The sequence below is a fragment of the Haloarchaeobius pelagicus genome (assembly GCF_051207375.1).
GTDB lineage: Archaea > Halobacteriota > Halobacteria > Halobacteriales > Natrialbaceae > Haloarchaeobius.
The window spans coordinates 1,156,449-1,379,899 of record NZ_JBPJZD010000001.1 but is presented as its reverse complement, the minus strand read 5'-3'; the positions used below and the strand labels follow the sequence as shown (position 1 = coordinate 1,379,899).

At 65.8% G+C, this 223,451-nt stretch carries 225 protein-coding genes, 2 tRNA genes, 1 other RNA gene and 2 pseudogenes (2 of these 230 cut by a window edge); 108 read left to right on the top strand and 122 right to left on the bottom strand.

All coding sequences use genetic code 11. The features are described 5' to 3' along the window. Positions 1 to 101 carry the 3' end of a hypothetical protein gene (locus ACSC1S_RS07245; protein ID WP_435363754.1) on the top strand. The gene continues 301 nt to the left of window position 1, outside the view, so the window shows 101 of its 402 coding nt (coding positions 302-402); its start codon lies beyond the left edge, outside the window; the stop codon is at positions 99 to 101. A gap of 136 nt (positions 102 to 237) precedes the next feature. Here the strand turns inward: ACSC1S_RS07245 and ACSC1S_RS07240 are convergent. Both ACSC1S_RS07240 and ACSC1S_RS07235 read right to left on the bottom strand, forming a co-directional pair. Next, a tRNA-Glu gene (locus tag ACSC1S_RS07240) sits at positions 238 to 312 on the bottom strand. A 77-nt stretch (positions 313 to 389) separates the two neighbouring features. After that, positions 390 to 851, bottom strand: a complete 462-nt coding sequence (locus ACSC1S_RS07235) for a DUF3592 domain-containing protein (RefSeq protein WP_435363753.1) — start codon at positions 849 to 851, stop codon at positions 390 to 392. Between the two features lie 125 nt (positions 852 to 976). On the opposite strand from ACSC1S_RS07235, the gene ACSC1S_RS07230 reads away from it, so the two are divergent. The 12 genes from ACSC1S_RS07230 (at position 977) to ACSC1S_RS07175 (ending at position 13,056) form a co-directional block, all read left to right on the top strand. Continuing rightward, the gene (locus ACSC1S_RS07230; RefSeq protein WP_435363752.1) at positions 977 to 1,714 is read left to right on the top strand and encodes a fumarylacetoacetate hydrolase family protein; all 738 of its coding nucleotides are present in this window, start codon (positions 977 to 979) and stop codon (positions 1,712 to 1,714) included. Positions 1,715 to 1,741: 27 nt separating this feature from the next. Then, positions 1,742 to 2,275, top strand: a complete 534-nt coding sequence (locus tag ACSC1S_RS07225; protein ID WP_435363751.1) for a gluconate 2-dehydrogenase subunit 3 family protein — start codon at positions 1,742 to 1,744, stop codon at positions 2,273 to 2,275. Next, positions 2,272 to 3,894, top strand: coding sequence for a GMC family oxidoreductase (locus tag ACSC1S_RS07220; RefSeq protein ID WP_435363750.1), 1,623 nt, complete (start codon positions 2,272 to 2,274; stop codon positions 3,892 to 3,894). Before ACSC1S_RS07225 ends, ACSC1S_RS07220 begins: the two co-directional genes overlap by 4 nt. Before the next feature lie 161 nt (positions 3,895 to 4,055). Then, positions 4,056 to 5,204: a multicopper oxidase domain-containing protein gene (locus ACSC1S_RS07215; RefSeq protein ID WP_435363749.1), complete on the top strand. Its 1,149-nt coding sequence runs from the start codon at positions 4,056 to 4,058 to the stop codon at positions 5,202 to 5,204. A 3-nt stretch (positions 5,205 to 5,207) separates the two neighbouring features. Further along, positions 5,208 to 6,164 carry a halocyanin domain-containing protein gene (locus ACSC1S_RS07210; protein ID WP_435363748.1) on the top strand — a complete coding sequence of 319 codons (957 nt, stop codon included), beginning with the start codon at positions 5,208 to 5,210 and terminating at the stop codon, positions 6,162 to 6,164. 479 nt (positions 6,165 to 6,643) lie between these two features. Next, positions 6,644 to 7,924, top strand: a complete 1,281-nt coding sequence (gene hflX, locus ACSC1S_RS07205) for a GTPase HflX (protein ID WP_435363747.1) — start codon at positions 6,644 to 6,646, stop codon at positions 7,922 to 7,924. Positions 7,925 to 7,972: 48 nt separating this feature from the next. Continuing rightward, on the top strand, positions 7,973 to 9,061 hold the full coding sequence (hisC, locus tag ACSC1S_RS07200) for a histidinol-phosphate transaminase (protein ID WP_435363746.1): 1,089 nt from the start codon (positions 7,973 to 7,975) through the stop codon (positions 9,059 to 9,061). Then, entirely contained in the window at positions 9,058 to 9,588 is a 531-nt protein-coding gene (locus ACSC1S_RS07195) for an adenylate kinase family protein (RefSeq protein WP_435363745.1), read from the top strand. The genes hisC and ACSC1S_RS07195 overlap by 4 nt, the downstream gene beginning before the upstream one ends. Next, positions 9,585 to 10,205, top strand: a complete 621-nt coding sequence (locus tag ACSC1S_RS07190; protein ID WP_261651126.1) for a CDP-alcohol phosphatidyltransferase family protein — start codon at positions 9,585 to 9,587, stop codon at positions 10,203 to 10,205. The genes ACSC1S_RS07195 and ACSC1S_RS07190 overlap by 4 nt, the downstream gene beginning before the upstream one ends. Positions 10,206 to 10,292: 87 nt before the next feature. Further along, positions 10,293 to 10,832, top strand: a complete 540-nt coding sequence (locus ACSC1S_RS07185) for a multiprotein bridging factor aMBF1 (RefSeq protein ID WP_435318184.1) — start codon at positions 10,293 to 10,295, stop codon at positions 10,830 to 10,832. Positions 10,833 to 10,959: 127 nt separating this feature from the next. Continuing rightward, entirely contained in the window at positions 10,960 to 11,928 is a 969-nt protein-coding gene (locus ACSC1S_RS07180; protein WP_435363744.1) for a cell division protein CdpA domain-containing protein, read from the top strand. A 102-nt stretch (positions 11,929 to 12,030) separates the two neighbouring features. Next, on the top strand, positions 12,031 to 13,056 hold the full coding sequence (locus ACSC1S_RS07175; RefSeq protein ID WP_435363743.1) for a disk-shape morphogenesis protein volactin: 1,026 nt from the start codon (positions 12,031 to 12,033) through the stop codon (positions 13,054 to 13,056). 159 nt (positions 13,057 to 13,215) lie between these two features. Here ACSC1S_RS07175 and ACSC1S_RS07170 read toward each other — a convergent pair whose 3' ends face one another. Continuing rightward, positions 13,216 to 13,674, bottom strand: coding sequence for a TFIIB-type zinc ribbon-containing protein (locus ACSC1S_RS07170; RefSeq protein ID WP_435363742.1), 459 nt, complete (start codon positions 13,672 to 13,674; stop codon positions 13,216 to 13,218). A 152-nt stretch (positions 13,675 to 13,826) separates the two neighbouring features. On the opposite strand from ACSC1S_RS07170, the gene ACSC1S_RS07165 reads away from it, so the two are divergent. Beyond that, positions 13,827 to 14,228: a DUF7961 family protein gene (locus ACSC1S_RS07165; protein WP_435318181.1), complete on the top strand. Its 402-nt coding sequence runs from the start codon at positions 13,827 to 13,829 to the stop codon at positions 14,226 to 14,228. A gap of 9 nt (positions 14,229 to 14,237) precedes the next feature. Beyond that, on the top strand, positions 14,238 to 14,876 hold the full coding sequence (locus tag ACSC1S_RS07160; protein WP_435363741.1) for an METTL5 family protein: 639 nt from the start codon (positions 14,238 to 14,240) through the stop codon (positions 14,874 to 14,876). On the opposite strand, the gene ACSC1S_RS07155 is transcribed toward ACSC1S_RS07160, so the two are convergent. Together ACSC1S_RS07155 and ACSC1S_RS07150 are read right to left on the bottom strand one after the other, a co-directional pair. Next, complete coding sequence (locus ACSC1S_RS07155) at positions 14,873 to 16,534, bottom strand: rhomboid family intramembrane serine protease (RefSeq protein ID WP_435363740.1); 1,662 nt, start codon at positions 16,532 to 16,534, stop codon at positions 14,873 to 14,875. The two genes, ACSC1S_RS07160 and ACSC1S_RS07155, sit on opposite strands and share 4 nt — an antisense overlap. A gap of 145 nt (positions 16,535 to 16,679) precedes the next feature. Beyond that, positions 16,680 to 17,513 carry an MBL fold metallo-hydrolase gene (locus ACSC1S_RS07150; protein WP_435363739.1) on the bottom strand — a complete coding sequence of 278 codons (834 nt, stop codon included), beginning with the start codon at positions 17,511 to 17,513 and terminating at the stop codon, positions 16,680 to 16,682. A 278-nt stretch (positions 17,514 to 17,791) separates the two neighbouring features. Between ACSC1S_RS07150 and ACSC1S_RS07145 the strand changes: the two genes are divergently transcribed. The 4 genes from ACSC1S_RS07145 (at position 17,792) to ACSC1S_RS07130 (ending at position 23,063) form a co-directional block, all read left to right on the top strand. Beyond that, complete coding sequence (locus tag ACSC1S_RS07145; RefSeq protein WP_435363738.1) at positions 17,792 to 19,531, top strand: AAA family ATPase; 1,740 nt, start codon at positions 17,792 to 17,794, stop codon at positions 19,529 to 19,531. A gap of 40 nt (positions 19,532 to 19,571) precedes the next feature. After that, positions 19,572 to 20,477, top strand: coding sequence for a phosphoribosyltransferase HisG-related protein (locus tag ACSC1S_RS07140; protein ID WP_435363737.1), 906 nt, complete (start codon positions 19,572 to 19,574; stop codon positions 20,475 to 20,477). A gap of 1,145 nt (positions 20,478 to 21,622) precedes the next feature. Then, positions 21,623 to 22,033 carry a DUF5805 domain-containing protein gene (locus ACSC1S_RS07135; RefSeq protein ID WP_435363736.1) on the top strand — a complete coding sequence of 137 codons (411 nt, stop codon included), beginning with the start codon at positions 21,623 to 21,625 and terminating at the stop codon, positions 22,031 to 22,033. After that, entirely contained in the window at positions 22,026 to 23,063 is a 1,038-nt protein-coding gene (locus ACSC1S_RS07130; RefSeq protein WP_435318172.1) for a tyrosine-type recombinase/integrase, read from the top strand. The genes ACSC1S_RS07135 and ACSC1S_RS07130 overlap by 8 nt, the downstream gene beginning before the upstream one ends. 126 nt (positions 23,064 to 23,189) lie before the next feature. On the opposite strand, the pseudogene ACSC1S_RS07125 reads toward ACSC1S_RS07130, so the two are convergent. Next, positions 23,190 to 23,690 (bottom strand): annotated as a pseudogene (locus ACSC1S_RS07125) (phosphotransferase family protein); the annotation flags it as partial. On the opposite strand from ACSC1S_RS07125, the gene ACSC1S_RS07120 reads away from it, so the two are divergent. Further along, positions 23,632 to 23,883, top strand: coding sequence for a hypothetical protein (locus tag ACSC1S_RS07120; protein ID WP_435363735.1), 252 nt, complete (start codon positions 23,632 to 23,634; stop codon positions 23,881 to 23,883). The pseudogene ACSC1S_RS07125 and the gene ACSC1S_RS07120 sit on opposite strands and share 59 nt — an antisense overlap. A 61-nt stretch (positions 23,884 to 23,944) precedes the next feature. On the opposite strand, the gene ACSC1S_RS07115 is transcribed toward ACSC1S_RS07120, so the two are convergent. Genes ACSC1S_RS07115 through btuC form a run of 4 tightly spaced genes read right to left on the bottom strand, consistent with a single transcriptional unit; the run spans position 23,945 to position 28,079 of the window. After that, entirely contained in the window at positions 23,945 to 24,808 is an 864-nt protein-coding gene (locus ACSC1S_RS07115; protein ID WP_435363734.1) for a DUF7537 family lipoprotein, read from the bottom strand. A 9-nt stretch (positions 24,809 to 24,817) separates the two neighbouring features. After that, positions 24,818 to 25,747 (bottom strand): hypothetical protein, encoded by a 930-nt coding sequence (locus ACSC1S_RS07110; RefSeq protein WP_435363733.1) that lies wholly within the window; start codon positions 25,745 to 25,747, stop codon positions 24,818 to 24,820. A gap of 26 nt (positions 25,748 to 25,773) precedes the next feature. Next, complete coding sequence (locus ACSC1S_RS07105; protein WP_435363732.1) at positions 25,774 to 27,021, bottom strand: ATP-binding cassette domain-containing protein; 1,248 nt, start codon at positions 27,019 to 27,021, stop codon at positions 25,774 to 25,776. Beyond that, complete coding sequence (gene btuC / locus ACSC1S_RS07100; RefSeq protein ID WP_435318167.1) at positions 27,018 to 28,079, bottom strand: vitamin B12 ABC transporter permease BtuC; 1,062 nt, start codon at positions 28,077 to 28,079, stop codon at positions 27,018 to 27,020. Before btuC ends, ACSC1S_RS07105 begins: the two co-directional genes overlap by 4 nt. A 72-nt stretch (positions 28,080 to 28,151) precedes the next feature. Between btuC and ACSC1S_RS07095 the strand changes: the two genes are divergently transcribed. The 5 genes from ACSC1S_RS07095 (at position 28,152) to ACSC1S_RS07075 (ending at position 31,729) form a co-directional block, all read left to right on the top strand. Then, positions 28,152 to 29,288: a PGF-CTERM-anchored ABC transporter substrate-binding protein gene (locus ACSC1S_RS07095; RefSeq protein ID WP_435318166.1), complete on the top strand. Its 1,137-nt coding sequence runs from the start codon at positions 28,152 to 28,154 to the stop codon at positions 29,286 to 29,288. Between the two features lie 73 nt (positions 29,289 to 29,361). Continuing rightward, positions 29,362 to 29,643, top strand: coding sequence for a signal recognition particle subunit SRP19 (srp19, locus tag ACSC1S_RS07090; protein WP_261651107.1), 282 nt, complete (start codon positions 29,362 to 29,364; stop codon positions 29,641 to 29,643). After that, the gene (locus ACSC1S_RS07085; protein ID WP_261651106.1) at positions 29,640 to 29,861 is read left to right on the top strand and encodes an H/ACA ribonucleoprotein complex subunit GAR1; all 222 of its coding nucleotides are present in this window, start codon (positions 29,640 to 29,642) and stop codon (positions 29,859 to 29,861) included. The genes srp19 and ACSC1S_RS07085 overlap by 4 nt, the downstream gene beginning before the upstream one ends. 65 nt (positions 29,862 to 29,926) lie before the next feature. Continuing rightward, positions 29,927 to 30,946, top strand: coding sequence for a presenilin family intramembrane aspartyl protease PSH (locus ACSC1S_RS07080; RefSeq protein WP_435363731.1), 1,020 nt, complete (start codon positions 29,927 to 29,929; stop codon positions 30,944 to 30,946). Between the two features lie 81 nt (positions 30,947 to 31,027). Then, the gene (locus tag ACSC1S_RS07075) at positions 31,028 to 31,729 is read left to right on the top strand and encodes an SDR family oxidoreductase (RefSeq protein WP_435363730.1); all 702 of its coding nucleotides are present in this window, start codon (positions 31,028 to 31,030) and stop codon (positions 31,727 to 31,729) included. A 14-nt stretch (positions 31,730 to 31,743) separates the two neighbouring features. Here the strand turns inward: ACSC1S_RS07075 and ACSC1S_RS07070 are convergent, their stop codons facing one another. Further along, entirely contained in the window at positions 31,744 to 32,346 is a 603-nt protein-coding gene (locus ACSC1S_RS07070) for a nucleotidyltransferase domain-containing protein (RefSeq protein WP_435363729.1), read from the bottom strand. 57 nt (positions 32,347 to 32,403) lie between these two features. Continuing rightward, a complete protein-coding gene (locus tag ACSC1S_RS07065; RefSeq protein WP_435363728.1) occupies positions 32,404 to 32,826 on the bottom strand; it encodes a DUF8051 family protein in 423 nt (140 codons plus the stop codon). A gap of 86 nt (positions 32,827 to 32,912) precedes the next feature. On the opposite strand from ACSC1S_RS07065, the gene ACSC1S_RS07060 reads away from it, so the two are divergent. After that, positions 32,913 to 33,566, top strand: coding sequence for a helix-turn-helix domain-containing protein (locus tag ACSC1S_RS07060; RefSeq protein ID WP_435363727.1), 654 nt, complete (start codon positions 32,913 to 32,915; stop codon positions 33,564 to 33,566). A gap of 4 nt (positions 33,567 to 33,570) precedes the next feature. Here ACSC1S_RS07060 and ACSC1S_RS07055 read toward each other — a convergent pair whose 3' ends face one another. Then, entirely contained in the window at positions 33,571 to 34,569 is a 999-nt protein-coding gene (locus ACSC1S_RS07055; protein WP_435363726.1) for an ornithine cyclodeaminase family protein, read from the bottom strand. A gap of 51 nt (positions 34,570 to 34,620) precedes the next feature. Continuing rightward, positions 34,621 to 34,854, bottom strand: a complete 234-nt coding sequence (locus ACSC1S_RS07050) for a DUF8015 family protein (RefSeq protein WP_435363725.1) — start codon at positions 34,852 to 34,854, stop codon at positions 34,621 to 34,623. A gap of 290 nt (positions 34,855 to 35,144) precedes the next feature. Here ACSC1S_RS07050 and ACSC1S_RS07045 point away from each other — a divergent pair, with 290 nt between their 5' ends. Further along, complete coding sequence (locus ACSC1S_RS07045) at positions 35,145 to 36,323, top strand: MFS transporter (protein WP_435364594.1); 1,179 nt, start codon at positions 35,145 to 35,147, stop codon at positions 36,321 to 36,323. A gap of 15 nt (positions 36,324 to 36,338) precedes the next feature. On the opposite strand, the gene ACSC1S_RS07040 is transcribed toward ACSC1S_RS07045, so the two are convergent. Beyond that, positions 36,339 to 36,761, bottom strand: a complete 423-nt coding sequence (locus tag ACSC1S_RS07040; protein ID WP_435363724.1) for a DUF3054 domain-containing protein — start codon at positions 36,759 to 36,761, stop codon at positions 36,339 to 36,341. A 110-nt stretch (positions 36,762 to 36,871) separates the two neighbouring features. Here ACSC1S_RS07040 and ACSC1S_RS07035 point away from each other — a divergent pair, with 110 nt between their 5' ends. Beyond that, positions 36,872 to 37,042, top strand: a complete 171-nt coding sequence (locus ACSC1S_RS07035) for a hypothetical protein (RefSeq protein WP_435363723.1) — start codon at positions 36,872 to 36,874, stop codon at positions 37,040 to 37,042. Next, positions 37,039 to 38,007, top strand: a complete 969-nt coding sequence (gene corA / locus ACSC1S_RS07030) for a magnesium/cobalt transporter CorA (RefSeq protein WP_435363722.1) — start codon at positions 37,039 to 37,041, stop codon at positions 38,005 to 38,007. The genes ACSC1S_RS07035 and corA overlap by 4 nt, the downstream gene beginning before the upstream one ends. Positions 38,008 to 38,018: 11 nt before the next feature. Here corA and ACSC1S_RS07025 read toward each other — a convergent pair whose 3' ends face one another. Beyond that, a complete protein-coding gene (locus tag ACSC1S_RS07025; protein ID WP_435318155.1) occupies positions 38,019 to 38,549 on the bottom strand; it encodes a MaoC family dehydratase in 531 nt (176 codons plus the stop codon). A 277-nt stretch (positions 38,550 to 38,826) separates the two neighbouring features. Between ACSC1S_RS07025 and gdhB the strand changes: the two genes are divergently transcribed. Beyond that, positions 38,827 to 40,110, top strand: a complete 1,284-nt coding sequence (gdhB, locus tag ACSC1S_RS07020) for a glutamate dehydrogenase GdhB (RefSeq protein WP_435363721.1) — start codon at positions 38,827 to 38,829, stop codon at positions 40,108 to 40,110. Here the strand turns inward: gdhB and ACSC1S_RS07015 are convergent. Continuing rightward, complete coding sequence (locus ACSC1S_RS07015; RefSeq protein ID WP_435363720.1) at positions 40,107 to 40,292, bottom strand: glycine zipper domain-containing protein; 186 nt, start codon at positions 40,290 to 40,292, stop codon at positions 40,107 to 40,109. The genes gdhB and ACSC1S_RS07015 overlap by 4 nt on opposite strands. A 53-nt stretch (positions 40,293 to 40,345) precedes the next feature. Continuing rightward, positions 40,346 to 40,891 (bottom strand): methyl-accepting chemotaxis protein, encoded by a 546-nt coding sequence (locus ACSC1S_RS07010; RefSeq protein ID WP_435364593.1) that lies wholly within the window; start codon positions 40,889 to 40,891, stop codon positions 40,346 to 40,348. 183 nt (positions 40,892 to 41,074) lie between these two features. On the opposite strand from ACSC1S_RS07010, the gene ACSC1S_RS07005 reads away from it, so the two are divergent. The 3 genes from ACSC1S_RS07005 to ACSC1S_RS06995 all read left to right on the top strand — a co-directional run bounded on the left by ACSC1S_RS07005 (position 41,075) and on the right by ACSC1S_RS06995 (position 43,617). Continuing rightward, entirely contained in the window at positions 41,075 to 41,917 is an 843-nt protein-coding gene (locus ACSC1S_RS07005) for an HpcH/HpaI aldolase/citrate lyase family protein (protein WP_435363719.1), read from the top strand. An 80-nt stretch (positions 41,918 to 41,997) separates the two neighbouring features. After that, positions 41,998 to 43,254 (top strand): Glu/Leu/Phe/Val family dehydrogenase, encoded by a 1,257-nt coding sequence (locus tag ACSC1S_RS07000; protein ID WP_435318150.1) that lies wholly within the window; start codon positions 41,998 to 42,000, stop codon positions 43,252 to 43,254. A 111-nt stretch (positions 43,255 to 43,365) separates the two neighbouring features. Next, a complete protein-coding gene (locus ACSC1S_RS06995) occupies positions 43,366 to 43,617 on the top strand; it encodes a hypothetical protein (RefSeq protein WP_435363718.1) in 252 nt (83 codons plus the stop codon). Between the two features lie 33 nt (positions 43,618 to 43,650). Here the strand turns inward: ACSC1S_RS06995 and ACSC1S_RS06990 are convergent, their stop codons facing one another. Beyond that, positions 43,651 to 44,793: an acyl-CoA dehydrogenase family protein gene (locus ACSC1S_RS06990; RefSeq protein ID WP_435318148.1), complete on the bottom strand. Its 1,143-nt coding sequence runs from the start codon at positions 44,791 to 44,793 to the stop codon at positions 43,651 to 43,653. A 216-nt stretch (positions 44,794 to 45,009) separates the two neighbouring features. On the opposite strand from ACSC1S_RS06990, the gene ACSC1S_RS06985 reads away from it, so the two are divergent. From ACSC1S_RS06985 to ACSC1S_RS06975, 3 genes are all read left to right on the top strand, one after another. Then, on the top strand, positions 45,010 to 47,883 hold the full coding sequence (locus ACSC1S_RS06985; protein WP_435363717.1) for a thermonuclease family protein: 2,874 nt from the start codon (positions 45,010 to 45,012) through the stop codon (positions 47,881 to 47,883). Between the two features lie 71 nt (positions 47,884 to 47,954). Beyond that, positions 47,955 to 48,752 (top strand): RIO1 family regulatory kinase/ATPase domain-containing protein, encoded by a 798-nt coding sequence (locus tag ACSC1S_RS06980; protein WP_435363716.1) that lies wholly within the window; start codon positions 47,955 to 47,957, stop codon positions 48,750 to 48,752. A 66-nt stretch (positions 48,753 to 48,818) separates the two neighbouring features. Beyond that, positions 48,819 to 50,357, top strand: a complete 1,539-nt coding sequence (locus ACSC1S_RS06975) for an aldehyde dehydrogenase family protein (protein ID WP_435318145.1) — start codon at positions 48,819 to 48,821, stop codon at positions 50,355 to 50,357. Positions 50,358 to 51,124: 767 nt separating this feature from the next. Here the strand turns inward: ACSC1S_RS06975 and ACSC1S_RS06970 are convergent. From ACSC1S_RS06970 to ACSC1S_RS06955, 4 genes are read right to left on the bottom strand one after another with little or no spacing between them, the layout of a single operon-like run. Next, positions 51,125 to 51,934 (bottom strand): nitrilase-related carbon-nitrogen hydrolase, encoded by an 810-nt coding sequence (locus tag ACSC1S_RS06970; RefSeq protein ID WP_435363715.1) that lies wholly within the window; start codon positions 51,932 to 51,934, stop codon positions 51,125 to 51,127. After that, the gene (locus ACSC1S_RS06965) at positions 51,931 to 52,365 is read right to left on the bottom strand and encodes an SRPBCC family protein (protein WP_435363714.1); all 435 of its coding nucleotides are present in this window, start codon (positions 52,363 to 52,365) and stop codon (positions 51,931 to 51,933) included. The genes ACSC1S_RS06970 and ACSC1S_RS06965 overlap by 4 nt, the downstream gene beginning before the upstream one ends. Before the next feature lie 44 nt (positions 52,366 to 52,409). Continuing rightward, on the bottom strand, positions 52,410 to 52,634 hold the full coding sequence (locus tag ACSC1S_RS06960) for a DUF7123 family protein (protein ID WP_261651079.1): 225 nt from the start codon (positions 52,632 to 52,634) through the stop codon (positions 52,410 to 52,412). 60 nt (positions 52,635 to 52,694) lie between these two features. Continuing rightward, positions 52,695 to 52,913, bottom strand: coding sequence for a DUF7525 family protein (locus tag ACSC1S_RS06955; protein ID WP_435363713.1), 219 nt, complete (start codon positions 52,911 to 52,913; stop codon positions 52,695 to 52,697). A 106-nt stretch (positions 52,914 to 53,019) separates the two neighbouring features. On the opposite strand from ACSC1S_RS06955, the gene ACSC1S_RS06950 reads away from it, so the two are divergent. From ACSC1S_RS06950 to ACSC1S_RS06940, 3 genes are all read left to right on the top strand, one after another. Then, positions 53,020 to 54,303, top strand: coding sequence for an LEA/WHy family protein (locus tag ACSC1S_RS06950; protein ID WP_435363712.1), 1,284 nt, complete (start codon positions 53,020 to 53,022; stop codon positions 54,301 to 54,303). 45 nt (positions 54,304 to 54,348) lie between these two features. Continuing rightward, on the top strand, positions 54,349 to 54,792 hold the full coding sequence (locus ACSC1S_RS06945; RefSeq protein ID WP_435320236.1) for a DUF7528 family protein: 444 nt from the start codon (positions 54,349 to 54,351) through the stop codon (positions 54,790 to 54,792). 127 nt (positions 54,793 to 54,919) lie between these two features. Next, positions 54,920 to 55,384 (top strand): DUF7528 family protein, encoded by a 465-nt coding sequence (locus ACSC1S_RS06940; protein WP_435364592.1) that lies wholly within the window; start codon positions 54,920 to 54,922, stop codon positions 55,382 to 55,384. A gap of 66 nt (positions 55,385 to 55,450) precedes the next feature. On the opposite strand, the gene ACSC1S_RS06935 is transcribed toward ACSC1S_RS06940, so the two are convergent. Both ACSC1S_RS06935 and ACSC1S_RS06930 read right to left on the bottom strand, forming a co-directional pair. Beyond that, complete coding sequence (locus ACSC1S_RS06935; RefSeq protein WP_435318138.1) at positions 55,451 to 56,482, bottom strand: PhoU domain-containing protein; 1,032 nt, start codon at positions 56,480 to 56,482, stop codon at positions 55,451 to 55,453. Between the two features lie 170 nt (positions 56,483 to 56,652). Next, positions 56,653 to 57,732, bottom strand: a complete 1,080-nt coding sequence (locus ACSC1S_RS06930; RefSeq protein ID WP_435363711.1) for an ATP-NAD kinase family protein — start codon at positions 57,730 to 57,732, stop codon at positions 56,653 to 56,655. Positions 57,733 to 58,080: 348 nt separating this feature from the next. Between ACSC1S_RS06930 and ACSC1S_RS06925 the strand changes: the two genes are divergently transcribed. Next, entirely contained in the window at positions 58,081 to 58,611 is a 531-nt protein-coding gene (locus ACSC1S_RS06925; RefSeq protein ID WP_435363710.1) for an ester cyclase, read from the top strand. 6 nt (positions 58,612 to 58,617) lie between these two features. Here the strand turns inward: ACSC1S_RS06925 and ACSC1S_RS06920 are convergent, their stop codons facing one another. From ACSC1S_RS06920 to ACSC1S_RS06900, 5 genes are all read right to left on the bottom strand, one after another. Next, positions 58,618 to 59,322 (bottom strand): competence/damage-inducible protein A, encoded by a 705-nt coding sequence (locus ACSC1S_RS06920; protein WP_435363709.1) that lies wholly within the window; start codon positions 59,320 to 59,322, stop codon positions 58,618 to 58,620. A gap of 78 nt (positions 59,323 to 59,400) precedes the next feature. Beyond that, a complete protein-coding gene (locus tag ACSC1S_RS06915) occupies positions 59,401 to 60,225 on the bottom strand; it encodes a DUF5803 family protein (RefSeq protein WP_435363708.1) in 825 nt (274 codons plus the stop codon). A gap of 4 nt (positions 60,226 to 60,229) precedes the next feature. Then, positions 60,230 to 60,901 (bottom strand): DUF2110 family protein, encoded by a 672-nt coding sequence (locus ACSC1S_RS06910; RefSeq protein ID WP_435363707.1) that lies wholly within the window; start codon positions 60,899 to 60,901, stop codon positions 60,230 to 60,232. After that, positions 60,901 to 61,425 carry a transcription factor gene (locus ACSC1S_RS06905; RefSeq protein ID WP_261651068.1) on the bottom strand — a complete coding sequence of 175 codons (525 nt, stop codon included), beginning with the start codon at positions 61,423 to 61,425 and terminating at the stop codon, positions 60,901 to 60,903. The genes ACSC1S_RS06910 and ACSC1S_RS06905 overlap by 1 nt, the downstream gene beginning before the upstream one ends. 37 nt (positions 61,426 to 61,462) lie before the next feature. Further along, on the bottom strand, positions 61,463 to 62,032 hold the full coding sequence (locus ACSC1S_RS06900) for a tRNA (cytidine(56)-2'-O)-methyltransferase (protein WP_435363706.1): 570 nt from the start codon (positions 62,030 to 62,032) through the stop codon (positions 61,463 to 61,465). 125 nt (positions 62,033 to 62,157) lie between these two features. On the opposite strand from ACSC1S_RS06900, the gene ACSC1S_RS06895 reads away from it, so the two are divergent. Further along, entirely contained in the window at positions 62,158 to 63,099 is a 942-nt protein-coding gene (locus tag ACSC1S_RS06895; protein ID WP_435363705.1) for an NAD-dependent epimerase/dehydratase family protein, read from the top strand. A 16-nt stretch (positions 63,100 to 63,115) separates the two neighbouring features. On the opposite strand, the gene ACSC1S_RS06890 is transcribed toward ACSC1S_RS06895, so the two are convergent. The 5 genes from ACSC1S_RS06890 to ACSC1S_RS06870 all read right to left on the bottom strand — a co-directional run bounded on the left by ACSC1S_RS06890 (position 63,116) and on the right by ACSC1S_RS06870 (position 69,123). Next, positions 63,116 to 64,315: a S8 family peptidase gene (locus ACSC1S_RS06890; protein WP_435363704.1), complete on the bottom strand. Its 1,200-nt coding sequence runs from the start codon at positions 64,313 to 64,315 to the stop codon at positions 63,116 to 63,118. A gap of 163 nt (positions 64,316 to 64,478) precedes the next feature. Beyond that, positions 64,479 to 65,720 (bottom strand): S8 family peptidase, encoded by a 1,242-nt coding sequence (locus ACSC1S_RS06885; protein WP_435363703.1) that lies wholly within the window; start codon positions 65,718 to 65,720, stop codon positions 64,479 to 64,481. 258 nt (positions 65,721 to 65,978) lie between these two features. Continuing rightward, entirely contained in the window at positions 65,979 to 67,211 is a 1,233-nt protein-coding gene (locus ACSC1S_RS06880) for a S8 family peptidase (RefSeq protein ID WP_435363702.1), read from the bottom strand. Positions 67,212 to 67,324: 113 nt separating this feature from the next. Beyond that, positions 67,325 to 68,515 (bottom strand): S8 family serine peptidase, encoded by a 1,191-nt coding sequence (locus ACSC1S_RS06875; RefSeq protein WP_435363701.1) that lies wholly within the window; start codon positions 68,513 to 68,515, stop codon positions 67,325 to 67,327. A 272-nt stretch (positions 68,516 to 68,787) separates the two neighbouring features. Then, on the bottom strand, positions 68,788 to 69,123 hold the full coding sequence (locus ACSC1S_RS06870; protein ID WP_435363700.1) for a BsuPI-related putative proteinase inhibitor: 336 nt from the start codon (positions 69,121 to 69,123) through the stop codon (positions 68,788 to 68,790). Between the two features lie 87 nt (positions 69,124 to 69,210). Here ACSC1S_RS06870 and ACSC1S_RS06865 point away from each other — a divergent pair, with 87 nt between their 5' ends. Beyond that, positions 69,211 to 69,861 carry a DUF8102 family protein gene (locus ACSC1S_RS06865; protein WP_435363699.1) on the top strand — a complete coding sequence of 217 codons (651 nt, stop codon included), beginning with the start codon at positions 69,211 to 69,213 and terminating at the stop codon, positions 69,859 to 69,861. On the opposite strand, the gene ACSC1S_RS06860 is transcribed toward ACSC1S_RS06865, so the two are convergent. Beyond that, a complete protein-coding gene (locus ACSC1S_RS06860) occupies positions 69,839 to 72,427 on the bottom strand; it encodes an efflux RND transporter permease subunit (protein WP_435363698.1) in 2,589 nt (862 codons plus the stop codon). The genes ACSC1S_RS06865 and ACSC1S_RS06860 overlap by 23 nt on opposite strands. A gap of 170 nt (positions 72,428 to 72,597) precedes the next feature. On the opposite strand from ACSC1S_RS06860, the gene ACSC1S_RS06855 reads away from it, so the two are divergent. From ACSC1S_RS06855 to ACSC1S_RS06845, 3 genes are all read left to right on the top strand, one after another. Then, positions 72,598 to 73,362: a DUF2797 domain-containing protein gene (locus tag ACSC1S_RS06855; protein ID WP_435363697.1), complete on the top strand. Its 765-nt coding sequence runs from the start codon at positions 72,598 to 72,600 to the stop codon at positions 73,360 to 73,362. 75 nt (positions 73,363 to 73,437) lie between these two features. Beyond that, entirely contained in the window at positions 73,438 to 73,872 is a 435-nt protein-coding gene (locus tag ACSC1S_RS06850; protein WP_435363696.1) for a hypothetical protein, read from the top strand. Positions 73,873 to 73,920: 48 nt separating this feature from the next. Beyond that, positions 73,921 to 74,172: a hypothetical protein gene (locus tag ACSC1S_RS06845; protein WP_435318122.1), complete on the top strand. Its 252-nt coding sequence runs from the start codon at positions 73,921 to 73,923 to the stop codon at positions 74,170 to 74,172. Here ACSC1S_RS06845 and ACSC1S_RS06840 read toward each other — a convergent pair. Both ACSC1S_RS06840 and ACSC1S_RS06835 read right to left on the bottom strand, forming a co-directional pair. Further along, entirely contained in the window at positions 74,154 to 75,254 is a 1,101-nt protein-coding gene (locus ACSC1S_RS06840; protein WP_435363695.1) for a glycosyltransferase, read from the bottom strand. The genes ACSC1S_RS06845 and ACSC1S_RS06840 overlap by 19 nt on opposite strands. Positions 75,255 to 75,295: 41 nt before the next feature. Then, entirely contained in the window at positions 75,296 to 76,360 is a 1,065-nt protein-coding gene (locus tag ACSC1S_RS06835; protein ID WP_435363694.1) for a glycosyltransferase family 4 protein, read from the bottom strand. Positions 76,361 to 76,474: 114 nt separating this feature from the next. Between ACSC1S_RS06835 and ACSC1S_RS06830 the strand changes: the two genes are divergently transcribed. From ACSC1S_RS06830 to ACSC1S_RS06820, 3 genes are all read left to right on the top strand, one after another. Beyond that, positions 76,475 to 76,750, top strand: coding sequence for a ribonuclease P protein component 4 (locus ACSC1S_RS06830; RefSeq protein WP_261651053.1), 276 nt, complete (start codon positions 76,475 to 76,477; stop codon positions 76,748 to 76,750). 107 nt (positions 76,751 to 76,857) lie between these two features. Then, on the top strand, positions 76,858 to 77,103 hold the full coding sequence (locus ACSC1S_RS06825; protein WP_435318119.1) for a YhbY family RNA-binding protein: 246 nt from the start codon (positions 76,858 to 76,860) through the stop codon (positions 77,101 to 77,103). After that, positions 77,103 to 78,017, top strand: coding sequence for a mechanosensitive ion channel family protein (locus ACSC1S_RS06820; protein WP_435363693.1), 915 nt, complete (start codon positions 77,103 to 77,105; stop codon positions 78,015 to 78,017). The genes ACSC1S_RS06825 and ACSC1S_RS06820 overlap by 1 nt, the downstream gene beginning before the upstream one ends. Positions 78,018 to 78,056: 39 nt before the next feature. Here ACSC1S_RS06820 and ACSC1S_RS06815 read toward each other — a convergent pair whose 3' ends face one another. The 3 genes from ACSC1S_RS06815 to ACSC1S_RS06805 all read right to left on the bottom strand — a co-directional run bounded on the left by ACSC1S_RS06815 (position 78,057) and on the right by ACSC1S_RS06805 (position 80,093). Then, a complete protein-coding gene (locus ACSC1S_RS06815) occupies positions 78,057 to 79,124 on the bottom strand; it encodes a DUF8058 family membrane protein (protein ID WP_435363692.1) in 1,068 nt (355 codons plus the stop codon). A 153-nt stretch (positions 79,125 to 79,277) separates the two neighbouring features. Further along, positions 79,278 to 79,589: signal recognition particle sRNA (gene ffs, locus ACSC1S_RS06810), an RNA gene on the bottom strand. An 81-nt stretch (positions 79,590 to 79,670) separates the two neighbouring features. Then, complete coding sequence (locus ACSC1S_RS06805; RefSeq protein ID WP_435363691.1) at positions 79,671 to 80,093, bottom strand: DUF7548 family protein; 423 nt, start codon at positions 80,091 to 80,093, stop codon at positions 79,671 to 79,673. A 120-nt stretch (positions 80,094 to 80,213) separates the two neighbouring features. Here ACSC1S_RS06805 and ACSC1S_RS06800 point away from each other — a divergent pair, with 120 nt between their 5' ends. Both ACSC1S_RS06800 and ACSC1S_RS06795 read left to right on the top strand, forming a co-directional pair. Then, entirely contained in the window at positions 80,214 to 80,585 is a 372-nt protein-coding gene (locus tag ACSC1S_RS06800; protein WP_435318114.1) for a DUF5798 family protein, read from the top strand. A 37-nt stretch (positions 80,586 to 80,622) separates the two neighbouring features. Beyond that, positions 80,623 to 81,603, top strand: a complete 981-nt coding sequence (locus tag ACSC1S_RS06795; RefSeq protein WP_435363690.1) for a PLP-dependent cysteine synthase family protein — start codon at positions 80,623 to 80,625, stop codon at positions 81,601 to 81,603. A 6-nt stretch (positions 81,604 to 81,609) separates the two neighbouring features. On the opposite strand, the gene ACSC1S_RS06790 is transcribed toward ACSC1S_RS06795, so the two are convergent. From ACSC1S_RS06790 to ACSC1S_RS06765, 6 genes are all read right to left on the bottom strand, one after another. Beyond that, positions 81,610 to 82,017: a CoA-binding protein gene (locus ACSC1S_RS06790; protein WP_435363689.1), complete on the bottom strand. Its 408-nt coding sequence runs from the start codon at positions 82,015 to 82,017 to the stop codon at positions 81,610 to 81,612. Between the two features lie 46 nt (positions 82,018 to 82,063). Further along, on the bottom strand, positions 82,064 to 82,696 hold the full coding sequence (locus ACSC1S_RS06785; RefSeq protein ID WP_435318111.1) for an RAD55 family ATPase: 633 nt from the start codon (positions 82,694 to 82,696) through the stop codon (positions 82,064 to 82,066). 154 nt (positions 82,697 to 82,850) lie between these two features. Next, a complete protein-coding gene (locus ACSC1S_RS06780; RefSeq protein WP_435363688.1) occupies positions 82,851 to 83,723 on the bottom strand; it encodes a geranylgeranylglycerol-phosphate geranylgeranyltransferase in 873 nt (290 codons plus the stop codon). Positions 83,724 to 83,778: 55 nt separating this feature from the next. Next, positions 83,779 to 87,444: a DUF7289 family protein gene (locus ACSC1S_RS06775; protein WP_435363687.1), complete on the bottom strand. Its 3,666-nt coding sequence runs from the start codon at positions 87,442 to 87,444 to the stop codon at positions 83,779 to 83,781. Positions 87,445 to 87,653: 209 nt separating this feature from the next. After that, a complete protein-coding gene (locus ACSC1S_RS06770) occupies positions 87,654 to 88,646 on the bottom strand; it encodes a glutathione S-transferase family protein (RefSeq protein ID WP_435363686.1) in 993 nt (330 codons plus the stop codon). A 254-nt stretch (positions 88,647 to 88,900) separates the two neighbouring features. Next, positions 88,901 to 90,088: a hypothetical protein gene (locus tag ACSC1S_RS06765; protein ID WP_435363685.1), complete on the bottom strand. Its 1,188-nt coding sequence runs from the start codon at positions 90,086 to 90,088 to the stop codon at positions 88,901 to 88,903. 962 nt (positions 90,089 to 91,050) lie between these two features. Between ACSC1S_RS06765 and ACSC1S_RS06760 the strand changes: the two are divergent. Further along, a pseudogene (locus ACSC1S_RS06760) lies at positions 91,051 to 92,541 on the top strand (methyl-accepting chemotaxis protein); the annotation flags it as partial. 1,932 nt (positions 92,542 to 94,473) lie between these two features. Here ACSC1S_RS06760 and ACSC1S_RS06755 read toward each other — a convergent pair. The 9 genes from ACSC1S_RS06755 to ACSC1S_RS06715 form a co-directional block, all read right to left on the bottom strand. Further along, positions 94,474 to 95,277 (bottom strand): CheR family methyltransferase, encoded by an 804-nt coding sequence (locus ACSC1S_RS06755; protein ID WP_435363684.1) that lies wholly within the window; start codon positions 95,275 to 95,277, stop codon positions 94,474 to 94,476. Beyond that, positions 95,274 to 95,795, bottom strand: a complete 522-nt coding sequence (locus ACSC1S_RS06750) for a chemotaxis protein CheD (RefSeq protein WP_261651037.1) — start codon at positions 95,793 to 95,795, stop codon at positions 95,274 to 95,276. Before ACSC1S_RS06750 ends, ACSC1S_RS06755 begins: the two co-directional genes overlap by 4 nt. Continuing rightward, positions 95,792 to 97,036 (bottom strand): chemotaxis protein CheC, encoded by a 1,245-nt coding sequence (locus ACSC1S_RS06745; RefSeq protein WP_435318105.1) that lies wholly within the window; start codon positions 97,034 to 97,036, stop codon positions 95,792 to 95,794. The genes ACSC1S_RS06750 and ACSC1S_RS06745 overlap by 4 nt, the downstream gene beginning before the upstream one ends. Beyond that, the gene (locus tag ACSC1S_RS06740) at positions 97,033 to 97,638 is read right to left on the bottom strand and encodes a chemotaxis protein CheC (protein WP_368408714.1); all 606 of its coding nucleotides are present in this window, start codon (positions 97,636 to 97,638) and stop codon (positions 97,033 to 97,035) included. Before ACSC1S_RS06740 ends, ACSC1S_RS06745 begins: the two co-directional genes overlap by 4 nt. A gap of 25 nt (positions 97,639 to 97,663) precedes the next feature. After that, entirely contained in the window at positions 97,664 to 101,494 is a 3,831-nt protein-coding gene (locus ACSC1S_RS06735; protein ID WP_435363683.1) for a chemotaxis protein CheA, read from the bottom strand. After that, entirely contained in the window at positions 101,487 to 102,593 is a 1,107-nt protein-coding gene (cheB, locus tag ACSC1S_RS06730) for a chemotaxis-specific protein-glutamate methyltransferase CheB (protein WP_435363682.1), read from the bottom strand. The genes ACSC1S_RS06735 and cheB overlap by 8 nt, the downstream gene beginning before the upstream one ends. Next, the gene (gene cheY / locus ACSC1S_RS06725; protein ID WP_089733104.1) at positions 102,590 to 102,952 is read right to left on the bottom strand and encodes a chemotaxis protein CheY; all 363 of its coding nucleotides are present in this window, start codon (positions 102,950 to 102,952) and stop codon (positions 102,590 to 102,592) included. Before cheY ends, cheB begins: the two co-directional genes overlap by 4 nt. Positions 102,953 to 103,079: 127 nt before the next feature. Next, on the bottom strand, positions 103,080 to 103,652 hold the full coding sequence (locus ACSC1S_RS06720) for a chemotaxis protein CheW (protein ID WP_435363681.1): 573 nt from the start codon (positions 103,650 to 103,652) through the stop codon (positions 103,080 to 103,082). Positions 103,653 to 103,712: 60 nt separating this feature from the next. Further along, positions 103,713 to 104,570 (bottom strand): prenyltransferase, encoded by an 858-nt coding sequence (locus ACSC1S_RS06715; RefSeq protein ID WP_435363680.1) that lies wholly within the window; start codon positions 104,568 to 104,570, stop codon positions 103,713 to 103,715. A 149-nt stretch (positions 104,571 to 104,719) separates the two neighbouring features. Between ACSC1S_RS06715 and ACSC1S_RS06710 the strand changes: the two genes are divergently transcribed. The 5 genes from ACSC1S_RS06710 (at position 104,720) to queC (ending at position 108,097) form a co-directional block, all read left to right on the top strand. Then, complete coding sequence (locus ACSC1S_RS06710) at positions 104,720 to 105,079, top strand: helix-turn-helix domain-containing protein (protein ID WP_369684408.1); 360 nt, start codon at positions 104,720 to 104,722, stop codon at positions 105,077 to 105,079. A gap of 141 nt (positions 105,080 to 105,220) precedes the next feature. Beyond that, positions 105,221 to 105,688, top strand: coding sequence for a 6-pyruvoyl trahydropterin synthase family protein (locus tag ACSC1S_RS06705; RefSeq protein ID WP_435363679.1), 468 nt, complete (start codon positions 105,221 to 105,223; stop codon positions 105,686 to 105,688). 1 nt (position 105,689) lies between these two features. Beyond that, positions 105,690 to 106,472 (top strand): 7-carboxy-7-deazaguanine synthase QueE, encoded by a 783-nt coding sequence (locus ACSC1S_RS06700; protein WP_435363678.1) that lies wholly within the window; start codon positions 105,690 to 105,692, stop codon positions 106,470 to 106,472. A 12-nt stretch (positions 106,473 to 106,484) separates the two neighbouring features. Continuing rightward, positions 106,485 to 107,342, top strand: a complete 858-nt coding sequence (locus tag ACSC1S_RS06695; protein WP_435363677.1) for an RNA ligase family protein — start codon at positions 106,485 to 106,487, stop codon at positions 107,340 to 107,342. An 11-nt stretch (positions 107,343 to 107,353) separates the two neighbouring features. Beyond that, positions 107,354 to 108,097, top strand: a complete 744-nt coding sequence (queC, locus tag ACSC1S_RS06690; protein WP_435363676.1) for a 7-cyano-7-deazaguanine synthase QueC — start codon at positions 107,354 to 107,356, stop codon at positions 108,095 to 108,097. Here queC and ACSC1S_RS06685 read toward each other — a convergent pair. Then, on the bottom strand, positions 108,076 to 109,023 hold the full coding sequence (locus tag ACSC1S_RS06685; RefSeq protein WP_435318096.1) for a DMT family transporter: 948 nt from the start codon (positions 109,021 to 109,023) through the stop codon (positions 108,076 to 108,078). The two genes, queC and ACSC1S_RS06685, sit on opposite strands and share 22 nt — an antisense overlap. 97 nt (positions 109,024 to 109,120) lie before the next feature. Between ACSC1S_RS06685 and ACSC1S_RS06680 the strand changes: the two genes are divergently transcribed. Beyond that, positions 109,121 to 109,978 carry a DMT family transporter gene (locus ACSC1S_RS06680; RefSeq protein WP_435363675.1) on the top strand — a complete coding sequence of 286 codons (858 nt, stop codon included), beginning with the start codon at positions 109,121 to 109,123 and terminating at the stop codon, positions 109,976 to 109,978. 20 nt (positions 109,979 to 109,998) lie between these two features. Here ACSC1S_RS06680 and ACSC1S_RS06675 read toward each other — a convergent pair whose 3' ends face one another. The 5 genes from ACSC1S_RS06675 to ACSC1S_RS06655 all read right to left on the bottom strand — a co-directional run bounded on the left by ACSC1S_RS06675 (position 109,999) and on the right by ACSC1S_RS06655 (position 114,544). Beyond that, positions 109,999 to 110,553 carry an NAD(P)/FAD-dependent oxidoreductase gene (locus ACSC1S_RS06675; RefSeq protein ID WP_435363674.1) on the bottom strand — a complete coding sequence of 185 codons (555 nt, stop codon included), beginning with the start codon at positions 110,551 to 110,553 and terminating at the stop codon, positions 109,999 to 110,001. A 71-nt stretch (positions 110,554 to 110,624) separates the two neighbouring features. Continuing rightward, positions 110,625 to 111,107 carry an SRPBCC family protein gene (locus ACSC1S_RS06670; RefSeq protein ID WP_435363673.1) on the bottom strand — a complete coding sequence of 161 codons (483 nt, stop codon included), beginning with the start codon at positions 111,105 to 111,107 and terminating at the stop codon, positions 110,625 to 110,627. A 74-nt stretch (positions 111,108 to 111,181) separates the two neighbouring features. Next, positions 111,182 to 111,610 (bottom strand): HTH-type transcriptional regulator LrpA1, encoded by a 429-nt coding sequence (gene lrpA1 / locus ACSC1S_RS06665; RefSeq protein ID WP_435318093.1) that lies wholly within the window; start codon positions 111,608 to 111,610, stop codon positions 111,182 to 111,184. An 84-nt stretch (positions 111,611 to 111,694) separates the two neighbouring features. Continuing rightward, on the bottom strand, positions 111,695 to 112,630 hold the full coding sequence (locus ACSC1S_RS06660; protein WP_435318092.1) for a thiamine pyrophosphate-dependent enzyme: 936 nt from the start codon (positions 112,628 to 112,630) through the stop codon (positions 111,695 to 111,697). Between the two features lie 3 nt (positions 112,631 to 112,633). Further along, positions 112,634 to 114,544, bottom strand: coding sequence for a 2-oxoacid:acceptor oxidoreductase subunit alpha (locus tag ACSC1S_RS06655; protein WP_435363672.1), 1,911 nt, complete (start codon positions 114,542 to 114,544; stop codon positions 112,634 to 112,636). A 196-nt stretch (positions 114,545 to 114,740) separates the two neighbouring features. Between ACSC1S_RS06655 and ACSC1S_RS06650 the strand changes: the two genes are divergently transcribed. Further along, positions 114,741 to 115,334: a hypothetical protein gene (locus tag ACSC1S_RS06650; protein WP_435363671.1), complete on the top strand. Its 594-nt coding sequence runs from the start codon at positions 114,741 to 114,743 to the stop codon at positions 115,332 to 115,334. Between the two features lie 77 nt (positions 115,335 to 115,411). Beyond that, positions 115,412 to 115,912, top strand: a complete 501-nt coding sequence (locus ACSC1S_RS06645) for a PNPOx family protein (RefSeq protein ID WP_435363670.1) — start codon at positions 115,412 to 115,414, stop codon at positions 115,910 to 115,912. Positions 115,913 to 115,930: 18 nt separating this feature from the next. On the opposite strand, the gene aroC is transcribed toward ACSC1S_RS06645, so the two are convergent. From aroC to aroA, 3 genes are all read right to left on the bottom strand, one after another. Beyond that, on the bottom strand, positions 115,931 to 117,076 hold the full coding sequence (gene aroC / locus ACSC1S_RS06640) for a chorismate synthase (RefSeq protein WP_435363669.1): 1,146 nt from the start codon (positions 117,074 to 117,076) through the stop codon (positions 115,931 to 115,933). A 251-nt stretch (positions 117,077 to 117,327) separates the two neighbouring features. Beyond that, a complete protein-coding gene (locus ACSC1S_RS06635) occupies positions 117,328 to 118,563 on the bottom strand; it encodes an alkaline phosphatase family protein (protein ID WP_435363668.1) in 1,236 nt (411 codons plus the stop codon). 72 nt (positions 118,564 to 118,635) lie between these two features. Next, positions 118,636 to 119,919 (bottom strand): 3-phosphoshikimate 1-carboxyvinyltransferase, encoded by a 1,284-nt coding sequence (gene aroA / locus ACSC1S_RS06630; protein ID WP_435363667.1) that lies wholly within the window; start codon positions 119,917 to 119,919, stop codon positions 118,636 to 118,638. A gap of 486 nt (positions 119,920 to 120,405) precedes the next feature. On the opposite strand from aroA, the gene ACSC1S_RS06625 reads away from it, so the two are divergent. Then, complete coding sequence (locus tag ACSC1S_RS06625; protein WP_435363666.1) at positions 120,406 to 121,467, top strand: exonuclease/endonuclease/phosphatase family protein; 1,062 nt, start codon at positions 120,406 to 120,408, stop codon at positions 121,465 to 121,467. 55 nt (positions 121,468 to 121,522) lie between these two features. Here ACSC1S_RS06625 and ACSC1S_RS06620 read toward each other — a convergent pair whose 3' ends face one another. Continuing rightward, complete coding sequence (locus ACSC1S_RS06620) at positions 121,523 to 121,837, bottom strand: YegP family protein (RefSeq protein ID WP_435363665.1); 315 nt, start codon at positions 121,835 to 121,837, stop codon at positions 121,523 to 121,525. A 34-nt stretch (positions 121,838 to 121,871) separates the two neighbouring features. Here ACSC1S_RS06620 and ACSC1S_RS06615 point away from each other — a divergent pair, with 34 nt between their 5' ends. The 3 genes from ACSC1S_RS06615 (at position 121,872) to ACSC1S_RS06605 (ending at position 127,164) form a co-directional block, all read left to right on the top strand. Next, positions 121,872 to 122,636, top strand: a complete 765-nt coding sequence (locus tag ACSC1S_RS06615) for a CehA/McbA family metallohydrolase (RefSeq protein ID WP_435363664.1) — start codon at positions 121,872 to 121,874, stop codon at positions 122,634 to 122,636. A 113-nt stretch (positions 122,637 to 122,749) separates the two neighbouring features. Continuing rightward, positions 122,750 to 126,187, top strand: coding sequence for a PKD domain-containing protein (locus ACSC1S_RS06610; protein WP_435363663.1), 3,438 nt, complete (start codon positions 122,750 to 122,752; stop codon positions 126,185 to 126,187). Continuing rightward, entirely contained in the window at positions 126,184 to 127,164 is a 981-nt protein-coding gene (locus ACSC1S_RS06605) for a hypothetical protein (protein ID WP_435363662.1), read from the top strand. Before ACSC1S_RS06610 ends, ACSC1S_RS06605 begins: the two co-directional genes overlap by 4 nt. 1 nt (position 127,165) lies before the next feature. Here ACSC1S_RS06605 and ACSC1S_RS06600 read toward each other — a convergent pair whose 3' ends face one another. From ACSC1S_RS06600 to ACSC1S_RS06545, 12 genes are all read right to left on the bottom strand, one after another. Continuing rightward, complete coding sequence (locus ACSC1S_RS06600) at positions 127,166 to 127,396, bottom strand: Rdx family protein (protein ID WP_435363661.1); 231 nt, start codon at positions 127,394 to 127,396, stop codon at positions 127,166 to 127,168. A gap of 54 nt (positions 127,397 to 127,450) precedes the next feature. Beyond that, the gene (gene surE, locus ACSC1S_RS06595) at positions 127,451 to 128,248 is read right to left on the bottom strand and encodes a 5'/3'-nucleotidase SurE (protein WP_435318079.1); all 798 of its coding nucleotides are present in this window, start codon (positions 128,246 to 128,248) and stop codon (positions 127,451 to 127,453) included. 75 nt (positions 128,249 to 128,323) lie between these two features. After that, positions 128,324 to 129,538 carry a TIGR04347 family pseudo-SAM/SPASM protein gene (locus ACSC1S_RS06590; RefSeq protein WP_435363660.1) on the bottom strand — a complete coding sequence of 405 codons (1,215 nt, stop codon included), beginning with the start codon at positions 129,536 to 129,538 and terminating at the stop codon, positions 128,324 to 128,326. 7 nt (positions 129,539 to 129,545) lie between these two features. Beyond that, complete coding sequence (locus tag ACSC1S_RS06585) at positions 129,546 to 129,809, bottom strand: Htur_1727 family rSAM-partnered candidate RiPP (RefSeq protein WP_435363659.1); 264 nt, start codon at positions 129,807 to 129,809, stop codon at positions 129,546 to 129,548. Positions 129,810 to 129,897: 88 nt separating this feature from the next. Continuing rightward, a complete protein-coding gene (locus ACSC1S_RS06580; RefSeq protein WP_435363658.1) occupies positions 129,898 to 131,313 on the bottom strand; it encodes a small ribosomal subunit Rsm22 family protein in 1,416 nt (471 codons plus the stop codon). Further along, a complete protein-coding gene (locus ACSC1S_RS06575; protein WP_435363657.1) occupies positions 131,310 to 132,113 on the bottom strand; it encodes a prephenate dehydrogenase in 804 nt (267 codons plus the stop codon). Before ACSC1S_RS06575 ends, ACSC1S_RS06580 begins: the two co-directional genes overlap by 4 nt. A gap of 45 nt (positions 132,114 to 132,158) precedes the next feature. Beyond that, positions 132,159 to 132,269 (bottom strand): GlyGly-CTERM sorting domain-containing protein, encoded by a 111-nt coding sequence (locus ACSC1S_RS06570; RefSeq protein ID WP_435363656.1) that lies wholly within the window; start codon positions 132,267 to 132,269, stop codon positions 132,159 to 132,161. A gap of 102 nt (positions 132,270 to 132,371) precedes the next feature. Then, complete coding sequence (locus ACSC1S_RS06565) at positions 132,372 to 133,058, bottom strand: hypothetical protein (protein ID WP_435363655.1); 687 nt, start codon at positions 133,056 to 133,058, stop codon at positions 132,372 to 132,374. Between the two features lie 3 nt (positions 133,059 to 133,061). Next, entirely contained in the window at positions 133,062 to 133,337 is a 276-nt protein-coding gene (locus ACSC1S_RS06560) for a hypothetical protein (protein WP_435318073.1), read from the bottom strand. Between the two features lie 87 nt (positions 133,338 to 133,424). Beyond that, the gene (locus tag ACSC1S_RS06555) at positions 133,425 to 134,603 is read right to left on the bottom strand and encodes a M24 family metallopeptidase (RefSeq protein ID WP_435363654.1); all 1,179 of its coding nucleotides are present in this window, start codon (positions 134,601 to 134,603) and stop codon (positions 133,425 to 133,427) included. A 96-nt stretch (positions 134,604 to 134,699) separates the two neighbouring features. Beyond that, the gene (locus ACSC1S_RS06550; RefSeq protein WP_435318071.1) at positions 134,700 to 135,125 is read right to left on the bottom strand and encodes a DUF8009 family protein; all 426 of its coding nucleotides are present in this window, start codon (positions 135,123 to 135,125) and stop codon (positions 134,700 to 134,702) included. 65 nt (positions 135,126 to 135,190) lie between these two features. Beyond that, positions 135,191 to 135,424: a DUF7385 family protein gene (locus tag ACSC1S_RS06545; protein ID WP_261650998.1), complete on the bottom strand. Its 234-nt coding sequence runs from the start codon at positions 135,422 to 135,424 to the stop codon at positions 135,191 to 135,193. Positions 135,425 to 135,578: 154 nt separating this feature from the next. Here ACSC1S_RS06545 and ACSC1S_RS06540 point away from each other — a divergent pair, with 154 nt between their 5' ends. After that, on the top strand, positions 135,579 to 136,196 hold the full coding sequence (locus ACSC1S_RS06540; RefSeq protein WP_435363653.1) for a GNAT family N-acetyltransferase: 618 nt from the start codon (positions 135,579 to 135,581) through the stop codon (positions 136,194 to 136,196). Positions 136,197 to 136,414: 218 nt separating this feature from the next. On the opposite strand, the gene ACSC1S_RS06535 is transcribed toward ACSC1S_RS06540, so the two are convergent. Both ACSC1S_RS06535 and ACSC1S_RS06530 read right to left on the bottom strand, forming a co-directional pair. Beyond that, entirely contained in the window at positions 136,415 to 137,143 is a 729-nt protein-coding gene (locus tag ACSC1S_RS06535) for a hypothetical protein (protein ID WP_435363652.1), read from the bottom strand. 639 nt (positions 137,144 to 137,782) lie between these two features. After that, a tRNA-Ala gene (locus ACSC1S_RS06530) sits at positions 137,783 to 137,854 on the bottom strand. A gap of 292 nt (positions 137,855 to 138,146) precedes the next feature. On the opposite strand from ACSC1S_RS06530, the gene ACSC1S_RS06525 reads away from it, so the two are divergent. The 4 genes from ACSC1S_RS06525 to ACSC1S_RS06510 are packed head-to-tail and all read left to right on the top strand — an operon-like array spanning position 138,147 to position 140,744. Continuing rightward, positions 138,147 to 138,620, top strand: a complete 474-nt coding sequence (locus ACSC1S_RS06525; RefSeq protein ID WP_435363651.1) for a 30S ribosomal protein S15 — start codon at positions 138,147 to 138,149, stop codon at positions 138,618 to 138,620. A gap of 5 nt (positions 138,621 to 138,625) precedes the next feature. Further along, a complete protein-coding gene (locus ACSC1S_RS06520; RefSeq protein ID WP_435363650.1) occupies positions 138,626 to 139,822 on the top strand; it encodes an exonuclease RecJ in 1,197 nt (398 codons plus the stop codon). Then, entirely contained in the window at positions 139,819 to 140,058 is a 240-nt protein-coding gene (locus tag ACSC1S_RS06515; protein WP_435318066.1) for a KEOPS complex subunit Pcc1, read from the top strand. The genes ACSC1S_RS06520 and ACSC1S_RS06515 overlap by 4 nt, the downstream gene beginning before the upstream one ends. Further along, positions 140,055 to 140,744 (top strand): 30S ribosomal protein S3ae, encoded by a 690-nt coding sequence (locus ACSC1S_RS06510; protein ID WP_435363649.1) that lies wholly within the window; start codon positions 140,055 to 140,057, stop codon positions 140,742 to 140,744. The genes ACSC1S_RS06515 and ACSC1S_RS06510 overlap by 4 nt, the downstream gene beginning before the upstream one ends. Before the next feature lie 31 nt (positions 140,745 to 140,775). Here ACSC1S_RS06510 and ACSC1S_RS06505 read toward each other — a convergent pair whose 3' ends face one another. Then, entirely contained in the window at positions 140,776 to 141,207 is a 432-nt protein-coding gene (locus ACSC1S_RS06505; protein WP_435363648.1) for a plastocyanin/azurin family copper-binding protein, read from the bottom strand. Between the two features lie 145 nt (positions 141,208 to 141,352). Between ACSC1S_RS06505 and ACSC1S_RS06500 the strand changes: the two genes are divergently transcribed. The 6 genes from ACSC1S_RS06500 (at position 141,353) to ACSC1S_RS06475 (ending at position 149,145) form a co-directional block, all read left to right on the top strand. Beyond that, positions 141,353 to 142,072, top strand: coding sequence for a protein sorting system archaetidylserine synthase (locus tag ACSC1S_RS06500; RefSeq protein WP_435318063.1), 720 nt, complete (start codon positions 141,353 to 141,355; stop codon positions 142,070 to 142,072). A gap of 53 nt (positions 142,073 to 142,125) precedes the next feature. Next, positions 142,126 to 143,388, top strand: a complete 1,263-nt coding sequence (locus ACSC1S_RS06495) for a HEAT repeat domain-containing protein (RefSeq protein WP_435363647.1) — start codon at positions 142,126 to 142,128, stop codon at positions 143,386 to 143,388. 54 nt (positions 143,389 to 143,442) lie between these two features. Next, positions 143,443 to 145,119, top strand: coding sequence for a phospholipase D-like domain-containing protein (locus ACSC1S_RS06490; RefSeq protein WP_435363646.1), 1,677 nt, complete (start codon positions 143,443 to 143,445; stop codon positions 145,117 to 145,119). 6 nt (positions 145,120 to 145,125) lie between these two features. Beyond that, positions 145,126 to 146,664 (top strand): sensor histidine kinase, encoded by a 1,539-nt coding sequence (locus ACSC1S_RS06485; protein WP_435363645.1) that lies wholly within the window; start codon positions 145,126 to 145,128, stop codon positions 146,662 to 146,664. 152 nt (positions 146,665 to 146,816) lie between these two features. After that, positions 146,817 to 148,364, top strand: a complete 1,548-nt coding sequence (locus ACSC1S_RS06480) for an ATP-binding protein (RefSeq protein ID WP_435363644.1) — start codon at positions 146,817 to 146,819, stop codon at positions 148,362 to 148,364. 64 nt (positions 148,365 to 148,428) lie between these two features. Further along, positions 148,429 to 149,145: a GAF domain-containing protein gene (locus ACSC1S_RS06475; RefSeq protein WP_435363643.1), complete on the top strand. Its 717-nt coding sequence runs from the start codon at positions 148,429 to 148,431 to the stop codon at positions 149,143 to 149,145. 56 nt (positions 149,146 to 149,201) lie between these two features. Here ACSC1S_RS06475 and han read toward each other — a convergent pair whose 3' ends face one another. After that, positions 149,202 to 151,112 (bottom strand): Hef-associated nuclease, encoded by a 1,911-nt coding sequence (gene han, locus ACSC1S_RS06470; protein ID WP_435363642.1) that lies wholly within the window; start codon positions 151,110 to 151,112, stop codon positions 149,202 to 149,204. A gap of 95 nt (positions 151,113 to 151,207) precedes the next feature. On the opposite strand from han, the gene ACSC1S_RS06465 reads away from it, so the two are divergent. Then, entirely contained in the window at positions 151,208 to 151,705 is a 498-nt protein-coding gene (locus ACSC1S_RS06465; RefSeq protein ID WP_435363641.1) for a Mov34/MPN/PAD-1 family protein, read from the top strand. A gap of 1 nt (position 151,706) precedes the next feature. Further along, on the top strand, positions 151,707 to 152,147 hold the full coding sequence (locus tag ACSC1S_RS06460) for an FAD synthase family protein (protein ID WP_435363640.1): 441 nt from the start codon (positions 151,707 to 151,709) through the stop codon (positions 152,145 to 152,147). Between the two features lie 12 nt (positions 152,148 to 152,159). Here ACSC1S_RS06460 and ACSC1S_RS06455 read toward each other — a convergent pair whose 3' ends face one another. The 6 genes from ACSC1S_RS06455 to ACSC1S_RS06430 form a co-directional block, all read right to left on the bottom strand. Further along, positions 152,160 to 152,747, bottom strand: coding sequence for a hypothetical protein (locus ACSC1S_RS06455; RefSeq protein WP_435363639.1), 588 nt, complete (start codon positions 152,745 to 152,747; stop codon positions 152,160 to 152,162). 148 nt (positions 152,748 to 152,895) lie between these two features. Next, positions 152,896 to 154,047, bottom strand: coding sequence for a pyridoxal phosphate-dependent aminotransferase (locus ACSC1S_RS06450; RefSeq protein WP_435363638.1), 1,152 nt, complete (start codon positions 154,045 to 154,047; stop codon positions 152,896 to 152,898). Further along, positions 154,044 to 154,445 (bottom strand): 6,7-dimethyl-8-ribityllumazine synthase, encoded by a 402-nt coding sequence (gene ribH, locus ACSC1S_RS06445; protein WP_261650979.1) that lies wholly within the window; start codon positions 154,443 to 154,445, stop codon positions 154,044 to 154,046. Before ribH ends, ACSC1S_RS06450 begins: the two co-directional genes overlap by 4 nt. Positions 154,446 to 154,833: 388 nt before the next feature. After that, complete coding sequence (gene crcB / locus ACSC1S_RS06440; RefSeq protein ID WP_435364591.1) at positions 154,834 to 155,202, bottom strand: fluoride efflux transporter CrcB; 369 nt, start codon at positions 155,200 to 155,202, stop codon at positions 154,834 to 154,836. Next, positions 155,199 to 155,600, bottom strand: coding sequence for a fluoride efflux transporter FluC (locus tag ACSC1S_RS06435; protein ID WP_435363637.1), 402 nt, complete (start codon positions 155,598 to 155,600; stop codon positions 155,199 to 155,201). The genes crcB and ACSC1S_RS06435 overlap by 4 nt, the downstream gene beginning before the upstream one ends. 41 nt (positions 155,601 to 155,641) lie before the next feature. Beyond that, on the bottom strand, positions 155,642 to 156,163 hold the full coding sequence (locus ACSC1S_RS06430) for a TlpA family protein disulfide reductase (RefSeq protein WP_435363636.1): 522 nt from the start codon (positions 156,161 to 156,163) through the stop codon (positions 155,642 to 155,644). Positions 156,164 to 156,263: 100 nt separating this feature from the next. On the opposite strand from ACSC1S_RS06430, the gene ACSC1S_RS06425 reads away from it, so the two are divergent. Then, positions 156,264 to 157,442: a DUF3179 domain-containing protein gene (locus tag ACSC1S_RS06425; RefSeq protein ID WP_435363635.1), complete on the top strand. Its 1,179-nt coding sequence runs from the start codon at positions 156,264 to 156,266 to the stop codon at positions 157,440 to 157,442. Continuing rightward, positions 157,439 to 158,272, top strand: a complete 834-nt coding sequence (locus tag ACSC1S_RS06420) for a DUF3179 domain-containing (seleno)protein (RefSeq protein ID WP_435363634.1) — start codon at positions 157,439 to 157,441, stop codon at positions 158,270 to 158,272. Before ACSC1S_RS06425 ends, ACSC1S_RS06420 begins: the two co-directional genes overlap by 4 nt. Positions 158,273 to 158,314: 42 nt before the next feature. Here the strand turns inward: ACSC1S_RS06420 and ACSC1S_RS06415 are convergent, their stop codons facing one another. Continuing rightward, complete coding sequence (locus ACSC1S_RS06415) at positions 158,315 to 158,530, bottom strand: ribbon-helix-helix domain-containing protein (protein ID WP_261650974.1); 216 nt, start codon at positions 158,528 to 158,530, stop codon at positions 158,315 to 158,317. 133 nt (positions 158,531 to 158,663) lie between these two features. On the opposite strand from ACSC1S_RS06415, the gene ACSC1S_RS06410 reads away from it, so the two are divergent. The 4 genes from ACSC1S_RS06410 to ACSC1S_RS06395 are packed head-to-tail and all read left to right on the top strand — an operon-like array spanning position 158,664 to position 163,778. Beyond that, on the top strand, positions 158,664 to 159,266 hold the full coding sequence (locus tag ACSC1S_RS06410; protein ID WP_435363633.1) for a sulfite oxidase-like oxidoreductase: 603 nt from the start codon (positions 158,664 to 158,666) through the stop codon (positions 159,264 to 159,266). A gap of 58 nt (positions 159,267 to 159,324) precedes the next feature. Then, the gene (locus ACSC1S_RS06405; RefSeq protein WP_435363632.1) at positions 159,325 to 160,671 is read left to right on the top strand and encodes an isochorismate synthase; all 1,347 of its coding nucleotides are present in this window, start codon (positions 159,325 to 159,327) and stop codon (positions 160,669 to 160,671) included. Then, complete coding sequence (menD, locus tag ACSC1S_RS06400) at positions 160,668 to 162,437, top strand: 2-succinyl-5-enolpyruvyl-6-hydroxy-3-cyclohexene-1-carboxylic-acid synthase (protein ID WP_435363631.1); 1,770 nt, start codon at positions 160,668 to 160,670, stop codon at positions 162,435 to 162,437. Before ACSC1S_RS06405 ends, menD begins: the two co-directional genes overlap by 4 nt. A 60-nt stretch (positions 162,438 to 162,497) precedes the next feature. Further along, on the top strand, positions 162,498 to 163,778 hold the full coding sequence (locus ACSC1S_RS06395; protein ID WP_435363630.1) for an outer membrane protein assembly factor BamB family protein: 1,281 nt from the start codon (positions 162,498 to 162,500) through the stop codon (positions 163,776 to 163,778). On the opposite strand, the gene ACSC1S_RS06390 is transcribed toward ACSC1S_RS06395, so the two are convergent. Beyond that, positions 163,762 to 164,691, bottom strand: coding sequence for a J domain-containing protein (locus ACSC1S_RS06390; RefSeq protein WP_435363629.1), 930 nt, complete (start codon positions 164,689 to 164,691; stop codon positions 163,762 to 163,764). The genes ACSC1S_RS06395 and ACSC1S_RS06390 overlap by 17 nt on opposite strands. Positions 164,692 to 164,815: 124 nt before the next feature. Here ACSC1S_RS06390 and ACSC1S_RS06385 point away from each other — a divergent pair, with 124 nt between their 5' ends. After that, entirely contained in the window at positions 164,816 to 165,451 is a 636-nt protein-coding gene (locus tag ACSC1S_RS06385) for a LysE family translocator (RefSeq protein WP_435363628.1), read from the top strand. A 74-nt stretch (positions 165,452 to 165,525) separates the two neighbouring features. Further along, complete coding sequence (locus ACSC1S_RS06380) at positions 165,526 to 166,419, top strand: 1,4-dihydroxy-2-naphthoyl-CoA synthase (RefSeq protein ID WP_435363627.1); 894 nt, start codon at positions 165,526 to 165,528, stop codon at positions 166,417 to 166,419. A 120-nt stretch (positions 166,420 to 166,539) separates the two neighbouring features. Here the strand turns inward: ACSC1S_RS06380 and ACSC1S_RS06375 are convergent, their stop codons facing one another. Beyond that, positions 166,540 to 166,746 carry a cold-shock protein gene (locus tag ACSC1S_RS06375; protein WP_435318039.1) on the bottom strand — a complete coding sequence of 69 codons (207 nt, stop codon included), beginning with the start codon at positions 166,744 to 166,746 and terminating at the stop codon, positions 166,540 to 166,542. 117 nt (positions 166,747 to 166,863) lie between these two features. Here ACSC1S_RS06375 and ACSC1S_RS06370 point away from each other — a divergent pair, with 117 nt between their 5' ends. The 5 genes from ACSC1S_RS06370 to menE all read left to right on the top strand — a co-directional run bounded on the left by ACSC1S_RS06370 (position 166,864) and on the right by menE (position 171,418). Further along, positions 166,864 to 167,133 carry a DUF7571 family protein gene (locus ACSC1S_RS06370; RefSeq protein ID WP_435363626.1) on the top strand — a complete coding sequence of 90 codons (270 nt, stop codon included), beginning with the start codon at positions 166,864 to 166,866 and terminating at the stop codon, positions 167,131 to 167,133. Between the two features lie 132 nt (positions 167,134 to 167,265). Beyond that, a complete protein-coding gene (locus ACSC1S_RS06365; protein ID WP_435363625.1) occupies positions 167,266 to 167,835 on the top strand; it encodes a hypothetical protein in 570 nt (189 codons plus the stop codon). A 60-nt stretch (positions 167,836 to 167,895) separates the two neighbouring features. Further along, positions 167,896 to 168,870: a 1,4-dihydroxy-2-naphthoate polyprenyltransferase gene (locus ACSC1S_RS06360; RefSeq protein ID WP_435363624.1), complete on the top strand. Its 975-nt coding sequence runs from the start codon at positions 167,896 to 167,898 to the stop codon at positions 168,868 to 168,870. Continuing rightward, on the top strand, positions 168,870 to 169,910 hold the full coding sequence (menC, locus tag ACSC1S_RS06355) for an o-succinylbenzoate synthase (protein WP_435363623.1): 1,041 nt from the start codon (positions 168,870 to 168,872) through the stop codon (positions 169,908 to 169,910). The genes ACSC1S_RS06360 and menC overlap by 1 nt, the downstream gene beginning before the upstream one ends. After that, positions 169,907 to 171,418, top strand: coding sequence for an o-succinylbenzoate--CoA ligase (gene menE / locus ACSC1S_RS06350; protein ID WP_435363622.1), 1,512 nt, complete (start codon positions 169,907 to 169,909; stop codon positions 171,416 to 171,418). Before menC ends, menE begins: the two co-directional genes overlap by 4 nt. Positions 171,419 to 171,437: 19 nt before the next feature. Here the strand turns inward: menE and ACSC1S_RS06345 are convergent, their stop codons facing one another. After that, positions 171,438 to 171,902 carry a phosphopantetheine adenylyltransferase gene (locus tag ACSC1S_RS06345; protein WP_261650959.1) on the bottom strand — a complete coding sequence of 155 codons (465 nt, stop codon included), beginning with the start codon at positions 171,900 to 171,902 and terminating at the stop codon, positions 171,438 to 171,440. 73 nt (positions 171,903 to 171,975) lie between these two features. On the opposite strand from ACSC1S_RS06345, the gene ACSC1S_RS06340 reads away from it, so the two are divergent. Then, positions 171,976 to 172,722 carry an NRDE family protein gene (locus ACSC1S_RS06340; protein WP_435363621.1) on the top strand — a complete coding sequence of 249 codons (747 nt, stop codon included), beginning with the start codon at positions 171,976 to 171,978 and terminating at the stop codon, positions 172,720 to 172,722. 54 nt (positions 172,723 to 172,776) lie between these two features. After that, positions 172,777 to 173,127 (top strand): helix-turn-helix transcriptional regulator, encoded by a 351-nt coding sequence (locus ACSC1S_RS06335; protein ID WP_369684406.1) that lies wholly within the window; start codon positions 172,777 to 172,779, stop codon positions 173,125 to 173,127. 39 nt (positions 173,128 to 173,166) lie between these two features. On the opposite strand, the gene ACSC1S_RS06330 is transcribed toward ACSC1S_RS06335, so the two are convergent. The 3 genes from ACSC1S_RS06330 to gatC form a co-directional block, all read right to left on the bottom strand. Further along, the gene (locus ACSC1S_RS06330) at positions 173,167 to 173,580 is read right to left on the bottom strand and encodes a DUF8048 family protein (protein ID WP_435363620.1); all 414 of its coding nucleotides are present in this window, start codon (positions 173,578 to 173,580) and stop codon (positions 173,167 to 173,169) included. A 175-nt stretch (positions 173,581 to 173,755) separates the two neighbouring features. Further along, positions 173,756 to 175,021: an Asp-tRNA(Asn)/Glu-tRNA(Gln) amidotransferase subunit GatA gene (gatA, locus tag ACSC1S_RS06325; protein WP_435318031.1), complete on the bottom strand. Its 1,266-nt coding sequence runs from the start codon at positions 175,019 to 175,021 to the stop codon at positions 173,756 to 173,758. After that, positions 175,018 to 175,296, bottom strand: coding sequence for an Asp-tRNA(Asn)/Glu-tRNA(Gln) amidotransferase subunit GatC (gene gatC, locus ACSC1S_RS06320; RefSeq protein WP_435363619.1), 279 nt, complete (start codon positions 175,294 to 175,296; stop codon positions 175,018 to 175,020). The genes gatA and gatC overlap by 4 nt, the downstream gene beginning before the upstream one ends. Before the next feature lie 273 nt (positions 175,297 to 175,569). Here gatC and ACSC1S_RS06315 point away from each other — a divergent pair, with 273 nt between their 5' ends. After that, positions 175,570 to 176,541 (top strand): transcription initiation factor IIB, encoded by a 972-nt coding sequence (locus tag ACSC1S_RS06315; protein WP_435363618.1) that lies wholly within the window; start codon positions 175,570 to 175,572, stop codon positions 176,539 to 176,541. An 18-nt stretch (positions 176,542 to 176,559) separates the two neighbouring features. Here ACSC1S_RS06315 and ACSC1S_RS06310 read toward each other — a convergent pair whose 3' ends face one another. Continuing rightward, complete coding sequence (locus ACSC1S_RS06310) at positions 176,560 to 177,009, bottom strand: hypothetical protein (RefSeq protein WP_435363617.1); 450 nt, start codon at positions 177,007 to 177,009, stop codon at positions 176,560 to 176,562. Positions 177,010 to 177,107: 98 nt separating this feature from the next. Between ACSC1S_RS06310 and ACSC1S_RS06305 the strand changes: the two genes are divergently transcribed. Next, a complete protein-coding gene (locus ACSC1S_RS06305; protein WP_435363616.1) occupies positions 177,108 to 177,578 on the top strand; it encodes an NUDIX hydrolase in 471 nt (156 codons plus the stop codon). Between the two features lie 288 nt (positions 177,579 to 177,866). Here ACSC1S_RS06305 and ACSC1S_RS06300 read toward each other — a convergent pair whose 3' ends face one another. The 4 genes from ACSC1S_RS06300 to ACSC1S_RS06285 all read right to left on the bottom strand — a co-directional run bounded on the left by ACSC1S_RS06300 (position 177,867) and on the right by ACSC1S_RS06285 (position 182,930). Continuing rightward, positions 177,867 to 180,035: an RICIN domain-containing protein gene (locus ACSC1S_RS06300; protein ID WP_435363615.1), complete on the bottom strand. Its 2,169-nt coding sequence runs from the start codon at positions 180,033 to 180,035 to the stop codon at positions 177,867 to 177,869. Positions 180,036 to 180,453: 418 nt separating this feature from the next. Further along, entirely contained in the window at positions 180,454 to 181,533 is a 1,080-nt protein-coding gene (locus ACSC1S_RS06295) for an asparagine synthase C-terminal domain-containing protein (protein ID WP_435363614.1), read from the bottom strand. Next, positions 181,530 to 182,216: a PHP domain-containing protein gene (locus tag ACSC1S_RS06290; RefSeq protein WP_435363613.1), complete on the bottom strand. Its 687-nt coding sequence runs from the start codon at positions 182,214 to 182,216 to the stop codon at positions 181,530 to 181,532. Before ACSC1S_RS06290 ends, ACSC1S_RS06295 begins: the two co-directional genes overlap by 4 nt. A gap of 141 nt (positions 182,217 to 182,357) precedes the next feature. Then, positions 182,358 to 182,930: a DoxX family protein gene (locus tag ACSC1S_RS06285; RefSeq protein WP_435363612.1), complete on the bottom strand. Its 573-nt coding sequence runs from the start codon at positions 182,928 to 182,930 to the stop codon at positions 182,358 to 182,360. A 347-nt stretch (positions 182,931 to 183,277) separates the two neighbouring features. Here ACSC1S_RS06285 and purL point away from each other — a divergent pair, with 347 nt between their 5' ends. Beyond that, complete coding sequence (gene purL, locus ACSC1S_RS06280; RefSeq protein WP_435363611.1) at positions 183,278 to 185,434, top strand: phosphoribosylformylglycinamidine synthase subunit PurL; 2,157 nt, start codon at positions 183,278 to 183,280, stop codon at positions 185,432 to 185,434. Between the two features lie 149 nt (positions 185,435 to 185,583). After that, positions 185,584 to 186,156 (top strand): HalX domain-containing protein, encoded by a 573-nt coding sequence (locus ACSC1S_RS06275; protein WP_435317976.1) that lies wholly within the window; start codon positions 185,584 to 185,586, stop codon positions 186,154 to 186,156. Positions 186,157 to 186,210: 54 nt separating this feature from the next. On the opposite strand, the gene ACSC1S_RS06270 is transcribed toward ACSC1S_RS06275, so the two are convergent. Both ACSC1S_RS06270 and ACSC1S_RS06265 read right to left on the bottom strand, forming a co-directional pair. Then, positions 186,211 to 186,510 (bottom strand): hypothetical protein, encoded by a 300-nt coding sequence (locus ACSC1S_RS06270; RefSeq protein WP_435363610.1) that lies wholly within the window; start codon positions 186,508 to 186,510, stop codon positions 186,211 to 186,213. Positions 186,511 to 186,517: 7 nt separating this feature from the next. Beyond that, positions 186,518 to 188,377 carry a PAS domain-containing protein gene (locus tag ACSC1S_RS06265; protein WP_435317978.1) on the bottom strand — a complete coding sequence of 620 codons (1,860 nt, stop codon included), beginning with the start codon at positions 188,375 to 188,377 and terminating at the stop codon, positions 186,518 to 186,520. A gap of 289 nt (positions 188,378 to 188,666) precedes the next feature. Here ACSC1S_RS06265 and ACSC1S_RS06260 point away from each other — a divergent pair, with 289 nt between their 5' ends. After that, positions 188,667 to 189,815: an NAD(P)/FAD-dependent oxidoreductase gene (locus tag ACSC1S_RS06260; RefSeq protein WP_435363609.1), complete on the top strand. Its 1,149-nt coding sequence runs from the start codon at positions 188,667 to 188,669 to the stop codon at positions 189,813 to 189,815. A 21-nt stretch (positions 189,816 to 189,836) separates the two neighbouring features. Here the strand turns inward: ACSC1S_RS06260 and ACSC1S_RS06255 are convergent, their stop codons facing one another. From ACSC1S_RS06255 to ACSC1S_RS06225, 7 genes are all read right to left on the bottom strand, one after another. Next, complete coding sequence (locus ACSC1S_RS06255) at positions 189,837 to 191,027, bottom strand: GNAT family N-acetyltransferase (protein ID WP_435363608.1); 1,191 nt, start codon at positions 191,025 to 191,027, stop codon at positions 189,837 to 189,839. Positions 191,028 to 191,119: 92 nt separating this feature from the next. After that, positions 191,120 to 192,265, bottom strand: coding sequence for a pyridoxal phosphate-dependent aminotransferase (locus ACSC1S_RS06250; protein ID WP_435363607.1), 1,146 nt, complete (start codon positions 192,263 to 192,265; stop codon positions 191,120 to 191,122). Positions 192,266 to 192,267: 2 nt separating this feature from the next. Next, positions 192,268 to 192,756, bottom strand: coding sequence for an Lrp/AsnC family transcriptional regulator (locus ACSC1S_RS06245; RefSeq protein ID WP_261650938.1), 489 nt, complete (start codon positions 192,754 to 192,756; stop codon positions 192,268 to 192,270). 81 nt (positions 192,757 to 192,837) lie between these two features. Then, complete coding sequence (locus ACSC1S_RS06240; protein WP_435363606.1) at positions 192,838 to 193,332, bottom strand: hypothetical protein; 495 nt, start codon at positions 193,330 to 193,332, stop codon at positions 192,838 to 192,840. A gap of 69 nt (positions 193,333 to 193,401) precedes the next feature. Beyond that, positions 193,402 to 194,655: a S8 family serine peptidase gene (locus ACSC1S_RS06235; RefSeq protein WP_435363605.1), complete on the bottom strand. Its 1,254-nt coding sequence runs from the start codon at positions 194,653 to 194,655 to the stop codon at positions 193,402 to 193,404. 59 nt (positions 194,656 to 194,714) lie between these two features. Further along, positions 194,715 to 195,122: a DUF8526 domain-containing protein gene (locus ACSC1S_RS06230; protein WP_435363604.1), complete on the bottom strand. Its 408-nt coding sequence runs from the start codon at positions 195,120 to 195,122 to the stop codon at positions 194,715 to 194,717. A 179-nt stretch (positions 195,123 to 195,301) separates the two neighbouring features. After that, entirely contained in the window at positions 195,302 to 195,505 is a 204-nt protein-coding gene (locus ACSC1S_RS06225; protein ID WP_435363603.1) for a hypothetical protein, read from the bottom strand. A 102-nt stretch (positions 195,506 to 195,607) separates the two neighbouring features. Between ACSC1S_RS06225 and ACSC1S_RS06220 the strand changes: the two genes are divergently transcribed. Next, positions 195,608 to 196,171 (top strand): thioredoxin family protein, encoded by a 564-nt coding sequence (locus ACSC1S_RS06220; RefSeq protein WP_435363602.1) that lies wholly within the window; start codon positions 195,608 to 195,610, stop codon positions 196,169 to 196,171. A gap of 145 nt (positions 196,172 to 196,316) precedes the next feature. After that, positions 196,317 to 196,616, top strand: a complete 300-nt coding sequence (locus ACSC1S_RS06215) for a hypothetical protein (RefSeq protein ID WP_435363601.1) — start codon at positions 196,317 to 196,319, stop codon at positions 196,614 to 196,616. A 50-nt stretch (positions 196,617 to 196,666) separates the two neighbouring features. Here the strand turns inward: ACSC1S_RS06215 and ACSC1S_RS06210 are convergent, their stop codons facing one another. Then, positions 196,667 to 198,331 carry an acetate--CoA ligase gene (locus ACSC1S_RS06210; protein WP_435363600.1) on the bottom strand — a complete coding sequence of 555 codons (1,665 nt, stop codon included), beginning with the start codon at positions 198,329 to 198,331 and terminating at the stop codon, positions 196,667 to 196,669. Positions 198,332 to 198,415: 84 nt separating this feature from the next. Next, positions 198,416 to 199,498 carry an NADH:flavin oxidoreductase/NADH oxidase gene (locus ACSC1S_RS06205; protein WP_435317990.1) on the bottom strand — a complete coding sequence of 361 codons (1,083 nt, stop codon included), beginning with the start codon at positions 199,496 to 199,498 and terminating at the stop codon, positions 198,416 to 198,418. A 124-nt stretch (positions 199,499 to 199,622) separates the two neighbouring features. On the opposite strand from ACSC1S_RS06205, the gene ACSC1S_RS06200 reads away from it, so the two are divergent. Then, positions 199,623 to 200,435 carry a BtpA/SgcQ family protein gene (locus ACSC1S_RS06200; RefSeq protein ID WP_435363599.1) on the top strand — a complete coding sequence of 271 codons (813 nt, stop codon included), beginning with the start codon at positions 199,623 to 199,625 and terminating at the stop codon, positions 200,433 to 200,435. Positions 200,436 to 200,546: 111 nt separating this feature from the next. Here the strand turns inward: ACSC1S_RS06200 and ACSC1S_RS06195 are convergent, their stop codons facing one another. From ACSC1S_RS06195 to ACSC1S_RS06180, 4 genes are all read right to left on the bottom strand, one after another. Next, positions 200,547 to 200,885: an Hsp20/alpha crystallin family protein gene (locus ACSC1S_RS06195; protein WP_435317992.1), complete on the bottom strand. Its 339-nt coding sequence runs from the start codon at positions 200,883 to 200,885 to the stop codon at positions 200,547 to 200,549. A 168-nt stretch (positions 200,886 to 201,053) separates the two neighbouring features. Beyond that, the gene (locus ACSC1S_RS06190) at positions 201,054 to 202,373 is read right to left on the bottom strand and encodes a RimK family alpha-L-glutamate ligase (protein ID WP_435363598.1); all 1,320 of its coding nucleotides are present in this window, start codon (positions 202,371 to 202,373) and stop codon (positions 201,054 to 201,056) included. 61 nt (positions 202,374 to 202,434) lie between these two features. Beyond that, positions 202,435 to 203,028 carry a DJ-1/PfpI family protein gene (locus tag ACSC1S_RS06185; RefSeq protein WP_435363597.1) on the bottom strand — a complete coding sequence of 198 codons (594 nt, stop codon included), beginning with the start codon at positions 203,026 to 203,028 and terminating at the stop codon, positions 202,435 to 202,437. A 98-nt stretch (positions 203,029 to 203,126) separates the two neighbouring features. Continuing rightward, positions 203,127 to 203,606: a dCTP deaminase/dUTPase family protein gene (locus ACSC1S_RS06180; protein ID WP_435363596.1), complete on the bottom strand. Its 480-nt coding sequence runs from the start codon at positions 203,604 to 203,606 to the stop codon at positions 203,127 to 203,129. 77 nt (positions 203,607 to 203,683) lie between these two features. Between ACSC1S_RS06180 and ACSC1S_RS06175 the strand changes: the two genes are divergently transcribed. Next, entirely contained in the window at positions 203,684 to 204,658 is a 975-nt protein-coding gene (locus tag ACSC1S_RS06175) for a mechanosensitive ion channel family protein (protein WP_435363595.1), read from the top strand. A gap of 43 nt (positions 204,659 to 204,701) precedes the next feature. After that, positions 204,702 to 205,367: an O-methyltransferase gene (locus ACSC1S_RS06170; protein ID WP_435363594.1), complete on the top strand. Its 666-nt coding sequence runs from the start codon at positions 204,702 to 204,704 to the stop codon at positions 205,365 to 205,367. A gap of 185 nt (positions 205,368 to 205,552) precedes the next feature. Here ACSC1S_RS06170 and ACSC1S_RS06165 read toward each other — a convergent pair whose 3' ends face one another. From ACSC1S_RS06165 to ACSC1S_RS06155, 3 genes are all read right to left on the bottom strand, one after another. After that, positions 205,553 to 206,644, bottom strand: coding sequence for an aminopeptidase (locus tag ACSC1S_RS06165; RefSeq protein ID WP_435363593.1), 1,092 nt, complete (start codon positions 206,642 to 206,644; stop codon positions 205,553 to 205,555). Between the two features lie 60 nt (positions 206,645 to 206,704). Continuing rightward, a complete protein-coding gene (locus tag ACSC1S_RS06160; RefSeq protein WP_435363592.1) occupies positions 206,705 to 207,502 on the bottom strand; it encodes a creatininase family protein in 798 nt (265 codons plus the stop codon). 64 nt (positions 207,503 to 207,566) lie between these two features. Further along, a complete protein-coding gene (locus ACSC1S_RS06155; RefSeq protein ID WP_435363591.1) occupies positions 207,567 to 208,709 on the bottom strand; it encodes a hypothetical protein in 1,143 nt (380 codons plus the stop codon). A 113-nt stretch (positions 208,710 to 208,822) separates the two neighbouring features. Between ACSC1S_RS06155 and ACSC1S_RS06150 the strand changes: the two genes are divergently transcribed. The 5 genes from ACSC1S_RS06150 to ACSC1S_RS06130 all read left to right on the top strand — a co-directional run bounded on the left by ACSC1S_RS06150 (position 208,823) and on the right by ACSC1S_RS06130 (position 217,260). Further along, the gene (locus ACSC1S_RS06150) at positions 208,823 to 210,502 is read left to right on the top strand and encodes a long-chain fatty acid--CoA ligase (protein ID WP_435363590.1); all 1,680 of its coding nucleotides are present in this window, start codon (positions 208,823 to 208,825) and stop codon (positions 210,500 to 210,502) included. Between the two features lie 80 nt (positions 210,503 to 210,582). Then, positions 210,583 to 212,091: a hypothetical protein gene (locus ACSC1S_RS06145; protein WP_435363589.1), complete on the top strand. Its 1,509-nt coding sequence runs from the start codon at positions 210,583 to 210,585 to the stop codon at positions 212,089 to 212,091. A 46-nt stretch (positions 212,092 to 212,137) separates the two neighbouring features. After that, the gene (locus ACSC1S_RS06140) at positions 212,138 to 213,709 is read left to right on the top strand and encodes a hypothetical protein (protein WP_435363588.1); all 1,572 of its coding nucleotides are present in this window, start codon (positions 212,138 to 212,140) and stop codon (positions 213,707 to 213,709) included. Positions 213,710 to 213,899: 190 nt separating this feature from the next. Then, complete coding sequence (locus ACSC1S_RS06135) at positions 213,900 to 215,048, top strand: acyl-CoA dehydrogenase family protein (protein ID WP_435363587.1); 1,149 nt, start codon at positions 213,900 to 213,902, stop codon at positions 215,046 to 215,048. 172 nt (positions 215,049 to 215,220) lie between these two features. Continuing rightward, entirely contained in the window at positions 215,221 to 217,260 is a 2,040-nt protein-coding gene (locus tag ACSC1S_RS06130; RefSeq protein WP_435363586.1) for a PAS domain S-box protein, read from the top strand. On the opposite strand, the gene ACSC1S_RS06125 is transcribed toward ACSC1S_RS06130, so the two are convergent. The 4 genes from ACSC1S_RS06125 to ACSC1S_RS06110 form a co-directional block, all read right to left on the bottom strand. Then, a complete protein-coding gene (locus tag ACSC1S_RS06125) occupies positions 217,261 to 217,866 on the bottom strand; it encodes a HalX domain-containing protein (RefSeq protein WP_435318007.1) in 606 nt (201 codons plus the stop codon). A gap of 129 nt (positions 217,867 to 217,995) precedes the next feature. After that, a complete protein-coding gene (locus ACSC1S_RS06120; protein WP_435363585.1) occupies positions 217,996 to 218,724 on the bottom strand; it encodes a DICT sensory domain-containing protein in 729 nt (242 codons plus the stop codon). Between the two features lie 38 nt (positions 218,725 to 218,762). Beyond that, the gene (locus ACSC1S_RS06115) at positions 218,763 to 219,188 is read right to left on the bottom strand and encodes a DUF7960 family protein (RefSeq protein ID WP_435363584.1); all 426 of its coding nucleotides are present in this window, start codon (positions 219,186 to 219,188) and stop codon (positions 218,763 to 218,765) included. Positions 219,189 to 219,270: 82 nt separating this feature from the next. Further along, the gene (locus ACSC1S_RS06110; protein WP_435363583.1) at positions 219,271 to 221,247 is read right to left on the bottom strand and encodes a 3-hydroxyacyl-CoA dehydrogenase/enoyl-CoA hydratase family protein; all 1,977 of its coding nucleotides are present in this window, start codon (positions 221,245 to 221,247) and stop codon (positions 219,271 to 219,273) included. Positions 221,248 to 221,363: 116 nt separating this feature from the next. On the opposite strand from ACSC1S_RS06110, the gene ACSC1S_RS06105 reads away from it, so the two are divergent. Together ACSC1S_RS06105 and ACSC1S_RS06100 are read left to right on the top strand one after the other, a co-directional pair. After that, a complete protein-coding gene (locus ACSC1S_RS06105) occupies positions 221,364 to 222,515 on the top strand; it encodes an acyl-CoA dehydrogenase family protein (protein WP_435318012.1) in 1,152 nt (383 codons plus the stop codon). A gap of 322 nt (positions 222,516 to 222,837) precedes the next feature. Continuing rightward, positions 222,838 to 223,451, top strand: the 5' end (the start) of a protein-coding gene (locus ACSC1S_RS06100; RefSeq protein ID WP_435363582.1) for a Na+/H+ antiporter NhaC family protein. The gene runs 928 nt beyond the window's last position; the window shows 614 of its 1,542 coding nt (coding positions 1-614); its start codon is at positions 222,838 to 222,840; the stop codon falls past the right edge of the window.

Genomic DNA, 223,451 nt, shown 5'->3' with positions numbered 1-223,451 from the left:
TCGGGCTCGTCGGTGGTGCGGGTGGTGGCCTCGTCGTCGGCCTGTTCGTCGGGGCGATGCTGGAGCGAGTCGCTGGTGATGCGACGGTAGCGGACACCTGAGACGCTGCTCGGTCGGGGATTTGAACTCACTCTCTCCGCTCACTGCGTTCGCTACGCTCGCTGTTCAAATCCCACTTCCTGCGCGTTCACGAATCACCAACCGCTCGCTGTCGCTCGCGGATTGGTTCAGGGAAAATGCTCGGTCGGGGATTTGAACCCCGGTCATCGGCTCGAAAGGCCGAAATGATTGGCCGGACTACACCAACCGAGCGTGCTCCGCATCCGAGACGATGGGGTGGGTAAGTATAAATCCGTCCTTTTGTTCCGGCGCTGGTGGGTGAATCTCTCTCATGCGAGCGCGAGCGCAATCGCGTACAACCCGGTCAGAACGGTGAGCGCAACCCCGAATCCCGCGAACAGGAGCGGCCGTCGCATCCCGTCGGGTTCGAGGAAGGCCACGGACGGAGCAGCCGGGTCGACGTAGGCTGCGACGGTCGTCTCGTCCTCGTACCTGCTCACGACGTCCCAGGCGGGGTCCGAGTACGGGTAGCCCGTCCGGGCCTCGGGCGGCAGCACACGGTCGGATTCGTAGGTCTCACCGTCGAGTTCGTACCGGTAGCTGACGACGGGCACGAAGTAGGTGCCGCCCCCGTCGTGCTGGCGTTCTTCCACGGTCGCCCCCATCACCTGTGCCGGCACGCGTTTCCGGCCCGCCAGCATCGCGCGCTGGGAGCGGTACTCCTGGACGCCGGCGTACGCGAGCCAGAGGCCGACCAGCGCGAACGGGAACCCGAGTAGGACCTCTATCATCCCTACGTGGAGAGAGGGGCCAGGGGTGGAAAAGCCCCGGGCCGGGAAGCGCCGGACACCCGGCTTGCTGGTGTGGATTGGCACCACTGCAAACTTTAACCCGGACCGGCGTGACAACCCCGAACATGAAGCAGGTACGCTTTCGCGACCCGGCAGGCGCAGTCAGGACCGGCGAGTGGGACGACGGGACCGTCCGATTCGGCGGCCGCGAGTACGCACAGGACGACGTGGAGATCCTCCCGCCCTGCGAGCCGACCAAGATCGTCTGTATCGGGCGGAACTACGCCGACCACGCGGCCGAGATGGACAACGACGTGCCGGACCGACCGCTCCTGTTCCTGAAACCACCGAACGCGCTTTCGTCGCACGGTTCTACGGTCACCCTACCGGCGGGGAAGGACCGGTTAGATTTCGAGGCCGAACTCGGCGTCGTCATCGACGAACAGTGCCGACACGTCGAGGAGGCGGACGCGATGGACGTGGTCCGCGGGTTCACCTGCGTGAACGACCTCTCGAACCGCGACGACCAGCGCGAGGAGACCAACTGGGTCCGCGGGAAGGCGTTCGATGGTGCCGCACCGGTCGGCCCGGTCATCGCTCCCGCCGAGGACGTGCCCGAGGATGCCGCCGTTCGGTCGTACTGCAACGGCGAGCGCCGCCAGGACGGCACTCGTGACCAGATGATATTCTCGGTCCCGGAGCTCATCGCGGAGATAACGCGGTACATGACGCTCGAACCCGGCGACGTCATCGCGACCGGAACGCCGGAAGGCGTCGGGAAGCTCGAAGACGGCGACGAGGTCGTCGTCGAGGTGGAGGGTGTCGGCCGCCTCGAGCATACGGTGGAGATTCCCAGCGCTTAAGGTTTAGGTTGGCCTAATCTGGGCCGAATGGAACTGACACGGCGCGACGCGCTCGCGGCCCTGGCCTCCGGCGGGGTCGTCGTCGGCTCGGGGGCGGCCGCACTCTCCCAGAGCGACCTCCGCGAGGCCGAGGAGACGGTCGACGCCGAGGTGGATGTCGAGACGCTCGTCGCCGTCGCCGAAGTCGTCTATCCGAGCGAGGCCGAGAACGTCGAGTCGTTCGTGCGGACCTACGTCGCGGGGCGGACGACCGGCCGTCCCGACTACCGAACCGGGGTCGCCGAGGCACTGTCGGCCCTCGACGAGCTGGCCAGAAGCTGGTACGACGGCCCGTACACGACCCTCGACCAGGAGACTCGGGACAGTCTCCTCCGCGAGGTGGGCGTCGACGCCATCGACCCGGACCCGGGTGGGTCGACCGCGGCACAGGTCCGCTACTTCGTCGTGAACGAACTGCTCTACGCCTTCTACACGTCGCCGACGGGTGGCGAACTGGCCGGGACCGAGAACCCTATCGGACACCCCGGCGGGACCGAGAGCTACCAGCGGGGGCCGGAATGAGCCGGCAGGAGACCGACGGCCTGGACCGTACTCCCTCGCCGCGGGCAGACGTGTGTATCGTCGGGGCCGGGCCAGCGGGCGCGCTCGTCGCGTCCGAACTCGCCACGGCGGGCTACGACGTCGTCGTCCTCGACGCCGGCCCCAGATTCGACCCCACCGACCGGCTGGAACGCATGGAGCGCCGAATCCGCCCGGCTCACGGTCCGCTGTCGGTCTGGGACATGGGCGGTGAGCGCGACGCCTTCACCAGCGAAGGCGAGATGTACTACCCCCTCAATGCGGCACGGGTGAAAGGGGTCGGCGGGACGTCATTGCACTGGCAGGGGATGGTGTACCGGCTTCACGAGGCTGACTTCGAGCGCCGAAGCCGCGACGGCGTGACCGCCGACTGGCCCATCGGCTACGACGACCTCCAGGAGTACTACGCGGCAGCAGAAGCCGAACTCGGGGTCTCCGGTGCAGACGACAACCCGTTCGCGCCCCCGCGCGAAGAGCCCTATCCGATGCCCGCGTTCAAGCCCTCCTACTCGGACTCTATCTTCGCGGAGGCGTGCGAGGAACTCGGCATCTCGACCCACTCGTCCCCGAACGCCCGGAACTCCGAGGCCTACGACGGCCGAGTCCCGTGCCAGGGCTACGGCACCTGCAAACCCGTCTGTCCATCGGGGGCGAAGTACGACGCGACGGTCCACGTCGCGCGAGCCGAGGAAGCGGGTGCCAGGGTCGTCGACCGCGCCCCGGTCCAGCGCCTGGAGCACGACCGGAGCGGCGACACCATCGAGGCGGCGGTGTACGCGACTCCCGATGGCGAGGAACATCGCCAGGAGGCCCGACAGTTCGTGCTCGCGGCAGGTGGCATCGAGATTCCCCGGCTCCTCCTGCTCTCGCGCTCCGAGCAGTACCCCGACGGCCTCGCGAACTCTTCCGGGCTGGTGGGGAAGTACTTCATGGACCACCTCGCGGCCCGCGTCGGCGGGACCATCGACCAGGAGACCCGACAGAACCACGTCGGCTTCATCACGACCGAGAGCCACCAGTTCTACGACGACGGGGGCGCGGAACGCGGGCCGTTCAAGCTCGAATTCATCAACTACGCCGGTCCCTCGCCGGTGGGCGAAGCACTCACGTCCGGCCCCGAAGCGCCCTGGGGTGACGCGCTCCTGGACCACATCCGTGAGTCCTACGGGAACTATCTGGAGGTCACGGGCCTGTGCGCCCAGACGCCCCAGAAGTCCAATCGTGTCGAGCTGAATCCAGACGTGACGGACGATCACGGCAATCCTGTCCCCGAGATTCACTGGTCCATCGACGACCGGACCCGGCGGACCATCGAGGCCGCGAACGAACGCCAGCTCGCCATCATGGACGAACTCGGTGCCGACGTCGGATGGGTCGTCGGTCCCGATACCACCGGGCCAGCGTTCCACCACATGGGCACGACTCGGATGGGCGAAAACCCCACAGAGAGCGTGGTCGACCCGGCATGTCGCACCCACGACCTCGACAACTGTTGGGTCGCTTCCTCCTCGGTGTTCGTCACCGGTGGGGCACTGAATCCGACGCTGACCATCGCGGCGCTCTCACTGCGGGTCGCCGACCGGCTCGGCGAGGTACTCTGAGGCCCGTCGCCAGCTGGTCAGGACGCGTCTCCTCTCGCCGACGGTCTGCCAATTTTTGGCAAACCTATGTGACTTATTCCCATGTAATTATTAAGACTATATTCTCGGCCTTCGAGAATCGGCTTCAGTTTATATTGTATCCATTATCGAACCTGTAACCGATGAACGAGTCAATCGGCGCACCCGGCAAGGGCATCTCCCGACGAAAGTTTCTCGCCGCCACGGGTGGCACCGGTCTCTTCGCGATGGCCGGCTGCACGACCACCACGCAGCCGACCGTGAACCCCGTCGAGACGGGTGGGAACACCGCAAAGCTCCTTGGTGACCTCCCGACGACGAGCAAGCCCGAGGTCGTCGACCTCGACGAGCGCGGGCACGAGGTCACCCTGAAGCCGGTGAAGGCGACCCACCACCTCCACCCGCTAGAGACGATGAACGGGCCGATCTCCCTGCCCGTGACGTGGGCCTTCGCTGCCGACGACGGCGAACCGAGCGTTCCGGGACCGATTCTCCGGTGCACCGAGGGTGCCGAACTGAAGATCACGCTCGACAACACGGACGCCCCGCACCCGCACACGCTGCACTTCCACGGCGTCCGCAAGACGTGGGAGAACGACGGCGTCCCGACGACGACGGGTATCACGGTGATGCCCGGCGAGAAGCACACCTACACCATCCCGGCCAACGTCGCGGGTACGCACCTCTACCACTGCCACTACCAGACGCCGATGCACATGGACATGGGGATGTTCGGCGTCCTCCGCGTCGACCCCGAGGGCTACGAGGAGGCCGACAAGGAGTACTTCATGACGGTCAAGGAGTGGGACACCCGCCTCTCGCGCCAGTACGCCGGCGAGAACGTCAAGTACGACCTGACGGACCGGATGGCCGACGCCTTCTCCATCAACGGGAAGTCCGCTCCCCGGACCCTGCACCCCGAGGACGGCTCACCCATCATCGTCGAGCCCGGCGACACGGTCCGCATCCACTGGGTGAACGCCGGGTTCCACAGCCACCCGATGCACATCCACAACCACCGGTTCAAGGTCGTCGAGAAGGACGGCAGCCCGTGGCCCGAGCAGATGCAGATCCTCCAGGACGTCATCAACGTCGCGCCCGCGGAGCGCTACACCATCGAGTTCGAGGCCGACGCCGACCCCGGCATCTACCTCATCCACTGCCACAAGGTCAACCACATCCGCAACGGGGATTCGTACCCCGGTGGGATGCTCGGCGGCATCGTCTACACGGACGCCATGCAGAGCGACATCTTCGCGAAGCTCATGGAGTACGCGGGATACGAGGCCTGAGTCATGGAGCGACGTGAGTTCCTGACGGCGGCGGCCGGTGCCGGCTTCGCGGGCCTCACGCTGGCCACCCCGGCCGGTGCGCAGGCAGGCGCGGGAGAATCGCTGGCCGACTGGTTCGCCAACACGGACAACGTCTCCGGGTTGGCCGACAAGCGAGGCCAGAGCGAAGTGACCATCACGGTCGGTGCAGCCGGTAACGGCGGCGCGTTCGGCTTCGAACCGGCCGCGGTCCGGGTCGACCCCGGCACGACAATCGTCTGGGAGTGGTCCGGCAAGGGCGGCATGCACAACGTCGTCGCGAGGGATGGACCGTTCAAGTCCGAGATGTTCTCGGACGCGGGCGCGACTTTCGGGTACGCTGCTGAAGAGTCCGGAGTCTTCCGCTACGCCTGTGCGCCCCACGAGGCGATGGGGATGAAGGGCGCACTCGTGGTGGGTGACGCCGAGGTTTCGTTGGCAGAAGCCGAACCCGAACCGACCGCACCCACTGGACCCACCTTCGACGGCTGGCTGGCAGGCGTCGAGAACTACACCGACGTGGTCGACATGCGCGGAAAAGAGGAGGTCCGCGTGAAGGTTGGAGCCGATGGCAACGGCGGCGAGTTCGCCTTCGAGCCCGCGGCGATCCACGTCGACCCCGGGACGACGGTCGTCTGGGAGTGGGTCGGCTCCGCCGGCGCGTACAGCGTCGTCGACGACCAGCTCGGCTTCGAGAGCGAGCGGGTCGCGAGTCAGGGCACCGAGTACGCGCTCCAGTTCGACGGTGACGGTGTGAGCAAGTACTACTGCGAGGACTACGGCGAGCAAGGGATGCGTGGCGTGGTCCTCGTCGGGGGAGGCGCACAGACCGTCCCGACCACGCGAGCCTACGCGACGGCCGGGCTCGGCGCGGCGGCCATCGCCGCCCCGCTCGGCCTCGGACTGTACGTCCACTACAAGGATACGGTCAGCCAGGACTGAGCGGCTGCATCACCTGGCTGTCCGGCGGCCTGCACCGTTCTCGCTCTCGTTTTCGCTGTTTCCGTGACTGATTTCGACCACCCTGCTGTTGCCACATCCCACCCCGATTTGATATAGCGAGATACAGTGTATGTGTCCGGGATGGGACGCCGATTGCCCACACAGACTGGTTGGAAAATCGAACTGTAAGTGCGATTCCGGGGGCGAAGCGACCCAGATTGTCAGAAGTTGACACACCACCCGAACCGCTTTTACCGGGGCACGTGACCGTCTGGACAGGTAGTTCATGCAGACCCTATTCGTTTTCTGACGGGAGGCGGGCACACACTGGCGGACTCGACCCCGCGAGTCCTGCCCATCCCGTTCTGTTTCCAGCGAGCCGACCTGGCCAGCCTCGGCATCGATTCGATATCGTCCCATAGCCGATAGGCCGTGGCCGGCTCCCGCACTGCGTTCCGAACGACCGGACCCCCAGAGAGATGTCACGACAGTCATCACACGCGGTACTCGCCGCACGAACCGACACAGGCGCACCGAACACAGACGAGATCGAGGCCCTCACCGAGGCTGCAGGCTACACCATCCAGCAGATATTCACCCAGACCCGGTCCGAAGACCCGACCTACGACCTCGGGCCGGGGAAGGTCGACGAGGTGGCCGAGGCGGTCCGCGAGAGCGACGCAGACACCGTCATCGTCGACAACCGGCTCTCGCCCGCCCAGCTGTTCAACCTCACCGACCGCCTCCCCGACGGCACCGAAGTTCGCGACCGCTACCGCCTCATCCTCGACATCTTCGAAGCCGGCGCGAGCACGAAGCGCGCCCAGTTGCAGGTCGAACTCGCCCGCCTGCGCCACGAACTCCACCGGCGGCGCGAGGAGCAGCGCCGGAGTGAGGAGTTACAGGGGCTCCAGACCATCCGTGACCCCGAGGGCGAGTGGATTCGCGAGGTGAAACAGCGCATCGACCGGATCCACAACAAACTGAACGCGCTCCCGGACGAGGCCGGCGCGAGCAGGAGTCGAAAGCGCGAGGCAGGCTTCGACTTCGTCGCCCTGGCTGGCTACACCAACGCCGGGAAGTCGACACTCCTGCACCGACTCGCGGACGACCTGACCCTCGAAGCGGCCGAGCCTGCCCACAGCGACCTCGGGGAGACCGCCGGCGTCGAGGACCGGCTGTTCAAGACCCTCGACACGACGACGCGCCGAGCCACGATGGACGGCCGCCGCGTCCTCCTCTCCGATACCGTCGGGTTCATCCGGGACCTCCCGCACGACCTCGTCGAGGCGTTCCGGTCGACCCTGACGGAAGTCCACGACGCGGACGTGGTCGTCCTCGTGGTCGACGCGAGCAAGCCGGTCGCGGAACTCCGGGACCGTGTCGAGACCTGTCACGCCGAAATCCAGGGGACGCGCGGACAGCTCGTCACCGTCTTCAACAAGGCCGACCGCCTCTCCGAGGACGACCTCTCGGCCCGAACCGACGCCCTGGCGGCCCTCGCGCCCGACCCGGTCATCGCGAGCGCGACCGAAGACGACGGTCTGGACGACCTACGAGCCCGTATCGTCGACGCCCTCCCGACCGAGTCCGCCGAATTCGACCTGCCCCACGTCCCGGAGACCCAGCAGTTCGTCTCGTGGTGCCACGAGCACGCGACTGTCGACTCCGTCACCTACGAGGACCGGGTGTCCCTCTCGATTCGGGGCCGGCCGACCATCGTCACACAGGCGCGGTCGCGTGCCGAATCGCTCGACTGACTGGCCTGGTTGACTACGCTTAAGGCCCCGCGGGCCGGTTTCTCGCACATGCAACCACGCGACCTCTCGGCCCACGTCGCCTACAAGGCCGGGCGCGGCATCGAGGAGGTCGCCAGGGACCTCGGCATGGACCCGGCGGCCCTCACGAAACTCGCGTCCAACGAGAACCCCCACGGGCCGTCCCCGGAGGCCATCGCGGCCATCCAGGAGGCGGCACCGGGCATGTCCTCGTACCCGAAGGCGGCCCACGCCGACCTCACCGCGGCCATCGCGGACCGCTGGGACTGTGACCCGGCACAGGTCTGGCTGGCCAACGGTGGCGACGGCGCGCTCGACTACCTCGCTCGCGCGATGCTGGAACCCGGCGATTCGGTGCTCGTTCCGGACCCCGGCTTCGCCTACTACGGAATGAGCGCGCGCTACCACCACGGCGAGGTCGAGCAGTACACGCTCGACGACCCGGCCCTCGCGCTCACCGCCGAGACCGTCCTCTCGGACTACGACGGCGAGCGCATCGTCTACCTGACGAGCCCGCACAACCCGACGGGCGGGACGTTCTCCCTCGACGCCATCGAGACGGTGGCCGACGAAACTGCAGAAGAGACCCTCGTCGTCGTCGATGAAGCCTACGGCGAGTACGCCGAGACCGAGAGCGCCCGCGGCCTGCTTGGCGAGCGCGACGATATCGCCATCCTGCGGACCTTCTCGAAGGCATACGGGCTGGCAGGCGTTCGACTCGGCTACGCGCTGGTCCCCGAGGACTGGGCCGGCGCGTACGCGCGAGTGAACACACCTTTCGCCGCGAGCGAGCTGGCCTGCCGGGCCGGCCTCGCCGCCATGGGAGACGACGAGCACGTCGAGAAATCGGTCGAGACCGCCCGCTGGGCCCGCTCGTACATGCGGGACGAGATCGACGCACCCGTCTGGGAGAGCGAGGGCAACTTCGTCCTCGTGGACGTGAGCGAGTCCCGCGGCGAGGACGGCGCAGCCGCCGTCGCCGACGAGATGCAACACGAGGGTGTCATCGTGCGCGACTGCACGAGCTTCGGATTGCCCGGCTGCGTCCGCATCACCTGCGGGACCGAGTCGGAGACCCGCGAAGCCGTCGAGACGCTCAACGAGGTGTTGTCGCGGTGAGGGTGGTCGTCACGGGCACGCCCGGGACGGGCAAGACCACCGCGACTGACCTGCTCGCCGACGATTCGGCCGGGGACTACGACGTATCCCTCGACGTGGTCCACCTCAACGAGGTCATCGAGGCCGAGGAACTCTACGAGGAGGTCGACGAGGAGCGCGACAGCGTGGTCGTCGACCTCGACGCGCTCGAGGCATGGGTCGGGGACCGCGACGACGTGGTGCTCGACTCGCACCTCGCGCACTACCTCGACGCCGACCGGGTCGTGGTGTTGCGCTGTGAGCCAGCGAAACTCGAACAGCGTCTGCTCGACCGGGGCGAGAGTCCACCAAAGGCGGGCGAGAACGCCGAGAGCGAGGCGCTCGACGTCATCCTCTCGGAGGCCGTCGAACTGCACGGCCTGGAGAACGTCTACGAGATAGACACGACAGACCGCGACCCCGCGGACGTGGCCGCCGACATCGCGGCCGTCGTCCACGGCGAGCGCGAACCGAGCGCCGGCGACGTCGACTTCATCGAGTACCTATGACGCTCGACCAACTCCGCCCGCAGGTCAAGTCGCTGCTCGATCCGTGGGTCCGCGCCGCCGACGCCCTCGGGCTCAGCCCCAACGGCGTGAGCACGATCGCGTTCCTGCTGGCGGTCGCCGCCGGGGGCGCGTTCGCCTACGCCGGGCCGGCCGTCGCGGATGCTCCGCTGTTCTACGCGGTCGGGGCGACCTGCGTCGCGCTCAACGGTTGGCTCGACGTGGTCGACGGCGAACTCGCGCGGGCACAGAACGTCGCCAGCGAGGCCGGAGACATGCTGGACCACGTGCTCGACCGCTACGCCGACCTGGTCATCATCGCCGGCTTCGCGGCGGGAATCGGTCGGTACGACATCGGGCTCGCCGCGGTCACCGGCGTCCTGATGACCTCCTACCTCGGCACGCAGGCGCAGGCGGTCGGTCTCGACCGCGTGTACGCGGGCTACCTCGGACGTGCAGACCGACTGGCGCTGTCGGGCGTCGTCGGCTACGTCGCGGCCGTGGTCACGGCCGACCTCTACGGGCTGACCGTGGTCGGCTGGCTGCTGGTCGTGTTCGCGGTCGTGGGCCACGTCACGGCACTCCAGCGGTTCTCGGGCGCGTGGAACGCCCTGAGCTGACATCTTCGTCAGCCGACCGTCGTTCGAACTGACAGCCAGCGCCGCGACGGCGTACCTTTTATCATTGCTGGCGGTCAACACACGACCATGGTTCAGTGTGAGATGTGTGGCGCCGAGACGTCGCAGCCGAAGACGGTGAAGGTCGAGGGCGCAGAGTTGGACGTGTGCGACAACTGCGCCGACTTCGGGACCGAAGTCAAGACCCAGCAGTCCTCCAGCACGTCCACGAAGTACTCCACCGGGTCGTCCGGGTCCTCTTCGTCCTCTAGCTCTAAATCGAGTGGCTCCAGCCGCTCCGGCGGCGGTGGCGGTTCGTCTAGACGCAGAGACATGTTCGACGACATGGACGAAATCGCACAGGACTACGACGACCGTATCCGACGGGCCCGCGAGAAGAAGGGCCTGAGTCAGTCGGATCTGGCCAGCGAGCTCAACGAGAAGGCCAGCCTCGTCCGGAAACTCGAACGGGGGGACACGCTCCCCTCCGACCGGATGCAGACCAAACTGGAGAAGTTCCTCGGTATCAGTCTCAAGGCCGGTGGCTCCAGCGAGGAAGAGAAGGACTGGAAGAGCGACTCCGGTGGCACCACCCAGACGCTGGGTGACGTCGTCAAACGCAAGGACTGACCGCCCCGCGACGCGGTGGGCGCTCCTGCCGTCTGACGGCCGTCTGACCTTGGTCACACGGCGACTTTTTTCAAGAAGTATACGGTTAACCAAACAGTCATGAGAGATGACCCTGTAATGAGGGACAATGTCAGACGAGGCAACTGCTGAGACGGGGGATTCCGGGGCCGAGTCACACCCGGACAATCCCCTCTACAAACTGTACGAGCGGTACATCGGGGAACCCGAGGAAGAGACGGACGTCTATCTCGGCTTCGGCCTGTTCTTCAGTGGGATCGTTGTCGGGGTCGTCGCGCTGTTACTGGCCCTCGTGAGCTTCAGCACGCTCGAACCGCAAAGCGATGCGTTCTGGAACTGGACGCGCATCTCCTACGCGCTCGGGATGCTCGCGCTCCCGGCGACCATCACGGGCATCGTCGTCTTGCTCCCGGTCGAACGGCGCGCAGTGTACGCTTCCATGGTCGGTTCGGTGCTCGACGTTGGTGCGGTCCTCTGGTTCGTCTCCGTCTATCCGTCCCAGTGGAACGATTACGGGGCGGGCACCACGCTCGGCGTCATCAGTCTCTACGCGCTGGGTCTCGTGCTCGTCGTGGGCTCGACCGGCGCTGCACTCGTCGCTGACCAGCTCGAACGCTACAAGAAGCCCGGTCCGGCCGACATCCAGGCGGTCGAAGACGAGCTGGACGAGGAGGGAGAGAACTACAGTGACGAGGAGATCCAGGCCGACATCGACGCCGCGATGTCCGGTGTCGACCTCTCGTGGGGTGGGATGGAGAAGAACAGTAACCGGAATCTCAACTTCAATATCGACGACGGTGACATGGACACGTCATCGTTCAGTCAGAAAACCGCGAAGGTGACCCGGTCGAGTGGAATCGACTCCCAGCTATCTAATCTCAAAGCGATGAGAGGTGGGCAGAAGAAGACGGCGACCTCGAACTCGACCGTCGACGACCAGACCCAGAAGCTCAAGGAACTTCGCGAGCGTCGCGAGCGCGAAGCAGAACGCAAGCAAGAGGATTCCTCGCTCGGTGGAACCGGGGGTAGCTCGGTCGGGCTCTGGGGCAAGGTTAAGCGAGCGTTAGGCCTCAGCTGACCGGCCACAACACATTTGTTTTCTGGGCAGTTTCTTCATGGCTTTAAACTGATGAAATAATTTCACATAGTTTTATACTTCGGTGGGTTGGAATTGGCAATTATGGCTAAAGGCCTTGACGTTGGCACGATGAACATCTTGTCTGCCCAGCAGGATGGGAACGACACGGTGTTCGTACAGCAGCGGAACTCTTTCGTCGAAATCGAATACTCGGATATGGCCGAGCAGATGCTCTCTCGCTCGGAAGTTCTGCACATCCGAAAGGACGACAAGGTGTACGTCGTCGGGGACGACGCCCTGAACTTCGCGAACATCTTCAACAAGAACACGCGACGGCCGATGAAGCACGGCATCCTCTCCAGCCAGGAGAAGTCGGCCATCCCGATGATGAAGCTCATCATCGAACAGGTCGTCGGTGAGCCGAACTATCCGGACGAGAAGCTGTACTTCTCCGTGCCGGCGGACCCGAGCGACTCCAGCCTGAGCACGCTCTACCACCAGAAGACCATCGAGTCCTTCCTCTCGAACATGGGCTACGACGCCGAACCCATCAACGAGGGGATGGCGGTCATCTACTCCGAACTCGCGGACAACAACTTCACCGGCCTCGGCATCTCCTTCGGTGCGGGCATGACGAACGTCTGCCTGGCCTACTACGCGGTGCCGGTCATGAAGTTCTCGGTCGCGCGCGGTGGCGACTGGATCGACGAGCAGGCCGCCCAGGCGACGGGCACGCCGGTCGACAAGGTCACCTCCATCAAGGAGAACGACTTCGAGCTCGACTTCACGACGGACGTCGGTGGCGTCGAGGGGGCACTCTCGATCTACTACGAGAACCTGCTCGACTACGTCATCGAGAACGTCGTCCGCGAGGTCGACGAAGAGGACGTCGAAGAGGGTCTCGACGTGCCGGTCGTCGTCACGGGTGGCACCTCCAGCCCGAACGGGTTCGAGGAACTGTTCCGTGACCACCTCGAGGACGCGAACATCCCGTTCTCCATCAGTGGCGTCCAGCACGCCAGCGAGCCGCTCTACTCGGTCGCACGCGGGTCCCTCGTCGCGGCACGGTCCGACGAGGACGTCGACGAGCGCGAGCAGGAAGCCGAAGCGCCGGCAGCCGACGAGTAACTCGTCACTATCGTTCATCGTTTTTTGCGCCGTCACCGCCGATAGCGGCTGCGAAACAGCCGCGTCGTGTCAACGCCCGGCCGTCGAATTCCGCTCGAGACAGCGTCGTCACTGGCCGACTGCCGTGTGTCGAGAAAGTGCCCGTGTTCGTGACCGAGGTTACTCTGCCTGCGTGTTCGTCGGGGCCGCGGCTTCCTGCTGGGCGTCGGGGTCGTCGTCGGGCGCGTCGGTGGTACCGTCCGAATCGACCGCCTCGGTCTCTTCGCTCTCTTCGACCGCCTCCGCAGCGGCGTCTTCGACGCTAGCCTCGTCCTCGTTCAGGTCGGCCTGGTCCTCTGCGTCGTCTCCCTCGGGGGCTTCGCCGGCGTCATCCGCGCCGATGGCGGCGCGGCGTTCCGCCTCGACCCGGTTGAGGTTCTGCGCGTGGTCGTCGAGCTCGCTGTCGGTGAACTGCTGGTGGAACCGACTGATGGCATCCTGCCAGGATTCGATACGGACCGGTTCGGACCGGTGTTCGACGTCGATACCGACCCACCCACAGCCATCGCAGCCGTACGCTTCGACCTCGCTCAACGCGTAATGACTCAGCGACGACCCACAGCGCGGGCACTCTTTCATACAGGCTTCTCTTTATACGGAATAATAAGCGTGTTCCATTCTCTCACGGTCGATACTGGTGTATCCATTCCGGTGTGTCTCGGAACCCGCAATATATTACTACAGAACATACACAAACCTTTTTGTATGTCTATCATGTATGCAGTGATAACATGAGCGCGACCCCGTCTCCGAATCTCGAACGGACCATCGAACACTGTCGACCCGAAGACGTCCAGCCCGTCCGCGTCGACGCCCAGGCACTCGAATCGACCGCCCCCGAGTACCTGCGCGACCTCAAGCACGAGCTGACCGTCGAGGGGTACGTCCCCTCCGTCATCGACGTTCGCGTCCGCTTCGACGAGGACTGCTCGCTGGCGACCCAGCGCGAGGCAGACCGCGTGCGTGACTACGTCCGTGCGGCGTCGTTCATCGGCGCTGGCACCGTCGCCGTCGAGTGCACGGCGGTCGCGAACCCGGAGAAGGTTCGCCCGGCACTCTCGGCGTGTGCCGAGCGGGCCCGCCGCGAAGGCGTCACCTTCGAACTCGACGGACCCATTAGCCTCGACGGCTAAGCACCAACGATGAGCACACGGCGCGCCCTCGCCCAGCAACTCGGCGTCGTCGCTGGCTTCGACTCACCCAGCGTCGAACTCGAACAGTACCCGACACCCCCGGAGGTCGCCGCCTCCCTCGTCCACGTCGCGGATATGGAAGACGACGTGGCCGACCGGACCGTGGTCGACCTCGGGACCGGCACCGGCATGCTGGCGCTCGGGGCGGCCCTGCGGGGTGCCCGGCGCGTCGTCGGGGTCGACCTCGACAGGGACGCACTCGGCACCGCGCGCGAGAACGAACGACGGGTCGGCGCGTACACGGACATCCACTGGGTCGCCGGGGACGCCACACGACCCCCGCTCTGTCCGGGGTCGAACGACGACGTCACGGTCGTGATGAACCCGCCGTTCGGTGCCCAGCGCGGGAACGAACACGCGGACCGGGCGTTCCTCGACGCGGCGGGCGAGGTCGCCGCTGTCTCGTACTCGATTCACAACGCCGGGAGCCGGGAGTTCGTCGAGTCGTTCGCGGGCGACCACGGTGGCGAGGTCACCCACGCGTTCGCGGTCGAACTCGACCTCGACCGCCAGTTCCCGTTCCACGAGGAGGAGACGAAACCGATAGATGCGGAAGCGTTCCGGATCGACTGGACCGGCGAGAACTAGCGTCGATACGTCTCCTTGACGAAGACGCGAACCTTCGTCTCGCCGACGACCGCATAGACCCTGTCGGGTCCGTTCTTCTGTTCTTCCCTGACGAACTCGATACCAGCGATGGTCACGGACGCGTTCTGGACGGAGTCGTTCGTGATCGGGAGTGCGGCCCGGCCGAGTTCGGAGTCGTTCTGCCAGACGAACAGCTCGTAGCCGTCCTCGGTGGCGGCGATGGAGACGTTCTTGCCGTCGAGTCGCGGTTCTGCCGTCGTGTTCCCGGAGGTGTACGCGACCCGCCAGTCACCGTCGGGCGGCTTCAGGAACACCCGGTAACTGGTGCCGCCGCCGACGGCGGTCCAGCCGTCGCGGCTCGCGATGACCGTCTCGCGCCAGCCGACGCCACCGATCTTCACCCGTCGCTGGCCACTGAAGGCCAGCTGGCCCTTCGAGACCGCCTGGTACCAGATGTTGCGGTCCTCGTTGACGACGATGACCCCCGACGAGGAGATGTTCGTGCTCTGGCCGAACGCCTCGACGTCGATGACCGACACCATCTGGTTCTGGACGTCCTCGGCGTACACCACCTCGTAGCCGCGGACCTCGATGGGGTCACCCGGCGCGGTCGTGTCGTCGACCGTCATGAGGTTCACCGGGACACCGGAGCCGACCAGCACCGCGGTCACGACGACTAGCACGACCAGCGCGCCGGTTCGCGGGGTGAACGCGTCGAAGTCCCGCTCGCGCAGGTGCAGGGCGGTCGCGACGAGGATGGCCAGCACCACGACCATGGCCAGGCCGGGGCCGCGGAACAGCCGGTACCGCTCGTTCCCGAGGAACCAGTAGATGGCCCAGAGGTTCTTCGCGACCGCGAAGAAGAGCACCGCGAGCCAGATTCTGAGCGCACTCGGGCGCTCGTTGCGCCGGAAGAAGACGAACACCCCCAGCATGATGCCGAAGAAGAGCCCGAGCGCGTGCCCCTGGATGGCGATACCGGCCCACCACGGCGGCGACGGGGGAGACGCCTGCGCGGTCGTCGTCACGATGGGGTTCTGCAGCGAACTATACAGCAAGGAGAGCACGCGCTGGCCGCCGAGAACGGCGATAACGGTCGTCATCGGGTAGCGGACCAGTGCGAAACCGGCGAACGCGAACACGACGCCGGAGAAGCCGATGACCGGGCCGAGCGCGAACAGGGAGGTCCCGAGGCCGACCAGGAGGACGACGCCGGGGAAGATGACGAGCGCGCGCACCCACGGATTCGAGGCCCAGTCGGCGAAGGAGTGCGAGCCGCGTTCCTGTGGGAAGTGACCGTAGGCGTACTCCGCGATGGGCGCGAGGACGAGGGTCCCGATCATGTTCCCGGTGAGGTGGCCGGCGTCGGCGTGCGAGAAGGGTGCCAGTAGCATCCCGGTCGGGTAGAGGTACGACCATGCCCGGAACGGGAGGGTGACCGGGTCGTCCCAGTGGTTCCAGCCGTCCTGGACGAACAGGTAGATGGCCACGACGAAGACCACCGAGACGAGTGTTCCCCAGGGCACGCCCATCACGAGCCGGGACCGAAGGTGCTGGCCCCAGGTCCCACCCGGTCGGTCCAGCAGGACGACGACGCCGAGGGAGACGAGGAGCGTCAGCAGAACGAAGACGACGATACCGAGCGCCAGCAGATCCATATTCGGCGGAAAGGCCGCGGCGTACTAATGGTTTCGTGCTTCAGGGGGTGACGCGACTTCCCGAGGTGTGGGGAGATGGGTCCAGGTCGTCCGAGTTCGAGACCGCGCCCGAGACTCCGAATGGAACGAGAAGAACAGACCGCGGTTAGACGTCGACGCGGTCGCCGATTTCCACGATATCGAGGTTCGCGGGGGACGCGAAGCTCTTGGCGTGGTGGTGCAGGACCTTCGGGTCGCTCGTCATGCCCTTCCACATGTCCCAGTGGCTCGGGAGCAGGCGGTCGAGCTGGAGGTCGCTCGCGGCCTCGATGATCTGGTTCTCGTCGTTGTACCAGCGGGTCCGGACGGGCTCGCCGGTCTCCTTGTCCGGGATGTTGCCGACGGTCCCGAACGCGAGGATGCCGAGGTCGATGTCGTAGGTCTCACCGAGGCCGGCGAACTCGTCGCTTGGCTTGGTGTCGCCGCCGTGGAACACGGTCCGGCCCTCGTGCTCGAACACGTAGCTCACGGGGTGGGTCGCGTCGGGGTCGTATGCGGGTTCGACGTGGACGGTGAAGCCGCCGATCTCGACCGTATCGCCTTCCTCGACCTCGGTGAACTGCTCGTCTGCGATGTCGTAGTCGGCCTGCCAGTCCTCGTCGTCGAAGGCGACGGCGAGGCTGTCGTCGGGCGCGTAGAAGTCTGCACCCGTGCCCTCGAGGATGGGGGCCTGGCTCGGGCCGTGGACGTGGTCGGTGTGTTCGTGGGTCGCGAGGACCGCGTCGGCCTCCTCGACGTCGGTCGGGTCGAACGGCACCGGAATCATCCGGACGGTTCGCGGCGGGTCGCCCAACCCGATGTAGGGGTCGACGAAGACGGTCGTGCCGTCGCTCGCCTTGAGGACGAATCCGTTGCAGCCGAGATACCAGATAGCGATGCCGTCGGGGTCGGCTGACTCCACCGCGCGCGGGAGCCAGTCACTCCAGTCGCTTCGTGTCATGGGCGAGGATGCGAGAGGAATCGCCGTAAGCGTTGTCTTGCCGGTCGGACTTTCGGCCGGTGGAGCGGTGACTGGCGCGTGCTGTGTCGAATGTGGAATAGGTGGCGGAACTGGCGGTCCGCCACTGTGGGCAACGACTGGCAGCCAGTTGGCTGCGTTTGATGCAAGGCCCGACCTCGATATAAGTTAACTGGCCAACATGAGTGCGCCGGTGCACAGAGATGAGCAATGGTGTCTCGCCCGTTTCCTTTATAGGCGTGGTGCGGGTACGTGGCGGTATGAGTAGCGAGGTCGATCCGAGCGCCACAATCGAAGTCGCCGCGGACGGTGTCTCCGTCGAGAAATCGTTCGCAGCCGACGAGTTTCCCGTCCCTGCTATACGGTTCGTCATCACCTCGAATCGTGACGAAAAAGTGACGATTCGACTCCACGAGGACATCCCCGAGGAGTTCCCGATGGACGGTGTGGGTTTCCACCCCGATTACGAGTCCGACAACTGGACCGCCTTCCAGGACCACCACGTCGAGTTCCACCGGACGCTCGAACCGGGCGAGGAGCTCGTCACCGTCTACGGCATCCGAATCGATGGGGAGGACGAGGTCCCGAAGTTCCTGACCGAGCCGAGCATCTGGGACGTCGAGAACGAGGACGGCGACGCTGGCGACGAGGAGGTAGAACCGGACGAGACCATCGACGAGATCGTCTCCGACGACTCCAACCAGGTCGTCAAGGACATGCTCTCGGGCGAATCCGACATCCCCGGGCTCGACGAGGACGACGAACCCGAGGAAGCTGCGGCCGAGGCGGGCGACGATGACGGTGGCTCCGTCGATATCGACCTCGGATTCGACGACGAGGAGACCACGGAGACCGAGGCAGCGGCGGACGACGAGGGTGACGGGCTCGGTATCGAACTCGACCTCGAAGCGGCCGAAGAGGAGGTCTACGGCGAGGAAGCCGACGCCGACGCCGATGCTGAGGACGGCCCCGAGATACAACTCGACGTGGACGACCAGGCCGAGGAGGACGCACTCGACGACGAGGACATCGTCGTCGACGCGGAGGCCGAGTCCGCTGTCGAGGAGGCCGACGAGACGACCGAGGAGGCCGAGGCAGACGCGGGAACCGACCTCGAAGCCGAGGCCCCGACCGGCGAACTCGACGAGGCCGCGGACGCCGAGGACACGGTAGACGCCGCCGACAGCGAATCCGAACCCGCGGACGAAGCCGCCGACCTCGACGCCGAGGAAGAATTCGAGTCCGACGAGACCGAGCCCGAACTCGACGAGGGCGGAGTCGAGTCGGACACCGATGACGAGACTGACGTCGACGCCGAGACCGACGAGGCAGTCACGCACGTCGCAGCTGAGAGCGTCGTGAGCGCACTACTGGCCGAACTCCGCGAGGACTCGGTCTCCGAAGCCGACCGCGACGCGCTCCGGGAAGAACTCGACCTCGAACCCGCGGGAACCGACGTTGCCAAGGTCGAACACCTCCAGTCCCGCGTCGAAGAACTCGCCGCGTACACGGGTGCGCTCGAAGCGTTCCTCGACGACGAGGGGACGGCCCAGCAGCTACTCGACGACTACCAGGCCGAGGTCACTGCGCTCCGTGACGAGGTCACCGAGGTCCGCCAGACCGTCGAGTCCCACGACGAGGAGCTGGAGACGGTGACCGGCGACCTCGCCTCGGCACAGGAGTCCATCGGTGCCGTCGAGTCCGACCTGAACGCGCTGGACGAGCGCGTCGACAGCGTCGACGAGGACCTGCTCGCACTCGACGGCGAGGTCGACGACCTCCGTGGCGAGTTCGACGAGCGCACCGAGGCCCTCGACGAGTCGGTCGAGTCGGTCCGGGAGGCGACCGAGGACAACAGCGAGGCCGTCGATTCGACCCGCGAGGACATCGACATCCTCCGGGAGGACCTCGACGCGCTCGAGGACGACGTGGAGCAACTCGACGAGGAGGTCACCGCCATCCAGGACTGGCGCGACCAGCTCGGCGAGATGTTCTCCTGAAACGAATCTGTTTTCACCCGGCGGACCGTTCGTCCGCTAAATGGCCGACACGATAGCTGTCGCGGTGCCACGCAAGGGGCGGCCCCTCGAGGCCGTCCTCGAACGCATCGCGAACCGCGTGGGTGCGACGGAGGTGGCCGACGAGATCATCTCCACCCTGCGCTACGAGAAGGCGATCACGAAGGGCAAGAAAGCCGACGCCCGCGACGTCTACGAACGCCTCGCGGAATACAGCGACCTGTCGGCCCACCATCGCCCCGAGTTCACCCTCCTCCGGGACGACCGCGAAGGGATGCCCCGGCGCGTCGTCTTCGACAGTGTGACCATCTCCGCCGACGGCTACGACGTCCAGCTCGTCGGTCGGGAGGAGCCGTTCCGGGCGCTGCGGACCCATTCGTTCGCGCTCGGGTTCGACAGCGCCGACCTCGTCCTGGAGGAGGTCGTCGGCCTCCGACCGGAACCGCTCGGCTCTATCGACGACATCAATGCCCGCATCGACCCGCACGACACGGACGTTCGGGTCGTCACCGGTCTCGGCGATACCGTGTATCACACGCTGATGGCGACGCCCGACACGCTCGACGACTTCGGTGGCGGGAACCCGACCCGGGAGTTCATCGACCGCTACGAGGGCGAGCTCTGTATCTCGCCGCGGTACGAGCGCCTGGTCGAGGCCGTCCTCGGGACCGACGCTATCGCGAACGTCGACTTCACGTACCCCGAAGAGGGCCGGGAGGAGGAGGCCGCCATCGCCGACGTGGGCGCTGGCGTCTACCTCACGATGACGGGGTCGACCGCGCGCGAACACGGGCTGGAACTCGGGACGCGCCTGTTCCCGAGCGAAACGGTGCTGATGGAGAACGAGGCCGAGGCGACGCCCGAGTCCGAGGCCGTCAAGACGCTGTTCGAAACGGCCGAACTCGATACGGCGCTGGCCGTGAACTGACCGATTTCTGGAAGCGACTTTTCGTCCGTCCGGGGTGGCATTCTGTATAGCGACATGGGATTTACGAGCCCGTACTACGACGAGTTCGCTGGGCGCTGGACCGACGCTAACGCCCCAGAAACCGCTCAGTTGGCCGCTGTGTCGTTTCTTCGTGAGAGCGAAGAGAGGGCCAAAACAAGCTAGAAAACGCGCTCTAGCCCTGATATTGGGGAGAAGAAGTGGCCTGTCGAGAGTATCACAGTCCCCGTTCAACGACGAACTCGGGGCGTATGACACTCGCTCTGAGCCATCGCTCTCTTCGCACTCAGATTCTGATCCGTACCTCGGAAGGTTCCGAGACGCCGCGAGGGCTCGATTCGAAACCGAACTCGGCCAGTCATCGTGGTGTGGCTCTGATCGGCCCGAGCTCTCGACGAGTTCGCCCGGTGGGGTAGGGCCACCGACCGAGGACTAGACGTCATCGAGACCCACCCTGCACCAGTCCAGGTGACAGGGCCAATCTGGTGTCGGCAGGCTGCGCAGGAACCCCTCGAAATCGCCCTCGGTGCGCTCACGTCAGCACGAAGTTCGGGTCGAATCTACTAGTTATCAAATATAACATGGTGGCCTGTGAGCTGACTACCCTGCCCAGATTCACCTACCCAACCACGTGATTCGTCGCTTCCGGAACAACAGATTTCTCTTATTGTATGTGGATTTGTAGTACTATGCATCCCAAAATGCGGGTCCAAATATTTTGATAAGTGCATTCTGCCGCCGAAAATGCAGCCCCACTCGGGAAGATAAGGGCTCTTATCCCGAAATGTGGGACACATTGAAGTATCGGGGGTGAGTCGGTCTGGCCAGAGCCGCATGTCGAGAAGCTACCAGATTTTTGATATCGTTTCGGACCGGTCTCGCGCTGCTCTCGCGGCGGGCCAGCGACAGCGTCGAGCGAACCAATCTTGCGAGCCGCGAGCCCGGTCGAATCTGCACCCGATCACGCCACCAACCACGCCAACCAATAATAGGCAATTATTGCTGCAAATGGGGGTGTGTCTACAGCCCCATTCGAAGCACGCAACCCCTGGGGTTCGACCGGGGAAGACACCCTTCCAGACACAGGGAGTGAAGCATGATATATCATGGTCCACCGGGTGGTGTCGATGAGCCAACAGGACACGAGTCGGTCGGTGGTGAAGACCTACGTGCCGAGCTACCAGAAAGCGGAGTGGGCCGACCACGCCGACGAGCTCGACATGAGCCAGAGCGAGTTCGTCCGGGCGATGGTCCAGGCCGGCCGACGGAAGTTCGACCTGCCCGACTCACCCGATAGTGGGGCCGAAGGGGACCAGAGTGACACCGTATCGGGTGACTCCGACGGCGGCGACCTCGACGAACGCGTCGTCGACATCCTCCATTCTGCTGAGGGGCCCTGTACCTGGGACGAACTGCTGGCCGCAGTGAGCGACGACATCGAGGACCGGCTCGACAGCGCACTCCAGGACCTCCAGGCTGACGGGCGTGTCAGGTACAGCGGTCGAGACGGCGGCTACGTGCCGACAGAGGATGCCTGAGATGGCCGATTCAGTCGCGTACTTTCTCGAGGACCAGACCTACCACGGGAAGGCGAAACGGACGCAGGAGGCCTACGAACGGGTCCTCCGGCGGTTCGAGGCGTTCCTGGCCGACCCCGAGGCTGGTCCCGGCGGCGGCTCGGTGACGCCAGCAGACGCGGATAGACGCCAGTGCATGGCGTGGGTCCACTCCCTGCGAGGCGAGCACGCACCGAGTACGGTCGCCTCCTACGCCTCCTACGTCCACCGGTTCTACGCCTACATGACCCAGGTCGGAGAGTTCGAGTCGAACCCCATGGCGCTGGTCGTCGAGGAGATGAACGAGTCCATCGACAAGGACCCGACGAGACGGGAGCTCACCGTCGACCAGATGCGGGGCTTCGTCGCCGATATCGGGCATCCGCTGGAGCGTGCGCTGGTCGTGAGCCTCCTCAAGACCGGGATGCGTGTCGGCGAACTCTGTAATCTTGACCTGCGAGACGTCTCGTTGGCGGTTCCGGCTGTCGAATCCGAGTACGACCTCGGTGGTCGTGTCCAATTAGAGGGCCGCCCGGATTCCATCTTCGTCCCGGCAGAACCGGCCCACAGCGAGGAGTACCACGGGGAAGAGCGGACCGCGGCCAACAAGCGAAAGCGCTCGACCGTGGTTCCGGTCGACGACGAACTGAAGCGGGTGCTCGTGGCGTGGCTGGCGATCCGTCCCGACGCGGTTTCACCCGCAGAGCCGCTGTTCTGCTCGACGTCGAGCGACTGGGGCGAACGAATCACCCCCCAGGGCGTGCGCCATATCGTCGAGACCCACGCCAGGGAGCACGGCTGGTACCGAACAGGGGGTGGGGCCGCCGAGAACGTGACTCCGCACTACTTCCGGCACTTCTTCACCACTCATCTGCGCGACCGGACCGGCGACCGTGGTATCGTCAAGTACCTTCGCGGCGACGTGGCGAGCGATATCATCGACACGTACACCCACAACTGGGGCGACCGAGTCCGCGAAGTGTACGAGGCGAACGTCTACTCCCTGCTCTGAGTCGATTTTTCGGATACACTCGATGCTGCTTCATCGAATCTCGCCACTGCTCGCTGTTCGACACCAGACTCATAAACCAAATCTCGCTATACAGAATTGGGGTGGCCGAATCCAGAATCGGCCGAGTCAGAATTCCGCGTTCACGGCCTCCAGCTGCCGCCAGGCGTAGGTCCTGAGCGCTTCGCGGAACTCGGCGGGATCCGCGTCGATGTGACCCGCTTCGGCAGCGCGAACGCCACCAGGGAGGAACTTCGCCGTCAGCGTCGCCCTGTACAGGCATCGCCGTCGATGAGAGCGCGGGGGAAGCGACCCGACGGCCCGGTACCCATCGAACAGGGCTTCCCGGAGCGTTCCCGACGCGACGGCGTGGGGCAGGTCGAAGAAGTCGAGACAGGCCCTCGCCAGGTCGTACTCCCCGGGGAATGCCATGGCTCCTTCCCAGTCGACGAGCAGCGCCTCGTCGCTGTCGGTGAACCGGACGTTGGCAGGACCGGCGTCGGCGTGGGTTAGAACCGGATCTACACCATCGAACCACCCTTTCTCGGTCGCACGACGAGTGGCTTCGCAGATGGCGTCCCGAAGGTCCTCGTGTGGCGTCTCGGCGAGTCTGTCGAGCCAGTCGTCGACGAGGGCCTCCCAGCACTCGCCCCAGGGCGAGTGGTTCTCGGTCGGCGTTCTCGAGGACGTGCTTGCAGACGGCGCGGCGACCGTCGATGGTCATGCGACCGCCGGGTCTCGGCCGGCGACCGGCCAGCTCCGGGACGGTCCCGCAGCTACGGCCCTGAAGAAGACAGCCAAAGATACTGAGAGGTCAGAGTAATAGCTTCCGCTCTCGTGGCAGGTGGTTTCTGCCCGTGGGGGGTATCGGTCGGTTTCGGCTCCTATGGGTGCCGTCCGGCTGTCGCGTTCTGGGTCCACGCGGGGCGCTCGATGCTCGTCGTCCCCACGTCACGGTAGACGAGTTGATGTAGGACGGTGACCGTTTGCCCGTCCCTGGTCGTGATGTACTTGAACGTGAACTCGCGAATCAGCCCGTCCTCGTCGACGATGAGGTCGAGGCTGGCGTCGCGGATGGAGGCGTCCGCATCGATGCTGAGCTGGGCCCGGTCCCTGACCGTGTCTCCGCGAAGCCGGTACAGCGGGTCGTCGACACCGCGGGGTGCGTGGCCGAGTCGGTCCACGCTCTCGATGGCGACCGCCTCGAACGCGACCGCGAGGACGTCGGTCTGCTGGCCCCGGAAGATACCCAGGTCGGTCGGTGAGAACGGGGTCCCGTCGGAGTCGCGGAGCACGGTCACGTCGGTCTGGTCACCGATGGTCCGGCGACTGTAGACGGTGTGGCCATCGGCGAACAGCTGCGTCTCCTGGGTCGGCCCGACAGTCGTGCCCTCGGCTCGCTCGTAGTACCGGTACCGAGACCGATTCGCGGGGTAGGAGCCGTCGCGGACCAGTTCGCGACGCACCGTTCCGTTCCAGGACGTCTCGCGGTAGACCGCGGTGACGCGATACCCCGTCCCGTCGAGGGCGCGCTCGTGGGTGTCGAGCAACACACCGACGTTCCCGACCTCGTCGCGGCTCGGATCCGGGTCGAAGACGGCTCGGGTGGCGGACTCGGTGACGGTCGCTGTCGGCTCGGCGGTCTGCTCGACAGAGAACGGTGCTCGCGTGGTCCCGTCGTCCGCGAGGCCGCCACAGCCAGCCAGCGCTATGAGGAGCGCGAGGACGGCGACCTGTCGGACTCGCATTGTTTCGGGTTAGCAAGGGGCGTGCATCAAGGTTGTGCTGGCGGGTGCCGTGGTCGTCGTCGTGTTGTCCACGGTGTACTCGTCCACCCAGTCTGGCCGCGTGAGCGTCGTCTGTCCGAGGTCGCGGTAGACCAGTCGGCGCTCGATGAACACCGGGTCGCCGGCGTCCGTCTCGGTCTCGAACGTCAGCCGATACTCGTAGACGAACCCGCGATGGTCGACGATGGCCTCGAAACTGGCGTTTCTCACCGTGCCGTTCGGCCCCTGTGCGAGGAGCTGTGGGCTCTCGACGGTCTCGGACTGGACCCGGTAGAGTGGCCCCTCAAGCCCAGACGGGATACGGTCGAGTTCGGTGACGCTCGTCACGTTCATGCCCGCAAAGCCCTGGTAGAGGAAACTCATCACCTCGCCTTTCCCGCGGAACACACCGAGGTCCACGGGCCGAATCGGTTCGCCCGTCGATTCTACCTGGGGGACATTCACTGTCGTCCCGTTCTCGCTGGGCTGCCGGACGAATCCCCGGGTCCCATCGGCGTAGACGCTTACGTTGCTCGGACGGGGGAACGCCGTCCCGTCCAGGTAGAACTCGACGTAGTAGCGCGACTCGTTCGCGGTGAAGGCCCCGCTGTCACGGCGCTCCTGATGGACTGTCCCGTTGTCGTAGATGGCCCTGTAGACGTGGTGGACTCGGTAGCTCGTGTTCTCGAGAACGCGTTGCTGGGCCGAGAGCATGTCGCGAACGTCACCAAGGTCGTTCGCGGTCGGGTCGGGGTCGAACTGCGGGACCGCCGTGGTGGCGGTCGTGGTGTCCTCGACTTCGGCTGGTTGCCCGGTCCCCTCGACGGAGAAGGGCTGGCGAGTCTCCTGGGTCGGGCCAAGGCTCCCGCAGCCGGCGAGGACGATGGCGAAAGCGAGCGCGAGAGCGGGGAGGGAGCGCATCGGTGGGAGTTCTCCCCCGAACTATTTCAGTCTTGATAGAAGTCTGCCAGTTGCTCGGCGCTCTGCGTGGCCCGGACAGCAATCCCGACGGTCTCGGGGTCGGTGATGGTCGCGGCCGCACGCATGCGGGAGTAGTCGCTGTGCAGGTCGCTCGCGACGTGTGACCGCCAGGGACCGTCCTCGACGACGACGAGCGAATCGACCGAGTCGACGGCATCGAGGACCGCACGGTTCCCGTTCGAGAGGTAGGGCTCGGCGAGGACGACGACCGCCGCGTCGGCGATGTGCGCGCGGAGCGATGCGACCGTTTCCTCCTCCAGTGCCGCATAGGGATTCGCGAGCAGGGAATCGATTCCGAGCAGGCGTGCGGTCTCCAGGAGGGCGTCACCTGGCGGGGCCGGACCGACCGACACCTCGGCGTCCGCGTTGGCGAGTCGTTCGAGGGTTCGCGCCGCGACCGACCCGTTCCCGACGAGGTGGACCGAACAGTCGAGCGACTCGACCGGGCGAGCGAGTGGTGTCACCGTCACGCTCTCGGTGACGGGGTTCCGGGTGAGGACGGTCTCGGCGTCGAAGCTCTCGCGCAGGCGTGGCCGGGTGAGGACGCTGTCGGGTTCGCCCGATGCGACCACGTCCCCACCAGCCAGCAGGACGAGTTCGTCGCAGTACCGGGCCGCCAGCGAGAGGTCGTGGATGGCCGCGACGGCGGTCTTCCCGTCGGCGACGAGTTCCCTGACGAGTTCGAGCGTCTCGACCTGGTGGTTCACGTCGAGGCTGGCGGTCGGTTCGTCCAGCAGGAGCACGGGCGTCTCCTGTGCGAGGCCTCGCGCGATGGCGACCTTCTGCCGTTCGCCGCCGCTCAGCTCGTCGACCGGCCGGGCCGCCAGGTCCGCGATGTCGACGCGCTCGATGGCCTCGTCGACGGCCCGGTGGTCCTCGGGCGTGGCGGTCGTGAACCGCGAGCGGTGCGGGGTGCGGCCCATGGCGACGAGGTCGCGCACGGGGAACGAGAACGAGACGGTCGTGTCCTGCGGGACGACCGCGACCTGCCGACTCGCTGCCCTCGCCGAGAGGTCGTGGATGGGTTCCCCACAGACCTCGACCGTCCCGGATTCGGGTGTGAGGGCTGCACTCATCGCCCGCAAGAGGGTCGTCTTGCCCGCCCCGTTCGGCCCGACGAGGCCCACGAACGTGCCGGAATCGACCGACAGCGAGACGTCGTCGAGCACCGTCGCGTCACCGTAGGCCACGGTGACGCCGTCGACGGTTATCATAGCGCGTGCACCTCCCGGCGCTTGAGCAGGAACAGGAAGAATGGCGCACCAAGCGCCGCGGTCACGATGCCGACGGGCAGTATCTCGGCGGTCGAACGCGCGACCGTGTCGGTCGCCACCAGGAACGACGCGCCGGCAAGCGCGCTCGTCGGAAGCAGGATACGGTGGTCCGGCCCGACGACGAGGCGCAGCATGTGCGGGACCACGAGGCCGACGAAGCCGATGACGCCGGCGACTGCGACCCCGGCCGCGGTGACGATGCTCGCGAGCGTGAGCAACAGCAGTTTGGTCCGCTCGACCGCGATGCCGAGGTGGTGTGCGTCCTCCTCGCCGAGCAGGAGGACGTTCATGTCGTTCGTGTAGGGCAGGAGGAGGACGAATCCGACGAGACCGATGCCGCCGGCGAAGGTCACGTCGCCCCAGGTGGCCGCGCTGAGGTCGCCCATCAGCCAGTACAGGGCCTCGCGCAGGCTCTCGCCGCTGGTGACAAGCAGGAACGAGACGACCGCCCCGAGGAACGTCTGGATGGCGACCCCTGCGAGCAGGAGGGTTGCGACCGGGGTCCGGCCGCGCTCGGTCGCGAGCGCGTAGACGAGGAACGCGGTGAGGATGGCACCGACGAAGGCCGCGCCCTCGATGCCGAAGGGGACCGAGAGCGGGAGGACGATGGCACTGACCGCGCCGACGGCTGCGCCGGAGGAGACGCCCACGATAGAGGGGTCTGCCATGGGGTTCCGGAAGAAGCCCTGCATGACCGTCCCGGCGGCCGCGAGCGAGAAGCCGACCGTGGCGGCCAGCGCGATACGCGGGAGCCGGACGCTCGCGACGATGACGCTCGCGGTCTTGGGCACTGAGAACTGGAAGAGCGAGGTCGTCTGGAGGGAGAGACCACCCGCGAGGGTGACGCCGGTGGGGAGGGAGAGCTGGTTCAGGAGGACCTTCGCGACGGTGAGGTAGTCGATGGAGACGGGGCCGACCGCGGCACAGACGACCGTCGTGAGGGCTAACAGCGCCGTCAGACCCGCCGACCAGCCGACCGTCTTCGTCCGCGTCTCCATACTGTCGTGTCTACTTCGCAAATGCACTTGCTTTAGGTAAATACTTATTGCATACGTGGCGAGTTGGGTGTGATGACAGGAACACGGACGCTGCTCGTCGCAGCACTGCTGGTCATCTCGTCGTTCGGCGTCGTCGCGACGCCGGCCGCCGCGACACCAGCCAACGACGCCACCACGGCAGGTTGCTCGTTCCCGTTCACCGCGACCGACGCGACGGGAACCGAAGTCACGCTCGAAGACGCACCCGACCGCGTCGTCACGGCCGGCCCCGCCGCGGCCCAGACGATGTGGGAGATCGGCGCACAGGCGAAGGTCGTCGGGACGACCCAGTACGCCAAGTACCTCGACGGTGCCGAGACGACCGCGAACATCTCCGGCTCGGGCTACGCCTTCATCTCGGTCGAGAAGGTCATCGCCCAGCAGCCCGACCTCGTCCTCGCGGCGAACATCGTTCCCGACGAGAAGGTCGAGAAGCTCCGCCAGGCCGACATCACGGTGTACAAGTACGAGTCGGCCAGCTCGCTGGACGACGTCATCGCGAAGACGGAACTGACCGGCAAGCTCGTCGGTGCCTGTGACGGGGCCGCCGAGACGGTCGACTGGATGGAGACCGAGCGCAAGGTCGTCGAGCAGGCGGCCGAAGGCCAGGAGCCGAAGAAGGCCCTGTACGTCTTCTACGGCTCGACCCCCGGGCCGAACACGTACATCTCCGACCTCATGACCACTGCGGGTGCGACCAACCTCGCGGCGGAGGCTGACCTGGAGTACTCCAGTGCCGGCTACGCCCGCCTCAACCCCGAGGTCGTCGCCAACATGAGCGTCGAATGGCTGCTCCTCAACAGCGGCCAGCCCGAACCGCGCATCCCCGACTCCGAGGCCTACCAGAACACGATGGCGGTCCAGCAGAACCAGACCATCGTCATGGACGAGAACCGCGTGAGCCAGCCCGCACCGCGCAGCTTCCTCGTGATGCGCCAGCTCTCACAGACCTGGTACCCCGACGCCTACGCGGAGGCCAACGCGAGCGTCCGCGGTGAGGCGGAGGTCTCGACCGGAACCACGGCAACCGCCGAGTCGACGACGGCGATGAGTACGACCGCCAGCACCGAGACCACGGCGGAGCCCGCATCCAACGGCTCACCCGGCTTCACCGCCGTCGGTGCCGTCGCCGCACTGACCGCCCTCGGCGCGCTCGCCCGTCGCGACTGACGGGTCTCTTTTTCCCCCAACTCGACGCGGAGAGTCCGAAAGGCCGATACCGGGTGACCCCGTCCGACCGCACATGGTCGAGAACGTCATCTGGCCCGCGTACCTCGACGCGGAACTCTCCCGGTCCGGTGGACGGCGCGTCCCTGCAGACCTCGCCGTCTCCGAACCGACCGTCGAAGAGATCGCGAAGGCCGTCCAGCAGGTCGGGTACGACGCCCGCATCGAACGCGACGTGGCGTATCCACGCGAGGGTTACGAGGGCCGCGGTCGCGTCCTCGTGAAGAACCCGACGGACGACTCGAAGAACGACATCGTACAGGCCGTGGCGGCCTACGTCAACGCCCTCCGCGAATGAAGCGCGTCGGGACGGTCGTCCGGTCCGCCCAGGGCCTCGCCATCGCCCGCACCGACGGCGAGGACCACCCCCGCATGGGCGAGACGGTCATCGACGAGTCCCTGGACACGGTCGGCCGCGTCGTCGACGTGTTCGGGCCGGTGTCGCGCCCCTACGTCGCCGTCTCCGGCGACACCGACCCGGCACTGTTGCTCGGGCAGACGCTGTACGCCCGGTAATCGGCCGACTGAAGGGAGGATACGCGAACGCAAGGCCGAAATAGCGCGGGCCGAAAGGTCGTGGCATGAACGACCGTTATCGGATTTTCGGGGCCGTCGGCCTCGCCGTCACCATCTTCGTGCTGGTGCAACTCGGTGCGCTCTCGCTCGTCGAGCCGTTCAAAGAGGGCGGCCGACAGGTCGTCGAGAACCCGCAGGACGCGACCAACAGTATCGTCTACATCGGTGCCATCCTCGTGGCGACCGCCGGGATGCTGGCCGCGTTCAAGTTCGACCTCCAGTGGCTCATCCGCGGGTTCATCATCCTCACCAGCGGCATGCTCTCCTACTACGTCTTCGAGACGTTCATGCCAACGACCGTCGCGGTGGCGGCCGGTGGCGTCGTCGCCCTCGGCCTGCTCGTCTACCCCGAGTGGTACGTCATCGACACCGCCGGCGTCGTGATGGGGTCGGCCGCGGCCGGCCTGTTCGGCATCAGCTTCGGGCTGTTCCCCGCCATCGTCCTCCTGACGATTCTGGCAGTGTACGACGCCATCTCCGTCTATGGAACCGAGCACATGCTCACGCTCGCGGAGGGCGTCATGGAGATGAAGGTCCCCGTCATCCTCGTCATCCCGACTACTCTGTCCTTCTCGTTCCTCGAACTCTCGGCGGAACGTGACGACGAGGGGGACGACCCAGCCGACGGGGAGACCGTTGCGGCCGACGGGAACGGCACTCCCGAGGGGGCAGACGACCCCGAATCCGACCCCGGACCGGAGTCGGACGGTGCCCTCGACCGTGACGCCCTCTTCATCGGGCTCGGTGACGCCGTCATGCCGACCATCATCGTCGCCAGCGCGGCGTACTTCCACAGCGGCGCGACGGACACCGTCACCCCACTCATCTCGGACCCCATCCTCCTGAACCTGCCCGCACTCACCGCGATGATCGGGACCATCGTCGGCCTGCTCATCCTCCTCTGGATGGTCCTGAAGGGAAAGGCACACGCTGGCCTTCCACTCCTGAACGGCGGCGCAATCGGTGGCTACCTCGTCGGTGCGCTCGCCGCCGGCATCCCGCTGATGGCGGCGCTCGGACTGTAATCGCGCCCTGTTGCTGCGGTCTTTCGCGGGTCTCGACGCCACTGCCCAAAGTGACATCTACCGCACCGACGAACCCCACCCATGGACGACGAAATCGCGATCGTGACCGCGGCAGGACGTGGCATCGGTGCGGCCTGCGCCCGCAGGCTGGCTGACGACGGCTACACGCCCGTACTGCTCTCGAAATCGGGCGCAGCGCGGGACGTGGCCGACGACCTCGGCGGCGTCGGCTTCGAGGGGTCGGTCACCGACCCGGCAGACCTCGAAGCCCTTGTCGATGCAGCGACCGACCGGTATGGGCGGGTCGACGTGGTCGTCAACAACACCGGTCACCCCGCGACCGGCGACCTGCTCGACATCACGGACGAGGAGTGGCACGAGGGGCTCGACCTCGTGTTGCTCAACACCGTCCGGATGGCCCGTCTCGTCACGCCAGTGTTCGAGGAACAGGGCGGCGGCAGCATCGTCAACATCTCGACCTTCTCTGCGTACGAACCGTCGCTCGATTTCCCCGTCTCGTCGGTGCTCCGGGCCGGACTCGGCGGGTTCACCAAGCTCTACGCCGACCGCTACGCCAGCGAGAACATCCGGATGAACAGCGTGCTGCCGGGGTACACCGACAGCTACGAGATTGACGAGGCGACCCGGGAAGCGATTCCGATGGGTCGGTCGGCGCGAACCGACGAGATAGCCGACGTCGTCGGCTTCCTGGCCTCGGACGCGGCGAGCTACGTCACCGGGCAGAACGTCCGGGTCGACGGCGGAGTGACCGACAGCGTCTGAGTCCGGGAGCCAGCTCACTCGAACGCGCGCAGCCAGTGGTGGTCCGGGTCGACGGTGAGAATCGCCTCCCGGAGCCAGCCGCGGGGTTCGGGGGCGAGCTGTGGGAACACGCGGTCGAAGTCGGCCTCGTCGTGCTCGCCGAATATCGGGAGCTTGTAGCAGAGGACGATATCGGGGGCGAGATACGGCATCCCCGTCTCCGAGACACGGACGACCTTCTCGAGGTCGCGAGTCACCCGGGAATCACGGCGGAAGGTCCACCGTTCGCCATCGTGCTCGTTGAGCAGGCACTCCAGATGCGGGAGTTCGAACGCCTCGTTGCGGGCGTGGAGTTCGTGCCGGGGGAGTTCCAGCCACTCCCCGGTTGCCCACGGTTCCGTCCGCTCCTCCCCGGGGACTGCCACCTCGAACGTCCAGTCCGAGAGGTGCTCGCGCAGGGCGTGCTGGTCCTCCCGGAACACCGCGACCTCGGCGTCCCCGTGGGACCGGGTCTGCTCGCCGAGGAAGCAATCGAGCGCCCACCCGCCCGCGATAGCCCACGGCTGGTCGAACGTGCGAAAGCGATCGCCGACCGCGTACACGTCGTTCCAGGTGGTCTCGCGGGACATGTCGTTCATCAGGTATCCACTGTACGATAAGAAAGTATCGGGTGGCCGTCGGCGCGGCGAGTCCCCTCACTCCGCCCGGGCTGCCCCGGTGCTCGACGAGGGGGAGGCCCGCCACAGACTGTACCCGTAGACGACCACTGCAACCGCCAGCACGGTATCGACGACCTCGATAGCCAGCAACAGCGGCGGCATCGCGTCCGGCGACGTGGGGAAGACGGCGAGCAGGTCCAGCAGGTAGACGAGGACGTAGAGGACGGCGAGCCCCATCGCCGCCGGCACAGCGACCCGCCGCCCCCGCCAGAGCCGGGAGGCCGTCGCCATGCTGGCGAGGCCGAGCGCGATCAGGAAGCCGTTGAATCCCCAGTAGACCGCGGGCGAGAGGTGTGCGAACGACCGGGTCTCGATGGGGCCCCACGGCGCGAGCGACACGAGCAACCCGGTGACGAGGAGCAACAGCAGTGCGAGGGGTCGAATCGACGTGTGTGACATACACCAGTCGTTGGGGTCCGCCTGCGGTGAGGATTCCTCCGAGCATGCCAGGTGTATTTATATTCACCACTCGAACACGCAGCGAGATGCGGAGCACGACCGTGGCGCTCACCTGGGAAGACACCGGGCTCCATCCACTGTACGACGCCTTCGCGACCACGCCGGACGTGGCCGTCGAGGCGCTCCACTACATCAACCCGGTCGGTGACGACGGCTATGCCGAGTTGATACAGTTGCGCGGCGACCTCGAACTCGCTCGCGAAGTGTTACAGCAGTCGGCGGCGGTCAACGAGTTCGAGGTTTCCGAGTCGGGTATCGCGTACGTCCACTACGAGGCGTCGCCGCTCATGGACGACCTCCTGGGTATCCTCTTCGACCACGCCGTCGTGCTCGAATGGCCGGTCGAGTTCGTCGCGGTCGATGGGGTCCCCGAGGCGCGGGTGACGTTCGTCGGGACGAGTCACGCACTGGCCGAGGCGGTCGCAGCCATTCCGTCGGCGGTCACGGTGACGCTCGAACGGACCGGCCGATACCGGCGTTCGACGCCATCGCTCGCGACAGTGTTGACCGAGCGCCAGCGAGAGATCCTCGAGACGGCCGTCGCGGCCGGCTACTACGACGTGCCGCGGGGGACGACCCACCGGGAACTCGCGGCAGCGCTGGACCTCGCACCCGGGACCGTCAGCGAGCACCTGCAGCGGATCGAGCACAACCTCGTGACCGCGTTCGTGCCCGGTTGACCGCTCACTCGCCGGTCAGGGCTTCGCTGGCTGGCGAGATGCTGATCTCCTGGCCGAGGTCCTGTGCGACGGCCTTCTCGTAGAGCATGTAGGCGGCGGCGGTCGTCTCGATGCCGGTCCCACCGGAGTCGAACACGGTGATGTCCTCGTCGCTCTCTCGGCCGGGTGCCTCGCCGGCAACGACCTCGCCGAGTTCGGCATGGATGTGGTCCTCGTCGACCACGCCGGCCTCCATCGCGCTGATGAACGAGCCGGCGTCCTGCGTGACGCGCTCGCGGAGGTCCGGGACGTACGTGGCGCGCTCGATGGTCGTGTGGTCGAGTTCGCGCTTCTCCGGGTGGTACTGTCCCATCGCGGTGACGTGGGTGCCCGGTTCGAGCAGGTCGCCGTCGAAGACGGGTTCCGAGGCGGTGGTCGCCGTGATGACCACGTCGGCATCCTCGACCGCCGCGGCCGAGGAGGCGACCGCAGCGACCGAGGCGTCGTAGTGTTCGTTCATCTCGGCCGCGAAGCCCTCGCGGTTCTCCTTCGTCGGGGAGAACACGTTCACGGTCTCTATGTTCCGGACGGTCATCGTGGCCTTGAGCTGCCCCCGGGCCTGCGCGCCGGTCCCGATGACCGCGAGCTTCGTGGCGTCGTCGCGGGCGAGTGCGTCGACCGCGACCCCACCTGCGGCTCCGGTCTTGTACGGGTTCATGCTCGCACCGTCGATGAGGGCCAGCGGCTCGCCGGAGTCGGCGTCGAACAGCGGCGTCATGAACCACGCGTCGACCTGGCCGAAGCCGGCGGAGTACATGTAGCCGCCCATGGCACCCGTCTCGGGAAGCACCGCGGAGTAGCTGAACAGCATCCCCGGCGGGTCGTCGTTCCGAAGTGTGGTCCGTGGTTTCGCGGGCGCGCCCTCGCCGCGCTGGCGGTAGGCGTCTCGGACGGCATCGACGTACTCGGCTGGTTCGGCGAGTCCGGCGACGTCGTCACTGGTCAGGAACAGCGCGTTCGTCATGGTCGGCGAATCGATAGCCAGCGGTAAAAAGGCGTATGCTGGGTACGTTGGTCAGTCGGCGTTGGGCGCGGGCGCGGACGGCGTGTTGGTGGTGTCCGTCTGCGTGGTGATGGAGTCGACCGGTCCTCGGACGAACATCGCGTGTCCGATGAGCAGGGCAGCAGTGAGTGCGGCGATGGGAACGGCGGCCTCCAGCTGGAGGGTCGTGAGTGTGGTGAGTGCGCCGGTGCCACCGAGGAGTGCGAGCGGAATCAGCCCTAGAACGAGGTCGTAATACCCAGTCATAATGTATTAGAAAATATGGGGAATGAGAATATAAAACTTTCGCCTATAGGAGCGAGATAGGACATCTATGGCTGATTCATAAATAGTGCATGTGTTATCCATAACTTATGGGCCTGATTCAGGTTGCATAACTCGACGCTGTCTTGCGATTTTTCAGAATTTACCTCTGGTGCAGGATACCCAATATATGTTTTCTGCTTTCGCTCGATGCCGGAACCGATGCGTTTTACCGACCGACTCACGACCACACGTCCGTGAATCGGAACGACCGCGCGATCGTCGCGCTCGTGATGGTCGGGCACGGGATGGTCCACACCTACGAACTCTCCATCCCCATCTTCGTGAGCGTCTGGCTCGCGCCGGGCAGCTTCGGTGCGACCGAGGCGACCCTGGGGCTCGTCACCGCGGTCGGCTACGGCCTGTTCGGCCTCGGCGCGCTCCCGGGTGGCGTGCTCGCGGACGTCGTCGGGTCGAAGCGTCTCATCGTGGGCTGTCTGGTCGGGATGAGTGGCGCATTCGCGCTCCTCTCTGTCGCGCCGGGTATCCCCGTCGTCGCCCTGGCACTGCTGCTCTGGGGGGCTGCCGCCAGCGTCTACCATCCCTCCGGGCTCTCGCTCATCAGCCGCGGGACCGAGGAACGCGGCTCGGCGTTCGCCTACCACGGGATGGCCGGGAACCTCGGCATCGCGCTCGGGCCGCTACTGACGGCGACGCTCCTGCTCGTCCTCGACTGGCGGCAGGTCGCCCTCGCCCTGGCGGTCCCCGCGCTCCTCGCCGCAACCGTCGCGACCCGCATCGACGTGGACGAACGCGCCGCTGTGGCAGACGGCGGCGACTCGAAGGCCGACAGCGTCTCCTCGCTCTCGGAGTTCCTGGCGGGCAGTCGGGCGCTGTTCGCCGGCGGCTTCCTCGTCATCTTCGCCATCGTCATGGCCTCTGGGCTGTATTACCGCGGGGTCCTGACGTTCCTGCCCGAGATCCTCGGTGGGTTCCCCTCGTTCGACCCCATCGAGCTCGCCGGTCAGGAGCTCGAACCCGCCCGGTACGTCTACGCCGGGCTCCTGATGGTCGGTATCGCCGGCCAGTACGTCGGCGGGCGACTGACCGACCGGATGGAGCCCGCGAAGGCGCTCAGAATCGCGTTCCCCGCGCTGGCGGTTATCGCGCTCGTCTTCCTGCCGGTCGCCGACCTCGGCATCTACGCCTTCCTGGCGCTGTGTGCCGTCCTCGGGTTCTTCCTGTTCCTCGTCCAGCCGCTCTACCAGGCTGCTGTCGCCGAACACACGCCCGCTGGCACGCGCGGACTCTCCTACGGGTACACCTACCTCGGCGTGTTCGGTGTCGGCGCACTCGGCGGTGTCCTCGCGGGCGCACTGCTCACCTTCGCAGACACCGGCGCACTGTTCCTCGCGCTGTCGGGTATCGGCCTGTTCGGCGGACTGGCCAGTCTGGTGCTGAGTCGGCGCTGAAAACGGTGTGTTCGATTATTCGACCAGCCAGCCCACGACGAGCGGGCGCGCGAGACCGAACACGACCGCGCCGAGGCCGGTCATCACGAGCATGAACGTCCACGGGGAGTTCCCCGAGAAGTAGGGCGAGGCACGGAGCATGAGGCCGATGTTCGCGCCGCCGATCCAGGCTCCCGCGGCGAGTCGTGCCGACGCCATCCCGCCCGCGAAGGCGCGGTCGCCGTACGCCCCGACGAGCGTCGCGACGAGGAACCAGCCGACCAGGAAGGGGAACATGGTCTCTGCGACGGCGACGGGTGCCGTAATCGGGTTCACGCCGTGGCGAAGTTCGCCGACCGTGATGAGCGCGGCGAGGACGACGAGGTCCGCCCCCGCGAGCTTCCAGACGGCCGACAATGGCCGGGGGTCGAGGCCGAACAGACGCTGGGCTGTGCTCATGACCGACCCTGTGGACCGGAGTACTATCCCTCTCTCGGTTTCTCGCGGGCTCCGCGACGCCGGTTCGGTCGGCAGGCAACGTTTTTGTCGTCGGCACGACACTGCCGACCATGAACCGGACGTTCGTGGCCGGGGCCGCACTCACGGTGCTGGGACTGGTGGGCTATGGTATCGGGGTGGTTGCGCCCTATCCGGGACGGGCCTTCTCCGTGACTGGCGTGATGATAGGCCTCACCCTGGCCGCTGTCGGGAGCGACTTCGGGCGAGGTGAGGGCCAGTGACCATCCAGTCGCACGTGTTCGACAGCAGCGGCGTGAACGACCACGAGGACCTCGCGGAGGCCAAGGCGGCGGACGGGACGACGTGGATTCGCGTCAGCGACGCCACACCGGAGGAGATGGAGGACGTCGCGGGCACCTTCGGTATCCACGAACTCGAACTCGACGACGTTCGCAACGACGTCCGACCGAAGACCGAGGTGTTCCCCGACCACGTGTTCACGCTGGTGAAGACTGCGGTCCTCCGGGCTGGCGACACCACGTTCGAGGAGGAGGTCAGGTCCGAGACGGTCGGGCTCTTCATCGGAAAGGACTGGCTCGTCACGCTTTCGCTCACGACCCTTCGGGCGGTCGGCAAGGTGTGGAACGCGGTTACGCGCGAGGACCAGCGCATCCTCTCGCGAGGGCCGGACTTCACCGCCTACCGAATCCTCGACAACGTCACGAACGACTACTTCGGCCTCATCGACGAGGTCGAAGACGACATCGAGGCCGTCGAGGAGGAGGTCGTGGGTGCGACCGGCATGGAGACGCTGGAGGACCTCAACAGCCTCCGGCGCGAACTCCTCTCGATTCGTCGCGTGCTCTGGCCGAGCCGGGACGCGGTCGCCATCCTGGCCAGGGGGGAAGACGAACTCATCGAGGAGCGCCACGAGAAGTACTTCCGCGACGTGTACGACCAGCTCGTCCAGCTGGTCGAACTCATCGAGACGTACCGCGACCTGGTGACGGGCGCGCGGGACATCTACCTCAACTCCATCTCGATGAACATGAACGAGGTGATGAAGACGCTGACCGTCGTCGCGACCATCATCCTGCCGCTGACGTTCGTCGTCGGCATCTACGGGATGAACTTCTCCGTGATGCCCGAACTCGGGTGGGACTACGCCTACCACGCCATCATGCTCGGGATGGTTGGCATCGCGGCCATCATGATACTGTACTTCCGGGAGGAGAGCTGGCTGTAGTTTTCCTGTCCCTATTCGGCGTTCTCGCGCTTCAGCGAGAGCACCGTCCGCTCGAACTCGCAGACCAGCGTCTCATCTTCGTCTCGCGGCTCGGCATCCTCGCCGCTCGACTGTTCCGAGGCGCTTCGCGCCTCGCTATCCGTCCTCTCCGGGAGCTTGAACACCTCGACGTGCATCGTGACGATGCCGCGCTCGCCGTCGCTGGTCTCGCGCTTGTCCGTCACGGTCGACTGCACGCGGATGGTGTCACCGTGGAACACCGGGTTGGGGTGTGAGACCTCGTCGTAGGAGAGGTTCGCGACGATGGTGCCATCCGTGGTCTCCGGGATGGAGATACCGACCGCGAGCGCCATGGTGTAGATGCCGTTGACCAGTCGCTCGCCGAACTGGGTGTCGGCGGCGAACGACTCGTCGAGGTGCAGCGGCTGCTGGTTCATCGTCATATCACAGAAGCGCTGGTTGTCGCTCTCGGAGATGGTCCGCCGTCGCTCGTGTTCGATGGTCTGGCCGACCTCGAACTCCTCGTAGTAGAGCCCTGGCATGCCCGAGTGCTCTCACCCGGCCGTGAAATGTGGTGCGGTTCTGCAGGTCGCGTGAACCGGACCCACGGGGCACGTTACTCTGGCACGTAATATCTGCGCGAACCCAAACCGTTTTATTTATCAATGAGTCCACGGAAGGTCTGGAAAATGCCCCGGCAGCCCGCCAGCGCGTGGGAACAGCGTCTGTCGGTCCCGTTTCGTCCGTCGTCGTGTCACTGCGACCCACAGCCACGGCGCACACGCCCGCAGTGCCAGACGGCGGCGACTCCATAGAACAATGGCAACAGCAACAGCTCCCGACGAGGAGGAAGCACAGCACGAAGAGAGCGCACTGGAGACGGCCCGCCGGCAGCTCGCCCGGGCCGCCGAGTATCTCGACGTCGACGAGGGAACCATCGAGCGGCTCAACCACCCCGACCGCGTCCAGCGCGTCTCGATTCCGCTGAAGCGCGACGACGGCTCCATCGAGGTGTACACCGGCTACCGCGCCCAGCACGACAGCGTCCGCGGCCCGTTCAAGGGCGGCCTGCGCTTCCATCCGGGCGTCACCGAGGAGGAGTGCATCGGGCTCTCGATGTGGATGACCTGGAAGTGCGCCGTGATGGACCTCCCCTTCGGCGGCGGCAAGGGCGGCATCGTCGTCGACCCCAAGCAACTCTCCGAGGACGAGAAGGAGCGGCTCACCCGGCGCTTCGCCGAGGAACTGCGCGACCTCATCGGCCCGAAACACGACATTCCCGCGCCGGACATGGGCACCGGCCCGCAGGAGATGGCGTGGTTCATGGACGCCTACTCGATGCAGGAGGGCGAGACCATCCCCGGCGTCGTCACGGGCAAGCCGCCGGTCATCGGTGGCTCCTACGGCCGCGAGGAGTCCCCGGGTCGCTCGGTCGGCATCATCGCCGAACAGGCCATCGAGTACTACGACTGGGACATTTCGGACACGACGGTCGCGGTGCAGGGCTTCGGGTCGGTCGGCGCGTACGCCGCCCGCTACCTCGACGAGAAGGGCGCGAAGGTCGTCGCCGTCTCCGACGTTGACGGGGCCATCTTCGACCCGGACGGGCTCGACACGCAGGACGTCGAGGACCACGACGCCCGCCCCGGCATGGTGTCGGGCTACGACGCCCCGGAGAAGCTGACGAACGAGGAACTCCTCGAACTCGACGTGGACGTGCTCATCCCGGCCGCCATCGGGAACGTCCTCACCGCAGAGAACGCCCACGACGTGCAGGCAGACCTCATCGTCGAAGGGGCGAACGGCCCGACGACCACGACCGCCGACGAGATCTTCGCCGAGCGCGGCATCCCGGTCGTGCCGGACATCCTCGCCAACGCGGGCGGTGTCACCGTCTCGTACTTCGAGTGGCTGCAGGACATCAACCGCCGCCAGTGGTCGCTCGAACGCGTCAACGAGGAGCTCCACCAGGAGATGCTGAAGGCGTGGACCGCGGTGAAGGCCGAGGTCGAGGCGCGTGACGTGAGCTGGCGTGAGGCCACCTACATCGTCGCGCTCTCCCGTGTCGCCGAAGCGCACGAGGCACGCGGGCTCTGGCCCTAGTTCGGGTTCTCAGAATCGGTCTCTTCCTGCTGGGCGTAGACGCCTGCCCCGATGGCAGTCCCGAGAGCGATGCCGATGCTGAGCCAGAGTGCCAGGTCGCCGGTCACCGCACCGATTGCGCTCCCGATGGCGGCACCCAGTGCGACACCCAGGCCGACCGGAAGCCCCGAAGTATCGTTCATGCGTGAGAGATGTCGGTAGCCGAGATAATGCTATTCCTGCGCGGGCGAGTCCGTCAGTCCGAGGCTCGCGGGTCGGCCTGCCCAGCCGATATCTGCTCTGCCGTGTTCGGTTCGCGCACCCTCGCCTCCGGCAGGTCGTAGCCCCCGCTCGTATCGAACTGCTGGAGCCGAGAGAGCAGCTGTCGCGACTGGTCGGTCAACCGCCCCGCGCTCTCGGAGACGTGGCCCAGCGCGTTCGCGTTCGCCGACGCGCGGAACGCGGCCTGCGTCGGTTCTTTCGTCGCGCCGGTCGCGGACTCGGTGACGCGTTCGACCAGCGTGCCGACCTCCTGGGTGGAGTCCGCCTGCTGTTCCGTGGCCGTGGTTATCTCCTGGACGCCCTCGTTGGTGCGCTGGGCGTAGTCCGCCACCGAATCGAGCGCCTCGATGGCGCGTTCGACCTCGGCGACGTCCTCGGAGACGACGGCCTGGGTCTGTTCCATCTGGGCGACCGAGCGGTCGGTCTCCGCGGCGATGCGGTCGAGGCGTTCCTCGACGTTCTCGGCGGCCGCCTGCGTCTTCTCGGACAGCTCCTTGATCTCGGTGGCGACCGACTGCAGGCTCCCGCTCTGGGACTCGGTGATACCGGCGATACTGACTGCCTATTCGGGCGGGTACCCCGGCTGTGCACGCCGGCCGGCTGGCACGCGACCCCACCTCCTGTCGAGGAGCGACGCGATGGGCGTCGGTGCCCGGTCGCCCGAACCGGCACCTTTCAAATATTGCCGGTGCGCAGGACCGGTATGGTCAGACGCAGCGTCATGTTCTCGCCGGGCGACCGCCCGGAGCTGATGCGGAAAGCCCCCGGGACCGGTGCGGATACCATCATCTTCGACCTCGAAGACGCGGTCGCGCCACAGCGCAAGGACGAGGCCCGCGAGGCCGTCCGCGAGGTGCTCTCGGACCCCGAGTTCGACCCCGACTGCGAGGTCTGCGTGCGGGTGAACCCCACCGGGGAGGGGATGGACGCCGACGTGGACGCACTCGCGGGCGACCTTCGCCTGGACGCCCTGATGCTCCCGAAAGCCACCGGCGCGGCCGACGTGGACTGCCTCGACGACGCCTTCGAGGGTGCGACCCCGCCCGTCCTCGCGCTGGTGGAATCCGCGGCGGGCGTGCTCGCGGCCGCGGACATCGCTGGCGCGGACGTGACGGACGCACTGGTCTTCGGCGCGGAGGACCTCTCGGCGGACATCGGAGCGACGCGGACGAGCGACGGCACGGAGGTTCTCTACGCGCGCGAGAAGGTCGTCGTCGCCGCGGCCGCCCACGACATCGACGCCATCGACACCGTCTACACCGACTTCTCCGATACAGAAGGACTGGCCGACGAGACGGACTTCGCAATCCAGCTCGGCTACGACGGGAAGATGGCCATCCACCCGTCACAGGTCCCGGTCATCAACGACGCGTTCACGCCGGCCGACGACCGCATCGAGTGGGCCCGGGCCGTCCTCGACGCGAAGGCCGAGGCCGACGCCGAGGGCCGCGGCGTGTTCCAGGTCGACGGCGAGATGATAGACGCGCCGCTCATCGCGCAGGCCGAACGAGTGCTGGAGCGGGCGCGTGCGGCCGAGAAAATATAAGGACCTTAGTTTGGCTATAATTGTGGACTATGATTATAATTTCGCCACGCTTAACCCGTATCCCCGAGTCGTAACCGGTGATGACAGACGAGGCCAATCCCTTCGAGAGTCTCCAGGAGCAGATCGACGACGCCGCCGCCTATCTCGACGTCGGGACCGACGTACTCGAACGCCTCAAGCACCCCGAGCGAGTGCTGGAAACGAACCTGACCGTCGACATGGACGACGGCTCCATCGGCCGCTTCAAGGCCTTCCGCTCGCAGTTCAACGGTGACCGCGGCCCGTACAAGGGTGGTATCCGCTACCACCCGGGCGTCAGCCGCGACGAGGTCAAGGCCCTCTCGGGCTGGATGGTGTACAAGTGCGCCACCGTCGGCATCCCGTACGGTGGCGGCAAGGGTGGCATCGTCATCGACCCCTCCGAGCACTCGGAAGGCGAACTCGAACGTGTCACTCGTGCGTTCGCGACGGAGCTGCGCCCGCTCATCGGCGAGGACAAGGACATCCCCGCGCCGGACGTGAACACGGGCCAGCGCGAGATGAACTGGATCAAGCACACCTACGAGACGCTGGAGAACAAGACCGAACCCGGCGTCGTCACGGGCAAGGCCATCGAGTCCGGCGGGAGCGAGGGCCGCGTCGAGGCGACCGGCCGCTCCACCATGCTCGCCGCCCGTGAGGTCTTCGACTACCTCGACCGCGACATCAGCCAGGCCGACGTGGCCGTCCAGGGCTACGGGAACGCCGGCTGGATCGCCGCGAAGCTCATCGAGGAACTCGGCGCGAACATCGTCGCCGTCTCCGATTCCTCCGGCGCTATCCACAACCCCGACGGCTTCGACCCCGTCGCGGTCAAGGACTTCAAGCGCGAGACCGGCTCCGTCTCGGGCTACGAGGGTGCCACCGAGGAGTTCACCAACGAGGACCTGCTGACGATGGACGTCGACCTGCTCGTCCCGGCCGCACTCGAGAACGCCATCGACGGCGACCTCGCGAAGAAGGTCCAGGCCGACATCATCGTCGAGGCCGCGAACGGGCCGCTCACGCCCGACGCCGACGACGTGCTCACCGAGCGTGACGTCTACGTCGTCCCGGACATCCTCGCCAACGCGGGCGGCGTGACCGTCTCGTACTTCGAATGGGTCCAGAACCGCCAGCGGTTCCACTGGTCCGAAGAGCGCGTCAACGACGAGCTGGAGACCATCATCGTCGACGCCTTCGACCGCATGACCGAGGCCTACGAGTCCTTCGACACCCCGAACCTCCGCACCGCGTGTTACGTCAACGCCATCCAGCGCGTCGTCGACGCCTACACGGACGCCGGCAACTGGCCCTGAACCGACGGTCCCGATACCGCATTCTTCCCCGTTTTTCACCGCGTAGCCACGGCAGTCGGTCTCGCCAGTCCGGAGGATTGACCTTGCTTCGCGCCTAACTCACGCGAAAGCATGCGTGGCTCGGACCCGGGACTCTACCGGCGACTGGTCGACCTCCTCAAGGAACACAACCGGCTGTTCCTCGTGGCACTGTTCGCCTACGGCCTCATCGTGTTCCCCTACCTGAACGTCAACGGCTACCAGACCCTCGGGTCGGTCATCGGTATCATCTTCCTCGCGCTGATGTTCGTCGCGACCCGGGCGAACTTCGAGCGCGCGATGGACAAGCTGAAAGACGACGACGACGAGCGTCGCGGGTTCTGAGACGCCGTGACCTGAAAACGAGTTCTCGCGCCGTTACAGTCCGAGTTCGCGCCCGATGACGAGGTGTTGAATCTCGCTGGTCCCCTCGCCGATCTCCATCAGCTTCGCGTCGCGGTAGAACCGCTGCGGCGAGAAGTCCTCGGTGTAGCCGTAGCCGCCGAGCACCTGCACGGCGTCCTCGGCGACCTTGCGTGCCGCCTCGGAGGCGTCGAGCTTGGCCAGCGCGGAGGACTTGGTGACGTTCTTCCCCTGGTCGTACTGCCAGGCGGACTTGTGGGTGAGCAGGCGTGCGCGTTCGACCTTGCGCTCCATGTCGACGACCTTGTCGCGGATGGCGTCGAACTTGCAGATCGGCTGGCCGAACTGTTCGCGCTCTTTCGAGTACGACTTCGCGGCCTCGTAGGCACCCTGGGCGAGGCCGGTCGAGATGGCGGCGATGGAGATGCGGCCGCCGTCGAGCGTCTTCATCGTCTGCTTCCAGCCCTCGCCCTCCTCGCCGAGCAGTCGGTCCTCGGGGACGCGGACGTCGGTGAGCTTGATCTCACACGTCGGGGAGGCGTTCAGGCCCATCTTGTCCCAGATGGTCGTGACCTCGAAGCCGTCGTCCTCCTCGGGGTCGACGATGAACGTCGAGATGCCGTCGTAGCCCTCGCCGGGGTCGGTGACGGCCTTGACGAGGACGCTGCCTGCTTCAGACGCGTTCGTGATGAACTGCTTGGTGCCGTTGATGACCCACTCGTCGCCGTCTTTCTCGGCGGTGGTGTCCATGTCGGAGGCGTCCGACCCGCTGCCGGGCTCGGTGAGCGCCCACGCACCCATGTACTCGCCGGAGGCCAGCGGGGTGAGCCAGCGTTCTTTCTGCTCCTCGGTGCCGAACAGTTCGAGGGGCTTCGAGGCGAGGGAGGTGTGGGCGACGTACGAGAGCGCGACGGAGCCGGAGACACGGCCGAGTTCCTCCGCGACCACCGCGTACATGAGTGTGTCGCCGCCGAGGCCGCCGTACTCCTCGGAGATGGGCACGCCCATCACGTCGAGCTGACCGAGCTGGTCGAATATCTCCTGGGGGAACCGGTGTTCGTTCTCTATCTCCTGTGCGATGGGTTCGATCTCCTCGTCACAGAAGCGACGAACCTCCTCCTGAATCATCCGGTGCTCGTCGGGCAGCGTGAAGTCCATGTGCAAAACTTGCCAGCCCGCGAAATAAAGCCTTCTGTGCGCCGTTCGCCCCAGTGCCTCGATATGCATGCAGCCGAGGGTACTACCGTCGGAGGATTGTGGCGGCAGTCCCTCCCCTCCATGTCGACGGTTCCCACAATATCACTCCGTAGAACACGTATGTTTTTAGATTAGTAAAGCAGAAATTTTATGAATCGGTGCTTCGGTTTCATCCCTGTGCAACGACGTACATTCCTCTCCGGCCTCGCCACCAGTGCCGCGGTCAGCACTGGACTGACAGGACTGACAGCAGCCGCCGCTACCATCCCCGCGCTGGCGTTCGATTCGACGAGCAGTCTCCTCGCTGCCGATGGCTCCACCCTTTCGGACGACTCGCTCGTGGCCGTGTGGGCCGAGGACACCGCGACGAACGGCGACGCCGATGACGACGACGACGCCGTCGAGTACTCGGGTCGCATTCCGCTCGTGGCGGTCGACGAATCGAACGCCGGTGCGGTCGCCGGCTTCGGGACGATGCTCGTCCCCGACGACGCGGACTTCACGACCGGAAACGACGAGTTCGTCCTCAACGTGTGGGACGACCTCGTCGGCGGCGGGACCGTCCTCTGGGACGAGTCCCACGGCCAGTTCTACGACCTCGACTCGTTCCAGACGTTCGAGTCCTACGCCGAGGCCAACGGCTACGACGTGCAGGCGACCGGCGACCTCACGGCAGACCTGGGCAGCGCCGACGCCCTCGTCGTCACCTCCCCCGCTGACGCCTTCTCCGACGCCGAGAAGACCGTGCTCGCCGACTTCGTCGCGAACGGCGGTGCGCTCTTGCTCCACGACCAGTCCGACTTCTCGAACTACGACCAGACGGACAACCTGAACGCTATCGCAGAGGCCGTGGACCTCGCGTTCCGCTTCAACGACGACCAGGTGTTCGACTCGACCAACAACACGGGCGTCGACTACGTCCCGACGACGAGCGCGTTCAACGACGCGTTCGACTTCTTCGAGAACCGTGCCGGCATCGGTGCCAGCGGCCCGGACCTCGGGGTGGGCCAGACCTACGAGGTCGAGGTCGTGAGCGTCACCGACGGCGACACCGTCGACGTGCGCTTCCCCGGCGGCACCGTCGAATCTATCCGTGTGCTCGGCGTCGACACCCCCGAGAAGGGCGTCAACGCCGAGTTCGAGCGCCCGGAGGAGTGGGAGGGCCTTGGTGACGGGTCCGAGTCCGCACCGCTCCCGTCGCTCCAGTTCGGCTCCACCAGCGCCCTGCTCGCTGCTGACGGCAGCAAACTCACCGACGAGGACCTCGTCGCGGTGTGGGCCGAGGACTCCGCCTTCGTCAGCGACGCCGACGGGAACGGCGACGCGACGACCTACGGCGACGACCCGATTCCGCTCGCGGCGGTCGACGGCCGCGTCGCGGGCTTCGGCGCGATGCTCGTCAACGACGGGACTCCCTTCGAGTACGGCAACGAGGAGTTCCTCCTGAACGTGTGGGACGACCTCGTCGGCGGCGGGACCGTCCTCTGGGACGAGTCTCACGGCCAGTACTACGGGCTCTCCCAGTTCGACGGCTTCAGCGCCTACGCCGAGGAGAACGGCTACGACGTGCGTGCGACCGACGACCTCACCGGAGACCTCGGCGAGGCTGACGCCGTCGTCGTCACCAGCCCCGGCTACGGCTTCGACCAGTCCGAGATCGACGCGCTCGCTTCGTTCGTCAGTGAGGGCGGCGCGGTGTTCCTCCACGACCAGTCGGACTACAACGACTTCGACGCGACCGACGCGCTGAACGAACTCGCGGCCGGGCTCGACCTCGGCTTCGGGTTCGACGACTCGCAGGTGATGGACTACGAGTCCAACTCCGGCGCGCCGTTCCGGCCGACCACGACCAGCTTCGACGAGTCGCTGCCGTACTTCACCGACCGCCCGGGTGCCGGCGACGAGAACACCTACCCGTACCTGGCGTACTGGGCCGACGAGGCGACCGACTTCGCCCGCTCGCAGCTCGCCGGCCAGACGGTCGACCTCTGGTTCGACCCGAACGAGGGCGTCACAGACCCATTCGGTCGCCTGCTCGGCTACATCGGCTACGACGCCGACGGCTCCGGCTCGCGCGACGCGCTGTTCAACCGCCGGCTCATCTCGGAGGGCTACGCCCGCGTCTACGGCTCGGGCCTCTCCCGTCACGAGTCCTTCTGGAGCGCCGAGGCCGACGCCCGCGACTCGGACCGCGGCCTCTGGGCCCAGAGCGACCCCGAGAACTCACCCGCCATCCGCAACCGCAGCGTCGAGTCCATCTTCGTGCCGAACGCGGCCCGCGTCACCGTCTCCCGCGGGACGCTCGGTCGCGGCCACGTCGCCGCCTTCGCGGGCGACGACGCCTCCACGCCGGGCGCACCGCTGGCAGCCGTCGACCGCGGCAAGCGCGTCGCGATGGTCGGCGGGCTGCTCGTCGACGAGTCCTACGAGGCCGACGAGGACTTCGCGGTCTCCACGGCGAACTACGAGAACTTCGGCTTCCTGACGAACCTGCTCGACTCGCTCTCGGCGCGCGACGGTGATGTGCTCATCGACGGCGGCCACGGCCAGTTCGCCGCCGACTACGCGCTCTCCAGCGAGGACGCGGCGTACTACCAGCGCTTCCTCGAAGGCGTCGGCATCGGCTTCGAACAGGTGAACGACCTGACCTCGGACCGCCTCGCAGAGGCCCGAGCGCTGCTCGTCACCACCCCGACCGCGGCGCTCTCGGACGCCGAACTCGACTCGCTCGCCCGCTTCCGGGCCCGCGGCGGCGCGGTCGTCCTGCTGGGCGGCGCGGCCGCACCCGCGGACGCACGCGAGAACCTGAACACGGTCGCCGCCGCCCTCGGCTCCAGGCTCCGGCTCTCCGGCGACTTGGTCACCGACGCCACCGCGAACGTGAACGACGACCCGACCCTCCCGGTCACGGGGTCGTTCAACCCGGCGGTCGACGTGACCGACGCCGTCACGCCCGAGGCGTGGGGCGAGAACGCGGACGAACCCGGCAACGGCCCGAACGGCCCGCAGGGCAACAAGCCAGGCAAGGGTCCGAAAGGGAAGAAGCACTGAGCGGTCCGCCACCGCCGACGTCCGGTATCCGTGCCGAACTGTTTTTACCGCCCATCGCGTTTGCTTCCGACGTGCCGTTGCGGAACTGGGTTCGTGGGACCGTCCCGTGGGACGAGCTGGAGAAGGTCGGTCGAGAGCTTGCCCGCCGGTCGCCCGACGACGAGGTCCGTATCGAGTTCCTCGAGGCCGACAACTGGCTGTCGACCCCGCTGGTCGTCGACGACCGCTGGTTCGTGAAGATCATCACGCCCCAGAACGCGCTGGTCCACGCCCTGTTCACCACGGGCCGGAACCTCGGCGTGTTCTCCTCCGGGACCGAGGGCTTCTTCGACCGGTTCGACGGCCCCCTCCAGATGGCCGAACACGAGCTGGAGGCGACCCGGCGGATGCGCGACATCGGCCTGAACGCGCCCGAGCCCGTCGAGTCGTTCGGCGTCGACGACCTGGGCGTCCTCGTTCTGGAGTACCTGCCGTCGTTCCGGACGCTCGACGACGTGGGACCGAGCGAGGCCACCGCCCTCGCGGAGTCGCTGTTCCAGGTGCTCCGGGAACTCCACGACCACGGGCTGGCCCACGGGGACCTTCGTGCCGAGAACGTCCTCGTCGTCGATGGCGAGGTCTACTTCATCGACGCGACGAGCGTTCGCCAGGAGGGGCTCGCGGGTGCCCGCGCGTACGACCTCGCCTGTGCGATGGCGGTCCTTACACCGATGCTCCACGCGCGCGACACCGTCCGAATCGCGGCTTCGGTCTACCCGACCACGGACCTGCTCGCCGCCCGTGAGTTCCTCGACTTCGTGAAACTCCGCCCGGACCACGATTTCGACGCCGCGCTCGTCAAAGGGGAGATCGAGAAGGTCGCGAACTGAATGCGAACATCACGGATGGTCACATAGCAGGGTTTTTAGCACGCCCCAGCGAAAATTTTGCCAGATATGAGCCAGCAGGCTACGGAGACCTATCAGCACTACATCGGCGGTGAGTGGACCGACGGTACCAGTGAGGAGACGTTCGAGAGCAAGAACCCGGCGACGGGCGAGACGCTCGGCGAGTTCGCTCGCGGCACACCGGAAGACGTAGAGACGGCCCTCCAGGCGGCCGACGACGCGTTCGAGGAGTGGCGTGAACTGTCCCACATCGACCGCGCGGAGTACCTCTGGGAGATCTACCACGAGCTCCGCGAGCGCACCGAGGAGCTGGCCGAGGTCGTCACCAAGGAGTGCGGGAAGGAGATTTCCGAGGGTCGCGCCGACGTCATCGAGGCGTACCACATGGTCGAGTGGGCAGCCGGTGACGCCCGCCACCCGAAGGGCGACGTGATTCCCTCGGAGATTCCGAGCAAGGACGCCTACATGCGCCGCAAGCCGCGGGGCGTCGTCGGCTGCATCACGCCGTGGAACTTCCCGGTCGCCATCCCGTTCTGGCACATGGCCGTCGCGCTCGTCGAGGGCAACACCGTCGTGTTCAAGCCTGCGGAACAGACGCCGTGGTGCGCCCAGATCATCGCGGAGATGTTCGAGGATGCCGGCATCCCCGACGGCGTGTTCAACATGGTGCAGGGCTTCGGTGACGCCGGTGCCCAGATCGTCGACGACGACCGCACCGACACCGTCCTGTTCACCGGCTCCGCCGAGGTCGGCAACGAGGTCGCCTCGAAGGTCGGCGGCATGCCCGGCAAGCTCGCCGCCTGTGAGATGGGTGGCAAGAACGGCATCGTCATCACCGAGGAAGCGGACCTCGACGTCGCCGTCCACTCCGCCGTGATGTCGAGCTTCAAGACGACCGGTCAGCGCTGTGTCTCCTCCGAGCGCCTCATCGTCCACGAGGACGTCTACGACGAGTTCAAAGAGCGCTACGTCGAGATCGCGAAGAACGTCTCCGTGGGCGACCCGCTCTCGGAGGACACGTTCATGGGCCCGGCCATCGAGCCCCAGCACGTCGAGAAGATCGGCCGCCACAACGAGATGGCCGAGAAGGAGGGCGCGAACGTCCTCGTCGACCGTTACGACCTCGAGGACAGCGAGATTCCGGACGGTCACGAAGACGGCAACTGGGTCGGCCCGTTCGTCTACGAGATCGACTACGACCCGGACCTGCGCTGCATCAAGGAGGAGTGTTTCGGCCCGCACGTCGCCCTGATGAAGTACTCGGGTGACATCGAGGACGCCGTCGAGATTCACAACGACACCCCGTACGGTCTCGCCGGTGCCATCATCTCCGAGGACTACCGCCAGATCAACTACTTCCGCGACAACGCCGAGATCGGCCTCGCCTACGGTAACCTGCCGTGCATCGGTGCCGAGGTCCACCTGCCGTTCGGTGGCGTCAAGAAGTCCGGCAACGGCTACCCGTCCGCTCGTGAGGTCATCGAGGCCGTCACCGAGCGCACCGCCTGGACGCTCAACAACTCGAAGGACATCGAGATGGCCCAGGGGCTGTCCGCGGATATCAAGACGACTTCCGACGACGACTGATCGGTGAGAACCGCCGTACAGCGTGTTCGAACTGCAGTCTCATCGGAATGCGACGACGACTGATCGGTGAGAACCGCCGTACGGCGTGTTCGGACTGCAGTCTCATCGGAATGCGACGACGACTGATCGGCCGGAATCACCGCGAGGTGGGTTCCCCGTAGACGTTTTTTCGACGCCAGTCAGAGCTGTACGACCGACAGGTACGTCGAGATACGGCTCCCGCCGAGGCGGAGGCTGCTACCCTCGTACTGCTCGACCTCCATGAGGAAGGTGTCGCCCTCGTTCACGCCGAGGACCGAGCATGACCGGACAAGGGGGTGAAACCGACCGGACTCCCAACACTTAATACCATGACAGTGTTACACACTGGCATGCTTAGTCGCGTTCGGTCGCGATTGTCGCGGGTTCTCCGGCGGGACCCCGAACGAACTGACCTCAGCATGAAAGACCGTGAGAAGGCGCTCGACAGCGTACAGCGACGCGCTATCGATACCGAACGCGAGCTGTATCGACGACGACACTGAGTGACTCGTTTTTCGCGGCTGTTACACTGGGGCGAGGCCGTGGCTCGAACCTGTTACTGTGGAACGTGAGGACGAGAGGCGAGATGTCCGTTCCGCGCTAGGCTCCTAGGTAGCCCCGCGGAACAGACGGTGGGCGCGGGCGTAGGTGCGACGGGCGTTGTGCCGGAATCGACGTGAAAAGCGTCTAACCGGCAACCGATGCTTGGTCGGCCTTACGTATAAATACCGTGGCTTCGGCACGAGTCACCGGCGGTCGTCGAGCGCGGGGAACTCATCGCGAACTCGCGCGACCTCGTCGGGGTCTACGTCAGCGTAGACGATGTCCGGGCGGTCGTCGGTCGTCGCGACCGGCGTCCCCCACGGGTCGAACACGGTCGAACGCCCGACGAGCGTCGCGTCCTCGAAATCCGCGCTCCCGTTGATGGTCGCGACGTAGGAGAGGTTCTCGATGGCGCGGGCGCGCGGCAGCGTCTGCCAGTGCTCGACGCGGGGGTACGGCCACGCCGAGGGGACGAGGAGCATGTCCGCTCCCTCGTCCACGAGGCCACGATACAGTTCCGGGAACCGCAGGTCGTAGCAGGTGGTCACGCCGATGGTGAACCCGCCGAGGTCGGCCACCGGGACGCGGTCCCCGGGCGTCAGCAGGCCGGTCTCCGCCGATTCGTAGCCGAACAGGTGGTGTTTCCGGTAGACGAGCTGGCGTTCGCCCTCGGCGTCGAACAGGACCGCCGTGTTGGCGAGCCCGTCCTCCGCGGGCGTGTACGCGTCGGTCTGCGCCCTGGTCTGCCCGAGGTCTTCGACGATACTCCCGGCCAGGACGGCCACGTCGTTCTCCAGTGCGGCATCGGAGAGCCTGGAGAGGGTCTTGCCGTGGAGCCCCTCCGCGTTCCGGGCGTACAGGTCGAACGAGAAGTACCCCACGTTGAAGAGTTCGGGGAGCGCGACGAGGTCGACACCACGGGCAGCCGCGGTCTCGATGGCGGTCTCGGCGCGGGCGACGTTGCCCGCCACGTCGGCGGGCTCGATCTGGAGTTGTGCCAGTGCGAGTTTCATGCTGGGAGGCCCAGATACTCTCGCATCGCGGCTTCGAGGTTGTCTAGCTCACCGTCCAGATGGGATTTGAAGTAGCGCTCGACGCCCGGTAGCTTCCCGTCGACCACGAAGCGATTCGAGAGCGTACACCCATCCTCGGTGGGGGTTATCTCGTGCTCGCCGGTCACGCGCATCACCTTGGAGCGCCCGACGAACTTCACGAACTCGGGTTCGCGTCGCTCGACGTCGCGTGTCCTGACGGCGGCTGTCTTATCGAGCAGGGGAATCGGGAGTTTGACGAACCACGTCGCTTCCTGTCCCGCCTCGTCGTCGAGTCGGAAGTCGTCGACGACGCTGATGGGGCGCGCCCGGAGCTCGGGGTCGGAGATGAACTCCCAGACGCGTTCGGGGTGTACCGGAAACTCGAACGTCCGCTCTACCCGGACTGTCATATGCCATCTGGTGGCTATATCGGTAAAAACGTCGTGGAATCGGCTTAGCCGAGTGTTACCTTCCAGGTCGTCGAGCGTGAGCGGCCCCACTTCTCGATCTCTACATCGTCCGTCTTCTCTGCGAGGCGCGGGAGTCGAGTCCCGACCTGCTTCGAGGAGAGGCCGATAGCCTCGGCAATGTTCTTCGCGCGGAAGTACTGTTCGCCCCTGGACACGCTATCGCGCAGGTAGGCGAGAATCCGCTGCTCCTCTTCGGAGTAGTCGCTCATCGTCTAGACGGAGATACGTTATTGACACACATAACGATTATCGCTCGGACACGCACCCAGTCAGACCTCGTACCACTGCATCGTGAACACGGCCAGCATGGCGAAGATGACAGCGGCGGCGAACGCGAACGCACCGAGTTCCTGTGCGCCGTGCTCGCCCGTCTGGAGGTAGGTGATGCCGAACGTGACCAGTCCGGCGGCACTCAGTGTGGTGATAGCGCCGAAGATGGCCCCGAAGCCGATGCCCCGGTCCGAGGAGTCGGTCGATGTCGCAGTCATGCCCGTCGCTTTCGGGGGGAGGGCCTTAGTTCTCACTGTCCCGGCCGATGAACCTACACACGTAGATTGAAGAGGTTTACATAGGGGAGACGTTCACGATATCGACATGGTAGATGGTGGTGCTGTGACAGACGAATCGAGTTCCGACGGTGGGAGCACGGTGACAGGGCTCCTGTTCGGGAGCAAGCTCCGGATCGCCGGGACGGCGCTCCTCTCGCTCGTCGTTCTCGTCGGGGTACTCGTCGCCGTCGTGGGTGTCGGCGTCCCCTCCGTGACGGGTGTCGAGAACGAGTTCGGCGGTGTGAACGAGTCCACGACGGTCATCGTCTCCGACCTCGGTGTGAACAACCCCAACCCGGTCGGCAGTAGCTTCCTCGACGTGAGCGCCGACTACGAGATATCGATGAACGGTATCTCGATGGCGACCGGTTCCAAGCAGCACATCGAGACGCCCCCGGGGAACTCGTCGATAGAGCTACGGACGATGCTCGACAACGGGAAGATCCCGTCGTGGTGGGTCAGTCACATCAACAACGACGAGCAGACGCAGGTCGACATCGCTGCGAGCCTGGATTCGGGGCTGGTCGGTCGCTCGTTCCCGGTCTCTCAAGAGCAATCCATCCAGACCGACATGCTGTCGTCGTTCAACTCGACGGAGACCCGGGAGATAAACGCGAACCGCCCGCTGGTCTCCGACCCCGTCCTGTACGTCAACGAGACCGCAGGGCAGTGGGGCAACGTGAGCAACGAGACGACACCCATCGTGCTGGATTTCTACATATACAATCCGAAATCCTACCCGATTCCCGTCTCCGAGATCGATTACGACATCTACATGAACAACATCACCGTCGGGAACGGGACGAACACGCAGGAGTACGTCCTCCAGCCCGGTGAGGTCACGAAGGTCCGGACGGTGACCCACATCCAGAACGACCGGCTCGACGAGTGGTGGGTGAGCCACATCGAGAACGACCAGGTGACGAAGCTTCGCATCGAGTTCGACGCGACCTTCGAGGTCAGTGGCTCCGATATCACCATCCCCATGGACAAGTTCACGCACCGGGAGACCATCGAGACGGACCTCTTCGGGAACAAGGCGGGGAGTACGACCGGGAACGAGACCACCGACGACGGCGGTACCGGGGACGGCTCTGGGACCGCGGACGGAACGGCGACGACCACCGACGATGGGGACGCCACCACGACAGGTGATGGGACCACCACGACGACCGATGGGACCACGACCACCACCACGTCGGATGGCGGTTCTGGCACCACGACCGAGGACGATTCCGGCACCACCACGACCGACGACGGTGGGATACTGGCGATAGGTGTCACCGGCGACAGCCTTAATGCGAATGCTGTCTCACGTATGCATACATGAACCGGAGTACCCACTCTCCTGGTCGAGTTCTCCGACGGTGAAGATATCGCAGTAACCTCGGACTGTGAATCGATCGTCGTTTCTATCGGTGGTACAGAACAGACGCTGTCCAGACGCGAAGCGGTTGCGCTGCAATCGCAGATCGGTGACGCGCTCGTCGAGCGCCGCGAGTTCTTCCGGACCGCGGGCGTTCATCGCGAGGACGGCTCGTACGAAGTGACCCGACGCGGTGCGGACTCCTCGGGCAACGCGAAGGTGTTCGAGAACTTCACGGAGGTCAAGCGGCTCTACGACCGCCTGCCGGACGAGTTCGGCGCGGAGGCCGTCGGTCGGACCGGCATCACCGGCTCGCGCCGGCACATGATGGTCCGCCACTTCGCCGAACACCCGAGCTTCGACTGTGAGATAACGAGTCGAAGCCCGTTGACGGTCCAGAAGACGACGCCCACGACCGACGTGGACCGGGAGGTGCCGGCGTCGGCCGACTGAGACTGTTACCGTCGGTCCCGTGCTGTGCAGACCTGTCAGGGCGGCACCTTTATCAGTGAAGCCGAGTACCGGACAGGTATGAACCGGAGTACCCACTCTCCTGGTCGAGTTTTCCGACGGTAATGAGATTTCAGTGACTGCCGAGCGTGGCTCGGTCGTCGTCGAGCTGGGTGACCAGCGACGCGAACTGACCCGGGCGGAAGCCGCTGCCCTCCAGGAGCGCATCGGCGACGCGATGGTCGAGCATCGCGAGTTCTTCCGGACCGCGTCCGTCCACCGCGCCGATGGGTCCTACGAGGTGACGCGCCGCGCCGCCGATTCGGCGGGGAACACGAAGGTGTTCGAGAGCTTCGCCGCCCTCGAACGCCTGTACGAACGGTTGCCCGACGAGTTCGGCGCGGAGGCGGTCGGCCGGACCGGTATCACCGGTTCGCGCCGCCATCTGCTCGTCAGACACCTCGCGGAGCATCCCGACTTCGACTGCGAGATAACGTGTCGGCGGCCGTTGACCGCGACGAAGGCGGACCAGTCGGCCCATGCAGCGGAGGCCACCGCGGCAACCGGCGAGTTCGAGGAGGTGTCCGCGGACTGACGGCGGCAGCACTGGCTGTCTGGCCTGTCGAACAGTCTCGAAAGAAATCGGTCTGAGGGCCGTTCCTCAGTTGATGGTCGTGTGCTCGGATTCCTCGTTGAGCGCGAGGTTGGCCGCGATCTCCGCGTTCCGCATCGCGTACTGGGCGGTCTGCTGGAGGCTGACGAGCACTTCACGGACCTGCAGGAGATCGCCGTTGTCCATCTCGGGGAGGTCGTTCAAGATCTCCTTCTCCCGGTCGCCGATCTCGTGGAACAGCTTGCGGACCTGGATGGTCTTCATGTAGTCGCGCTCGACGGCGGACTCGACGGCGAGCTGGGTTATCTCGTCGACCTGCTCGGTGAACTCCCGGATGCGCCGCATCGTGCCCGAGTCCACGTCGAGGGTGTGGCCCTCGGCTTCGAGGACGATCTCCGCGATGTCCTCGGCGTTGTCGGCGGTGAGTTCGAGGTTCTTCGCGATGGAGCGGTAGCCGATGAGGGGGAACCCGGAGTCGAGACCGACCGCGCGTGCGAGGTTCGGGTTCTGGTACGCCGTGAAGATGAGCCGCAGCATCAGCACGAATATCTTGTTCGCCTGGCGCTCCCGGTTGAGGGCGCGCTGGGCGAGATCGGGATTGCCGTGGGCGAGCGCCTTGATGGCCTCACCGCGCATGGTGCTCCCGGTCGATTCGAGTCGGCCCAGCAGGTTGTCGAGCGTGAAGTCCTCGGGGTCGACGGAGCAGCGGATGGAGATGCTCTCGGGCGTCTCCTCGATGACGCCAAGACCCATCAGCTGTGTCTCGGCGCGGTAGACCGCGTTGATGTGGTCGGAGGGAAGCGTCCCGTCGGCGTACTCGACGCGGATGACGCGTCGGCCCAGCACGTACTGTGCGACGATGGCGCGCTCGACCGCGTCTGCGTCCAGGTTGTCCGCGTGGATGATGGCTTCCGACTCCTCAGTGTTCGCTGACTCCGGCATGACGGTGAGGGTCCCCTTCCCACCCATGCGGAGGGAGACCTCGTCACCTTTCTCGACACCGTGTTCCTTCGCCCACTCCGCGGGCAGCGTCATCGCGAGCGTGGACGGCCCGAGCCGTTGCACCTTCCGTGTTTCCATGGAGACTCATAGCCAGAGGATGACCTTATATCTGACTACCCAGTCATTATATTTCGCCCCATGAGATAATACTCCGGTGTCTTACCATTCTCCAGGCCAGCCTGGGGTATGATACTGGACGATTCCCTCGTGACGACCACCGAATCTGGCGATTTGAACGGTTTCGGTTCTCAGAGGACCTTGAGCAATCGGTGCTCGTAGCGACCGACCCGGACCTTCTGCCAGCCACGGAGCGACTCGTCGACCGCCTCGTCGTCGGTGTCGACGCGCAGCACGCCGACCCCATCCAGTTTCTCGCGAGAGGCGACGACCGTGACCGTCGACTGGCGGATGACGTCGGGTGAGATCTGGTGGTTGCCACGCCCGAAGATGAATCCCTGCCCGCCGATGGGTGAGACGACGACCTCGTTCCGGTCCCCGAGCGCGGCGAGTATCTCGGCTTCGGTGCCATCGCGGACCAGGACCTCGCCGTCACGCCACACGTCCACCCCCAGCGGTGACGGCTCGAAGCCGAGCTGGCGCTTGATGGCACCGACGGTACTGCCCGGGCCGAGGACGTACGTCACGTCGGGGTCGGTCTCGCTGGCGAACCCGCCTGCAAGCGATTCGATGGTCCCGCCGCCGACCTGCTTCGAGGACTGGACCGCGTCGGCGACCGGCACCCGGACGACGGCCTTCAATTCGGTGTGGACCTCGCCGCCGCGGTAGGCGTCCTCGTCGATGTCGTTGACCTCGCGGTCGGCGACCCGGTCGAACGTCGCCGCGATGCGGCCCGCGTCCTTCGGCGTCACGCCGAACACGGAGGAGTATATCTTCACGCCCGCGGGCACACCCAGCATCGGCACGTCGCTCCCGGCGTCGTTGATGGTCTCGGCCACGTCGACCGCGGTCCCGTCGCCACCCACGAAGAACACGAGGTCGACCCCCTCGTCGAGGAACGCCCGGACGGCAGCCCTGGTGTCCGCTGCCGTCGTGTCCCCGGTACTGCCGGCGTCCTCGGGGTGGTACACCACGGCAGCGTCGAGGCCGGCCTCGGCGCACTCGTCTGCGCCCAGGCCGCCAGCCGCGGTGAAGACGGTCAGGTCGTCGGTCGCGGCTGCCCGGAGTGCGGACAGTGCCTCGACTGCTCGGCCCGGTGCGCGCTCTGTGGCTCCTCTCGCCCGTGCCTCGTCGACTTTCCCGTCGGTCCCCTTCAGGCCGACACGGCCACCCATGCCGGCGATGGGATTGACGACGACCCCGATTCGCATACTCGGGGTTACGCCCTCGGGTGGAAAAAGGACCCGCTTCTGTGAGTGGTTGTCATCGTTCCAGTTCCACTCCGTTCACCGAGCGTGGTGTTGCCGCGCCGACCCCGCTGGTTCGCGGTCGAGAGAACCACCGTGAGACGGCTCACCCTGCGACGGATGTGAACGCTTAAGCCACCGCAGTCGGTACGCCCCCGATATGAACGTCCTACTGGCGGAACACGTCCCCTTCGAAGGAATCGGCTGGGTGGTACTGGTTGCGAGCCTGCTCATCACGGTCGGCTGGCTCTACCACATCTACACGAACTGAACTGACGACACGGCTATTCTTGTCGGTCGCGTATCGACCGCATGGCAACAGAGCTACGCGTAGGGGAGCGGTCGGAGCACGTCGCGAAGAAGATCCTGGCCCGACAGGCCATCCAGGACGTGTTCGTGGCTGGGAACATCGACCGTGTCGACGACCTGTTCACGCCCGATGCCGCCTTGCATCTCGACTGCTGGGGGACCGGTGTCACTGGGCGGCGCGCACTGCGACGACACGTGACCCGACAGCACGAGATATTCTCCGACTGCGAGGCGACGGTCGAATCGCTGGTCATCGACGGTGACGAGGCGATAGCCTACTGTACGATGCGGGGCCGCCACACCGGGATGTTGCCTGTACCGGGCCGCGGCCCGTTCGCCCCGACCGGGCGTCTCTTCCAGGTGCCGACCGTCTTCCGGTTCCGCTTCGAGGACGACCAGATCGCCGAGATATGGCGACTGGAGGACGCCCTCGGCGTGGGCGACCAGCTGGGCCTCGACACGCGCGGGCCGCGCGACCTGGTGAAGTCGCTCGCCGAGACCATCCGCGAGGGGTTCCTGCGTAGCGGCGACTGAGGGTTCCTACTCGACGGTCTCTTCTGGAGGGTCGACACGCTCGCGGAGCCACGCTGCCGCCTCGACGACGACCGACTCGTCCGGTCCCGAGAGCTTCACGCGAACGTGGTCACCGGGGTAGCTCCCGACCTGCACGTCCTCGAAGCGCTCGCGGAGTTCGGCGAAGCGGTCGACGAGCTGGGACTCCGGTTCGCCCGCGTGGACCAGTTCGACGTGCTGGACCTCCCCGGTGAACTCGTCGGCCACCTCGGCGAACATGGCCTTCATCTCCGCCGGGACGCCCGGGAAGACGTACACGCTCTCGACAACACACCCGGGCGCGACGCCCTCCTCGTTGTGGAGGACCCGGGACCCAACCGGGAGGTGGGTCGTCCCGTCGACGAGGTCGCCCGCGGCGTAGCCGCCGTGCTCGGTGAGCCAGGCGGCGGCCTCCTCGTTCTTCTCGACGTCGCGCCCGAACGCGGCCGCGACCCCCTCCATCGTCACGTCGTCGTGGGTCGGCCCGAGCCCACCCGTCACGAGCACGGCGTCGTAGGCGGCGTAGCTCTCGTTGACTATCTGGGCGATGTCCCCGATGTCGTCGGGGATGGTGAACACCCGCTCGACGCTGACGCCACGCTCGGTCAACTCGCGACAGAGCCACGTGGCATTGGTGTTCTCGGTGTCGCCACTGAGGAGTTCGTCTCCGACGGTCACGACGGCTGCCTGCATGGCTTGTGGTTCGGCGTCGACGGTAAAAACAGCGTCCCTCGCGGCTAGACGGCCGGGTCGTTCAGGAAGACGACTGCGCTACCGCATCCCGGGCGGCGGCCCGTCGCCGTCGTCGCCCAGCTCGACGTTCATGCCGAGTTGCTCGCGCAACGCGGCGAGTGCCTTGATGCGGTACCAGTAGTACGCCATCCCGCCGATGGTGACCAGCCCGAGGATGCCGACCGCGCCGGTGAAGATGTAGAAGTCACGCTCGAGGTAGTACTTCACCGTGATCGTGCCGGAGACCTCCTCCCACTCGAGGTGGACACGGTTGTCCTGGACCGAGTACTCGTCGGCAGAGGGGACGACCTGTCCGAACAGGAAGAACTTGGTTCGCATCCCCGCCGGGAGGACGACCTCGTAGGAGCCCTCCATGTAGTTCAGCAGGCGGAAGTTCTTCGGCTCGGCCGGGGCGGTGAACGCGAGGGTCCCGTTCGTGGTCCCCTGGGCGTTCTTGGGCAACACGACGTGGGTCTTGTAGTTGGTCTTGTACACCTCCAGCGCGGAGCCCTTGACGGTCGTCCCGTTGGGGTAGCGGTACCGGACCGCCGATATCTCCACCGGGTCTTCGTTGCTCAGCCCGCGGGTGTAGACCTCGAAATCCGTCTGGGAGGTGTTGTTCAGGTGGTACACCGCGTGGTAGGAGCCACCCGTGACGTTGACGTACACGTCGGTCGTCTCGGCAGTCTCGACCGGTTTCGGTACGTCACCCGTGGTGTCCCAGTCAGGCACCTCGTCCCAGGCGTAGGTCGCGTTGCTGTCGAGCTGTTCGTCGGAGATACCGCCGCCGAAGATGCTGGTACAGCCGGCGCTCGCGACGAGCAGCACCAGCAGGCCAGCGCCGAGCAGCAGTCGTCGGTTCATGGTCCTACGGGACGACGCACTTGAGTTCGGCAGGCAGGTAGCTCCCGATGCTTGCGAGCAGGCCGGGCGCGTCGGTCTCCTCCCGACAGATGATGGACTGTTCGAGCAGGCCGAGTCGTTCGACCGTGACGATGTCCTGGGCGTGGCCGGCGCGGTTGACCGTCGCGCGTGTCTCGCCGCGGGTGGCGCTGTTGACGTTCACGCGGCCGGTGCCACGCGTCCAGTCGAACAGGCGGTCGCGCTCGCCGTCGGAGAGCCGGGAGGGCTCGTCGCCGCCGTAGACGAACTCCATGGGGAGGTGCTGGACCAGACCGAAGCGGTTTCGGATCTGTTCCGGTCGCCCGATACCGAGTTCGAGCTGGTCGGCGGGGATGCGGACGTTCTGGCCCGCGTCGAGGATGAACCCGTCGTCGTCCCAGTGTTCGAGGGTGCCGACGTAGGTTTCGCCCTCCTGGAGGTCGGGGACGATCTCGCCCCACTCCTCGCGGAGGGCGTTCCGGGCGGCGACCGCGTCGTCGCCGTCCAGTGTCACCGACGGGAACTCGTCGTTACGTAAACCGATGTCGTAGGTCACGTCGAGGTCGCCAACCGCGTTGTCCACGAGCGACCGGAGGCCGTCCATGGCACGCTCTCGGGCGTCGCCCTCGACGTACACTTTGGTCGCGAGTACGACCATTATGCGTTGCTTTCCACGTTCAGTTCGTCGCGAAGGTTCGCGATGCGTGATTCCATCGCCTCGACGAGGCGGGCGTTGTCCATCGACTCGAGCGGCGACCCACATTCGGGGCATTCGAAGCCGAAGTCCATCGCTTCGCCGAACTCGAACCGGATGGAACAGACCTCACAGAGGTAGAACTCGTGGTCGCGTTCGTAGTCGTTCCGTTCGTCGAGTGCGTCGAGGAGGCGGTACATCTCTTCTTCCAGGTTCTCCGGGATGTTCTCGTACTGGAACGTCCACAGGTAGGTGAGCCAGCCGGAGTCCTCGTCGCGGACGCGGCGGTATGTCGCGAGGTCGTTCTCGTAGAGGATGAACAGCGCCCGGCGGACGTCGTTCAGCTCCAGGTCGAGCTCCTCGGCGAGCTCCTCGTCCGTGACCTCGCCGTCCGGCGGGGCCGCGGCCACTGGCATGCCCTTCGGGCCCACCAGTTCGTGGAGATATTTTTGGATGACGGGGTCTTCGAGCAGTCCCTCAAAAGCCATTATGTCGAAATGGGGGCCGTAAACGGGTTAAATCTTGTTACTCGTCCGTGGGATTGCCGTCTTCTCCGTCCGCCGATACGACCTTCTTCCCGGTCGCTTTCGGGATGACGCGACTTTCTGCATCCTCCCACTCGCGGTCGAGTTCTCGGCCGTCGAACACGTGGTCGAGGAACACCGCGAGTCCCGCGACCTCGGAGTGGGGCTGGTTGGTCACCGCGACGTTCCAGTCGGCAGCCTCGTAGATGTCGAACGGGACCTTCTCGGAGCCGACGACGACCAGCAGTGATTCCTCGTCGTCTTCCCGGGTCGAGCGAATCGCGTCCTCGACGTCCTGGACGCGCTCGCCGTACATCGTGAGATGGGCGACCTTCCCGTCCCAGTTCCTGACCACGGACTTCGTGGACTCGACCAGTTCGACCTCGAAGGGGCCGCCGAAGCGACCCGTGATGTCCTCGACGGTCTGGCGGGACTGGGCGGCGTTGTCCGGGTAGATGACCCGGTCCGCACCGAGGGCGCGCGCCGTCAACCCGACGTGCGTCGTCATCCGGTCGTCACGGCCCGGGCGGTGTGCCAGCCGGACCACGGCGACCTCGGGTTCTCCTTGCATGGCCGTCGGTACTGGCGGCACCCGTTAGGGGGTTTCGTTTCCGCCCCAGGCCAGAAGCGTCCGGGTCCGTGATACCCGGACCGTGTACCAGAACGCACTTACTCACCGGCGGTCCAGCGTCTGTCATGAAGCTGACCGACAAGCGGGTCCTCGTCACCGGCGGCGCGGGACTCGTCGGCTCGCATCTCGCGGCGCACCTCGCCGAGGACAACGACGTCCTCGTCGCAGACGACCTCTCGAAGGGGACACGCGACCAGGTCCCCGACACGGTCGAGTTCGAACAGGCGGACATGTGCGACGCCGACGACGTGGCCCGGGTCCTCACCGAGGACACCGACATGGTGTTCCACTTCGCGGCGTACACCGACACCAACTACGACGACGACCGCAAGCTGTTCGAGGAGAACGGCGCGATGACGTACAACGTCCTCGAACGCATGGACGAGGTCGGCTGTGACAAGCTCGCCTTCACCTCGTCCTCGACGGTGTACGGCGAGGCCCCGATGCCGACCCCGGAGGACTTCGCGCCGCTCGAACCCATCTCCATCTACGGCTCCTCGAAGCTCGCCGACGAGGCCATCATCTCGACGTACGCCCACTCCTACGGCATCCAGGCGTGGGTGTACCGCTTCGCCAACATCGTCGGCCCGAACCAGCGCGGGAACGTCGTCCCCGATTTCATCGAGAAGCTCCTGGAGAACCCGGACACGCTGACCATCCTCGGCAACGGCCTGCAGGAGAAGTCCTACCTCCACGTCGAGGAGTGCATCGACGCGATGTGCCACGTGGTCGAGCACGCCGAGAAGGACTACAACGTCTACAATCTGGGGACTCGCACCACGACCTCGGTCAACACCATCGCCGACATCGTCGCCGACGAGATGGCCCTCGACCCCGAGTACGAGTACACCGGCGGCGACCGCGGCTGGACCGGTGACGTGCCGAAGATGCGTCTCTCCATCGAGAAGCTCTCCGCGCTCGGCTGGGAGCCGAGCCAGTCCAGCGACGAGGCGGTCCGCGAGGCGACCCGGCAGCTGCTGACGGAGCTGCGGGCAGAATACGAGTAAGAGAGAACTCGCTGTTTCAGTTGTTGCTCGAATCGAGCCCGAGGGCAGCCGCCACGTCGAGCAGGCCGGCTCCACCCTCGCTCCCGGCGAGGCCGATGTCCTCGGCCGTGCTGGTGAGCGCGGCCCGGGCCTGTTCTGCGGACAGTCCGCCGGCCATCAGCTGTGCGCCCGCGCCGGAGACGTGCGGGCAGGCCATCGAGGTACCCGAGAACGTGTCGTAGCTGCCGCCGGGCACCGTCGAGTAGATAGCCGAGCCGGGTGCAGCGATCTCCACTTCGGAGCCGGTCGAAGAGAAGTACGAGAGGGTGTCGGTTTGGGTCGTCGAGCCGACCGCCATCACGCCGTCGTACGCTGCGGGGTAGCCGACGCAGCCCGAACACGGGCCATCGTTGCCGGCCGCCGCGACCAGCAGGACCCCCGCGTTCACGGCGTACGTGACGGCATCCCGAACGAGCTGGGAGTCGAAGGACCCACCGAGGCTCAGGCTGCCCACGTCCCAGCCCTGGTCGGCGACGTACTGGATGCCGGCCGCGACATCGCTCCACGACCCGGAGCCGCGCTTGTCGAGGACCTTGACCGCGTGCAGGGTCGCACCGGGCGCGACACCGACGACGCCCTCGGTGTTGTCCGCTGCCGCAGCGATGCCGGCACAGTGGGTGCCGTGGTCGTTGTCGTCGTCCCAGCTGGTGAGACAGTCCCCGCCCCGGCAGTTGACGAACGCCCGCCCTGCCCCGACGTTCGGCAGGTCGGGATGGTTCGCGTCGATACCGCTGTCGATAATCGCGACGTGGGACCCTGCACCCGTGTCCCCGTTGGCGTGGGCGACCTCGGCGTCCACCCGGTCGATACCCCAGGGGAGCGTCTGGCTGGGCGGGTCCCCGCCACCACCGTCGCTGCCGTCGTCGCCATCCTTGCACTCGGGCCAGGGCTCACAGCCACCCGGGGGCTTCGCTGCTCCCGGCCTGTTCGGAATAGCGTGCCAGACACCGTTCTCCTCGACGTACCTGACGTGTGGGTTCTTGGAGAGCCCCGCGACCGCCTGCTGGGGAACGGTCAGGGTGAGGGCGTCGAACGCGAACTCCCGGTCGACTGACCGTGCGGCCCCGCGCGCGGCCGCCCTGCCGCGTACGTCGCTGTAGCCGACGTTGACCTGGACGAAGCCGTCGCGTGCAGGTGCTCCGCCTGTGACGATTCCAGAACCCAGCCCGACCGCCAATGTTCCACCAGTAGCCCGCAGCAACGCTCGACGAGTGACTTGCCCTTCCATACTGAAAGTTGTCCGCTACTGAAATAAGCATGCTGGTGAGTAACATACCAGTCATGTCGAATCGCGAGAAAACGCCGAGGAGTGTGTCCGAGTCGTCGAACTGTCGCGGCAGTCAGTTGTTCGACGAGTCGAGGTTGAGTGCGGCGGCGACGTCCAGGAGGCCGGCACCGGACTCGTTCGAGGCGAGGCCGATGTCCTCGGCCGAGCTGGTGAGCGTGTCACGTGCCTGCGAGGCGGACGCGCCACCGGCCATCAGCTGGCCCGCGGCACCGGAGACCGTCGGGCAGGCCATCGAGGTGCCCGAGAACGTGTCGTAGCTGCCGCCGGGGACGGTCGAGAAGATGTCCGACCCGGGCGCGGCGATCTCGACTTCGGAGCCCGTCGAGGAGAACGACGAGAGGTCGTCCGAGGAGTTCGTCGAGCCCACGGCGACGACCTCGGGGTAGGCGGCCGGGTAACCGACACAGTCGGTACACGGGCCGGAGTTGCCTGCCGCGGCGATGAGCAGGACGCCCTTGCTGTCGGCGTACTGGACCGCGTCACGGAGCGCCGAGGAGCCCGAGGAACCGCCCAGGCTCATGCTGGCGACGTCCCAGCCCTGGTCGGCGACGTACTCGACACCGGCGGCGATGTCGGAGAACGACCCGGACCCGCGGCTGTCGAGGACCTTCACGGCGTGCAGGGTCGCCTCGGTGGAGACGCCCACCACACCCTGGGAGTTGTCGTCCGCGCCGGCGATACCGGCGCAGTGCGTGCCGTGCTCGTTGTCGTCGTCCCAGTCGTAGTTGCAGCTCTTGCCCTTGCACTTCGCGAAGGAGGCACCCGAGCCGAGGTTGGCCTGCAGGTCGGGGTGGTCCGAGTCGATCCCCGTGTCGAGGATGGCGATGTCGGCCCCTGCGCCCGTGTTCCCGTTGGCGTGTGCGACCTCGGCGTCGACGCGGTCGATGCCCCACGGGAGTGTCTGGCTGGTATCGCCGCCGCCACCACCGTCTCCGTCCTTGCAGTCCGGCCACGGGCTACACTTGCCCGGCGGCTTGTACGTGCTCGGCTGGTGCGGGATGGCGAACATCTGCGCGTTCTCTTCGACGTAGCGGATGTTGGGGTTCTTCTGCAGACCCTTCAGTGCCTTGCGCGGGACCTCGATGGTCATCGCGTCGAAGTTGAAGCGGCGCTTGACGCTCGAGGCCGCCTTCTCGGCCCGCGCCCGTCCTCGTGCGCCATCGAATCCGACGTTGACCTCGACGAAATCGCCGCCTTTCGCCTGCGACAGTCCGACGACCCCCGTCGCCGTGAGTGCCCCACCCGTCGTTTTCAGTAGCCGCCGCCGCGACATCTGACTGTTGTTGTCTGCCATGTCCATCGTTGACGAGACCCCTTCTATAATTAAAACTTGTGTTTCTTCGGTGAAATTAGCCATACAATTTAGATAATTTAGAAGTAACGTGAGTTGGAAATCTATCGTTACGGTCGCTACCCCCCTCTGAACACGTTTTTTCAAAATCTGACCGCCGGAATAAATGAGTGTGGAACGAACTATCGCCCGAAACAGCCGGTCTCCGAACCCGACGATGGTGCTGGCGGGCTGGTCCAGACCACCCCGGTTCGCCCCGACTCAGTTGTTCGACGAGTCGAGGTTGAGTGCGGTCGCCACGTCCAGCAGGCCGGCACCGGACTCGTTCGAGGCGAGACCGATGTTCTCGGCCGTACTCGTCAGCGTGTTCCGCGCCTGCGAGGCGGACGCGCCGCCTGCCATCAGCTGTCCGGCCGCCCCGGAGACGTGCGGGCAGGCCATCGAGGTGCCCGAGAACGTGTCGTACCCACCCGGCACCGTCGAGTAGATGGACGAGCCGGGCGCGGCGATCTCGACCTCGGGGCCCGTCGAGGAGAACGACGACAGCCCGTCCGAGTCGTTCGTCGAGGACACGGCGACGACCTCCGAGTAGGCAGCCGGGTACCCCACACAGTCCGAACACGGCCCCGAGTTGCCGGCGGCGGCGACCAGCAGAACGCCATTGTCAGCCGCGTACGTGCACGCATCCTTCACGGCCTGCGAACCGGAGGAGGCACCGAGACTCATGCTCCCGACGTCCCAGCCCTGGTCGGCGACGTACTCGATACCGGCAGCCACGTCGGAGAAGCTCCCCGACCCGCGCTTGTCGAGGACCTTCACGGCGTGCAGGGTCGCCTCGGTGGAGACCCCGACGACTCCCTGACTATTGTCGTCTGCGCCCGCGATGCCGGCACAGTGCGTGCCGTGGTCGTTGTCGTCGTCCCAGCTCGTCGTACAGCTCCCACCGCGACAGCTGGCGAACGCCGTCCCCGTCCCGAGGTTGGCCTGCAGGTCGGGGTGGTCGGCGTCGATACCGCTGTCGATGATGGCGATGTCGGCACCCGCACCCGTGTCCCCGTTGGCGTGCGCGACCTCGGCATCCACCCGGTCGACACCCCACGGCAGGGTCTGGCTGGTGTCACCGCCGTCGCCACCGTCATCGCAGCTCGGCCAGGGTGAGCAAGCGCCTGGGGGCGCGCGCGTTCCCGGTCGGTTCGGGATGGCGTGCATCAGCCCGTTCTTCTCGACGTAGCGGATGTTCGGATTGCGGTCGAGCGCACCGACGGCCTTCGCCGGCAGTTCCACGGTCATCGCATCGAACGCGAACCGACGTGTGACCGACGATGCGGCGCGTTCGACGGCGCGCTGGCCACCTGGACCGTCGAACCCGACGTTGACCTCGACGGTGTCGCCGGCGGCTGCCTGTGACAGCCCTGTGAGCGACGCCGCGGTCAGGGTCCCCCCTGTCGTCTTGAGCAATCGACGCCTCGTGACCTGCCCCTCCTTTCGTGACATGACAACATGTACCACACACCGTTGGTAATTAATATTTTGGATTTCTGGAGAGTTGAGCCACAGCTACTGGTTAGAACACCAACACGACCGCAGAAAGGGGGACCAGTGACAGTTCAGTTGTCCGAGGAATCGAGGCCGAGGGAGGCCGCGACGTCGAGCAGCCCGGAACCGGACTCGTTGGAAGCGAGGCCGATGTTCTCCGCCGTGGCCTTCAGCTGGTCGCGGGCCTCGGACGCCGTGTAGCCGTTGGCCATCAGCAGGCCGGCAGCGCCGGCGACGTGCGGCGTCGCCATCGAGGTGCCCGAGTAGGTGTCGTAGCCGCCGTTGGACGCGACGGAGGAGTAGATGTCCGTCCCGGGTGCGGCGATCTCGACCTCCGGCCCCGTCGAGGAGAAGTCCGAGAGGCTGTCGTCGGAGGCGGTCGAGGAGACGGCCATGACCTCGGGGTAGGCGGCCGGGTAGCCGACACAGTCGGTACACGGACCGGAGTTACCCGCCGCGCCGACGAGGAGCACGCCCGCGTTCACGGCGTACTGGCAGGCGTCACGGAGCGCCGAGGAGCCCGAGGAGGCACCGAGGCTCATGCTCCCGACGTCCCAGCCCTGGTCGGCGACGTACTCGACACCGGCGGCGATGTCGGAGAACGAACCAGAGCCACACTTGTCGAGGACCTTCACGGCGTGCAGGGTCGCCTCGGTCGAGACGCCGATGACACCCTCGGTGTTGTCGACCGCGTTCGCGATGCCCGCACAGTGGGTCCCGTGGTTGTTGTCGTCGTCCCACGACTGGTAGCAGGTGTTGTCAGCGGGCTTCGCGCCGAAGCGACAGCCACCCTTCGTTTTACAGGCGACGAAGGATTTGCCCGAGCCGATGTTGGCCTGGAGGTCGGGGTGGTCCGAGTCGATCCCCGTGTCGAGGATGGCGATGTCGGCTCCCGACCCTGTCTCGCCGTTGGCGTGTGCCACGTCGGCGTCGGTGCGGTCGATTCCCCAGCCCTCGGTCTCGGCGAGGGCGTGCATCGTGCCGTTCTCTTCGACGTAGCGGATGTTGGGGTTCCGCGCCAACGCCTCTGCCCCCTTCTTCGGCAGCTGGATCGTGGCGGCGTCGAAGTTGAACTCGCGTACGACGTCGTCGGCCGCGCTGAGCGTGGCGTTGCGGCCGCTCGCTCCGTCGAACCCGACGTTGACCTCGACCTTGTCGGCCGGCTTGGCCGAACTCAGGCCGACGATGCCCGCGCTCGCGAGAGCGCCGGTCGTCGCTTGCAGGATGGTACGCCGTGACGGTTGTGAGTCTTTGTCAGACATCCAGCCCAACGGTAATCACCATCGGGTACATATAGTTTGGGTTCTGTCGCGAACGGCCACTAGATTTAACAATAACATTTCTAATGGCTATCACTGTCCGTTCTTGATTCAGATTCGTTGAGTTAGTTTAGAAAATAAATCGCAAAAATTGCCAGAAACATTCTACGTCTGGGCGGTCGGTCTGGGACGAAGCGGGAATATTCTCCGGGAAAACGAGCGACAGACCAGTCACGCAACGCGGCCGAGACCCGGCGCGCGCTGCGTCGGCCCACCTATACTGTGAACTCCGCCGACGCCTCGCAGTCCGCATTCGACGCCGACAGGAACGCCTCGGCGACGTACTCCCCGGGCTCGGGGTCCTCCCAGATACACTCGTAGGTGACGTGGTCGCCCGGTGCGATGGTCTCCTGCTGGAGCATCTGCATGAACATCTGGCCCTCGCTCCAGCACCAGACCTGGGTGTCCCCGTCTTCGATGACGAGCACGTCGTGGGTCTGCCCATCGGCGAACTGGAGTTCGACGGGGTCGCTACCGGTGTTCTCGACGGTGAACGTGAACGTAACACCGTCGTCTGTCGACGCCGCCTCGAGTGTGCCCGAGAGTGACATACGGCGGGGTACTGGCGGGGGCGACATAGGTTTTGTCCGTAAACCCGGCACATCTATATCGGCCGTCGGCATAACCGGAAGCTATCTATGGAGATGGAGTTCGAGCCCGACCGACCCCGCGGCTTCCTGTCCCCGGCGGACCGCAAGTACCTGCTCGGGTTGACCGAGATGACACACGAGCAGTCGAAGCGCAACGCCGAGGCGCGCATCCGCAACCGGGTGACGAACGGCATCGTGGACTTCTACCTGCTGATCCGGAACCTGGAGCGCAAGGACCGTCGCCAGATATTCGAGAAGGGCCTGGACGACCCCGCCTTCGAGTACGGGCTGGTCGGGATGCTGGCGTTCAGCTACATGGGGCTGAAAGAGACCGGCATGGACTTCGAGCACGTGCTCGCCCCGGCCATCACGCGGGCCGAGGAAGCCTACGCCGCGGAGGGCTTCGGGACGACGGTCGACGTGACCGTCTCCCTCGACGTGCAGGTCGAGCGCCGAGAGGAACTGGACTCGGTCGCTACCCGTCTGAAGGCCGGTGAACCGGTCGCTCCCGACGAGTTCATGTCCGTGATGGCCGGCGACGACGAGGTCCTCGACCATCTCGATGCCGTGATGCTGGACATGTCGAAGGGGACTCTCGGGATGGACGACGAAGAGTACGTCCAGCGCGTCGGGGCGTTCCTCGGGAGCGACCCGGAGTTGCTGGACGACGACCTGGTCAGGATTCCTGTCGAACAGTAGCGTCCGGCCGGGTGGTTGCCGTTTCGTTCGGTACGACTCGTCCCCAGAGCACCAGCAGGCTCGGGAAGACGAGCACGGCAGCCACGAACGCGAACACGATGGCGAGGCCGATGACGATACCGAAGCGCTGGAGCGACGGGACGATGGCGAGCGCGAGCACCGAGAACCCGGACGCCGTCGTCACGGCACTCCCGAGGAGCGCGCCACCGGTCCCGCCGACGGTGGCAGAGACCGCGTCGTCGACGCTTCCCAGTCGGTCGAGCTCGTCGGTGAAGCGCTCGGACATGTGGATGCTGTAGTCGACGCCGAGGCCGATTCCTAAACTGGTGATGAGGGCGGTCTGGGCGTTGAACGGGATCTTCAGGAGCCACATCGCGCCGAGCACCCACGCCAGCGAGAGGACGACGGGGAGGAGGGTGATGGCTCCGAGCGACCCGTACCCGGTGAAGAGCCGGTATCCGATGACGAGGACCGCCAGCACGGCCAGCACCGTGACGACGAGGGTGACGACGACCGTCTCCAGCAGCCCGTCCTGGATGATGGCGGTGAGAACGGGCTGGCCGGTCGCGGTGGCGGTGAGGCCGTTGCCCTGGGCCGGTTCGACCGCGGCCTGCATCTCGTCTCTGACCTGCGGGACCGGCGAGCCACCCTGGATGGCGACCTGCATGCGCAGCGCGACGTACTCGCCGTCGTCGCGAGCGATGACGCGACGAGCCTCGTCGGGCGACACCTGATAGAGCTGGTCGTAGACCGCCTGCAGGTTCCGGTCGGGGACGCCGTCCCCGTCGGTGTCCGCGTCTGCGACCGTCTCGGCGAAGGAGGCGTTCCGGGCGGCCACCTGCTGGATGGTCGAGAGCGGCCCGACGATTCGGGGCTCCCCGTCGGCGAGCGTGATGACGGTCTCGCTGTCGCGCACCCGGTCACGCACCTGCTGGACACGTTCCAGGGTGTCCGGGTCGGTTATCGACCCGCCCGATTCCTGGATGAGCAACTCGGCCTTCGAGGACGAGTCCTGCTGGAGGAACTTCCCGTTGATGTACTCCGCGTTCTGTCGGATGTTGTACTCGCCGGGCGCGAACGGCTCGGGTAACTCCTTCATCCAGCCCGGCGGCTCCTCGGTGAGGAAGTCGCTCCGGTCGAAGCTGGTGTCGACCTGGGTCGCGCCGTAGGCCCCGCCCGCGCTGAGCACGAGTGCGACGAGCAGGACCGCGATGGGGGCCCGTTTCGCGCCGATGCTCCCGATGGCGAGCAGGCGGCCGACCCCGCGGCCCTCCCCGCCGAAGGGTTTCTTGCGCCGGTCGAACCCGAACCGTTCGAGCAGGCCGTCGACCTCGACCTTGAGCGCGGGAATCAGTGCCCCGAAGACGAAGAGGGCGGCGACGATGCCGGCCGCACTCGCCAGCCCGAAGTTCTGGAGCGGTGGTAGCGGACTGGAGAGGTTCGAGAGGAACCCGATGGACGTGGTGACCGTCACCCAGACCAGGGCGACGCCGACGCCAGCGAGGGCTCGCTTCATCGTCACGTCGACCGAGGCGTCCGGGTCCTCCTCGCGTGCCTCGCGGTGGCGCATGAACACGTGGATGGCGTAGTCGATCGCCAACCCGATGAGCAGGATGGGGACGGCGATGAGCGTCGTCGAGAAGTCGATGCCGGCCCAGCCCATGAACCCCTGCATCCAGACGAGCACGAGGCCGATGCCCAGGGTACTCAGGACGATGTCGACGAGGTCCCGGTAGGCGATGACCAGCGTGACGATGACGAGGAGCAGTGCCAGCGGCCCGATGATGGTGAAGCTGTCACCGATGGACCGCCCCGTCTCGTCGTTCACGATACCGATACCGAAGACGAACGAGTCACTGCCGAGGTCTGCCTCGGCGATGTCCTGCACCGCGAGTTGCCCCGCAGCCACGTCCTCGGGGAGGTCGGTGCCGCTCGAATCCGCGGGGACCGACTGGAAGACGAGCATGACCCGGGCGTCGGCGGTGGTAGAGCCGGGGTCGTAGTCGATGGGCATCAGGGCGAGTGCGTCACCGCCGGGGGCGGCACCGCCGTCCCCGCCCTGGGAACTGTCGCCGAGGATGCCGCTGACGAGGCTGTCGACCTCGGACTCGTTCAGGGACTCGACGGCCGATATCTGTTCGTCGAGCGAGGGCGGTGCACCGCCCGGCTGTCCGCTCTGGGCCCGCTCGCGCTGGATGGCCGCGATGGCGACCGCGTTGGACACGTCGACGACCGCCGGTGCGTCGGCGAGCGTCCCGTCGACGGTCTCGTTCTCGTACAGCGCCTGCTGGAAGCGCAACGACGAGAGCAACGACTCCTTCGAGAGGACGTTGTCGCCGCGGACCACGACCTGGACGGTGGTCCGGTTCTGGCCCTCGGTCCGGAAGTTCTGCTCGATGTACTCCAACTTGTCCGCGGCTTCGGTCTCAGTCTGGAAGCTGTCCATCGAGGCCGACTGGTCGACCTGCGAGGCACCGCTCCCGACGACGAGTGTGGCGACGAACAGGAGGACGATGACTAGCTTGCTGTGTTCGACGATTGCCTCGGCGATGCGGTCCGCGTTCACGTCGTGCCCACCTCGACAGGTGGTGTCGGAGACGGCAGGTATACTGTCATATTCCGCGCTTCGACGGACTGATAGAAAACCGTTGTGCTAAACGAGTTAGGCCATAATCTGTTATGGGTTATAAAGTGCCGAACGACACGACTTTACCCCGAACAGCGCTACCTCGGCGTGTGCAGATCGTCGGCTACGAGACCGAGCGCGAATCGCGCGCACCGGCCCTGGTGTTCGCCGAGGACGGGACGACGACCCGCCAGCGCCTCGACCCGGGGACGGAGTTCGCGTACACCCTGGGCGACCGCTGGTGTGCGGGTGCGCTCTCCGACGAGGAACACCGCCCGTGCGACCGCGACGAGACGCCGTACTGCTACCAGCACCAGCGCACCTGGCAGTGTGCAATCTGTACGGGCGACTGTGACAAACCGCTCGACAGCTGCGAGGAGGAACACGCGGTCTATCTGGCCGCGTTCGCCCCGGACACGTTCAAGGTCGGCGTCACCCGTTCGTGGCGGCTGGAGACGCGCCTCCGCGAGCAGGGGGCGGACCGAGCGGCCCACATCCACACCGTCTCCGACGGTCGCATCGCCCGGCAACTGGAGGCCGAACACGCCCGGGAGGTGCCACTGCCGGACCGGGTCCGCGTCCCCACGAAACTCGCGGGGTTCGGAACCACGGTCGACGAACCGGCCTGGACCGACCTCCTCACGAGGTTCGACCCCATCGAGACGTTCGCCTTCGACTACGGGCTCGACCTGTCGGTCCGGCCGGTCGCCGAGACGGTGCTGGCCGGTGCGGTCGTCGGTGTGAAAGGGCGGGTGCTGGTGCTCGACAACGCCGGCACGACCTACGCTGTCGACCTCCGCGACCTGGTCGGCTACGGCGTCGAGGAGCGGGCCCCCGAGCGTGACCTGCAGTCCAGTCTCGCCGTCTTCTCCTGAACGGTCGACAGGTGGCGACCGACTCACCTGCCCGCGAGAAAAACCCTTTTCGGTACGGAGATGGAACGCGACGGTATGGCAAACGACGAAGACCACAGCGAAGAGGCCCCGGGCGAAGAAGCAGGCGAGGAGGACGGAGAGTCCAAGTCGTTCCGCGAGCGTGTCGAGGAGATCCGACAGCGACGCGAGGAGGAGTCCGACGAGGACCGACGCGAGCGCATGGAAGAGATGATGGGCGGCGGCGGTGGCGGCCCCGGTATGGGCGGTGGCGGTGGCGGCCCCGGTATGGGCGGCGGCCCCGGCGGCCCCGGCGGCATGGGTGGCGGCAACCCGTTCGCCCAGATGATGGGCGGCATGATGGGTGGCGGTCCCGGCGGCCCCGGCGGTCGGGGCGAAGAAGGCGGTGCCGACAACGAGGAACTGGTCCGCGAGGTCCGCCAGATGCGTGACGAACTTCGCGACCAGACCCGCGCGCTCAAGCGCATCGCGGACGCGCTCGAAGACCGGTAACTACTCCGTCACTTTTTTGCCGGAGGCTTCCACAACTTGTGTGCCGAGATGTCGCTCTCGGCAGTGCTTCTCTACGCGGTGCTCGACGAGCTGCCGGAGCCGCACACGCGAATCGCCCTGTCGCTGCTCCCACTCGCGTTGCTCGGGACAGCGCTGCGAGTACTGTTCACCGGTGGCGTGAGTGACAGACTCGGGCTGGCGCTGGCGCTGCTGGCGGGGCTGTTCTTGCTGGGGACGGTACTGGACGGGCTCAGACGCGAGAAATCGCTGTTCGAGCGTGGTTACGACACGCTGTCGTAGAGCGACGCGAGGCGGTCGACCGCGTTCGAGATGCTCACCTCGTCCCGGCGAGCGAGACAGTTCTCGGAGAGGCGGTCGCGGTTCTCGAGGGTGCGCTCGATGCCCGCTCGGAACCCCTCCCGGTCGCCGTGCTCGAAGTGATACCCGGTCACGCCGTCCTCGACCGTCTCGGCGAGCGCGCCGGCGTTCACCCCGACGACCGGGGTCCCGCAGGCATTGGCCTCGAGGGCGACGAGCCCCTGCGTCTCGACAGGCGAGGGGAAGGTGAACACGTCGAGGGCGGAGTAGAACGCGGGCATCTCCTCGCGGTCGAGGAACCCGAGGAACCGTGCGTCCACGTCTCGCTTCCGTGCCTCGGCCTCGAGGTCCTCGCGGGCGGGGCCGTCGCCGCCGAAGACGACGGTCGCGTCGAGCCCCTCCGTCGCCGCGAGTATCTGGTCGAGTTCCTTCTCGTACCCGTGGCGGCCGGTGTAGCCGACGAGGGTGCCCGAGAGGTCGTACTTCTCGCGGAACCCGGTCGCGTCGACCGGCTTGAACTGCTCGGTGTCGATGCCGTTCGAGACGACCCGCACCGGCGTATCGACGCCGACGACGTCGGTGAGGTGGCGGCGCGTCGGCCCCGACGGCGTGATGACGAGGTCGGCGCGGTCGTAGAACCAGCGCTCGTATCGCTTGCTGAGACGCTGGAGTCCGCCGGCCAACGTCTGCGACGGCGAGATGTACTCGGCGTACTCCGCGGTCGGGGTGTGATAGGAGGCGACGAGCGGTTTGTCCTCCGAGCGCGCGAGTCGCAGGCTGGCGAGGCCGAGCGCGAACGCGGTGTGTGCGTGGATGACGTCCGCGTTCTCGACGGCGTCGGGAATCTGCGGGGCACCGACGCGGAAGCCCTCGTAGAACGGGAACGGGACCGACCTGACCGGGTACTCGCCGGCGGCGGGCGAGTGCCCGTCGGAATCGGGGTACACCACGTCCATCCAGCCGTCCTGGCGGTTCCACCGCTCCCGCCAGGATTTGATGGTGTAGGTCACGCCGTTTACCGTCGGGAGATAGGTGTCGGTAAAGGCCGCAACCTGTTGCGTCATTATCGCCGTAATCAGGCGACGAACACTTAAAAGGAGTGACTTCAGTCGGCCGAGAGGAGGTCGCGGTACGTGTCCGCCAGTTCCGCACCGATGGTCTCCAGACTGTGCTCTTCGGCGGTCTCGCGGGCGTTCTCGCCCAGCCGGCGGCGGAGGTCGGGGTTCTCGTCGAGGCGGTCGAGGGCGGCCTCGAACTCCGCGTTGGTCTCACAGAGCAGGCAGTCGTGGCCGTCCTCGAAGTACTCCCGGAAGACGGGGATGTCACGCAGGACGACTGCCTTCTCGCACGCCATCGCCTCCAGCACGACCAGCCCCTGGTTCTCCACCTTCGATGGGAAGCAGAACACGTCACCGGCGGCGAACGCGGCGCGCTTGTCGTCCACCCAGCCGGTGAAGGTGAGGTTCTCGGGCGGGTTCTGGGTCCACTTCCGGACGGTCTTCGAGGCGTGGGGGCCTTCGTCGTAGGTCCCGAACCACGCGAAGTCGTAGTCGGTCGACTGTGCGAGTTCGCAGAACGTGGTCAGGCCCTTGCGCTCGAAGACGCTGCCGACGGCGAAGACGACCATCCCGTCGAGGTCGTACTCCTCGCGGGTCTCCTCGCGGAAGGGTTCGTGGCCGGCCATCGAGTCGAGGTCGATACCGTTCGAGATGGGTTTGATGGGCGCAGAGAGCGGGTAGTCGTCGAGGACCCCCTTGGTGTACTCCGAGGGACAGAGCACGAGGTCGGCCTGCGAGTAGAACCGCTTGAGATACTGGCCGAGGGCTGGCGCGACCGCGTCCGAGAACCGGAACGACCCGCGGAAGTCCTCCTTGGTGACGTGGGCGTGGAGGACCAGCGGGATGTCGTTGCGCTTGGCATGGCGGGCCACGGCCAGCGACTCGGGCCCGATCATGTTGCAGTGAGCGAGGTCGTAGTCGGCGAAGAGGGACTCGTCGAACGCGAGTTTGGCGAACGCGGCGTCCGGGAGGGAGCCGTCGGTCCAGGGCGAGTCGACGACGTCGATGTCGGGGGCGGCCCGCGCCAGCGACTCGCGCTGCTGGTCGGCGGCGGTGCCGATGCCGCTTCGCTCCAACTGGGATTCGAGTTCGAGGTGATTCAGGACGCGCACTGTCGTGTCGGTCCTCGGACGACAGAAAAATAGTTTGCGACTCGTCGCGGATTCGAGGCTCCCTCGGTCGGAAGACGGTACCCCTTTTGTCGTCGGGGCGGAACCCACGGACAGATGACCATCGCGGAGGAGCGAATCGACCGGCTGGACGCCCTCGCCCGGGAGGCGACGCGCAACGGCGAGTTCGACCGTGCCCGAGAGTACGTCCGGCTCGCCAGACGCATCGCCGAGCGGAACCGGGTCCGGCTCCCGTACCGGTTCAGACGCTTCACCTGCGACGACTGCGACGCCTACCTTCTGCCGGGTGTGAACGCCCGGACGCGACTGCAAGACGGCCACGTGGTCGTGACCTGCGACTGCGGACACCACACGCGGTACCCGTACCGCTAACCCCCAGATATCGGTCCTGTCGTCGGTCGCTACCCGCCCTTTCGTCCGCACCTGCACCTCGCACGTTTGGTGAAACATTGAAAGCGCTGGCCGCAAAAGCGGGGGGTATGAGTAACGAAGAGCTTCGCCGAGAGGCCCACGAACTCGATGTGACAGTGTGGGTCGGCAAAGGCGGTATCGACGCGGTCGTCGACGAGTTGAACGACCAGCTGCAAGGAAACCAGATGGTGAAGGTGAAGTTCCTCCGGGCGGCCCGGGGAGGAACCTCGACCGAGGAACTCGCCGAAGAACTGGAAGGCCTCGTGAACGCCGAGCTGTTCGACGTTCGCGGGAACACTGCCGTCTACAACTGATGTTCGGGGGCGTACTCCTGCAGGGGAACGGTGCGGGCCTCGACGGGATCGCCAGGGCCCTGTTCGACGCCGGTATCCCGGAAGCGTACGCAGCCGATGTGGCCTCGGCCATCCTGTTCCTCGTCGGCTTCCTCGGGGTCTACGCTATCGGTCGAATCGTCGTCCTCCCGCTCGTCGGGACGCTCATGGACCGCCGGGGACTGGACAAACACGCCCGGATTCCCCTCCGGAAGATAACCTACTTCGCGATAATCTTCACCGCGATCGGCTTCGCGTTCGCGTTCGCCGGCTTCGGAAACATCCTGACCGCCCTCGCCACCATCGGTGCGGCGGCCACGCTCGCCATCGGTTTCGCGATGCAGGACGTCATCGCGAACTTCGTCGCTGGCGTGTTCATCTTCACGGACAAGCCCTTCCGCATCGGCGACTGGATCGAGTGGGACGGGCATTCGGGAATCGTCGAGGACATCAGCCTGCGTGTCACCCGCGTCAGGACGTTCGACAACGAACTGCTGACGGTCCCGAACTCGCAGCTGACCAACGGCGTCATCAAGAACCCGGTCGCGAAGGACCAGCTCCGCCTGCAGTTCCTGTTCGGCATCGGCTACGACGACGACATCGACAAGGCGACCGAGATAATCGTCGAGGAGGCAGAGCAACACGACGGCATCATGGACGACCCCGAACCGACCGTCCGGCTCACCGAGTTGGGTGACTCCTCCGTCGGGCTGAAGTCCCGCATCTGGATCGACAACCCGTCGCGCGCCGACTTCGTTCGGACCCGCGGTGAGTACGTCCAGGCCGTCAAGGAGCGCTTCGACGAGGAGGGCATCGACATCCCCTACCCGAACCGCACCATCGGCGGTTCGCTCGACATGGCACAGCTCTCGGAAGTCGTCTCCGCGGACGACTGACTGCGGTTCTCTCCTCGCCGGTTCGTTCCGGTTCGTTCCTCAGTCGTCGTCGGAGAACTCCTCGACCGTGGGGACCTCGGCGGTGGTGACCGGTTCGACCCGTCGCCCGTCGAACCAGCTCCGCGCGAGCACCGGCCGGGCGACGCCGACGGCGACCACGGTCAGCGCGACGAAGAGGCCGACGCCGACCGTGTCACCCTGCTGGACGAAGTAGCCGACGGCGTCGACGAAGGCGTAGGCGAGCAGCCCCGCCGCGACCAGGAAGGCTCGAATCGCGTAGGACCGCTCGGTCACGAGTGCCGTGCCGGCGACGAGGAGCGCGATGCCGGTGCCCACCTGTCCCACGAGTCTGGGCGTCAGCGGCAGCGGCTCGTCCTGGACGGCTGGTACCTGACCGCTGCCAAGTAGCACGAGCCAGTACCCCACGAGGACGACGGCGACGGCGATGGCGGCCCAGCCGGCGAGTCGCATCGCGTCGGCCCGGGCGGTCGCCGACGCCCCCACATCGGTCGACTGGAGCGACCGGTAGAGCAGGTCCCGGCTCCCGCCGACGACCAGCCGGTCGGCAGCGCGGGCGGCGACGGCGAACCCGGCGAAGAACGCGCCGAGCAATGCGGCCGACTGCACGTCGAAGGTCGCGCCGTCCTGTCGTTCGAGCACCATCGCGAACAGCCGGTCCAGCAAGGTGCCGACCGCCGGCCAGACCGCCGCAGCGACGACCAGCCCGACCAGCACCGTCGCACTGTAGAACACGTAGGCGGTCTGGGTCGGTCGGTCGCGGTCGAGGAACGCCAGTCGCTCTGTCGGGGTGTCGAACGACCGTGGGTTGGCGGTCACCTGTCGGACGAGTTGTTTCACGACGACGGCACCGACCACCAGCCACAGTAGCACCGCGAGCCACGTCGTCACCGAGTCCGCCGCGACCGCGGGCTCCCAGCGCTGGATGGCGACGACCGCCGGGCCGGACAGCCGGTCGACCACGAAGTAGAAGAGGACCAGCCAGAGTCCGGCCGCGACCGGCCCGTCCGTCGGTGTCAGCAGGTCGAAACGCGCCTGTGGCTCGTGGTCGCTGCTGGCTGTCTCACGAGTGCCCGTCTCGGTACTCACGCGTCTCCCTCCGGTGCCCGTTTCGGCGATACCAAGACCATACTACCTCTAGTGACGAGATGCTGACCCAAATACCGAATCACTCCTCAGTACGCGTGAGAGTCCGGACTGGCGGGGGATAGCCGTGGCTGGCAGGAATGAATGCGATATGAATGGTGGACGCCTGGGATTGCCCGGCGTTCCCGGACGGGGAATCTCGGTCGTCTCCTCCACCCCGCGACCCATCGAGCGACGGGTGTCCGACGGTGAGCTGCTCACTTCCGTGCCTGACTCATTACCGCCGACCAACGACGGAGTGCCATCCCTGCGGATGGACCCCGTCGACCGCCGTCCCCGACGGACGAGGCTTCTACGTCGACTCCCGAGGCCCGTCCGGGTCTGACCGGACGCCCTCAGGATTCGGTCCCCGCTAAAGACCATATCGCGGGTTGGGAGCAGGGCCTAACTGCCCGACCTAGTCCACTCCCTCGTAGCCGCTTGCCTCTTAAGGACCTTTCGACTCGAACCGTTCGACGGCGGCCGGTTTCGCTCGGCAGGGTCGGGGTCTCAGACCGACAACAGCCCGAGGACGCGGGCGTACCACGCGCTACAGGCGGCGACAGCGACGCTACAGAGCAGCACCGCCCACGGGTGGTACTCCATCCACGCCTCGGTGCCGAGGCTGCTGACGACGCTGCCCGCGTCGAGCGCCCAGGACAGCGTGAGGAACGCCATCACCAGGCCGAAGACGAGGGTGACGCCAGCGGCGAGGTCCGGTTCAGTGCGGCCCTCGCGCCCGGCCGCGAAGACGATGACCGCGACGAGCGCGAACAGCGAGAGGTACGTCGGCGAGACGATGCCGACGCCGTAGTACGTTCCGAGGCCCGAGATGGCGGTCTCGGAGAGGGCGACGTAGGGGACGAAGACGGCGACGACGAACGCGAGTGCGGCGACGATACCGACCGTCGGTGGGGTCCGGAGCCGATTCATGCGCCAGACTCGTCGCGGACGGGACATAAACGCCGCGAAGGAAGCACCCGGGTGCCGACCGCGCCGGAGTCGCAGGGGCGAGGCGGAACGCACAACATCCCCGGGGTCGATTATATCAGTATGGGACTTGGTTCGGCAGGCAAGATGCTACAGACCCTCCAGACGGTTTCAGAGCGCGCAGAACAGCTCTACGCACAACTCAAGGACGTCAGGGAGCGCCTCACACAGATCGAGAACGACGTGGACGCGACCACGAAGACGGTCGGTGAACTGGAGACGGAACTCACCGAGCACCGCGTGATCCTCGAGGCACTCGCAGAGAAGGAGGGTATCGACGTGGGTGAACTCCTCGCGGACGAGCTCATCACCGAGGCGGAAGCCCCAGCCGAGAAGGTCGCCGAGGCCGAGACGAGCGCCGAGGACATCCCCGTCGAGGAGGAAAGCGCACCACAGGACGAGGGGACGACCAGTTCTGCCGGCACGAGCGAGTAAAAACACCTATCGGGCGGCGGCAACAATTGCCCCCTACATGACGACCCACGAGGAACCGCTGGACTCGGTGCTGGACACCGTCGGTGAGACGCCGCTCGTACGGGTTCACGCCGCCCCAGACGACGTCCCCGTCTACGCGAAGCTGGAATCGTTCAACCCCGGTGCCAGCGTGAAAGACCGCATCGGGAAGTACATGCTCGAACGGATGCTCGAAGACGGCCAGCTCGAACCGGGCGGGACCGTCATCGAGCCGACCGCGGGCAACACCGGCATCGGGCTGGCGGTCGCCGCCGGGCAGCTCGGACTCGACGCCATCTTCGTCGTGCCCGAACGGTTCTCGCTCGAGAAGCAACAGCTCATGCGAGCGCTCGGAGCCGAGGTCATCAACACCCCGACCGAGGACGACATGGGCGGGGCCATCCAGCGCGCCCACGAACTCGCGTCGGAACTCGACAACGCTGTCGTCCCCCAGCAGTTCGAGAACCCGCTGAACACCGAAGCACACTACGCCACCACCGGGCCCGAGATATACGACGCCCTCGACGGGCAAGTCGGCGCAGTCGTCGCCGGCTGTGGCACCGCCGGGACCCTCATGGGCATCGCGCGCTACCACCGCGAACGGAATCCCGAGACCTACGTCGGCGCGGTCGAACCCGAGGGCTCGCTCTACAGCGAGTTCAAGGGTGACCACCCGGACGCCGACGCGTACAAGATAGAGGGTATCGGCACCCACGACACGACCACCAACAAGCTGTTCGAGCCCGACCTCGTCGACGACATCATCCAGGTCGCCGACCAGGCCGCCCACGCCGAGGTCCAGCGCCTCGCCAGCGAGGAAGGCCACCTGGTCGCGTCCTCGGCTGGTGCCGCGAGCGTCGCCGCCATCGGCGTCGCCGAGCGCATCGCGAGCGGCGAGATAGACGCCCCCTACGACTCGGTCGTCACCGTCTTCCCCGACTCCTCCGAGCGATACCTCTCGAAGGGTATCTACCGGCCGTACGAGGAGTGGGAGGGCTGAGCCGATTCAGACGAGTCGAGCGTGCTCGACCTTCATGCACTTGTCCTGAACGAACTGGATGCCCGCATCTTCCGCCTTCTTCGCGGCATCGTCGTCACGGATACCGAGCTGGGTCCAGATGACCTTCACGTCGTCACGGGCCAGTGCCTCGTCGACGATGCCCGCGACCTCCTCGGAGGGACGGAACACGTCGACGACGTCGATCTCCGCCTCGACGTCAGCGAGCGAGTCGTAGGTGGGTTCGCCGAGAATCTCGTCGGCGAAGGGGTTCACAGGAACGATTCGATACCCGTGTGACTGCAGGTACTTCGGGATGTCGTGGGCGGCCTTCCCGGGCGAGTTCGAGCAGCCGACGACGGCGATGGTGTCGTACTCGAGAACCTCGCGAAGGGTGGTGTCACTCTTGACTGGCATACCTGAAGAGACGGCTGCGTGACCGAAAAGCGTGCCGGGCGGTCGGTTACTGGGACGGGATACCGGCGGTGTGGAGCGTCGGTTCGCCGTCGTCGTTCTCTTCGACCTCGATGACCGCGTCGAACAGCTGTTTCAGCGTGTTCATCGTCTGGTCGTCGTGGGCCGTCGAGTCGATGATGTAGACGCCGAGCGCGTCGGCGGACTGGACGCGGCCGGTGAACACGTGGAGGAAGCGGAAGACGGTCTGGAGGTCCGAGTACATCAGGAGCGTCGAGACGGAGTGCAGCAGGATACGGTTCTTGCGGTGGCCGCGCACCTCGTAGAACTCCTCGAGGAACTCGGAGAGCTTGATACCGATGCCCGTCATGTCGACCGGCGACGACGCGTACTTGATCCGGGCGTCGTCGGTGACGTTATTGACGCCTCGTTGCTTCGTCACGCAGTCGACGATGCCGATATCGACCGCGTCGATGTCGTCGACGCGACTCTCGTACTGGTCGAATATCTTCTGGGCGCTGTCCTTGGTGGTAACTATGATGGTCCCCTCGCCCTGCTTGGAGCCACTCGCGAGGATGTCCAGCGCGATCTGTCGTTTCCCCGTCAGCGGTGGACCGGCAACCAGCAGGTTCGTGCCGGGAGAGAGTTCCGCATCCGGTAGAACGTCGGCCAGGTCATACATGGCGTTTCTACATCACTCGGGACCAGTGCCGTCCGGTTAGTGTCGAGACCGGTTCCCTCGTATGGTATGAGAATACAGTATCCGGCTTATAGTACTTTTGATTAAAATCATCACTACGGTATCACAACACATCGCCGTCGGTGATTCTCGGGGGCTATGCGACCAGGACAGCGACCCGACCGACGATGAACGCCGCGGCCGCGAGGAACATCCCGTACTTGAGGTGTGTCTGGCTCGCGGTCGGGTCGCTGTAGCCCTCGTAGGCCGCGTACAACATCAGGGCGTCCGCGGGCAGGACAGCGATGAGGTAGGCGATACCGAGCGTCTCCCGGAGGTAGGGGACGGGACTGGCAAGGACGGCCGCGACGAGGGCGGTCGACGCGAGGAGAAGCGCCCGCCGCTCACCGACCGCGATGGGCAGCGTCCGCAATCCCTCCTCCCTGTCGCCAGCGATGTCCTCGACGTCCTTGATGACCTCTCGACTGACCGTCGAGAGCGCGGCGAGTAGGAACAACGTTGCGGAGGCGGCTGCATCCCCCACTGCGGCCCCACCGAACAGGAACGTGCTACCACCGAGGTACGCCACCAGGAGGTTCCCGAACCCGGGTGTCCCCTTGAACCACTCGGTGTACGCGACCAGCGCCAGCAGGTTGAACACCGCGATGCCGATGGCGAGTGCGGGTAAGAGCAGTGCGAACGCGGCCGCCAGCGCGAACAGGAGCACGCTGAACGCCAGCGTGCCACGAGCACTCACCGCCCCACGGGGGATGGGTCGGTCCGGCGCGTTGATGCGGTCGATATCCCGGTCGAAGTAGTCGTTGATGGCGTTGCCCCCGCCGGTCGCGAGGACCGTGGTGACGCCGGCTGCCAGCGTCCGAACCGCCGGGGATTCGATGCCGGCGGAGACGACCGTCACGTCCGCACCGACGGCGACGAACGCCCCGATGAACGTGAGGAACCCGGCGGCGACGGCGTTCACCGGCCGGGTCAGCTCGACCAGTCCCGTGACCCGGTCTTTGACACTCATACGCTTCACTGTCTGGTGATACAGCAAAAAAGGCGTGATTGGCGTCGGGTCGTGGCTAGGGGACCGGCCGAGCACGGAGGGTTGCGGTCTGTATCAGTGATGGACTGGCCGGCTGACTGGCCGCGACTGCGGCGTCGACCGGCGCATGGGAGACACCCGGGAGGACTGCGATTCGATTCGACTCGTTGTCGCCGACCTCGATGGTGTCCCGGTCGATGTCGACGACGTAGCTGTTGTCGCTGCTCCGGTTGCCCGCCGAGTCGTCGTCCGTCTCGTCCGGGGACCCGGGCGGGTCCGGATAGCTGACCGACGTGTCGTAGGCGTCGAAGTGCAACACGACGAAGTCGGTGTCCTCGGCGTCGTGGTTGAGCCTGACGACGATGATGGCGTCGTTCTCGCCGAGGTCGAACTCCCCGCTGGACTCGTCGATGAGGTCCAGCCCGGTCCGGCTCTCGTAGTTCGAGATGACGTCCCGGAACGGCGTCGCGCTGTCCTTGTACCAGCCGGCAGTGAACGCCGACGATGGCGGGACCGCATCGCCGTCGACGAACGTCTCGTGGTACGTGTCGGAGGCGTTCGACTGCGACTGGTGGGTCGGGGTCGTCTGGTTGATGCCGTCGCAGGTGACGTGGTCGTACTCGTCGCCGTTGTGCTCGACGGTGTCCCAGGCCGCGGTCATGTTCTCGCAGTTGTGGGAGGTCGCCGCGACCGAGAAGTAGTCGCCGACGTCGATGGCGTCGATGTCGACCGATTCGACGGTGTCGGTCCCGTCGGGCTCGACGTTGACGTCGTCGAGTTCGACGGATTGCCCGCCGAAGTTCAGGGAGAGACTGGTGTTCCTGTGCTGGATGACCGTCACCGTCTCCTCGGTCACCTCACCGGCGATCTTCCGGAAGGTCTCGTTGAGGTCCGCCGAGTCCCCCACCTGGGAGACGTTCCCGTCGGTGGTATCCGCCATGTCCTTCAGGAGGTCCTCGTCGGTGTTCCCGCCGAGACCGACCGTCTGTATCTGGATGTTGTCCGGGAGGTCGGCGGCGGCCTGCAGGACGTCGTCCTCGTCACCGTCCGGTCGGCCGTCGGTGAGGAACACCATGACCTTCTTCTCGTTGTCGCCCTGCTCGAGTTCCTTCTCGGCCCGTTCGATGGCGTCTTCCATCGGCGTCCCACCCGTGGACTGGAGGTTCAGGCTGGTGTTCGCCCCGTCGAAGTCGAGGCCGCGGGTCTGGATATCGTGCCGGACCGCAGCGTCCGGATTGTTGGCGGTGCTGAACGAGACGACGCCGACCTGGTCACCCCGGGACGCGTTCAGCATCCCGATGAAGGTCTGCATCGCCTTCTCGCGTTCGTCGGTCGGGTCGTTTCCGACGTTGACCACCGTGACCGCGTCGATGCCGTCGGTGTCGACGGTCGCACCACCCACCTTGCTCACCGTTTCCCCGTCGTCGTACGTGATGTCCCACCGGAAGCCGTCCTCGACAGTCGCTTCCTGGACGCGATAGCTATCGCCGTTGCACAGATTCAGATAGCCCGGGCCACTCACGCCATCGTAGAAGCGGCCATCGTAGAGCAGGTCGGTGTCGCCGCGTGGGATGTAGACGTTCTCACAGCCCCCGTGAACACGCGTCCACTGGCCCGGGTCATCGTAGGTCTGCACCTGTTCCGTCCCCATCGAGCCGGAGTCGTCGATGACGAACACCACGTCGAGGGGGTCGCGTTCGCCGACCGTCTTCGTCGTCTCGACGACGTCCGCGACGACCGTCCCAGCGACGCTGACGCGCGCTTTCGACTGGTTCACGACGAGCGCGTTCTTGCGCTCGTCTTCGTCCACGCCGGCACAGCCGTTGTCGCCGGTGTGGCTCTGGGCGGCTGCCGGACAGTCGTCGTAGCTGTCCGGGACGCCGTCCAGGTCGCCGTCTGCGACCGTGTCGTCGGGGTCGGCCGAGTCGGGGATGCCGTCGCCGTCGGAGTCGAGGTTCCCGGTCCGGACGTTCTCGTCGAAGTGGAGCTGTGCTCCCTTCTCGACGACGGTCTCCCCACCGATGACGGCACCGAACACCTCCGCGTGGTCGCCCGGCCAGTTCGCTTCGAGCGTCGTCGTCCCGGACGGGCCGGGTGCGTAGGTGACGCCGGTGTAGCGCGACCCCGGCTCGAAGGTCACGTCCGCGCCGCTGCGCGCATAGGTCCAGAACCGGGTTGCGTTGTTCGTCGGTGAGCCGCCCGGTCCGAGCACCGTGACGGTCCCGCCGACGGTCACGTCGTTCATCACGAACAGGCGAACCTGCCCATCGCCCTCGACCTCGATGCGGCCCTGGACGTCCACGGACCGGTTCACCGCGACGACCACGTCGCCGCTACTGGTGTCGAAGGTGACGGTCTCGCCCGTATCGACGTCGAAGCGCTCGGCGAGGTAGACACCGGCGTCGACGGTTCCGGACTGGCGAATCGAGTCGGGTTCGCTCGCGTTGAACACGGGCGTCTCGTCGTTGTGGTTCGAGAGCAGGGCCGAGTCCACGGCGAACTCGACGTCGTCGTCGGCGCGGGGAATCGCGTTCCCGCTGTACGCGAAGCCGTCGTGCCACGAACCGGTCACGTCGTACTGGTGGGCCGGCGGCGTGGAATTGCTCCCGTTGTACGAGACGTCCCCGTCGATACGGGTCGGGTCGGCCGCGTTCCCCTGGATGGTCACGTCGCCATCGACGGCCACGTTCCCACGAATCTCGACACCCTGGCGGACGGTTATCGACCCGTTGTTCACCACGAGCGCCGCCGAACCGCTCTGGACCGCGTGTGGCGCCACCGCCGAGTCGTAGCTGTCGACCAGCGTCTCGGTGCCGACCGGGGCGGGGGAACTCTCGAAGACGATGTCGGTCGTGCCGGTCCCCCAGATACCGGCTTTGACCTCGGCGTCCTCGACGACGAACTCGCCCGGGGAGACTGCCTGTCCGAGGGGGACCGTGTACGAGAGCCTGCTGTTCGCCTGGTCGTACTCGCTGTCGATGACGTTGCCCTCGAACTCGTCCTGCATGTACCGGTTCCACGCCTCGATGTAGGACGAGTTCTCGATGGTTATCGTGAGGGTCCGCACGCGGTCGATGCTGGCGTTGGTCGAGACCGGCAGACAGAGTCGTTGCTCCAGTGCGGCACGCTCGCTGGCGTTCGTCACCTTCTGTGCAGTGACTTCCCCGTCGCCGTCGATTGCCCCCTCGACGTTCACCACCGGGAAGTCGAGGGTCCGAATCGGTCGGGGGTCGTCGGAGACGCGGTAGTCGAGACCCGGCGAAGAGACCATGACCGACCCCGAACTGGTGTTCTTCCAGACGCCACCGGCCTGGTAGGCGACGGTGTCACCGTCGTCGTTCTCGTAGATGACGGAGCCAAGAGCCATCGACGCCTGGCAGTTCGCGTGGCCGTTTATCTGGAACGTCACCGTCCCGTCGTCACGGATGGTCGCGTCCTCCGCGTTCTTTCCCGTGAGGTCGATGGAACTCACGTCGCCGACGTCCCTGAACGAGAGCGTGCGTAACCGGGCACTGGCCTCTTCGAGGGTGAGTTCCGCGCTTCGAATCTCGTTCTGTTGCTGCACCGACTCGGTGACCGACGCCGCGTTGAGGAGGATGAATCCCGACGCGACGGCGACGAGACCCATCAGGACGACGAGTCCAACGACAGGTGACACGCCTCGTTGTTCGCGTGTGGTAGTGGTCTGTGATGGCGATAGCATGGTCCCAACCTAACTATATTTACACACAATTATTGTGTATATAACTCTAATGGGCGTTGAACGAATCCTAATTGGTGTGAAATAGACTGGCAGCTTCGAAAACGTAAGTCCCGACGCGGCCGACTGTGACGGCCCCTGAATCAGGCTACGGAAAAGCGGTCCCGACGGGCAGGTCGGCTCCCGCAGAGCAGCACGGGTCGTCGTCGTTGTCAGTCCGAAAGGCCCGCCGGCGGGCCACCGGGAAGGTCACCGCGACCGTGTGACTCCGTGAACGCTGGGTCCGGGCCGACGGGGACGAGTCGCCTGGGGTTGAGGTCGCCGTGGGTCGTGTAGTAGTGTTCCTTGATGTGGGCCATGTTGACCGACTCGGCGACGCCCGGCAACTGGTACAGTTCGCGGGTGTGCCCCCACAGCTGTTCGTAGTCCGTGATGTGGCGGACGTTGCACTTGAAGTGGGTGTGGTACACCTCGTCGAATCGGACCAGCGTCGTGAACAGGCAGACGTCCGCGAGCGTCAGCCGGTCGCCGACGAGATAGCGCTGGTCGGCCAGCACCTCGTTCCAGTGGTCGAGGGCGTCGAACAGTTCGGTCACGGCGTTCTCGTGAGCGGACTGGCTCGCTGCGAACCCGGCCCGGTAGACACCGTTGTTGATGGGGTTGTAGATGTCTTCGATGACCGCGTCGATCTCCGACCGGAGTTCCGCTGGATAGAGGTCGACGCCGGTGGTCCCGACGTCGACCATCGCATCGGCGAACATCTTGATTATCTCCTCGGATTCGTTGTTCACGATGGTCTCCTCCTCGCGGTCCCAGAGCACGGGGACGGTCACGCGACCGGTGAAGGAGTCGTCGGCTGCAGTGTAGAGCTCCCGGAGGTAGTCCGCGCCCATAATCGAGTCCGGGGTGCAGTCGTCCTTCTCGGGCGTGAACTGCCAGCCGTCGGTATCGCGGTAGGGGTCCACGATGTCCATGGAGACGGCGTCCTCCAGTCCGAGTAGCCGCCGGACGATCATCGCACGGTGTGCCCAGGGGCACGCCCGGGAGGCGTACAGGTGGTAGCGGCCCGGCTCGGGCTGGAACCGGGCATCGTCGTCGGTAGCTATCCAGTCCCGGAAACTGGTCTCCTGTCGGTCGAACTCACCGTCGTCGTTGGTGCTCTCGTACGCGTCCTCGCGCCACTCGCCGTCGACGAGCATGTGCATGCGCTCCCTATCGGCCCGCGGGCATTAACGACTGCCGCAGGCCCCAGTCGACTTCCGGTATCGATAATACCGACCCGGCACACATTAAATTCCAATAGAATAGTAGTAATTATTATGTACTGTCGGCACAAAGTCCGACTCGAACATGGCTGTACTCAGAACACTCATCGGTGTCCTCATGCTCATCGTGCCGATGGTAGGATTCATCGTCCTCGCCATCTGAACCGCTCGCTCAGAACAGCCGGCTGCGCCGGTTACCGGGGGCTCCAGTCGCCCTGGAACATCACCCGAAGCCCTGCCCGTGAAGCGAGGTCTTCCAGCCGCGTTCGCTGTGCCTCGACGTCGCCACCAGTCCAGAGGTACGGCCCCGTGTCGAGTTCGACCGCTGGTCGCATCGGCTCCCCCGTCGGATGCGTGGGCTCGTAGTGGAGCACAGCCATGCCGTCGTCGGCCGGACAGTACGGCAGCGAGACCGACCGCGAGAGATGGTGGTGCTCGATGAGATAGTCGACGACCTGTGCCATCGTCCCTGCGACCGTCGAACTCCCGACCGCCCCCACCGAGGTTCGGTCCCTGAAGAACCGGGCAACGTACTCCCCATCACTGCCAGCCGACGCGGTGGCGACGGTCTGGACGCCCTTGGCAGTCTGGCTGGACTCGTCGTCGGATTCGTCGTCGGACCGGTCCGCCGATGCACCGCGCTGGTCTGGTTCCGAATCGTCGTCGCTATCGTCGGTCGGTGACGCACTCCGTTCCACACCAGTCGGTGCCGTCGACGGCTGTCTCGCACCCTCCTCGTCGTCGGGCTGGAACGACCGGGTCAGTCGTCTGACGAACTCGCGTGTCGCCGTCTCGATATCCGCGGCCGCCGCACCGTCGGTCGTCTCCAGCAGCTCCGCAACGAGGTCGTCGACGAGGTCCTCGCCAGCACCCGCCAGCCGCTCGGCCGCCGTCGCCCGTTCGGCCCGCGACCGGGACCGGGCGCGTTCGAGTGCGCTGGCACGGGTGAACCGTTCGAGGACGGTCGTGGTCTCGGGCAGTTCCGCCAGCGAACTCTCGACCCATTCGTCACGCCCGTCTCGTCGTCCGACGAACGCGAACTGCCGGCCGTTCGTGAGGACGCCCCAGCCCACCTCCATCTGGCGCATGGCGTCGAGGAGGGCCGTCCGCGCTTCGCCCTCGAGAGTGTCCTCGCAGGGCTCTGTGAGGACGAACACGGCGGGTCGGCCGTCCGCGAGCAGCGCGTAGTCGACCATGACGTCGGCCGTGGTGACCTCGTAGGCGGCTTCGACCTCTGGTGCTCTGACGTTCCAGCCGAGCGTCTCCAGGAACGGCTCGACCAGTCTGAGCTGGGTGTTTCGCATCCCCAGTTCCGACGAGGCCGCGAGCACCTCGCTCGCGTGTTCGACGTACTCGGTGAGTTCCGCGGGACCCATCGTCATCTCGTTCGTCGGTGACCCGCTTGTACTTTATCACACTCGAAACGAGCCAGACAGAATTGCCGAAAGCGAAAACGGCCATCAACTTAAAGAGGGACGGGTAAAGTCGCCGGTTTACCCGGTTTTCATTCGTGATAATCTCCGGTGTTGTTTTATATTCTGGTACCCACCGTTTCGAGCATATGCTGGGCCCGCTTCGTCGACTCATACCAAACTTTATTCGGAGAAGTTATGCGCTGAAATTCGGTATCGCGCTCCTCATAATGGGCCTGGCGGTCGGGGCGGTGGGGTTCGTCGCGACTGGCCAGATCACAGAGGAAGTAGAGAACAGCGTCAACGATAGACTCGAAGACCGTGCAGTGCAGGAAGCACGGAACTTGCGGCAATGGGACGAACGGAACATCGTCATCACACAGAACGTCGCCTGGAGTAGCGACGTAGAATCCGGAAACGAATCCGAGATAGACGCCCTTCTCGAGGGCCGGACGCAGGTGTTACAGTTCGAACGTGGCGTCCGGGACATGTACTACGTGAAGCTGCAATCCAACACGGTCACCGCCACCACGGCGAACCAGATGGAAGACGCAGCCCTCGGCCAGCTCCAGACGCCCTGGGCGAGTGAACTCGCGAGCAAGACCGCGGTCGACGGCGATTCCGGTGTCGTCTACAGCTCCTACACGGACCACGAGGGTACCACCGTCGTGGCGTACGCCTACCCGGTCAAAGCGAGCAGTGGCAGTGAGGTCATCATCACCACCGTCGACGTGACGAACTACGGCCAGACGATGGCCGCCGCCGACGGCGAGACCACGATGATCCTCGGGTCCGACAACAGCATCGTGTTCTCGAACAACGCGAACATCACCGGCGACGCCTACCCCGGTGCCAACTTCTACCAGCTCTCCCAGACCGGTCCCGGCGTCGAGCAGTTCGGCTCGGCCCCCAACCCGGTCGCGAGCACCGTCGGTGACCAGTACGCCGACGACGAGTACGTGACGAGTTACGCCAACGTCGAAGGCCGTGACATGGTCGTCACAGTGAGTGCGCCCACCTCGAACGTCTACGGCTTCGTCAACGACGTGAGTCAGTGGGGCCTCTACGCGACGCTCGCCGGCATGACGCTCATCGTCCTCGTCGGGACGGTCATCGGACGGAACACTGCGTCGGCCATCGACCGCCTCACCTCCAAGACGACCCAGATGGAGGAGGGCAACCTCAACGTCGACTTCGAGACCCACCGCATCGACAACATCGGCCGACTCTACAACGGGTTCGGTTCGATGCGCGACGCCCTCCGGGAACAGATCCAGGAGGCACGGGACGCCCGTGAGCAAGCAGAGCTCGCACGGGCCGAGGCGGAGCAGATGAACCGCCACCTGGAACGCAAGGCCGACGAGTACCGCGACGTGATGCAGCACGTCTCCGATGGGGACATGACCCAGCGGATGAACGCCGAGTCCGAGTCCGAGGCGATGGCCGACATCGCTCGCGAGTTCAACCACATGATCGGCGAGATCGAGGAGACCACCGCCCAGCTCAAGAACTTCGCGAACGAGGTCGCGACCTCCTCCGAGGAAGTTACGGCCTCCAGCGAGGAGGTCCGGTCCGCCTCCGAGCAGGTGACCGAATCCATCCAGGAGATTTCCGACGGTGCGGACCGCCAGAACGACAGCCTCCAGCGGGTCAGCCAGGAGATGTCCGGGCTCTCGACCACCATCGAGGAGATCGCATCCTCCTCGAACGAGGTGGCGGACCTGGCAGAACGGACGGCAGAGACCGGCCGCAGTGGTCGTGACGCGGCCCAGGAGGCAATCGACCGGATGCAGGAACTCGAGGACAACCGTGAGGTCGTCACCGACCAGATGGGTGACCTCGAGAACGAGATGGAGCAGATCGACGAGCTGATCGACTTCATCTCAGAGATCGCAGAGCAGACGAACATGCTCGCGCTGAACGCCAACATCGAGGCGGCACGCTCGGGCAGTTCCGGCGAAGGGTTCTCCGTCGTCGCACAGGAGGTCAAGGACCTGGCAGAGGAGACGAAGGACGCAGCCGAGGACATCGAGAAGCGCCTCGAGACCATCCAGTCGAAGACCCGCCAGTCCGTCCGCTCGGTCGAGGGCGCGAGCGAACAGATATCCGCGACGACCGACGCCGTCGAGGAGACCGTCACCGCACTCGACGAGATTGCCGGGTACGCGACCGAGACGAACACCGGTGTTCAGGAGATCTCGGCCGCGACCGAGGAACAGGCGGCCTCGACCGAAGAGGTCGTCGCGATGGTCGACGACGCCGCGACCATCTCCGAGGAGACGACCGCGGAGGCAGAGAACGTCGCCGCCGCAGCAGAGGAACAGACCACGGCACTCACCGAGGTCAGCAAGTCCGCGAGCGACCTCGCGAACCAGGCGTCCCGCCTGAGCGAGGCACTCGACCGCTTCGAGACGGACGTGGACGACGAGTACGAGTTCGGTACCGGCGAGGACCTCTTCGACGACGTGGAGACGCGTGACCCCGAAGACATCGAGGCCGCGGCGGAGGCAGTCGGCGAACTGACCACCGGTGATACGGACCTCGACCTCGACGACTCGGACTTCACTGCCGACCCGGAGCCCGAGACCGAGACCGAGACCGAGGCCGACGACGACGAACGGCCACTCGAGGAACCGATGGAAGCACAGTCCGACTCCCAGGGCGGTCTCGGCTCGCCGGCGACGTTCGGCGAGGAGACCACGCCCACCACGGACGCGGGTGCAGAGTCGGCATCCGAGGACGAGGAGTTCGCGCCGCTCGACGACGGGACCTTCTCGCCCATCGAGCAGGAGGGTGACGGCGACGCGCTCGGCGACCTCGACGACGTCGACGACGTCGACCCGGACGAGTACAGCCTCGATGCGGCTGCGACGCCGGCGGACGAGCCGACCGAGGACGCTGATGCAGCACCGACGCTCGACGAACCGGCCGACGCTGCCGGCGAGGCGGAACCGGTCGAGTCGGACCCGATTCCGGCGGACGAGGCAGACCCAGAACCCCTCGGGGAACCCGACACGGAAACGCTCGAGTCGAGCGACGAGGAGGAGGACGACTCGCCGGGCATCGCGTTCGGCGAGGAAGAACCCGAAGAAGCAGACGCGGCGGAGACCGAGGACGACCTCGACGCCGACATCGCACTCGGTGGCGACATCGCCGAGGAGGTGGATACGGACGCTGAATCCGCACTCGAAGCCGAGCCAGCTCCTGAAGCCGAGCCAGCACCCGCCGAGGACGACGATTCGGTTGACGACGCAGTCGTCGCCGGGGAACCGGTCGTTTCGGACGAGTCCGACGAGCCGGACCTGGACGACTCTGACGAGCCGGTGGACTACGAAGCAGACATCGACCTCGGTTCCGATGCCGCCGACGAGTTCGAAGGGTTCGAACCGTTCGACGGTGGCGACGAGACCGACGCCGCCGAGCCGGCCGTCGAGGACGAACCGGCTGTCGAGGACGAATCGACCGTCGATGACGAGGCAATCGAGGCCGAACCTGCCCCCGAAGCGGAGCGGGAAGCCGACACCGAACCAGTCGCCGACACCGGACTCGACGATTCGGGCGATGGCTGGGAGACCGTCGACACCGATGTGGTCGAGACCGACGCGGACCTCGACGAGTCCACCACCGGCGATGCCTGGGACACGACCACCGACACGGGTGGCTCCTGGGCAGCCGACGACGGCTTCGACGACGACACGGCCGACGCCGACTGGGACGCAGACGAGCCGGCGGACGGGGACCACTCGGGCGACCCCGAGTGGGAGCCCGACGAGCCGGCCGGTGCGAGCTGGGACACCGAGGAAGCCCCATCCGGCTGGGAGACCGAGGACGCCGCCGTCGAGGCCGACCCGGTCGAGGCTGACCCAGTCGATGACGACCCGGCGGACGCTGCTGCAGAGTCCGCCGAGGCTGACGACGAGTCCGACGCCGAGCCGACGACCGGCCTCTCCTTCGGTGCGGACGCCGAAGCGGCCGACGCGCAGGACACCGAGGAGATAGACCGCGAACTCGACGAAGCGCTCGATTTCGATGACGAATCGCTCGAAGAGTCCGGTGAGGACGACTCGGACGAGGCGGAGACGAAGGACGTCCCCGGCATGGAGGACATCGACTTCGGTGACGAGTCCGACGAGGAAGACCTGGACGTCGACGAGGAGGACGCCAACGAGGACGACATGTTCTCGTTCGCCCAGTCCGAACCGAACGACGACGAGTAACGCCGTCTTCTCCCGGTTACTTCGGTTCTTGTACGGTCTGCCCGGTGAGCGTCGCGAGCGCCTGGCAGCGAGTTCGGATGTGAGAGTGACCGCACCGCTGGTGAGACGAGGCGACCGAAGAACGGACAGGGGCGGGAGTTACTCCCGCTGGTAGATGCGGAGGCGACCGTCGAGGACGGAGAACGCCGACTTGAGCTGTGGCGGGATGGTCTCTGCCTTCCCGATGACGAGATAGCCGTCGGGGCGCAGTGACCGCGCGATGGTCTCGAGGATGGGCTGTTTGTACTCGTTGTCGATGTAGATGAACAGGTTCCGGCAGATGACCAGGTCGAAGCCGGACTTCGCGCCGTCGTTGATCAGGTCGTGCTTGGCGAAGGTGACCTTGCGCTTCACCCGGTCGGTCACCTCGAAGCGGTTCTCCTGTTTGTCCACGTAGGCGTGGAAGTTCGAGAGGAAGCCGAGCTGGTCCTCGATATCGACGGTCCGGGTGCTGCGGTAGACGCCCTCCTGTGCCGTCCGGAGGGCCTCGTCGTTGATGTCGGTCCCGTAGATGTGGAACTTCTCGGCATCGACCCGCGGGTCGTCCAGCGCGAGCATCGCCAGCGAGTACGGTTCACGACCGTCGGCACAGGCGGCGGACCACACGTGCACCCGGTCCTGTTCGGCCGAGAGGTCACGCAACACCGACCGAATCCCCTCCCAGACGTCCGGGTTCCGGAAGAAGCCCGTGACGTTGATCGAGAGCGCGTCGAGCAGTTCCTTGGGCTCATCCCCGTCCTCCTTGAGGATGTCGAGGTATTCGTCGTAGCCGGCTGCGCCGGTCCGGCGCATCCGCGAGGAGAGCCGCCGCTTCAGGTAGCTGTCGTTGTAATGACTGGTCGCGAACCCGATCTGGTCTTCGACGTAGTGGGCGACTCGGAGGAAAGACTCCTCCTCCGTCACAGTTCCTCCACCGCGTGCTCGCTGTCGGCAGTCCGGATTCGGAGCGTTCCGGTCTGCACGTCGAACTCGACGGTCCGGCCGCGCTGGCCGCCGACGTCCTCCGCGATGATGGGGACGCCGAGCTTCTCGAGTTCCTCCTTGGCCGCGGCGACGTTCCGCTTGCCGACGCCCTCACCGAAGGACTCGAACTGGAACATGTCGCTCCCGCCCGCTATCTTCGCTTCGACCGAGGTGTAGGCCGCACCCTTCTCGACCATCCGGCGGAGCATCGCGCGGATGGCCGTATCGGCGTACTTGCCGGGCTGCGTGTCGGCCCCGTCGGCGGCGTCGCCGTCGGGGAGCATGACGTGTGCCAGCCCGCCGATTCGGGTGTCAGGGTCGTAGAGGGCGATGGCCAGACAGGAGCCGAGCCCGTAGGACTTGAGCGTGTCCTCCGACTCCTTGCCCCTGACGACGAACTCCGAGATGCCGACCTGGACCGGCTCTGGCGCGCCTGGTTCACTTCCGTACGTCTTCATGTGTTCTCCACTTCATCTATCGGGAAGTCTGCTTTCGTCTCGGCGTCTGCGATGCGCTCGATGTCGAGGTTGTTGAGCGCCCGTTCGAGGTCCTCCTCGTCCGGGATGGCGTAGATGGAACAGTCGAACTCGCGGTCGTCGGCCTTGATGACCGTGTCGAAGACGAACGCGAAGTCCTGGTTCTCGCCGAGCTGGATGATGACCGGGTCGATGACCGCCGCGCCGAAGTCGTGGATGTACTGCGGCGGCGAGTGGTCGATGGTCGTGTCCAGCACGTTCGCCCAGCCGTCGATGAAGCCCGACGCCATGATGTTCCCGAGCTCCTTGATGGCGCTCTTGCCGAGGTCACCGAACTCGTCGTCCGGCGGGTTCGGCACGGTCGCCTCGACGACCTCGCGGGCCGAGCGCTCGTCGAACAGGAACAGCAGGTACCCGGAGGGGGTGCCGTCGAGTTCGTGCGCCACGCCGACGAGCATCTCGTCGTCGATCTCCTGGGGAATCGCCTCAAGCGAGGCGAACTTCAGGCGACGGATCTTCACGCTCGTCTCGATACCTGTGAGCGTCGTGATGTTCGAGGCGACCTCTTTCGCCCCTTGCTGGGCCATCTCGTCGAAGCCGGCGAGCTTGTCGTACTCGATACCCCGGCTGTCGGGGTCGCCGTGCTGTTCGAGGATATCCGCCATCGACTCCCGCTCGGGGAACAGGTAGTGCTTGAACCCGATTTCGGTGTCGACCGCCTCGATCTGACTCTGGAACAACAGCGCGAGGTCGCCCTCGTCGGGTGCTGCCTCGAGGTCGCCGAGGAACGGTTCCGCGGTCGTCCCCTCGACGAACTCCGGCGTCGACACGTCGATGACGGTCCCGAGTACGTCCGCCCAGCCGTCGATGAACCCGGCGTTCATGATCTGGCCGACCTCGGTCATCGCCGAGCGGTTCATGTCGTTGAACTCGTCGGCGTCGGATTCGCCGACCAGCGTCTTGACGATGCTGAGGGCGGCGTCGCGCTCGAAGATGATAATCGAGTGCCCGTCGAGCCCGCCGGAGAGTTCGACGCGGATGCCCACCTTGGGCACGTCGTCCTCGAACTCCGTCCGGATCTCCGAGCCGCGCATGAAGTTCAGCTTCGTGACGCCGACGCGGGTGTCCACGTCGGTCATGCGCGTCAGGCGACCCGCGGCGAGACCGGCACCTTCCCGAGCCATATCGTAGAAGGTCCCGAGTGCGGTGATGTCCAGTTTCATGTGGGCCTGGCTTCGATATTGTTGACCATCTCCACGAACTCTTCGAGGTTCGGGAAGGCGTAGATCTCGGCGTTGATGTCGTAACTCGGCACCGTCAGGTTGGAGTCGAAGAACAGTGCGAGGTCCTCGCCGCCGAGGCCCGCGGTCCGTTCGACGATCTCACCGGCCGGTGCGTACACCAGTTGTGGTGTCGCGATATCGATGGTGCGGCCGAGCACGTCCGCCCAGCCGTCGATGAAGCCCGACGCCATCATGTTGCCGAGCTCTTCGACGGCCGAGCGAGCCATCTCGCCCGACACCTGTGACATGTCGTCGACCATGTCCGAGAGCATGAGCGCGGTGATCTTCTTCGCGCTCGACTCGGGGAACAGGATGAGGATGTGCCCGTGCGGGGGCTCCATCAGGCGCACCCTGACGCCGACACGTTTGCCGGCGTCCAGTTGCTTCTTGATGTCCTGGATGTCGATGAAGTTCGTCTTTGTCACCTCCATCCGGGCATCCTCGCCTGTCAGTTTACTCATGTTGTCGGCGACCCCGTTGGTCCCGACCTTCGCCATCTCGTTGATGAAACTCAGCTTCCGAATGTCGACCATCAAACTCATGATTGCCTCCTGTGGTTTCGTCCGTTCATAGTGTCTTCACATCCAGGATGTTCACGACTTCACCTTCGCCGAGCACCGTCGCCCCGCTCAGGCCGGGGATGCCGCCGAGGACGCCCTCGAAGGGCTTGACGACGACCTCCTGTTGCCCACGAACCTCGTCGCAGTGGATCGCGAGCGGTCTGACGCCGCTCCGGATGCGCAGGTACATCCCCGTGCCGTTACGGGGGGTCCCGGGCGTCCCGAGGGCTTCGTTCAGGCGGACAAGCGGGAGCGTCTCGTCGCCATCGACGATGACCTCCTGTCCGTCCTCCTCACGCACGTCGACCGCAGGGCCGATGTCACGCACGACCTTGACCGGCACGCCGAACTCCTCGTCACCGGACTCCACGAACAGGACGTCCGCGATAGCGACGGTGACGGGGAGCAGCATCCGGATGGTGGTGCCTTCGCCCCGCTCCGACTCGACGGACACCGTGCCGTCGAGGTCGTTGACGGTGCTCTTGACGACGTCCATCCCCACACCGCGGCCGGAGACGTCGGTGACCTCCGGTGCCGTCGACAGCCCGGGGTGGAAGATGAGCTCGTACGCCTCCGAGTCCGGAAGCGTCGCTGCTTCCTCCTCGGTGAGGATACCCTCCTCGACGGCCTCCTCGCGGAGGCGGTCGGGGTCGAGCCCGCGTCCGTCGTCTTCGACTTCGATGACGACCTGATCGCGGGCGCGTTCGACTCGCAAGGTGACCTGCCCTTCGGAGGGCTTGTCGAGTTCCTCGCGTTCGTCGGGCGATTCGATACCGTGGTCGACCGCGTTGCGAACGATGTGGACCAGCGGGTCCGAGATCTGGTCGAGGATGGAGCGGTCGACCTCGACCGACTCACCCTCCATCTCGAACGCGACCTGCTTGTCCTGTTCGCGGGAGATGTCGCGGACCACGCGCGGGAGCGTGTTCACGACCATCTTCACCGGCACGAGCCGGACGTCCATCACGGTGTCCTGAAGTTCACCGGTGAGGTCCTCCAGCTCGTCCAGTTCGTCGTCGAGTTCGGCGGGGTCGGCCCCCTCCTCGACGGTGCGGCGCAGGCGAACGCGGCTGGTGACCAGCCCCTCGACGAGGTTCAGCAGGCGGTCGACCTGGTCGACGTCGACGCGGATGGACTGTATCTCGCCTTCCGTGTCTGAATCGTCGTCCTCGTCGCCGAGGGTCTGGATGTCGACCTCGTACGCCGAGCCGTCGACGACCGGGCCGCTCGTCGCGGTGTCGTCGGGCTCGTCCCCACCGGCTTCGTCTGCCGTCGAGTCGGCGGGTGGTTCGTCGAAGTCACCGTAGTCGAGACCCGAGTCGTCCAGCCCACCGAAGCTACCGGAGTCGGTGACGCTGTCGGTCCCCGAGTCGAAATCACTGCTTCCAATCGCGTCGAAATCACCGGTCTCGACCGTCGTCTCGGTGGCCGCCTGTGCCTCCTCTTCGTCGAGTTCGAACTCGCCGACCTCGACGTCGTCGAGGTCGAGGTCCGAGCGGGCACGGGCGCGCTCGAGGGGCGTAAGCTCCTCGTCGTCGGTCGGTTGCGCGGTGTCCGATTCGTCGGGTTCCACGTCGGAATCGGCCGAGTCGTCGACCGTCGTGTCACCGTCGACCGAGGGGTCGTCCCCGACCGCGTCGATGGAATCGAGGCCCTCGGCGTCGTCGGTGGCGGTCGCGTCGGCGGTCGCGTCGGCGGTCGCATCGGCGGTGGCTGCGGACGGTTCCGACGGGTCCGCGGCGTCGAGGTTGAAGTCGTCCAGTCCGTCGTCCTCGAAGCCGCCGACGTCGACAGAGCCGGTGTCGAAGTCCTCGACCCCGTCGAAGCCGTCCAGCTCGTCGTCGGCATCGGTGGGCTCGGAGACGTCCTCGGCCTCAGCAGCCTCGGAACCGTCGTCGACCTCGGCGGCCTCCGCGGCCTGGGCCGGTTCGACCGTCTCTTCGGCGTCGTCGAACCCATCGAAGTCGTCCGAGTCCCCGGTGTCGTCGGCGTCGACTTCGTCGGTGTCGGCCGATGTCTCGACCTCGACCTCCTCGACGTCGACCTCCTCGACCTCGACGGCGTCCGCGTCCACTGCAGCGTCCGCCGCCTCGATCGCGTTGTCGGTCTCCTCGGACTCCACGTCCGGCTCGACCGGCGTCGCGTCGATGTCGGTCTCTCCTGCGTCGGGGTCGGCGTCCGAGTCCGCAGTGTCGGCGTCTGCCGATACCGAATCCTCGACGTCCGTATCGAGTGCAGGCTCGACGTCCGGTTCGGACTCGGTCGCCTCCGCGTCCGGCTCGTCGGCCACCGTCTCGGACACGTCGGCCACGTCGGCTTCGGTGTCGGAGAACGCGTCCGCGAGGTCGTCCTCGGGTTCCGAGGCGACGTCAGCGAACGTATCGGCCACCGCCGGTTCAGTGTCCTCAGACTCGTCCGTGTCGGTATCGAGGTCGTCGCCGAAGTCCAGGTCGAGGTCCTCCGACTCGGCCGTGTCGGCCGAGTCGTCGGCGTCCTCGAACCCGGAGACCTCGTCGTCGCCGACGAGGTCCGCCATGCTGACCTCGTCCTGGCCACTGCTGACCGCGGATTCGCCCTGCGAGAAGAAGTCGTCGTCTCGCTCCTCGAAGTCGTCTCCGAGGAGTTCGTCGAAGCCGACCTCCTCCTCGTCGGAGTACTCGTCGAACTCCAGTTCGGCGAGTTCGTCCTGCAGTTCGTCGAAGCCGACCGGGTCGACCTCCTGTTTGAGTTCCGCGAAGGTCGCAGCCGCATCGTCGACCTCCTCGTCGGGGTCTTCGGCTGGCGCTGGGTCGGATTCGGTGGCGGTCTCGGGCGCGCTGGGTTCCTCGACGTCGCGGCCCGCTTCGCCAGCGGGTTCCGCGACGCTGTCACCGTCATCGGCGAGGTCGTCGCCGAAGTCGATGTCGTCGAAGGAGCCGGCGTCGCCCAGGTCGTCGAACCCGGAGACGTCGTCCATCTCCTCGACCATCGCGTCGAGGTCGTCGTACTCGTCGAACTCGGACAGGAGGTCGTCGACCGACATGTCCTGTGCGGCCGAGGAGTCGATGTCCGAGCCCGGGTCCTCCTCGAAGAGGTCGTCGAACTCGTCCTCGATGACGCCTTCCTCGACGCGTGACGCCTCGTAGCGCTCGGTCACCTCCGTGATGCGGTCGTCCGCGACCGCATCGACGGGTTCGAGTGCGGCAGAGATGGCCGCCTCGCCGACGGCGCTGCCGAACACCGCGTCGACCGTCCCATCGTACTCGCCCGCGGCGAGTGTTTCCTCCTCGGGGACGGTACCGAGGAGGTCGAACGCGTCTGCGAGCGCCTTCACGACCAGTCGGCCGTTCTGTCGCTCGTCGTTCTCCTCGATGGCGAGTCTGACGTGGTAGACGTCGTGGTTCTCGTCCGTGAGGTCTCTCGCCGCCTCGACTGCCTCGTCGAGGGCCGCATCGCCCGGGTCCGTGATCGTCGGGATACCCGTCTCGGCCTCTTTGACCGCTCGAAGGGTGTCGATGGTCTCGGACGCATCCGTCCGTATCTCACCGTAGGCACGGATGTCGTCCAGCATCGTCTCGAGTTCGTCGACGCCGGCGAATATCACGTCCATGAGCTCCGGCGTGACCTCGACGTGTCCGGACCGGACCGCTTCGAGGAGGTCCTCTGTCGCGTGTGCGAGGTTCGATGCATCCTCGAACCCCATGGCACCCGCGTTTCCTTTGAGGGTGTGAGCCATCCGGAAGATGCGGCCCATCGCCTCGTCGTCGTCGGGGGAGCGCTCGAGCTCGAGGAGCGCGTTGTTCAGTTCCGTGATGTTCTCTTCGGACTCCTGAACGAAGTCCCTGAGGTACTCATCCATGGGTCTGTGCCTCCTGGCTGAATACGGAACAGATGCCCTCGGGGATATCCGTCGCCGGGAGCACCTGGTCGACACACCCGGTCTCGATAGCCTTCTTCGGGATACCGAAGACCGGGCTCGATGCTTCGTCCTGGGCGATGGTCGCGCCGCCAGCTTCCTTGATGGCCGCGATGCCGGCCGCGCCGTCCTTGCCCATCCCGGTGAGCGTGACGCCACAGAGTGGGTCCGAGACGCGCTCGGCGGCCGTCTCCATGGTCACGTCGATGGCGGGGCGAACCCCGTGGCGGCGCTCGTCCTGGGTGAGCCGGATGCGAACGTTCCCGGCCACGTTCGAGACCACCTCCATGTGGTAGTCCCCGCGTGCGATTGCGATGTCGCCGTCGCGCAGGCGAAGCCCGTCGGTCGCTTCGTAGACGTCGTAGTTCGACAGGCTGTCGAGGCGGGCAGCGAGGCGGTCGGTGAACGACGCGGGCATGTGCTGGACGACCAGCACCTTCGCGCCGAGTGCGACCGGGAGGCTCGTGACGATCTGTTCGACGATCTTCGGACCGCCCGTCGATGCGCCGATGACGATGGTCGGATGCTTGACGTACGGCCCGCTGGCCGTCGTCCCGCTCTCCCCACCCGTGTCGTGGGTGGGCCACGCGCCCTCGTCCGTAGATCCGGCCGTCGCGGTGGCTGTGGCGCGGGGCTCGGTCATCGAGGTCGCGTCGACACCCTCGACCGCACGGACCTTCTCGACGAGCCGGTCCGCGAGGCTCGCGATGTTCGGCGACACCTCACCGCTCGGTTTGGCGAGGAAGTCGACCGCGCCCTTATCGAGTGCCTCGAACGTCTCGTCTGCACCCTTGCTCGTATGTGCGCTGAGCATGAGGATAGGGGTGGGGTTCGTCGCCATGATCTCGGTGACGGCGTCGATGCCGTTCATGCCGGGCATCTGGACGTCCATCGTGACGATGTCGGGGTCGTGTTCGGCGACCGCTGCTACTGCTTTCTTGCCGTTGCTGGCGCTGTAGACCTCGTACCCGTTGTCCGCGAGGATGTTGCCGATGACCGTTCGCATGAACTGCGAATCGTCGACAACCAGCACGCTCGTCATGCAGGGACGACGTCTTTCAGCGCTTTGCGAACGCTGGGTTCTTCGAATGGTTTGGTCACGTAGCCATCGGCACCGGCTTTGACCGCGAGCTTCATCTTCTCGCGCTGGCCGACCGATGTGCACATGATGACACGTGAACTCGGGTCCAGCTTCTTGATGGCGGCTGTCGCCTTGATACCGTTACATTTCGGCATCACGATGTCCATCATCACGATGTCCGGATTCTCTTCTTTGTACAGTTTGACCGCTTCGGCCCCGTTGGACGCCTCTCCTACGATATCGTACTCGTCCTCCAGAATCTGCCTGAGGAGGTTCCGCATAAAATGAGAGTCGTCCACGATGAGCACCCCTGTCGACATTCAGTTAATACACCAAGCCACGGTAGACGAAGCGTAGACATAAATGCTGTTGCCCCGTTATCAGCGGCGATAATCAGTAGAACGGACCGGTGACGACTCGGTTCCCGGCGGAATAGGCCCGTACGATTCACTGGGCTCCTTGCCCGGAAGCCTGTATGAGTCCTTTGATGTCCAGCAACCCCATCGTGTCGACGATTTGACCTTCCTCTTCGCGGTAGATAACGGCCGTCACGAGCGGGTGCTCGCCGGCCTCGTCCTCGGCGTGCTCGCTGGGGACGATGGAGCGGAGCGGAACCAGTTCGACCCCCATGACGTCGTCGACCCGAATACCGACGCCCTGTTTGTCGGAGGCACGGTCGAACACGATGATACGCTGGCGGTTCAGTCCCGACGGTTCCTGCTCGACGTTGAAGTGGACACGGGGTTCGATGACCGCGGTGATCTCCCCGCGGAGGTCCATGATGCCGTCGATGGCGGGCGAGGTCCGCGGGACCCGCGTCCACTCTTTCACCTTCACGATACTCTTTACGGCGTCCACGCTCACCGCGAGGCGCTGCTCCCCGATTCGAAACACGACGAACCGTTCGACCTCGTCCGGTTCGTTCTCGGGCGAGCGGTCGCTCTGGATCTCGCGTTCGGGCTCGTCCTCCGGGTTCTCGACGTCGATATCCAGCAACTCGTCTGGCAGGTCCGTTGACATCCTGTTGGGGTATCTGCCCCGGTCAGTAAAAACGTTGACCCCCGAACAGGGGGCGCAGGGTCACCAGAACGCCAGTCGCAGCCACGCGAGCAACTGGATGGCAGCCATGGCGACCATCACCGCCACGGTCGGAAACGGCGACCTGACGACGGTGAACCGCTGGGCCCCGAGGGCGGCGACGGGAACGACGACGAGACTCGACCAGCCGACCGTCGGCGGCAGGAGGCCGAGGAACGGGAGCACCGCCAGCGACCCCAGCGAGAGCGTCGCGCTCGCGAGGTACGCCCGCCGGAGTCGGTGGTGCGACCAGCGCGTCGGTAGCGTTCGCTTCCCGACGGTGGCGTCCGCGTCCCTGTCTGGCCACTGGGTCGCCAACAGGTTCGTGAACACGTAGATGGCGAACGGGAGCACCGCGAGGACCGCCCTCGCATCCACGTCAGCCCCGACGACCGCGAACCCGTAGAGCGGCAAGACGAGGCCACCGAGGACCGCGTTCGTCACCTCGCCGAGGCCGTTCCAGGCGAGCGCGGGGCCGACCGAGTAGGCCCACCCGAGGACCGCGATGGCCACGAGGAGCACGAGTGGAACCGGAGGCAACAGCCCCGTCGCGAACCCGGCGACGGTCACAGCCGTTCCGACGGTGAGACTCGCGACCGCGGCGCGGAGTGCGAGTCGCGGCGGCAGGCCGGTGCGCGCCAGGGCACCACTCCCGCCGGAGAACCGTGTCCGTTCGGTCAGTGCATCGGTCTCGTGGTCGGCGTACTCGTTGACGTAGTGGATGCTGGCCGCAGTCGGCAGCAGGGCACCACAGCCGATGAGGACGGGCAGCGCGTCGACAGTCCACCCCCGGGCCGCCGCCATCGCGACACCGAGGGCATACACCAGGACGATGAGTGCCAGCTGGGAGGGTCGGGACATCCCCCAGAGTGCAGACAACTGGCGTGTCCCGGCCGGAGTCATGGCCGTAGCTAGTGGTTCCACCCACCTAAACACCCCTACGTGTCACTAAACTAATTTCATCAGCCCGCCAAAAGATTCAATTCTCATAATCGAGAATGGGTCATCGGATGGCTTCGACAAGCTGGCAGGGCGAGGGTGACGACCCCGCGATGGACGTCCTCTCGACGCTCGGCAACAAGTACAGCGCGGAGATACTGTGTGCAGCACAGACGCCGACGTCGGCGCAGGAACTCAGCGACGAGGTCGGCATCCCGATCGCGACCTGCTACCGACGGATCGAGGAACTCGTCGAGACCGGCCTCCTCCAGTGTGAGGGCCGCCAGCTCTCCGACGAAGGCCGCCGAACCAACGTCTACCGACGCACGCTCGACGAGATCGCCGTCGACTTCTCCGACCCTGGCCCGTCGTTCTCCCGCAAGGAGCGGTCCGAAGCCAAGAACCGCCTTCAGGACAAGATGGACGACTGACCACGATTCGTTCTCTCAGGCCACGCCACCACCACTGGCGATGGGCTGCCTGCCACCGCCGACCGGGTCGATAGCGCCAGCTCCCACCCAGACGAGTCGACGCTTCAGCAGATTCAAGTAGGACTCGGATAATATCCAGGTATGACTCCAGGCGCACTCGAAGAGACCGAGTCGGGCGTCCGTGACCTCACAGGACACGAGCGGACGCTCCACGTCGGCCGCGACCGGCCCATCCGGATCAGCGCGGGACATCGCATCCTCCACCACGACGGCAAGTGCTCGCGCCCGCACGGCCACAACTACGAGATCGCCGTCAGCATCACCGGGACCCTCAGCGAGGAGGGGTGGGTGGTGGACAAGGGCGATATTACCTCGATAATCGACGAGTGGGACCACCGGTTCCTCGTCGAGGACGGCGACCCGCTCGTCGACGCCTTCGCGGCCGCCGGGGACGCGGACGGGCTGGTCGTCCTCGACCACCCGCCGACGGCCGAGGTGATGTCCCTGCTCCTCGAGGAGAAGTTCAGGGAACGCCTCCCCGACAACGTCACCGACGTCTCCGTCCAGGTGGCCGAGACGGCCGAACTCTGCGGCGGGAGCGAGTTCTGAGATGCCCGTCACGAGCGAGGCACCGCACGAGGAAGCAGGAACCGAGGGTGACCTCCCCATCAACGAGTTGTTCTACTCGGTGCAGGGGGAGGGTGTCCTCGCGGGCGTCCCAAGCGTGTTCATCCGCACCAGCGGCTGCAACCTCCGGTGCTGGTTCTGTGACTCATACCACACCTCGTGGGAGCCGACCCACGCCTGGATGGACATCGAGGCCATCGTGGCCGAGGTCGAGTCCCACGCAGAGGCCGACCACGTCGTCGTCACCGGCGGCGAACCGCTCATCCACGAGGGCGTCGTCGACCTCCTGTACGAACTCGACGAGCGGGGCTACCACACCACCGTCGAGACGAACGGGACCATCTACCGCGACGCACCCATCGACCTCGCGTCGATCTCGCCGAAACTCGCGAACAGCACGCCGACGCCCGAGACGTTGCGCGACGACGGCGAACCGGTCGAGAGCGACGACTGGGCCGAGCGCCACGAGCGCGAGCGCATCGACGTGGAGACGCTCGCCCGACTGGTCGACGCGTACGACCGCCAGCTCAAGTTCGTCGTCACCGGGCCCGACGACATGCCCGAGATAGAGTCGCTCGTCGAGTCGGTCCGGGCGGCCGTCGAGGCCCCCATCAGCGACGACGAGATACTGCTCATGCCGGAGGGCGCGACCCGGGACCGACTCGCCGAGACCCGGAAGCCCGTCGCCGAACTCGCGATGGAGTACGGCTACCGGTACACACCACGCTTGCACGTGGACCTCTGGAACGACGCACCCGAGACCTGACCACCAGTCCAGATGCACCAGTACCCGCCCATCCCCGCCGCCGCGGACGCCCCCGACGCCCTGTTCAGCGAGGGCCACCTCTGGCTCACGGAGAAGCTCGACGGGGCGCACCTCCGGTTCACGCTGCAGGACACCGGGGTCCTCGCCTTCGGCGACCGAACCCAGGTCTGGACGGACGACGGGATTCCCGAGCAGTACCGCCACGCGGTTCGACACGTCCGCGAGACCGTCGACCGTGAGGCCCTGCGCGAGGCCGTCGACAGCGCCGGCGACCTCGTCGTCTTCGGTGCCGCGATGCACCGCCGGACCATCGACTACGACTGGGACCGCGTTCCCAGCTTCGTCGGGTTCGACGTCTGGCGGACCGACCGCGACGCGTTCCTCCCGCCCGACATCGCCGAGAAGGTCGTCGAGGGCATCGGGCTCACCGCCGTGAACACCTTCGACCGCGAGGTCCCCGCGAAGCACTTCCAGCTGGACAGCTACGAGGTCCCGGACTCGAACTGGTACGACGGTCCTGCCGCGGGCGTCGTCGTGAAGAACAAACGCGGGCTCCGGGCGGTCATCGACTCGGACCGGTTCGACACCGAGTCCGGGCCACGGCCGGTCGACGCGACACCCGAGGAGTTCGCCGAGCGCGTCGTCTCCGAGGGGACGGTCCGCCGGGTCGTCCGCGACCTGACGGAGCGCGGCGGTGGCAGCCCACCGAAGCCCGAGACCGTCCACCAGCACGTACTCGACCGGGTCCTCCGGTCCGAGTACGGCCGCATCACGCACCACGAGAGCACGGTCGACACGGCCGGGGTGCGCTCCGCGGTCGCCGGCCGCGTCCAGACACTGCTGAACCGCATCGACACCGAGAACCCCTGACAGATACCACCATGGCATCCGACACGACTCCGACCGACGAATCGTCCACCGACCACACCGAGAAGCGCGCCGTCGTCCTCGCCTCCGGCGGGATGGACTCCGCGACTGCGGCCTACGAGGCGAAGTCGCGGGGCTACGAGCTCTACCTGCTCCACACCTCCTACGGCCAGAACACCGAGGCCCGCGAGTACGAGTGCGCCCGCCAGCTCGCCGACGAGGTCGACGCCGCCGACTTCCTCCACATCGAGACGAGCCACCTCGCGAAGATCGGCGCGTCCTCGCTGACCGACGACGACATCGAGGTCGCGGACGCCGACCCCGACAGCGACGAGATTCCGTCCTCGTACGTCCCGTTCCGCAACGCGAACCTGCTCTCGATGGCCGTCTCGTACGCCGAAGCCAACGACTGTGAGGCCGTGTTCATCGGCGCACACTCCGAGGACTTCGCGGGCTACCCGGACTGCCGGCCCGCGTTCTTCGAGGCGTTCGAGAACGTCGTGGACGTGGGGACGAAACCCGAGACCACCATCAGCATCGAGGCCCCGTTCGTGGAGTGGTCGAAGACCGACATCGCGGCCCGTGGCGTCGAACTCGACGTGCCCTACGAGCACACCTGGAGCTGCTACCGGGCGAACGAGCCCGCGTGTGGCACCTGTGACTCGTGTGCCTTCAGACTGGAAGCCTTCCAGAACGTCGGGGAGCGCGACCCTATCGAGTACGCAGAACGCCCGAACTACGCCGAGTCGGACGACTGAGCGCTCTCTGTTTTCCCGTCTTCCGCCGCTTCGGCTTCCCGCGACCACACCGTCACCCCGATACCGGCGAGCACGACGGCCCCGCCAGCGAGTGTGAGCAGTCCCGGAACCTCCGCGAACAATGCCAGCGCGAGCAGTGCGCTCCCGACCGGTTCACCGAGCAGGGAGACGCTCACGACCCACGACTCGACACGTTCGAGCACCCAGTTCACGACGGTGTGCCCGAAGATGCCCGGCCCGACCGCCATCGCGGCGAACAGGACCCACTCCCTGAGTTCGTACCCAAGCAGGGGATGTCCCTGCACCAGCACCACTCCGAGAAGGACGACGGTACAGGCCGCGTAGACGACGGTGACGTAGGGAAAGACGCGAATCCGCTGGCGGAGCGACCGGCCTGCGAGCACGTAGCCGGAGGCCATCGCGGCCGCCAGCACCGCCAGCACGTTGCCGAGCAAGGGCGCGCTGGCGGTCGTACTCGACGCTGCGTCGAGGCCCATCAGCGACGCCCCGAGCACCGCGACGAGGATGCCGACGACCGTCTTCGTCGTCACGCGCTCGTCGAGCAGTGCCCAGCCGCCCAGCGCGACGAACAGGGGCTGTGTCTGGACGAGCGTCGCGCTGGCGGCGATGGTTGTCAGATCGAGGCTCACGAACCAGAGCGCGAAGTGGCCCGCGAGCGCGACACCCGCGACCATCGCCACACCGAGGTCCTTCCGACCGATGCGCTGGAAGTCGCCAGAGCCCCGGCGCAGGGCCAGCGGGGCGACGATGGCCGTCATGAACGCGACGCGGTAGAGCGCCTTGACGGTGCTCGGGGCCTCTGAGAGGCGGACGAGCGGGGCACTCGTACTGACGGCGAGCACGGCCACGACGAGGGCCACCCACGGCGGCACGTCGTCGGTCCTGGCGGCGAGTCCGGCGAACACAGGGCCATCGATGTGAGATGGGGCTTTACTGCTTGCGGAATCGGCACTCCCGGCGAGAATCGCGAGGGTTTACCCCACCGGCCGAGTTCGACCCGACGTGGACGAGGAAACGACCGGGGCGCTGCTCGTCATCGTCTCAGCCGTCGGCTTCGGCACGCTCGGCATCTTCGGCAAGCTCGCCGACGCGGCCGGCCTGACGGTCCCGACGCTGCTCGCGTCCCGGTTCGTCATCGCCAGCCTGCTCGTCTGGACGGTGCTCGGACTGCGCGGGAACGCCCGACTCCTCACGGGGCGCGGCCTCGCGGTCGCGCTCGGGCTCGGGACCCTGGGCTACGCCCTGATGAGCGGCCTCTACTTCGTCGGGCTGGGCTACCTGACCGCGGGGCTGGCGGGCATCGTGCTCTACACCTACCCCGCGTTCGTGGTCTGTCTCGCACTCCTGAGTGGCCGCGAGACCATCACCCCTCGCCTCGTTGCGGCGCTTTTCCTCTGCCTCGCCGGTGTGGCACTCGTCCTCGGCGTCGACCCGGCCGGGGCTGACCCACTCGGTGTGAGCATCGTGCTCGCCGCCGCGGTCGTCTACGCGGGCTACATCACGGCCAGCGGGGTGGCCCTCGACTCGGTCCGCCCGCGGACGCTCACCGCCCACGTCCTCCCGGCCGCCGCGGGAGCGTTCATCGCGGTCGGGAGCCTGACCGGAACGCTATCGGTCCCGTCGAGTCCGAGCCAGTGGTCCGTCGTCGTCGGTATCGCGCTCGTCGCCACCATCGTCCCTATCTTCGCCTTCTTCGCGGGCATCCAGCGCGTCGGCGCGAGTCGGGCCAGCGTCTTGAGTACCGTGGAACCAGCCGTGACGGTCGTGCTCGGTGCGATGTACCTCTCCGAGCCGGTGACGGCCACGACTGTGGTCGGTGGCGTGCTGGTGCTCGCGGGCGTCGTCCTGGCGCAGTCGTAGAAAAACCGTGGGTCGTCGCGCTACTCCGCGTCGGCCGGCGTGTCGAAGTCGTGGAAGTGCTCGCCCTCCTCCTTCGAGAGGATGTTCAGGGCGGCCGCAGCGCCGTCACCCGCGGAGATGATGGCCTGCCACTCCTGGTCGCGGACCATCGCACCGGTCGCGTAGGCGTTCTCGACGCTGGTCTCCATGGAGACGCCGACGTCGACCACGTCACCCTCGAAGGCACAGCCGAGGCCCTCGGCGAGGTCGCGGTTCGCGCCGGTCGCGAGCACGACGTAGTCCGCCTCGTACTCGTCGTCCTCGGTGGTGACGGTGAAGCCGGTGTCCGTCGCCTCGACGCCGGTGACCTCCTCGCCCTGGTGGCGGTCGACGCCGAAGTCGTCGACCTGCTCGCGCGAGTCCTCCATGAACGCCGACCCGTCCTCGGACTCGATTCCCAGATAGTTGAACAGGTGGGCCTTGTGCATCCACGTGCCATCGGTGTCGAAGACGGTGGTTTCGAGGCCGTTCTTCGCGGTGAACAGGGCCGCGGACAGTCCTGCCGGTCCGCCGCCGACGACGATTACGTGTGCCATGTCTGGTGATAGCGCTCGACACTGGAAAAGGGTCGTGCCTACGCCTCTGCCTTGCCGGATTCGCGCCCCGGTCAGGATTCCAGCAGTCGTTTCGTCGCTCTGTGACGTGCCCGGAACATCGGCTCGAAGCCGACCCAGGCGAGCGGGCCGACCGCGTCACCGAGCCCGTTCAGCGGGAGGCGGTACTCGACGCGGTCCTCGATCTTCGTGCCCCCGTCGGTCGCATAGAAGCTGTGCGTGTGGACCCACTTGCGGAAGGGGCCACCGCGCATCTCGTCCCGGAAGTACGCCGCGCCGTCGTCCTCCTCGCGGTCGGTGATGACGGAGGTCCAGCGCTGGCGCGGGCCGACGTTCAGCGGGCGCATCGACATCGATATCTCAGCCCCGACGTCCAGCACGTCGGGGTCCGGCTCGCCGTCGGCGTCGGTGACGGACTCGATGCGCAGGTTCATCCAGCCAGGGGTGAGCGCTTCGAGGCCGGAGACCTGCGAGTGGAAGTCCCAGACCGTCTCGAAGGGCGCGCGGACGACGGTCTCGCGCTGGTAGACGGGCATGTGAAAACCTTGGGACGACGCAGGCAAAAGGGCGCGGGATGCGGAAGCGAGGTCGCGGTCGAACGCAGTCGGCGTTACTTCAGGCGCTCCTGCAGGAACGAGGGGTGGGCCGCGGTCACGCCCTCGATGGCGAGGATCTCGTCGTGGATGATGTCACCGAGGGCGTCACCGTCCGCCGCGCGCACCTCGGCCATCAGCATGTGGTCACCGCTGGACGTGTAGAGGGACTCCACCGAATCCAGCTCCTTCAGGGTGCGCGTCGACTCGACGTAGCTCCCACTGTCCACGTCGATTCCCACGAGGGCGATGGACTGGCTGGAGAGCTTCTTCGGGTCCACGTCTGCCGAATACCCGACGATGACACCCTCGTCTTCGAGCTGTCGGATGTACTTTCTCACCGTCGGTTTCGACACGTCCGCCCGCTCCGCGATCTCGGCGTAGGAGGCCTGGGCATCCTCTTCGAGAACGGAGAGGATACGGTCGGCCGTCGACTGCGTGCTCATACTGAACTGATTTTCCCACGCGGAAAAATATCTTTTGAATCCGTGAACCGGTTCTCGTCTTGGGTGACCGGTCGCCGTTGCGAGTTACTTGTGACGCTCGAGCAGGTCGTAGCTGCGCTCCCACTCGTAGTCGTCGTCGAAGTAGCGCTCGGCGAGCGGCTCTTCGGGCATCTCGTCGATGGCCTTCTTCTGTGCCTGGTAGGACTCTGCCTCGTCGTCGACGTAGTAGCGACCGGTGAGGACCTCGCCCTCGTAGAGCTTGTTCTCGGTCTCGAACATCATGCGCGAAGCCTCCTCGCGGTCGTTGATGTCGTGCTCGTAGTCGTCCGAATCCTGGATGTCGATGTACGGGACGTACTGGCGTGCGTCCTTGTTCCAGGTCGGGCACTGGGTCAGGAAGTCGACGTGCGCGAAGCCGTCGTGCTCGATGGCCTCCTTGATGATCTCCTTGGCCTGGTTCGGGTTGACCGCGGCGGTGCGGGCGATGTACGTCGCACCGGAGGTCAGGGCCAGCGAGAGCGGCCGGATCGGCGACTTCGTGTTGCCGTGCGGCGTCGTCTTCGACTTGTGGCCCTTCGGGGAGGTGGGCGAGGTCTGGCCCTTCGTCAGGCCGAAGACCTCGTTGTTGAACACGATGTAGGTCATGTCGTGGTTCTCCCGGGCGGTGTGCATGAAGTGGTTCCCACCGATGCCGTAGCCGTCACCGTCACCACCGGCGGCGATGACTTCGAGGCCGTCGTTGGCCAGCTTCGCGGCACGGGCGACCGGCAGCGAGCGGCCGTGGATGGTGTGGAACCCGTAGCTGTCGAGGTAGCTGTTCAGCTTCCCGGAACAGCCGATACCCGTGACGGTCAGGACCTCCTCCGGGTTCAGACCGACTTCCGGCAGTGCCTGCTTCAGCGCCTTGAGGACACCGAAGTCACCGCACCCCGGACACCACGTCGGCTGGGGTTCGTTCTTCGGTGTGTACTCGTCACGGTCGATGTCGCGTTCTTCTCCGATTGCGTTGAATGCACTCATTGTCTAATCACCTGCTGCCGGCTCGATTCGAACCTGTGCGGCCGGTTCCTCCGAGCCACCCTCGAGGTTGATCTGGTAACCCTCGACGATCTCGGCGGGCTCGAACGGGTTGCCGTTGTACTTCAGCAGCGAGGAGAGTTTCTCGCCGTAGCGGCCGAGTTCCTTCTGCAGGAGCCCGCGGAACTGTGCCGTGGCGTTCATCTCGACGACCATCGCCTCGTCGACGCTCTCGATGAACTCGCTGACCTCGGTCTCCGGGAACGGCATCATGTCGGAGACGCTGAGGCCCTTCACGGAGTGGCCGTCGTCGTTGAGGCGGTCGATGGCCTCCTCGACGCTGCCCTGGGAGGAGCCCCACGTGATGATGCCGTAGTCGGCATCCTCGGGACCGAAGTAGGTCTGCTGGGTCTCGTGCTCCTCGTCGAGTTCTGCGCGGATGGACTCGAGCTTGCGCTTGCGGCGGTCCATCTGCATGACGCGGTTGGTCGGGTCCTCGGCGATGTGGCCCGAGGGCCAGTGCTCGTTACCCGAGGCGAGGTAGCGACCGCCCTTCTGTCCCGGCAGGGAGCGGGGGCTGACGCCGTTCTCGGTCGCGTCGGGGTCGGTCTCGTAGCGGTGGTACTTGCCAGCGACGTCGTGCGCTGCGTCCGTGAGCTCTTCTTCGGTGAGCGTCGAGCCAAGGGTCGGGTCGGGCTCGCGGTCGAAGAAGCTCTCGTCGAGGTTCTGGTTCTCGCCGGAGAGCTTCTGGTCGTAGATGAGCATCACCGGAATCTGGTACTCGTAGGCGATGTGGAACGCCATCCGGGTCTGCTCGTACGCCTCCTCGATGTTCCCCGGCGCGAAGACGACGCGCTGGGAGTCGCCCTGGCTCGTGTACAGGACGTGTTCGAGGTCACCCTGCTCGGGCTTGGTCGGCATCCCGGTCGAGGGACCGGCACGCATGGACTCGATGAGGACGAGCGGCGTCTCGGTCATCTCGGCGAGACCGAGCGGCTCGGACATGAGCGCGAAGCCACCACCGGACGACCCGGACATGGCCTTGACGCCCGCGTGGCTGGCACCGACGGCCAGTGCGGCCGCGGCGATCTCGTCCTCGACCTGCTCGGAGATGCCGCCCATCTCGGGCAGGTTCTGGGACATGATGGTGAACACGTCGGTCCACGGGGTCATCGGGTAGCCGGCGATGAAGCGACAGCCAGCGTCGATGGCACCGTAGGCGATGGCGTTCGACCCGGAGACGAGGACCTGGTCCTCGTCGTGGTCGCCGGTCGGGACGCGCAGGTCGTGCTCGAAGTCGAACTGCTCCTCTGCCATCTCGTACGCCTCCTCGAGGATGGAGAGGTTGTTCTCGAGGATGTCGCCGGACATCGCGTCCTGCATGAGGTCCTCGATGTGCTGGAGGTCCATGCCCAGCAGTGCGGCGGTGACACCGACACCGGCGGTGTTCCGCATGACCTCGCGGCCGTGCTCCTTCGCGAGACCGCGAAGGTCGAACGGGTAGAGGTGCCAGCCGTTCTCCTCGGCGCGTTCTTCGAGGTTCAGCTCCTCGATATCCTCCTCGTCGAACAGCCCACTGTCGTAGACGATGAGTCCGCCTTCGCGGAGTTCGTCGAGGTTCTCCGAGAGCGGCTTGATCTCCTCGTCACCGTAGACGGCTTCTTCTTTCGGGTTACGGGCGAACGAGTCGCCAAGGGCAAGCAAGCAGTTGTACCCGTCTCCCCGAGACTGTACGTCATCCCCAGATGCGCGGATTTCCACGTACGTGTGGCCGCCGCGAATGCGCGACGGATAGTGTCGGTGTGTGAAAATGTGCAGCCCGGCACGCATCAGGGCTTTCGCGAAATTCTGACTCGTCGAGTCGATCCCGTCACCGGAACCCCCTGCGATTCGCCAGATGAGTTCATCATCAGTCATGCTCGGTAATCACGGCCCCTCGCTGAGACCTAAGTGTCCTAAAGTTCGACCGAGTGCGACTAAAGCCTTTGCTATACATTAGCACGGATTAATTGTGATAAACGCTGAAACTTGTTGCAAATTTTGCGGTGTGTGCTAGCGGTACTCACCCCTCGGTTAGCGTTCACTAATCCTTCCGAACCGCGTTATCACACCCATGAGTTCGGAGACGAGACACCCATTCGAGGCCAAGGGTGGTGGCCTCCCGGTTCGAGTGACCAGGACGCGCCCGCTGGAGCGTCGGTTCCGGTACGCGCTGCTCGGGCCGTTCACCAACCTGCTGTTGCGTACGTCGCTTCGGGACCGGTTCGACGATGCGCTGACACTTGCGCGGGTCGTGGACCCCACGACTGGGCAGGCGCGAACGACCCGGATCGGCGTCCATCACCTCCCGCACAACGAGAACCGACTGTACATCATCGCCCGGGGAGACTGGTGGAAACCACTCGCCGAGGGCGCGACGTTGTCGCTCCTCCTCGACAACGAGTGGCACACCGTCGCGACCACGATATCGGACCGGCGGCGGTCGGTCGCACGATTCGCCCGCGACTACGTGGGCGCATACGGCCGGGACGCCGGGAAGAAGATCGGTGTCCTCGTCGAAGGCGACGGGGAAGCCATCCGGGCCCACTACCTGCGGGCGCTGGAGGACACAGCCCTGCTGACAATCGACCTGGACAACGATGGCGGCGGGGACACGACGGACCGCGAGTTCGGTGGCCCGTTCATGACGACGAGCACGCAGGAGTGAGCCTCTGCTGCCCGAGAACCACCCAGCGGTGTGATGGCTGAGGGCCGCGTTATTGCCACACGACGCCTAGCTCTGGCATGGGCACGTCAGCGGCCGCGGCACCGATACGAGTCGAGCGCGTCGAGCCCGCGCCACGCCCGCTCGTCAGACTCGTCAATCCACTCGTTCGGCTGCTGCTGGCCTCGCCACTCCACGTGTTCCTGAGCCACTGCTTCTGTCTCATCCGGTTCACGGGCCGCAAGACCGGCCGCGAGTACTCGATTCCGGTGACCTACTGGGAGGTCGACGACGGCTACGACGTGGCCATCATCACCCGATCCGTCTGGTGGAAGAACTTCGAAGGCGGGCGTGAGGCCCGGCTCCGCCTGCGTGGGAACACCGTCCTCGGCATCGCGACGGCGGTCCCCGACGACGACGCAGTCGCCGCGTTCGCCCGCGCACGCCTCGTCGAGACCCCTGTCAACGCCCGACTGCTCGGGCTCAGAATCGAAGGACACCGGCTCCCGACCGTCGAAGAACTCGTTCCGGCGGTCCACGACACGGTGTTGCTCCGCGTCACGTTGCTCGAACGCGACTGACCGGCCCGTCGCCGCCCGTCACTCGGGCTTCGACGGGTGGTAGTCGGTCCGGTACTCGCCGACCTGACCGTCGAGACGGTCCGGGTTGATGCGCCCACCGAGCAGCATGAAGTCGACCAGCGTCAGCGCCAGCATCGCTTCGACGACCGGGACGCCGCGCGGGGGAAGGACCGGATCGTGGCGGCCGATGACCTGCGCCTCGACCTCCTCGCCGGTCTCCCAGTCGACCGTCTTCTGCTTCTTCGGGATGGACGTCGGCGCGTGCAGCGTCACCTCGCCGTAGATGGGTTCGCCGGTGCTGATGCCGCCCTGGATGCCGCCGTGGTCGTTCTCGACCGGTTTCGGGTCGCCGTCCTCGCCGAACTCCCAGTCGTCGTTGCGTTCGCTCCCCGTGTAGCGCCGAGCCTCCCGACCCAGGCCGAACTCGAAGGCAGTCGTTGCCGGGACCGCCATCATCGCCTGGCCGAGGCGCGCCGAGAGCGAGTCGAACCGGGGCGCGCCCAGCCCGCGAGGCGCACCGCGGACCTCGAAATAGATGCTCCCACCGATGGAGTCGCCCTCCTGCTGGTACTCGTTGATGCGGTCGCGCATCTGCTCAGCCGTCTCGGGGTGCGCACACCGGACCTCGTTCTCCTCGGTGTGTTCGAGCATCTCCTCCCACGTCACCTCGGGAGCTTCGATGTCGCCGATCTGGTTCACGTGCGCCTTGATCTCGACGCCCTCAGCTGCCAGGATCTTCTGGGCGATGGCCCCCGCCGCGACCCAGTTCACGGTCTCGCGCGCGGACGAGCGACCGCCGCCGCCCCAGTTTCGCGTGCCGAACTTCGCCGAGTAGGTGAAGTCGCCGTGGCTCGGCCGCGGCGCGGTGATGAAGGGTTCGTACTTGCCCGACTGTGCGTCCTTGTTCTCGATGACCATACCGATGGGCGTCCCCGTCGTGTAGCCGTCCTGCACGCCGGACTTGATGGACACCGCGTCGGGTTCGCCCCGGCTCGTGGTGATCATCGACTGCCCTGGTTTGCGCCGGTCGAGCTCTCGCTGGATGTCCTCCTCGTCGAGTTCGAGACCGGCAGGACAGCCCGAGACCGTCACGCCCATCGCCTCGCCGTGGCTCTCACCGAAGGTGGTCACCTGGAAGAGGCGACCGAACCGATTCCCGTTCATACCCCCGTTTCCGGTTCCCGGGGATTTAGGTGTTGTACAATGTGCAAGAAGCGACTGTTCATCGCTACGTCAGCACGAGGGTTCAAGACGGAAGCCGCGGCCAGCAGTCGTATCCGCGCCTGATCCACCCCGACACGTGCAGCGGTTGTGCGACACACCGTGCCGGGAACCTGCTCCATCCGGGGCTACCGTGTCGCCTGTTCGCCACCCCACGACTGGTGAGCAACTGCCATCCTCCGCACCGCCACCGGTCAGACCAGCACCTCTGAGAGTCGCACCGCTGCAACCTGCGTCAGCATCTCGTCGGGGTGCATCCCCCCGTGCATCCCGACGAACTCTATCTCGGTCGGTTCGTGGTCGCCCCACCCGAGACCCAGTTCGCGATGGGTGACGACCAGGTCACCGAGCCGTCGCTGGAACGTCTCGGAAGGTGCCACGTCCCCGAATAGCTCCTGCTCCAGCACGGCGGTTCTGTCGAACACACGAACGTCGAACTCGTCTCGGAAGCGGGACGCGACAGCGTCGACCGTCCCCTCCTCGAGGTGAAGGTGGCGGTTCCGTGGACTGCCAGCGAAGCGTATCGGTTCGCCGGTCACATCCCGGTCGAGTGAGTCGACGAGCCAGTCGAGGCGGTCGAGATTCACGTTCCGTTCCGGGTCGGTGTCGACGTGCCCGTGGTCCGCCGTCAGCAACAGCAACGTCTCTGCTGCCGTCTCATCTTCCAGCCCGGAGAGTGCGTCCGAGATCGTGTCGAACACCTCACCGACGCGCTCCCGGTAGGCGTCCGACCGGGTCCCGGTGTGATGCGCCTCGTGGTCGACCTGCGGAAGGTACAGGTAGTGATACGCTGCGCCATCGGCTGCCGCGATGGACGCTGAAAGCGCCGCAGGGACGTCTTCGAGCCCGTCGTACTGGTGTCGAGTCACTCCCTCAGGAACCGCTGGGAACGGGACGACGTGATGGGCCTCGACCCCTGCGTCCACGAGGGCGGGATACAGTGACTCAGCATCCGCGACCGATTCGCGCGGGAACTCCGGTTGCGTTCCGTCCGTGTTCGTGAACGGAAGGGCGGCGAACGGTCGCTTCGCTCTGGGGTCGTACACGTTCCAGCCGATGACGCCGTGTTCGGCCGGCAACGAGCCCGTGTGGAACGTGGTTATCGCGGCGGCTGTCTCGCTCGGGTAGATGGAGGTCAGCGGTGTCACCCGCGCCCGCTCACTCAGGTTCGCCAGCCACTCGTGGTGCTCGCGCTCGCGCTGCCACTGGGTCCAGCCGAAGCCGTCGACGAGCACGACGAGGACGTTGGTCACGTCGGTGGCGACACCGTCGAACACGTCAGCTGGAAGGGTCCGACCAGTGTCGACGCCGAACAGTGACGCGATGCTGTGCGGGAGGTTCCCGAAACAGTACCCGTCGTAGTCCGGGAAGAGATACCCGTCCTGGAGGAACTCGTCCCGGAGCTCGTCCGCGACAGCCGTCCGAAGCATACCGTGGCGGTTCAATCGCCGAAGAAAAGATGCTACCGGTCGAACCGGACTGAACCGGCCCCAGCGGCGCGATTACCGCCGAACGTCCGCCCCCAGCTCGTAGAGCACGTCGAAGAAGTCGGGGAATGAGACGTCCACGTGTTCGCCGCCCTGAATGGTCGTCTCGCCATCTGCGACGAGCCCAACGAGCGAGAGGGCCATCACGATGCGGTGGTCACCGCGGCCGTCGACGGTGGTCCCGACCAGCTCCGAGTCGCTCCCGTGGACGACGAGCTCGTCCTCGTGTTCGGTGACGCTCGCACCGAGCTTCGTCAGTTCCTCGGCCATCGCGGCGACCCGGTCGGTCTCCTTGTACCGGACGTGCTCGGCGTTGACGATGTGCGTCTCGCCATCGGCGATTGCACCGAGCGCGGCGATGGTCGGCAGGAGGTCCGGCGTGTCACCCACGTCGACCGTCACACCAGTGAGGGCTGACTGCTCGACCGAGATCGTCCCGGCCTCGCGGTCCCAGTCCACGTCCGCGCCCATCCGCTCGACGATGTCGACGATAGCGGTGTCACCTTGCGCGCTCGGTTGCGCACCTTCGACGACCAGTTCACCGTCGGCGGCGACCGCACCGGCCCCGAGCAGGTACGAGATAGAGGAGAAGTCACCTGGTACGGCGTACTCGCCGTCTTCGGGGTCGTACGTCTGTCTACCGGGGACGCTGAACCCGTCTTCCGTCTGTGTGGCCTCGACGCCGAACGACGCCAGCACGTCCAGCGTAATCTGGACGTACGGAGCGGATTTGAGCTCGGTCTCGAGGTCGATATCGATACCGTCCTCGGTGACCGCACCGGCCATGAGGAGTGCCGTGATGTACTGCGAGGAGACGTCGCCCGGGATGGCGACGGTCGCTCCCGATATCGGGCCCTTCACGACGAGCGGTGCCTGCCCGTTCCCACGGGTACTCTCAGCCCGTCCGCCGAGCTGTTCGAGTGCGTCGAGCAGGGGACCCTGGGGGCGGGAGCGGAGCGACTCGTCGCCGGTGAGGACGGTGATACCGTCCGCAAGTCCAGCCGCAGCGGTCACGAGCCGCATCGTCGTCCCGCTGTTCGCACAGTCGAGCACGTCGGCCGGGACCGCTGGTTGGCCGTCGAATCCTGCGACGTCCAGGTCGCTGCCGCCCCGGTCCACGGTACCTCCGAATCCTTCGACTGCGCGCATGGTCGCACGAGTGTCGGCGCTCACGAGTGGGTCGCGAACCACCGCTTCGCTCGAGAACCCCGCGGCGAGTATCGCTCGGTGCGTGTAGCTCTTCGAGGGCGGGGCCCGTGCGGTTCCCCGGACTGTCGACTGCGAAAGAGAGACGTCCATGCGAGAGCCGACGACCGGTCGTGGCAAAGGCGTCCCGGTTGCGGTGACATTCCCGGGTTGGGCAGTATGTCGGGTGGACTGGGAGCGCGTGTGGGATGGAATGGACGATTCGTGGGTGCATGTGGATGGTTGGGGCTGCGGCTGGGATGGGGCCCTATCGTTATCTGTCTGATGGACACTCCAACACGTCTTCAGGCGAGACGGCACCTCTCGCCATCCAGTACTCTATCAAAATACTGTTTGTTCTATCCGAGTAACTCATTTTGTTCGGGCGTGACCCGTTGTCTTCTCGTCCGGTCAGCAGTCACACGTGATTCTGCGGATAGGGACAGACCACTCAGTAACCTGGATATTCTGCAAACGTGAACTTAGCTTTCCGCTCCAGACGCGATTTCTGCCATATGACCGGAGCCATCCGTTCAGTGCAGACGTCCTCGGGAGACGGACCGAATCGAGCGTGCAACTGGACTCACACGACGTAGTGCGTTGAAACGCGGTGCACTCACGGCAGGTGGTCTTCTCGGGGCTACCGCGTTCGCGGGCACGGCGACTGCGAGACCGAACTCGACGCTTACCGTCGCAACCCGGAACCTCTACCTCGGTGGCAACCTGCTGAACGTAATCACCGCACTGAATCCAGAAGCCGCAGCGAGTACCCTCCTGGCCGAGATCGCAGACGTGCGGCCGTTCTCCGAGCGGGCAAAGGCCATTGCCGACGAGATCGTTATGGCCACGCCCGAACCCCCGCAGCTGGTCGGACTGCAGGAAGTCAGCCTCTTCGAGTTCACAGCACCGGGCGGTTCGGAGTCGTTCGTCATCGACCACCTCGCGTTACTCACGGCGGCGCTCGCTGCAGATGGCGTGCCCTACCAGGTTGCCGCGGTCAACTGGAACGCGGACGTGACCATCCCGGTCGAGTACCACGGCGTGGCTGGAACCTTGCGTTTCAGGGACCGCGACGCGATTCCAGTCCGGACAGACGTTGCCAGGCGCATCAAGGCCAAGAACACCGAATCCGGGACGTACGATGCGCAGGTCCCAGTCCCCATCTTCATCGACGGCCGGCTGCAGATATTCTATGCCAACTTCGGGTGGGTGAAGGTCAGATACGACCGCTTCGACGTGTTCAACACACATCTCGACGTGACCGCAGGCGTTCGGGAACTACAGGCTCTGGAACTCCTCGACGTGATAGGACGGAACGATACCATCCTGCTCGGGGATATCAACAGTGACCCGACCGATGCCGGGTTCAACGCGTACGAGATACTGCGCTCGGATCGATTCGACGACGCCTATTTCGATGCAACCGATGCACACGACCCCACGTGTACCTTCTCGGCGGACCTCACATCGGGGACGCTGGACCGACAAATCGACGTCGTGTTCCACCGCGGTCGGTCCCCCCGAAGCGGGTTCAGCGCTGTGAGTGGCTACCGAACAGGACTCACGCAGACAGTTGGCCTCTCCGGGTTGGAGCCGGCCGTGCCGTCTCCAATCTATCCGTCCGACCATGCAGGCGTCGTCGTCACGGTCGAACACGAGTAGCCGGTCACTCGACGGCTCTGTCACCTGCAATAAACAGATTCGCGGGTCAGAGCCGTCACTTCGCCGGCTTGGCGACCTCGATGACCTCGGCACCGCTCGCGTTCTTCTTCACGCTCTCGATGTTCTTCTTCGCGCTGGCCTTGGTCGTGTAGCTCTCGCCACCGGTCGCGATGATGTTCCCGTTGTCGTGGCGGAGCCGCCAGCGGAACTCGCCTTTCTTGTCCGTGAACAGCTCGAATGTGGCTTTAGCCGTGCTCGTGCCAGGGTCTCTGAGGCGATAAGGAAACCTTCCGTTTGGTGAAGATCCTGTCTGACTGACCGGTTCGGTGGGGGGTGACGTTGGGACAGCTGCTTCGAATCTCTCGAACACAAGATATTCTATCCAGCAAGACGGAGGTATGTGCATGCCGGGGAGAGACGGGACGTTGCTTGCACTGGACCTACATGTCCACAGCGACGCGTCGTACGATGGCCACGAACCCGTCGAACTCATCCTCGAACACGCCGCGGACATCGGCCTCGATGGCGTCGTCATCACCGACCACGACCGAATCGAGGCCTCGCGACACGCGGCAGAGATCGCCCACGAATTCGGTCTCGTCGGTGTTCCAGGGGTCGAAGTGTCGACCGCAGACGGGCACCTCCTCGCAATCGGTGTGGACGAACGCCCGCCACGCGGCGAACCCCTCGCCGAAACCGTCGAGATCGTTCGCGAGCACGGCGGCGCTGCCGTCGTTCCCCATCCCTTCCAGCGGACCCGCCACGGCGTTCGAAAGTCCCGTCTCACAGACTGCGACGCCATCGAGGTCTACAACTCGATGGTGTTCACCGGGTACCAGAACCGGCGCGCCCGCAAGTTCGCGGACAAGCTCGGGTATGGGCAGGTCGGTGGCAGCGACGCTCACTACCTGATGAACGTCGGGCGCGCCTACACCGTGTTCGAACTCGAGGAGCCGGTCGACCGAGCCGCCGAGGTCACTTCGGACCAGATCGTCGACGCACTTCGCTCGGGTCAGACTCGGGTCCACGGGATTCGAACACCCATCCTCGAGAGTACACAACAGTACGCTATCGGGGCCGCCAGGAAGAGTCTCTACGAGGTTACATCTCGTCTGCCGTACGTGGCCGCGCGCCCGCGTGCTATCGCGGAGTTCATGTCCGATTCGTAAGTCTGGCAGCCGGCAGGTATCCCGACCAGACCCCTGTTAGTTTCGCTTCTTTCTGGCGAGCAAAATTCTAATGGTTTATACGTGATGCCGAGTCTAATTTCCACTAGAACTTGATGAAAAAATACTTGCTGGTGACGATATTCGTCACATCGCAGCTGACCGCAGCGGTTTCGATACCCGGAGAGTACTCGACCGCTGTGGCGACACACCTGGACGACAACGAGGCCCCGCTGGCTGATGCAGGTCTGGACCAGACCGTGTCTCTCGGTCGAACCGTGGAACTAGACGCGAGAGCCTCGCGCGACCCGGACGGGGCAGTGACTTCGTACGAATGGTCGATACGGGGCCCAGACGATTCGGTGTTCACGCCCGACTGCGCCACCTGTCCCACCACGGCGTTCGACGCCAATGAGACCGGACGGTTCGCGGTCACTCTGACCGTGACCGACGACGACGGCGCGACGAGCAATGACACGCTGTACGTGACCGTCTCCAACGGGCGAGCCCCCGCTATCTCGCTTGCCGGGCCCAGTTCGGCCCAGCGCGGCGAGACCACCACGTTCACTGTGACTCTCACACCGGGATCCGCTCCACTGGACCGAGTCGAATGGTTCGTCGACGGGTCTCTGGCTGTCAACCGGTCCCTCGGTGCTCAAACGACCGACCAGATTACCCCCGTGTTCCCAGACACTGGCCGCCACACAGTTCGTGCTGTCCTCTACGACGACCAAGGGCGTTCTGTGGCCGACTCGACACGGGTTCAGGTGACGCCACCGCCGCAACCACCAGTCGGGAACGGGAGTACTGGAGGGTCTCCAGGTGCCAACGGAACCACCGGTGGAGACGACTCGACTCCACCCCTCGCCTCGCAGTACGACCCCGGAGTGGTGGGCGAACAGGTCGTCACCGGTGACCGACCGCTCCAGGCGGACTACACCATCTCGAACCAACCGCCCGCGAGAGTGATTCAAAATATCGCCTGGCGGGACGCAGCTCGCAACCGCGGAACCGGCCCCCAGACCAGCGTCTCGTGGAACCCGGGAGACCACGACCTCTTCGCGGTCGTTACCTACACCGATGGCTCGACCGATATCGCGACGTTCGACGACGGAACGACGGCTGTCATCGCGGACCCGGCTCCGAAAGTGGGCCTGTTCAACATCGACGACCAGAACGAGGTCAGCGGCGACTTCGTCGCGTCCGACGATTACGGGAACCTGATGGCTGTCTCCATCACCGTAGATAACCGAACCGTCTTCCACGAGGAAGGAACCCGCAGAGGCACCGATCCGACACTCGGTCGGTTCCGGACGTCCGAGTTCGTGTTCGACCAGATAGAACCCAACCGGACCTACACCGTCGAACTCACAGTAGTCGATGGTCGTGGGCAGGAGTCGATGACGACCCGGGAGGTGACACCAGTCGGTGAGGTCGAGATCGTCAGTGCAGGGTTCGTCAATGGGCCCGTCGACTCTCATCACCGGCGACTCGATCCATCACGGTACACCGCACACCACGTCGTCGAGGTGGACTTGAATGGAAATGATGCGGATGATGTTTCTATTCAGTATACTGGCTCTAGTGAAAATATGTCAAACCTAAGGGTTGAACGGATTGAAATAGATAATAATTCCATCGACTTTCATTCCTATTGGTCAGGCAGATACCCTGGTCAATATGGGGTTAGATATGTGTTAGAAAAGAAATCTGATGTTCAATACCTATCTGGAGGAGTCTCAGGTTTCATTGTGAACCCCAGCGACCCGGAGTTGGTCTTGACCACTGAAACTCATGGAACCGAACCAATCGGACGCGAGTGGGGAATCACTGTCGATGCGACTAGTTCCTTCGACCCCGACCACACTACGTTAGAATACGACTGGACTGAGGGAGCAGTTGCATTGAACGGGCAACCCGGAATCGGTCGATTCGAGTCCAGAAGAGATGGTGATTTGTACGTTTCCGATCAAAACGGGGGAAGCAGCAACAGGACTTGGGACTTCCTGCAGTTCTTCGTTCCCGATATCAAGCAGGTCACTCGAACGAGCGAAGGACCGTTCAACGCGACAGACACAGTACGGTTCCGTGTCCAGTCCGAGCCGTGGGCATTCACAAAGACACGAGAAGAGTATGGGGTTGACCTTGAATTTGTCACAGGTTCACCACATGTGAATGTGGTTTCTCAAGGGCAGGTGGAGGTTCCTCAAGCAGAAGTCCCTCAAGATTCCACATCGGACCGACTTCAGCGACAGGTTGCCGTACTGGAGGTACCGGCGGGAGCGCTCTCTGAATCGCGTTCACCGCCCAGCGTGGCGTTAGTGAATCAAAACAACCCGGATAGAATCAGGTCCGAGATGCGGTTACCCACGATGGATGTCGACCTGAACGTTACGAACGTCACAGAATACCAGAATCTGACCGTAGAGAGCATCGCATACCGCGTTGGGCTCGATAACGCGACATTAACAGAATCTGTCGACGACCGAACCGAGTTGCGGCGGCACCTTCAGAGTGGATACGAAATAACGGAGACTCGGAATGTAACGACGGGTATCTTACTGGAACGACTCGAAGAAGTCCAATCGTCTGAGACCGAAAAGAAAATTTTCGGTTCCGAATCAGACCGTCGCGAGTTCCTTCGTATCTCGTCAGAGTGGGTGCCTGCTGGCAAACGCAGCAATACGAGTGAAGAGACGATCTCCAGTTATGAGTGGCGCAATTCCAAAGATGGGAATGGAACGTACACTGGCAAGACCAAGAACGAGACGGTACCCGCACAGAAACGCACCCTGAAAAAATACAAATACCAAGAGAAGGGGACGAAAACCGTCGAAAAGAAGATCCAGAAGGATGTGAAGGTCAAGAAGACCGTTGAGAAGGAAGTCAAGGTAGAGCGGTGTCAACCGATGGTCGGTTGCTACACCGATACGACCACCCAAGATGTTGAAGAAGAGGTGATGGTGACTCGGCCTGTCACAGTTAAACGGCAGGAAGCCTACACCGAGACAAAATCGTACTGGGACCGCTCAGCTCACAGTCCCTCGCACACCTATTCTGGAGAGACAAAGGAGGTCGTCGTTCGGGAATCCTATAATAAGACGCTACACAAGTTCAAGATTACCGAAAACCGCACCATACAGAATGTGGTGTATCTTGCGTCAAAAGATAGTGTTGTGACGCAGAAAGCGTGGGTGCCGACTCAGACCGTAGAAGATGCAAGCCGAGCTGCAAGGGCCGCTAGACAGCCCGAAGTCCGCATCAACGGCACAATCGAGAAAACCAGGTGGACCGTCTCGAAACAGGGAAGAGCGGTAAGAACAGTTGCAGAATACGAAGATGAAGAGGACGTGATAGAGACCATCGGTGTGGTTTCTGGAACGCATAAAAAGAAAGAATTTATTTCTTCTCTTGATGAGATGAAGGTACTGGATGCCCGCGAGTTCCGAGAAGAAGTGCGGCATGGTGGTGTCGCTTCAATGGAAGAATTAATTTCTCTAATGCGAGAAACCAGTGAGGAATGTGACGGTGACACAGGGGGGTGCCCTCAATGAAATATGCCCTCATCGCATTGGTCGTCATCCTCTCCGGTACATGTTGTGGACTAACCGCTTCCACTGCACAAGCTGATACCAGTCCCGGTATTAATCAACCAGCATTCGGCCCCGCGGTCGAAAAGCAGGAAAAATCGACTACAATCACATCTAGCCAGAATGTCAAATACCATTTCAATTACAACCTGACGAATCACAATCTTGAGGTTGTTGCTACCAACTTAGAATCAACTCCTGCTGAATCTTGGCTTGATATATATGTTGACCGAACTTTTGTTCGAAACGGTCCTCTAAATATTTCGGCAAATGGAACCCGAGTACTGAGTTATAATCTCGGTGGAGAAATCTCTGGAGACACCGATCAACATAGTATAAAATTATCTACGTTTGGGAATTCTTCTAGTATCTCATTTTCCCTCAACATCAGCTCCCAGAACCCCAACGGCGTCGAACTCCCCGAAATCAAGAACGTCGAAATAGACACCGCAACGATAGAGGGGGAGGAGACAACCGTCGCACGCGTCACGGTCACCAACGAGGGGCAGGTGCAGTACCTCACCAAGGTGACGGTGACCTCCCTGCAGACGCATTCCTCGGGTCGCGAGGCCCGAGTACCGATGGACGGGAGTCGACGAACTGTCGTCATCCCACTGAACGAGGACCCGGAGATGAAGGTCGCTGGAGAAGTTCGGCTCTACACGGGGTGGATTCACAACCACTCTGACATCGAGGACCAGGTCGAGTTCGTGGGCACGGTCGACGGCGAGACCGATGTCTGGGACCGGGAGTACGAGCCGGTGATGACCTACTACGCGAACGTGGACGAGAGCGAGGTCTACCAGTACGAGAACGAAACGGTGAAACAGCAGAACGATGCGATCTGGCGCGAGCGCCTGACACCGATCGCGGGTGTTGCCACCGCGATGTTGGCTGGTTTCGTGGTGCTCGTCTCGGTCCTGTCGCGGGTGCGGTCCTAAGTCAGAGCTTCTGCTTGACGCTTCTCGTTATCTCGTCGACGTCGAACTCGTCCTCGGATTTGTCGAACACGGTCTCGCCGTCGACGCGGACCTCGAAGATGCCGTGGTCGCCGGTCCGGAGGGTGACGGCCTCGAGCTGTTCGCCGAACGTCTGGAGGAGGACGTGCTGGAGGTCTTCGGCGCGGTTCAGGAAGCCACAGGGAACGCAGTACTCTATCTCGACTAGCGTCATATCTGCCCGTGGTAGCGCTAGGGTCATAGTCACTTGGGTGCCTGCAGTCGTTCGTCAGTCCGAGAGGTAGGTCTGGGCGAGCGCGTCCAGGGATTCGTGGTGCTCCGTGGTGTGGGGGGCGGTGAGCGGGGAGACGCTGATGCGGCCGTCGACGACGGCGCGACGGTCGGTTCCTTCGGGGTCCGGGATGTCGCCGGTGGCCATGCGCTCCCAGACGCGGTCGTGGAGGGAGACGGTGCCGTCCGAGATGGAGGCGTCCATCTCGTACATGTGGGAGGGGTTCGTGACCTCCAGCGGCGCGGGTTCGTCGCCCGGGAGGGGCGCGTTGACGTTGAGGTAGTCGACCTGGTCGAAGACGCCAGCGCCGAGCGCGTGTCTGGTGAGGTAGGTGGCGGCGCGGGTCGCTTCGGTGTAGTCCGATTTCGGAACCTCGACCTCTGACCAGGCGCGGTCCTCGTCGGGGTCGATGGGGACGTACAGTGAGACGGCGATGGCGGGCACGTCGAAGAAGGCGGCCTCGACGGCGGCGCTGACGGTACCGGAGCGGCCGAGGACGTAGTGGCCGAGGTTGGCACCCTTGTTCGCGCCGGAGACGACGATGTCGGGGTCGGGGCCGAGCGACTGGAGGCCGGCGACGACGCAGTCGGCGGGTGTCCCGTGGACCGCGTAGCCGAGTTCGTGTTCGTCGACGTCGACGTGGCTGGACATCGAGCGTCCGACAGCGCTCTGGTCGTCGGCCGGGGCGACGGCGGTGACGTTCCCGACATCCGCGAGGGCTTCGTAGAGCGCGTGGAAGCCGGGGCTGTCGATACCGTCGTCGTTGGTCAGGAGGATCTCGAGCGAACCGCTCATGCGGCAATCGACGGAGGGGGTCGGCAAAAGGCCACCGTTCGGGGCAGTGGTTCTTACTGCGGGCTGGTCGGCCGGTCAGTCGGCGCTCGTCGGCTGGACCCCGCCCGTGTCGGGCGCTCGCTCCTCCGGGGTGAGGTAGCACTGCGGGTCGGGTGCGAACGGGTCGTCGTGGACCGCGAGCGAGCGGAGGGGCGACCCGCCCTTGCAGATATCGGCGTACTGGCAGTCGGTGCAGCGGCCCTGCAGTCGCTCGTCGCGGGTCCGGAGCGCGTTCACGAGCGGGTTGGAGTCGTCGTCCCAGATGTCGCCGAAGGGACGGTCGCGGACGTTGCCGAGGCTGTAGGACTGCCAGAACTGGTTGAGGTGGACGTTGCCCTGGTAGTCGATATCGGCGACGCGTTCCCCGGCAGGGTCTCCACCGTTGGTCTCCAGGTACCGGCGGACCGTCCGGGCGCGGTCGTCTCCCATCTCGCGACGGGCGTACTCGGTGATGTAGCCGGCGTCGGCGTAGTTACCGACGAGCAGCGTCTCTATCTCGTGGCCCTCGTCGTGGTAGGCGCGGGTGAGGTCGCACACCTCGCGGACGGCCTCGCGGCGAGCCTCGGTCGAGAGGTCGGTGTCGGAGATGTCTGCCCCGCGGCCACCGTAGGCGAGGTGGTAGAAGCAGAAGCGGTCGAGGCCGGTGTCGGCGAGCAGGTCGACGATGTCCCGGAGGTCGTCACGGTTGTGCTGCGTGATGGTGTAGCGGAGGCCGGTCTTGAGGCCCGCGTCGAGGCAGTGTTCGATGCCCCGGATGGCGGCGTCGAACGCCCCGTCTTTCCCCCGGAAGTGGTCGTTCGTCTCGGCCATCCCGTCGACCGAGATGCCGGCGTAGGCGAGGCCCGCGTCGGCGAGCTGCTGGGCGCGCTCGTCGGTGATGAGCGTGCCATTGGTCGAGAGGACCGGGCGGAGGCCCACGTCGGCCGCGTAGTCGACGAGTTCGACCAGGTCGGGCCGGACGAGCGGTTCGCCGCCCGAGAACAGGACGACTGGGACGCCGTAGTCCGCGAGGTCGTCGAGCAGTCGCTTCCCCTCGGTCGTGGAGAACTCGCCGTCGGCCCCGCTGTCGCAGGCGCTCGCGTAGCAGTGGTCGCAGTAGAGGTTACAGCCGCGGGTCGTGTTCCAGACGACCACCGGTTTCCGCTGTTTCTCCTCGGAGATCTGTTCTTTCTCGGATTCGTTGGCGGCGTCGTACCGGAGGCCGTCGCCTTCGGCGTCGAGCCCACACAGTAGCTTCGAGACGGATATCATGGCTCTGTCAGTCGTCCGCGGGCGTGGCAGCCTCGTCGAGCGTGGACGGGGTGAATCGGTGCACCGCGTCGGCGGGGCAGAGCCACAGGTCGGTCGCGGAGAACGAGAACAGCGACGAGGCCTGCTCGTACGCGATGTCCCACGTCTCCGCGGTGACACTGCCGACGTGCTGGAGCGGGCCGGTGGTCGTCTCACGCACGAAGACCTCCCATTCGGAACCGTCCGTGGCTCGCGGTGCGTCGCTGATGTGTTGTCGCTCCTCGGCTGGCATACCTGGCGGTTGGCAATCGACACAAAAGGCACGCTCGCAGATTTTCATCGGGTGAGAACGCGGGTGAGGATGTTCGGGACTCGCCCGGTCAGACCGGCTTCGGAATCCGCTCGACGACGGTCTCCTCGTCGACCACGAGGTTGAACGCCTCCTCGTCGTCGTTCCACAGCGCGAGGACCGACTCGAACGCGAGCAGGTCCCCGTAGGCCGCGTCGTGGAGGTCGTGGTTCAGGCTCGTCTGCTTCACCGCGACGGCGTAGTGGTCGGCCGCCTGTGAGCCGTCACCGATCTTGAACAGCGGGTTCGCGTCCTGTTGGGCGAGGTTGTGCGACAGTTTGACCGCGAGCAGGTCGATGCGGTTCGAGACGTGGTCGTCCATGGCGGCCATCTTGGCGTACCGGTCCGCGCTCGGGGTCACGTCCAGGATGCGCGCTCCGTCTGTGCGGAGGATGCTGTAGGAGAACTGCACGTCGACGTTGACGAACTCGCCCGGTTCGTGCGCCTCGTCGCTCTCGGGGGTGGCCTCGTCGAGTCGCCGCTGGCTCTCGGGTGTCGCGAGGTCGGGGCGCACGTCGAACGACCAGCCGCGGTCGCTGGGCTCGTGGCCGGGCCAGAGCCGAACCGTGGGGGAGTAGACGGTCGCCTCGTCGGTGACGGCGCGCTCGACCTGTCTGAGGCCGATACTGGTGTTCTTGTCGGCGGGGGCGAGCGCGAGCACCGACCCGTCCTCGGCGAGGGACGGGAGGTACTTCCGGACCACGGCTTCGGGGTCGTCGAGCTCGTTGAGCACGTTCCCGAACAGGACCAGGTCGTACTCGCCCTCGGGTTCGAACGCCTCGGCGGTCGTCTCGGTGACGCGGGTGTGGAAACTCGGCGCGGTGCATTCGAGCATTCGGTCGAGGACCTCGGTGGCGGCCGACGGTTCGACGGCGTGGTAGTCGACCAGCGTCTCCTCCGGCAGAAAGTCGTGAAGGCCCAGGGCGGGACCACCGACGCCGGCACCGATGTCGAGCACGCGGAGCTTCCGGGGCAAGAGCCGCTTCGCGACGAGGTCGTCGAGCACGTACTGGATGGCCGCGTAGAAGTCCGGCAGGTGGTAGATGGCGTACCCGAGCGACGCGACCGCGTCGTACTCGACGTCCCGGCGGCGGTAGTAGTCGTCCTTGAGCCGCCGGATGGTCGTCCGAAGCGTCTCGCCCGACTCGCCCTCGGCCCAGTCGAGACCGAAGCGCTCGACGAGCATGTCCCGGATCACTTCGTCGTACACGTTCGGGAGCGCCTCGACGGTGTCGACCGTCGTCGTGACCGGGTCCTCCGGCACGGGGGCGAACGTCCCGTCGGGTCGTTCGACGAGTTCCAGGGAAAGCGCCTCCTCGCGGAGGGTCTGGCGCACGATAGCGGGGTGGGGGTGTCCTTCGACGTACTCGCACACCTCCTCGGGGTCGATGGGTCTGACGTTCCGGAGGTACTTCGCGTTCGCGACGATGTCGTCTCGTTGGGTCATTCCTGTGGGTCCTCGTTGTCGGTGTCTGCGTCGTCTCGCTGCGCTCGCTGCTCGTGGTGGTGCCGGCCGGCCTCCCGGTAGAGGTCGGCGAAGGCGTCCTCGGCTGCGTCCTCCCCCGCGGCGTCCGCGAGTCTTCTCGCGGCGTCGGCCACGTCGTCGGCCCCGTCGAACACGCGCTGGATGCTCGCGTAGACGTGGTCTTCACCGCCGGTCACCTGTGCGACGAGGTCCGCCAGAGCGGACGAGACCGGGGTGTGGAATCTGTCGTCGACGTCCTCGGCGGCGAGGCCGTAGGCCAGCACCGCGGCGTGCGCCTTGGCCTGCACCGACCGCATCGCCTCGTCGTGTTCGGTGACCGTCGTCTCGAACACGTCGTTTCCGGCCTCGGCCATGGCGTCGCGGACGCCGTCGGTCACCGGTCCGGCGGCATCAGCGACCACGGCGACGTTGCCGGGCGCGTTCTCCGGTGCGAACAGGGGGTGAAAGCTCGCCCGTTCCAGAGCGGGGGCGTGTGCACGCATCGCCTCGACCGGGGTCGCCATCTCGCCGGTCACGTCGTAGATAGCCGTCTCTGCCTTCGCGGCGTGGGCGGCGATGGCGTCGGCGGCGACCGTCATCGGCACGGCCAGACACACCGCCTCGAACGTCTCCTCGCTGTCGAGCGCGACGGCCCGGCCGCCGACGGCCGCGGCTGCTGCCTCGGCGGCTGCCGGGTCGGTGTCGGTGAACGCGATCTCGCCTGGGACCGTCTCTGCGACCCAGCGACCCATCGCGCCCGCGCCGACGACGAGTGTCGTCATCGAATTCGGGTAGCTCACGGGTTCTGAAAAGGAGTTCGGTCGGCTTCAGATCCAGCCAGCGTACATGAACAGCACCGTCGTCAGTCCGACGAGAGCGAGGATGACGATGATCAGCCAGTTGAACGCGCCGCCGGGGGTGAATACACGAAGGTCCATCGTTACCTACGTCTTCCGTGAGGGAGGTTTTAAGCCTTGATAATGGCCGTGAGGACGTGTTCGATGGGTGGGTCTCCCACCTCGATACGGCGAGGACCGCCGCTACGTCGAGAACTCTCGGGGGTTGTACCCGCGCGGGACCTCGACGTCGATTTCCTCGATGGGGCCTTTCGCCCGCAGGGTCACGACGACGGTGCCGTCGTCGTTGACGGTGAAGTCGAACGGTCGCGGCCCCTGTTCGGTGCGCTCGAACGTGTCGACGTAGTGCTGGCGTGCGTCGGTCCGCATGACGAACAGCCGCCAGCGGGCGTACAGCGGTTGCCCGTCGCCACCGATGGCACTGATGCGAACGTCGAGCCAGGCTCGTTTCTTCGACTTGCGGAGGTACGTGGTGAACAGGTCGTTGAGCGAGAAACTGACGGTCGCCTCCTCGGTCCCCTCGCCCTCGATGTCGACGCTGTCTTGCGAAAGCCAGGTCTGGACGCGCGCGCCGCGAACGCTCGCCACCTCGGCCGAGAGTTCGCCGTAGTGCGCCTGGGGCACCGGTTCGTCGGGTGTCCCGACGCCGCCGATAACTTTCCACGAGCTCCCGTCGTAGTACGAGAACTGGTTCCGGTCGGTCGCGAGGAACCAGGTCCCCTCGGGGGGACTCCCGGGCCGGTCGCCGTGTGCTCCCTTGAGGATGACGTCGGCGTCGAGCCTGTCGAAGTTGTTGTTCAGCGGTTCGTGCCAGTTCTCGTCGCCCTTCTCGGGCTGTTCGTATGCGTGGTTGGGTGTCTCCTTCGTCATGGTTCAGACTCCGAATCCCCCGTTCCCGTAGCCCCCTTCGCCGTACCCGGCCGGGTCGCCTGCGTCGCCGGCTCCCGGGCCGGTCGCGCTTCCCGCCGGGCCGTCGGCACCGCCGCCACAGCCGGCCAGCAGCGTGATTCCCGCACCGGTCGTCCCGGCCAGTACGCTGCGGCGGGTCAGCCTGCCTGTCTCGCTCGCCGGGTGTCCGGCCGGCTCGCGGTCGTCAGCTGTCTCGTCCCTGGGTCCACCGGTCAGCTCGGGTGTGCCATCCCTGCCCATAGCTGGCACTCTTCGGGTTCCTACAAAAATACCGGGGTCTCGGGCACCCCCGTCGTCAGGTTCCGGTGGGGAATCGGTGGGAGCCAGTCAGTCGACGACGAGCTCGATGGGATAGTCGGTGAGGTTCTCGTAGCCGTCCTCGGTGACGACGACGATGTCCTCGATGCGGACACCGCCGACGTCGGGATCGTACAGTCCGGGTTCGATGGTGATGACGTGTCCCGGTTTCAGCTCCTCGCCGCGGATGCTGATGGAGGGCCCCTCGTGGACGTCCAGCCCGACGCCGTGGCCGGTCGAGTGGATGAAGCCGGTCTCGGTCTGCGGGTCGGTGAAGATGGTCGGGTAGCCCGCCTCCTGGTAGACGTCGACGACGGCCTGGTTGACTTCTTCGCCGGTCGCGCCCGGCTCCACCGCGTCGAGGGCGGCCTTCCGGGCCTCGTCGGTCACCTCGTACCACTCGCGCTGGGTCTCGGACGCCTCGCCCTTGAGGAAGGTTCGGGTCATGTCCGAGTGGTAGCGCGAGGCCTTGTTCCGCGGGAAGATGTCCACGATGACGAACTCGTCGGCCTCGAGGGGCCCGGAGCCGCGGTCGTGCGGGTCGGCGGCGTCCTGCCCGCAGGCGACGATGGTCTCGTCCAGCGAGCAGTCGTGCCGGAGCAGGGTGATCTCGATCTCCTGCTTGACGAACTCGCTGGTGAGGGGTTCGTCGGCGTCGGCGCGGTAGAGGACGCCGTCCTCGACACTGGCCTCGCGGATGAGTTCCTCGGCGCGGGCCATCGCCGCCTCGTTGGCGTGCTGGGCCTCGCGGACGTGGTCGACCTCCTCGTCGGTCTTCACGGCGCGGATGTCACCGACGACACCGTCCTCGTCGGGCGTGACGGTGAACCCGTCCTCGCGGAGCTTGTCGGCCGCGGCCACGCCGAAGCCACTTTCGACCGCCAGCGAGGAGACCCCGAGGTCGTCGAGGAACTCGCCGACCACCTTGATGAAGGCGTCGTCGCCGTACTCCTGGCGCTTGGCCTGGATGTCGTAGTCGCCGTGGCGCTTGACCACGTCGGCCCGGCTCTCCTTCTTCGCGCGGCCGTACTCTAGCGAGGAGACGAGCACACCGATGCTGTCGGGCGTGTAGACCGCGAAGAACGGGTCCGGGGCGCCGAAGCCGGTCGTGTAGTAGAGGTTGGAGTTCGACTCGTCGTCGAGGAACGCGTACCCGTCGAGCCCCTCGTCGTCGAGGTACTCGTCGAGGGCGGCGAATTCGGGTTCCATGGTCTGCACCTGCACGGGGAGCGCTAAAAACGGTCCCGGTTCCGGGTGTCGAGGTGGTGTCGCGGTGTCGCGATGTCGCAGTCTCGCGGTGGGATCTCAGCCGAGTACCTTCACGTCCACCCGATGCGGCCCCGTGGGCAGGTCGAGCTCGATGCTGTCGAGGAAGTGTTCGCGGACGGCCTCGCGCCACGCAGCCAGTTCCTCGGCGTGTCGCTCGTGGTGTGCCTCCACGTCGTACTCGCCATCGGGTTCCGTCTCGTGTGCGTGGGGGTACGCGGGCGCGCCCTCCGCGACCAGTCTCCCCGGTGGGATGCGAATCGGCCCCGGACCGCCACCGCCGTCGTCGGCCGGCTCCGCGGGCTGGACGAGGTGGATGCGTGCCCGGACCCGCCCCGCAAAGGGGGCCGTGATGCGGAGGACGGCCTCGCGACCCTGCTGGCTGGCCTCGAGCGCGGTGACCACGTCGTCCGCGTGGACTGCGATGGACCGGATGTCCGTCGGGTCGTGGCTCTCGCCTGGCATACTGTCCCCTGTGTGTGTCACCGTCTTCAGCGCAGCGGTCGCAGCAGAAGGGTCGGAGGTGGTCGTCAGGGCTTGTGCGTGAACAGCAGTACGTCGCCCTCGTGTGTCGTCACGCAGAGGTCCAGCATCTTGCTCAGCTCGAGGCTGTTGTACTCGTTCTCGCAGACGACCAGGTCGTCGAACGGCTCCTCGCAGGCTGGACACGCCATCGCCACCGTGTTCTGGTAGGTCTTGACACCGGCGACGGTCTCCCGGGGAGTCACCGACTGTACGAGCTCGTCGTATGTCTCGTCGTCCATGGTTTTCAGTGTGGGCCGCGGTGTGATAACTGTTGGCGGTCGGTCCCGTTTGCTGGCTTTCGCGAGCGCCGAGGTGGCCGGTTGTCCTGCCGATTATATAAACCCCGTACATAGACTGCAATATAGATACACCCACTCCATGCAAAGGTACAGGATGAGAACCCGCATGGAGCCTGACACCACCACCGCCTGTGCCTGGAACCACGGCGAGTGCGAGGGAACCCCGTTCTGTCCGCCGCGCTGCCCGCGGTTCGTGGACAAACACGGCCACTCGCTGCTCGCCGTGCCCCTGACCGACGAGTTCGTCGACCCGCTGGTCGAGATGTACCGCGACTACGCCTCGGAACACCGCTCGATGGGGCTGCCACCCATCGGCGACAGCGAGATACGCCGGTGGATCGACCGACTCCACGCGAAGGGCCAGAACGTCGTCGCCCTCGACGGCGACCGCGTCATCGGCCACGCCGGCTTCGTCGCCGGCGACGACGGCCCCCCGGAGTTCCTCGTCTACGTCCACCAGGACGCCCACGGCCGCGGCATCGGGACGGAACTGACCAAGCACGCCATCGCGTTTGCTGCTGACTCGGGCTACGACGGCCTGTCGCTGCACGTCCGCGACGACAACAAGGCCGCCGTGACGGTGTACCGCCGGCTCGGGTTCGAGACGGTCAAACGCGAGGGGAACGAGCTCGCGATGGTGCTCGACTTCGAGAAGGATATCTCCGAAGAGGTGCGGTTAGCGCCTGCTGAGAGGGCTGTAGTTGGTGTTTGATTTTCGGGTTGAGTCTTCGTCAGCTCGCTCATCGACGTATCCAACGTCGTATTTCCATGCATCCCAGCCAATGGCGAGGGTCGATATGCGGATGAAGAAGGCGGTGTTGATCAAAAACCTCCGGCTCGAAGGTTTGAGAGTGAAGGAATTGACGTTTCGTGCTATTGGCTTTTGTCAAACCATCGAATCTCGGACCACTTCAGATTGCGAAGTAGTTCTCAATTTTTGCTCTTGACTCCAGTCACGTGATAAACGTAAAGACGCATAGCATAAATCACATTAAGCGACAATAAGGAGAAAAACAAAACCGATGGACCATAAACGACCAATTGAAGAAACGTAATCGCCGGATCTCGAATTAAGTTTGATAATTGGTTAACTGGTAGTGGTGTAGTCTTCGCTAAGACTGATAGAAGTACGGTAACCAAGATTTCTGGGACTGTATTTATAACAGTATTAACATCTGTTTCTGGATTCGTGCTAAATTCGAACCAACCAATTACAGGGATATAGACGGGCAATATCAATATAAACCAAATCATGGCAGATTTGAGTGGCTTAATATAAATCGAGTCAGAGTCAATGAATCCAACGCTGTTAGTAATCGGGATTGAGAATACAATCCGAGGATTTTCATACGGAGGAGTCAACTCGCTCATGATGGCGATTAACGTTGATGCCAATTTTTTAAGAACAAATAATAGGCTGAAACTGATGCCTGCGATGAACATTATCGTAACCATCAATGGGCTTATATAGTTCTTGAGGCCCGGAGTTGTAACGTTGAGCCATAAGAAAATAACCAACGCCCCCTGGAAAATAGTGAAGACGCACAGGTTCAGAACAAGGAGTACAGTGTAGTTTTTGACAGCTAATCCAACTGCTTCTAAACCCTGCGGAGACTCACCAGTAATTGATGGTCGGTCTTCTCGGACAAACTCAAACATGAATCTAAGTTCCAAAATTCTATTATTAAGTCTTCCTCCAGACACCCATTCTCCGGACTATTTTACCGCAACAACGAGATTCCCATCCGGACGTCATCGGCCGCCACGTCCGCGACATGCTCGACCATCTCCCCGTTCACCGCGCCGACCTAGAAGCCGATCTCCATAATCCAAGTTGGGAGTCCACCAGCTCAACGTAACCTGAACAAACCAGGAAAACAGGACTCGCCGGGAGTCCCTTGAGCGAACGAAGTGAGTGAAAGGGACTCAGGCGAGTCCACTGACTGACCGAGTGAAACGAGGGAAGGAAGTGGACTCGCCGGGATTGTGAACCCATTGTGAGACGGTCCTGCTCGCTTCACTTCGTTCCGCTGCGCGGGCTGCGACTCACAGGGCTTCAAATCCCGTCTCGACGTTCTCAACTCGCGACGCTTGCGACTCGCTCCGCTCGTCGGTTAGCGTCGCGAGAATTGAGTGGACTCGCCGGGATTGTGAACCCATTGTGAGACGGTCCTGCTCGCTTCACTTCGTTCCGCTGCGCGGGCTGCGACTCACAGGGCTTCAAATCCCGTCTCGACGTTCTCAACTCGCGACGCTTGCGACTCGCTCCGCTCGTCGGTTAGCGTCGCGAGAATTGAGTGGACTCGCCGGGATTTGAACCCGGGGCCTCTCCCATGCCAAGGGAGTGATCTACCTCTGATCTACGAGCCCTCGAACGCATTCAATAGTTGGTCGGGGGGTATTGATAAACCCCTCGAATCGAGCCGGCGACGGCACCGCTTCCCGTGCCGTATCTTCACACGAAACGGTGGTGTCTCTCGCGGGCGAGTAGAAACCCTTTAGAGGCGCACGGAGAAAGCCTCTCACGGGAACAGCACGGCCGTAAATCTGACTCGCCAGCGGGCTTCCGCTGGCTTGGGATTACGGAGGTGCTCCCGGCAGGGACAGCTGTCTCTGTCGGATTCACACGTCTTTCGCGGTCTGTTGTTCCTATCATCTACCAATGGCCAGAATGCACACTCGCCGTCGCGGCAAGTCCGGTTCGGACCGACCCGTGACGGAGGAACCCCCGGAGTGGAGTGACGTCGACGCCGAGAAAATCGAAGAGCGCGTCGTCGAACTGGCAGAGCAGGGCTACGACCCGTCGCAGATCGGTATGAAGCTGCGCGACGAGGGCGTGACCGGCACACCCGTCCCCAACGTCAAGCTGGCGACGGGCAAGAAGGTCACCGAGATCCTCGAAGAGAACGACGCCACCCCTGACCTGCCCGAAGACCTGCGCAACCTGATGGAGCGTGCTGTTCGCCTCCGCGCACACATGGAGGAGAATCAGCAGGACTTCCAGAACAAGCGCTCACTCCAGAACACGGAGTCGAAGGTCCGCCGTCTCGTCTCGTACTACCGCGGTGACGAGCTGCCGGCCGACTTCGAGTACTCCTACGAAGACGCAGAAGAACTCCTCGAACAAAGTAACTGAACTGAATGTCGCACTCGAGTCGCACCGCCGACGGGCCCGCCGACGCCGCCAGTGATATCGCTGGGGCGCTGGAGCGGGCCTCGTTCGTCCACATCGTCGCCCGCGCAGACGGAGACGCAGTCGCTGCCGCAGGGTTAGTCGCGAGAGCGCTGGGTGACGTGGGGACGCCGTTCCAGGTGAGCGTCGGCCGGACGGTCGATGCCCGCACGGAGCGGGTGGTGCGGAACGAGCGAGACGCCGAGACGACCGCGCTGGTCGTCGGGTCGTCCGAGGCAGAGGCACACCACCTCGACCCGGACGACGAGCCGGCCAGCGTGGCCGCGTGGCGGCTGGCGGGCGAGCTCGGTGGCGCGCCGGATTCGGTGCTGGCGCTGGCCGGTGCCGTCGCGGCGGGTGTCACGCCCGGCGCGGGCGCGACCGAGCGACTCGTGGATGCGGCCGAGACGAGCGGGCGACTGGTCCGCCGTCCCGGCGTGGCGATTCCGACCGAAGACGTGGCAGACGGACTTGCAGCCTCGACGTTAGTGCACGCGCCCTTCTCGGGCGAGCGTGCAGTCGCAGACGAGCTTGTAGCCGACCTCGACCTCGACACCCCGGATGAGACGCAGGGAGATGCCGAGCCGCAGTTAGACGACGATGCGCGACGCACGCTGGCGTCGCTGGTCGCGGTCGAGACGGTCGGTGCGGACGATGCCACGACGCGGGCCGGGGACGTCCTCGAACGGGCGCTCCGGCCCTACACCACGCCTGACGGTCGGTTCGCCACGGTCGGCGGCCTCGCAGACGTGCTCGACTGTGCGGCAGTGGGCGCGCCCGGCACGGGCGTGGCGCTGGCGCTCGGGCACGACGTTCGCGAGGGCGCACTGGACGCGTGGCGCGAGACGGCCCACACAGCCCACGAGGCGGTTCGCGAGGCGACGACGCACCGGTACGACGGTGTGTTCGTCGCGCGCGTGGACGAGGCACCGGTACAGGTCGCGGCCAGACTGGTCCGCGACTTCCGGGCGCCCGAGCCCGTGGCGCTGGTGGTCGGTGACGACGAAGCTGCCGCCGCAGCCGTGGACGACCGCGACCTCGCGGGCGTCGCGGCGCGCACGGTGACCCAGACCGGCGGCTCGGCTGACGGCACGCCACGCACCGCATACGCGACCTTCGAGTGCGAGACGAAACAGTTCATCACGGCGTTCAGGGAGGCACTATGACACGACGCGCGACCATCCGGACCGAGCACGACCGCCCCGAGTTGGTGGCGGCCGCGATCCGTCCGGACAACACCGACGAGATGCAGACGACGGTCGAAGACGGCGCGGTCGTCACCCACATCGAGCGGGAGACGACCGGCGGCCTGCACTCGACCGTGGACGATTACGTCGTGAACGTCGACGTCGCGTCACGAGTGGTACAGCACGCAGAGCAACAGACTACACACAAATCATGAGCGAACGATCCGTTTCCCGAAAGAAACAAGAGAAGCGGTGGTACACGCTGCACGCCCCGGAGCAGTTCGACCGGGAGGAGCTCGGTACCACACCCGCAGATGAACCGGAAAAGGTGCTCGACCGCACCATCGAAACCACCCTCGGTGACCTCACCAACAACGCGAGCGAGAACAACACGAAGCTCAAGTTCAAGGTGACCGACGTCGGCAGCGACGCCGCGTACACCGAGTTCGTCCAGCACGAGCTGACGCGTGACTACCTCCGTAGTCTCGTCCGCCGTGGCGCGTCCAAGATCGACGCCCACATCACCGTGCTGACGAAGGACGACTACCGCGTCCAGATCCAGCCCGTCGCGTTCACCACGAAGAAGGCCGACCACAGCCAGGAGCGTGCCATCCGCAAGCAGATGATCAAGCTCGTCCGCGAGAACGCACGCGAGCACACCTTCGACGACCTCATCGACTCCATCGTCGAGGGTCGTCTCAGCTCCGCCATCTACGGCGAGGCCAAGACCATCTACCCGCTCCGCCGCGTGGAGATCCAGAAGACTACCCTCGAGGCGCGTCCGGAAGAGGTCGCCGCCGAGGAGGAGACCGCCGTGGACGTCGACGAGGAGGACGTCGCGGTCGATGTCGACGAGGAGGCCGAGGCGGACGCCGACGCCGACGAAGACGACGAAGAGTAACTCGCGACAGCGAGTCGCAGCAGCGGTCGACTTATTTTTCGACGATAACCTGCCCAGTCATACCGCCGCGTTCGTGCGGGATGCAGACGTAGTTGTATGTGCCGGGTACCTCGAACGTGTGCGAGAACGACTCGCCGGAGGGGATGGCCCCGCCGCGCTGGCCGAACCAGCCGTCGCGGGCGGCCTGTTCGGACTCGTACTCGCCGGAGGCGAAGAAGTCGGCCTCGTCGGGGATGGCGTTCTCGTAGGCGGTGACGGTGTGGGCCTTGCTGGAGGTGTTCTTCCAGACGACGGTGTCACCGACGCTGACGGTGAACTCGGCGGGGCGGAACGCGCTCGCGGCCATGCCGATGTCACAGCCGTCGGCACAGTTGAGCCGGGAGGTCGACCCGACGGCGAGACAGCCGGTCAGCCCGGCGAGTGTCGAGCCGCTCACCGCGGCGAGGAACGTGCGGCGCTTCATACGCGGCCGTTGGGAACTCTCTAATATATGCGCCGCGGTCGACGCGCGCCAGGGGACGGCCGGCGCGCGACCGTGGAGTGGCGGACCCGCAGCGAGCGGCCGGAGACCGAAAGAGCGTAAAACGGGGGAAGCCAACCGGGGTGATATGTTGCCCCGGTTCGTCGGCCGATTGAGTCTCGCGGACGTGGTGACGACCGCGAACGCCTCCCTGGGATTCGTGGCGGTCGTCGTCGCGTTCCAGGACGTGGAGTTGGCGGCGAGACTCGTCCTGCTCGCGGGCATCGCCGACGGGCTCGACGGCGTCGTCGCCCGGTACTCGGGCGGGTCGAAGGTCGGCCCGTACCTCGACTCGCTCGCGGACGTGGCCTCGTTCTCGGTCGCGCCCGCGGTGCTGGTGTACGCGACAGCCACGATGACGTGGCCCGTCGCGGTCGGCGACCTCACCGCGCGGGCGGTCGCGGCGCTCGTCCTGCCGGCGCTGTTCGTCGCGATGGGCGTCATCCGCCTCGGGATGTACACCGCCTACGACACGGCCGACAAGTACACCGAGGGCGTGCCGACCACGCTCGCGGCGACCATCCTGGCGGCGGCGGTTCTCTGTGGCATCACCGACGCCGCGCTCTTGCTCGCCGGCACGGCCATGTTCGTCTACCTGATGGTCTCGACCATCCGGTACCCGGACCTGCTCGCGCGTGACGCCCTCTTGATGGGCGTCGTGCACGGGCTCGCCGTCCTCTTCCCGTACTTCTACGGCCGAACCTTCCCCTGGGCCATCCTCACGCTGGCGCTCGCGTACCTGCTGGCGGGGCCCTGGTTCTACTGGCGCGGGGGGCGGGTGCTGGCGAAATGGTATGGAAACGCTTAGGAACACGCTGGCCCGAGTTGCCCGCATGAACGTGACGGCAACGGGGGCCAATCATGAGTGAGAACGAGTCCGATGCCGATGCCGACGCCCAGTCCGAGTCCGAGGACGTGAGTGTCGAGTCGCTCTCCGAGCGGCTGGACGCCATCGCCGAGGACCTCGAAACCGCCGAGACAGAAGCCGACCTCGACGATGTCGAGAGTGACCTCGACGCGGTCGCTGCCGACCTCGAAGACGCCGACCTCCCCGAACCGGAGGACGACGACGAGGAGGACCCGGCCGCGGAACTCGAGTCCCGCGTCTCGGACCTGCGCGACGACCTCGAGGACGCGCGCGGCCCGTACGCCGAGGAGGTCGTCGAGAACATCGAGGAGGCGAAGTCGACGGTCGCCGACACGCGCTGGACCGAGACCGGCGAGCCCGAGGTCGTCGACGCGGTCGAGGCGTTCCTCGCGACCGACGAACTCGACGTGGACGCGACGGTCGCCGACATCGACGACGCGGCCGATGCCCTGGGCGACGCCATCGACGCGGTCGAGGCACTCGCGCTCGACCCCGATGACGACGCAGCGACCATCGAAGCCCTGCTGGAGGCCAGCGAGACACTGCTCTCGGGGCTCGACGAGGCCGAGGAGTGGGACGACCTCTCCGTGCGCGAGCAGCTCGACTTCCACGGCTTCTACGACGTGCTCGACCACCGCAAGGACTACCCGCCGGAGTGGCACGCCATCAAGGTGTTCGAGCGCGAGATGCAGGCCGAGAAGATACTCATCGGGCTCGATATGTTCGAGTCGGACTTCATGCAGGAGCACTGCATGGAATCGCTCGAACGCCTCGGCCCGGAGGAAGCTATCGAGCCGATGATGAACCTCGCCCAGCGCCGCGACAAGCAGGCCATCTCCGTCCTCGGCAAGATCGGTTCCGAGGAGCCCGTCGAGATGCTGCTGGACTACGTCGACGCCGACTCCGACCCGGCGCTCCAGAAGGTGACGTTCAAGGCGCTCGGCGAGATCGGCTCCGAGGAAGCGGTCCAGCCGCTCGCGAACAAGCTCGCCGTCGAGAACGAGATCATCCGGTCGCGGGCCGCCCGCGCCCTTGGTCTCATCGGCGACACCCGCGCTGTCGAACCGCTCGCGGACGTCCTCGAAGACGACGAGGACGACACCGTCCGCGCCAGCGCCGCCTGGGCGCTGAACCAGATCGGGACCGAGCGCGCGCTCGACGCCGTCGCCGCCTACGGCGACGACCGGTCCTTCCTCGTGCAGGACGAGGCCGAGAAGGCCGCCGTCGTCGAGGAAGAACCCGAAACCGCGGCGTAAGCCGTCGGCGCTTCTCCACGACTTTTTAAGTACCATCGAGCGGCCAGCATCGGCGTGTCTCGGACCCTTGCACTGGCCGTCCTCGTCTGTCTGTCCCTGGGAGCGACAGCGCTGGTCGCGGCCGACACCGACGTGCGCCCGCAGGGAGCGCCCGGCGATGTGGCGCGGCCCGCACTGGGGAGTGAGCCCGAGAACGAGACCGCGCCTCGAATCGTCGCGGTCGCACCCAATCCCGAGGCCGCGGGCGACCGGGGAGAGTACGTCGTCGTGGCGTTCCCACGCCCGACGGCCCTCGGAGACTGGACGCTGAGCGACGACGAGGGAACCGCGTCGCTTCCGAACCGGACCGTCTCGGGCCGGGTCGCGTTCACCGCCGACCCGGATTCGCTCCGCGAGGGCGTCGCAGACCGCGTGCTCTCGGTCTCGGACTTCCCCGCACTCGCCAACAGTGGCGAGACCGTCGTCCTCGCCGAGGGCGGGCGTGTCGTCCACCGGTTCTCCTACGCACGTGCGCCGTCCGCCGAGACCTGGACCGGCGACCACTGGGTCCCGTACGGTGCGACCGACTTCGCGCCGCAGACAGCTGGTGCGACCTCCGTCCGCGCGTTCCTTACCCCCGACACCAGGGTGCCACTCGACGCGATTCGAGCCGCCGACGAGCGCGTGTTCCTCGCCGGGTACACGTTCACCTCGGCGCGGGTGACCGACGCCCTGGTCGCGGCCGCGGAGCGTGGCGTGACCGTCCGCGTCCTCGTCGACGGTGGGCCGGTCGGCGGGACCAGCGAGCGCCAGGTCGCTCGCCTGGACCGACTCGTCCGTGCCGGCGTCTCGGTCCGGGTCCTCGGTGGACCCGCCGCCAGATACGACTTCCACCACGCGAAGTACGCCGTCGCGGATGACCGGGCGCTCGTGCTCACCGAGAACTGGAAACCGTCGGGCAGTGGCGGCCGGGCGAACCGCGGATGGGGCATCGAGCTCCGGGGGCCGTCGACCGCCTCGCTCGCCGCGGTGTTCACGGCGGACTGGACGGCCCACGACACGGTCCCCTGGGAGTCGTTCCGCGATGGCGTGGAGCCGGTCCCGGCCGACCCGGCAACCGGCGACTACCCCGCTCGTATCGACTCCGAGACGCTCGCCGTCGACCGGGTCACTGTCCTCGTCGCACCCGACAACGCGGAGGCACGCCTCACTCGCCTCATCCGGCAGGCGAATCACTCCGTCAGGGTCGAGCAGATGGCGGTGTCGAGCGTCGAGACGCCCCTGGTCCGGGCCGCCATCGCGGCTGCCCGGAACGGGACGCGGGTTCGTCTCCTCCTGAGCAGTGCCTGGTACGCCGAGGAGGAGAACGCCCGGGTCGCCGCCCGGCTGGACCGACTCGCTGCCCGTGAGGGACTCGACCTCGACGCCAAACTCGTCGACCCTGCTGGCCGGTTCGAGAAGATCCACGCGAAGGGGGTGGTCGTCGACCGCCGACACGTCGTCGTCGGGAGCGTCAACTGGAACCGCCACTCGCTCCGGGAGAACCGGGAGGTCGCGGTCGTCCTCACCGGCGACGAGATCGGGCGCTACTACGCCGATGCCTTCGATTCGGACTGGGACAGGACCAGAGAGATTCCCCTCATGTTGTTGATTGCCGCACCGGTCGCAGCCGGGGGCGTCGCCGTCCTCCTCTTCCGGAAGGTCAGATTCAAAACAGGTGACGAGTGCGTAAAGCCGGCTGACACCCTCTGAGACAGTATGAGCACCACGGCCGCCCGAGAGTACGCCGTCGTTCACGAGGTTGCACAGGCTGTCTCGGCCGCCGAATCCCTGGATTCAGCCCTCGAGGCGACGATCGAGATCGTCTGTCGCCACACCGACTGGCGGTACGCTGAGGTGTGGCGACCGACGGATGACCACCTCGAACTCGGGCCAGTCTGGTACAAGAGCGACCCGCAGATCGAGCGGTTTCACGAGGCCTCTAGAGGCTTCACGTACCAGCGTGGGAGTGGACTCCCGGGTCGCGTCTGGGAGACCCAGGAGTGCGAGTGGCTCAAAGACGTGACCGAGGTGTCGACCGAGGCGTTCCTGCGAAAGGACGCCGCCATGAATGCAGGGTTCCACGCCACGGTCGGTGTCCCCATCGTCGACCACGACTCGGTCGTCGCGATTCTCGTCTTCATGCTCGACGAGCCCCGTGTCAGGACCGACCGGATGGTCGCACTCGTCGGGACGGTCGCCATCCTCGGTGGGTTGTACGCCCAGAAGGACCGGTTCGAGAGGGAAGCGCGACACCGCCAGACGATCGCCCGGTGCTTCCATGCGAGCCCCATCGGAATCGTCATCTTCGACACCGATGGGACGCTCGTCGACCTGAACGAGCAGGCGGCCTCCATCCTCGGGCGGTCGAAGGAGTCACTGGTGGGAACCAACTGCAGGGCGCTCGACCTCGACCCGGTCGACGAGGAGGGGGACCCGATCGAGCGGGCGGCACTCCCGGTCCGAGAAGCCATCAAGCAGGACAGTCGGATCCACGGGTTGGAGTGCGGCATCACCACGCCGACCGGGGAGCGATGGGTCATCGCCAACGCGGCACCCGTGCACGACGAGTCCGGCGCAGTCCAGCAGGTCGTCGTCGCCGTCGAGGACCTCACGAGCCAGCACGTCTGGGAGCAAGAGATAGCCCGCCAGAACGAGCGGCTCTCGCGGTTCGCGAGCGCGGTCTCACACGACCTCCGGACCCCGCTGTCGACCGCGAGCACCTCGCTCATCCTCGCGAAACAGGAGTGTGAGAGCGAACATCTGGACCGAATCGACGGCGCACTCGACCGCATGGAGGCCATCATCGAGGACGTCCTCTCGCTTGCGCGCGGTGGGAAGACCGTCGTCGATCCCTCGTCCGTCTCCCTCGGCTCGGTCGCGGAAGCCGCCTGGGAGTCCACCGTGAACGACACCGACGCGTCGCTGACCGTCGAGACCGACAGGTCGCTGCTGGCCGACGAGGAACGGTTCCAGCGACTACTGGAGAACATGTTCCGGAACGCGGTCGAACACGGTGGCAAAACGGTGAACGTCCGCGTCGGGGCGACCGACCGCGGCTTCTTCATCGAGGACGACGGCCCCGGCATCCCCGAAGCCGAGCGCGAGGACGTGTTCGAAGCCGGGTACACGACGGGGACGACCGGGACTGGCTTCGGGCTCGCAATCGTCCAGGAGATCGCCCGTGCCCACGACTGGACCGTCTCCGTCGTCGATGGGGACATGGGTGGGGCACGATTCGAGTTCAGAGTCGACTGAGGTCGTCTCCGGTTGCACTAGCGGCCGGGGTGGCCCACCGTGTGATTGCACGAAACTCGGCCGATTCGCGCAGTTCAGCCCGGAATCGTTGACGTGTTGAGGATTCATCAGTCGCCGAACACGCCAAACCCATAGAGGTCCTCTGCTGAGGTATGAGCACCGGTGCCAAGAAAGTACGCGATTACGAACTCCTCCACGAAGTGGCACAGGCGGTCGCGGACGCCGACTCGTTCGAGACCGCACTGAGCGAAACCATCGAACTGGTGTGTCAGTCGACGGAATGGGTGTACGGTGAGGTGTGGACCGTCAACTCGGCGGGAACCGAACTCGTTCCGAGCGACTCGTGGTACGGGTCCGGAGAGGGGTTAGAGACCTTCCGACGGGTGACCGAGAAGACCTCGTTCCCGCGCAAGGTCGGGCTTCCCGGTCGCGTGTGGGACACCGGTGAGGTGGAGTGGCTTCAGGACGTCAGCGCAGGGCCACCGTCGTACTTCGTCCGGAGCGCACCGGCGAAGGCTGCCGGCCTCAGGACCGCCGTCGGCGTCCCCATCATCGACATGGACGAGGTCATCGCCGTGCTCGCGTTCTTCCTGGGTGAGCCGAAACCGACCGACGAGCGCTGGGTCAGTCTCGTCTCGACCATCGGCATCCTCGGCGGACTGTACGCCCGCAAGGAACACGTCGTCGAACTCGAAGCGGAACGAGAAGACCTCGAAGATCGCATCGAAGCGAGTCCGATCGGCGTGCTCGTGTACGACGCCTCCGGCCAGATCGTGGACGTGAACCCACAGGGTGCAGATATCCTGGGTTCGGACGTGGACGACCTGCTGTCCGAACGCCACGACGAGCAGACGTTCGAGTTCTTCGACATCGACGGTGAGCGCATCGCGACCGAGGACCTGCCAGTCGCCCGCGTCTTCGAGACCGGGTCACCCGTTCGGGGGGTTCAACTCGGCGTCAGCACCCCGAAGGGAGAGCGCTGGGTGCTGTTGAACGCTGCTCCGGTCAGGGACGACTCGGGGGCCGTCCAGGAGGTCGTCGTCGTCGTCGAGGACATGACCAGTCGATACAGCTGGGAACAGGAGATCGCCCGCCAGAACGAACGGCTCTCGCAGTTCGCGAACGCGGTCTCGCACGACCTCCGGACGCCACTCACGACCGCCGGGGCCGCGCTCGCGCTCGCACGGGAGGACCCATCGAAGGAGAACTTCGACAGGGTCGAGTCCGCCCTGTTACGCATGGAGATCATCATCGACGACGTCCTCCAGCTCGCCCGCGAGGGCAGGAAAGTCATCGCGACCGATTCCGTGTCGTTGGCGTCGGTCGCGGGACAGGCCTGGGAGTCCATCAGCCCCCCGGACGCCACGCTGGAGGTCGTCGGGGACATGACGATTCAGGCCGACCAGGAACGGCTCCAGCGACTGCTGGAGAACATGTTCCGGAACAGTATCGAACACGGTGGGCCGACCGTGACGGTCCGGACCGGTCGCGTCGACGGCGGGTTCTTCGTCGAGGACGACGGCCCGGGGATTCCGACGAACGAGCGCGAGCAGGTGTTCGAGATGGGCTACACGACGGGCGACTCCGGCACCGGATTCGGCCTCGCCATCGTCCGCGAGATCGTCAACGCCCACGACTGGGAGATACGCGGCACCGACAGCACCATCGGCGGCATCCGGTTCGAAGTCCGGGTCAGGTGACCCGGCCCGGGGCGACGTGCTACCGGACGCACAAGTGAAATCTGCGGGGGTCCTCTCTCTATCCATGAGCGATGCGACGCGCAGACCATCACGATATTCCCTCCTGTACGACGTCGCCGACGCGGTGGAACGCGCCGACTCGTTCGAGGATGCGGTCAGCGCCGCGGTCACACTCGTCTGTGACCGGACGGTCTGGCAGTACGCCGAGACGTGGGTTCCGGTCGAGACCGCCGGTGGCGACCTGGTCGCCGAACCCGGCCCGGTCTGGTACGGTCGGACCGGAGACCTCCGGACGTTCCGTGCCGTCTCGAACCACTTCTCGTTCCCCCGGGGCGTGGGACTGGTCGGCCGCGCCTGGGAGACCGGCGACATCGAGTGGGTCCGGGACGCCTCGAAATCGGAACCGGGGTACTTCCGCCGGGCCGCCACAGCACGGGACGCCGGGCTGCGTGCCGGTATCGCCGCGCCGATATCCGACGGTGAGAACACCGTCGCAATCCTCGTCTTCTTCCGGCGTGACGGGCGCGAACAGAACCGAACCTCCATCCACCTCGTCGGCACGGTCGCGAAGCTGTTGGGGCTGGTTGCACGGATAGAGCGAGCCGAACGGACAGCACGCGGGCGGGCCGCGGCCCGGGTCGCCGACGAGCATTCGATGGCCAGACTGGATGACTCGGCGGCGGCCCAGGTCGGTGACGAGCCTCGCCCGGACGCCCCTCTCTCGGACGCCGCTGACGTCGAGGCGGCCGACGACGACCCCGAGCAGGACACCGTCGAGTAGCCAGGCCTGCGTGCCACTCGAGGACGGGGTCAGGAAGAAACGAGGGAGCTGCCGACTCAGTCGTCAGAGAGCGCCGACATGGAGGAGATGTCCTCGTCGATGTCGGCCTCGGCCATCTTCTCGACCAGCGCGTCGATGACCTCCTCGCGGCGGCCTTTGACGAACTTGATGGAGCCGACGACGAGGTGGCCACCGCCGGAGACGCCACCGCCGACGATCTCCTCGTCGAGTTCGGTGACCATCCGCGGGATGTCCAGGCGGACGCCGTCCGAGCGCAGGACCGCGAAGTCCGGGCCGTACCCGATGGTGATGACGGGGTCGCCCGTCTCCTTCACCTTCCGGTCGTGGATCTCGCCCGTGGTCTTCCCCGGCGCGGGGTAGGTGAACCGGTGGGCGTAGTTCTCCACGTCGATGCGGTAGAGGTGTGCGCCGTTCTCTAAGTCCTCGTGTTCGAGGTGAGACATCGCGGCGTCGAGCTGGTCGTCGACCTCGGCGCGAGCGCGGTCGGCGAGGAAGTCGACGAGTTCCTCGTGGCGCGCGCGGTCGTCACAGCCGACGTTGAGCACGTCGTTGATGAGGTGGCGGCCGGAGTCGTAGCGCAGCCAGTGGGCGACGTAGTCGAGCGCCTCGCTGATGTCGCGCAGGTCGTCCTCCTCGTAGCCCTCTTCGGCGGCGAGGGTCAGGTAGTCGTCCATGACCTCGGCCTTCGAGCGGTCCGCGAGGCCCGCGACGGCGGGCACGTGACGGAGTTCGTCGGTCATGTCGGGGTAGATCATCCGTGCGAGCTCGACGCACATCATACCGGTCGTGATGCGGTAGTCCTCGCCGTAGGTGTACGGGTTGACGTGCTCGGCGAGGAGCGGTTCGACGGCCTCCGGGTCGGGGTGGTGGTGGTCGACCGCGACGATGGGGATGTCGTAGTGCGCGAGCGTCTGGTACGCCGGCACGTCCTCCTCGGTCGAGCCGTTGTCGAGCATGAGGACGAGCGGGAGCTTCTGGCCGTGCTTCGCGCGGTCTTCGAGCGCGTAGTTCAGGTCACGGGTGGCGTCTTCCATCTCGTAGAACGGAGCCTTCGAGGGGAGGCGCTTGAACAGGTGACGCGGGGCCTCGGGGTCCTCGTGAACCTCGCCGATGAACTGCTCGATGGCCTTCTGGACCGGAACCGAGGCGCACATGCCGTCGCCGTCGGCGTGGTGGCGAACGCGGATGGGCCGCCCCTCGATGACGGTCTTGCGGAGCAGGCGGGCGACGTCGCGGAGGTCGTCGCGGAGCTTCTCGAAGGCGTCCCACTCGACGAGGGGCTCGACCTCGTGGGGCTCGGCCCACGTCTCGAGGGCGTCGTCGAGCCGGGACTGGACGCGCTCGGCCGCCTCGCCGTCGAGACGCGTCAGGTCGCCGACTTCGAGCTGGGTGGCGTCCTCGCGGGTCTCCGCGATACCGGTGACGCGGACCACGTCGTCGACCTCGACGTCGGGATAGGCGCGGACGCCTGCCGATTCGAAGGCCGCGGCGGGCACGACACCGTGTTCGTCGCGGACCTGGAAGATGGTCGGGCCGCCGGTCTGTTTGATCTGTGTGACGACGCCTTCGACGTGTACCTGTTCACCGAGGCTCGCGTCGAGCGCGGTCGTCGCGGTCGGACGGTACTCGTGAGCGACCTGCTGGATGGTGTACTCGCCAACATCCACGGTCTCGAAGGACATGTCACCGTCCTCTCGTACGTTCTCGAGTTCGACGACGAGCTCGTCGCCGACCGCGAAGGTGCCGCTGAGTTTGGACTCGTGGACGAGTCCGGAGACTGAATCGGAGAGATCGACGAAGACGCCGTATTCGACGATACCGTTGACGGTCGCGAGGTAGGGCGTGTCCTCCTCGACGTCATCGACGGTACAATCGGGAGCGAGGTCGTACACGACGGTGTCGCCCCCGTCGTCGTCGGCGGCGTCGCCGACAGAGTCGGATGTCATCGTTACGGGTTCGTTTGGAACGACCGGGTATAACGCTTGTCAAGACGAACGAGGCTTTCGGAACGTTTAGCACCGACGAGGCGCGAGGGTCGGACATGGGACTGTTCGACCGGTTCTTCAAGCGCAAGGCAGTCGTGGGCATCGCTCGCGACACCATCGAGTTCGCGCTGGAGGCCGCGGAGGACACACACCCGAACGAGTACATGGGGATGCTCCGGGGGACCGATGCGGGCAAACTCGGCCTCGACCGGGACGGCTACGTCGTCACCGACGTGCTCGTCATCCCGGGGACCACGTCGAATCCGGTGAGTGCGACCCTGGACTCGAACATGATTCCGAACGACATGCGAGCACTCGGCAGCATCCACTCGCATCCCAACGGCGTCCTCAGGCCGAGCGACGCCGACATCGCGACGTTCGGGCAGGGGACCGCCCACATCATCATGGGCGCGCCCTACCGCTCGAGGGACTGGCGGGCGTTCGACCAGCAAGGCGAACCGCGTGACCTCCCCGTACTGGACGTCGACCTGCCCGACCCGGAATCGTTCTTCGACTTCACGCAAGCGGACATCGACGCGGAACTGCGAGATTGATATGACAGGGAAATCCACGACCGTCATCGCACAGGGGACGTTCGACATCTTACACCCCGGCCACGTCCACTACCTCTCCGAGGCGGCGGCGCTGGGTGACGAACTCCACGTCATCATCGCCCGCCGTGAGAACGTCACGCACAAGGAGAAACCCGTCCTTCCCGACCGCCAGCGCCGCGACATGGTCGATGCGTTCGAGATGGTCACCGAGGCACACCTCGGCGACACCGAGGACATCTTCGTCCCCATCGAGCGCATCGACCCCGATTACATCGTCCTGGGTCACGACCAGCACCACGACGAGGCCGCCATCGCCGACGCCCTGACGGCCCGTGGCATCGAGTGCGAGGTCCGGCGGGCATCGGCTCGCGACCCGCGGTACGAGGGCGAGCTGCTGTCTACGGGGCGTATCATCGACCGAATTCTCGAACAGCGCGGCTGAAACGCCTTCTACCTACCAGCGCCAGACGACGAGGCGAACGCCCTCGGGCCGGTAGATTCGATCGGTCAGGTGCTCCATCAGCTCGTGGATCACCCACCACCAGCCGGCCGCTCGGCAGACGAACTCCCGGGTGAGTCGTTCCCGCGTCACCGTCACGGTGTGTCCAACGTAGGTCGTCGTTGTGACCTGCCCACCGGCGTCGAGCGTCTCGAGCTGTTCGGTCGAGAGGGCGTCCTCGTCACGACCCGAGAGGGGGCACTCCAGGCCCTCCGCCTCACGGCGCTGCCACAGTATGGTCTCGCGTGGGGAGACCTCCTGCCAGTCGACCGCCCGAAGCTCGGCCAGCGTCACGTGGTTCTCGCCCCAGCTGTCGACCTCGTGGTAGTGTCGCTCCACGTCCGACGACAGGTCGTCCGGGAGGCCGCGACCGTCCGGTGAGACTGGGTCGAAGACATCGTCGTCCTCCCAGCCGAACAGGCACTGCCAGGCGTACCACCACGAACCGACGAAGGGGCGGAGCGACGCGGCGAGGAACCACGGGTCCGCGGTCCCGTCCGGTTCGACGTTCACCTCCACTGCGCCCCAGACTGAGTCACCCATTTCGTCGACAGACCGACCCAGACGATAAAACAACATCGGGCAGACAGGACACCCGTGGCGTGGCCACTGGTGGAATCGAGAACAGCAAGAAGCCGAGAGACGCCCGGACAGGCGTGTCTCCTCGCGGTATCAGTGCCTGAAAGCGACGCTACAGGTAGCCCGCGTCCGCGAGGCGCTCGACGCCCTCGCGCAGCCGTTCTTCGCTGGCCGCGTACGAGAGCCGTGCGTAGCCCGGCGTCCCGAAGGCACTGCCGGGAACCGTCGCGACGTGAGCGTCCTCGATGGCACCCTCACACCATGCCGTATCGTCCTCGTCGACGGGGAGCATCATGTAGAACGCGCCGTCCGGGACGGCCACGTCGACGCCGTGCTCGGCGAACAGGTCGACGAGCAGGTCGCGGCGGTCCTCGAAGGCGTCGGCCATCTCGGCGACGGCCTCGTCCGTGTTCTGGAGTGCCTCGACGCCCGCGTGCTGGACGAAGTTCGTCGCACACGAGACCGAGTGGCTGTGGAGCTTGCCCGCCTCGCTGACGAGTTCCTCCGGCGCGGCGAAGTAGCCGAGCCGCCAGCCGGTCATCGAGTAGGCCTTCGAGAAGCCGTTGACCGTGATGGTGCGGTCTTCCATGCCCGAAAGCGTCCCCAGACTCGTCATCTCGACGCCGTAGGTGATCTCCTTGTAGATCTCGTCGGAGATGACCGCGAAGTCGTGCTCGACGGCGAGGTCACGCACGCCCTCGAGGGCGGCGTCGGAGTAGACCGCTCCAGTGGGGTTCGACGGCGAGTTCACCACGAGCAGCTCGGTCTCGTCGCTGACGGCCGCGGCGAGGTCGTCGAGCGCGGGTTCGAGCTGGAAGTCCGAATCGGAGAGGTCGACGCGGTTCAGCGACCCGCCGGCCATCTTCACCATCGCCTCGTAGGACACCCACGCCGGGTCGAGGAGGACGACCTCGTCGCCGTCGTCGATGAGGGCCTGGATGACCTCGTACAGCGCCTGCTTCGCGCCCGGGGTCACGATGATGTTCTCCGCCTCGTACTGCTCGAGGCCGTCACCGCGGAGCTTCTCCACGATGGCGTCTTTGAGCTGCGGGATACCGTTCGAGGACGTGTAGCCGGTGTGGCCGGCCTCCATGGCGTCCTCGGCGGCCTGCACGATATTCTCGGGCGTCGGGAAGTCCGGCGCGCCGACGCTCAGGTCAACCACGTCCACGCCGTCGGCCTCCAGTGCCGACGCCTTGTTCGAGATTGCCAGGGTTGCGGACGGTTCGACTCTCGTTACGCGGTCTGCGAATTCCATACTCATAGTCGTTCTACCAGTTTGACAGCACCCTCGACGGCCGACGCCGCGTTCTCGACGCGTTCGTACGCTTCGGCCGCGCTCATCCCCGGACCGGTGACGCCGAGCGTGACGGGTTTGTCCCGTTCGAGGCTCACGTCGGTCAGCTTCTGGGCGGTCGCGTGCCCGATGACCTGGTCGTGGTCGGTGTCCCCGGTGATGATAGACCCGAGGACCGCGACCGCGTCCACGTCGTCGCGACGCGCGAGGCGGTCCGCCGCGAGCGGCGAATCGTACGCGCCGGGCACCTGGACCGTCTCGACGATGTCAGCACCGGCCGACTCGGCCGCCTCGCGGGCGGCCTCCTCCATCTGCTCCGTGACGGGCGCGTTGAACTCCGCGACCACCAGTCCGAGCGAGGTCATACCTGTGGCGTAGCAAGCGTCCATGAAAGTTCTACCGTTACAGTCGATACTGGTCGATTGTCAGGGACCGAGCCAGGGGTGGTCGGTGCTGGGAATCTCCAGGTGGCGCGTGCTGGGTCGGGTGGCGAGCGAAGCGAGCCCCCGGCACTGAGTCGCGCGAGGGACGAGACGCGCAGTGGAGCGGAGCGAAACGAGCATCGGTCACGAGACGCGACGCGTCTCGTGAGCACACCAGAAATCTCTGATTTCTGGGGACTGAATCGGCTGGGGAGGGTGTGGTGCGGGGCGGTCATGGACACCAGTGATTGTAGTCGAAGAACACGTCCACCAGCCACTCTCAGAGATATCTCGAAAACGAAGCGGTTCCAGTAACCCACAATTGCAGGTCTCAGACCACAAAGCCAGCAACCAGCCACCCCACTGCAACCCCACCAAGCGACAGCACCAGATTCCCGACCGCGTTCAGCACCGCCGCCCGCTTCTCGCCCGACGACCACCTATCAACGGTCTCGAAGCCGAAGCTCGAGAAGGTCGTAAAGGCCCCGCAGGCCCCGGTCCCGACGAACAGCGCCACGTCCCCACCAGCTCCAGAGAACGTCACGAACCCCAGCACGATACTGCCCAGCACGTTTACCGTCAGGGTCGCTCTGGGGACCGGGTCGCCCTCGCGCTTCAGTTGCCCATAGACCCAGTGGCGGAGGACTGCCCCGAGCGCGCCGCCCAGGCCCACCAGATACGCCGGTGCAATCGCCATCAGGCATCCACCTCCGCAGCAAAGGAAAGCGCGAGCCAGCGGCCAACCAACACGCCGGTGAAGCCCAGCGCGTAGTTCGCGCCGACGTTGGCGAGCGCGAGGACCGGGGCACTCGTCGCGGTCTGGACCGCGAAGGTGCTGTACGTGGTAAAGGAGGAGAGGAAGCCGGTTCCCAGCGCGACCCGGAGTTGCCGAGAGAACACGCCGACGTGGACCTCCTCGTAGAGGACGAACCCGAGCAAGACGCAGCCACAGACGTTGGCGGCGAGAGTCCCGACGAGTCCGGTCGGGAGGCCAGCCAACCCCTGGTCCACGACGAACCGGGCGTTCGCTCCGGCGAAGCCACCCAGCGCGACGAGGGCGAGCGTCTCGACGGTCGCCAGCGGGTGGTCGTCGGTCATCGCCACGGAATCACGGGCGTGAGCACTAAAAGCCGCCGAGTTCAGTTCGGAGAGGCGTCTTCGATGGCCGAAATCACGTCTCCGGCCGCGGCGAGCCCGGTGTGTCGCCAGACCTCGTCGCCGGCCTCTCCACCCGGGGGGAACACGAGCATCGTGGGCAGGCCGCGAACGTCGTGTTCACGGGCGGTTTCACCACTCGAATCGATGGCGACCGGCCAGGTGCCCTGGTACTCGGTCCAGAAGTCCGCGACCGTCCCCCGGTCGGTCTCGCCCGTGATGGAGAGGATGGACACGTCCTCGTCGCCGAACTCCTCGCGGACTGTCCGCAGCTCCGCCATCTGGGGCTTGCAGGGCGCACACCACGTCGCGAAGAAGTCCAGCACGACGACCGAGTCGGCGGGGTGGACCGGGACGATACCACCGGGAGAACCGCCGACGTCGAGGGCGTCGAGTTCGCCCGGTCCAGGAGCGTCGGAACCGCCGCCGATGCGCCCGAGACAGCCCGCCAGACCAGCGATGCTGCTCGCACTCGCGGCGAGTAGTCGTCGTCTGGAGGACCGCATACCCGCTGATACGCGTGACCCCATCATCGTCTCTCTGGTCGTGTGAGTCAGTGACGCACGACCGCGAGAGGTCTTTGCCCCTGCTCCCGTCACTCCCCGCATGGAGCGACGACGCTACCTCGAACGGCTGGCAGCGACCGGCCTCGCTGGCGCGGGGCTGGCGGGGAGCGTCGGCCTCGCGGGATGCATTCAGCTGGGCGCGCAGGAGGCAGGCCGCTCGGCCGGGGGAACGCCGACCGGTCCCGGTCGGCCGAGCGCGACCGACCTGCCGGTTCCCGAGTCCGCGCTGGTCCGCGGCGCGCTACAGGACGCCATCCCGGCCATCACGGAGCCAGCCTTCGGCCCGGACTGGGAAGGAATCCGGTTCGAGGCGCGAACCGAGTTCGGCGAGATCCTGCCCATCGAGCCGCGGCTGCATCCGAAAGACGAGGTCATCGGGCTGGCCATCGACGGCGTCGTTCGGGCGTACCCCCTCCGGGTCATGCGCTGGCACGAGATCGTCAACGACGTGGTCGCGGGCGACCCACTCGCCGTCACCTTCTGCCCGCTCTGTGGGTCGAGCGTGGTGGCCGAGCGCGATGTCGCGGGTGAGACCGCGACCTTCGGGGTCTCCGGCTGGCTCTGGCACTCCGACCTCGTGATGTACGACGACGTGACCGAGAGCCTCTGGAGCCAGGTCATCGCGACCGCCATCCGGGGGCCGCGGACGGGCGACGAACTTGCCCTGCGACCGGCCACCCGGACCACCTGGGCGCAGTGGCGAACCGAGCACCCCGACACCGAGGTCCTGCTCCCTGCGCCGGAATCGCTCACGGTGAAGGGGGAGGTCACCCGTGACGTGAACCGCGACCCGTACGCTGGCTACGAGTATTCGGCCGCAATCGGACTGGAGAACACCGACTTCGACGACGACCGGCTGCATCCCAAGGCGCTCGTCATCGGCGTCGTCGCCGGGGATGTGACCCGGGCATACCCGTTCTCCCGGGTGAATCGACAGGGACTGGTCCAGGACACGGTGGGCGGGCTCCCGGTCGTCGTCGCGGCGACGCCGGACGGGACGCTCGTCGCATACGACCGCCGGGTCGGTGGTGAGACCCTGCGGTTCAAACCGGGTCCGACCGGCGACCTCCAGGCCGGCGGGTCCAACTGGCGGGTCGCCTCGGGTCGTGCCGTCGACGGTCCCTTCGAGGGCCAGACCCTGGAACCGGCGACGCCGTACCCACCGATGTTCTGGTTCGCGTGGGCGTCGTTCGCGCCCGAGACAGGGGTGTACGGATGACGTGCGGATTCGATAGTGGAGAGCGCACGACGCGCCGCCAACTGCTCACAGCCGTGACGACCGGTCTCGGGGGCAGTCTCGCGGGCTGTGCCGGGTTCGGTGGCGGCGACGGGTCGAACACCAACACGACGACGAGCCACGGAACGACCGGGATTGGTTCCTACACCGAACTGTCGCTCGCCGAGCAGGGCTTCCCGAAAACCGTCTGTTCCGAAGACGTGGTCCCGGCCGCCCTCGCCGAGATTGACGACCCGGCATACGCGTCGGACTGGTCGACCCACGAGGTGCGCGACCGGTACGGCCCGGACGGCCGAATCGGCGAGTCGCGGACGGTCGTCGGGCTCGAACACGACGGGCAGGCGCGTGCCTACCCCCTCTCGATTCTCTGGTACCACGAGGTCGTCGACGACTGGCTCGGCGACCTGCCCGTCCTCGTCACGTACTGCCCAATCTGCAAGTCCGGCCTCGTCGCGGACCGCCGCATCGACGGGCAGGACGGGGTGACCAACTTCCAGGCCACCGGGTTGCTCTGGCGACCACCCGGGGTGCAGGCCGGGGCGGCCGAGGACGCGGGCCGGGCGTGGGCCGCCGCGGTGAACGACAGCTCGCCCGACCAGCGGATTCGCGTCTCGGGGAACCTCGTCATGGCCGACGACGCGACCGGCAGCTACTGGAGTCAGTTGCTCGGGCAGGCCATCTGTGGCCCGCTAGAAGGGCGACGGCTCGACATCGTGCCGTCGACGATAACGGACTGGGGGACCTGGCGACGGGAACAGCCGAAGACAGACGTGTTGCTCCCGCCGCCGCACTCGGGGACCAGAGCGCCGTAACTCGGCGGCAGAGAGTGCGAGAGGAGGGCCCGGAACCCGTGTTCAGAAGACGTACTCGTCTTCGTGACCCATCATACCGTCGTCCTCGAACCCGCCGGGTTCGTCGTCCTCGATGGGGCCACTGGTCTTGTACGCCTTCAGGCCGGTCGACAGCAGGTCCTCGATCGCTTCTTCACGGTTCACGAACTCCCCCCGTTCGACCATCTGGGTGATCTGCATCTCGAGGTGTTCCGGGATGTTGATCTCGACTTTCGGCATGCTGGTTGGGGCTTCGGTGATGTGGTATTTAAGCCTGTTGGGGAGGTGCACAGTCGTAAAGATGGAGCCGTATCCGCCCGACTGCGGGCGGTCGCCCGGTTCCGTCACGCCTACAATCCCGGAGACCACATGAATGACCATGACAACGCAGGACGTTACCGGCCTCTACGAGGAGTTCGGGTCGGACCGGCTCCCCCCGGGCCAGCGCGAGACCTCGAAGTTCCCGGTGCTCTCGAAGAGCGGGACGCCCCCGTTCGACCCCGAAACGTGGGAGTTCACCGTGACCGGCGCGGTCGACGAGCCACTCTCGTTCACCTGGGAGGAGTTCCAGGACCTCCCGAGCGTCACCCAGAAACAGGACTTTCACTGCGTCACCGGCTGGTCGAAGTTCGACTGCGAGTTCACGGGCGTCTCGTTCCCCACCCTCGCCGAGCTGGCGGGTGTCGACGACGACGCCTGTCACGTCATGTTCTCCGGGCTCGACGACTACACCACTGACCTGCCCCTCGACCAGTGCATGCGCGAGGAGGTCCTGTTCGCGTGGGACTTCGACGGCGAGCCCCTGCCCCGCGACCACGGTGGGCCGCTTCGGGTCGTCACGCCCCACCGGTACGCCTACAAGGGCGCGAAGTGGGTCGACGGCATCGAGTTCCTCACCGAACCCGAGCGCGGCTACTGGGAGCTTCGTGGCTACTCCGACAGCGCGAACCCCTGGAACGAGGAGCGCTACAGTTAAGTCCCGCGCTTGAATCGGATGGACACCTTTTAGCAGACGTGTTCCTGAGTCTACGCCAATGGAACGAGCGCGTAGCGAGGGCACGGTGACGGCACCGGCGGTGGGAACCGACGGCGTGCTCGTCAGCCGGAGTCGCCCCATCGACGACGTCTCTTACCGGGCGTTCCTCGCGTCACGCAAACCCCCGCGGCTCCACTGGGCCAACTTCGAGGGCCTCGAACTCGCCGGCGCGGGCGCTGCCGCCCGCCTGACCGCGAGCGGGCCGGACCGCTTCGCGAGCATCCGCGCGAGCGCCGAGACGCTCTTCGACGACGCGGACTGCACGAACACGGACGCGCCGCGGCCCAGGCTGGTCGGCGGATTCGCCTTCAGCGACGACCACGAGCCGACAGACACCTGGGCCGGGTTCGGCGCGGCCGAGTTCCTCCTCCCCGAGGTCCAGCTCACCCGGACCGAGGACGGCACGTGGCTCACGGTCAATCGGTACGGGAAACACGTCGACCCCGCGAGCGTCGAGGCCCAGCTCGACCGGGCCGCCGACGCGGTCACCGACCTCCCCGCGATGCGGCCCCGCGGCGGGAGTCCGGGTGTGCTGTCGACCCGTCGAACCACACCGAAGGAGGTCTGGACCGAACAGGTCGAGGACGCCGTCGGCCGTATCCGAGCAGGCGACCTCCGGAAGGTCGTCCTCGGCTGCGCGCTGGAGGTCGGCCTCGCGGGCGAGGTGGACCTTCCGGACGTGCTCGAACGCCTCCGGCGCACGTACCCGAACTGCTACCGGTTCCTCGTCCAACCCACGGACGAGGCTGGCTTCCTCGGCGCACCCCCGGAACGCCTCGTGAAGAAATCGGGACGGCGGGTCCTGACGGAAGCACTCGCCGGGTCGGTCGGCCGGGGCGGCACCCCCGAGGCCGACGAGACCCTCGCGCAGTCGCTCGTCGATTCCGAGAAGATACAGCACGAGCAGCGCCTCGTCGTGGACACCATCTGCGAGCAACTCGCACCCCTCGGTGACGTGACCGAGGGCGAACAGACCGTCCGCAAGCTGAACAACATCCAGCACCTCCAGACCCTCATCACGGCCGATCTCGACACCGACGGGCACGTCCTCGACATCGTCGAGGCGCTGCACCCGACCCCGGCGGTCGGCGGACTCCCGCCCGAAACCGCCGCCGAGACCATCCGCGACGTCGAGACCTTCGACCGCGGCTGGTACGCCGCCCCCATCGGCTGGTTCGACGGTGACGGCGACGGCGAGTTCCTCGTCGGCATCCGCTCGGGCGTCGCCGGTGGCCGGAACGCGACCCTGTTCGCTGGGAACGGCATCGTCGCCGACTCGGACCCACAGGAGGAGTGGGACGAGATTCAGCTGAAGTACCGCCCGCTGCTCGACGAACTCGAATGACCCGCGAAGACCTCTCCGAGTACCCGAACCGCAACACGCTCTGGGCCGAGACGCTCGTCGATGAACTCGTCGCCGGCGGCCTTTCGGGAGTCTGCATCGCGCCCGGGAGCCGGTCGACCCCACTGACGGTCGCCTTCGCGGCCCACGACGACGTGCAGGTGTTCTCACACCTCGACGAGCGGTCTGCGGCCTTCTTCGCACTCGGCCGCGGGCGGCGAACCGGCGAACCGACCGCGCTCGTCTGTACCTCCGGCACCGCTGCCGCGAACTTCCATCCGGCGGTCATCGAGGCCAGCCAGGGACGGGTTCCCCTCCTCGTCCTCACGGCAGACCGCCCGCCGGAACTCCGTGATTCCGGCGCGAACCAGACCATCGACCAGGAGAAGCTCTATGGTACCTCCGTCCGGTGGTACCGCGACCTGCCCGAGCCCGAGGCGACACCCCGGAAGCTCCGCCGCCTCCGGACCGACGCGGCCCGAGCTATCGCGGAGGCAGCGGGAACTCCCATGGGCCCGGTCCACCTCAACTGCCCCTTCCGGAAACCGCTGGAACCGGTCGAGGTGGCCGGCGATGTGCCCGAAGACTGGGACGGCGGCGACGAGCGTGCCTCGGCTGGCCGGCCCGGTGGACCATACGTGGAGCGCCTGCAGGGCCGGCCGTCGCTTGCTGAACCAGACCTCGCGACCCTCGCATCGGCCGTCGACGCGGCCGAAACCGGGCTCATCCTCGCCGGCCCGGCAGACCCAGCTGTCGCGGACGCGACACCCGAAGCCATCGCAACCCTCGCCCGCGAGACCGGCTTCCCACTCCTGGCGGACCCGCTCTCAGGCCTGCGGTTCGGCCCGCACGTCGCCGACGTGCCGGTCCTCGGCGGGTACGACGGCTACCTCTCGGCGCTCGACCTCGACCCCGACCTCGTGCTTCGATTCGGTGCGTCGATGACCTCGAAACCGGTCCGGAAGGCTCTCGCGGATTCCGGAGCCAGACAGGTACTGGTCGACCCGGCAGGCGAGTGGCGAGACGCCGAGTTCGTCTGCTCCGACCTCGTGGTCGCGGACCCGGGTGAGACGGCCCGGGCACTCGCGGACGCTGTCGAATCCCCCGGCAACCCCGCCTTCCGCGACCGGCTACAGGACGTAGAATCCAGCTACTGGTCGCTCCTGGCCGACGAGCTGGACCGCGGCCCTCTGGAGGGTTCGGTCCTCGGAACCGTCTTCGCGGCCGCCCCCGACCCGGCCACCGTCTTCGTCTCCAACTCCATGCCCATCCGGGACGCCGACCGCTTCGGGCGGCCCCGGGAAGCCGACCTGACGGTCCTCGCGAACCGCGGCGCGAGCGGCATCGACGGCATCCTCTCGACCGGCCTCGGCGCGGGCTCGGCCACCGACGACGAGCTTGTCATCGTCACGGGCGATCTCGCGTACTACCACGACATGAACGGCCTCCTGTCGCTCTCGCGCTGTGACGTGGACGCCACCATCGTCTGCATCAACAACGACGGCGGCGGCATCTTCCACCTCCTCCCCATCGAGGAGTTCGAGCCGCCCTTCACCGAGCAGTTCAAGACGCCCCACGGGCTGGACTTCGAACCGACAGGAGAGCTGTACGACCTCGACTTCCGCCGGGTTGCGCCCGGGGAGTTCGAGTCGGCGTACCAGGATGCGCTGGCGAGCGACGGGACGACCGTCGTCGAGGTCGGCTTCGATTCCGAAGCGAACCATCGGGAGCGCGAACGGGTGCGAGAGGCGGTCGTGGACCAGCTGTGATGCGTTGCTGTCAATAATCCTGCCAGACGAACTATTAGGACCGATTCGTATGTCGAGTGCATGCAACGACGAGAAGCGCTCGCTGCGCTGGCGAGTGCGCTGACTGGCGCTGGCTGTCTGCGGCTGCAGGAGGCGGGTTCGCAGCAGACACGAACACTTCGACCAACACGGACCAATACGGTGACGGGGACGATGACGGCGACCGAAACGGAGACCGAAACTGCGACCGCCACGGCGACGGAAACTGAGACCCAGACCGAAACGCCGCCGCAGGGACCGCCGGTCACCGGGCTCAGCCGGTCGTTCGCGTACGACGCGGCGAACACCGGATTCTACGGTGTCTCGGGACCGACCGAGAAGCCCGAAGAGGTGTGGACACACTCGTTTTCGGATGCGGTCAGAACCGTTCCAGCGCTTATCGATGGGATACTGTACGTTGCGGCAGATGGACTCACCACGTTCGATGCCCGGAAGGGGAAGGAGCTATGGTCCACGTCCAGTGCCGGCCGGGTCTCACCGAGCGTCGAGGATGGACTCGTCTACGGAGCGGACTACGGGAGCGTGAAGGCCTTCGACGCCGATTCCGGGGGGCTGGACTGGTCGGCATCAAGCGGACGCCCGAACGGGGTGACGGTTGCCGGGGGCACTGTCGTCGCGGGGACCGACGACGGGGTCATCGCGCTCGACGCGGAATCCGGGGACGGCCAGTGGTCGGCACTCTCGGGGGTCTCGGTCGACACAGCCCCGGCTATCGCAAACGGCACAGTCTACGTCGCTGACCGGCCGCGGGACCGCCCGTCGAAGATCTATGCACTGGAGCTTGCGACCGGGAACCAGCAGTGGGCCTACCAGATAAACGAAGATGACGGCAGTGGAGCGCACTATTACGTCATCGGTGAGCCCGTCTACCGGGACGGCACCGTCTACGTCAGTTGCGAGAATCGCGTCGTCTACGCTATCGACGCCGAAACGGGTCGAGAGGAGTGGCAGACGACGACGAACGGCGGGATGAACCCGGCACCGGCAGTCACCGATTCGAACGTGTACGTCGGCAACGACGGGGGACAGATTCTCGCGTTCGACCACGCGACGGGCGAGCAACAGTGGGAAGGCCGCGGCGGCACTGGCTCGGTCGTCTCCAACGTCGTCGCCACCCAGAAGAGCGTCTTCGCCGCCGACGATTCAGGACTACTGGTCGCCTACGACCGCAGCAACGGCGATGTCAGATACAAACTCGGACTCACCCGCTCCCGAACGCGCTGTGGCCCGCTCGTCACCAACGACTGGATCTTCGTGGGCGACGGCGATGGGACGCTGCACGCCTTCACGACGGGGAACTGAGGACCTTCGCGAACAGCATCGCGTAGCCGAAGGGAATCCACACCGCCCCGACCACGAACAGGCTCTGGAGGGACGCCAGCGAGACGCCGATGCTCATCAGGCCGAGCGGGACCACGACGCTGAGGGCGGCGAACCCGAAGACGGAGACGTGAGGGATGGTCAGCAGGTACAGCAGGAGCAACAGCATACAGGCACCGATGGTGACGTTGACGACCAGGCCGACGTTGGGCGCGACCGTGGTGTACGCCATGAATGGGTACATGAAGAAGGTCGCCGCGACGATGACGAGCGTGTTCTGTGAGAGGCTGACCCGACCGGCGTCCGGGTCGAGTTCGTCGTCGTCCCAGTCGTGGACCGAGAACCCGTCCCACTCGTCGTCTTCTTCGTCTTCGGCGACGTGTTCGCGTCTGGTGTTCGTGTTGGTCCGGGTGCCCTGCTGGCGCTTCTCGCCGACGAACCACTCGGCGGCGCTCCCGGTCGACCCCCCGTCGGCGCTCGCCTCCTTGCTGTCGTCGCCGACGTAGTAGCTGCGGTTGGTCTCGTTGCCTGAGTGGGCGGCTCGCCGGTCGGAGCCGGGATACTCCTGTCGGCGGTTGCGGCTCTGGTAGCCGTCGTTCTGGTCGTCGTCGGCCGGGTCCTCGGTGGCACTGTCACGAGCCTGTCTGCCGAGGCCGCCCGGGCCGCCGAAGCTGGAGACGTAAGCGGCGTGACCGAGGCGGTCGTAGCGGGCGCGTTCGTCGGGGTCACCGATGACTTCCTCGGCTTCAGCGACGCGCTGGAACGCTTCGGCCGCATCCTCGGCGTCGTTCAGGTCTGGATGCGTCTCCTTGACGCGTTCGCGATAGGCGTCGCGGATCGCGCCCTGGTCCGCGTCGGGTGCAACACCGAGGACATCGTAGAACGTCTCCGTCATGCGGTCAACTATCGTACCCTGACATTTGCGATTCCCTGATAAAAACCCTACTGCCGTGCGGGTGGGACGTCGAGGGCGGCAACGCGACAGCAGACTGAAGGGCCTGCCCACGAATCGAGCACCCGTGCTCGCTGTCTCGACACTCCTCGCGTTCGTCCCGGCCGCCCTCGCCATCGTACTCGCGCCCGGCCCGGACACCATGGTCGTGCTGGCCCGCGGGCTCGGTGAGGGTCGCCGCGCCGGACTGGCCGCAGCCTGTGGCACGGCGACGGGGGTGCTGTTACACACGCTCGCCGCGGTCGCGGGGCTTTCCGTGGTGCTCCAGACGTCCGCGTTCGCGTACCGCCTTGTCACCTACGTTGGGGCGGCGTACCTGGTCTACCTCGGGGTGCAGACCCTGCGCGACGACGAGGAGTTCGCGGTGTCCGCAGAGGCCGTCCCGGCCGATAGCTCACCGCTCAGAGCGTTCCGGCAGGCGCTCGCGGTGAACGTCTCGAACCCGAAGGTCGCCGTGTTCGTGCTCGCGTTCCTCCCGCAGTTCGTGCCCGCCGGCACCGACGCGCCCGGTGAGATGCTCCTGCTCGGCGTCGTCTACGCGGCGCTCGGGCTCGTCTACCTCGGGCTACTGGCCGTCTTCGCCAGCCAGGCCCGGCGCGTGGTCGCTCGGTCGGAGCGGCTTCCCCGGGTCCTTCGTGCCGTCAGTGGCACCGTTCTCGTCGGATTCGCGGCGCTGCTGGTGCTCGACGGGCACCACGGCTGAGACCGGCGGAGTGCAAGCCGCGGGTCACGGCGGGACGGGAACCTATTTTTGCGCGCCCTTCGGAGTCTCGGACAATGGTTTCCGAACTCTTCGACCCCGAGGCCTGGGACGAGATCGACCTCGATTTCGACGACATCACCTATCATCGCGCCGTCGACTCGGGAACGGTCCGCATCGCCTTCGACCGGCCCGCGGTCCGGAACGCCTTCCGGCCCGGGACCGTCGACGAACTGTACCAGGCGCTCGACCACGCCAAGCGCCAGACCGACGTGGGGTGCGTGCTCCTCACCGGAAACGGTCCCTCGCCCAAGGACGGCGGCTGGGCGTTCTGTTCCGGCGGCGACCAGCGCGTGCGAGGTGGCGCGGGCTACGAGTACCAGGGCGACGATGCCGAGAAGGAGTCCGCCTCGAAATCGGGCCGCCTGCACATCCTCGAAGTCCAGCGGCTCATCCGCCACATCCCCAAGCCCGTCATCTGCGTGGTCCCCGGCTGGGCGGTCGGTGGTGGCCACTCACTCCACGTCGTCTGTGACATGACCATCGCCTCGAAAGAGCACGCGAAGTTCCTCCAGACGGACCCCGACGTGGCAAGCTTCGACGCCGGCTTCGGCTCGGCCTACCTCGCGAAGCAGGTCGGGCAGAAGAAGGCTCGCGAGATATTCTTCCTCGGGAAGACCTACGACGCCGAGGAGGCCGCAGATATGGGGATGGTGAACGAGGCGGTTCCCCACGAGGAACTGGAGGAGACGGCGCTGGAGTGGGCCGAGACCATCAACAACAAGTCACCCACCGCGATGCGGATGCTCAAGTACGCCTTCAACATGACCGACGACGGCATGATCGGGCAACAGGTCTTCGCGGGCGAGGCGACGCGCCTCGGCTACATGACCGACGAGGCCCAGGAGGGACGGGACGCGTTCGTCGAGAAGCGCGACCCGGACTTCGACGACTACGAGTGGCACTACTGAGAGCCTGACCGGTCGGCCGAACTGTGGGGTCGCGACAGGCCGAGCGCTCGCTGGCGGGTGTAGTGCTTCGAAAGAACGGAATCGAGGGCCGTCACGCGAGGTGACGGGTACGAGCCGATATTACAGTCGAGTGACGTTCGACGCGCGCGGTCCCTTGGGGGAGGACTCGATGTCGAACTCAACTTCCTGGCCCTCTTCGAGGTCCGGACCGCCGACGTCCTCCATGTGGAAGAAAACGTCCTCGTCGTCGTCAACAGAGTCGTCGTCAGTCGAAATGAAACCGTAGCCGCCTGTGTCGTTGAAGAAATCAACCTTACCTTTTGCCATTGTAAGCAGACACAGTGGCGAGACGCGGATAACACTTGCGAGGGTCAAGGTACCACGGCCCGTTGTCGCGGGGGACAAGTATTTGTGACACGGTCACATTGCACAGCCTGCATCGCTATGAAACCGTGCCACAGCTGTCAGGCGGTCATCGACGAGTACATCCTGGATAAACAACTCGAACCCCTGCGCGACCTCACAGTCGACGATTTCAACCTCTGTGCGGACTGTGTAACCATCGTCACGGATGCGTGCGTGGAATGTGGCGGCGCGGTCTACGTCCCCGGAACTGAATCTGGGACCCCCGACTACTGCCCGGCCTGCCGGGCCGACCTCATCGAACGGACTGGTGAGGACCCCGGCTGGAATCGTACCCGCATCTCCCGCTGAGGGACTCCGGGCGCTCGACGGCTTTCTTCCTATGACTCGTCGTTCGAGCGGCCGCTCCGGGTCGGGACGACTGCAATCGTTCTTTCACCTTGACGTATCCTTACCCCGTCTGGCCTGTTCTGTGCGACTGGTATGCGAACCCAACTTGCCGCCCTCTGTGCCTGCATCCTCGTGCTCTCCGGCGGCTGCGTCGGCCAGCTGGAGAGAACGGGTGGACCAGGCGACACAGCAGAACCGACGACGACGGACACGACGACCGGTCCCGGAACCGCCTCGTCCCTGACCGATACCCTCGCGGAGCCGACCACCTGCGAGCAGGTCTGGGTGAGCTACTGGGGCACGGGCGACAAAGCACAGCTCTGGACGCAGGGGAACGTCCACGTCGGCTGGACGGTCCCGGCGAACACGAGCATGCTCTTCGTCGCCTTCGAGGAGGGGACAGTGCTCGGGGTCGACCACGTCCGGTTCGAGGGCAACGCCGTCACGGCAGACGGGGCCGCCGTCCCCATCGGTGACCGCTCCGGCGAGCACGAGGTCGCGGTCGTCGCCGTGGTTGACACGAACGAGAACGGCGAGTACGACCCCGACATCGACCGTCCCTGCCAGAACGAAGACGGCGAACTCGTCTGGACCGACTGGGTTCGATTCGACTTCCCCGTCGGCCAGCCCGCGGACGACGACGGCACGATGACCGGGGCCTGACCCCGCACTCCGCCCTCCCGAACCACAGCGGCTTTTTCATCGTCGCCCTAACTGCCGGTAATGACTGACACGGCGACTGCGAACATCTCGAAGACGAAGGCGTGGGTGATGGCCGCCCGGCCCCAGACGCTTCCGGCGGCTGCAGCCCCCGTCATCGTCGGCACGGCCGTCGCCTACTACAGCGGCGTCTTCGCGGCCCTCCCGGCGGTGATGGCGTTCGTCGGGGCGGCGCTCATCCAGGTGGGGACGAACTTCGCGAACGACTACTACGACGCGAAACAGGGCGCGGACACCGAGGAGAGACAGGGGTTCACCCGGGTCACCCAGTCCGGGCTCATCGACGCTGACGAGGTGAAACGGGCGATGGTCGTGACCTTCGCGGTCGCCATCGTCACGGGCAGTTACCTGGTGTGGGTCGGCGGGATTCCCATCCTCGTCGTCGGCCTCGTGAGCGTGGCCTCGGGCGTCGCCTACACCGGCGGTCCGTACCCCCTCGGCTACAACGGTCTCGGTGACCTGTTCGTCTTCGTCTTCTTCGGCCTGGTCGCCGTCACGGGAACCTACTACGTGCAGGCCGCGGCCGCGACCCCCGGCTACGGCCCGCTGGCGACCGGCCTCCCGCCGCTCCCGGACCTGTCTCTCGCACTGCTCGCCAGCCTCCCAATCGCGGCGATCTCGACGAACATCCTCGTCGTGAACAACGTCCGCGACAGGGAGGAGGATTCCAGAACGGGGAAGACGACGCTGGCGGTCGCCTTCGGCTACCGGCTCGCCCGCGCCGAGTTCCTCGCGATGCTGGCTATCGCGTACCTGACCCCGGTCGTCCTCGTCCTCGGGTTCGACACGCCCGCGACGGTGCTGGTGCCGCTGCTCTCGCTGCCCCTCGCGGCGACCGTCACGAAGACGGTACTCACCCGGACCGACGGCGCGGCCCTGAACCCGGCGCTCGAACAGGTCGGCCAGCTGCTCGCGCTCTACGCCCTCCTGTTCGGTATCGGCTTCGTACTGCCCGACCTGCTCGGAGGGGTGGTCTGATGGAGGCAGACACGCGCGAGTTCTCGGTCTCGCTGTCTCGCCCCCTCGCCACCGCGAATGGCGAGATGACCGAACGCGAGGGCATCCTCGTCCGGGTGAGCGATGGCGACCACGTCGGCCTGGGCGAGGCGATGCCCCTGCCGGGCTGGACCGAGTCGCTGGCGGAGTGTCGCGCCGCCCTGGCCGACGCCACGGAACGTATCCGCAACGAGGAGGCCGCGCTCCGGGAGGACCTCGCCGCGAACCCGGCCGCCAGACACGGCATCTCGCTCGCCCTGGCCGACCTCCGGGCGAAACAGCACGACCGGCCCCTGTACAAGATTCTCGGCCGGCGTGCGACCCGCGACGTGGTGCCCGTGAACGCGACGGTCGGTGACGCCGCGCCCGAGGATACCGCCGCTGCGGCCGAATCGGCCACCGAACAGGGCTTCGACTGCGTGAAGCTCAAGGTCGGCGCTCGTGACCTCGAGACGGATATCGAGCGCGTCGTCGCGGTCCGCGAGGCTGTTGGGAGCGCTGTGACCATCCGTGCCGACGCGAACGGCGCGTGGACCCGAGCACAGGCCGAGGACGCCTTCGACGCCTTCGACGACGCCGGTGTCCAGTTCGTGGAACAGCCCCTCGACCCCGACGACCTCGCCGGGCACGCTGCACTCAGGGACCGACCCGGGTCGGTCGGGGTGGCACTCGACGAATCCCTCGCGAGCCACTCCGTCGAGGCCGTCCTCGACGCCGACGCGACCGACGTCGTGGTGCTCAAACCGATGGCCCTCGGCGGCGTCGAACAGGCGAGACAGGCCGCCCTCACCGCGCAGGAGGCACAGGTCGCGACGGTCGTCACGACCACCATCGACGCCGTCGTCGCCAGGACCGCCGCGGTCCACCTCGCGGCCTCGCTCCCGGGCGTGCTCCCGAGCGGGCTCGCGACCGCGGAGTGGCTCTCGACCGACGTCGGCCCGGACCCCTGCCCGGTCGAGTACGGCACCATCCGGGTGCCCGACGGTCCCGGCCTCGGCGTCCGCGGGGTGTGGGACGAGTGAGTGGCGTCCCGGTCGAGTGGCCGACGGCTGACCTCCTGACAGTTCGCGCCAGCACGACACCGGAACGGACCGCCCTGGTCGACGCAGACACGGGCGAGTCGTGGACGTTCCGCGAGTTGCATCACCGGGTCCACGACCTGGCCGCCCGGCTCGACGACTACCCCGGCGACGGTCGGGTCGGGCTCCTGCTCGACCGCCGCGTCGCGGTTCCGCTGGTGTTCTTCGCGGCGATGCGCCGGGCGAGTTCCGTGGTGTTGTTCGACCCGAACCGGCCGGCCGACGAACTCGCGGCGCAGCTCGAACGCGCCAACTGCCGGGTGCTCGTCTGTGGGCGCGAGACGGAACGGCGGGCCTTCGAGACCGTCGCGAAATCGGCAGACGACGTCCCGACTGTCAGCGTGGACGAGCCGACGCTGGCGGCGGTCGACGCCCTCGACGACGGGAGTTCGGCCGTCGCGATTCCCTATCCGCTCTCGAAGACGAACGAGCAGGCGCTGCTGTTCACGTCGGGGACGACCGGCCGGCCGAAGGGCGTCCGCCTGACGGTCGGGAACCTGGTCGAGAGCGCCGTCGGGTCGGCCTTCCGACTGGGAATCGACCGGAGCGACCGCTGGCTCGTCTGCCTTCCGACGTACCACATGGGCGGCCTCGCCCCGTTCGTCCGGGCGACGCTCTATGGCACGGGCACCGTTCTCCAGCGCGAGTTCGACCCCGCGAAGACCGCCGCGGTCATCGAGACCCACGATGTGACGGGCGTCTCGCTCGTCCCGACGATGCTCCGGCGACTGCTCGACGACGGCTGGTCGCCGCCAGCGCAGCTGCGATTCGTGCTGCTCGGCGGGGCGGCTGCCTCCCAGGCCCTGCTCGACCGGTGTGCCGACCACGACGTGCCGGTGTACCCCACCTACGGCATGACGGAAGCTGCATCGCAGATAGCGACTGCCACCCCCGAACAGGCCCGCGAGCATCCGGGTACCGTCGGCCAACCGCTCGTCACCACCACCGTCAGGGTCCTCGACGACGCGGGTGATTCCGTGATGACGGGCGAGGTGGGCGAGATCGTGGTCGACGGCCCGACCGTGACGCCGGGCTACCTCGACGACGAACAGACCGAGACGGCATTCTCACAGCACGGCTTCCACACCGGCGACGTTGGGTACCAGGACGACGCGGGACGCCTGTGGGTCACCGGGCGCGTCGACGACCGCATCGTCACTGGCGGCGAGAACGTCGACCCCTCGGTGGTCGCGGAGGCGATTCGGTCCCATCCCGGGGTTAGTGCCGTCGCGGTCGTCGGGCTCCCCGACGAGGAGTGGGGCGAACGGGTCGCCGCGCTGGTCGTCACGGGTGCAGCCGAGACCGTAACCGGCGAGGACATCGAAGCACACTGCAAGGGCCGACTCGCACCCCACGAGGTGCCGAAAACGGTTGGTTTCGCGGACGAACTCCCACGAACCGCGTCCGGAACCGTCGACCGGGACGCGGTCCGCGGGCTCCTCGGTGACTGACGCGCTCCAGAAACGGGCCCTATGATGGCGCGGCTGCGCCGTGTTCGTCGACCTCACCTTCGACGATTCTGGTCGACGAGAGCCGTTCACCGTCGGCGTCGCGGACGAACGGGGAGACGACCACGAGGAGCTGGTTCAGGTCGTTCTCGCGGCGAGTCTCGTTGATCTCCTCGGTCTCGGGGTACGTCTCCGGCGAAACGACCAGGGCATCGAGGTCCTGTTCGGTCGCGGCGAAGGCGTCCTCGGACGCGATCTTCCGTATCTCTATCGGGCGGCCCCACAGGTTCATATCGGTGAGTTCGCGCTTGAGCACTCGCTCGCGTGTCTCGAACGACGGGACGTCCCGGTCCCGGGACTCCGACGCGAACGCGTCACTCGTCAGTCCGACCACGACGCCATCGGTCCCCAGTTCGAGTGCGGTCTCGAAGAGTCGTCGGTGGCCATCGTGAACCGGTCCGAACGTACCCGCGACGGCAACTCGCATAACACGTTCTGTAGGGAGTGCAACGACATACAGCTACCGGGCGTTTTTGTCGTCTCCCGCCGTAGCAGGGGCCGTGTGTACCCTCACCATCGCCTGGCGTGTGTTCGACGAACCCGTCGTCGTGGCGGCGAACCGTGACGAACTGCTGTCGCGGCCGGCACGCCCCCCGAGCGTCGTCGAGAGAGACCCCGTCGTCGTCGCCCCCCGCGACGAGCAGGCCGGTGGCACCTGGATCGGCTGCACCGACCAGAACCTGTTCGTCGGCGTGACGAACCGCTGGGTCGACGCCGACCTCGCCGGTGAGCGCTCTCGCGGCCTACTCGTCCGTGATGCCCTTCGACAACCGGGTGCCACGGCCGTCAGGGACCTCGTCGAGGCCGCCGTCGCCGACCACGAGTACCAGGGCTTCAACCTCGTCGTCGCGGACCCCGACGACGCCTTCCTGTTCGAGTGGGACGGCGAGCTCACCACCACGGCGCTCGACCCCGGTGTCCACGTCGTCGTCAACACCGGTGCCGACGACAGCTTCGAGATTCCGACGCACCGGGCCGACATCGCACGCCAGCAGGCGGACAACGCCCGGGCCGTCCGTGCGGAACTCCACCCCCGCGACGGTGAGACGGCGTTCGAGTGGCGCGAGCGTGCCGCGGCCGTCCTCGGTGACCACGACTTCGGTGTCTGCGTCCACGACCCCGACGGCCGGTTCGGCACTCGCTCGTCCTCGCTCATCGTGCTCGGCGACACCATCGACTACCGCTGGGCCGACGGCCCCCCGTGCGAAACGGAACACGAACCGGTGGACCTCGAAGGGCAGTTTTAAGCGAGTAGACACACGTGTTACGGATGTGATAGCCATGCCTACGACGACACGGGGGTGTTCGCAGTGAGCGTCGCCGAGGAGGACCTCACAGAGGAGGAGCTGGCTGGCCTCGAACTCGTCCGCGAGACCGGCGGTATCCACCAGAGCGACTTCTGGAAACAGCTCGACGTCTCCTCGCGCAAGGGATCGCGCATCGTCGAATCCCTCGTCGCGAAGGAGCTCGTCGACCGTGAGGAGACCGTCTACAACGGTCACAACACGTACTTCATCCAGCCGGTCGCCGCGGACCTCGAGTTCTCACTGCTCATGGCCGGTGACATGCTCTCGCCGTTCATCGGTGAGGAGGAGGCCGACCCGCAGAGCGACGCCTTCACGCAGTGGATAATGAACCTCGCGTACCAGTAGCGAAGACAGCAGAACCAGTTCTCCGGTTTCCGATCCGTTTCAGGCAGTCGGGTGTGCTCGTTCGATCAGCACGAACGGGTCGCGTTCCCGGTTGTAGTACCCGACGTCACCGTCGATAGCTTCGATTATCCGGCGGTGAACCTCGCGGGCTGCCCGGCCCTCGTCGGGACTGAGATTGTGGTTCTCGCGGAGCCGTCGCCAGAACGACCCGTCGAGCCAGAACAGCGTCTCGTCGTTCGACTGGAACACTTCTTCTCCCTGTTCGGTCAGTGTGTCCGGGCCGAGCCCGCGCCCCGACAGCTGTGCCCGTGCGAGGACCGCGACGAGCTGGCGGCGCGAGACCGGCGCGTGGAGGGCCACCTCGTCGATGAGGTCGCCGTAGTAGTCCTCGACGAGGTCACAGGCTCTGGAGAACTCGTCGAACTCGACCTCTGTGTCTTTGGCTATTCGCATCGGTAGATCCCCCGGTCACCCGTCGTCGACCAGTAGTTATCGATTGTATGGCAAATATCCGCATAACTGTTGTGGTTACTTTCGTATCCAGGCAGGAATGGAAGAACGTGAACCGCCCGGGGTCGAGGCCCGAAGCACTCGGTCCCCCCCCTGTAGACCGTGGGTCGAGACCGGCTCAGGCCAGCGCGCTGCCGGCCCGGATGATGGTCTCTTCGTCGAACTGCTTGCCGACGAGCTGGAGGCCGACGGGGAGGCCGTCGGTCTCGCCCGCAGGCACGGAGATGGCCGGCAGGTTAGCGAGGTTCACCGGCACCGTGTTGGCGTCGGCGAGGTACATCTTCAGCGGGTCCGAGAGAGACTCGCCGAGTTTCATCGGCGGGACGGGCATCGTGGGCGAGGCGAGCACGTCGGCGTCCTCGAAGGCCGCGTCGAAGTCCTGTTCGACCCAGGCACGTGCGTCCTGCGCCTTCTTGTAGTACTTGTCGTGGTAGCCGGCGGAGAGGGCGTACGTGCCCAGGAGGATACGGCGCTTGACCTCGGGGCCGAAGCCCTCCTCGCGGGCCTTGCCGAAGACCTCGTTCCAGTTGCCGTCGTAGCCACCCGAATGCCCGTAGCGGACGCCGTCGAACCGGGCGAGGTTCGAGGACGCCTCGGACATCGCGATGACGTAGTACGCCTGCACGGCGTACTCGACGGACTCCAGGGAGACCTCGTGGTACTCGGCTCCCTGGGCCTCGAGTTCGTCGAGGGCGGCGTAGAACTGCTCCTTGACGCCCTCGTCGGCACCCTCGACGAGTTCGGTCGGGACGCCGATGCGGAGGCCGTCCACGTCGCCGTCGGCCGCGGCGGCGTAGTCCGAGTCCGCACCCTCGTCACGGGTCGTCGCGTCGCGGTCGTCGGGACCCGCGATGACGTCGAGGAGTTCGGCGGCGGATTCCACGTCGGGGGCGATGGGACCGATCTGTTCCAGGGAGTTCGCGTAGGCGACGAGGCCGTAGCGCGAGACCAGCCCGTAGGTCGGCTTGATGCCGACGACGCCACAGAACGCGGCGGGACAGCGGATGGAGCCACCGGTGTCGGAGCCGAGTGCGAGGTCGGCTTCGCCCGCGGCGACGGCAGCGGCGGAGCCACCCGAGGACCCGCCGGGGACGCGGCCCTCGGCGGCGGGGTTCTCGGTCGGGCCGAACGCGGAGGTCTCCGTGGTCGTGCCCATCCCGAACTCGTCCATGTTGGCCTTCCCGACGATGGTCGCGCCTGACGCCTTCAGTCGGGAGACGACGGTCGCGTCGTACGGCGGGACGTAGTCGTCGAGCATCGCGGAGCCACAGGTGGTCCGGACGCCCTCGGTCGAGATGTTGTCCTTGACGGCGACGGTACGGTCGGCGAGGGGGCCCTCGTCCGCGCCCTCGATGGTCTCCTCGGTGATGAAGATCTGGCTCATGAGACGTTCGGTCCTTTGAAGAAGCCGTCTTCGGTCTCCTCGGCGTTACGAAGCGCGTCCTCACGGTTGAGGCACTCGCGTTCCTCGTCGGGACGCATGACGTTGACAAGGTCGGCTTCGTGCTCGACCTCGGGTACCTCGTCGAGTGCGTCGAAGTACTCGAGGATGTCCGCGAACTGCTCGGCGAACTCGTCGACCTCGTCGGCTTCGAGGTCGACGCGTGCCAGGTCCGCGACGTGCCGGACATCCTCTGGACTGGCGGACGTGTCGCTCATGGTCGACCAGACTGGGTTCGCCCGAGTAAGGGTTTCGATACGGGGGCGGAGACGACGGTTCGACCATCACGAGCGACCCGGAGAAGAACAGACAACTAGTTCTTCGTTCTATCATATCCCCCCGTCGTTACCGCTTTCACGAACCTTGGTTTCTAATTCACAGAAAAATAGTGCATTTCCCCTAACTGTTTTGGCCCAAGAACTTAAGTCGCCGAGCACACAACAGATACTACAAGCGCCCGTTCTCGACCCCATTCGCTGACATCCCCCACCATGACTGACACGAGTATCCGACGCCAACAGACAGACGAGAGCCGAGCGAGCAGAACAGAGACGACAGAGACAGAGGAGACCGAAACGGTCTGCCCCGAGTGCAGCGGGAAGCTCGTCGCCGACAGCGAACACGGCGAAACGGTCTGTACCGACTGCGGGCTGGTCGTCGAAGAGGACAACGTCGACCGCGGGCCGGAGTGGCGCGCGTTCGACTCGAAGGAGAAAGACGAGAAGTCCCGGGTCGGTGCCCCGACGACCAACATGATGCACGACCAGGGCCTCTCGACCAACATCGGCTGGCAGAACAAGGACGCCTACGGCCGCCAGCTCAGCTCCAACCAGCGCCAGAAGATGAAGCGGCTTCGTACCTGGAACGAGCGGTTCCGGACCCGCGATTCCAAGGAGCGCAACCTGAAGCAGGCGCTCGGCGAGATCGACCGCATGGCAAGTGCGCTGGGCCTCCCGAAGAACGTCCGCGAGACCGCCTCGGTCATCTACCGCCGCGCACTCGCCGAGGACCTCCTCCCCGGCCGGTCCATCGAGGGTGTCTCGACGGCCTCGCTGTACGCAGCCGCCCGCCAGGCGGGGACCCCGCGCTCGCTCGACGAGGTGACCAACGTCTCCCGCGTCGAACGCGACGAGATAGCCCGCACCTACCGCTACGTCGTCCGGGAGCTCAACCTGGAGATACAGCCCGCAGACCCCGTGAGCTACGTGCCGCGCTTCGCCAGCGAACTCGGTATCTCCGACGAGGCCGAGCGACGGGCCCGCCAGCTCCTCGAGACGGCGAAACAGCAGGGGCTGCACTCGGGCAAGTCACCGGTCGGACTCGCCGCGGCCGCGGTGTACGCGGCCTCGCTGCTGGCCAACGAGAAGGTAACACAGAACGAGGTCAGCGACGTGGCGAACATCTCGGAGGTCACCATCCGCAACCGGTACCACGAACTGCTCGAGGCCGAACAGCCCCTCTAACTCGAGCGCGCCACTGCGTCACCGATAGTCGGCGTCAGTCCGGAACCGGTCTTTTCCGTAATCGTACAACCCGACCAGCGACAGCACCACCGTCCCGAACACCGCGACCCAGAACCCCACGAGGATGAACAGGTCGTCGCGCCCGCCGGCACAGTTCTCGACCGGCGTTCCGTCGATTGGGTACAGTTCGCCCTCGTACTGCACGGTCCGGTTCGCCAGCTCCTCCCGGTACTGCTCGGGTTCGACGAACGCGGTCCGGTTCTCTTCGACGACCGTCTGGACCGCCTGCTGGACCGGCCCGGACAGGTTCCCGGCTTCGACGACGGGCCGGTCGTCGGCGACGCTCCGGTTGACGTCGATAGCGTAGTCCACGTCGCACTCCTCGGGCGTCGTCAGCCCGACCCCGACGATGACCACGCCGAGGAGGAGGACTGCCGCCCCGACCGCGTAGAGGTACCGAAATCGCACGTTCGAATCGCCGGGCCACGGCGATAAAGGCGTTCCGTCACGGGACACCGGGACCCGGGACCGACGCCTACAAGCCCACCCGGTCGGACCGTTCCGCCATGGAGACGACCCGCCACTTCGTCGCGACCGTCTACGTGGTCCACGACGGTGCGACGCTGCTCCACGAACACGAGAAGCTCGACATGTGGCTCCCGCCGGGTGGCCACGTCGACCGGGCCGAAACGCCCCACGAGGCCGCCCTGCGGGAGACCCGCGAGGAGACCGGCCTCGACGTGACTCTCGTCGCCCCGGAAGGGAACATCGAGTCCGACACCGTCCGGTCCATCCCGCGCCCACAGCACTTGCTCCTGGAGGACATCAACGTCTGCGACGGCCAGGTCGGCCACCAGCACGTCGACCACATCTACTACGGCGAGGCCGCCTCTCGCGACCTCGACCCCGCGCCGGGTGAGACGCCAGCCGACGCCTGGGAGTGGTTCACCCCGGACGACCTCCGCGACGCAGCGGGCTGGCTGGAACCGGACGTGGTCGAGATCGGCCAGCGCGCCATCGAGACGGTCGGCGGCTGAATGCGAATCGATGGAGACAACAGCTCCCCAGACATGGCAGCTAATTAATTGGAATTATCTTATAATAGGGCGAACCGGTCGAACGCACGTTTTGGTTCCGCGAATCGTTTCCCGCGTAAATACGAGGATCGCTATATTCTCCACGCAGGCAGTGAAACAGTGAAAAAGCGCTACGTCTGCCGATTCACCACGGCCGGATGCGCGCAAGACCTGCGGTCTTGCGAACGGGCTCAGAAGTCGGAGACTTCTGGTGTGCCCGCCAACGCAGTCCGGCGACGTGGGAGGCGGTCACTCAAGTCTCACCAGACGCCAGCGCTGGTTGACATTATCGCGCCAGTCATACTGTTGGACGTCACCGCCAGAGCTGGTCGAGTAATCCTCGACTTCCAAGACTTTGTTAGAGTTGGCATTGCGAATGCGATACTCGTCATCACCGACGTCGTAGAAATACCATCGCTGGCTGTCTCCGCCGTGCCAGCCCCACTGATGGATAGTCGTACCGTTGAGGTCATTGTCATAATCGTCGAACCAGTCAAGCGTGTCCTCGACATCAACGACCTTGTTAGTGTAGTCGTTCACCATGCGGTACTCACCATCACCGAGGTAGTCGATATGCCATTTCTGCCAGGGGGCGTCGGCCCAACCCCACTGGAGAATATTGGTACCCTCGTCCGACGAGGTCCCATCGATGTCGAGGACTTTCTCCGAGTTGACGTTGACAATCTTGTAGAGTCCTTCCTCGATGGGCTTTTGGTCAGCGAACACGAGCTTCCAGCGCTGGTTGTCACCACCGTGCCAGTCATACTGTTGGATATCAGCGCCATCCCCGGTTGAGGCACCCTCGACATCCACGACCTTATTGGAGTTGACGTTGCGAATCCGGAACTCGTCATCACCGAGCGGGTCGATGTACCATTTCTGGTTGGCGTCGTCCTCCCACTCCCACTGATGAATGGTCTTGCCGTTATCTTTGGATTCGTCCTTAACGTCGAAGACCTTGTCGGAGTGCTTGGCGACAAACCGGTACTGGCTGTCACCGAGGTAGTCGACTTGCCACCGCTGGTTCGCCCCGCCGCTGTACTCCATCTGGTGGAGGTTCGCGCCGTTGTCGTCGCTGAGGTTCTCTATGTCCAGTACCTTCCCCGACTTGACGTTGACTATCTTGTATTCACCCTCTTGGACGGATTTTTTTCCGGTGGGTCTGATCCGCCACCGCTGGTTGGCGTAGTCGAACCAGTCCATCTGTTCGACATTCTCGCCGTTCTCGGTTGAGTTAACAGGGACCTGCATAACCATACCACTGTGTTCATTGACAATCCGATAGTCACCGCTATCTTGAGGATGGATCTCCCACTTCTGGTTTTCGGCGTCATTCCCATTCCACTCCCACTGATGAATGTTTCCACCCCTGTCCGTCGAGAAGCCCGCTACGTCCGCGACCTTCCCGCTGTGCTGTGCGATGAGACTATACTTGCCATCCCCCTGGTATTCGACCTTCCACTTCTGGTTTTCACCGCCGTGGTAGTCCCACGTGTGGATGTTCGAGCCGTTGTCGTCGGCGAAGTCCGCTACGTCCAGTGCCTTCCCCGACCTGACGTTGATGATCTTATAGATCTCCTCGTCGATAGTTCGTATCCCAAGTGGCAAACCTTCGAAGAGCTTCTTGACTTTGAACATCACCTGGGAGGTGGAGTAGCCACAGTGAGAACTCACGACGTCGGTTACATCGATTTCCTCTAAGTTGGACGGCGTGTCACCAATCGTTCCATGGCCCATGGCAAGGTCGAGGGTCATGTCACCGTAGAATTTTCCGAGGAATCCGTCGCGAAGACTGTAGAAATTATACGCTGACTCAACCGCATTATCGACCGCACCGTACCACTCGCCGACTTGTATGTCCCCTCCGAAAATCCCCCATTCGGGTATTTTCGAGCACGCGTCAGCATCTACGGCCGCACCGAACAGTGCCAATGTCTGGATTTTCTTGCCTTGTTGCCGAAGCTCTTCGAGACACGTCAGCGAAGCGCGTGCACCCATCCCATGACCAATTATATTGATGTCGGTGTCTGGATTGGTGTCCATATATCCGTCCAGCCAGTCACCGAGAATCCTTCCTACTCCTTTGCTAGCATCCATACCGTCCATCCACCATCCATCAGCTTCCCACTTGTACCCGACTACCGGATGCGGGTAATTCTCCTGGTCGAGCCGATATTTGGCCTCAAATGCAGCTTCCTCGTCATAATTGTGCCATCCACCGATGTAAATTGTCAATTCCGACGGTCCCTCTGGGAAATTTCCGGTAGTCTCTACGTTAGGGTCTTCGCCAGTCCCTTTGTTCTCGATCATCGGGAAGCTGCTCGGCGCATCAACATCACCTAAATCACAGAAAGTACCAGGAGTTTTATCAGGACTGGTCGCAGCCGCGGACCCACTGAACGCCGTGAGCCCCGTCATCGAGGTTACTCCTGCGAGAGTACCCTTCAATAAGTTACGTCGATTCAGCGTTCGGTTCCGGTTTTCCGTACTAGTTGCCCGCCGTTCATCATCTCCACCTGGGTCGTCATTTTTCACCATGACTGTAGCTCAAAGTAAACAGCCACCAATGATGATTGTATTCCGTTACGTGGGGGTACAACCAAGTTGGGGGGGGAGAGACACATGTTAGGGGGGGACGCAATGAGGTTACGTCCCCTGTTAGCTATCGTGATGACTCTCCGTGGAGCGGGAGAGCTTCGACATGGACATCGGTGGTTTCCCGCGCTTTACGCCTAGTTCTGACGGTCGAAACCGACGCTAACCAGCGATTCACCAGCGACCAGTCGACCATCTTTGCCAGCGTCTTTCGAGCATCCCAGTCGGTTCCCGGCGCAGGTCAGAGCCGCGATTCGACGTACTGCGTCACGTGGTCGTCCATCCGGCGCTTGAACCCGGCCTGTCTGGCGAGCCGGTCGAGTTCTCGCGCCACCAGGCTCCCGTACTGCACCGCCTTCTTCTCCTGGAACGCGACCGTATCCGGGAGCCATTCCCGCGCCGCCAGCCGAAGCGCCTTCTTGCGCTCGCCCCGCTCGTCGACGAGCAGTTCGCCGGGCAGTCTGAGCGCCGCATCCACCACCGAGTCGTGCAACAGCGGCGCGACCGGTTCGACACCCGCGTCGCGGAGCGCGAGCACGTCGCGTTCGAGCTGGTTCGGCAGCGTGCCCATCATCTCGCGGGCCGCCCCACGCACCGTCGAGGCCTCGACCCGTGGGTCGTCCGGTGCCTTCGCGACCTTCGCGTACCCACCGAACAGTTCGTCCGCGCCCTGTCCGACCGCCAGCCGGTCGAAGCCGTCGGCGGCGACGCGCTCGGCCACCAGATACAGCGGCAGGGCGATGCCGACGTCCATCGCGTTCGTCCGCCCGATCGCCTGGGCCACGGTCGGAACCGCCGCGTCCAGCCGCTCGGGCGTCAACTCGACGACGGTCAGGTCGACGTCCATCGCGGCCGCGGCGCGTCGCGCCTGGGTCACGTCGTGGCTCTCCGGGAAGCCAACCACGTAACACGGCCCGTCGACCAGTGTGGCGACCAACGCGGAGTCGACACCACCGGAGAAGGCGACCGCCGTCCGACCGTCGTCCGGGAGTGTTTCGGCACTCTCTGCAATCGCATCCCGGACCCTGGCGACGGCTGCACGTCTGTCTGTCACCGGGACAGGAGTAGGGAGCGCCCACTGCCGTTGCTCGCCGTCTGCTGTCACATGGGTCCCTGGCTCGACCCGCTCTGGCGAGGCCAGTTCGCCCGGGTCGAACGCCCAGTCATCCGTCTCGGAATCGCAGAACAGCGGGTACCGCCCGAGTACGTCCCGCACGAACTCGCCGTCGACCGAACCGGCGAACCCGGCGGTCCCGGGGAGTGGGTCACGAGTCTCGATGGCGCGGCGAACGACGGTGGGGTCCGTCCCCTGGAGCGTCACAGGAGGAACTCCTGCAGCCGGTTCTTCACGCGGCGTTTCGCGCCGCTGGCCGCCTGCTGGAAGCTGATTCGCCACGGCGTCCGCTTGCCTTCGACGGACGTGCGCCCCTCACGAATCGCCTCGAGGATGGCGTCAGAACTCTCCTCGTTCGCGCCCACACGCGTCACCGCCTGGCCCACCATCTCGCTGATGTGGGCGTCACTCCCGGCCGTCATCGGGAGCCCGTAATCCTCGGCGAAACGTTTCGCCTGTCGGTTCGACCGACCGGTCAGCAATCGCGAGTTGTACACCTCGATGGCGTCGGCGGTCGCCAGCTCCTCGCGGGTGATGTTCTCCATGACGCCACTCCGTGATTCCTGGAACGGGTGGGGAACGACCGCGATACCCCCTCGCTCACGGATGTAGTCGAGTGACTCGTCGAAGGGCATCCCCATCGGCACCTTCTCCTCGACACCCAGGGCGAGTACGTGCCCTGCGCCAGTCGTCACCTCCATCCCGGGAATCCCGATGAGCCCGTACTCCGGGGCCTTCCGAACGGCCTCCAGGCTCGCGTCGATCTCGTCGTGGTCGGTCACTGCCAGTGCGTCGAGGCCGACCGCTGCGGCCTGCTGCAAGAGCAGGTCTACAGGGTCGTGACCGTCGTACGAGAGCGCAGAGTGGCAGTGCAACTCGACCGATAGCACGGGTGGTGGTAATGGTGGGTGGGTCAAAAGCAACTCGGTATCCTCGCTTCTCGGCACTTCGGGCACAGCAACGCCCGAACAGCGAGTGTCAGAACAGGAAACAGACGACAGGAAAAGACAGGAGAACCGATTCCCCCGGTTTCAGCCGAGGATGTAGTCGAGTCTGGGGTACTTCTCGATGAGCTTCTGCCCACCGATCTCGTAGTTCTCGATGAGGGTGTCCAGGCCGAGGATGCGCCCTGCACCGAAGGCCGCGACGGCCAGGAACACGAGCATGTACGCGAAGTCGCCGTTGATGATGCCGTGTTCGATGCTCCAGTTCCCGAAGTAGAACATCGCCATCATGAGCGCCCCGAAGAACGCTGCGAGGCGGACCATCGCGCCGACGAGCAGTCCAAGACCGATGAACAGCTCACCGTAGGGCACGGCGATGTTCGCGAACTCGACGAACCAGGCCGTCTCGCCCATCCAGACGAACATGTCAGCCAGCGGGTTCCCGTTCGCCCCGGCCGCGTGCACGAGGTACCCGCTCGAGTTGAACCCTTCAGCGGCGAAGACCTTGTCCCAGCCCGCGTGCAGGAACGCGTAGCCCATCATGAGGCGCAGCGAGAGCACGAACCACGCGCTCAGGCTGTGTGCTTTGCCAGTGACGGTGATGCCGCCCAGTTTGCTCTCGAAGGTGTTGCTTCCGGTCGTGTAATCGTTGGTTGCCATCGTAATCGTCCTCTTACATCTCAAGAGACGACCGGTATCAACATATAAAGAGCGCGTAATTCTCGGTTCTACAGAACTGAGAACTGGCCACAGAATAAGACCATAATCGATAGACAGCGTCGACCTACTTGGGCAGACGCCATGCTAATGAAACGCGTGATTCGATGTGTCATTCTACGTAGCTGGGAACGTTCATCGCGGCGCTTCGGCGGGGCAGATGCGCGCGAGACCCCCAACGAAAATCGACGCTGACGGACGAAGGCCACGGCGAGACGGCACCACCCGAGAGTATCCACGAACGTGCACATGGAAACGCATTAGTCGGGTGGGTATCGACATGAGGGTGAATGAGCCTCGCCGATTCCGACCGCGAACTCATCGAGGACAAACTCGGGCGTGCCCTGACACCGGCGGAGGCCACGCTCTTCGAGAACCTCTGGAGTGAGCACTGCGCGTACCGGTCGTCTCGACCACTGCTGTCCGCCTTCGAGAGCGAGGGCGACCAGGTCGTCGTCGGGCCGGGCGACGACGCTGCCGTCGTCGCGCTGGACGACTCGACGTACATCACGATGGGTATCGAGTCCCACAACCACCCCTCCTACGTCGACCCGTTCGACGGCGCGGCGACCGGCGTCGGCGGTATCGTCCGCGACACGCTGTCGATGGGCGCGTACCCCATCGCGCTGACCGACTCGCTGTACTTCGGCGACTTCGACCGCGAGCACTCGCGCTACCTGTTCGAGGGCGTCGTCGAGGGCATCAGTCACTACGGGAACTGTATCGGCGTTCCGACCGTCGGCGGGAGCGTCGACTTCCACCCCGACTACGAGGGCAACCCGCTGGTGAACGTGGCCTGCGTCGGCCTGCTCGACGCGGACCGCCTCATCACGGCCGAGGCACAGGAGCCGGGCAACAAACTCGTCCTCGTCGGCAACGGGACGGGTCGTGATGGCCTCGGCGGTGCCTCCTTCGCGAGCGAGGACCTGAGCGAGGACGCCGAGACCGAGGACCGCCCCGCGGTCCAGGTCGGTGACCCCTATACTGAAAAACTGCTCATCGAGGCGAACGAGGTCCTCGTCGAAGAGCACCTCGTCGAATCGGCCCGCGACCTCGGCGCGGCCGGCCTCGGCGGTGCCTCCAGTGAACTCGTCGCCAAGGGCGGTCTCGGGGCACGAATCGAGCTCGAACGTGTCCACCAGCGCGAACCGAACATGAACGCGCTGGAGATCCTCCTGGCAGAATCCCAGGAGCGGATGGTGTACGAGGTCACCGAAGCGAACGTCGAGCGCGTGCGTGAGGTCGCCGAGCGCTTCGACCTCGGCTGCTCGGTCATCGGCGAGGTGACCGACGGCGACTACGTCTGCACGTTCGACGGCGAGGAGGTCGTCTCGGTCGACGCCGAATACCTCGGCGACGGTGCACCGATGAACGACCTGCCTCACGAGGAGCCGCCGGTCCCCGAGACCGACCTGCCCGACGTCGACCTGCCCGAGGCGTTCGAGGCGGTCGTCGGCAGCCCGACCACGGCGTCCAAGCGCTGGGTGTACCGCCAGTACGACCACGAGGTCGGCAACCGGACCAGCGTGCTGCCGGGCGACGATTCGGCGCTGGTCGCGGTCCGCGAGGCCGGCCAGGGTCTCGCCCTGTCGGCTGGCTCGGACCCGCTGTGGACCGAGTGTGCACCCTTCGACGGGGCTCGTGCGGTCGCGCTGGAGAACGCGACCAACATCGCGGCGAAGGGTGCGACCCCGCTCGCCGCGGTCGACTGTCTCAACGGCGGCAACCCGGAGAAGCCCGACGTGTACGGCGGCTTCAAGGGCATCGTCGATGGGCTCGCGGAGATGTGCGCCGATCTCTCGGTACCAGTGGTCGGCGGGAATGTCTCCCTCTACAACGATTCGCCGTCCGGACCCATCCCGCCGACGCCGACGCTCATGATGGTCGGTACCAGGGAGGGCTACGACGCGCCGCCGATGCACGCCGCCCCCGAGGGTGAACTACTGCTCGTCGGCGACCGGACGCTCTCGGCGGGCGACGAGTTCCGCCTCGGCGGCTCCGAGTACCTCGCACAGGCCGGTGGCAGCGACCGCTTCCCGGAACTTCCGGAGAACCCCGCGGACTTCGTCGCCGCACTGGCGGACGTGGCCGACGCCGAGCACGTCGAGGCGGTCCACGACGTGAGCCACGGTGGGCTCGCCGTCGCGCTGGCGGAGATGGTCCACGCCGATGCCGGCCTCTCGGTCGAGCTTCCGGAGAACGGTGGGCTCACGTCGCGTGACGAGCAGACCGGCCTGCTGTTCCACGAACAGCCCGGCCGCGCCCTCATCCAGACGACCGAGCCCGAGGCGGTCCGAGAGGCCTTCGACGGCGTCGCCCCGGTCGAACACATCGGGTCGGGCATGCGCGATGGGGTCCTCGAACTCTCCGTCTCGTGGACCGACCTCAGATACGACGCAGACGAGATCGCGACCCTCCGCGCTGTCATCGAAAACGAACTCGCGTAAGTCCGCCCCCGCGGCTGTTTCTCTCCACGACGGGCACGTTGCCTGTCAGGTCAGATTCGTGTGGTTATCACCGATTGCACCCCCGTCATCTACTTATACACCAAGTATCAATGACCCTATCATGCAGACCTACGTGGGTGGTCTGGGCGATGGCTGAGGGTCCAGTCGCACTCATCGTCGAGGACGAACCCGACCTCGCCAACCTGTATGCGGCGTGGCTGAGAGACGCGTGTACCGTCAAGACGGCGTACAACGGCCAACAGGCGCTCGAAGCCATCTCGGAAGAGGTCGACATCGTCCTGCTCGACCGGCGGATGCCCGGCCTCTCCGGCGACGAGGTCCTCTCGACCATCCGCGACCGCGAACTCGACACCCGCATCGCGATGGTCACGGCGGTCGAACCGGACTTCGACATCATCCAGATGGGCTTCGACGACTACCTCGTCAAACCCGTCTCGAAGGACGACCTGCTCGAGATCATCGACCAACTGTTGTTGCGCTCGACCTACGACGAGCAGATACAGGAGTTCTTCGCGCTCGCCTCGAAGAAGGCGCTGCTCGACTCCCAGAAGACGGAAGCCGAGCTCCGGGCGTCGGAGAAGTACTCGCGACTGGAGGACCGCCTGCACGTGATGCGCGCCCAGATCGACGAGACCATCACTGAACTGTCGGACCACGACGCCTACCGGCGCGTGTGCCAGGACCTGGCGCGGACTGACTGACTGATTCTTCTCGTCGGTGCCGTTTTCGAGGACTCGAGTTCGTCCGTGACCAGCTTACCGGTCCAGCAATTCTCGAACGAACAGCCGCGAGTAGCTGATGGCCATCGCGAGGCACACACTGCCCCCGAAGAAGAGGACTACGAGCCAGTACACGTTTCCTCTGAATTCCTGCATCCACGGACAAAGCCACGACGCTCGCGAACTCACGAATCCACACGAGAAGGGGTCACCGGGCGTGAGGACGTACGCGCCGACCAGTACCGACGCGACCAGCACCGGAATGGTGACGAAACCGAGGACGTGCTCCCACAGTCGAGGGGAGTCTGCCTGCTCGGAGCCGTCGTCTCCCGTCATCGAACACTCACTGCCGCGTGACTTCGAACGTCACCAGCCCCGTCAGGGAGAACTGCGTGCCGCCGGCCTGGCCGGTCGACACGTCGACCTCCCAGCCGTGGGCCTCTGCGATTTCGCGGGCGACGGCCAGCCCGAGCCCAACGTCGTCGGACTCCGCTGTCGTCGCGGGTTCGAACACCCGGTCGAACTCCGTCTCGGGTATCTTCTCGGCGTCGTCGAGGATATAGAACCCGGTCGGTCGGCCCGTCGCGTCGTCCTCGATGGGGCCGATGCGGACCGTCGCCATCTCGTCGCCGGCCCGGGCGCAGATGTCGTTGAAGACGGTCTCGAGCATGTGGACGAATCGGTCGCGCTCGGCCCGCAGCCTGCCCTCGAACTCGAGGTAGACCGTCATGTCCTCGGCGATGGAGGCGTCGAGGGCGTCGGCGAGGGCGCTCTCGAAGTCGACCGAGGAGCGCGAGCCGATGGAGGTCTGGTCCCGGGCGAACTCGAGGATGTCGTCGACCAGCTCCTCGGCGCGGGTCAGCGTCTCGGCCGCGTCGGCCTCTTCCTTGCCCTGGAACTCGCTCGCCACCGTGTCGAGGTGCGATTGCAGGTCGTCGGAGAGGATGTTCGCGACCGCCCGCAGACGTTCGGATTGCCGGGCGAGACTCTGCTTTCTGTCCTGGAGCAGTTTCTCGCGTTCGGCCCGGTCGAGGGCGGCCTCGGTGTTCGAGGCCAGCAGCGACATGAGTTCGAGGTCGGTCTCGTCGAAGCCGTCGACCTGGGTCGACCCGGTCATCATGACCCCGTGGGGGCCAATAGGGACGATTATCTCGCTGTTGAGTGGCGTATTGGGATTGTAAACCCCGTCGACCGCGGTAAGGTCGTCGAACACCTGGGCCTCGCCCTCGCGGTAGATGTCCCACACCAGCCCTTCCCCCTCGTAGAACTGCGGGAGGCCGCCGAGTTCGGTGTGGGCGTCCATCGTGGCCGCCATGGGGTCGAGGACGCCCTGTTCGTCGTTGATGAGCCAGACCCCGCTGATCGGCAGGTCGAGCATCTCGCCGGCGGCGTGGACCGCCACGGAACAGATCTCGGCGGCGTCCTCGGCCTGGAACAGCCAGCGCGTGACCTCGTGGAGCGACCCGACCATGCGCTCGTACTCGCGCTGCTCGGTCACGTCCCGGATGACGCCGGCGACGCTTGCTTGCCCCTCGCCGAGGGCGACCATCCGCATCTCACCGACGCGTTGCTCGCCGTCGGCGTTGGTGAACTCGAGTTCGAACCGTGAGTGCCGGGCGTTGCCGGACTGTATCTTCCCGATGGCTTCGCCCATGGCCATCGCGCCCTCCGCGTTGATGGAGGCGAGTTCGGGGAGGCGGCGGATGGGTTCGCCCACCAACTCGTCCCGGGTCGCGCCCATCGTGGTCTCGATGGCCTCGTTCACGCTGGCGATGCGGTTCTCGTCGTCGACCGTGATGACGCCGTCGTGGACCGCCTCGACAACCCGGGCGTGCTGGGCGAGTTCGTTCTCGCGGTCCTTGCGGTCGGTGATGTCCCGGAGGTAGACGGAGAGTCCGGACGGCGCGGGGTACGCCCGCGCCTCGAACCAGGTGTCGAGCGGGTGGTGGTACACCTCGAAGGAGACCGGCTCTTGCGTCTCCATGGCCTGGTGGAACCCCTCGGGGAACTGCGTCTCGACCGTCTCGGGGAACTCGTCCCACATGACCCGCCCGATGAGGTCGCTGCGAGAGCGCTTCAGCATCGACTCGGCGCGGTCGTTGATGTAGGTGAACCGCCACCCGGTGTCGAGTGCGAAGAACGCGTCACCGACACGGTCGAGGATGGGGAGCGAACGCTCCGTCGTCCGTGTCCGGTCGTTCATGTACCGACCTCCGGACCCGCCGTCCGGCGGCCTCGCAGGAACTCGCTTTGCTCGCTCATGCAATCACCCACCGTGCCGAAAATCGAGAGCAACCTGTCGATGGTGGCGAATGCATGGCTGAGCGACTGTGCCGTACTACGCAATAACCCTATTTACCTTTCGTGGCCGATGTCACATGCCCCCGACGGAGAGCGAGGCGTCCGCTCCGGCCTCGTCGCCCTCGACTGGACAGTCGTGCCGACGGCAGGCAGGCGGGAACGGTTAACACCCGACACCGCGTGGGTGGGTTATGAACGTAGTCGTCATCGGCGGCGGAATCGTGGGCCTCGCCACCGCCTACTCGCTCGCCGACCGTGGCATCGACGTGGTCGTCTGCGAGAAGGGCAGTATCGGCTCGGGCAGCACCGAACGCTCGGCAGGCGGTATCAGACACCAGTTCTCGACGCGGGTCAACGTCCAGCTCTCCCGCGAGAGCGTCCGCGTCTGGGAGTCGTTCGAGGAGGAGTTCGGCATCGACATCGCCTACCGGCGTGCGGGGTACCTCCTGCTCGCGCGCGAGGAAGCGACGGCCGAGGCCTTCGCGGCGAACGTCGAGATGCAGAACGAGGAGGGGGTCGACAGCCGACTCCTGAGTCCGGAGGAGGCGAGTGAGGTCTGCCCGGAACTCGACGCCGGGAAGTTCCGGGCCGCGACGTTCTGTCCGGCCGATGGCTTCGCGGACCCGCACCTCGCACTCCAGGGGTTCTCGCAGGCCGCGACCGAGGCAGGCGCGGAGATACGCACCAAGACGGCGGTCACGGCTATCAGACGCGAGGACGGCGAAGTGGTCGGCGTGGAGACACCGGATGACAACCTCGACGCCGACTTCGTCGTGAACGCGGCGGGCCCATGGGCCGGACGAATCGCCGAGATGGCCGGCCTCGACCTCCCCGTTGCCCCACGGCGGCGGCAGGTCGCCGTCGTCGACCCGGAGACGCCGGTCCCGGACGACGTGCCGCTCACCATCGACCTCGACACGGGCTCGTACTTCCGGCCCGAACGCGAGGGGAGTGCCATCGTCGGCGGGCACTTCGCTGCGGAGGACCCCGACGTGGACCCCGATGGCTTCGACGGGAATGCCGACCTCGACTGGATGATTGACGCGGTCGAACACGCCGCGGACTACGCCGGCTACTTCGGCCCAGAGACCAGAATCAAGCGCGGCTGGGCGGGCCTGTACGCCGTGACGCCCGACCACCACCCGATACTTGAAGAGACGATACCGGGGTTCGTCAACGCCATCGGCTTCTCGGGCCACGGCTTCCAGCACGCCCCCGCAGTCGGCCAGATCATCACCGAACTCGTCTGTGACGGCGAGGCGTCGCTGGTCGACATCGAGCCCCTGTCGAGCGACCGGTTCGACGCTGGGGAGTTGCACGACGAACAGAACGTGGCATAGCGCGTCAGCGACGCGGCCGCCTCAGAAGGAGTCCCGGCAGAAGACGGTCCGCGGCGGGAACAGTGCGGCAAGGTCTTCGCGGGCAGGCCGGGGCGCGTCGATGCCGGCCGTTTTCACCAGTCGAGAGAGGGGCCTGTAGCCGATGACGAGCTGTGAGAGTGCCGCGATGTCGAGGGTCACGTCGGGGGCTGCATCCGTCGAGGTGCAGGTTCCCGTGCCATCCTCGACGACGAGTTCGAACCGACCGTGGTTCCAGTCCGCGAGCGGGTCCTCGACATCGAAGACGAGGCTCGTCTCGATACCCGACGGGTACGGGATGGTCTCCAGCGCGTCGACCACGTCCACGACGCGAACCATCGGGCCAGTCTTGCGTCTCGCCGTGACGTTCTGTGGGTCGTCGACCAGGTCGAGGAGGACCGGGTCGGGGTCGGTGTGCAGGGTCACGGTCGAGACCTGCGAGTCGTGGGAGTAGATGAAGCGAAGACAGTGCAGGAAAGCCTCGTGGTCGACCGCGCCGAGTTCCCAGCCGGCGAACGTCTTGTCGCCGTCGTCGGATTCGATCTTGTAGTTGACGTAGCCCGCGACCTCGCCGTCGCGCTCCCAGCCGTAGACGTAGGGGTCCGAGCCCCAGCCCTCGAACCAGTGGTGACGCCACCAGTCCTCGGTGCGGTCGATGGAGAGGTCCTCACCTGCGGTCATCTCGCGGTAGACCGCGTCGACGGCTTCCCAGTCGTCGCCGTCGAGTTTGCGGAACCGCCCCTCGTCACCGACGTCGGCGACGACGTCCGCGAGCACCTCGGGGTCGAACTCCAGCTCGCCCCGGTGGTTGGTCGTGTCCCAGCCGTACTTGCGGTAGAAGCTGTACTTGAACGGCCAGAGCGCGGAGAGCGGTGCGCCCCGCTCGCGGTACTCTTTCAACGAATCGAGCAGCATCTGGCGGACGTTCCCGTCCCGCCGGTACTCGGGCGGCGAGGCGACCGCCGAGAGGCCCGGCATCTCGATGTCGACGCCGCGCCATGTCGTCTCGAACCAGTAGTGCCGGCAGACACAGAGTACGTCGTCGCCGTCGTAGAGGGCGCGGTCCGCCCCGAGCGTCCAGTGGTCGGCCTCGGGGTCGAACTCGTCCGGCTCCTGGTGGGGTCTGAACGCGTAGCTCGTGTACGCGTGGAAGACCTCGCGGTCGTCCGGCAGAAGTGGGCGATAGTCGGGCATGGGTGAGAAGTCGCTCCCCAGCGTGAAGAACGTTCCCGGAGTATGACAGGAGGGGCATAGCAGGCTGGAGAACCCGAACCCCCGCCGCGGCCTCACTCCGAGACGAACGCCTCGATGCGGTCCATCGCCTCGCGCAACTCGTCGAGGCCGGTCGCGTAGGAGACGCGCAGGTGGCCTTCGCCGCTCTCGCCGAAGGCACTGCCCGGGACCGCTGCGACGCCCTGCTCCTTCAGCAGGGCCTCGGCGAACTCCTCGGACGTGTAGCCGTCGGGCACCTCTGGGAAGACGTAGAACGCCCCACGCGCCCGGAAGCAGTCGATGCCCATCTCCTCGAAGCGGGAGAGGACGAACCGGCGACGCCGGTCGTACTGGTTCACCATGTACTCGACCTCGTCGTCACAGCTCCGGAGCGCTTCCAGCGCGGCGTGCTGGGCGGTCGTCGGCGCGGACAGCATGACGTACTGGTGAATCCGGTTCATCGCGGTGATGGCTTCGGGCGGGGCCATCGCGTAGCCGAGCCGGAGCCCGGTCATCGCGTAGGCCTTCGAGAAGCCGTTGAAGACGACGGTGCGCTCGCGCATGCCCTCCAGAGTCGCGATAGACGTGTGGTCGTTCTCGTACTGGAGGTCCGCGTAGATCTCGTCGGAGATGACCGTCAAATCGTGTTCCCGGGCGAACGCCGCGATGGGTTCGAGGTCGGATTCGGTCATGACCGCCCCGGTCGGGTTGTTCGGGTAGCACAGCATCAACAGGTCGGCCTCGTCGGCTCCGGCCGACTCCAGTGCCTCGCGGGTCAGTTTGAACTCGTCTTCCTCTTTCGTCTGGATGCGGAGCGGTTCCCCGCCGGCGAAGATGACGCCGGGGACGTACGAGATGTACGCCGGTTCGACGACCGCGACCGTATCGCCCGGGTCGACCAGCGCCCGCAGGGCCACGTCGACGCCTTCGCTGACGCCCGTCGTGACCAGAATCTCCTCGTCCGGGTCGTAGTGCTGGTCGTACAGCTTCGCGACGTGTCGCGATATCTCCTCGCGTAGCTCGCGCTTGCCCCGGTTGGCGGTGTAGCTCGTCTTCCCGCGTTCGAGGGCGTCGATGGCCGCGTCGCGGGCCGCCCACGGCGCAGAGAAGTCGGGTTCACCGACACCCAGCGAGATGACGTCGTCGCGCTCCTCGGCGAGTTCGAAGAACTTGCGGATGCCCGACGGCGGGACCGAGGACACCCTGTCTGAGACCTTCATGGTCACGGTGAGACGGAGAGGCGGTCGTCGTCGTCGCCGTCACCGAAGGTGACACCCCGGTCCTTGTACGTCGTCATGACGTAGTGGGTGACCGTCTGGGTGACCTCTGGCACGGGTGCGACCTTCTCCGAGATGAAGATGGAGACGTCGTGCATCGACTCGTCTTCGACCTCCATCAGGAAGTCGTAGTCGCCGCTGACGAGCCGCAGGGTCTTCACCTGCGGGAAGCGCGCGATGCGCTCTGCGATGTCCTGGTAGCTCGTCTCGCGGTCGAGCGTGACGTTGAGTTCGACCGTCGCGCGAACGAGTTCGCGGTCGGTCTCGTCCCAGTCGACGATGGCCTGGTAGCCACGGACGACGCCCTCGTCTTCGAGCGCCGCGACCGCTGCTGCTACCTCCTCCTCGGTCATGTCGGTCATCCGGGCGAGGTCCGCCGTCGTGTGACGAGCGTTCTCCAGCAGCAGTTCGAGCAGGTCGTCCCGTGCGCTCATACTACCCAACACCACGTGGGTGCCTCAAAAGCGTTTCTTCACCGTCGCGCTTCGCCGGTGTGTCGAACCTGCCGCGGGTTCTCAGTAGTTCTTGAACAGGTGTGCTCGCACGTCGTCTTTCGTCTGGACGTACTCGGTCGTCCCGTCGGGCATGTCGACCTCGTACCGGGCGTCCTCCTTGCTCGCCTCGCGCCACTTGTCCTCGTGGGTGTCCATGAGGTTCATCATGGCGTTGAGGCGGTCCTCGCCACTGTCCGGGGTCGAGTCGGTGGTCGAGCCGCCGTCGGCTTCGGCGGTCGCGTCCTCGTCCGAGTCCGCGGCCGAGACCGCTTCCGCGGCTTCCTGTTCCTCATCGGCGTCGTCTTCGTCACTCGACCAGTCGACCTCCTCGGTCTGGGCGGGCGACGCCGCGGCCCCCTCCATCTCGAGGTCGATGTCGTCGCCGTCGTAGTTGTCGATGAGGTACTGGAGCGCGTCCTGGGGTCTGACGTGTCCGTACCGAACCTCGGCCTGTATCTCGCTTCGGACCGATTCGAGGAACGCCTGCTGTTCCGGAGAGATGGTGAGTTCGGGCATAGGCGAACCCTCGGGATGGTGGGTAATAAGCGTGGACCTCTCCACAGGGTCGCCGGCAGGGAGCCGGTGTCACTCTCCGGTGTGACAGCGCGTCCCGTCGCCGGTGCCGTCGTCACTGGAGTCGTAGCCCAGTGCTGCCGCCACGTCGAGGAGGCCGGCTCCCTGCTCATCGCTCGCCAGCCCGAGGTCCTCGGCGGTCGTGCCGAGCCGGTCGACAGCCTCGGACGGCGAGTACCCGGCGGCGAGCAGCTGTGCGACAGCCCCGGTTGCGTGGGGTGCGGCCATCGACGTGCCATCGCGGACGCCGTACCCGTCCACGAGGGACGAGCAGACGCCCTTGCCGGGAGCCGCGATGTCGACCGCCGGACCGGTCGAGGAGAACGCGGCAATCTCGTCCTCGATGTCGGTCGCGGAGACGGCGACGAACTCGTCGTAGGCTGCGGGGTAGCCCACCGAGTCCGGCTGGCCGCGGTTGCCGGCGGCCGCGACCAGCAGGACCCCTGCGGCGCGGGCGTACTGCCCGGCGGCCTGCAGCGCCGGCGACGGCTGTGCCGACCCGAGACTCAGGTTCACCACGTCCCAGCCCTGGTCGGCCGCGTGCCGGATGGCCCCGACGATATCGGAGGTTCGGCAGCCACCGCCCGCCCCGCACACCTTCAGCGCGTGCAGCGTCGCGTCCGGGGCGACGCCGACGACACCCCCGTCACTGGCGGCAGCGGCGACGGTGCCGGCGACGTGGGTGCCGTGGCCACCGTCGTCCGACCACGGGTGGGTGCAGTTCTCACCCCGGCACTCCGCCCACGCCCGGTGGTTCCCGTCGTCCGAGGGGTCCGCGAGGTTCGCCTCGATGTCGGGATGGCTCGCGTCGATGCCGCTGTCGATGATACCCACGTGGACCCCCTCACCCGTCGCTCCCTCGCCGTGGGCCACGTCGGCGTCGACGCGGTCGATGCCCCACGGGAGAATCTGGTCGCCGGCCGTGACGCGGTCACTGGCGGCGTCGCCGGGAGTCGAGTAGAGCGAAAGCGTCCGGTCGGGCTGGACGAACGCCACGTCCTCGCGGGTGCGCAGTGACTGGCTGCTGGCCTCCGAGTAGGCCCCCACGATGAGCGTCAGTGGGGAGTCCCCACCGAGTTCGATGCGCTCGTGGTGCACGTCCGAGACGGACGCGGCGGCGGTGGCAGCGTCGGCCTCCCGCGCACCGACGATGTAGCGGTCCATCCGGTCGAGGACGACGGCACCCAGCCCGACGAGGACGCCGCCCGTCGCGGCGCTCGTGAGCAGGTCGCGGCGTGACCATCCCTGGGTGTCTCTCTCGTTCATGGTCGTGAGGTGTTCCGGTCGCGTGCTGTTTCGAAGTGGCGTGTCATGTCGGGCAGCACCTACCGGTCGTCGGGAAGCCGGCCAGACTCGTCGACGGGTCTGGTGAGGCCGTCGCGCAGGTCGTTGCCGAAGTGGGCCCCGAACGTCCCCGTCGCGAAGCTCAACCCGGCCGAGATGGCCAGCGCCTGCGGGTTCAGCGTGATGAGGCCGATGATGGCCCCGATGAGGCCGTCACCGATGAGCTTCGCCGCCAGACTGACGCCGAAGACCGCGAGGACCGCGGCGACCCCGGCCTCAAGCGTCGGCTTCTCGTCGAACGCGAGCCCGACGACGAACGCGCCGAACAGCGTGCCGACGTACGTGCCGACCAGCGGGACGTACTCCATCCCGACCACCGCCCCGATGCCAACCGTGACCAGGGCGACGGCGAACCGCTTCGGCGAGAACCACGACGCGCGCTCTGTCATACACTAACACGTGTTCCTCTGCACGAAGTATCTTTCTCCTGATATGGAAGCGGAACCATCGTTTCTGCAACCGCAGGGACGTGGAGGTGCGGGGCGATGCGGGGAGGGATGTGGAGGTGCGGGGCGATGCGGGGAGGGATGTGGAGGTGGAGTGGGTCACCCGCGTCCGGCTCCACCTCTCAGAGCCCGAGGCCGAGATAGAACAGCACGAGTCCGAACAGGAACAGGATGCCGGCGACGAAGGAGGCGGCGAGCCGTTCGGCGGTCGTCGCCTCGTCGGGGAGGTCACCACGGAGGCCGTTGACCCGGGGGTTCCTGACCGCGATGGCCGCGACGAGGAAGCAGACCAGACCCGCGCCGAGTGCGGTGGGTGAGAGTGCCACGTGTCTTGCCCTCTGTGCCCTCGTGCAGAGCGACCGGACAAAACCCTTTCCCCGGTGTCCCCGAGCGAAAACCACTAACACCGGGCGCGACTACTCCTGCACATGGTTCTGCTCGACTCCGACACCGACATGCAGAAAGGTGACGCCGCACCGGACTTCGAACTCCCCGGCGTCGACGGGAACACCTACTCTCTCGACGATTTCAGTGACTACGAGGGGCTGCTCGTCGTGTTCACCTGCAACCACTGCCCATACGCGCAGGCCAAGTTCGGCCTCCTGAACGAACTCGCCGACGAGTACGACGAGGTGGCCGTGGTCGGCATCAACCCGAACGACGAGGCGGAGTACCCTGACGACTCCTACGAGGCGATGCAGGAGTGGACCGAGGACGGCCGCATCCAGTACGACGCCTACCTCCGCGACGAGAGCCAGGCAGTCGCGAAGGAGTACGGCGCGGTCTGCACACCCGACCCGTTCCTGTTCGAAAATTCGGATGGGGAGTTCCAGCTCGTCTACCAGGGTCGCCTCGACGACGCGATGAACCCCGACGCCGAGCCGACGCGCTTCCACATCCGCGAGGCCATCGACGCGCTGCTGGCCGGGGAAGAAGTCGACCTCGAATGGCAGCCGTCGCAGGGCTGTTCCATCAAGTGGAAAGACGACTGAACCGTCGCACTGCACTCGATTTATACCGCCCTGGTTGAATTTCCAGGTTACCGAGCGGTACTCTCCTCCCCATCACTCACTTACCGTGAAACTACCCGCACATCCCCGGGAAAACCAGATAAACTGGGCTGGCTTAGCTTAATGTATGCGACAATTTGGGGGGTCGCGCACCATAGACGTACGACGGGTTCTGGGGGGACTCGCCGAGTTCGGATCGGTCATCATCGGAATCTTGCTGTTCCCGGTGTATCTCGCCCGCGCGAGGACATCGAAACTGGTTCAGGCAGTGGTTCTCGTCGGATTCGGGTCGGTGATACTCGTGATGGTGCTGTTCCCGCCACTCGCGCTCCTGGCAGCCCTGTTGCTGTTCGTCCTCGGCGGGACGGTCGGCGCGATGACGGTCCAGAAGAAACAGGTCGACCACATCGAACGCACCGAAGAATAGAATCGGAGAGAACGTCGAGTCGCTGTTTTCCGGATTTCGTGGCCTAGCTCTCAGGCCGTCGGGTCCGCGGTCCGGTCCCGGAGTTCCGTGCGCCGAATCTTTCCCGTGACGGTCTTCGGCAGGTCCGCGACGAACTCTATCTCACGTGGGTACTCGTGCGCCGAGAGCTCGTCTTTCACGTGGTCCTGTAGCTCGGTCACGAGGGCATCCGACCCCTCGTACTCGTCGGTGCAGACGACGTACGCCTTCACGATGTTCCCGCGCTCTTCGTGGGGCTTGGGAACCACGGCGGCCTCGGCGACGGCGGGGTGTTCACCCAGCGAGGACTCGACCTCGAACGGGCCGATGCGGTAGCCCGACGAGAGGATGACGTCGTCGGCCCGGCCCTCGAACCAGAAGTAGCCGTCCTCGTCAATGTGCGCGAGGTCGCCGGACAGGTACCAATCATTCACGAAACAGTCCTCCGTCTTCTCCGGCTTCTGCCAGTACCCCGCGAAGAAGCAGGGGTACTCCCCGCGCTGGGCGATCTCACCGGTCTCGCCCGGTTCGAGCTCCTCGCCGGTCTCGGGGTCCACGACCGCCGCCTCGATACCGGGGAGCGGTCGGCCCATGCTGCCCGGCTTGACATCCATCGTCGGGTAGTTGTTGATTATCATGTTGCCCGTCTCGGTCTGGCCGTAGGTGTCGTGGACGGTCACACCGAGGCGGTCCTCTGCCCACTCCACGACACCACCCGAGAGCGGTTCACCGATGGAGAGCGCGTGGCGCAGGTCCAGCGACTTCCCGTCGAGGACCGCCTCGTTCGCCCGGAGCATGCGGTAGGCGGTCGGGACCGAGAAGAGGACGGAGATCGGGTACTCGTCGAGCAGGTCGGCCCAGGTCTCGGGGTCGAACTCGCCCTCGTAGGTGAACAGGGTCGCGCCCCAGAACCACGCGCCGAGGGTGTTGATGGGGCCGGTGAGCCAGCCGAGGTCGCCCGTCGACCAGTAGCAATCCTCGGGCTGGAGGTCGACCGCGAATCGCTGGGTGGCCGCGACGCCCGCGACCCAGCGGTGCTTGTGCTGGACGCCTTTGGCCAACCCGGTCGTCCCGCTGGTGTAGTAGAGGAGCGCGTCGTCCTCGCCGCCGGTCTCGGCGGGCTCGTACTCGCGGCTCGCGTCTTCCACGGCCGCCCGGAAGCTGATGTCGCCCTGCCGGATGCCACGGCCGTCCCGCGAGAGGACGATGACGTGTTCGACCGAGGGGGCGTCTTCGAGCGCCCGGTCGATGGTGTCGCGGTTCTCTGCGGTAGTGACGACCACCTTCGCGTCACAGTCGTCGAGCCGGTAGGAGATGCCGTCCGGGCCGAAGCGCTCGTTCACCGAGCCCCACACCGCGCCGGTCTTGAGTGTCCCGACCAGCGCGACGTAGTGCTCGGGGACCCGCGGCATGTACGAGAAGACGCGGTCACCCTCGTCGACGAGTTCGTCGAGGACGTTCGCGAACCGGTTCGAGCGGTCTCGCAGCTCCCAGAACGGGACCGTCTCCGTCTCGCCGTCGGTCCCCACGTAGTAGAGTGCGACCCGGGAGCGGTCCTCGGCGTGGCGGTCGCACACCTCGTGGCCGATGTTCAGCCGGTCCGGGGCGTCCCAGTCGGCCTCGGCGTAGATATCGTCCCAGGAGAAGTTCTCGCGCAGTGCCTCGTAGTCCGTGAGGTTGTGACCGTGTGCAGGCATGCGTTCTCGAACTTCTCCCGAGAAGATAATGATAGTTGACCCGGATATCCACGGGTCTGGAACGTCCCTCGAGGTTTGTATCCGCTACACCGCGCGCCGGTACTGGACCGGCCACTCCACCGCGTCCTCACGGCCGAGTTCCTCGGCGGCGTGGAGCGTGAAGTAGGGGTCCCGGAGGTGTTCCCGGCCGACGATGGCGAGGTCCGCGCGCCCGTTCCGGATGAGGGCGTCGGCCTGCTGGCCGGTCGTGATGCCGCCGACAGCCCCGACGAGTGCCTCGGTCTCCGCGGCGACGCGCTCGGCGAACGGGACCTGGTAGTTCGGGCCGGTGTCGGGCAGCTGCTGGTCCGGGTGTAGCCCACCCGCAGACACGTCGACGAGGTCGACGCCGAGGTCGGCGAGGTCGCCCGCGAGCCGGGCCGTCTGGTCGAGGTCCCACGACTCGCGGTCCGGGAGCCAGTCCGTGGCCGAAACGCGCACGAACACCGGCTTCTCGTCGGGCCACACCTGTCGGACCGCCTCGGTGACCTCGCGGACGATTCTCGTTCTCGCCTCGAAGTCGCCGCCGTAGCGGTCCTCGCGCCTGTTGGTCACCGGCGACAGGAACTCGTGGAGCAGGTAGCCGTGAGCCGCGTGGACCTCGGCGACCTCGAAGCCGGCGTCCAGCGCGTAGCTGGCGGCCTGTGCGAAGTCGTCGACGAGTTGCTCGACGTCCTCGGTCGACATCGTCTCGACCTGCTTGTCGTCGTCGTACGGGTACGCCTCGGCCGACGGCGAGGGGGCGACCCAGCCGCCCTCGTCGGGCGAGACAGGTTCGGAGCCGTCCCACGGGGGCGACTTCGTCCCCTTGTGGCCCGCGTGGGCGAGCTGGATGGCCGGGACCGACCCCTGCGTCCGGATGAACTGGGTGACCGGCGCGAGGGCGTCAGCGTGCTCCTGGCTCCAGATACCGAGGTCTCGCGGTGAGATACGGCCCTCGGGGGTGACCGCGGTGGCCTCGGACATGACGAGGCCGGCTCCGCCGACGGCGCGGCTACCGAGGTGTTGCTGGTGCCAGGCCGTCGCCAGCCCGTCGAACTCGCAGGAGTACTGGCACATCGGGGAGACCATCACCCGGTTCGAGAGCGTGGTCTCGCGAATCGTGAGAGAACTGAAGAGGTCGCTCATGGGTCGGGGTTGGCTACCGGGTTTGAAACCCGTGCCGGAGGCTGTCGACTTTGCCGGTAGCCGCCGTCTCCGCCTGCCAGCCCAGAAGGGGTCGTTTATCGCGCTGGCCGAGCAACGCGGCAGTATGAACTGCGAGCCCCTCTTCGGCACCGCGAAGCCGGTCATCGGGATGGTCCACCTCCCGCCCCTGCCGGGTGCACCCCGGTTCGAGGGTGACCGCGCAGCCATCCGCGAACGCATGCTGGCGGACGCCCAGGCACTCGAAGCTGGCGGCGTCGACGGTATCATGGTCGAGAACTTCGGCGACGCACCGTTCTACCCCGACGACGTGCCCAAGCACGTGGTCGCGTCGATGACCGCGTTCTGCCAGGACCTCGTCGACCAGACCGACGTGCCGGTCGGCGTGAACGTCCTGCGGAACGACGCCGAGGCTGCGCTCTCCATCGCGGCCGCGGTCGACGCGGACTACGTCAGAGTGAACGTCCACGTGGGTGCGACCGTCACCGACCAGGGCCTCCTGCAGGGGCAGGCCCACGAGACGATGCGCCTGCGCGACCGACTCGACGCCGACGTGGCCGTCCTCGTCGACGTGGGCGTCAAACACGCCGCACCGCTCGGTGACCGGTCGATGAGGGCCGAACTCGCCGACGCCTGCGAGCGCGGTCTCGCCGACGGCATCATCGTCTCCGGTAGCGGGACCGGGGACCCGACCTCACACGACGTGCTCGAAGACGCGCGGGCCCTGCTCGACGAGCGATTCCCCCAGATTCCGCTGTTCGTGGGGAGTGGCGTGACCCAGACCAGCGTCGCACAGACGCTCGAACTGGCCGACGGTGTCATCGTCGGTACCGCGCTCAAGACCGAGGGAGAGACCACGAACCCGGTCGATGCCGGGCGCGTCGGCGACCTCGTGGCTGCGGCCGACCGGCGGCGCTAAGCGCGAGACGGTCTCTCGGTGGAGTCGATATCGGCCGAATCGATATCGGCCGTCGAAAAACGGGCACAGCGCCGGCTAGCCGTGCGACCCTTCAGAACGGGGAAACAGCGGCTACTCGACCGTGACGGTCGGTGCCTTCTCGAAGACGAGCTCCAGCACGCCGTTGGTGTACCGGGTACTGGCCGGGCTCGTCTCGACGGTCGTCGGGAGCGACACCGACCACTCCCCTGCGTACGGGTGGCTCACACGCAACGACGCGGTTCGGCCCGTACAGCGGATCGCGATGTCCTCTCGGTCGACCCCACCTGGGACGTCCGCGACGACGAACACCTCGTCCTGCTCCTGGTATACGCTCCAGAGAATCCTGTCTGATAGCCAACCGCTGCTATCGAAGCGACCCCCCAGCGCGTCGCTGAACAACCTCTCGAACTCTTCGAAGAAGGGATCCATGTCGTCCCTCCCGCCGGTATCCATGCTCATAGATAGGCTGTGACATGGTATAGCTTGCGCGGTCCGGGGTCACGAAAACAACACCCTGTCACGTCGTCACCACCCGGTAACGATATGTTCGTGCCGTAATCACCCGCCTGCAGGGGGGTACCCGGTAGAAACTGCCCCTCACGCGCTCCCGTCGGCCCGGGTATTGATGTTCACGTGATAGTACTGGAGCACGTCCCGCCCGAGCAACACGGGGTGTTCCATGTGGCTGCGGTCCTCCACGCTTGCCTGGACGGTGTGGCGCTCGCCGCCGAGGTCGACGACCACGTCGACCATGGGCCGCACGCGGCCACCTTTCAGACTGCCGGACTTGATCCTGATGCTGTTCGTGACGGGACCGGCACCGATGGCGGCCGCCAGCCGCGTGTCGATGCTGGTCCGCCCTGCACCGGTGTCGGACTTCGCGAACACCGTCTCGGCACCGCTGGTCCCGATGACGGTCACCTCCTCGATGTAGCCGACGGTCGCCGGGTCAGCACCGTCGGTGACCGCCAGCGGGGCACATGCCGGGATGGAGTCGTCGAGCGTTGCGGCGAGTTCGGTGACGCGCGCCATCTCGACTTCCCCACCGGCACGCTCGATGGCGAGTTTCGCGATGTACGGCGCGGGAGAGATGCCGGTCGCCTCGTACAGCCCCTTGAACCCGGCCGTGGGGTTGACTTCGAGGACGCACCACCCGTCGGGTCCTTCGACCACGTCGACGCCCGCGTAGTCCAGCTGGAGCACCTCGGTCGCCCGCAGCGCGAGGTCGGCCACCTCGTCGGTCAGTGCGTCGCCCGCGTCTTCGACCTCGCCGCCCAGGGCGACGTTGGTCCGCCAGTCCCCCGGCGGCGCGTACCGGAACATCGAGCCGATGACCTCGTTGCCGACCACGTACACCCGCATGTCACGGTGGCGGTCCCCCTTGGTCTCGACGTACTCCTGGAGGAACGCCTGTTTCATCCCGACGCTCGGCGTCTTCTGTTCGTCCGTCTCGACCAGCCAGGTGCCGGCCCCGTTCGTGCCGATGGCCGTCTTGTACACGGCCTTCTCGCCGAACGACCGGAGTTCCTCGTTGAACTGGTGATAATCGAGCGCCAATACGGCGTCGGGCACCGGGATATCGTTCTCGACGAGGGCGATGGCGGTCGCGTACTTGTCGAGCGCGGTCAGAACGTGTTCGGGGTGGTTCAGCGTGGGTCGGAGGGTCGCGAACCGGTTCGCGAGACACAGCTCTTCGAGCGGTGCGTCCGCCTTCGAGAGCAGCAATCGGTTCACCACGACGTCGACCGGCGGGTCGAGTTCGACCTCGCCGTCGCGTATCCGGATGGTCGTGTTCTCCTCGCGGAGCCACTCGGCGTGCGCGCCAAGCGCCACGAGGGCGTTACAGATGGCTTTCGTCTCCTTGCTGCTGTGCAAACTGAGGACGCCGACAGCAGGAGCCCGGGGACCCGTCTTCATGAGAGAAGTACGCCGGGCGAATATATCAGTTCGCCGCGTCCCGCAGGTACTGCCGTCCCGCTCAGTCGTCCGCCGTGACAGGTTCTTCGTGGGCGATCTCGGTTCCCAGCACGTCGAGGAACTGTGCGAGCCATTCGGGGTGGTCGGGCCACGCCTGTGCGGTCACGAGGTTCCCGTCGGTCGTGACGCCGTCATGCCATTCGCCACCAGCCGCCTCCACGTCGTACTTCAGTGCGGGGTAGGCGGTACAGCCGTACCCGTCGATGACCCCCGCGGCTGCCAGAATCTGCGCGCCATGGCAGATACACGCGACCGGCTTGTCGGCCTCGAAGAAGTGCTGGACCGCCGAGATGACCTCGTCGTAGTTGCGGAGGTACTCGGGGGCACGGCCGCCGGGGACGACCAGTGCATCGTACTCCGCGGGGTCGATGTCGGCGAACGTCGCGTTCAGGGCGAAGTCGTGTCCGCGCGTCTCCAGGTACGTCTGGTCCCCCCGGAAGTCGTGGACGGCGGTCTTGACCGTCTCGCCTGTCTCCTTCTCCGGACAGACCGCGTGGACCTCGTGGCCCACCGCCTGGAGTGCCTGAAACGGCACCATTATCTCGTAGTCTTCGACGAAGTCACCGGCCAGCAGCAGGATTTTCTTTTCGCTCATTGGGAGTAACACCCACGTGATAGTTCGGCCGAGGAGGGCTTAATGGTTGGTACCACTTCCCAAGGAGGGGTCGAAAAAAGAACGCGCTGGGTCGGCTCTCAGTCCTCGACGACGGTCGTCTCGCTGTCGAGCGGGCCGTCGTCGACGGCGTGAACCGGGACCAGCGTCGAGATACGTGCGTTCTCCTTGATGTTGAGCCCGGCCCCACCGACCGAGAGCGGCATCAGCGGCAGGTGATCGCCGACAGTCACCGTCGGGTGCGAGGCTCCGCGGGCCATGAGTTTGTTGCGGGGCTGGAGGAGCAGGCGTGCCGCACCCTCGCCGACCATGAACTCGTTGTACTGGACGACGTACTGGCCCGAGTCGAGTTCCCACCACTGGTACTCGTCGCCCGGGTTCCGGGTCGTCAGCTCGTGTGGCTCGAACTCGGCCTCCTGCAGTTCGTCCTCACCGAAGTCGATGCGGCCGGGCCCGACGACCTCGTGGATGGCACTCACCGTCAGGTCGATACCGTGGTCGCGAACCTGCGTCTCGGGGTGGACGAGTCCGTCCACACGCTCGACGATGTCCTGTGGCATACCGCCGACTTGGAGGCCCACTCAAAAAAAGGCGACGTGGCACAACGGTTTTCCCACGGGGTTCCCATTGCTTCGGCGTGAAACGTCGTCTCGGGTACACGGTGCTCGCCATCGCCGCGCTTTCGTTCATCAGCGTGACGTTCTTCGACCCGCTCTGGAATCTGGTCGTGGGGGAGCAGGGAAGCGTTCTGGGAGTCGAACCAGCGGCCCTGAAGCCGTGGGTCCGGAAGGGACTGCTCTCGGTCACCATCGCCGGCGCGGCGTACGGCATCTACCTGCTCACGAGCATCGGCCTCGCACGCATCGTCCGCGACAAACGCCGTCGTCACGACGTCCGGAACGTGCTCCGGCTCGCGTTCATCGTCGCGGCCGCCATCGCCGTCGCGGGCGTGTTCACCGGCCAGTGGGTGGGAGTGCTGTTCTCGCTGGGTATCGTCGGGTTCGCCATCACCTTCGCCCTCCAGCAGCCGCTCTCCTCGCTCCTGGGCTGGGTGTATATCATGGCCAAACGGCCGTACCAGGTCGGCGACCGCATCCGCATCGAGGACGCTCGCGGGGACGTCATCGACGTGGACTTCCTCGTCACGACGCTGTGGGAGATCGACGGCGACCTCGTCACCTCGCACCAGCCCTCCGGCCGGGCCGTCACGGTCCCGAACAGCATGGTGCTCTCCTCGCAGGTGTTCAACTACGCCATCGACGACTTCCCGTTCGTCTGGAACGAACTGGAGGTCCAGGTGTCCTACGAGACCGACCTCGACTTCGCGAAGCAGACCATGCGCGAGGTCGCCGACGAGTACCTCGGCGACGAGATGGCCGCCCGGACCGAACGCTACCGGCGCAAACTCGACGAGACGCCGGTCGAACTGGAGGTCAACGAGCGCCCCACCGTGAACGTCCGGATGGAACAGACGTGGGTCATCCTCCGGCTCCGGTACCTCGTCCACCCCAAGCGGATGCAGGCGACCCGGAACGAACTCTACGACGAGATAGTCACCCGGTTCCACGCCGAACCCGAGAAGGTCGGCTACCCGGTGGGCCGGTTCCGGTAGCGTCGCCGCGCAGTTTTAACAGGCTCTCGACCGCACGTCCGGTATGGACATCCCTGCCGACGACATCGCCCGCTTCGTCGCTGCCACCGCGCCGGAACCGGACGACCTCGGCCGCGAAATGGACGAGTACGCCCAATCCCACGACTTCCCGCACGTCGGCCCCGAGGTCGGCGGGCTCCTCCGGATGCTCGCCCGGATGGTCGACGCCGAGCGCGTCTTCGAGTTCGGCTCCGGCTTCGGCTACTCGGCGTACTGGTGGGCACAGGCGCTCCCCGAGGACGGACAGGTCGTCCTCACGGAGTTCGACGCGGACGAACTCGACCAGGCCCGCGAGTTCCTCTCGCGCGGGGGCGTCGACCACCTCGCCAGCTACGAACACGGCGACGCCCTCGACGCCATCGAGCGCTACGACGGTCCCTTCGACTGCGTGCTCATCGACCACCAGAAACACCGGTACAAAGAGGCGTTCGAGGCCGTGAAACCCAAGCTCGCGCCGGGGGCGGTCGTCGTCGCGGACAACGCGATGACCGCCGGCCCCATCGAGTTCGACAAGTTGCTCGAACTGGTCGAGGGCGACGACCCCGGTGAAGTCAACGAGCACACGCAGGGCATCTTCGACTACCTCGAAACGGTCAGAGCCGACGACGACTTCGAGACGGTCGTGTTGCCCGTTGGTGAGGGCATCGCGGTGAGTTACCGGCGAGGATAAACTGGAAGAACAGTCGGTGGAATCTCGTCGTTTTCCACTTTTCAGAACGGGTCTATTGCTCGCGGCTACGCCGTTCGGATACGAGGGCCCTCGCTTCGTTCGGCCCCTCGCTACTCCTCGCGGGTCGCTGCGCTCCCCGCTCGCAAATAGGTGATTCTCACTCGCTACGCTCGCTCCGAATCACCCTACTCCTCGAATCCGTCTTCGAACCTGAAGGTCCCGTTGCGCTGGACGACCTCGCCGTCGACCTCGATGTACGAGTCCTCGCTCATGTCGACGATCATGTCGGTGTGGACGACGGACTGGTTCTGCTCGTTGTCCTCACCGATGTTCTCCTCGTAGGCGCGTCCGATGGCCATGTGGACCGTGTCGCCCATCTTCTCGTCGAACAGCATGTTGTAGGTGAACCGGTCGATGTCGCGATTCATCCCGATGCCCAGCTCGCCGAGCCGTTTCGAGCCTTCGTCGGTGTTCAGCAGGGCGGTCAGGACCTCCTCGTTCTTCTCTGCGGAATGGTCGACGACCTCGCCCTCCTCGAACTTGAGCCAGACGCCGGTGACCTCGCGGCCCTGGGCCATCAGCGGCTTGTCGAACAGCACCTCACCCTCGACCGAATCGGGGACCGGCGCGGTGAACACCTCGCCGCCGGGCAGGTTGTGTTCGGCGGTGTCGTTGATGGTGATGTTCCCGGAGACGGACATGGTGATGTCGGTCGTCTCGCCGGAGACGATGCGAACCTCGTCGGCGGGGTCGAGAATCTCGACCATGTTCTCCTGGAACTCTCGCTGTTCGTCCCAGTCCTTGTTGATGGCTCCCCAGACGAACTCCTCGTAGGCGGGCGTGCTCATCTCGGCCTTCTGGGCGTCACCGGCGCAGGGATACTGCGTGACACACCACTTCGAGTCCATGTAGGCCTCCTGGATGGGCTTGAAGTGCTTGGCGCGGGCCTGGTTCTTCTCCGGCGGCACGTCACTCGTCTCGAACATGTTCTCCGAACCCTTGACCGAGATGAACGCGTCCGTGTTCTCCGCCATCGCCTTGATGTGGGCGGGCGTCTCGAAGTCCTCGGGGTCCATGGCGAGCATGTACGCCCGGTTCACGCGGGGGAGGCCCACGTTCGTCGTCGGGTGGGCTCCCTTCTCACCGAGCCTCTCCGCGATGGCAACGGCGAGGTCCTCTGCGTCCGCCGGCGCGCTGATGGCGACGCAGTCCCCCTTCTGGATGTCGGTACACTGTTCGACCAGGATTCGTGCGTGCTCGCGCACTCGTTCGTCCATAGGGTTGGATACGACAACAGCCCAATATTCGTTTCGAAACAGTGGCGAAATTTACCGCGCTCACTCGCGCCGACTGCCCGGTTGCGGGTCGACGTGCGGTTTGGCCATGAGGTCGTCGAACGGTTTGTCGTCGAGCCACTCCAGCAGGAAGGCGAGTTGCTCGCTCGCGGCGTCGAGCAGTTGCGCCCCCTTCTCGGCGCTGGCTTCGGTCTGGTCGCCGAAGACGCCGTTCGGCGAGTTGTCGATGGCGTCGTAGTAGTTTCGCGCGCCGTGAATCGTCGGGTTCCCGTCTTCGAGGTTCACGCGGCCGCCATCCCTGGCCGCTTCCAGTTTGTCCGTCTTCACGTTCTCGGGGTCGATGTGGAGCAGCATCGAGGTCTCCTTCGGCCCGCCATGGGGGCCCTTGTTCGGGAAGAACTCGTCGATGAGGTCCGGGATGGACTCGTCCCACATCCACTCGACGGCGTAGGCGGCGCGGTCCTCGCGGAGCCGACGGCCGACCTCGCGGAGGTGTTGCATGTTCCCGCCGTGGGCGTTGACGTAGACGATGCGGTCGATACCGTGGCGGGTGAGGTTCCGCGAGAAGCTCTCGACGTAGTCACGGAAGGCAGGCGGGTCGACCGACATCGTCCCGTGGAACTGCATGTGGTGGGTGCTCACGCCGATATCGATGGTGGGCGTACAGAGGAAGCCCGTCCTCTCGGCGGCCTCGCGGGCGAGCGCTTCTGCAATCTTGTGGTCGGTACTCAACGGGAGGTGTGGGCCGTGCTGTTCGGTCGACCCAAGCGGGACGATGGCCACCGACTCCTCTGCGACGTAGTCACCGAGGTCCGGCCACGTCTGGTCTGCGAGGTACATGCGCGGACCTGCGGGACCCGCGGACGTAACGGTTCGGGCACCGGCCGACTGGATGGGCGAGCACTCACAGCGTGTCGACGTACTGGTCCCGTTTCCAGAGGTAGAGCGCCGTCACCAGGATGTTGAGGTACGGCACCACGACGAGGAAGAACGCCTTCGAGGGCAGCCACCCCGTCGTCTGGTGGACGAACTTGCGGTCCAGGTAGAGCGCGAGCGGCGCGAGCGTCGGCGTGAGCGCGGCCGCGACCTCGAACACGCCGTAGGCGTCCCCGGTCCAGGGCAGGAATCCCTGTGCGAGCAGGCCGGGCTGCTGCGAGACGCCTACGAACGCCCCCAGCAGGGTGAGCCCGGCGGGGAGCAGGACGCCGAGCCACCAGTTCTCGTTGGGTGGCTCCGGTTCGAAGGGTCGCGACCCCTGCTCGACCGTCTGCCCGCGCGTCTTCGGTTCCGCGAACTTACCGCCCCAGCCTCCTTCGGGGGGGTCCCGACCGATGTCCTCTATCCAGTGTGCGGAGCGCTGGGTTCGCCGACGCTGCCGTGTGGCTTCGGGGGCGGCCGACACCTCGTGTTCGGCCCCGGGAGCATGTGTTGGGCCGTCCCCGGGTCGACCGTCACGCCGGTGTTCGACGGTCCTGTCCCGTGCTCGTTCGCGTTCGTACTGGACCTCGCCCTTGCCCGCGTCGGTCGTGGTCCGGGTCGGGTCGGCACGCGAGTCGGCGTGTGGCCAGTTCTCGGTCGATGCCTCCGTATCCGGCCGGGCACCGTCCCGAACGCCGGCTCCGTGGACGCCGGTAGCCGGGTCACCCGTCGTCCCCGCCGGTGCGGACGCGTCGGGCTGGGTGGCACCGCAGTTCGTACACCGAACCGCCTGTGCGACCAGCACCGCCTCGCAGGCCGGACAGCGTTTCTGCCAGTCTGGGAGATCGTCGTCGCTGGGCGGTGCCGGGTCGTCGGGGCCGTCGGGGCCGTCGGGGTCGTCGGGGCCGTCGGGGTCGCCGGGGTCGTCGTGTACGGTGTCTCCCTGTCGTTCACGCTGGTCGGACTCGGAAGCCAGGCCCCACTGCCACTCGCTGGCGGCCTCGTCGCCAGCCGCAGCCCCGAGTGCGGCCCCACACGTCGTACAGAAGTTGTCGTCAGGGCCGACCGTCGCTCCGCAGTCGTCACAGGTCGGTGAACCGGCCGAATCGTTCCCACCCTCCGGTGCCATCTATTTTCGACAGGTAAGCGCGCCGGGATAAAATACCTTCGTCCGGCAGGCTGCCAACCGGGTGATGTTGCCTGTGAGCAAATATCATTATCATTCCCTCCAAAGTGTGGGGTATGCCTGGCGCAACAGCCCAGACGCTTCGACCGTTCCTGTGGCGTGCAGAACAACTGTTCTCGGACCGGGAGATCGTCTCCAGAACCCACGAGGGAATCATCCGGTACGACTACGAGGAGTACGCCGACCGTGTCGCACAGCTGGCCAGCGCTCTCGACGAGGTCGGGGTCGAGGAGGGCGACCGCGTCGGCACCTTCTGCTGGAACCATCACCGGCACTTCGAGACCTACTTCGGGATTCCGAACATGGGTGCGCAGTTGCACACCATCAACCCGCTCCTGCCCGACCACCACATCGAGTACATCGTCGAGAACGCCGACGACCAGGTCCTCTTCGTCGACCAGTCGCTCCTCCCCAAACTCGAGGGACCGGCACAGTCCGACGCCTTCGACGGCGTGAAACAGTTCGTGGTCATGGGCAGTGAGGTACCGGAGACCTCGCTGGACCCCGTCGTAGACTACGAGTCGTTCATCGAGGACCATTCCACGGAGTACGACTGGCCCGACGTGGACGAGGAGGCTCCCGCCGGGATGTGCTACACCTCCGGGACGACGGGTGACCCGAAGGGCGTCGAGTACACCCAGCAGATGCTGTGGGCGCACACGATGGCGACGCTTCCCGAGTCCGGCATCGGCATCGGCTCGGACGAGGTCGTCATGCCGGTCGTCCCGATGTTCCACGTCAACGCCTGGGGGATGCCGTTCTCGACCACCGCGGCGGGTGCAAAACACGTCTATCCGGGCCCGTCCCCGGAGCCCGCCGACCTCGCGAACCTCATCGCCGAAGAGGGCGTGACCCTCACCGCAGGCGTCCCGACGGTCTGGCTCGGTCTCCTGGAGTACGCGAAGGAGAACGAGGTCGACCTCTCCTCGCTCGAACGCATCATCATCGGCGGCTCCGCGGCACCGAAGTCGCTCATCAAGACGTTCGACCAGCAGTACGACGTCGAGGTCGTCCACGCCTGGGGGATGACCGAGATGGCACCCATCGGCACCGTCGCCCACCTCAAACCCGAGATGCAGGACTGGCCCGCGGAGAAGCGCTACGAGAAGCAGGCCAAGCAGGGGCTGCTGGTCCCTGGCCTCGAGATGAAGGTCATCGACGAGAACGGCGAGGAGGTCCCACACAACGGCGAGGACTTCGGTGAACTCTGGGTCCGCGGGCCGTGGGTGACGACCGAGTACTTCGAGCGCCCCGAGGCCAACGAGGAGGACTTCGTCGAGGACGACGACGGCACGTGGCTGAAGACCGGCGACGTGGTGAACGTCGACGAGGACGGCTACGTCCAGATCGTCGACCGCGCCAAGGACGTCATCAAGTCCGGTGGCGAGTGGATCTCCAGCGTCGAGCTCGAGAACGCGCTGATGGCCCACGACGACGTGGCCGAGGCGACCGTCATCGGCATCCCGCACGAGCGCTGGCAGGAGCGGCCGGTCGCCTTCGTCGTCCCCACCGGTGGAGCCGACACGGAGACGCTCCAGGAAGACCTGCTCGACGCCATCAAGGCCGAGTACCCCAAGTGGTGGGTGCCGGACGACGTGGTCTACATCGAGGAGGTCCCGAAGACCGCGACCGGGAAGTTCAACAAGAAGGTCCTGCGCGACCAGTACGGCGAGGACACCGACCTCGTGAAGGGGAAGGCCCCGGAGGAGGCCGCGCCCGAAGGCGACGACGACTGACCCCGGGACGTCGAATTTTTAACGGCTGGTGGGATTGCAGCAACTGAAAGCTACTTGTCGTGTCCGGCCCTGGCCGACGTATGCGCCGGCGCGCCATTCTGGGAACCCTCGCCACGAGCGTGCTGGCCGGCTGTAACGGGTTCGGTACCGATAGCAGCCAGACCCGGGAACCGTTCGACGTCGCGCCCCGGAGCCGGACCGAGACGAGCGACCAGGGTCCGCGGAGCCCAGCAGCACTGGCGCGCGAACAGCCGACGACACGAAAGGATTTCGGTGCCCTCCGGAGTCTGGTCGCGCTCGAACCGGAGAGCGACGACCGACTCTCGCTGACCGTCGGGTTCACGGGTCAGTCGTCGGCCGCATCGCCGGTTCGGCTGTGGGTCGGTCTCACGAACGAGGGGTCGTCCTCTCGCGGATTGCGAGTCGGCGACCAGCCACCCATCAGTTCGCTCGAGGGTGTCGACCCGGACACCGGAGCGCGACTCGCCCTTCGTCCGGTTCCGCACGGGGACCCGACGGAGTACGCGGTACTCGACGGTACCTGCTGGCGGACGACCGACGACTTCGACCGACCGACCGCCCAGCAAGGGGCCACACGGGACCTCGGACCCGGCGACACGCTCGGGCAGGAGTACGCACTCGTCACCCCGGCCGAGCAGGCCGGCTGTCTCGTTCCGGGCCAGTACCGGTTCGTGGTCGACGACTTCGGGGCGTTCACCGTCTCGGTGTTCAACACGGTAGAGGCGTTCGCGGTCATCGAGTCACGGTTCGCTGGGCGGGTGGTCCCGGACCTGCCACTGATTCCCGCCACGAGCTGGTACCACGAGACACGGGCAGGCGACAGGGTGTACACACGACCGAGCGCCGAACTGGTCCAGCTTGCCGACGGGACGCTCTCCCTCGAGTTCGTCAACTACGCGGCCAGGGCGTTCACCATCCACACCGACGGCTGGCGTCTGTACAAACTCCACGAGGGGACCTGGCGATTCGTCGCGCCGCGGGAGCTCCCGGAGGCTGTCCACACCATCCGACCTGGCGAGTCACATGTGATCCAGGGGCGGCTGACAGCCACCCCCGCCACAGTCGACGAGACCAGCACCGAGGGGGCCGAGACGTTCGCTGTTGGGGGGCTCGGCCCGGGGCTCTACGCGGTCGAACACGGTCGCGTCGACGGTGTCGACGGGGAGGAATCGGGGAGACTCACCTCGATGGCCGCACTCGTGGAACTCGTCGGTGAGCCTGCACCACTCGTGCCGACCACTGCTGCCACCGTAACTGGCGGCGAGGGCGACGAACTGACCGTCCGGCAGGAGGGTGAGCCGGATGAACGGCTCGTGCTGACACGGCTCGACGGCACAGAGACCGAAGCGGTCCTCCTCCGCGAGCAGGCGATGCAGGTGCCGACCCTCCGTGACACACTCTCGTTCATCCACGACGACGAGACGGTTTCCAGAGTCGTGCTCACGACATCCTCGACGCAAGTCGAGTGGACAGGGCGGTGGCTCGCACTGTTCGGCCTGCTCGGCCAGGAACCCAGTGCGCGGTTCACCTACGAGGGACAGACGTACGAGTTCGAGCGCGACCTGTGACCGCGACCCGAAGAACGATTTCCTCTGCGCCCAATGCACGTCTATCGTGCGACGACGGAGCCTGCTCGCGAGCGTCACTGGCTGCCTGACGGCGCTCGCCGGGTGTAACGGACTCGGGGATGGTTCGAGTGCCAGGACCGGGACGCGTGAGCCGTTCTCGGTGCCGACGACCGGGAGTGGGACCACCGAATCGGACGCCCCGGGTCTCCGTTCGCGAGCGGTCTCCACCCTCGGTGACACGCCCGTCGAGCTCGCGATTGCAGACGTCGGGACCGCGGTGGACCGGCTCGGCTACCGCGTCGGCTTCACCGAAGACGGGACACCGAAACACCCGCCCAGACTGTCGATTGCGGCGACCAACACGGGCGAGACCCCTGCCACGTTCCGGTTCGACGGCGTCGAGCCCTTCGGTTCCTACGTCGGAACGTACGAGGCGCAGACGACCGGTCCAGACGCGGCCCGGAACGCGAGTGAGCCGCCGCGACTGCTGCTCGTGCCCACGAACGACGAGCGATTCGACGTGGCGTGGTCGTGGGAGACCGAAGGCTGCTGGCGGTTCCCGAAGGCCTTCCGACCCCCGGAGATAACGGAGTCGGTCGACCTGAATCCGGGTGAGGAGGTGGAGCGGGAGTACGACATCGTCACCCCGGACGATGGCGACTGCCTGCTCCCCGGTGTGTACCGCTTTCGCGACGACCGTGGCACGACGTTCACCGTGTCCGTCTGGGAGTCGACCCGGCCGCCGGCGTCACGGTTCGGCGACGTGACCGTCCCCGACCTCCCGGCCTGTGCGACCCGGTGGTTCCACGAGACCGACGGCGAGATATTCATCGAACCGACCAGCGAGTCGGTCACGACCCCCGTCCCGGTCCGGTTCACGCTGCACGACCTGAGCGACCAGCGCGTCGTCCCGACGGCGGTCCGGGTGTTCAAACTGCGCGACGGCGAGTGGCGCTCGCTGCTACCGACGCCAGCCGGTGAGCTTCCGGCCGCGCTGTTCCCGGGAGAGACCGAGACGCGGACGCTCCGCCTCGGCGGCGAACCCCGGTCCATCGTCGACCGGTCGGCCCTGCCCGGGCTCCGGTCCGGCCGGTACGCGGTCTTCTTCGGGGCGTTCCGCGACCTGGAGACCGTGAACTGCGTCGCGGCCCTGTTCGACGTGACCGCGGGGTCACGCGTGCGGCTTTCGCCCTCGCCGTTCGCCGGCACACCGGCCCGGGACGCGGGAACCGGGACGCTCGTCGTTGCGGCGACACCGGCGGGCAGTGAGTCACTCCCCGAAGACGACCGCGCCACGGTCGAACTGTCCCGGGCAACCGGGCGTGACCCGCAGGTGACGTTCGTCCTCGAACAGGTGTTCCAGCGCCAGGCACTCCGGGACACGCTGGCGTTCCTTCACGGGGACGAGACCATCGACAGCGTCCGGCTCACCACGACGGCGGACGCGGTGGCGCAGGTCCTCGGGCCCGCCCCGGACCGGACCGACGATGCGGCCACCGACGACGATGCCAGTGGGGACGATGCCACCGCCGACGAGGCCGTGCCGAACACGGAACGGACGTTCATCTTCCGATTCGATGGCACGGTCTACCGGGCGACAACCCCGGTACCGGAGTGAGAACAGGGCCTCGAACAGGTCAGTACTCGATGGTTCGTCTTCGAGGGCAGGCGCACCAGGTGCGCCAAACCCGACGTGGCCTCTGAGCCCAGGAGACGGGGCGACGGAATCGGACGCGGGAAGCGCGAAGAAGCGGCGACACGGGCACCGTGCCAAACGCTATATAGGCCCACGGTTCGAACCCCGGCCTATGGAACTTCTCGAGGATTCCATCGTCCCGGAGGAAGCCCTGGATATCAAAGCAGAAGCCCGCGAGTTCGCGGCCGAGCACATCGAACCCAACGCCCAGGAGTACTACAGCTCCGGCGACTACCCGACCGAGATACTGGAAGCCGGGCAGGAGGCTGGCCTCGTCGCTCAGGACATTCCCGAGGAGTACGGCGGTCGCGGCCTCTCGCTCCCGGAGATACTGGCCATCACGGAGGAATTCTACCGCGCCGACGCGGGCATCGCGCTCACCCTCCAGCTCGCCAGCTTCGGCTGCGAGATAACGTACGAGTACGGCAACGAGGAACAGAAAGAAAAGTACCTCCGACCGGTCGCGGAGGGCGAGCAGCTCTCCGGGCTGGCGGTCTCGGAACCCGAGACCGGGAGCGACCTCGCGGGCATGCAGACCACCGCCGAGAAGGACGGCGACGAGTACGTCCTCAACGGCGAGAAGTACTGGATCGGCAACGGCGTCGAGGCCGACTGGGTGACCGTCTATGCGAGAACGGGCGACAACCCGGACAACCGGTACGGGAACCACTCGATGTTCATCGTCCCGACCGATACTGAGGGGTACGAGGCCGAGCACATCCCCGAGAAGATGGGCTTCCGGGCGTCCAAGCAGGCCCACATCACCTTCGACGACTGCCGCATCCCCGAGGAGAACATCATCGGCTACGAGGGGAACGGCTTCATGATGCTCGCGGAGTTCTTCAACCACGGTCGCGTCGTCGTCGCCGGCCACGGCCTCGGCCTCGCTGCCGCCGCCATCGAGGAGGCCTGGGACTTCGTCCACGACCGCGAGCAGTTCGGCCGCAAGGTCAGCGACTTCCAGTCGGTCCAGCACGACCTCGCCGACATGCTCATCGAGTTCGAGTCCGCCCGGTCGCTCACCTGGCGGGCCTGCGAGAAGGTCGCGTCGGGACAGAACGCCGGCTACTGGGCGGCCATGGCCAAGACGAAGGCGACCGAGACCGCCACCCACAACGCCGAGAAGGGCATGCAGCTCCACGGCGGTCGGTCCGTCCTCGACGAACGCCGCATCGCCCGGGTCTACCGCGACGTGCGCATCCCCGTCATCTACGAGGGCGCGAACGCCATCCAGCGCAACCTCGTCTACCGGCAGGCCTGAGCCGCGGCCTCCCGATTCTCGCTGGCGAGACGCCGACCCACACCCACGGTGTGTGGCTAGGTAACCACAAGCGTCTTTATGGGAACCAGCGAACAGCATCGGTAACAGACTCGATGTTCGCGTGGGGCCGGTCTGAACTGTCGTTGGCCGACACCGAGGTGTACCTCTCCGCATGAGCGCCACCAGCACCGTACTCGTCATCAGCAACGACGCCGAGCTACGCGAACGGCTGGCGGCACCCCTGGAGTGGTCCTACCCGAACGTCAACGTGCTGACCGCGGCGGGCTTCGACGGTATCATCGACCACCTCGACGACGGCTCCCTCGACTGCATCGTCGCCGACGATACGACCGCCCTCGACTCCCCAGCCATCTTCCAGGCGACCCGCGAGCGCCATCCCGACCTCCCGCTGCTCGTCCTCTCGGAGTACCACGCCGAGCGCGGCGACGGCGTCGCCATCATGGAGGTCGTCGATTTCCTCGACGCCATCGGGACGCCGGGGTCGGACGACGCGTTCGCCGGCTGGGTCGCGAACTCCGTCGTCAGGAACCACGGTGCTGCCGCCCCGCCCGGTGGCAACCGCCCCGAAGACGTCGTCCGCGACGTGAAACGCTCGCTCGTCGACGCGTCCTCGCCGATGGACATCGAGGAGGCCGTCTGCGACCAGCTCACGCTCGGTGGTCGCTACAAGTTCGCCTGGGTCGGCGAGTACGACCGGGGCGAACGACAGGTCGTGCCGTGGGTCGCCGCGAGCGAGACCGGCGACTGGCCCATCAGCATGACCTTCCCGGTCGGACGGTCCGGTCGCCAGTCGGTCATCGACCAGGCGCTGCGCAGTCGCGAGGTCCAGATAATCAACGACATCGAGGCCCACGAGGGGGCCGTCCCGTGGCGGGCGACCGCGACCGAGCGCGACTGCAACGCGGTCGCCATCGCCCCGCTCGCATACGAGGACGAACTGTACGGCATCCTCGGGGTCTACTCGAACGACGACGAGGGATTCGACGAGATGGAGACGAGCGCGGTTCGGGAGATCGCCAGCAGCGTCTCGCACGTCCTCGACACCATCGCCATCCGCGGGCGCATCGACCAGCAAGAGCGAGTCCTGCGTCGCTACGAGCGCCTCGTCGAGACGGTCGGCGACGGCATGTACGTCCTCGACTCCGACGGCCACTTCATGACCGTCAACAACGCGATGATGTCGATGACGGGCTACTCCCGCGAGGGACTGCTCGGGGAACACATCTCCATCATCCTCGACGACGAGTCGGTCGCGGCAGGCCGTGACATCATCCGACGGATGGTCCGGGACCGACGCATGGAAGGCGAGACCCAGGAGGTCGTCGTCGAGACCAAGGACGGCCGGACCTTCCCGGGCGAGGTCCAGATCGCGCTCCTCCCGTTCGAGGACGAGCAGTTCCGGGGGACCGTCGGTGTCGTCCGCGACGTCACCGAACGGAAGAAGCGCGAACAGGAGCTCCAGCGACAGAACGAACGTCTCGACGCGTTCGCCAGCATCGTGAGCCACGACCTGCGCAACCCGCTCGGGGTGTCACAGGGCTACCTCGACCTGGTCAAAGAGCAGACCGACGACTCGGTCGCGACGTACATCCAGCACGTCGAGGACGGCCTCGACCGCATGGAGGACATCGTCGCGGACGTGCTCGCCATCGCCCGGCAGGGCCAGACCGTCACGGAGACGGAGCCGACCGACCTCGAGACCATCGTCCGCGAGGCGTGGTCCAACGTGGACACCAAGTCGGCGACCCTGACGGTGGGCGAGTCGATGCGTATCGCGGTCGACCGGTCCCGCCTCCTGCGGGCGCTGGAGAACCTGTTCCGGAACGCGGTCGAACACGGTGGCGAGGAGGTCGCCATCGACGTCGGCCTGCTCGAACCCCCCACCGCCGTCGACGGGGAGACCGAGGTGCAGACCGGCGGCTTCGAGTTCCCCGGCGAGGACAACGCAGCACCCGAGGAACCCGAACTGACCCGACCCGCGGGCTTCTACGTCGCAGACGACGGCGAGGGCATGCCGAAATCGGTTCGCGAGAACGCGTTCGATTCGGAGTTCACGACGTCGGAGGACGGCCTGGGCATCGGGCTCTGGGTCGTGCGAGAAGTAGCAAGTGCTCACGGCTGGACGACCCGCGTCGTCGAAAGCGCTGAAGGTGGTGCTCGGTTCGAGTTCTCGGACGTGAAACCGGCCTGATCAGCTGCCGCCGGGAAGGTCCTGGAACGCACCGACGAAATCGTCGTGGTCTTGCATTCCGGAGACGGCGTCGTCGACCTTGTTGCGAAGTTCGTCGACACGCGCACACAGCTCGGTGTACTCTTCGTTGTCGTCGAGTTCGCGCTCGGATTTCTCGGACTCGAGGAGCGACTTCTTCGAGACCAGCGAGTAGTACTCCTGGATGTCGCTCTCGTAGTCCGACCGTGAGGTGACGTTCTTGACGACATCGAGGAGCTCGTCCTTCGAGACCGGCTTGACGAGGTAGTCGTCGAAGCCCATCTCGATGATGTCGAAGTCCGGGTCGACAGCCGTGACCATCACCACTCGACAGTCGTAGCCGTCCGCGCGGATACGTTCGAGCACCTCGTCACCCGAGAGTCCGGGCATCCGTCGGTCCAACAGGACGATCTCCACCGACTCTTCCATCAACTCGAGCGCCGATTCCCCGTCGTAGGCCGCTTCGACGTTGTACTCCGTCGTGAGCCACGCCGCGAAGAGGTCTGCCAGTCGTGACTCGTCGTCGACGACGAGCACCTCGAGGCCGTCCGATGAGCTACCAGCCCCTTGACCGTCGTTTTCTGCCACACACGACCCATGGAGGCTATGGTTCATAAATGCCGCGCCCACATATTTTATTTCTGGTACGTTCTGGAATGGTATTCCCTCCCGTCTCCCGGTTCTGGGCGGGTCCTGTCGTCCTGTCGAACCGAGACGTTAGGGGGCCACGTGGTCGGTGTGGGTCAACAGGCGCTCCGTCACCTCGTCCACGACCGCCGGGTCGTAGGACCACGTGCCGTAGAACGCGCCCGCACCGCGTTCGACCGCCAGCAGGGCGCTCTTCAGCTCGGGACGGCCACCGCCGTCGAACACGACGAACCAGGTTCGTCGTATCTCCTCGGTGTCGAGCCCGTGGACGGTCACCCCATCGACGGCGGTGTGGCCGTCGGGTCGGCCGAACACGTGCAGGTCGAGGTCGGTCGTCGCGAGGCGGCGGTACACGTCGGTCTGGTCGTCGAAGTTCGAGAGCTGCTGGAAGCCGGCCGAGAGCGTTCCGCTGCCCGCGCGGAAGGCCCGGTCTTCGATCTCGCGCGTGACGGCCATCATGTCGTCCCGGTCGTAGCTGGTGAACGTCGTCTCCTTCAGCGGGGCGAGCAGGGCCGCGTGCGCGGAGTCGTCCACACCGAGGTCGTCGGGGCCGGCGTCGGGCCCGTCGAGCAGGTCGAACAGGTCGCTCGCGTCGACCGCCGTATACAGTGTCTCGCTGTCGGTCAGTGTGGCGAAACACGGTGCCTCCGTTGAGGTGTCGTCGACCTCGACCCGGAGGTTCTGGTCCCGGAAGAACGAGGCGAGCCGGGTGTCGAGCGACGAGCCGGGGGGCAGGTTGAACAACGTCAGCGTCTTCTCACGCTGACGGACGCGGTCGACGATATCGAGGAGTGTCATATCCTCCCGGACCACCCCAGGCAGGATGCCGGTTCTCCCTAACTGGGTAGGCGGTCCGACAGGGTCCACCGGACGAGGAGCGCCTCGACCCGCGCCCGGTCTGTCGCTTCCTCGGCTTCGAGGACAGCCTCGCTCTCCTCCAGCATCCGCTGCTCGACCGGGCCGTGGTCTGGCTCGTCCCGCGTCTGGCTCAGCATCGCCTCGAAGTCCTCCCGGAGGTCGAACGACGCGCGAGCGACGTTACAGCGCCCGAGTGGGTTCATGCCCATGTCGAGCACGAGGTCCCTGACGAGCTCCCAGTCGTTCGCACAGAAGTGGATGGAGACCTCGCCGACGATGTCCTGCCACGCGATGGCGTCGGCGTGTTTCATCGCCGGGACCGCCCGCGGTGGGAGGTCGATGCGGGTGGCCGTCTCCGGGTCGTCGCAGAGACAACACGGTTGCTCCGTCTTCCCGGTGAACATACCCGGGGCTCGGGTCCGGGTCGACAAAGCCCTGTCTCTGGCGGCACTCGGGCGCGAAAGAAAAACGGGTGGTGTCCGGGGGTTACTTGCCTTCGAACTCGGGGTCGTCGTCGCCGAAGAACGCGTTGATGCCCGCGTGCACGTCCTCGGTGCCGACGACGTGGCCGAAGCCCATGCTCTCGATCTCGAGGCCGGCGTCGGTGTCGTCCCAGCCCTTCGCCATGGCGCGCTTCGTGTAGCGCATGGCGATCGGCGGGCCGCCGGCGAGCTTGGCGGCGAGTTCGTGGGCCTTCTCCTCGAACTCACCGGGCTCGACGACCTCGTTCACGAAGCCGAAGTCGTGCATCGTCTCGGCGTCGAAGTGGTCCGTCGTGAAGATGATCTCCTTCGCGCGGCCCATACCGACGATGCGCTGGAGGCGCTGCGTGCCGCCCCAGCCGGGGAGCAGGCCGAGGTCGAACTCGGGCTGACCGAAGTTCGAGCGCGTCGTCGCGAGGCGCATGTCGGCGCAGGTCGCCAGCTCCATGCCGCCGCCGAGACAGTAGCCGTCGATGGCGGCCACGACCGGCATCTCGGTCGTCTCGAGTCGGCCGAAGGTCTCCTGGCCGTACTTCGAGAGTTCGACCGCGCCGAGCGGGTCTGCGCCGCCGCCCGCGATGCTCATGAAGTCGGCACCGGCGGAGAACGCCTTGCCGCCCGCGCCGGTCATGAGGATGGCGCGAACCTCGTCGTCCTCCTCCATGAGGTCGATGGCGTCGTCGAGCTCCTCGATGAGCTCCAGCGAGATGGAGTTCATCTGCTGGGGCCGGTTGAGCTCGATGTGGCCGACCATGTCGCCGGGGTAGTGGAGCTCGAGCGTGTCGAAGTCGACACCCTCGTCCTCCTCGGCACCCGCGCCACCGTGGAAGCCCTCGCCGACGAAGCTCTCGAAGTGCTCGTCGGGCTCGTAGCGGGCGTGCTCGGTCTCCTCGTAGGCGGACTTCAGCGCGGAGAGGAGCTTGTTGAGGCCGTACTCGTCGGCCATCTTGGCCGGGCCCTTCGGGAAGCGCCCGCCGAGTTTGACGGCCTGGTCGATCTCGTCCGCGGAGGCCACGTCGTCACCGATGAGGTAGGAGACCTCGTTCGCCATCGAGGCCAGGAGGCGCTCCTTGACGAGCGCGCTGTGCTCGTCCATCGGGATGTCGGCACCGTCGCCGTCCTCGTAGTCGTAGAAGCCCTTGCCGGTCTTCTGGCCGAGGTTCTCCTCTTCGACCTTCTCGACGAGGAGCGGGCAGGGCTCGTACTTCGCGCCCAGCTCGTCGTGCATGTAGTCGAGGACGTGGTGGCCGACGTCGATGCCGACGTAGTCCGCGAGTTCGAAGCTGCCCATCGGGAGGCCGATGTCGAACTTCGTCGTGGAGTCGACCTCCTCGATGGTCGCTTCGCCGTCGTGGACGAGCCACGCGGCCTCGTTCATCAGGGGGACGAGGATGCGGTTGACGATGAATCCGGGGACGTCTTTGCGCACGCGGACGGGCGTCTTGCCCATCGCTTCGGCGAGGTCCTCGGTGACGTCCATCGTCTCGTCGCTCGTCTCCGCGCCGGAGATGACCTCGACGAGGTCCATGCGCACCGGCGGGTTGAAGAAGTGCATCCCGCAGAACTGGTCGGCGCGGTCGGTCGCGGTCGCGATCTCCGAGATGGAGAGGCTGGACGTGTTGGTCGCGAAGACGGCGTGGGCGGGCGCGTACTCGTCGACCTCGCCCCAGACGTCCTTCTTGATGTCCATCCGCTCGACGATGGCCTCGATGACGAAGTCCGTGTCCTGGACCGCCTCCTCGAGGTCGACGATGGGTGTCACGCGGTCGATCGCGGCGTCCGCGTCGTCCTGCGTGATGGCTTCCTTCTCCGCGAGCTTGTTCAGGCTCCACTCGATCTGGTCGTAGCCGTCCTGGACGAGCTCGTCGTTGATGTCGCGCAGGTTGACGTCGTATCCTGCGAGGGCTGCGACCTCGGCGATGCCGTGGCCCATGTTCCCTGCACCAAGAACTGTGATAGTGTTGATTTGGTCCAACTCCATGTTCGGACCGACAACTGGCAACCGTTTCAAGGTTTCCCCTGCTGAAACGAGAAACTTTTTTCCAGTTTATTTCGGGTTACATAGATTTTTAACCCTGAATTCGTTAATAGTTGCCTATGGACTTCGCCCTTACAGACGAGCAGAAACAGATCAAAGAGGAGGTTCGACGGTTCGCGGAGAACGAGATCGAGCCCGTCGCACAGGAGTACGACGTCGAAGAGAAGTTCCCGTGGGAGGTCATGGAGAAGGCCGCCGACGCGGGCCTGCTCGGCGCGCACATCCCGTTCGAGTACGGTGGCGCTGACTACGGCAACCTCGAATCCGCCCTCATCACCGAGGAGCTGTTCGCGGTCGACGCGGGTATCGGTCTGTGTCTGACCTCCGCCTCCTTCGGCGCGGACGCCATCATGGAGTTCGGGACCGAAGAGCAGAAAGAGCGCTTCCTCGAGCCCATCCCGCAGGGAGAGGCCATCATGGGCGCGGCCATCTCCGAGCCCGACACCGGCTCCGACGTCTCCTCCGTGAGCACGCAGGCCGAGAAGGACGGTGACGAGTGGGTCATCAACGGCAACAAGATGTGGATCACGAACGGGTCCATCGGGGACTACTACGTCGTCCTCTGCCAGACCGACCCCGACGCCGAGGGCCGCTACAACGGCTTCAGCCAGATCGTCGTCGAGTCCGACCGCGACGGCTTCAAGTCCGAGAAGATCACCGGCAAACTCGGTATCCGTGCCTCCGACACGGCCGAACTCATCCTCGACGACGTGCGCGTCCCCGAGGACAACCTCATCGGGACCCGCGGCATGGGCTTCCTCCAGCAGATGCAGTTCTTCGACGAGACCCGGACCGCCGTCGCCGCACAGGGCGTCGGTATCGCGAAGGGTGCCTCCGAGGCCGCACTCTCGTACGCCAAGGAACGCGAGCAGTTCGGCCGTCCCATCGGCGATTTCCAGGCCATCCAGCACAAGCTCGCCGAGATGCACACGAAGACCGAGGCCGCACGCAACCTCACGTACAAGGCCGCCTGGAACGTCGACCAGGGCGAGGACATCACGATGCTCGCCTCCATGGCGAAGGAGTTCGCCTCCAACGTCGCCGTCTCCGTGGCCGACGAGGCCGTCCAGATCCACGGTGGGGCAGGCTACGTGAACGACTTCCCGGTCGAGCGCTTCTACCGCGACGCGAAGATCACGCAGATCTACGAGGGCACGACCGAGATCCAGAAGAACATCATCGCCCGCGAGCTGATGGGCAAGGGCTTCTAACCAGCCTCCCCGACCACCAGCCTCCCCGATCTCTCTCGGCACTCTCCGACAGGATTCTTCTGATGCTGTGTGCCGTTTCCCGGCGTTTCGATTCGAAAAGAGCACTCGCACCCGGGACGTAAAATTAGCACTCGATACTGAAAAGAGGAACTAGGGGTTCGATTCTCCTCGGATGACTCTACCAATCGAGAATCCCTACATTCGTCCAGAAACGTAGCTTTCGGCCCGATTACCGCATCTATCGCCAGAAGAACAAAATCATTCGGAAAGTTTTGATTTAATTCGTGGAGTTTTATAATCGACCATAATCTTCCCACGTCCGATGGCAGAGATGGAATCGTTAGACGACAGTGACGAATCGAGTGCTCCGAAGCTCGAGTTCTACGGAGGTCGGGCCGCGAGCGCCGTCCCACTCGCCGTGTTCGTCGCCTGGGCCATCTTCCAGAGCGGCGTCCTCGGCGTCGGTGACACGCAGGGCCTCGTCCTCGGGATGCTCGTCGGGCTCATCGTCGGGATGTTCCTGGTCAAGGGCTCGTGGAAAGACTACGCGGACACCATCTTCGACGGGATGACACAGCGGGTCGCCGCGACCGCCGTCGTCGCGTGGCTCTGGGCGGGGATGTTCGCGAACGTCCTGCAGGCGGGACAGTTCGTGAACGGCCTCGTCTGGGCCGCCGACGTGACCGGCGTCGCGGGTGACCTGTTCCCCGCGGTGACGTTCGTGCTCGCCGCCCTGCTCGCGACCGGTATCGGGACCGGGTACGGGACGGCAATCACGTTCACGACCGTCGTGTTCCCGGCCGGCATCCTGCTCGGCGCGAACCCGACGCTGCTGTTCGCCGCCATCCTCTCGGGAGCGGTGTTCGGCGACAACCTCGCGCCGGTCTCCGACACGACCATCGTGAGTGCAGTGACCCAGGACGCCGACATCGGTGG

Coding starts and splice junctions, on each gene's coding strand:
- ACSC1S_RS06360 (WP_435363624.1), top strand. CDS start 167,896: ATGACTGACACGGCGACTGCGAACATCTCGAAGACGAAGGCGTGGGTG.
- ACSC1S_RS07060 (WP_435363727.1), top strand. CDS start 32,913: ATGCGGAGCACGACCGTGGCGCTCACCTGGGAAGACACCGGGCTCCAT.
- ACSC1S_RS06770 (WP_435363686.1), bottom strand. CDS start 88,646: ATGCACATGCTCGTCGACGGCGAGTGGCGCGAGGACGCGTACGAGAGC.
- ACSC1S_RS07065 (WP_435363728.1), bottom strand. CDS start 32,826: ATGTCACACACGTCGATTCGACCCCTCGCACTGCTGTTGCTCCTCGTC.
- ACSC1S_RS07130 (WP_435318172.1), top strand. CDS start 22,026: ATGCCTGAGATGGCCGATTCAGTCGCGTACTTTCTCGAGGACCAGACC.
- ACSC1S_RS06130 (WP_435363586.1), top strand. CDS start 215,221: ATGAGCGCCACCAGCACCGTACTCGTCATCAGCAACGACGCCGAGCTA.
- ACSC1S_RS06515 (WP_435318066.1), top strand. CDS start 139,819: ATGACACGACGCGCGACCATCCGGACCGAGCACGACCGCCCCGAGTTG.
- ACSC1S_RS06720 (WP_435363681.1), bottom strand. CDS start 103,652: ATGTCAACGGACCTGCCAGACGAGTTGCTGGATATCGACGTCGAGAAC.
- ACSC1S_RS06365 (WP_435363625.1), top strand. CDS start 167,266: ATGCGAACCCAACTTGCCGCCCTCTGTGCCTGCATCCTCGTGCTCTCC.
- ACSC1S_RS06105 (WP_435318012.1), top strand. CDS start 221,364: ATGGACTTCGCCCTTACAGACGAGCAGAAACAGATCAAAGAGGAGGTT.
- ACSC1S_RS07080 (WP_435363731.1), top strand. CDS start 29,927: ATGAACGACCGTTATCGGATTTTCGGGGCCGTCGGCCTCGCCGTCACC.
- ACSC1S_RS06255 (WP_435363608.1), bottom strand. CDS start 191,027: ATGCCCGACTATCGCCCACTTCTGCCGGACGACCGCGAGGTCTTCCAC.
- ACSC1S_RS06110 (WP_435363583.1), bottom strand. CDS start 221,247: ATGGAGTTGGACCAAATCAACACTATCACAGTTCTTGGTGCAGGGAAC.
- ACSC1S_RS06850 (WP_435363696.1), top strand. CDS start 73,438: ATGGCAAACGACGAAGACCACAGCGAAGAGGCCCCGGGCGAAGAAGCA.
- ACSC1S_RS06505 (WP_435363648.1), bottom strand. CDS start 141,207: ATGAAGCGCCGCACGTTCCTCGCCGCGGTGAGCGGCTCGACACTCGCC.
- ACSC1S_RS06300 (WP_435363615.1), bottom strand. CDS start 180,035: ATGACGGGGCTCACGGCGTTCAGTGGGTCCGCGGCTGCGACCAGTCCT.
- ACSC1S_RS06115 (WP_435363584.1), bottom strand. CDS start 219,188: ATGTTCACCGGGAAGACGGAGCAACCGTGTTGTCTCTGCGACGACCCG.
- surE (WP_435318079.1), bottom strand. CDS start 128,248: ATGAGCGGTTCGCTCGAGATCCTCCTGACCAACGACGACGGTATCGAC.
- ACSC1S_RS07025 (WP_435318155.1), bottom strand. CDS start 38,549: ATGCCAGGGCTCTACTACGAGGAGTTCGAGGTCGGCCAGACCATCGAA.
- ACSC1S_RS06650 (WP_435363671.1), top strand. CDS start 114,741: ATGAGTTCGGAGACGAGACACCCATTCGAGGCCAAGGGTGGTGGCCTC.
- ACSC1S_RS06880 (WP_435363702.1), bottom strand. CDS start 67,211: ATGTCACGAAAGGAGGGGCAGGTCACGAGGCGTCGATTGCTCAAGACG.
- ACSC1S_RS06905 (WP_261651068.1), bottom strand. CDS start 61,425: ATGGCTTTTGAGGGACTGCTCGAAGACCCCGTCATCCAAAAATATCTC.
- ACSC1S_RS06245 (WP_261650938.1), bottom strand. CDS start 192,756: ATGAGCGCACGGGACGACCTGCTCGAACTGCTGCTGGAGAACGCTCGT.
- ACSC1S_RS06870 (WP_435363700.1), bottom strand. CDS start 69,123: ATGTCACTCTCGGGCACACTCGAGGCGGCGTCGACAGACGACGGTGTT.
- ACSC1S_RS06965 (WP_435363714.1), bottom strand. CDS start 52,365: ATGACAGTCCGGGTAGAGCGGACGTTCGAGTTTCCGGTACACCCCGAA.
- gdhB (WP_435363721.1), top strand. CDS start 38,827: ATGGCAACAGCAACAGCTCCCGACGAGGAGGAAGCACAGCACGAAGAG.
- cheB (WP_435363682.1), bottom strand. CDS start 102,593: ATGACGAGCGTGCTGGTTGTCGACGATTCGCAGTTCATGCGAACGGTC.
- ACSC1S_RS06195 (WP_435317992.1), bottom strand. CDS start 200,885: ATGGATCCCTTCTTCGAAGAGTTCGAGAGGTTGTTCAGCGACGCGCTG.
- ACSC1S_RS07000 (WP_435318150.1), top strand. CDS start 41,998: ATGACAGACGAGGCCAATCCCTTCGAGAGTCTCCAGGAGCAGATCGAC.
- han (WP_435363642.1), bottom strand. CDS start 151,112: ATGACATCCGACTCTGTCGGCGACGCCGCCGACGACGACGGGGGCGAC.
- ACSC1S_RS06655 (WP_435363672.1), bottom strand. CDS start 114,544: ATGACTGATGATGAACTCATCTGGCGAATCGCAGGGGGTTCCGGTGAC.
- ACSC1S_RS06610 (WP_435363663.1), top strand. CDS start 122,750: ATGAAAAAATACTTGCTGGTGACGATATTCGTCACATCGCAGCTGACC.
- ACSC1S_RS06260 (WP_435363609.1), top strand. CDS start 188,667: ATGAACGTAGTCGTCATCGGCGGCGGAATCGTGGGCCTCGCCACCGCC.
- ACSC1S_RS07155 (WP_435363740.1), bottom strand. CDS start 16,534: ATGGATCTGCTGGCGCTCGGTATCGTCGTCTTCGTTCTGCTGACGCTC.
- ACSC1S_RS06800 (WP_435318114.1), top strand. CDS start 80,214: ATGGGACTTGGTTCGGCAGGCAAGATGCTACAGACCCTCCAGACGGTT.
- ACSC1S_RS06710 (WP_369684408.1), top strand. CDS start 104,720: ATGGCTTCGACAAGCTGGCAGGGCGAGGGTGACGACCCCGCGATGGAC.
- queC (WP_435363676.1), top strand. CDS start 107,354: ATGGCATCCGACACGACTCCGACCGACGAATCGTCCACCGACCACACC.
- ACSC1S_RS07215 (WP_435363749.1), top strand. CDS start 4,056: ATGAACGAGTCAATCGGCGCACCCGGCAAGGGCATCTCCCGACGAAAG.
- menC (WP_435363623.1), top strand. CDS start 168,870: ATGGAGGCAGACACGCGCGAGTTCTCGGTCTCGCTGTCTCGCCCCCTC.
- ACSC1S_RS06215 (WP_435363601.1), top strand. CDS start 196,317: ATGCGACAATTTGGGGGGTCGCGCACCATAGACGTACGACGGGTTCTG.
- ACSC1S_RS06265 (WP_435317978.1), bottom strand. CDS start 188,377: ATGAACGACCGGACACGGACGACGGAGCGTTCGCTCCCCATCCTCGAC.
- ACSC1S_RS06745 (WP_435318105.1), bottom strand. CDS start 97,036: ATGAAACTGGACATCACCGCACTCGGGACCTTCTACGATATGGCTCGG.
- ACSC1S_RS06750 (WP_261651037.1), bottom strand. CDS start 95,795: ATGAAGACGTACGGAAGTGAACCAGGCGCGCCAGAGCCGGTCCAGGTC.
- ACSC1S_RS06210 (WP_435363600.1), bottom strand. CDS start 198,331: ATGCCTGCACACGGTCACAACCTCACGGACTACGAGGCACTGCGCGAG.
- ACSC1S_RS06305 (WP_435363616.1), top strand. CDS start 177,108: ATGGAGACGACCCGCCACTTCGTCGCGACCGTCTACGTGGTCCACGAC.
- ACSC1S_RS06480 (WP_435363644.1), top strand. CDS start 146,817: ATGAGCACCGGTGCCAAGAAAGTACGCGATTACGAACTCCTCCACGAA.
- ACSC1S_RS07225 (WP_435363751.1), top strand. CDS start 1,742: ATGGAACTGACACGGCGCGACGCGCTCGCGGCCCTGGCCTCCGGCGGG.
- ACSC1S_RS06390 (WP_435363629.1), bottom strand. CDS start 164,691: ATGACGGAGACGTTCTACGATGTCCTCGGTGTTGCACCCGACGCGGAC.
- ACSC1S_RS06605 (WP_435363662.1), top strand. CDS start 126,184: ATGAAATATGCCCTCATCGCATTGGTCGTCATCCTCTCCGGTACATGT.
- ACSC1S_RS06935 (WP_435318138.1), bottom strand. CDS start 56,482: ATGGAAACACGGAAGGTGCAACGGCTCGGGCCGTCCACGCTCGCGATG.
- ACSC1S_RS06170 (WP_435363594.1), top strand. CDS start 204,702: ATGGACATCCCTGCCGACGACATCGCCCGCTTCGTCGCTGCCACCGCG.
- ACSC1S_RS07220 (WP_435363750.1), top strand. CDS start 2,272: ATGAGCCGGCAGGAGACCGACGGCCTGGACCGTACTCCCTCGCCGCGG.
- ACSC1S_RS06740 (WP_368408714.1), bottom strand. CDS start 97,638: ATGAGTTTGATGGTCGACATTCGGAAGCTGAGTTTCATCAACGAGATG.
- ACSC1S_RS06205 (WP_435317990.1), bottom strand. CDS start 199,498: ATGAGCGACCTCTTCAGTTCTCTCACGATTCGCGAGACCACGCTCTCG.
- ACSC1S_RS06780 (WP_435363688.1), bottom strand. CDS start 83,723: ATGAGTGTCAAAGACCGGGTCACGGGACTGGTCGAGCTGACCCGGCCG.
- ACSC1S_RS06315 (WP_435363618.1), top strand. CDS start 175,570: ATGACTGACACGAGTATCCGACGCCAACAGACAGACGAGAGCCGAGCG.
- cheY (WP_089733104.1), bottom strand. CDS start 102,952: ATGTCGACAGGGGTGCTCATCGTGGACGACTCTCATTTTATGCGGAAC.
- ACSC1S_RS06460 (WP_435363640.1), top strand. CDS start 151,707: ATGACAGGGAAATCCACGACCGTCATCGCACAGGGGACGTTCGACATC.
- ACSC1S_RS06570 (WP_435363656.1), bottom strand. CDS start 132,269: ATGGACCTTCGTGTATTCACCCCCGGCGGCGCGTTCAACTGGCTGATC.
- ACSC1S_RS07210 (WP_435363748.1), top strand. CDS start 5,208: ATGGAGCGACGTGAGTTCCTGACGGCGGCGGCCGGTGCCGGCTTCGCG.
- ACSC1S_RS06160 (WP_435363592.1), bottom strand. CDS start 207,502: ATGTACCTCGCAGACCAGACGTGGCCGGACCTCGGTGACTACGTCGCA.
- ACSC1S_RS06930 (WP_435363711.1), bottom strand. CDS start 57,732: ATGCGAATCGGGGTCGTCGTCAATCCCATCGCCGGCATGGGTGGCCGT.
- ACSC1S_RS06875 (WP_435363701.1), bottom strand. CDS start 68,515: ATGTCTGACAAAGACTCACAACCGTCACGGCGTACCATCCTGCAAGCG.
- ACSC1S_RS07075 (WP_435363730.1), top strand. CDS start 31,028: ATGGACGACGAAATCGCGATCGTGACCGCGGCAGGACGTGGCATCGGT.
- ACSC1S_RS07180 (WP_435363744.1), top strand. CDS start 10,960: ATGTCAGACGAGGCAACTGCTGAGACGGGGGATTCCGGGGCCGAGTCA.
- ACSC1S_RS06540 (WP_435363653.1), top strand. CDS start 135,579: ATGAGAACCCGCATGGAGCCTGACACCACCACCGCCTGTGCCTGGAAC.
- ACSC1S_RS06465 (WP_435363641.1), top strand. CDS start 151,208: ATGGGACTGTTCGACCGGTTCTTCAAGCGCAAGGCAGTCGTGGGCATC.
- hisC (WP_435363746.1), top strand. CDS start 7,973: ATGCAACCACGCGACCTCTCGGCCCACGTCGCCTACAAGGCCGGGCGC.
- ACSC1S_RS06600 (WP_435363661.1), bottom strand. CDS start 127,396: ATGACGCTAGTCGAGATAGAGTACTGCGTTCCCTGTGGCTTCCTGAAC.
- ACSC1S_RS07150 (WP_435363739.1), bottom strand. CDS start 17,513: ATGACACGAAGCGACTGGAGTGACTGGCTCCCGCGCGCGGTGGAGTCA.
- ACSC1S_RS06975 (WP_435318145.1), top strand. CDS start 48,819: ATGAGCCAGCAGGCTACGGAGACCTATCAGCACTACATCGGCGGTGAG.
- ACSC1S_RS07050 (WP_435363725.1), bottom strand. CDS start 34,854: ATGACTGGGTATTACGACCTCGTTCTAGGGCTGATTCCGCTCGCACTC.
- ACSC1S_RS06565 (WP_435363655.1), bottom strand. CDS start 133,058: ATGACGAAGGAGACACCCAACCACGCATACGAACAGCCCGAGAAGGGC.
- ACSC1S_RS06910 (WP_435363707.1), bottom strand. CDS start 60,901: ATGGTCGTACTCGCGACCAAAGTGTACGTCGAGGGCGACGCCCGAGAG.
- ACSC1S_RS06830 (WP_261651053.1), top strand. CDS start 76,475: ATGACCATCGCGGAGGAGCGAATCGACCGGCTGGACGCCCTCGCCCGG.
- ACSC1S_RS06235 (WP_435363605.1), bottom strand. CDS start 194,655: ATGAACGAGAGAGACACCCAGGGATGGTCACGCCGCGACCTGCTCACG.
- ACSC1S_RS06790 (WP_435363689.1), bottom strand. CDS start 82,017: ATGCCAGTCAAGAGTGACACCACCCTTCGCGAGGTTCTCGAGTACGAC.
- ACSC1S_RS06590 (WP_435363660.1), bottom strand. CDS start 129,538: ATGATATCCGTCTCGAAGCTACTGTGTGGGCTCGACGCCGAAGGCGAC.
- ACSC1S_RS06190 (WP_435363598.1), bottom strand. CDS start 202,373: ATGAAGACGGGTCCCCGGGCTCCTGCTGTCGGCGTCCTCAGTTTGCAC.
- ACSC1S_RS06675 (WP_435363674.1), bottom strand. CDS start 110,553: ATGGCACACGTAATCGTCGTCGGCGGCGGACCGGCAGGACTGTCCGCG.
- ACSC1S_RS06765 (WP_435363685.1), bottom strand. CDS start 90,088: ATGACGATGGGTCCCGCGGAACTCACCGAGTACGTCGAACACGCGAGC.
- ACSC1S_RS07055 (WP_435363726.1), bottom strand. CDS start 34,569: ATGACGAACGCGCTGTTCCTGACCAGTGACGACGTCGCCGGACTCGCC.
- ACSC1S_RS06450 (WP_435363638.1), bottom strand. CDS start 154,047: ATGAGTATGGAATTCGCAGACCGCGTAACGAGAGTCGAACCGTCCGCA.
- ACSC1S_RS06395 (WP_435363630.1), top strand. CDS start 162,498: ATGCAACGACGAGAAGCGCTCGCTGCGCTGGCGAGTGCGCTGACTGGC.
- ACSC1S_RS07120 (WP_435363735.1), top strand. CDS start 23,632: ATGGCGTCCCGAAGGTCCTCGTGTGGCGTCTCGGCGAGTCTGTCGAGC.
- ACSC1S_RS06825 (WP_435318119.1), top strand. CDS start 76,858: ATGAGTAACGAAGAGCTTCGCCGAGAGGCCCACGAACTCGATGTGACA.
- ACSC1S_RS06345 (WP_261650959.1), bottom strand. CDS start 171,902: ATGCGAGTTGCCGTCGCGGGTACGTTCGGACCGGTTCACGATGGCCAC.
- ACSC1S_RS06370 (WP_435363626.1), top strand. CDS start 166,864: ATGAAACCGTGCCACAGCTGTCAGGCGGTCATCGACGAGTACATCCTG.
- hflX (WP_435363747.1), top strand. CDS start 6,644: ATGTCACGACAGTCATCACACGCGGTACTCGCCGCACGAACCGACACA.
- ACSC1S_RS06660 (WP_435318092.1), bottom strand. CDS start 112,630: ATGAGTGCATTCAACGCAATCGGAGAAGAACGCGACATCGACCGTGAC.
- ACSC1S_RS06375 (WP_435318039.1), bottom strand. CDS start 166,746: ATGGCAAAAGGTAAGGTTGATTTCTTCAACGACACAGGCGGCTACGGT.
- ACSC1S_RS07145 (WP_435363738.1), top strand. CDS start 17,792: ATGAGTAGCGAGGTCGATCCGAGCGCCACAATCGAAGTCGCCGCGGAC.
- ACSC1S_RS06220 (WP_435363602.1), top strand. CDS start 195,608: ATGGTTCTGCTCGACTCCGACACCGACATGCAGAAAGGTGACGCCGCA.
- ACSC1S_RS06735 (WP_435363683.1), bottom strand. CDS start 101,494: ATGGATGAGTACCTCAGGGACTTCGTTCAGGAGTCCGAAGAGAACATC.
- ACSC1S_RS07045 (WP_435364594.1), top strand. CDS start 35,145: ATGGTCGGGCACGGGATGGTCCACACCTACGAACTCTCCATCCCCATC.
- ACSC1S_RS06550 (WP_435318071.1), bottom strand. CDS start 135,125: ATGCCAGGCGAGAGCCACGACCCGACGGACATCCGGTCCATCGCAGTC.
- ACSC1S_RS07185 (WP_435318184.1), top strand. CDS start 10,293: ATGGTTCAGTGTGAGATGTGTGGCGCCGAGACGTCGCAGCCGAAGACG.
- ACSC1S_RS06560 (WP_435318073.1), bottom strand. CDS start 133,337: ATGGGCAGGGATGGCACACCCGAGCTGACCGGTGGACCCAGGGACGAG.
- ACSC1S_RS06645 (WP_435363670.1), top strand. CDS start 115,412: ATGGGCACGTCAGCGGCCGCGGCACCGATACGAGTCGAGCGCGTCGAG.
- ACSC1S_RS06705 (WP_435363679.1), top strand. CDS start 105,221: ATGACTCCAGGCGCACTCGAAGAGACCGAGTCGGGCGTCCGTGACCTC.
- ACSC1S_RS06185 (WP_435363597.1), bottom strand. CDS start 203,028: ATGAGCGAAAAGAAAATCCTGCTGCTGGCCGGTGACTTCGTCGAAGAC.
- ACSC1S_RS06475 (WP_435363643.1), top strand. CDS start 148,429: ATGAGCGATGCGACGCGCAGACCATCACGATATTCCCTCCTGTACGAC.
- ACSC1S_RS06920 (WP_435363709.1), bottom strand. CDS start 59,322: ATGCAGGCAGCCGTCGTGACCGTCGGAGACGAACTCCTCAGTGGCGAC.
- lrpA1 (WP_435318093.1), bottom strand. CDS start 111,610: ATGAGCACGCAGTCGACGGCCGACCGTATCCTCTCCGTTCTCGAAGAG.
- ACSC1S_RS06700 (WP_435363678.1), top strand. CDS start 105,690: ATGCCCGTCACGAGCGAGGCACCGCACGAGGAAGCAGGAACCGAGGGT.
- ACSC1S_RS06285 (WP_435363612.1), bottom strand. CDS start 182,930: ATGGCAACCAACGATTACACGACCGGAAGCAACACCTTCGAGAGCAAA.
- ACSC1S_RS06275 (WP_435317976.1), top strand. CDS start 185,584: ATGGCTGAGGGTCCAGTCGCACTCATCGTCGAGGACGAACCCGACCTC.
- ACSC1S_RS06230 (WP_435363604.1), bottom strand. CDS start 195,122: ATGACAGAGCGCGCGTCGTGGTTCTCGCCGAAGCGGTTCGCCGTCGCC.
- ACSC1S_RS06585 (WP_435363659.1), bottom strand. CDS start 129,809: ATGCCAGCCGAGGAGCGACAACACATCAGCGACGCACCGCGAGCCACG.
- ACSC1S_RS06165 (WP_435363593.1), bottom strand. CDS start 206,644: ATGGACGAACGAGTGCGCGAGCACGCACGAATCCTGGTCGAACAGTGT.
- ACSC1S_RS06785 (WP_435318111.1), bottom strand. CDS start 82,696: ATGTATGACCTGGCCGACGTTCTACCGGATGCGGAACTCTCTCCCGGC.
- ACSC1S_RS07230 (WP_435363752.1), top strand. CDS start 977: ATGAAGCAGGTACGCTTTCGCGACCCGGCAGGCGCAGTCAGGACCGGC.
- ACSC1S_RS07040 (WP_435363724.1), bottom strand. CDS start 36,761: ATGAGCACAGCCCAGCGTCTGTTCGGCCTCGACCCCCGGCCATTGTCG.
- ACSC1S_RS06695 (WP_435363677.1), top strand. CDS start 106,485: ATGCACCAGTACCCGCCCATCCCCGCCGCCGCGGACGCCCCCGACGCC.
- ACSC1S_RS06495 (WP_435363647.1), top strand. CDS start 142,126: ATGAGTGAGAACGAGTCCGATGCCGATGCCGACGCCCAGTCCGAGTCC.
- ACSC1S_RS07170 (WP_435363742.1), bottom strand. CDS start 13,674: ATGAAAGAGTGCCCGCGCTGTGGGTCGTCGCTGAGTCATTACGCGTTG.
- ACSC1S_RS06485 (WP_435363645.1), top strand. CDS start 145,126: ATGAGCACCACGGCCGCCCGAGAGTACGCCGTCGTTCACGAGGTTGCA.
- ACSC1S_RS06410 (WP_435363633.1), top strand. CDS start 158,664: ATGACCATGACAACGCAGGACGTTACCGGCCTCTACGAGGAGTTCGGG.
- ACSC1S_RS06580 (WP_435363658.1), bottom strand. CDS start 131,313: ATGACCCAACGAGACGACATCGTCGCGAACGCGAAGTACCTCCGGAAC.
- ACSC1S_RS06885 (WP_435363703.1), bottom strand. CDS start 65,720: ATGGCAGACAACAACAGTCAGATGTCGCGGCGGCGGCTACTGAAAACG.
- ACSC1S_RS06805 (WP_435363691.1), bottom strand. CDS start 80,093: ATGAATCGGCTCCGGACCCCACCGACGGTCGGTATCGTCGCCGCACTC.
- ACSC1S_RS06545 (WP_261650998.1), bottom strand. CDS start 135,424: ATGGACGACGAGACATACGACGAGCTCGTACAGTCGGTGACTCCCCGG.
- ACSC1S_RS06420 (WP_435363634.1), top strand. CDS start 157,439: ATGACGTGCGGATTCGATAGTGGAGAGCGCACGACGCGCCGCCAACTG.
- ACSC1S_RS06820 (WP_435363693.1), top strand. CDS start 77,103: ATGTTCGGGGGCGTACTCCTGCAGGGGAACGGTGCGGGCCTCGACGGG.
- ACSC1S_RS07085 (WP_261651106.1), top strand. CDS start 29,640: ATGAAGCGCGTCGGGACGGTCGTCCGGTCCGCCCAGGGCCTCGCCATC.
- ribH (WP_261650979.1), bottom strand. CDS start 154,445: ATGACCTCGCTCGGACTGGTGGTCGCGGAGTTCAACGCGCCCGTCACG.
- ACSC1S_RS06430 (WP_435363636.1), bottom strand. CDS start 156,163: ATGCGGTCCTCCAGACGACGACTACTCGCCGCGAGTGCGAGCAGCATC.
- ACSC1S_RS06840 (WP_435363695.1), bottom strand. CDS start 75,254: ATGACGCAACAGGTTGCGGCCTTTACCGACACCTATCTCCCGACGGTA.
- ACSC1S_RS06845 (WP_435318122.1), top strand. CDS start 73,921: ATGTCGCTCTCGGCAGTGCTTCTCTACGCGGTGCTCGACGAGCTGCCG.
- ACSC1S_RS06900 (WP_435363706.1), bottom strand. CDS start 62,032: ATGCAAGGAGAACCCGAGGTCGCCGTGGTCCGGCTGGCACACCGCCCG.
- ACSC1S_RS06970 (WP_435363715.1), bottom strand. CDS start 51,934: ATGAAACTCGCACTGGCACAACTCCAGATCGAGCCCGCCGACGTGGCG.
- srp19 (WP_261651107.1), top strand. CDS start 29,362: ATGGTCGAGAACGTCATCTGGCCCGCGTACCTCGACGCGGAACTCTCC.
- ACSC1S_RS07115 (WP_435363734.1), bottom strand. CDS start 24,808: ATGCGAGTCCGACAGGTCGCCGTCCTCGCGCTCCTCATAGCGCTGGCT.
- ACSC1S_RS07160 (WP_435363741.1), top strand. CDS start 14,238: ATGAGCACACGGCGCGCCCTCGCCCAGCAACTCGGCGTCGTCGCTGGC.
- ACSC1S_RS07165 (WP_435318181.1), top strand. CDS start 13,827: ATGAGCGCGACCCCGTCTCCGAATCTCGAACGGACCATCGAACACTGT.
- aroC (WP_435363669.1), bottom strand. CDS start 117,076: ATGAACGGGAATCGGTTCGGTCGCCTCTTCCAGGTGACCACCTTCGGT.
- ACSC1S_RS07105 (WP_435363732.1), bottom strand. CDS start 27,021: ATGATAACCGTCGACGGCGTCACCGTGGCCTACGGTGACGCGACGGTG.
- ACSC1S_RS06330 (WP_435363620.1), bottom strand. CDS start 173,580: ATGCGAATAGCCAAAGACACAGAGGTCGAGTTCGACGAGTTCTCCAGA.
- ACSC1S_RS07015 (WP_435363720.1), bottom strand. CDS start 40,292: ATGAACGATACTTCGGGGCTTCCGGTCGGCCTGGGTGTCGCACTGGGT.
- ACSC1S_RS06155 (WP_435363591.1), bottom strand. CDS start 208,709: ATGGCACCGGAGGGTGGGAACGATTCGGCCGGTTCACCGACCTGTGAC.
- ACSC1S_RS07035 (WP_435363723.1), top strand. CDS start 36,872: ATGAACCGGACGTTCGTGGCCGGGGCCGCACTCACGGTGCTGGGACTG.
- ACSC1S_RS06500 (WP_435318063.1), top strand. CDS start 141,353: ATGTTGCCCCGGTTCGTCGGCCGATTGAGTCTCGCGGACGTGGTGACG.
- btuC (WP_435318167.1), bottom strand. CDS start 28,079: ATGGAGACGCGGACGAAGACGGTCGGCTGGTCGGCGGGTCTGACGGCG.
- ACSC1S_RS06180 (WP_435363596.1), bottom strand. CDS start 203,606: ATGCCACAGGACATCGTCGAGCGTGTGGACGGACTCGTCCACCCCGAG.
- ACSC1S_RS07005 (WP_435363719.1), top strand. CDS start 41,075: ATGGTCAGACGCAGCGTCATGTTCTCGCCGGGCGACCGCCCGGAGCTG.
- ACSC1S_RS06250 (WP_435363607.1), bottom strand. CDS start 192,265: ATGAAGGTCTCAGACAGGGTGTCCTCGGTCCCGCCGTCGGGCATCCGC.
- ACSC1S_RS07095 (WP_435318166.1), top strand. CDS start 28,152: ATGACAGGAACACGGACGCTGCTCGTCGCAGCACTGCTGGTCATCTCG.
- ACSC1S_RS06960 (WP_261651079.1), bottom strand. CDS start 52,634: ATGAGCGACTACTCCGAAGAGGAGCAGCGGATTCTCGCCTACCTGCGC.
- ACSC1S_RS06615 (WP_435363664.1), top strand. CDS start 121,872: ATGCCGGGGAGAGACGGGACGTTGCTTGCACTGGACCTACATGTCCAC.
- ACSC1S_RS06150 (WP_435363590.1), top strand. CDS start 208,823: ATGCCTGGCGCAACAGCCCAGACGCTTCGACCGTTCCTGTGGCGTGCA.
- ACSC1S_RS06925 (WP_435363710.1), top strand. CDS start 58,081: ATGGCAACAGAGCTACGCGTAGGGGAGCGGTCGGAGCACGTCGCGAAG.
- ACSC1S_RS06955 (WP_435363713.1), bottom strand. CDS start 52,913: ATGACTGCGACATCGACCGACTCCTCGGACCGGGGCATCGGCTTCGGG.
- ACSC1S_RS06435 (WP_435363637.1), bottom strand. CDS start 155,600: ATGACCGACGACCACCCGCTGGCGACCGTCGAGACGCTCGCCCTCGTC.
- ACSC1S_RS07235 (WP_435363753.1), bottom strand. CDS start 851: ATGATAGAGGTCCTACTCGGGTTCCCGTTCGCGCTGGTCGGCCTCTGG.
- ACSC1S_RS06525 (WP_435363651.1), top strand. CDS start 138,147: ATGGCCAGAATGCACACTCGCCGTCGCGGCAAGTCCGGTTCGGACCGA.
- ACSC1S_RS07135 (WP_435363736.1), top strand. CDS start 21,623: ATGAGCCAACAGGACACGAGTCGGTCGGTGGTGAAGACCTACGTGCCG.
- ACSC1S_RS06240 (WP_435363606.1), bottom strand. CDS start 193,332: ATGCCCGAACTCACCATCTCTCCGGAACAGCAGGCGTTCCTCGAATCG.
- ACSC1S_RS06775 (WP_435363687.1), bottom strand. CDS start 87,444: ATGCTATCGCCATCACAGACCACTACCACACGCGAACAACGAGGCGTG.
- ACSC1S_RS06455 (WP_435363639.1), bottom strand. CDS start 152,747: ATGGGTGACTCAGTCTGGGGCGCAGTGGAGGTGAACGTCGAACCGGAC.
- gatA (WP_435318031.1), bottom strand. CDS start 175,021: ATGAGCCAGATCTTCATCACCGAGGAGACCATCGAGGGCGCGGACGAG.
- ACSC1S_RS06895 (WP_435363705.1), top strand. CDS start 62,158: ATGAAGCTGACCGACAAGCGGGTCCTCGTCACCGGCGGCGCGGGACTC.
- purL (WP_435363611.1), top strand. CDS start 183,278: ATGAGCCTCGCCGATTCCGACCGCGAACTCATCGAGGACAAACTCGGG.
- ACSC1S_RS06415 (WP_261650974.1), bottom strand. CDS start 158,530: ATGCCGAAAGTCGAGATCAACATCCCGGAACACCTCGAGATGCAGATC.
- ACSC1S_RS07110 (WP_435363733.1), bottom strand. CDS start 25,747: ATGCGCTCCCTCCCCGCTCTCGCGCTCGCTTTCGCCATCGTCCTCGCC.
- ACSC1S_RS06795 (WP_435363690.1), top strand. CDS start 80,623: ATGACGACCCACGAGGAACCGCTGGACTCGGTGCTGGACACCGTCGGT.
- ACSC1S_RS06425 (WP_435363635.1), top strand. CDS start 156,264: ATGGAGCGACGACGCTACCTCGAACGGCTGGCAGCGACCGGCCTCGCT.
- menD (WP_435363631.1), top strand. CDS start 160,668: ATGACCCGCGAAGACCTCTCCGAGTACCCGAACCGCAACACGCTCTGG.
- ACSC1S_RS07175 (WP_435363743.1), top strand. CDS start 12,031: ATGGCTAAAGGCCTTGACGTTGGCACGATGAACATCTTGTCTGCCCAG.
- ACSC1S_RS06510 (WP_435363649.1), top strand. CDS start 140,055: ATGAGCGAACGATCCGTTTCCCGAAAGAAACAAGAGAAGCGGTGGTAC.
- ACSC1S_RS06520 (WP_435363650.1), top strand. CDS start 138,626: ATGTCGCACTCGAGTCGCACCGCCGACGGGCCCGCCGACGCCGCCAGT.
- ACSC1S_RS06200 (WP_435363599.1), top strand. CDS start 199,623: ATGAACTGCGAGCCCCTCTTCGGCACCGCGAAGCCGGTCATCGGGATG.
- ACSC1S_RS06635 (WP_435363668.1), bottom strand. CDS start 118,563: ATGCTTCGGACGGCTGTCGCGGACGAGCTCCGGGACGAGTTCCTCCAG.
- aroA (WP_435363667.1), bottom strand. CDS start 119,919: ATGGACGTCTCTCTTTCGCAGTCGACAGTCCGGGGAACCGCACGGGCC.
- ACSC1S_RS06995 (WP_435363718.1), top strand. CDS start 43,366: ATGCGTGGCTCGGACCCGGGACTCTACCGGCGACTGGTCGACCTCCTC.
- ACSC1S_RS07140 (WP_435363737.1), top strand. CDS start 19,572: ATGGCCGACACGATAGCTGTCGCGGTGCCACGCAAGGGGCGGCCCCTC.
- ACSC1S_RS06270 (WP_435363610.1), bottom strand. CDS start 186,510: ATGACGGGAGACGACGGCTCCGAGCAGGCAGACTCCCCTCGACTGTGG.
- ACSC1S_RS06145 (WP_435363589.1), top strand. CDS start 210,583: ATGCGCCGGCGCGCCATTCTGGGAACCCTCGCCACGAGCGTGCTGGCC.
- ACSC1S_RS06715 (WP_435363680.1), bottom strand. CDS start 104,570: ATGTCCCGACCCTCCCAGCTGGCACTCATCGTCCTGGTGTATGCCCTC.
- ACSC1S_RS06865 (WP_435363699.1), top strand. CDS start 69,211: ATGGAGATGGAGTTCGAGCCCGACCGACCCCGCGGCTTCCTGTCCCCG.
- ACSC1S_RS06555 (WP_435363654.1), bottom strand. CDS start 134,603: ATGGAACCCGAATTCGCCGCCCTCGACGAGTACCTCGACGACGAGGGG.
- ACSC1S_RS06670 (WP_435363673.1), bottom strand. CDS start 111,107: ATGCCCGTCTACCAGCGCGAGACCGTCGTCCGCGCGCCCTTCGAGACG.
- ACSC1S_RS07070 (WP_435363729.1), bottom strand. CDS start 32,346: ATGAACGACATGTCCCGCGAGACCACCTGGAACGACGTGTACGCGGTC.
- ACSC1S_RS06405 (WP_435363632.1), top strand. CDS start 159,325: ATGGAACGAGCGCGTAGCGAGGGCACGGTGACGGCACCGGCGGTGGGA.
- ACSC1S_RS07190 (WP_261651126.1), top strand. CDS start 9,585: ATGACGCTCGACCAACTCCGCCCGCAGGTCAAGTCGCTGCTCGATCCG.
- ACSC1S_RS06380 (WP_435363627.1), top strand. CDS start 165,526: ATGGTTTCCGAACTCTTCGACCCCGAGGCCTGGGACGAGATCGACCTC.
- ACSC1S_RS06535 (WP_435363652.1), bottom strand. CDS start 137,143: ATGTTTGAGTTTGTCCGAGAAGACCGACCATCAATTACTGGTGAGTCT.
- ACSC1S_RS06990 (WP_435318148.1), bottom strand. CDS start 44,793: ATGGACTTCACGCTGCCCGACGAGCACCGGATGATTCAGGAGGAGGTT.
- ACSC1S_RS06950 (WP_435363712.1), top strand. CDS start 53,020: ATGGTAGATGGTGGTGCTGTGACAGACGAATCGAGTTCCGACGGTGGG.
- ACSC1S_RS06915 (WP_435363708.1), bottom strand. CDS start 60,225: ATGAACCGACGACTGCTGCTCGGCGCTGGCCTGCTGGTGCTGCTCGTC.
- gatC (WP_435363619.1), bottom strand. CDS start 175,296: ATGAGCGACACGTCCGCCAGTCCAGAGGATGTCCGGCACGTCGCGGAC.
- ACSC1S_RS06575 (WP_435363657.1), bottom strand. CDS start 132,113: ATGACGACACTCGTCGTCGGCGCGGGCGCGATGGGTCGCTGGGTCGCA.
- ACSC1S_RS06120 (WP_435363585.1), bottom strand. CDS start 218,724: ATGACACTCCTCGATATCGTCGACCGCGTCCGTCAGCGTGAGAAGACG.
- ACSC1S_RS06135 (WP_435363587.1), top strand. CDS start 213,900: ATGGAACTTCTCGAGGATTCCATCGTCCCGGAGGAAGCCCTGGATATC.